Here is a 230,686-nt window from a genome sequence, read left to right as displayed (position 1 = left end):
ATTTTCATAAATGGGGCTATCTGTGGAAAGAATGGTTTACTACAGTTGACCACAAACGCATCGGTATCATGTATATCATTGTCGCTATTGTGATGCTGGTTCGTGGTTTTGCCGATGCAGTGATGATGCGTAGTCAGCAGGTTTTAGCCTCATCAGGCACCAGTGACGGCTTTTTGCCACCACATCACTACGATCAGATTTTCACCGCTCACGGTGTAATCATGATTTTCTTTGTTGCCATGCCTTTTGTAATCGGCCTGATGAACTTTGTCATCCCGCTGCAACTGGGTGCGCGCGATGTGGCCTACCCATTCCTGAATAATCTGGGTTTCTGGTTTACTGCTGTAAGTGTGGTACTGGTTAACTTATCACTGGGAATCGGTGAATTTGCACAAACCGGCTGGTTGTCCTATCCGCCGCTGTCTGGTCTGGAATTCAGTCCGGGGGTAGGTGTTGATTACTGGATATGGAGTTTGCAGATATCAGGTATCGGGACAACAGTTAGTGCTGTTAACTTTATTGCTACTATCCTGAAAATGCGTGCCCCGGGCATGACTATGATGAAAATGCCTATTTTCTGCTGGGCATCTTTCTGTAGCAATATTCTGATTCTGACTTCCTTCCCTATCCTGACAGCCTCTGTTGCCATGCTGACATTAGACCGTTACCTCGGCACCCACTTCTTTACTAATGAACTGGGCGGTAACATGATGATGTACATCAACCTGATCTGGGCATGGGGTCATCCGGAAGTATATATTCTGATACTGCCAATCTTTGGTGTGTATTCAGAAGTTACAGCTACATTCTCACGCAAGACCATGTTTGGCTATACTTCAATGGTATGGGCAACTGTGTGTATCACCATATTGTCTTTTATCGTATGGCTGCACCACTTCTTTACCATGGGTTCAGGTGCCAATGTCAACGCATTCTTCGGTATCGCAACCATGATTATTTCTATCCCGACCGGGGTAAAAATCTTCAACTGGCTGTTTACCATGTATGAAGGTCGTATTTCCTTCCATGTGCCGATGCTGTGGACTGTAGGCTTTATCATTACATTCTCTGTAGGTGGTATGACCGGTGTACTGCTTGCTGTGCCGGGTGCGGACTTTGTACTGCATGGCAGTCTGTTCTTAGTCGCTCACTTCCATAACACCATTATCGGTGGTGTAGTGTTTGGATTGTTTGCAGCACTTAACTACTGGTTCCCGAAAGCATTCGGCTTTAAGCTGGATGAAAAATGGGGCAAACGGGCTTTCTGGTGCTGGTTTATCGGCTTCTTTGTAGCATTCATGCCTTTATACGCACTGGGCTTCATGGGTATGACCCGCCGTCTGAGTCAGCACATTGATCCGGCTTACCATAATTTGCTGTGCGTTGCTGCCAGTGGTGCTGCCATTATCGCTCTGGGCGTAGTATGCATGGTGATTCAAGTTGTAGTTTCCTGCCTGCATCGTAAGGAAAACCTTGATGTTACGGGTGATCCGTGGGATGGTCGTACTCTGGAATGGTCTACTTCTTCCCCTGTACCTTTCTATAATTTCGCTGTGCAGCCACAGGTTGAAAGCCGTGATGCATTCTGGGATGAGAAAGAAAAAGGTATTGCTTACAAAAAACCAGCCAAATATGAAGAAATTCATATGCCGAAAAATACTGCTGCCGGTCTGGTGATTGCAGTGTTCTCAATGATTTGCGGCTTTGCCCTGATCTGGCATATCTGGTGGATGGCTATCGTTGGCTTTGCCGGCATGATTATCAGCATTATTGTCAAGAGCTTTGACACGGATGTGGATTACTACGTTCCGGTTGCTGAAATCGAAGCTATTGAAAGCAAACGTTTTAATGAATTAACTAAAGCAGGACTGAAATAATGTCAACTGAAACCTTGATTCACGGTAGTGCGCATGAGCACGCTCACCACGACAACGGTTCACTGAAGGTATTCGGGTTCTGGATTTACCTGATGAGTGACTTGATTTTGTTCTCCTGTCTGTTTGCCACCTATATCGTGCTCCTGCCGGGCACAGCAGGTGGTCCAAGCGGCAAAGACATTTTCGAGCTGCCTTTTGTGCTGGTAGAAACTTTTGCTCTTTTATTGAGTTCCATTACTTACGGCTTTGCCGTGCTGGCAATGAATCGCAATAATCAGAGTCAGGTTTTATTATGGCTGGTGATTACTTTTGTATTCGGTGCATGCTTCATCGGGATGGAACTGTATGAATTTCATCACCTGATTACAAGTGGTATGGGTCCTGACCGCAGTGGTTATCTTTCTGGCTTTTTTGCTCTGGTCGGCACCCACGGTCTGCACGTTACTGCCGGTTTAATCTGGATGGCTGTAATGATGATTCAGGTAGCTTCACGCGGTCTTACTAGTGTTAACCGCATGCGCATCAACTGCCTGAGCCTGTTCTGGCACTTTCTGGACATCGTGTGGATTTGCGTGTTCTCAATTGTATATCTGATGGGGGTAGCGTTATGAGTCAGTCAAACCATCAAGACCATATCCCACAACATGGCAGTGCTAAAAACTACATTATCGGGTTTATCCTGTCTGTAGTTTTAACTCTGATTCCATTTATGATGGTAATGAATCAGTCCGCTGACAAACAAACTCTGTTTGCTGTGATTGTCATTACTGCCGTTTTGCAGCTTATTGTTCAGCTGGTATGCTTTTTGCATCTGGGCAGTAACCCTGAAGAACGCTGGAATCTGATTTCATTTATCTTCACTGCTATTGTGATTGTATTGCTGGTAGGTCTTTCCATCTGGATTATGTGGAGCCTCAACGCAAACATGGTGTTAGGTTAAAGGCAGTTCATGATTAAGCCATACCTGCAAGTAACAAAACCAGGTATTATCGTCGGCAACCTGATTTCGGTTGTCGGCGGGTTTTTGCTGGCGTCAAAAGGCAGCATAAACGGCTACCTGCTAATCCTTACCCTGCTGGGCGTGTCTTTGGTAGTAGCCTCCGGCTGTGCGTTTAATAATCTGATTGACCGTGATATTGATCCGAAAATGGAGCGTACTAAGAATCGTGTGCTTGTGCGGGGCTTAGCATCTGCCCGTGTAACATTTGCACTGGCCACGATACTGGGTATTGCCGGATTTGTTGTGCTTTATTTTGGCGCAAATCCCTTAGCCATGTGGTTATCTGTAATGGGCTTTGTGGTTTATGTAGGGATTTACAGTCTCTATATGAAACGGCATTCTGTTTACGGAACTTTAATTGGCAGTCTGTCAGGTGCCGCACCACCAGTAATCGGTTATTGCGCTGTAAGCAATAATTTTGATGCAGGTGCACTTATTCTGCTGGCGATTTTCAGTCTCTGGCAGATGCCGCATTCCTATGCAATCGCGATTTACCGCTTTAAGGATTATCAGGCGGCTAATATTCCGGTTTTACCGGTAGTAAAAGGCATTGCTGTAGCAAAACACCATATCACGTTTTATATTATTGCCTTTATGTTTGCAACATTGATGCTGTCAATAGGCGGCTACGCCGGCTACAAATATCTGGTCGTTGCTGCTGCTGTCAGCATGTGGTGGCTGTGTATGGCATTATCCGGCTATAAAGCACAGAATAATGATCGTATATGGGCACGCAAACTGTTTGTGTTTTCGATTATTGCTATCACTACCTTAAGCATAATGATGTCGGTAGATTTTATGACTCCGGCCTCACAAACTGTATTAAGCTTTGCTGGCTGATACCGTGACATAAATATATAACAATACGCAAACCAACCCAACCTGCCTTTGTTTCTTTTACAATAGGCAGGTTTTTCTTTTAAGCAGTATTAAACATGAATTCCAAGAACAACACCGATACACACATGAATCTTGCCGAAAGGCGTGCAACTTGGGGGTTAGGGGCAGTCTTTTCGCTGCGCATGCTGGGCATGTTTATGGTTCTTCCTGTTCTGACTACTTACGGTATGAAATTAGAGGGAGCAAGTGAAAGCCTGATCGGACTGGCAATCGGAATTTATGGTCTGATGCAGGCTATATTGCAAATTCCTTTTGGTTTGTGGTCTGACCGTTTCGGGCGTAAACCTTTAATTGTAGGCGGCTTGCTGATTTTCACTCTGGGCAGCATTATTGCTGCCTTAACATCCTCTATCTGGGGAGTCATACTGGGACGTGCATTACAAGGCAGTGGTGCTATCGCAGCAGCTGTAATGGCATTATTATCTGACCTGACGCGCGAACAAAACCGCACCAAAGCCATGGCTTTTATTGGTATTAGCTTTGGTATCACTTTTGCAATTGCCATGGTCTGCGGACCTATCATTACACACGCAATAGGTTTACACGGATTATTCTGGGTTATTGCGGTATTGGCACTGGCTGCTATCGGCCTGACATTGTTTTTTGTACCCGACAGTACTGTTCATATACTTAACCGTGAATCAGGCATTGTACGCGGCAGTTTTGGTACTGTACTGCGCAACCCTGCCCTGTTTAAGCTGAACATCGGTATTTTCTGCATGCATTTTCTGCTTATGTCGACTTTTGTTGCACTGCCTATACAACTGGAACAGGCAGGCTTTCCGGCAGCCAGACATTGGCAGATTTATTTATACACGATGCTGATTGCTTTCATAACTGTTCTGCCACCAATTATATACGCTGAAAGCAAACGGCAAATGAAGCAAGTGTTTATCTTGTGTGTTGCCGGACTATTAATTGCTGAAAGTGTATTATGGCTGGCTAATATTTCTTTCTGGCCGCTTGTCACAGGTGTTTTATTATTCTTTATTGCTTTTAATCTGATGGAAGCACTCTTGCCTTCATGGGTCAGTAAAGAAGCACCGGCAGGTTATAAAGGCACTGCAATGGGCATCTATGCAACTGGGCAGTTTCTGGGCGTAGCCTGCGGAGGAACAATCGGAGGCTGGCTAGCTGCACATACCGGTGCACATAGTGTTTTTATCTTTGGCACAGGATTAACTTTTATCTGGCTTCTGCTGAGTCTGACAATGCACGAACCACCCTATTTGGCCAGTCTGCGCATTATCCTGAAACAGGGTCGTGTTTTACCTGACAATGCCCGACAACAATTACTTGAACAGGCTGGTGTACATCAGGTACTAATTATTCCTGAAGAACACAGTATATATATCAAAATAGACAGCAAAATTACTAACCGTGAACAACTGGAAGTATTCATCGATACTATAAGTAATTAAACCAAAACAGGCGCAAACCAATATTAGATAATTATCGATTTACGCCTGTTTCAAAAAATATCATTTTCAGGATACTGGATTATTTTAAAAACTAATAAAAAATTATATTTTTCTATTGGAATCAATGTCAGTTTTCAGACCTGTCTGAATGCTTGCATAATTTCATTGGCCAGTACGAGCTGACTGTCAACAACTTTGGTTGCTCCTGCCTGAATAAACAACTGTTTGTCCTGTTCATATCTGCTGAATGTGACTATGTGCAGTTGCGGATTAAGCGCGATAGCAGCCTTTATAATTGATATCACTTCAGTTTTATTCTGAATAGTAATAATCAGATTTTTAGCCTGAGCGACAAATACAGCATCCAGCATCCCATCTGATAATGCATGCCCATAGGCAACGGGTATCTGACGTGCACGCAACTCGGTAACAACTTCTAAACGATTTTCCTGTACATAGACTGTTTCATTACGTGCGTGCAAATGTCTGATTATTTCTTGTCCGACCGGGCCTGCACCCACCAATACCGTATGATCGCTCACCGCAGGAGCAATAGCCATATCTTCATCTACAAAATAGATTGAAACCGGTTTAATTGGTGCAGCTACTTTTGCATGAGGTTTATCCGATAATCGATTACTCTCGGACACAATGGTTGTAGCAGAAGATTTTTGCTGTGACTGTTTTTCCAGATAGCGGTTCAGCCAGACAAATAAAAACGGGTTACAGATTATGGATATTAGTGCACTACCCAGAATCAGATCACTGGCTAATTGCGGCAAAATATTGTATACCGCGCCCAGACTGGCAATCATGAAGGAAAACTCACCGATCTGAGCCAGCGCAACAGCAATTGTTAGTGCAGTTTGAGGCGGATAGCCGAATACACGCACAATCAAAAATGCTCCCGCACTTTTACCTATTACTACCACCAATAAAGTGGCTAAGAGTAATAGTGGGTTACGGACAATAATACTAGGATCAAACAGCATACCCACTGAAACAAAAAACAGTACGGTAAAAAAATCACGTAAGCCGCCGGATGCTTCTTCAGCAGTGTGATTCATACTGGTTTCGCTGATGATGGCTCCGGCAAAAAAAGCACCCAGAGCAAACGACACACCGAAGAAATAATTGGCCAGTATGGCACAGCCTAAAGCAATAGCAATCACAGCCAGACGAAACAACTCAGGACTTCCGGTGCTCACTACACGCTGTAAAGACCATGGAATTATTCTGCGACCAAGAAAAAGCATAACCAGTATAAATGCAATGATTTGTACTCCGGTTTTACCCAGCAAATAAAGCAAATTTGCACTGGAAACAGCTCCCTCTCCTGATAAAACCGGCGCCAGAGCCGGAATCATCACCAGCACAAACACCATGGCAATATCTTCAACAATCAGCCAGCCGGTAGCAATTCGCCCCTGTGTAGAATCCCCCAAATGCCAGCGCTGTAAAGCCGCTATTAAGACAACAGTTGAAGCACAAGATAGAGCCAATCCAAAGACAATACCCGCACCTGTTGTCCAGCCGGCCAGATAGGCAAGCAGCCAGCCAAGTAAGGTAGCCAGAACAATCTGGATAAGTGCACCCGGTATCGCTACCCGCTTAACTGCAAGTAAATCGCGAATGGAAAAATGCAGCCCCACCCCAAACATCAGCAAAATCACGCCCAGTTCGGCCAACTGCTGTGATAAATGCATATCTGCAGTAAATCCTTTGGTATACGGTCCGACAATTATGCCGGCCAGCAGATAGCCGACCAGCGGGGGCATACGCAGCTTATGTGCGATATAACCGAGCACAAAGGCGAAAAATAAACCACCTACGATGGTTTCAACCAATGGAAATGAGTGATGCATTGCTTTCTCAGGGTAATAGTAAATAATAGTAAGTAATCTATACTAGCGGAAAAATATCAGCAAATAAAAGCTTTTATACGCTTTTAGGTTATAATTATCATATTTTATCGATAATTTTCATATCTTATGTATAAGTATCCCCATTTATTAATTACGTTACTAATACAGGCAGTGAGAAAAGCCGGGTTTATTACTCGGTTCGGTTTACAGTGCTGAACGTATTTACAGGCAATTTTTATGACATAGTTAAAAATATTTAAATTCATGTCAGTTTGTACTTAATAATGTACGTTGATTTCATTATAATAATGGTTTAGGAAAGTATTTATTAATGACAATATACAGAACACCTTCAGTATTAGCTTATCCGGGTAAAAGTGCTTTATTTATTACGTTAGGGATACAGAATAATCAGGCAGCGATTACCAAGGTACTCGAATTTATTACTGGTTTTTCAGCGTTAGTACGCAGTATGCATGGCCGGTTTCATGATGAAAATTTTAATGCATTAATGGGGATTGGTTCGGAAGCCTGGGACAGGCTGCGGCCGGGCAAACCAAAGCCTAAGGAACTGACTCCTTTTACTGCTATTAAAGGCGAAAAACATACTGCTGTAGCGACAGCTGGCGATCTTTTCTTTCATATCCGTGCCGATCGTCAGGATATTTGTTATGAAATGGCCGCAATGATTGATGAATTACTGGCTGATGCGACTTATTCCATTGATGAAGTAAGTGGTTTCCGCTATCTGGATGGTCGCGCTATCATCGGTTTTGTCGACGGTACCGAAAATCCGGAAGATGTATCCAAAGCAGAATATGCTCTGGTGGGTGATGAAGATCCGTTATTCCGCAACGGCAGTTATGCTTTTACTCAGAAATATCTGCATAATATGCAGGCATGGCGGCAATTATCAGTAGAAGAACAGGAAAAAGTCATTGGCCGGCGCCGTTTTAATGACATTGAGCTTTCTGATGAAGAAAAGCCGAAAACTGCACATAGTAACGTGAGTAAGGCTTATGATGCACAAGGCAATGAACTGAAAATTATTCGTGCCAATGTAGCATTTGCTCATCCGTCAAAAAATGAGTACGGTACGTTTTTTATCGGTTATGCACGTTCATTTGCAGTAACACGCCAAATGCTGCAGCATATGTTTACCGGAAATGATGAAGGTCACGTAGACCGTCTGCTGGATTTCAGCACACCGGTAAGCGGCAGTCTCTATTTTATTCCAGCACCTGATTTACTGGATGAATTTGATTCGTAAGTTATTATTGCAAGTTTTGATTCAAGGGGAACCTGCTACAAACTGCGACAGATTCGATTCATCAGCAACTTATTACAATACTTAAATAAAGGAAAACTGTTTGCATGGGTAGTGTACTTTTTTTACAGGCAATAACGGTTATTTTTTCACTGTCTATTGTCACCACATTATTAAATAAACGCTTATTTGATATGCCGCAGGCCATTGGTGTACCGATTGTTTCAGCCATTCTGGTGTTTGCACTGCAATGGGGCATGAATTTATTCGGACGCAATCATTTTATCCATGTAGATATCATGGCGTTAAAGGCAGCCGTAAGTCATATTAATTTTTATGATTTTCTGGTAAACGGCGTAATCTGCTTTATTCTGACCTCCTCTGCTCTTAAATTTAAGATTTCTGATTTAAAGCGTTACTGGAGACAAATTCTGATTCTGGCCACTCTGGGATTATTGCTGTGCTCAGTGCTGTTTGGCGGTCTGCTATATGGGTTTCAGTTTCTGGTCGGCGATCATGTTCCTTTACTGGTCCTGCTGTTACTGGGCTCTGCTCTGGGTGCAACAGACCCTATCGGCATTAAAGGCGTACTGAGCTCAGTACGTACCCCGCGCCATTTAATGGTTAAACTGGAAGGTGAATCTTTATTCAATGATGCCATGTGTATCGTTGTATTTATGACCATTCTTACTCTAATTAATGGTCAGCACGTATCTCCTTTAGGTGTTATTGAAAATTTCTTCTATGAAATTGTTGTTGCCGTTATTATCGGGTTTATTTTCGGCATTGGCGCATTGCGCCTGTTGCATGGCAAACATGAAAATGAATCACTGATTCTGACAACAGCTTTGCTGGCTTCCGGTTCTTATCTGGTGGCTTATTTCGCTCATGCGTCCGGCCCGATTGCCTGTGTTGTCGGCGGTTTGATCGTTGGAAATAAATGGCAGGAAGTTTTACAGAAAAAAGAAATAGATGATGTTAATAACTTCTGGCACGCTGTAGAAGGCATCATCAATTCATTTCTGTTTACCTTAATCGGTCTGGAACTCTTTATCGTTGATATGAGTAAAACTCTGGTTATCGGCGGTATTATAGCTTTCGTATTACTGCATCTGAGCCGTTTTGCCGGAAACATACTGGCATTTATGTTGTTTCCGAAAGTATATAAGAAAAGCTACCATGGCAGCCTTACCATTTTGTCTTGGGGGGGTGTACGCGGTGGTATCTCTCTCGCCCTGATACTGGCTGTAGCCAATATGCCGGCATTGGCTAAATACAGCGATATTCTGGTTGGTTATACATTTATCTGTGTATTGCTTTCCGGTGTGGTATGTGGCCTTGGCTTACCTGAAATACTCAACGCATTCTATTACAACCCGAATGAACCTAAAACCGGGTTCAGAGGCTGGTATCAGCGCCAGTGCCACCGTTTCAACCGCAGCGGAGTGATGTACACTATTGAGGATCGTTCTGATGGATCAGAATACATTTCTGTTTATAATCCTGTTGCAGTAGCCACTGCGGCCGCTAATCCAAGTGAAGAAATTGCGCTGACTCCTGAAGAATTAAAACAGAAAGTAGATAAACTGGAAAATCCGGATAATTTCTAATTTGAAAAACTAAGGCCGGCATAACCATGCCGGCCTTTAATATTTAAAAACGCTTACATCTACTTTTATTTACCTAATTGTGTTTCCACAAACCGTTTAACCGCAGCCGCATCATTATCCATCACGGTAACATGCTGTGGTAAATCTTCCAGTCCGTCTAGATTATCAGGGCGCGGTATGGTTACATCACTTCCAACTGCCTCATGAATGGTCTGTGCAAATTTAGCTGCCAGAGCAGTTTCCAGACACACAATGATTTCGCCGGCTTCGCGCAACTGTCGCGCTACCTTTACGCCATCTGCTGTATGCGGATCAATCAATTCATTGTCTTCCCGATACACCTGAGCAATGGTTTGCAAACGATCAGCATGAGTACTTTTACCAGCAGCAAAACCATACTGATGCTGAATTTTATTCAGCATATGGCTTAAATCAAATCCCTCACCAGCTGCAACCTGCTGCCAGAGTTTTTGCACATGGGAACCATCATGGTCAAGCAAATCATAAACAAAGCGTTCAAAGTTGGAAGCCTTGGAAATATCCATAGACGGGCTTGAAGTAACAAATGTATGTGCCGCATCACGGGGACGATAATGCCCAGTATTGAAAAATTCATTCAACACATCGTTTTCATTTGTAGCAACAATCAGGCGATGAATAGGCAGCCCCATGCTTCGGGCAATATGCCCTGCGAGCACATTACCAAAATTACCACTGGGTACGCAGAATGAAACCTTCTGTTCATTTGTGCTGGTAGCCGCAAAATAGCCCTTAAAGTAATACACCACCTGCGCAACAATACGACCCCAGTTGATAGAATTAACTGTACTTAAATGATAGTGTGCCTTAAAAGCATGATCATTCTGCAGCGCTTTTACAATATCCTGGCAATCATCGAACATGCCTTTAACAGCAATATTAAAAATGTTATTGTCTTTCAGGCTATACATCTGAGCACGCTGAAAATCACTCATTTTTCCATATGGCGACAACATAAATACATTTACCCGTTTTTTGCCGCGCAGAGCATACTCAGCAGCAGAACCGGTATCGCCACTGGTGGCGCCGATAATATTCAGAAAGCGGTTTTCACGTTCCAGCACATACTCAAACAAATTACCCAATAATTGCATGGCCATATCTTTAAATGCCAGCGTCGGACCATTTGAAAGTCCTTCAATCAGAATTCCATCATGCAAAGTTCTGACCGGAGTAATCTCATTACTTCCGAATATTTCTTTTGTATATGTCTTACTGACTATTTTCTGTAAATCTGCTTTGGGAATATCAGTAGCAAACAGACTGATAATCTGCATAGCCAGTTCAGCATAACTTAATGACCGCCACTCATGAAGAGTAAATGTATCAATATGCGGATAGCTTTGTGGTAATAATAAACCACCGTCATCTGCCAGTCCGGCCATTAATGCCTGACTGAAATTTTTTGGCGCGGTCTGCCCTCTGGTGCTAATGTATTTCATTGTTTCTCCTGTATGATTTAATCATATTTGAGCTATAGTTAATAACGCTGTAATCTTATCTTGCATACTCTGGCCTGAGATACAGTAAATTCACGCACTCTTCGCTGACGAACCTGCGGATCGACCATTTTTGCAATTTCTTTAATACTGAGTTTTCGACTTGCATGTACTGCAATACAGTTACAATCCTTTTGACTGATTCTTTTGATGATAAATAATTCTGTCAATTGTTTATTTATCGGTTGACTAAACTGACGCTGACATTCCTGATTGATCATATATCCGCCAATACCAGATATCAGCCCGTATTCTGATTTTCTGTCATAATTTATATAAGCCCCTATCACCACAACTATAAAAACCAGAAAAAACAATATTTTACTCATGTAATTTCTTCAGTTGGATTAAATTTAAGTCTAGAATACAACTTTTCTTATTTATACAATATATAACCATACTGATTATACCTATAATCCAATGGTTACCAGCCCTGCAAAGTTTACATAATCAGGTACAATATATTACACGAATTATCGTGTACTGAATGACACGTTATGGATTTATTTAATCAGAAACCTTTACCGCCACTGGCAGAACAGTTACGCCCGAAAAATCTGGACGACGTAATCGGGCAGCAACACCTGATTGGTGCAGGTAAACCTCTGCGTGTTGCCGTAGAAACCGGACACCTGCATTCCATGCTGTTATGGGGTCCTCCCGGCGTGGGTAAAACCACTCTGGCACGGATTCTGGCACAAAGCTTTAATGCTCTGTTTATTCCTTTATCAGCGGTTTTTTCCGGAGTAAAAGAAATCCGTACTGCGGTTGAAAAAGCTCAGCTGGCTTTACAACAAGGACAACGCACCATACTTTTTGTCGATGAAGTACATCGCTTTAATAAATCACAGCAGGATGCATTTTTACCTTATGTCGAAAACGGCTTATTTACTTTTATAGGCGCTACAACAGAAAATCCTTCTTTTGAGGTTAATCCGGCACTGCTAAGCCGATCACAGGTGTATACCCTGCACTCACTCAGCATTGAAGAACTGAAACAATTACAAAATAAAGTTTTCAGCCTGCCTGAGTTTCAATCATTCAGTATCAGTTCGGATGCACAGACATTAATCCTTAACAGCGCTGATGGTGATGGCCGGCGTTTTCTGAATTTACTCGAACAACTGATTCATACCGCACAAGCACAGCAGCAAACTGAAATCAGCGCAGAGTTAACTGCCGGCAGTCTTGGCACGCAATTACGCCGTTTTGATAAAGGCGGCGACAGCTTCTACGAACAGATTTCTGCACTGCATAAATCAGTACGCGGATCTCATCCGAATGCCGCTCTATACTGGTTTACCCGGATGCTGGATGGTGGTGCTGATCCCCGCTATCTGGCAAGACGTATAATCCGTATGGCATGGGAAGATATTGGTCTGGCTGATCCGAGAGCGATGCAAATAGCCAATGATGCAGCGCAGACTTTTGAACGACTTGGCAGCCCTGAAGGGGAACTAGCTCTGGCGCAGGCAGTACTGTATCTGGCGTGTGCAGCAAAAAGCAATGCCGGTTATCTTGCTTATAACGAAGCCTGTGCTTTTGTCAAAAAACACCCGTCCAATGAAGTACCGGTTCATTTACGCAATGCACCGACTAAGTTAATGAAAGAGCTGGGCTACGGGCGTGAATACCGCTATGCCCATGATGAACCTAATGCCTATGCAGCCGGAGAAACCTATATGCCTGAAGGGATGGATGAACCGGCATTCTATCAGCCGGTAGCTCGTGGGCTGGAAATTAAAATCGCCGAAAAACTGGCGTTCTTACATAATCTTGATGAAGAGGCCGGAGAGAATGAAATCAAATGAACTCTCATTATGTACGATTAGTACCCAGCCATTCGGTTTGGTAGACGGTGAAAGTGCCACATTGTGGACACTGACAAACAGTCAGGGGATGCAGGTATCTGTTATGGATTTCGGCGCCACAATTACCTCACTCATCATGCCGGACAGAGATTGTAATCCTGTGCAATGTGTTCTGGGTTTCAATAATGCTGAGGATTATGCCAGCACCAGTTATCGTACCAACAATCCTCATCTGGGCGCTGTAATCGGACGGCATGCCGGACGCATCAGCTTTGCACATGCACCGCTCAACCATGAACTGCTCCACCTGACTGCTAATCAGGGAGAACATCATATGCATGGCGGATATACTGGTTTTGATCAGAAGTGGTGGAAAGTATGTGCTACCCATAATGATGAACATTGCGCTTCGGTTACCATGCAGCTTTTTAGTGCCGATGGTGAAGAAGGCTATCCGGGTAACCTGAATGTACAGGTATGCTATACCCTGACAGTAAATAACGAACTGAATATTGATTTCAGCGCTGAATCAGATCGTGATACTTTAATTAATCTGACTCAGCATAGTTATTTTAATCTGGCTCTGAGAGAAAGCACGATCAGCGAACATCAGTTATGGCTGTTACCACAAGAAGTCATTGTGACTGATAAAGATATGATACCAACTGGTGATATTCATAAGGCACCGGCAACGCTTGATTTTCATTCAGCACGTCCCATAGGCAGCAGTATCATTGATACGGCCTATGTATTACCACCAAATTCAGCAAACAACATTGTTGCGCGCTTAAGTGCTCCAGATACCGGTTTGTCCATGGCGGTAAAAACAGATGCACCTGTAATTGTGGTCTATAATGCTCAAAATCTGTCTGAGCAGCAGATACCGGCACGTAAATCACTTCTGCCGTTTGCAGCAATCTGTTTTGAACCGCAAGGCTATACAGATGCTCCGAATCACCATGCATTTCCGAATAATATTCTGCATGCCGGTACAAAGTTTAAACAGCATATAGCTTATATATTCAGCCGTGATCCCATTCAGCCAGTTATAAACTAACTACAACGGATTAATTGCCTGTAGTTTTATCCGGCTATGTCTGAACCTAAATAATACCGGATTGCTAAACAGAGTAAATATACTGCTACCGGCAGCCTTACTGGTTATTTGAACATGATAAAATAAGCATGTCTTTTACCCAATCAATAAGCCAATCATGAAATGGAATGATATTCATGCCATAGCATTCGATCTGGATGGTACCCTGGTCGATTCAATCGCCGATTTATGTGCTGCTGCCAATCATATGCGCGCGGAACTAGGACTGCCATCATTGCCAGAATCTGAACTGACTACCTATGTAGGTGACGGTTTATCCAGCCTTGTACACCGGGCTCTCAGTGGTAATCGGGACGGTCTGGTGGATGAAACAATCTGGACACAGGGATTTACTGCTTTTATTTCCTATTACCGTACTCATTTGAGTGTTCACACCCGCCCCTATCCTGAAGTAGAAACCGCACTGGCATTATTCCGTGCCCGTGGTTTGCCTTTAGCAGTAATCACAAATAAAAATGAAATTCTGGCAGTGGAATTATTATGTGAGCTTGGATTGGCTGATTCATTCAGTTTGGTTGTGGGTGGTGATACACTGGCTGAAAAAAAACCCTCTCCTATGCCTTTATTGCACACAGCAGAAGTATTAGGCGTACCCGTCGGAAATTTACTGATGGTTGGTGACTCTGCTAATGATATTCTGGCAGCTAAAGCAGCCGGAGCTTTAAGCTGTGGCGTCACATGGGGTTATGCAGATATGGCACAGCTGGCAAAAAACACCCAGACTAAACCAGACATTATTGTTGATCATCTGCCTCTGATTGATGATGGCATACGTCATCATGCTAACAGCGAAATCCGCGCATGAAGCAAAAAATCAGTTTACGTGCCCGTGCCATTGCCCTACTGGCACGGCGGGAAATCAGCAGAGCTGAGCTGGCACGTAAACTGCATCCTTATGCAGATGAAAACGACAATCTTGAAGCATTACTGGATGAACTGGCACAAAAGCACTGGCAATCAGATGAGCGATATACGGAAACTTATATCAATAGTAAAAGCCGGCTGCATGGCAATCTGCGTTTAGAGCAAAGCCTGAAGCAAAAAGGTGTTGATGCAGCTCTGATTGCAGATTATTTACCAGACAGAGAACAACAGACAAATAATGCTATAGCTGTTTTGCAAAAAAAATATCGTCAGCCTCCCGCTGACTTAAAAGAAAAACATAAATGTATGCATTTTCTTGCTTACCGCGGTTTTAGTATGGATATTATTCACTCAGCTATCCGCCAGGCGTGGGCTGATACTTCGCTGCCTGACGAAGATGAATACTGATTATAATGCCAGGTACTGACTGCACATCCTAAAAATACAAAATTTCGTCTATATACATACAAAATCAATACCTGTACATTTAATTCAGCAAAGCATTATTCAATAAAAAAGCCCGGACTCATAACCGGGCTTTTTTGGTATGTCAAATTAATTAATGTAAACTGACATCTTCACGTTTCACATGGTCGTTACTTGTACCTGTAGGCTTTCCCGACCAGTAGCTGGCGAGAAACGAACCGGAAATATTATGCCATAATGAAAATATTGCGCCCGGTAAAGCAGCCATCGAACCAAAAAATTCAGATCCCAATACTGCTGCCAGACCAGAATTCTGCATCCCTACTTCCAGAGCCAGTGTGCGACAGATGGATTTATCAAAACCAAACAACCGTCCACCCCAGTAACCGCCAATCAGCCCTAAAGCATTATGCAAAATCACACCAACAACAACAATTACCGTCTTTATTCCGATTTTATCGCTGCTTAATGACACCACAGTTGATAGCACAATAATAATCATACACATCGTTATCAGTGGCAGTGAAGGTATAATTTTTTTTACCAGTTTCGGCGCAAAATAATTAATACTTACCCCTATAGCAATAGGTAAGGCAACAATCAGCAAAATTTCCCTGAGCATATTTACGACAGGTACTTCGATTGATGCAGCTATATAAAGTTTTGCCAATAGTGGTGTAGCAAAAATACCCACTACAGTAGACAAGGCACTGATTGTGACAGACAGTGCAACATCACCTTTGGATAAAAACACCATCACATTCGAAGCAGTACCACTGGCCACACATCCTACCAGCACCATTCCTGCCTGCAATTCTGGTGACATGTTCAGCAATCTGGCAATCAGCCATGCCGCCAGTGGCATAATCAGATAATGCAGACCAATACCTGCCGCAATAGGCGCCGGCCGCTTCAATACCCGGGTAAAATCCTCAATTCTCAGCGTCATGCCCATGGATAGCATTACCAGCATCAGCATTTCAGAGATATAAGATTTCAGAGGAGTAAAAACGGCAGGATTATAATAGGCAAAGATAGAACATAAGGCTGCCCACAATGGGAACAGCCTTGTGATAATAGCAATCATGAGAATCGTCTCATGCAATGACAAAAATCAGCTTAAGCAGCCATAGCCTTGATTTTGGCAGCCAGACGGCTTTTATGACGTGCAGCTTTATTTTTATGGAAAACACCTTTATCAGCAATGCGATCAATCACTTTAACGCTCTCGCTATAGGTAACCTGAGCAGCTGCTTTATCACCAGCTTCAACGGCTTTCAATACTTTTTTAACCGCAGTGCGAAAAGCGGTACGCAAGCTAGCGTTATGGGCACGTTGTTTCAGTGCCTGACGGGCGCGCTTACGAGATTGTGCACTATTGGCCATCAATATCTCCTAACATACATATACAAATCATGAAACGCAGAATTTTAATGACTTCACAGCATAAATGCAAGTACCGGTGTTGTTTTTTCAGCAGGCAACATCTAAAAACAAGAAGCCAGGATTACCTGTCCTGCTGTGTTTTTTCATCCTTGATTATGCTATTTTCCGGCAATTTGCGGAAATAATCACTTCTCCAGTACGCCTGAGTTCCTTCCCGAATCAATACCAGACATATTGCAGCCAGTGGTAACGCCAGCAGCATACCGACAAAACCAAGTAACTGCCCGAATGCCATCAATGAGAAAATAACCCAGAACGGAGACAGACCAATTCTGTCGCCTACAATTTTCGGAGTGACGAAGAAACTTTCCAGAAACTGACCAATGGCAAACACACCCCAGACAAGTAATAGTCCTGTCCAGCCATCAAACTGCAACAATGCTGCCAGCGTGGCCAGCAGCAAACCGGTAAAAGCACCCAGATAAGGTACAAACACCAGCAAACCGGCAACCATACCTATGGCAAATCCGGATTCCAGCCCTACCAATGCCAGCCCCAGACCATAAACCATGCCCATAATTACCATTACCAGCAGTTCGCCGCGAAGGAATTCGCCCAGTACCGTATCCATATTGGTAGCGATACGATTATAAGTAGGTAAGGCACGGCGCGGAATCAGATGCCGGATACCGGAGGTCCAGCGATTCCAGTCCAGCAGAAAATAATATAAAAGAAAAGGCAGTAACAGCAGATTGGTCACCCACTCTACCATACCACTGCTATGCTGCCATACTACAGGTAAAACTTTGGAAGCGGCATCTTTAATACTGGCATTATGAGTTTGAATCCATTGTGCTACATACTTGGACATATAATCCGCATCCCAGCGGATACGGATATGAAATGTCTGATTAAGCCATGGAACAAGCCGGTGATGCACCCAGTCAAGAAATGCGGGCAGTTTCTCATAAATACTGTCCAGCAAATTAATCAGCATCGGTATCACAATCAGCAGCAAAATCACAATAACACTCAGTCCCAGAAACATCACCAGCATTGCTGCCAGCGAGCGGGAAATTTTTAGACTATGCAGTTTTACTACCAGCGGATTTAAAATATAGGCCAGTACTCCGGCTGCGGCAAAAGGCATTAAAATCGGTTTTAGCCCTATAAACAGACTGATGGTTGCCAGCAGTACCAACCCTCCTATAATCCAGGGGGCAATACCAGAAGAGGTTTTGCTGTTCATATTCATTCAATTACACTCATACTGATTAATAAAAATATAAGCTCACAGCAATACACGGATAGTGATTTATCAGCATATTTATTTTGATAATAGCTGAATAAGCGCAGTACTGGAATGTCTAAATGTAACTTACGTATCAGATACTGATATTTTTTTGCAAATATTATTCAATTTAACCAGCTGATTTAATCAATTGTTTCCGAATTTACCCTTTTTCCAATAAAAAAGCTGTCCGGAAAAATCGGACAGCCTGTGACATAAGAATTTTAGTTCTTACTTTTTACGCTGTGGTGGCAGATCAGTACACGTACCCATAGCGACTTCAGCCGCCATACCTATTGATTCACCCAGCGTCGGATGAGGATGGATGGTGCGACCGATATCATCTGCATCACAACCCATTTCAATAGCCAGACAGATTTCACCAATCATATCGCCGGCACTCGGACCAACAATTGCACCGCCGATTATCAGTCCACTGTCAGCGTCAAAAATCAGCTTAGTAGCCCCCTCACTGCAACCATTGGCTACAGCACGGCCGGAAGCAGCCCAGGGGAATACGGATTTAGTGATTTTCACCCCGTCTTTTTTCGCCTGATCTTCTGTCATGCCTACCCATGCAACTTCCGGATTGGTATAAGCCACCCCTGGGATAACACGTGCATCAAAATACGCCTGATGACCGGCACAATTTTCAGCAGCCACATGGGCTTCATGTACAGCTTTATGCGCCAGCATCGGCTGACCCACAATATCACCTATGGCAAAAATATGCGGTACATTAGTACGCATCTGCTTATCAACATTAATAAACCCGCGATCTGTAACGGCCACTCCGGCGTTTTCTGCGCCTATCAGCTTGCCATTAGGTGCACGACCGGCTGCAACCAGAACCAGATCATAGCGTTGCGGCTGTGTCGGAGCTTTAGCGCCTTCAAATGTCACGTAAATACCATCTTCTTTAGCTTCAACAGCTGTGGTTTTGGTATTCAGCATGATATTATCAAAACGATGTTCGTTTTTCTTCTGCCAGATTCTGACCATATCGCGGTCAGCACCCTGCATCAGACCATCCATCATTTCTACTACATCCAGACGTGCGCCCAGTGTGCTGTACACTGTACCCATTTCCAGACCAATAATACCGCCGCCGATTATCAGCATTTTTTCCGGCACAAATTTCAGTGCCAGAGCGCCTGTTGAATCAACAATGCGCGGATCTTCAGGAATAAACGGTAAATTAACTACGCGGCTACCGGCAGCAATAATGGTATTTTTAAAAGCCAGTGTTTTGGTTTCACCGGTTTCAACACGTCCTTCACCTGAAGTCAGTTTGACTTCAATATGATGCGGATCGATATAACGACCATTACCGCGAATAATATCAACTTTACGGGTTTTAGCCATGCCGGCCAGACCGCCGGTCATTCTCGCTACTACTTTTTCCTTGTAGCTGCGCAACTGGTCGATATCAATTTTTGGTGCCGGATACTCAATGCCATTGGCTTTCAGCTCTTTAACTTCATCGATTACAGCTGCATTATGCAGTAAAGCTTTGGATGGAATGCAACCAACATTCAGACAAACACCGCCCAAAGTTGCATAACGTTCCACGATAGCAACTTTCAGGCCTTCATCAGCTGCGGCAAAAGCCGCAGAATATCCACCCGGGCCGCCGCCAAGTACAACAACATCGTACTCAGCATCACTGCTGCCGGAGTAACTGGCTGCCTGAGGTGCTGCTACCGGTGCACTTTCAGCCGCAGGAGCACTTGCTGCAGGTTTAGCTGTAGCTTCTACTACTGCAATCACACCACCTTCAGAAATTTTATCACCAACTTTAACTTTAACCTCTTTCACCACACCGGCTGTTTCTGCCGGTACATCCATCGTGGCTTTATCTGTTTCCAGCGTAATCAGTGTGTCATCTACCGCAACGGTATCGCCCGGTTTGATTTCTACCGCAATAATATCGACATCTTTATAATTGCCGATATCCGGTACTTTCAATTCAATTAAGCTCATGGTCTTACCTTTTGCCTGACTGTTGCATTAGATACAACAGTAATTGCCTGTATTTCATGTATACAGGCTGCCAGAAACCAATCTGTTTTCAGGCAGCCTGTTATTTAAAAACTTACAGAGATACACGGCGGAAATCAGCCAGCAGCTGGCTGATAAATACCAGAAAACGCATACCGGCTGCACCATCAATCACACGGTGGTCAAAAGACAGGGACAGCGGGCATTGTAAGCGCGGCTCAAATTCCTTACCATTCCAGGTCGGCTTGATCTGTGATTTACAAACGCCCAGAATAGCTACTTCTGGTGCATTAACAATAGGCGTAAAGCCTGTACCGCCAATTCCGCCTAAAGAAGAAATAGTGAAAGAAGCGCCTTGCATTTCCTGAGGTTTCAGCTTGCCTTCACGGGCACGCTTACTCATATCAGCCAGTTCCTGCGTGATTTCTTTCAGACCTTTCTGGTCAGCGTTTTTAATAACCGGCACAACCAGACCATTCGGCGTATCAGCGGCAAAACCGATATGAATGTATTTCTTCAGAATCAGGTTATCACCATCAAGCGAAGAATTAAATTCAGGGAATTCCTGTAATGCTTTCACGCAGGCGAGAATAATGAAGGCCAGCGGAGATACTTTAATACCTGCACGCTCCCATTCTTTATTCAGCTGTTTACGGAAAGCTTCCAGATCCGTCATGTCTGCATCTTCATGCAAAGTAACATGAGGAATCATTACCCAGTTACGAGCCAGATTCTGACCGGAGATTTTCTTGATTCGTGACAGTTCTTTAACTTCAATTTCACCAAATTTGCTGAAATCTACTTTAGGCCATGGCAATAAATCCAGCCCGCCTCCGAGAGAAGCACCGCTACCACCCTGCTCAACCTTCTGCATAACCGATTTAACAAATTCACGCAGATCAACAGGGGTAATGCGTCCTTTACGCCCACTACCACTTACACGTCCTAAATCAACGCCAAGTTCACGAGCCAGTTTGCGTACAGACGGGCTGGCATGGGCTTTTTCAAAACCTTTCTCATCAATATCAGAGCTGCCAAAAGCCTGAGGCACATGGCTTTTGATTTCGGCACGTAATTCGTTATTTTCAGCAGATGGTGTGGCAGCAACCTGTTTTTTGATTTCAGAAGCTTCTTTTTGTTCCGGCGTTAACGGTGCGGCAGTAGCACTTGCCGGAGCAACAGCCACTTCAATCAGAGCACTTCCTTCTGATACTTTATCGCCAACTTTTACATGTACAGCCGTTACTTTACCGGCAACAGTAGACGGTACATCCATCGTCGCTTTATCAGTTTCCAGGGTAACCAGTGTCTGATCAACAGCCACATCATCACCAACCTTAATATCTACTTCAATTACATCAACATTCGAGAAATTACCGATATCCGGCACTTTCACAGCAACAGACTGAGCAGCTGTACCGGCTGCTTCGGTAGTTGTTGCCTTAACCGGAGCTTCAGTAGTGGTACCAGCAGATGAAGATGCACTTGCGGCAGCAGAAGTTTCTACTTTCACAATCACATTACCTTCAGATACTTTATCACCTACTTTTACCAAGACTTCTTTCACCACACCAGCCTTATCAGCAGGAACGTCCATAGTGGCTTTATCTGTTTCAAGCGTAATCAGGGTATCGTCTACCGCAATGCTATCGCCAACTTTGACCGCCACGTCAATAACATCGACACCGGTATAATTACCAATATCAGGCACTTTTATTTCTACAATCTGACTCATCATTATGTCCTTTGATGACAGCAGGCTTAAGCCTGCGTCCGACAATCATTAGCTTGCACAGCCAGTAAAACCTGCCTGAAATCCGAATGAACTTCAGGCATTGGGTTTATTAACGTGCCCAGCTCGGTTCTACATCAGCCTTGATACCATATTTATTGATGGCATCCTGTACCACCTGTTTACTGATCTTGCCTTCATCAGCCAGACCATTCAGAGCAGCTACAGCCACGTGGTAACGGTTGATTTCAAAGAACTCACGTAAATTGTCACGGGAATCACTGCGACCAAAGCCATCTGTACCCAGAACTGTGAACACATCCTGTGGTACATAAGCACGAATACGGTCAGCAAAGTGACGTACATAATCGGTTGAAGCCACAATCGGACCTTCATGACCAGACAGTAATTGAGTCACATAAGGTACTTTCTGGGTATCGGTCGGATGCAGACGGTTGTAGCGTTCGATATCAATACCATCGCGGTACAGTTCGTTAAATGAAGTCACACTCCAGATATTGGCATCAACATCGAAATCTTGTTTCAGCAGTTCTGCTGCAGCAATCACTTCCTGCAAAATAACACCGGAACCCATTAACTGCACTTTCAGTTTACCGCTGCCACCTTCCTGCAACAGATACATACCTTTCAGAATCTGCTGTTCGATTCCTTCACGCTGCGGCATAGCCGGATGTTTATAGTTCTGGTTCATCAAAGTGATGTAATAGAACACATCTTCACGGTCTACATACATGCGCTGCATACCATGCTGAATAATGACAGCAACTTCATAAGAGAAGGATGGATCATAGGAAATGCAGTTCGGAATCAGCTCAGCCTGAATATGGCTATGACCATCCTGATGCTGCAAGCCTTCACCGTTCAGAGTTGTACGGCCGGAAGTACCACCCAGCATAAAGCCGCGGGCACGCTGATCACCGGCAGCCCAGGCCAGATCGCCGATACGCTGGAAACCAAACATTGAATAATAAATATAGAATGGGATTAGCGGGCAATCATTATTGGAATAGCTTGTTGCAGCAGCAATCCATGAGCTCATTGCACCCGGCTCATTAATACCTTCCTGGAAAATCTGACCATTTTTAGATTCTTTATAGAACATCAGCTGGTCGTGATCCTGCGGGGTGTAAATCTGACCTTTCGGATTCCAGATAGCATACTGACGGAACAAACCTTCCATACCGAATGTACGGCTTTCATCCGGCACAATCGGCACAATCCGCTTGCCGATATTTTTATCTTTAAGCAGTGTACTCAGAATACGTACAAAGGCCATTGTTGTAGAGAACTCACGGTCACCGCTATCCTGCAACTGAGCTTCAAATTCACTTAATGGCGGAATTGGTAGCTGCTCAGAATCAGGATGACGGTAAGGCAGGAAGCCACCCAGCTGAGCACGGCGCTCTTTCATGTATTTCATTTCTTCGCTGTCTTCAGGCAGTCGGAAGAATGGCAGAGTATGCTCCATCTCTTCATCAGTTACCGGAATCTGGAAACGATCACGGAACTGTTTCAAAGATTTCATATCCATTTTCTTAGCCTGGTGAGCAGTATTCTGTGCCTCACCAGAAGCACCCATACCATAACCTTTAATGGTTTTAGCCAGAATTACAGTCGGACGTCCATCCGGATTATTAACTGCTTCATAGTAAGCGGCATACACCTTATGCGGATCGTGACCACCACGGTTCAGTGACCAGATTTCATCGTCTGACATATTAGCCACCATGGCTTTCAGTTCAGGCGTATTGAAGAAGTGTTCGCGCACATATGCGCCATTCTGTGATTTATACATCTGATAATCACCGTCAACACATTCTTCCATGCGTTTTTTCAGCAGATTATCTTTATCCTGAGCCAGCAGTGCATCCCACTTACTGCCCCAGATTACTTTCAGTACATTCCAGCCGGCACCGCGGAAGTTGCCTTCCAGTTCCTGAATAATTTTACCGTTACCGCGTACCGGTCCGTCCAGACGCTGCAAGTTACAGTTAACAACAAAAATTAGGTTATCTAATCCATCACGGGCAGCCAGTGCAATTGCGCCCTGACTTTCCGGCTCATCCATTTCGCCGTCACCACAGAATACCCATACTTTACGGCCCTGAGTTTTCGCCAGACCACGGGATTCCAGATATTTCAGCAAACGAGCCTGATAAATACCCTGGATTGGTCCCAGACCCATAGATACTGTCGGGAACTGCCAGAAGTCAGGCATCAGCCATGGATGAGGATAAGAAGACAGACCATTACCATGTACTTCCTGACGGAAATTACTCATTTGTTCTTCAGTTAAGCGGCCTTCAACAAATGCACGTGCATAGAAACCAGGTGCACTATGACCCTGGAAAAATACCAGATCGCCTTCCTGATTATCTGTTTTACCATGCCAGAAGTGATTGAAACCAACATCATATAAAGTAGCACAAGACTGGAAGCTGGCAATATGCCCGCCCAGCTCAAGATTCTTTTTGCTGGCATTTAATACCAATGCTGCTGCATTCCAGCGCACCAGTGATCGGATTCGGTGCTCTAATTCATGATTACCCGGTGATTTTTTTTCTTTACCAACAGGAATAGTATTCAGATAGGCTGTTGTGGCACTGAACGGCATATAAATGCCTCGGCGGCGGATATAGCGCACCAGGCTTTCCATTAAATAATGCGCACGTTCAGGTCCCTCTTCTTTCAGCACCGAGCTGAGTGAATCCAGCCATTCCTGGGTTTCAATCGGATCGATATCTTGATCATGGAAGTCAGCAGACATAGCAATATCCTCTTTCATTTGGGATTGAGTCATGAACAAAACACTTTATGTTGTTGCTATTTCATTTATCATTTTCTTTATTAACCAGATGCTTTACCAAATTAATTAAAAGAAATACAAATAAATTCAAATAACTTACAATAAATCTGCATAATCTTAGTTGAATAAAAGCATATATTATTGTGATGCAACATACTGTATTTTCGTTTAAATCGTACCAGCGTAATACCTAAACAGCAATGTATTTTTACACCAATTTTCTGATTTAAAACAAGTAAACAAATTATCACAGAAATTTTATCAGAATGTGGTAAATGATTTTTACTATGCCAAAAACAGGTAATTAGATAAAACAAAAGTAAATATAATAAGTTATATTAATACTAAATACGTAATTATCATTAACAAAAACTATTTCTTATTAATAAATTCAGAATTGAAATTATTTTTGAATTTATGCACATTAGTTGGCATTTATTAACAAATAAATTTTATTTTATACAAACGCTATTAATGAGTAATCATATTTGTTTATTCGCTGCTTTAAACAACCAAACCTAAATCAAGTTATCAGTATCAGTTTTATTCAGACAAATGAGATTTTCTTTATTTTTTATCTTAGTTTTAATTATTTAGAATTTTATTTATAGTTTAATGTTAAATAATTATCATAAACTGATCCCATAAAATTATTTCACATTCTGTTATTTTCAATCTCAATTTATAATTTATTTAGTCTAATCAATATTATATTAGCTGGATTATTACAATTTTTCTTTATCGCATTATTAAATCAAGTTTTAATTTCTTTCAGACTTCAAAAATTAATCATTTCATTTTTATTTAACTATAATTAAAACACAAATATACATTTTATTAATTGTTTTTACTACCTAAAATAAGCACTTTAAATCTTAATCATTTGACCTTATTTTGATTTAAATAGTATTTTGAAAACGAATAGAAATTTCAGCAAAGGATAAAATATGGCTGAACGCAATTATTATGAAATTTTGGGTGTTGATCGAAAGGCCAGCGAAGACGATATCAAAAAAGCTTATCGTAAACTGGTTCGCAAATATCACCCAGATGTAAGTAAAGATCCTGATGCCGTAGCTAAAACTAGTGAAATTAATATTGCTTATGAAACCTTACATGATAAGGAAAAACGGGCTGAATATGATGAAATGCTGGACAATCCGTTCCGGCATAGCAGCCGGCAGGCTGGAGGCAGCCAGGGTGATTACAGTTATCAGCAGTATGATTTTGACCCGAGTCACTTTGGCCAGAACGGAGCCTTTGGCAATGGCGATTTTCGTTTTGACGACTTGTTCTCTGCTTTCGGCAGCAGTGCAAGACAAGGCTTTCAACAACGCCGAAGCGGCCCGGTAGGCGGAGAAGACCAGCATGCTGAGCTAGTTATTGATATTGCCGCAGCCTATCAGGGAGCACAGCGTAATTTATCCCTGGATATGCCTACACTGAATGCTCAGGGGCAAATGGCTTATGAGCGTAAAACACTTAATGTAAAAATTCCGGCAGGGATTACTGAAGGTCAGCAAATCAGGCTTAGCGGTCAGGGATTACCTGGTTTTAACGGTGGTTCATCTGGAGATTTATATTTAAAAATCAGTTTCCGTAATCAGGATAATTTATATGTCCAGAACCGTAAAGATGTTTACCAGCGTATCAACGTCGCTCCCTGGACTGCTGCATTAGGCGGTAAAACAGATATTACTACTCCGGCCGGCAAACTGAGTGTCAATATTCCTGCCAACAGCCACAACGGGCAGAAAATGCGCCTGAAAGGTAAAGGTATACCGGCAAAAGCAGCCGGTGATTTGTATCTGCTGATAAATATTGTGCTGCCACAAGCCAGTAACGAAGCAGACCGTGCCGCATGGCAGGCACTTGCCACGCATTACGCCGGTTTTAAACCACAGAATCATGTTTGATAACAGGAGCGAAGAATGAATAAAAATCAACAAGATATTGAATTAAGCTTTGATGATCTGGTTCGTGCCTGTGACAATCAGAGTAACTGGATATTAAGCCTGATTGCTGAAAGCGTTATTCCTGTTGAACAAGAACCGCAATTGGCGCGCTATAGTGGCTACCATATGGCTATTGCCCGCCGCGCATGGCGTATTCATCGTGATTTTGATGCCAGTGCGAGTGCCACTGCACTGATTCTGCAATTACTGGATGAAGTAGAAGATTTACGCCGACGCGGTTAATCCGGAGTGAGTAATTAACCAATACTCTTTGCAGTTACTGGTCATTATCCGGCAATTGTGCAGAACCCATTCGCCGTAAAATTACATTGGCTTTACGGCGAATTTCTTTATCTCGCGGATGATCAATGTAATAAAGTGGTCTGGGTACACGCGCAGCGAGTTTGGCTGCCTGTTGCGGAGACAACTGCATGGCGGTTCGTCCATAAATCGTTTCACTGGCCGCTTCGGCACCGTATACCCCATATCCCCACTCAATAACATTCAGATATAGAGCAAAAATCCGGTCTTTATTGGTTGTAGCTTCAAGCAGCGAAGTAATCACTGCTTCTTCTGCTTTACGCCAGTAACTGCGACTTTCAGATAAAAACAGATTTTTAGCCAGCTGCTGGCTGATGGTTGACCCGCCAGCCTTAATATTACCCTGACGTTCATTTTTTTTAATTGCCGTACGGATACCATTCCAGTCAAAACCATCATGTTCGGCAAAACGCGCATCTTCTGAGGCAATCAGCGCTTTTTTCAGATTTGGCGAAATACGGTTGTAAGCTACCCACTGATAATTCAACTGCGTATCCGGACGGGTTTCAGCCAGCTCATGCATACGTAACAACATAAACATGGTACGGTGCGGCGCCACTGTCCGATAGATTAACAGACTGCCATAAATATAAACATTAAACAGCAAAAACAGCGTAACGAGCACAATTAACAAATTACGCACGATTTTCATGACTGTTCCATTTCTTTACGTATCTGCTCGGTTACCGGCCGGATATCAGGATTAAAACCATGCCACAGTGCATATGAGGCTGCTGCCTGCGCTACCAGCATACCAAGACCATCAGCCAGATTCCGGCACCCTGCTTCATGAGCCTGAAGCAAAAAAGGGGTTAACTTTGCCGAATACATCATATCGTAAACCAGTTGCGCTCTGGCCAGTGCTGGCGCAGATACAGGTAATTTCTGCCCGTGTAAACTACCTGAGGTAGCATTGATAATGACATCATATTCCGGTTTTATCTGCGTTACCGCACACCAGCTTACATTATGCTCCTGAGCAAGCAGGTGCGCTTTTTCAACTGAACGGTTAGCAATAGTCAGCGAAGCCGGCAGTTGCTGTAAAAGTGGCTGAATGACACCACACGCTGCACCACCCGCTCCCAGCAGTAATATATGTTTATTACTCAGAGAAAAAGACAATAATTCTTCAATTGCCCGCACCAGACCGATACCGTCAGTATTGTCCCCCAGCAACTGCCCGTTGCGCCAGAATAAAGTATTAACAGCTTTTGCTGCTTTAGCCCGTTCAGTCAGCACATTAGCCAGAATATAAGCCTCATGCTTAAAAGGCACAGTAACATTGGCCCCAGTTCCGCCAGCTTTAAAAAATTCTCTGGCTTGTGCAGCAAAATCATCAACAGCAATCAGACGCCGCTCATAAATTAACTTTTGACCGTGCTGAGCAGCAAAAGCCTGATGAATTTGCGGAGAACGACTATGCGCTACAGGATTACCCAATACTGCAAATATACTCATTGACTCCCCTCTGCTATGTAAATAACTGTTGCCATTATCCAGACTACACCGGTTAAAGGCAAAACCCTATCATAAAACCATTAATTTTTCTTTCATGATAAGCAGACGCTGGTTTTCATACGCATGCATATCTGGTCGCTAAATAAATTTCTGACTGAATAAAATTAGTTTTTTAGCCTGAAAACCAGACCAATTAGCAACAATTGTAAAAATTATTTTTATTTAACTTCAATTTACCGTATGATTTACTCGCGCTTACTCTTTAATTTTCGGATTATCGATTAACCGTAATAAAACCTGATTACATCCAGGTAAACACAAAACTACTTATCAATCAGCTGGCATTCAATCAATCAGCACGTTCAAAAAATAATCTGATATCAGGCCAGCATCTGAAGCAAAAATTTTTAATTTTTATGCAATGCATATTGCAATGCCAATTGATATAGTTTTTATCAGGATGAATCATGCATACTCGCCGGCCTGTCATTCCTCACACATTCAATAAATTACCCTTACACGTTAAACTGGGATATGCCATCGGACAAATGGCTGATTCACTCGCCTATAATCTTTTTTATGTTTTTTATCTTTTTTTTCTGACAAACGTTGCCAGCATTCCTGCTACTCAGGCAGGTACCATTGTTCTGATTGCTGTTATCTGGGATGCTGTGGCTGATCCGCTGGTAGGTCAGTTTTCAGATAATATCTGTTCACACTGGGGGAGGCGCAGACCATTAATGCTGGCAGCTATTCTGCCATATACCCTGCTATTGTTACTGCTCTATACTGATATTTCATCTCTTAGCACCAATCAGAAAACGGTTTATTTCACCATAATTGCCATTCTCTTCTGGTCTGCTTACAAAATCTACGTCATACCTTTCTACACTTTAGGTGCAGAAATGACCAATAACTTTGATGAACGTACTTCGCTTCGGGTATGGGCGGGTTATGCACTTAATGCAGCCGTTCTTGTATCTTCTTGCGCTCCGCCGCTGATTGTTAAATGGATGGTAGATTATGGATTCAGTGTCAGCAGCGGCTGGCACGGAGTGAGTGTGATATTTGCTGTTCTGACTTTACTGAGCGGACTCACCTGCTGGTTTCTGACACGTGGTTATGAACTGCCTGTCCGGCATAAAACAAGCCGAATACATAGCAGATACCGGCTTCTGGCTTTTATTCGCGAAGTTATCAGTAACATGATTGAAATCTGGCGTCTTTCATCAAGTAAATTTCTCGGCGCATCAGTTTTTTTCTGGTCGGCTGCTTACGCGCTCAGTACCGGAGCCTTATATTATTTATTTTTAAACAACATGGCATACAGCGAAAAAAATGCTGCGATCTGTTTTTTGATTTACAGCTTACTGGCTCTTGCCTGGCTTCCCGCTGTAAATTATACCGCGCAGAAATTTGATAAAAGAAATGCCTATTATATGTCTATGCTCATCAGCTCAATAGGCACAGGCGTATTCTTTTTTTGCGGATTTCCTAACAGAACTATGCTGATAATTTTTTTAATTCTGCTGCAACTTGGCAATAGTTATTTTTGGACTATATATTATTCCATGATGTACGACATTAGTGAGCTGGATGATTTTATTAACAACAAACGAAGAGAAGGAGCAATTACAGCCCTGATGTCATTCTTACAAAAATTCGGTAGTGCACTGGCCATTTGGTTTATTGGTTTTTATCTGGGGAAACATGGATATATATCATCTACAGGTCAGGAAACCATTATTCAGCCACCACTGGCACAACAGGCTATTCTGGAATTAAACACATGGATTCATGCATTAGCCGGCATTATTGCTGCACTGTGTGCCATTGGTTATCCATTGACCCGCAGTCGTTACCAGGCATTACTTACCGCTCTTAAAGCAAAAAAAGAGCAGCAGCCGTACACCACCAGTAATTTCAAACAACTATTGTAAAAATACTGCAAAAGCTGATATTTACAATATAATCAAGATAAACAATATGATACATGTAAAAAAGGAGAAATATTATGACTAAAAAACGTGCACGGGAATTAGGAATTCCTCTAACCGGCACCACTGGCAAAAACAATGCGATAACCGATGTATGCGGCATTGAAGTTGGCTACAGTACCGTTATCTATGGTACACCGGATGATTATACAGGTCCGGGTTCAGCCTTTGCCCGTACTGGTGTAACCGCTATTTTGCCCAGAGGTAAACAACGCAGTGCTGTATTTGTCGGCAGGCATGATTTAAACGGTAATGGAGAATTAACCGGCACTCACTGGCTGGATGATTCAGGTTTAATGCATGGTCCGGTACTCATTACCAATACTAACAGCGTAGGTATTGTACGCGATACCACCAGCAAATGGATGATAGATAATCACTTTTATTTTCCATATGTTAACAATGGTCAGCCTGTAGACGGCGTAGGATATTTTTATCCGGTAGTGGGCGAAACATGGGACGGATTATTAAACGACATTAATGGTTTTCATATCAGACCTGAACATGCACTTGAGGCTTTAAATAATGCACACGCAGGTGCCATTGCTGAAGGTAACGTCGGTGGTGGCACCGGCATGATCTGCCATGATTTCAAAGGTGGTACCGGCACTGCATCACGTATAGTCAGCACAGAAGCCGGTGAATTTACTCTGGGTGTACTGGTACAGGCCAACCATGGGATGCGTGATACTTTTCAAATTTGCGGTATTCCGCTGAAAGATGAATTTGGCCCTGAAACCATGCCTGTAATTAATACTTTTGCCCCCAAACCGGGAACAGGATCTATCATTGTGATTCTGGCTACCGACGCCCCGTTACTTCCCTGGCAACTGAGTAAACTCACCAAACGTGTCCCTATTGGCATCGGCTTACTCGGCGCTTATGGTGATAACGGTTCCGGCGACATTTTTCTGGCTTTCTCTACCGCTAATGAAAATGCTTACAGTCTGGGCATCAGCAAAATTGATATGCTGAGCGATGAAATTATTGATCCGCTTTATATTGCCACAGTAGAAGCAGTTGAAGAAGCAGTATTAAATGCTTTATGTGCAGCTGAAACCATGGAAGGTCGTGATCACAATCTGGTTCAGGCGCTACCGCAGGATCAACTGTTAGCAATTTTGAAAAAATACGGAAAAATCAAATAAATAACTAATATTTATTAATTTCAGCCCGTTAATTATGAGTTAATAGATAACTTACGGGCTGAAACAAATCAATACGATTCGATTCAAATATCAGCATTCTGAATCAATAACATAAGAAAATTTGAAATAACGCCTTTTATTTACCGTTAATATTCTGCCTGGTACATCAACCTGGCTCTTCCTTATTTCCTGACAATATTTGATTTATTAAATTTTTCTGTAGTGAATATCTAAATCTGATAGTTCACAAATTCTGATATAAACCAGAATAAATATACATAACAACATGTTTTTAAATAAATTAATTTAATCCGTTATAAAAAACCGGTTTTTTTTACATCAATGCGTTTTTTTTACAAATTGAATGTGGCAGAATCACCTTAACTTGCCGGAGAGTTTGTTACTCTCCAGACCTTAATGGGAGCCTTAAATATGTCAATAAAAAAAGTAGTTAGCCTGATTGAAGAAAATGATGCCAAATTCATTGATTTGCGCTTTACCGATACAAAAGGCAAACAGCAGCACGTATCCGTGCCAGCCAGAATTGTGCTGGAAGACCCTGAAGAATGGTTTGAAAACGGTCAGGCTTTTGATGGTTCTTCCATCGCCGGCTGGAAAGGAATTCAGGCTTCCGATATGACTCTGAGACCAGATGCATCGACAGCATTTATTGACCCTTTCTATGATGACACCACAGTAGTTTTAACCTGTGATGTTATCGATCCGGCTAATGGTCAGGGTTACGACCGTGATCCGCGCTCCATCGCAAAACGTGCCGAAGCTTATCTGAAATCAACCGGTATCGGTGATACTGCATTTTTTGGTCCGGAACCGGAATTTTTCGTGTTTGACGGCGTAGAATGGCAAACCGATATGAGCGGTACCCGTTACAAAATTCATTCTGAAGAAGCCGCATGGTCTAGCGGTAAATCATATGACGGTCAGAATACCGGACACCGCCCGGGCGTTAAAGGCGGCTATTTCCCTGTAGCACCTGTTGATTCCGGTCAGGATTTACGCTCAGCCTGCACCCAGACACTGGAAGCGATCGGTATTCCGGTAGAAGTACATCACCACGAAGTTGCCACAGCCGGTCAGATGGAAATCGGTACCCGCTTCAATACACTGGTACGCCGTGCTGACTGGACACAAGATATGAAATATGTCATCCAGAATGTAGCGCACAACTTTGGTAAAACTGCTACTTTCATGCCAAAACCTATTCTGGGTGACAATGGTTCCGGTATGCATGTACATCAGTCTATCTGGAAAGACGGACAAAATCTGTTTTCTGGTGACGGCTATGCCGGCTTGTCTGATCTGGCTTTGTACTACATCGGTGGTATCATTAAACATGCTAAAGCACTGAATGCGCTGACTAATCCGTCAACCAACTCTTACAAACGTCTGGTACCGCATTTTGAAGCCCCGACTAAACTGGCCTACTCTGCCAAAAACCGTTCAGCTTCTATTCGCATTCCGTATGTTGCCAGTGCAAAAGCCCGCCGTATCGAAGCTCGCTTCCCGGATCCAACCGCTAATCCTTATCTGGCTTTCACCGCTTTGTTAATGGCCGGACTGGACGGCATCCAGAATAAAATTCATCCGGGTGATCCTTCAGATAAAAATCTGTACGATTTACCACCGGAAGAAGATGCCCTGGTACCAACCGTATGTGCTTCTTTAGAAGAAGCTTTGGAAGCACTGAAAGCAGACCATGAATTTTTAACCCGTGGCGGCGTATTCAGTCAGGACTGGATCGACAGCTATATTGAATTCAAGAGCGATGATGTAAAACGCATCCGTATGGCACCACATCCGCTTGAATTTGAAATGTATTACAGTCTGTAAGATATTAGTCTCAAGCTGATTCTCAGACCGCTTATCCATGAATAAATCCGCCATACTGGCAAAATTTATTCCACAGATACAGCGGTCTGAATTGTATCCGGATTTCAGCTGATTCTAGCTCTATGCACTGCTGCAATCTGTCAGCATAATAGCAATGTAAAGTATTCAGCTCTGCCGAAATACTTAAGTACATTCAATCGCAAATTTCCCCTTTTTATTTTTACCCAAAAATAAAATTCACTGTTACTTGTGTATCATTTTCGCCGGCAGAATTTGGTAAAACAGCCTTTCATGGCAGTTGTGGTAGGGATACGGTAACATTATGCCTATCTGAACTAAAAAATATTTATTATGACCACGCAAGACATGCTCGCTACTGTAGACCTAGGCTCTAACAGCTTTCGTCTCCAGATTTGCCACAATCAGAACGGCCATTTACAGGTCATTGATTCCATCAAAGAAATGGTAAGGCTGGCAGCAGGACTGGACGAACAAAAAAATCTTGATCAGGATTCTCAGCAACGCGCATTGGATTGTCTGGCCAGATTTGGAGAAAGGCTGCGTGGTTTCAATCCTGATCAGGTAAGAGTTGTTGCAACCAATACTTTTCGCGTTGCCAAAAATATCAGCCAGTTTATACCGCTTGCCGAAGCCAGACTGGGTTTTCCGATTGATATTATTGCCGGACGCGAAGAAGCCAGACTAATATATACCGGTGTGGTTCATACCTTACCACCTAAGGGTGAAAACATGCTGGTAATAGATATTGGTGGCGGCTCTACTGAATTTGTTATCGGACAGGATTTACAGCCTGCCATTACTGAAAGCCTGAATCTTGGCTGTGTTTCCTACAGTATGCGGTTCTTCCCGCGCGGTAAAATACACCATAAAAATTTTCAGGCCGCAGTCAACAATGCACGGGCAGAAATTCAGCGTATTTCCGTCGCACTTAAAAATATTGGCTGGCATTACGCTATTGGTACCTCCGGCTCTGCCCGCTCAATTCGCGATGTGATTGCAGCCGGTGACACAACCATCGATGCAATTACCGCAACACAAATGCACAAAATTGCCAATCATATTATTGCAGCCGGAAGTACCAAAAAAGCCAAACTGGAAGGCTTAAAATCAGACCGGACAGAGGTTTTTGCCGGCGGACTGGCTGTAATGATCGCCGCCTTTGCCGAACTGAATATCAGCGAAATGACAGTAACCGATGCCGCACTGCGGGATGGTGTGTTTTACGACATGATCGGACGACAACTTGGTGATGATATGCGCAACCAGACTATAGCTGATTTTCAGCAGCGCTATCATGTTGATACCATCCAGGCAGAACGCGTAGCCGAGCTAGCTCAAATGATATTCAATCATCTGTCCGCCTCTGTTTCTCCTGATCATCCGGAACAATGGCAGCAATATGTACATTGGGCTGGGCTGGTACATGAAATTGGTCTGGATATTTCTCATACTGGTTTTCATAAGCATGCAGCCTATATTCTCGATCAGGCTGATATGCCCGGTTTTTCACGTAAAGAACAGCATATTCTGGCTACAATGGTATTAGGACAGCGTGGCGACCTACGCAAAATAGCCGAATTCAGTCAGCAGGAAATGCTCTGGCTGGGTATATTGTCATTACGGCTGGCTGCACTGTTCTGCCGGGCACGGCAAGACATTCAGATACCGGTGAATCATTGTGACATTCACTATGACCAACAGTTAAGGAAACTGACCATCAGCCTGGGTAAAGAATGGTTAAAACACAATCCGCTTACTGATAGTGTCTTATTGCAGGAATCTGTTTTATGGCAGAAAATTGGATTACAGTTAGAAATCAAAGCCATGTAAACCATAAATCAGTCAAGGATGTCCCATGAGTACAACGCCGAATGTTTCCAGTAACAAACTGGCTCAGACTCATAATCTGCCTAGTCTGGTACATCGCAGCAATGTCAGCAACATGCCAGCACAATCCATGACTATTATCCGGATTAAAGAAAAGCAACTAATCAATCATAGCTTCACCGGCGACGATATATGCAGTAAAAACATACCGGCACCTGATACAGACTGTCTTACATGGATTCACCTGATTGGTATTACTGATAACGAACAGCTGCATCAGCTATTACAGCCTTTTAATATCCATGAACTGGCCATGGAAGACATGCTTAGTCGCAAGCAGCGTCCGAAAATTGAAGACTACGGACATTATCTGTTTTTAGCCGCACGAGTTTTTGTTTATAAAAAACAAAAACTGCAATATAACCAGATTTATATTATCATTGGTCAGAATTATATTATTACTTTCCAGTTTGAACCGCTCGGATTACTGCATATTATCCGTAAATATATTCAGCATAATTACAGCGATATCTACCGCAAAGGAATTGATTTTCTGGCGTATTCATTGCTGGATCGTATCATTGATGATTATTTCGTTACTGTAGATGAATTTGACAATCGGGTTGAAGGTGTTGACAAACGCCTGTTTAGCAACAGTAATAAAAACTTACTGATTCTGATCCACCAGTTAAAACGTGATGCCAGTAATCTGCGCCGTACCCTTTCCCCTATTCGTGATATTGTCGGCCGAATTGTACATGGAGAATTTTCCATGTTCAGTCAGAACACTCATGTTTATTTACTTGACGTGTATGACCATACCCAGCAATTAATGGAAACGCTTGACAGTGCACGAGATACTGTAATGGGCATGATGGATGTGCATTTATCCTATCAGTCAAACCATCTGAATGAACAAATGCGCATGCTTACCGTTATCACTATCATCGTCATGCCACTGAATGTCCTTACCGGTATCTATGGGATGAATTTTGATAACATGCCTGAATTACACTGGCATTATAGTTATTTTGTGGTACTCGGTCTTATGGCGACTATAATTATTAGCTTATTAATTTATTTCTACAGACGGCGCTGGTTATAACTATCAATAGCTTCTATAATAACAATCAGTCTTCATAGAAAGACAATAATTAATACAGAAATACACATCAGAGGCTATTCCATGAAACCTACACCTTTACCACCGCAAGGTGCGCAGCATCAGCTTTCCATGTCTGTACTTATGACTCCAGCATTAGCAAATTTTCACGGAAATGTACATGGCGGAGATTTACTCAAGCTACTGGATCAGGTAGCCTATGCCTGTGCCAGTCGTTATTCTGGCGAATATGTAGTAACATTATCAGTTGATCAGGTAATATTCAAAGAACCAATTCACGTGGGCGAACTCGTTACTTTTTATGCGTCAGTTAACCATGTCGGCCGAACTTCTATGGAAGTTGGTATTCGCGTGGAAGCACAGGATATCCAGCATCGCAGTGCACGTCACACTAATAGCTGTTATTTCAGCATGGTTGCTGTAGACAAAAACGGCAAACCTACAGTTGTACCGCCGCTATGTATTGCCAGCGAAGAAGAGGCTCGCCGTTTTCAGGAAGGAGCCATTCGCAAAGAAGCCCGGTTAAAGGCTGCAAAAACCAGACATACACAATCTGCCTGATCTGTTTAAAGGGATTATAAATGTTTACAGGAATTGTCTGCGGTTTAGGTACCGTTACCTCTATTCAAGAGTATGAACAATTGCGCACAATACAGGTACGTCTCCCTGAGGGAGCCTGTGACAACCTGACTATCGGTGCTTCTATTGCCAATAATGGCTGCTGCCTGACCATTACAGCCATTAAAGGTGATGAAGTATGTTTTGATGTCATGGCGGAAAGTCTGGCCAAAACCAATTTAGGACAACTACAAGTAGGTGATGCGGTAAACATTGAGCGGGCTGCACGCTATGGGGATGAAATTGGCGGTCATATTATGAGTGGTCATATTTTTACTACGACCACCATTAGTAAAATTGAAGACACCCCTGATAATCGTACTGTCTGGTTTAATCTCCCTGAAAGTGCAGCCCCTTATATCCTTACTAAAGGTTTTATCGGGCTGAACGGTTGCAGCCTGACCATCGGCGAGGTAACCACTACTGAATTTAACGTTCATCTGATTCCCGAAACCATGAACCGGACTTTATTTGGAAGCTGTCAGGTAAATGATCGCATCAATCTCGAAGTGGATGCTCAGACACAGGCAATTGTTGATACCGCGCAGAAATATATGCAACAGTATATAAATAAAGTAAAAAATTAATTATAAATTTGCTTATATACAAAATATGTTATATAAATATACAGAAACTGATTACTATTTATCCTAATAAGTAATAATCAGTTTCAAAATATTCGGCTATAAATAATTATTTGTTATTAATTTTATCTTTAAACTGATTTTAATCGAAAATATTAAAGTACCTAAGTGACAGATATATAGATAATATTGTCGCAGGTAAAATTAATAATCCTATTCCTATCAGGCCACCAATACTCAAACACAATGCAGCGTTAGGAAAACCGCAGCAACAGCCAATAATCACCAATATTTTCAGAAAACGATTAGTAGAAATATCAAATATCCATCCGAACATCATAATTAATAATATTACTGTGGCTAAAAAAGCCATTACTCCCAATGTGAAATAAAAAATTTCATCACTGCTCATATTTTCCGGCATAGGCATAATATGCAATAAACGTAAAAACGGAAATGCTTTATCATCACCTACAATACCTAGAAAGAAACATGGTGATCCTATAATCAGGCACATGACAGAAATACTAAAACGCCGCAGAAATGTAGCCTCAGTATATTCTTTATCCATAATAATTATCCTGTGTAATAATATTGATTAAAAATGCAATAAATTTATTAAATTTATTAACTTATTTAACAAACTCAATACGAGCAGATGTGGCCATTAGTTTTAATTAATGAAATATTTCATGGCCAGTTATCATACTGATATTTTATATTTTTTTAATAGATATTTTTTAAATATAAAAACTAAATCATACTATAACTTTATTGATGACATATTTTAGCTGATTACCTTTAACCTAATTCTCTTTGGCTTTGTTGTGGGCTGGTAATTTGCACCACCTTTCAAATACCAATAAGCTAGGTAATAAGTAAATATGTATAAAGGGAGGCTGAAAATACCTAGCAGAAATACCAAACTGAATAATAAATGAGGAATAGCACAACATGACGCGAAGATCACAACTGTCTTAATCCAAATATTTGATTTACAGTTAAGAGCCCATCCTAAAATCATTAAAACAAGTATAGTAAGTATAAAGTAGACTGATAACAAAAGCAGAATTAAATCATTATTTTTGTTTTCTTTATGAATTAATCCGATATACAACAATATTGGATATCCATAGCAAATTATAATTGCCAAAGAAGAGCATAAACGCGAAAAAAATACTGTTGGTGTAAAAGAGATCATTACTATTCCTATATTTTCATAAATAAACTTTTCTTTACATTTGTAAAGAAATTATAACTTTAATAGTTTAGATTTTCAATATTATTTTTTATTCTAAAAACTACAATTTAATTTTTTATTATTTCAGACAAATCCAGATTAATTTGTTTAGATACATACATATATTCAGACATCAATTGATATATAATATTATGTCTTCTAAGTTTAATTCATAAGGTATTTAAGGCAATACAATCCTATTCACACAAATTTATATCTGGAATAAAATTTTTAATAAAAAATTGAATTTAATAGCTAACAAATTTATCGAATACTTTATTTTTGTAATTATAAGATTTATTTATTCTGACTATATAAATAAGAAATGACTGGGACAATCACCATTGAGCTTGCAGATATGGCTTACGGCACGATGTGTACGGGAAGCAAATTTAAAAAATCTATACTATTAAAGTTCAGAAATAATATTGGTATCGGATTAAATCAAATGAGCCAATTACTGGCTTCTATAGATATCTATCAGGTAAAATCTGGCTCGAATTTTATTCCCGAAACTGTTTTCCATAAAGTGCAGCTGATTAAAAAAAATTCTTATCTACAAGGTATTTAATTAAAAGAATAGAAAATATAATTAAATATTATTTTATCTCGATGATAAAAGCTGTTCCGCCAAGTTTGTATTTATCCACCCTTCTACATTCAATCTGTTTTCAAAACGGCTTACTGCTATGTTTCGCTATATACTTACGCAATCAGAAGCAGAAACCTTTATAAACATTTTTTGTATACCACGTAACATTATTTACCATACTATTCTGTCGTTACTTTTAAAGAAAAATTTCTACTATAATCTGAACATGCAGAATTATTTTATGAATCTGCTTTATAGCAGATTGTACAATTTTATTACTGACAGAATAATTTTTGTTGGTTAGTTGGGACAAGTTTTGTGAGAAAAATTCACTAACTGACTGAACCTTACCTTTTTCAAAAATTCAACTTGCCAGTACCTGAATAAATAAAGCAAGCGACTGACTCATCTTTTATTCATCAATAATGCCTGCGAGTAAAATTTTATTATCTCACCATCTATTCAGTAACTTGAGTAAAAAATCATTATTATTTATATAATTTCCTGCCTGATTAATGATATTGCAGCTTAATCTGTTTATTTTAATTTTTTTATTCCGGTAATTTCGTAGCCGGCATTCGAATAACGCTAAGATAAAAGCGCACCAGTCCCGGTAATCCAGAGTAAAATAACCCTTATTTTATTAAGGGAGCGTTGTTTACTATCATGAGTATTGCCACCATTCCTGAAATTATTGCCGACATAAAAGCCGGTAAAATGGTTATTATTACTGATGCAGAAAACCGTGAAAACGAAGGTGATTTAATCATGGCTGCACAGTTTGTCACACCTGAAGCCATCAATTTCATGATTAAATATGCCCGGGGTCTGGTTTGCCTGCCTCTGGAAGAAGAAATAGTAGATCGCCTCCGCTTACCACTGATGACACAGAATAACGGCGCTCAGTATGGTACTAATTTTACGGTTTCCATAGAAGCAGCACATGGTATTACTACCGGTATTTCCGCAGCAGACCGTGCCCATACTGTACAGGCAGCAGTTTCCCCTACAGCCAAAGCAGAAGATATTGTCCAGCCGGGTCATATTTTTCCATTACGTGCACAAAAAGGCGGTGTTCTGGTTCGTACCGGACACACTGAGGCAAGCGTTGATTTAGCCAAACTGGCCGGCTTGATTCCGGCAGCCGTTATCTGTGAAATCATTAATGACGACGGCACCATGGCCCGTATGCCGGAGCTGATGGTTTTTGCTGAAAAACATGATATTAAAATTGGCACTATTGCTGATTTGATTGAATATCGCAGCCGTCACGAAAGTCTGATAGAAGAACTGGGAGTAAATACTATCCATACAACATGGGGAGATTTTACTCAGCATGTATATGTTGATCAATTATCCGGTGAAACCCATCTGGCACTGGTTAAAGGCGATCCGGAAACTGCCGGTGAAGTACTGGTAAGAGTACATGAACCATTTAGCGCCATGGATTTTCTGCAACCGGATCAGTTGCATACATGGCCACTACCTGAAGCTATGGCACGTATACAGCAAGCTGATGCCGGTATAATTATACTGATGCACCGTACTGAAACCGGAGCCACTTTATTAGACCGCACCTTGCCCAAAGGCACTCATCAGACCAGACAGTGGGATAGTAAAACTTATGGTATCGGTGCTCAGATACTGGCTGGTTTAAAAGTCAAACGCATGCGGGTAATGGGTAAGCCTTCTGCCTTTACCGGCCTGAATGGATTTGGTCTGGAAGTTACCGGGTTTGAAGAACCATCCCGATAATAATTCTTTACTAAACAAGTATATATTTTAGTAACACAATTAAATACAATACCCCACCTCAGGCTGTCTGAATTATCTGTTGCCATTGAACACCGGCATCGGGTATTTTCCGACAGCCTATTGTAATGGCTGTTATTTAAGGATGGTATCTAATGCAACTGACCCCGCAAAAATGGGCTGCTTCCGGTTTAACTTTCGGCTGCGTTGTTTTCGGACTCGGCAGCCTGATTGTTAAATTTGTATCTATTGGTTCTTATGCCATTGCATTATGGCGTGTATTCATTGGTGGTATTGTTTTTCTGTTTTTAAGTCGCTATTTTGGTCAGAAACTGCCTGAAAGCAATAAAGCAAAACGGTTTTGTATGCTATCAGGTGTATTTTTAGGTTTTGATCTGGCATTCTGGCATGAAAGCATTCATGCAGTAGGCCCGGGAATTTCTACTCTGCTCAACAGTATGCAGATTTTTTTTCTGGCGGCAATTGCCTGGTTTTTCTTCGGTGAACGACAGAGCAAATTACAACTATTCAGCATGATATTGTCTGTAATCGGCATTTTACTGATCGCCCACCCTGAACTCAGACACAATTCACATGGTGGTTATGGTATTTTTATCGGTCTGATTTCCGGTGCAGCAATGGCTGCCTCTATGGCATGTATTCGTCAGGCTCATCTGGCAGAGCCGGTTGCATTATTTCCGCTGATGCTGCTGGTCAGTGTCGGAGCAGTCGGTGCATTAATTGTGCCAAGTATCCTGATTGATTCAAGCCATTTCTGGCCTACTAACACAAAAGATATTCTTCTGATCATGATTTACGGTGTGGTCATGCAGTGTTTTGCCTGGGGGTTAATTGCTTATGCTGTACCTTTGCTGTCACTGACTTTAACCGGTTTATTATTACTAAGTGAACCTGTTGCTGCGATTCTGATCGATTTTTTCTTGCTGAATAAACCGATAAATACTGTGCAATGGACTGGTACTGCACTGACCTTACTGGCCATTTATCTGGGCTCACTTAAGCCCAGACACAAACAGAAAAAAACGGTTTAAACATTCCACCCTATTGGCAAATTCGGTAAAATCAGAATGCTAAGCATAAATACTTGTGTGTCTGTGATGTAAGTATTTTATTCCGGACAATGCAATGGTGCTTGAGGCGTAACAGATGAAAAAAGGAAACTGAATGAATACCATCACCCCGGAACATAACGGCTCTGGCCTGCGTATAGGCATTGTACAGGCACGCTTTACTAATCCTATCGGAGCAGAGCTGGTCAAAGCCTGTTGCAACCGCTTGGTTAAACTGGGGGTTAAAGAGAGCGATATAACTTTGGCTACTGTGCCAGGTGCTTTAGAAGTACCTCTAGTATTGAAAAGCATGGCTGGTAGCGGCAAATTTGATGCTTTGGTGGCCATCGGAGTGGTTATCCGCGGTGAGACTTATCATTTTGAGCTGGTGTCCAACGAAGCTGCTGCAGGTGTATCCCGAGTTAGTCTGGATCACAATATAGCCATTGCCAATGCAATACTGACTACCGAAAACGATGCTCAGGCACTGGCACGTATGCACAATAAAGGCAGTGAAGCGGCTATAGTGGCAGTAGAAATGGCCAATCTGCTTAAAATTCAATATTGATTATTTATTAAACAAGGACATTGTATACATGTCAATGATTACACCACGTCGTCGTGCCCGTCAGTTTGCTGTTCAGGCTTTATATCAGGCACAACTGAATAACGAAGAATCAGCTGCTATTATTGCGCAGAATATTCGTGATAATGAATATTTCGCCAAAGCTGATGAAGAATTGTTTACCCAGATATTTTTTGGTGCCTATAATAATCAGCGTGATTACATGAAACGGATCCGTCCTCTGCTGGACCGCCACGAAGATGAGCTTAATCCGGTTGAACGGGCTGTACTGCTGATGGCCTGCCATGAACTTTCTGCCATGCCGGAAACACCCCATCCGGTAATTATCAATGAAGCTATCGAAATTACTAAAACCTTTGGTGGTACCGATGGCTACAAATTCATTAATGGTATTCTGGATAAACTCTCAGCTGAGTTGAGAACACCTGCATAATATAAAAACGGATTAGCTACATCATAAAACAGATATTTTATTTATAAATATCTGTTTTTATTTATAAAAAAACCATATTTACCAAATAAATCTAATGAAATATAAATAAATTCTGATATTGTTACCAAATAATATTATGTAAATATATAATATTATTTTTTATAAAAATTAACTTAAAACATTGCTGATTTATAAGCATATTGAAATTTGATTTCACACTAGGAGATTTATAAAATTTATGTCCCGTACTCAACAATCATCAGCATTAAATGATAAACATAATTTTTTAATGACAGAAAAAGGCGGCCTGGTTGAACTGGCTCCGCCATGGAAAAGAGTTACAGCATATCTGATTAATTATGTAATATATTATTTTATATTTTACATTGCTTTACATGTTTACAATTTTCAAACTGATTATGAATCGAATTATTCACAAAATATTATAAATCCTTTTGAATTATGGATTTTTGCAGATTATACAACTGATAAGCCAATAAGATCTATTTTTTCATTCTTATTTATGGATGATGAGTTTGAGGGAGGTGTACATCAACCATTACGAATATTCTTATATATCATATTACCTTTACTCATTTATGTTGTGTTTCAATTTATACAAATGAGTTTAACAGGCCAATCTGTTGGTAAGCGATTAATGAAAATCAAAGTTATTAAAAAGAATGGTGAGAAAGCTGGCTTTTTCAATGCAGTATTAATCCGTGAAATTTTTTATATATTCATTACTCTTATCCTTTTGTTTAAATTAGTAGGAATATATGTATATTTCAGTGAAATGGAACCTGCTAAAAATATTGGTATATACCTGAATTTTATTGATAAGTTTTTAGATTATTTATATAGGATTTTAAGTATATTCACTGAATTTTCAACTCTATTTCTTTTTATTTGTATAATTATGTTATTTATAAGAAAATCAAATTATCGTACACTGCAAGACTTTTTGGCTAATACAATCGTTGTAAAAATTAAATAACTAATAAGCCTCAGGAAAAATTAAAATTTCTTGAGGCTGACTAAATTTAAAATTACTCAAATAATATTAATATATTTTTTATAAAGCTATTTTGAAATATTTTGTACTACTTTGGTTTTTGCAAGTTTATCCTGTAAAGTGATAGATAAAAATTTATCTGAAAATAGTCGATATAGACACGTTAAATTGAATATATTTATCAAAAGAATGATAAATAATAATGGAAGTGTCATTAATAATGACCATAGCTTAAGCAACGTCAGTAAGAAAAAATCCACAAAACCTCATTATACGGAACTGGTAAATAAAAATAGTCATTACAAGAAAAATTATATATAAATAATAAATGATCTCTCTTTTTATCACATTAATCCAAAAATCAGACAACCTAATATTAAGGTGTATTACCCTGAACCCATTATCTTTTTACCTATAAACTGCCACTGTGTCCGCATCCGGTAACTCTCCCAGGCTGGAAAAATTATTAAAAATATAATACAAACAAAAGTAATATAGAAAAAAATATTAGAATAAGGACGAATATATAAAATAATATACATGACAATTGCAGGAGCAAGAAATAATTGTATATTGATCATACCTGCTATCACGTGTTGTAATGAAGTTGCAACAAGATAATCTTGTGTAGAAATATCATCTTTTTCATTCAAACCTTGTATTTTTGTAAAATCCTGTATCTTACTCAAGCTAACCTCAAATTAATTCATTTTATTTGATATTGATATAAATTGAATATTTTAAAATAATAAATAAAATATTTATATATTATTAAAAAATTTGCTAAAAATTCACTAATTGAATATTTTTTCATAACAAATAGAAAAATAAATATTGAAAACAAATGATTGACGATTGACAGGGAACAAAATAAAATAATTTACTACATTTAACCTATTTATAATTTAATATTATTTAAATTTGTTTTTATAAAAGTACTTACGACTAATGTTTGAGCAACAATACATTTCTTTAATACTTTTTTAACAAATTTTAAGGAAATACACTATGCCCAATACTCAGAAGAATTTTTCAAAGAATAATTATGATTATGATGATTTTCATGATTCGGAAATAGAAGTTGAACTTGCCAGTCCATGGGAAAGGAGCGCTGCGTATATAATTAACGCTGTTTTATATTCTCTATGTATATTTTTGGCTGCACTGCTATATGTATTTCATGAGGGTTCCCAGTCAGTATCTATGCAAATAAATTACCTAGATTACCTAGTGTTGATCATATGTATTTTAATACCTTCAATACCATTTATCACAGCACAATGGATTATGATGAGTAAAACTGGTCAGTCATTTGGTAAGCGCATTATGAAAATTAAAGTTATTAACCTTGACGGACGCAATCCGGGATTTGTCGGTACTGTATTAATTCGTGAAATTTTGTTTCAAACAATTATCATTATTTTTTCATACTTATTGATTGAAATTTTTAACCTTAATCCTGAATCTACTGAGAAAATATTTAACTATTTAATTACATTTATTTGTTTTTTTATGCTGTTCAGAACAGAGGCCAATCGTCGTACTCTCCAAGATTATTTGGCCAAAACAATTGTCATAAAAAAATAATTTTATATACTTAAGAATATTACATACTGATATATCTTTTCAGCAATATTAATTTCTGTGTAGTATGAAATTAACTTGTTAAAATTATATAATCAACTCAGTTCTAAGTTTACAAACATCAACTGCCTGCGTACCATGCTGGCAGTTGTTTTACATTTACAGATAAAAACCAATACAAGGGAATGCATAATGCCACAATACCGTTCACAAACTTCTACACATGGGCGTAATATGGCCGGTGCACGTGCGCTCTGGCGTGCAACAGGTGTTGCTGATAATGATTTTGGCAAACCCATTATTGCCATAGCCAATTCTTTTACCCAGTTTGTTCCCGGACATGTGCATTTGCACGATATAGGTCAGCTGGTAGCACGTGAAATCGAACGTTCTGGCGGTATTGCCAAGGAATTTAACACCATTGCGGTTGATGATGGCATCGCTATGGGACATGAAGGAATGCTTTATAGCCTGCCTTCACGCGACCTGATTGCGGATAGTGTGGAATATATGGTCAACGCACATTGTGCTGATGCACTGGTGTGTATATCCAACTGTGACAAAATTACTCCGGGAATGCTGATGGCATCTATGCGCCTGAACATTCCGACTATTTTTGTCTCCGGTGGACCGATGGAGGCGGGTAAAATTATCGCTGCCACCAATGGTGAGCAACAAATCCGCAAGCTGGATCTGATTGATGCAATGATTGAGGCTGGTAACGATAAAATCAGCGATGAAACGGTTGCACAAGTGGAGCGTAGTGCCTGCCCTACCTGCGGTTCATGCTCTGGTATGTTTACAGCTAATTCAATGAACTGTCTGACTGAAGCTCTGGGTTTATCCTTACCCGGTAATGGTTCTTTACTCGCTACTCATGCATTACGTAAAGAACTTTTTCTTGAAGCAGGCCGGCGTATTGTTGAATTAGCCAAACGCTATTATGAACAGGATGACTGTAGTGTGCTTCCGCGCAGTATTGCAACTAAGGCAGCTTTTAATAATGCTATGAGTCTGGATATTGCTATGGGTGGTTCTACCAATACGGTATTACACTTGCTGGCAGCCGCCACCGAGGCCGGTGTTAATTTTAAAATGGCTGATATTGATCAGTTAAGCCGCCATGTACCCTGCCTGTGTAAAGTGGCTCCGGCTACACAAAAATATCACATGGAAGATGTGCATCGTGCCGGAGGTGTTATGGCCATTTTATCCCAGCTTAATCATGCTGGTTTACTTGATACCAGTGTACATACTGTACATATGCCTACTCTGGCAGATGCGATTAAGCACTGGGATGTAAGCAATCAGAACAATACTGAGGCAATACAACGGTATCGGGCTGCACCGGGCGGAATCCGTTCAACTGAGGCTTTCTCACAAAACGCGATGTGGCCTTCTCTGGATTTGGATCGTGAAAATGGCTGTATCCGTGATAAACAGCATGCTTATTCTCAGGACGGCGGTCTGGCTGTGTTATTCGGTAATCTCGCAGAACGCGGCTGTGTAGTTAAAACGGCTGGGGTAGATGATAGTATCCTTAAATTTACCGGCCGCGCCCGGGTGTTTGAAAGTCAGGATGAGGCTGTTGAAGCCATTCTAAGTAATCAAATAGTAGCTGGTGATGTGGTTATTATCCGTTATGAAGGTCCTAAAGGCGGTCCCGGAATGCAGGAAATGCTTTATCCGACCAGTTATCTGAAATCTAAAGGTTTGGGTAAAGCATGTGCTCTGCTTACAGACGGTCGTTTTTCCGGGGGCACCTCGGGGCTTTCGATTGGCCACGCCTCTCCTGAAGCTGCCGAAGGCGGCAATATCGGGCTGGTACAGGAAGGAGATATTATCGAAATTGATATTCCTGAACGCCGGATACATCTGGCTGTATCTGATGCAGAGTTGGTACAACGCCGCACAGAAATGGAAAGTCGTGGTGCTCGTGCATGGAAACCTGTTAAACGTCAGCGTCATGTCTCTGTTGCTTTACGTGCCTATGCAGCCATGACTACAAGTGCTGATACCGGTGCTGTACGTGATGTAACACAGGTAGAGCGACAAGATTAATTCATTCTGTCAAAGTACCCGTTTCGCTGTCTGGATAGCGAAACGGGTTTATTTTTTAATCAAAATACACAGTGTATTAATTTGATATTCTGATCAATTCTTTAAATATGATTAAAGTGGTCAGATTAGCGCTATATGTGCAAACATGCTATCGTAACCATGTTGTAATATGCTTTTACTGTTTGTCACTATGTCTGCTGCTGATTTTCCCTTTCCAGTAAGTGCCAATACGCTTGCCAAACTGACCAAACTCAATATTACTAATATTTGGGATTTGGCTTTACACTTACCGTTACGCTATGAAGATGAGACACATATTACGCCGATTGCTGATGCACAGAACGGAGTGCCGGTACAGATTGAAGCTACTGTTATTCATCAGCAAATACAACTTCGTCCGCGCAAACAGCTGGTAGTACAAGTTCAGGACGTATCCGGACATGTCTTGTACCTGAGATTTTTACATTTTTATCCTAATCAGCAAAAACAACTGGCAGAAGGTAATGTGATTCGGGCTCTGGGTGAAATCAGACATGGTTTTTTTGGCGATGAGATGGTGCACCCAAAAATTCGCACTGATATTGATAAAGGACTGGCAGAAAGCCTTACTCCGGTTTATCCCTCCGTTAACGGACTAAACCAGCCTGCTCTTCGCCGGCTGATTCAGGCTGCACTCAAGCACTTGCCGGCAGATGATACACTGCCGGCTGAATTATTACAGCAGTTACAATTACCTCCCCTGCTGGAAAGCTTGATTTTTCTGCACTCTCCACCACCAGAGTACACTGCGCATGATTTACATGAAGGTACTTTACCGGCATGGCAAAGACTGAAATTTGATGAATTGCTGGCTCAGCAGTTATCCATGAGGCTGGCACGCCAGCAACGCTTAAACGGGCATACAAAAGCTTTAACTGGTAACGGCCATATTAGTGAGCATTTACTGGCTAACCTGAGTTTTACCTTAACAGAAGCTCAGCAACGTGCTCTTGCTGAAATCACTGATGATTTAGCCCAGACACACCCAATGCACCGTTTACTACAGGGAGATGTGGGCAGCGGTAAAACCATTGTTTGTGCTCTGGCAGCGGCAATAGCAATAGAAGCCGGTTTTCAGGTAGCGGTCATGGCACCCACAGAAATTCTGGCTGAACAACATTATCTGAAATTTACACAATGGTTTTCACCTTTAGGAATCCGGATTGCCAGACTTTCAGGCAGTATGCGCAAAAAAGCCCGTGATGAAGCAAGGAAAGAACTGGCAGATGGTACTGCCCAGCTGGCAATAGGTACGCATGCTCTATTTCAGGATGATGTTACTTTTCATAATCTAGGCCTGATTATTGTTGATGAACAACACAGATTTGGTGTTGTCCAGCGTCTGGCATTAAAAAATAAAGGTGAAGATGTACATCAGCTGATGATGTCCGCCACACCAATACCACGCACACTGGCAATGAGTTTTTTTGCCGATCTGGATGTTTCTGTCATTGATGAACTGCCTCCCGGACGAACACCTGTTATAACCCGTCTGGTAAACACGGCCCGCCGTCAGGAAGTTGAAAAACTGGTAAAGCATACCTGTGCACAAGGCCGGCAGGTATACTGGGTCTGCCCGTTAATTGAAGAATCTGAAGTACTGCAATTGCAAACTGCCGTGGATACAGTTGCTCAATTACAGACGGCGTTACCGGAACTGAATATAGGCTTAATACATGGACGGCTCAAGCCGGCAGAAAAAGCAGCTGTTATGACAGCATTTGTTGAAGGCAGTATTCAGGTACTGGTAGCTACAACAGTGATTGAAGTTGGTGTAGATGTACCCAATGCCAGTCTGATGGTAATAGAACATGCTGAACGTATGGGACTGGCACAATTGCATCAGCTTCGCGGTCGGGTGGGACGTGGAGCAGCAGCCAGCCGCTGTGTATTGTTATTCAGTGAACCTCTTAGTGATGTTGCCAAAGCACGTTTGAAAGTAATTTATGAAAATACCGACGGCTTTGAAATTGCCCGACAAGATTTGAATATTCGCGGACCGGGAGAGTTTCTAGGAGCACGCCAGAGTGGTGTGCCGATGCTGCGTTTTGCTAATCTGGAAGAAGATCTGCCCATACTGGAAAAAGCACGTGATTTAGCGCCTGTTCTGATTAGCCAGCAACCTGAAGTAGTCAATAAACATTTGCAACGGTGGCTATCTCAACGGTCTGCTTATTTGGGCGTATAAAATATTTATCTGTATTAACAGCTCCAGTGAAACCTGAAAAATTTAATAACTAAATTCAGCAGTTATATTTTCAGGACTAAACAATTAAACCAGTAATATTTCAAACTAAAATAAAAAACCTGTTTGAAAAATCAAACAGGTTTTAAAATCTGGCACGCCCACGGGGAATCGAACCCCGGTTACCGCCGTGAAAGGGCGATGTCCTAACCGCTAGACGATGGGCGCATTAGCTTGATGGTGCACCCGGAGCGATTCGAACGCCCGACCCTCTGGTTCGTAGCCAGATACTCTATCCAACTGAGCTACGGGTGCACTGCTTTCGAACTCGTTTAAGAGTCACCGAAAATCAAGAAGCGCGATAATACGCAATAAATGGTCTTTTGGCAAGCCAAAAATAGATAAAAATGAAAACAAATAGATAAATATCTTGATTTTTATATATTTATTTTGCAACTATATAAGCAAAAAAATCTACAGCATTCCGATTCCGGATACTTCACGCGCCAGCTTTGCCGCAGTATTGTCAGTCATACCACCTACAAAATCCAGAACTTTCATATATCCCAGATATAAACCATCCTTTTTATCCAGTTTTTGTTCTTTTAATAATGACAATGCCAGCTCTTGCCTTTTACTAAGCTGATCGGTTTTAATAAAGGCATGCACCGCAGGTACAAGCAAACCCAGTATCGAACCCAGACAAGGAAAAGTAGCAATTTCAGTAATGAGCTTACTTTGATGGCGGAATATACGTGTGCGAGCCAGCTCTTTTGCAGCGTTCAGAGCTTCACTAACATCCGGACTAGCCAGAGCAAGCAAATCCTTACCGCGAAATGAACCGTTCAATAAATCCCGATGATGCTTAATAAAAGTATGTGCAATATCGTCTACTGCTCTTCCGATGGCAATTCCGCGCAAGCGGGCACAACGCTCCTGACTGCTATAAGACTGCCAGAAATATTCTTTATTTGTCAGCCTGGATAGAATTTGCTCTACGTCTGCCACCTGTAATAATCCCATTTCGACAGCATCTTCCAAATCCAGCAAGGCATAACAAATATCATCAGCAGCTTCCATTAAATATGAAAGCGGATGGCGCATCCACTGATTTTCACCGGTTTGCGGTAACCCCAGCTGTTCTGCAATACAACGCATAAAGGGCAACTCAGTCTGATAAATATTGAATTTATTCCGCCTATGCGGTGCAGAACTGGTCCACGGATACTTAATTAAAGCACCGATAACAGCAGCAGTTAGACGCATTCCGCCATCATTCTGATACATTTCCAGACTGGCTACCAGACGCAAGCTATGTGCATTTCCTTCATAAGTTTCGATATCATTGCGTTCTGTATTGCTTAATTCCTGTAAATAATGAGCATGCTGCGGATCACGGAACCATTCACGCAATGCATCTTCACCTGTATGACCAAATGGCGGATTACCGAAATCATGAGCCAGACAGGCAACCTGTACAATCGCCCCGATATCAGCAGCATGGCTGCCAGATGGCAGGAAATGTCCGGCATTCAGCATTACACCGACTCGATTTCCAAGACTGCGCCCGACACTGGCAACTTCAACACTATGAGTCAGACGATTATGCGTATGGTCATGTAAGGCAAACGGATGAACCTGCGTTTTACGGGCGAGACGGCGAAAACCACTGGAAAAAACCACACGATCATAATCAATATGAAAATCAGTACGCAGTGCATCCGCCCCCTCTTCACTTGAAGCGGTCACTGTAGGCACAATACACCCATTTTCCGGCTTAAAGCGCTGGGTACTGAGCAACTTAGTCCAGTCCATGCAATATGATGATTTTTTCATATTCAGATAAATTGAAAGCTTTATATGCCGGCTGAGATTATCAGTCGCCATTCTTTAGCTCAGTTTCAACTCATTTATTCCTTCGTTATTATGTTGAAATAATCATAACATGCAAAAAGTCACATTGTGATTAATTTTAAAAATGATTTTTCCACTCCCTTAAATAAGTAAACACTGCCAATGGTTGGGCAAGCTGCTGCTCTGAGAGGCCTTTTTGGCGTAATGTGGCAATCACTTCCGGTTGACTGGTACGCAAAAAAGGATTGATTGTGCGTTCATGTGCCAGACTTACCGGTAAGGTAGGTAATTTATCTGCCTGTACTAATGCTTTTCTGATTGCAGAATTATTCGGTTCAACGGCTTGTGCAAATTTCAAATTTGCTGCGGTATATTCATGTGCCGGATAAAACAAGGTATCAGGCGGCAGACTGTTTAAACGCTGCAAACTGCTGAACAATTGTGCCATAGTCCCATTCACTCGTCCGCAGCCTGCACTGAACAGCGTATCACCACAAAATACTCTGTAACGACCGACAGAATCGCATACTAAATAAGCCAAATGATCTGTAGTATGCCCGGGAATATGCCAAACTGTTACATGCTGACCGAATACCTGAAATTTACTGCCTTCAGTTACGGGTATATTCACAATATGCCAATCAATGCAACCGGTAATCTGGCATTGCGAATAATGTTTTTTTAATTCCGCCACCCCATCAATATGGTCATAATGAGAATGAGTAAGCCAGATAGCATCCAGGGTCAGGTTGTGTTCAGTCAGATAATTTATGACAACAGGTGCTTCGCCCGGGTCAATTACTATAGCCTGATTTTCTTGCTGCAACAGCCAGATATAGTTATCAGAAAGAGCGGGTAACGGGATTATTTTCATGACAAATATAAATTTATTAACAATATAACAACCAGTACTGCAAAGCAATCAGCGTTTTTCCATCATGAATCTGATTATTTGCCAGTGCCGAACGCACTTGCTCACGATTGAGCAACACTGGTTCAATAATTTCATCTTCATCCGCCGCCAGAGCACTATTTGGTTGCACATTTTCAGCCAGATAAAGATACATTTTTTCATCACCGAAACCGGGAACAGTATAAAAAGTATGTATCAGTTTTACTTCAGCAGCAGTATAAGGGGTTTCTTCAGCCAGCTCGCGCAAAGCAGCATGCGCAGGATCTTCATTTTTTCCGTCCAGCTTACCTGCCGGGATTTCCAGTAAAGCCTCACCTACCGGATAGCGCCACTGTCGTACCAATACCACTTTTTGCTCAGCCGTAACCGCAAGTACAGCCGCGGCACCCGGATGCTGTACAACTACCCGCTGTGCCTGGTTGCCATTGGGTAAACGAACAGTGTCCTCTGAAACATTTAAAAAGGAACCGCGATAAACTTCTTTACTGGAAATTTTGGTTTCAGTCAGATCCATATTGATACTTTCTATATGTCTAAAAACACTAGCGTAGTCATTTCAGCAGCAGAAGGCAATATGGCATGTCCGGCTTTAGTTTAAAATTATTAATTGTATATTCGTTGTATGATTGGATTGATTATGTATTTATCTTTATTTGCCATTGCTGCCGGCGCAGCTCTGGGTGCCATCATGCGCTGGCTTCTGGGAATCTCGCTGAATACGCTTCATTCCGGTTTGCCCTATGGCACACTGCTGGCAAACTGGATCGGTGCTTATCTGATTGGTCTGTTCAGTGCATTGTGTATACATTTTACCCAGATCGCTCCGGAATGGCGTCTGTTTGTTATTACTGGTTTTCTCGGCGGGCTGACTACGTTTTCCACCTTCTCACTCGAAGCCGTGCAAATGCTTTTGTCACAACGTTATACTCTGGCAGTAACACATATACTGCTGCATACAGGCGGTTCTTTACTGCTGACTATTCTGGGTTTGGTAACTGTGCACTGGTGGCTTAAAACCGGCTAAGATATGATTTTGTATTGATGGCGAGCTTTGTAAAAAGCCGAGTTACTATTAACCATCGACAGGCTGAGCTGGTGTATCCAGAATTAACTGATAAAGTGCCGCATCCAGCCAGTGACCAAATTTAAAACCAATCTGAGGCAATGTGCCAACATGTTTGAAGCCAAGCTGTTCATGCAGAGCAATACTGCTGTCATTGGCTGCATCAATCACACCCATTAACACATGTAAATCAGCCTGACGTGCACGTACAATCAGTTCCTGCATCAGTTTGCGTGCCAGCCCCTGCCGGCGACAGTCATTACGCACATATACACTGTGTTCCACCGTATATTTATTGGCAGGATAATCACGGAATGCACCCCATGAAGCAAAAGCCATCAGTTCACCCTGACCGTTAACTGCACCGATAACCGGAAAATTGCGCTCACGTTTAGCTGCAAACCAGCCATGCATAAATGATAGTGAACGGGGCTCATAATCATACAGTGCAGTTGAGGTGGCGATAGTATCGTTAAACAGCGCCAGAATGGCTGCCGCATGTTCCTTTTCATTACATTCAATCAGCTCAACTGGGTTACTTTTGCCGGTATTCATTTTTTTCCCATATAAAAAACTGCCTGTAAACACAGGCAGCTTACAAATATTAAACTACACCTTTTTTAGCCAGATAACCTTCATAATCACCCAGATAATATTCATAACCACCTTCACCATCCAGCTCAATAATCTGTGTAGCCAGACTGGAAACAAACTGGCGGTCATGAGAAACAAACACAAGAGTACCCGGGAATTTTTCCAGCGCCATATTCAGCGCCTCAATACTTTCCATATCCATGTGATTTGTAGGTTCATCCATTACCAGCACATTAGGTTCCTGCAAAATCAGTTTACCATATAGCATACGGCCTTTTTCACCACCGGAAAGTACCTGTACCTGCTTGCCGACTTCATTACTGCCAAAAAGCAGACGGCCTAAAGTACCGCGAATCACCTGCTCATCATCGCCTTCCTTGCCCCACTGACGCATCCATTCAGTCAAAGTCATAGATACATCGAAATCATTTTCATGATCTTGCGGGTAATAGCCAACCTGTGCTTTCTCTGCCCATTTTATAGTACCGCTATCTGCTTTAATGCCATCAGTGTATGCTTCATTATATGCACCAGCCAGTAATTTCAGCAGTGTAGATTTACCGGCACCGTTAGGACCGATAATTGCCAGACGTTCACCGGCATCAAGCATCAGATTCAGCTTTTTAAACAATTGCCGGTCAAAACGTTTTGATAAATCCTCAACTTCAAGCGCCTGCCGATGCAGCTTTTTCTTATCATCAAAATTAAAGCGGATAAACGGGCTTTGACGGCTGGAAGGTTTCACTTCCACCATATCTGCCTTAATTTTATCAGCCAGTTTCGCCCGGCTGGTTGCCTGTCTTGCCTTGGATTTATTGGCAGAAAAACGTGCCACAAACTCCTGTAATTCCTGAAGTTTTTCCTTAGCTTTAGCATTATCTTTTAAAGTACGTTCACGTGCCTGTGTAGAGGCAAGCATATAATCATCGTAATTGCCCGGATACAGAGTAATGCCACCATAGTCCACATCGGCCATATAAGTACATACTTCATTCAGAAAATGGCGGTCGTGCGAAATAATAATCATGGTGGATTCATAGCTGTTCAACACACCTTCCAGCCAGCGAATAGTATTAATATCCAGATTATTGGTCGGTTCATCCAGCAACAGCACATCCGGTTTGGAAAACAGTGCCTGTGCCAGTAATACACGCAGTTTAAAACCCGGTGCAACTTCACTCATGCTGGCATTATGCAGATGTTCATCGATACCGACACCGGCAAGTAATTCTCCCGCCCGTGCCTCAGCTGTGTAGCCGTCATACTCGGCAAATTTTGTTTCCAGATCGGCCGCGTGCATATAATCATCTTCAGTAGCATCCGGATTAGCATAAATGGCGTCGCGTTCTGTCATGGCTGCCCACATTTCTGTGTGCCCCATCAGTACCACGTCCAGTACGCGCATATCCTCATACGCAAACTGATCCTGTCTCAGCTTACCCAGACGCAGACCCTGATCAATGGCCACCTCACCACTAGTAGGTTCGAGATCACCACCGAGAATCTTCATAAAAGTTGATTTACCCGAACCATTGGCACCAATCAACCCATAACGATGGCCCCCACCGAACTTAACCGATACATTCTCAAACAAAGGCTTCGCGCCAAACTGCATCGTAATTTTATTGGTACTGATCACCGTAATACTTCCTTTAAATTCCTGACAAAATATTCTGATTTTAACACAGACGAGTGCCAAAATTCGGCAAATTCTGTGCTGTCGTTTACAATATCGTTATTTAAAATGCAATAGTACCTTTGATTTATCGCAAATTTATCATGCCATGTTCAGATTAAATCCGAAACTGATTGCCTTATTACTATTTTGTGGTGCCATCGCTGGCGTGGCAGGCGTGTCACTTATCGGATTATTGCATTTAATTCAGCAGTTAGTGTACGGAATAGTCCGTACAGACGGCATCACATTTCGTAATATTGTCGAACAAACCACAGCCATACATCGTTTACTTGCATTAAGTGCATGTGGCGTAATAGCGGGCACCGGCTGGTACCTGCTGCACCGTTTTGCTCCTAAACTGGTTGATATCAAAGAGGCAATAGGCAACAATGCCACACCTATACCGTTAGTTTCTACTTTCTTTCATGGTATGTTACAGATATTCACAGTAGGCATGGGTTCACCTCTCGGACGTGAGACAGCGCCACGTGAAATCAGTTCAGCCATTGCAGATTTTATCGGCCGGCGATTTAACATCAGTACAGAAGAGAGAAAAGTCCTGCTTGCCTGTAGTGCAGCCGCCGGTCTGTCCGCGGTTTTTGATGTACCTCTGGCCGGTGCTCTGTTTGCACTGGAAACTTTATTATTCAGTTTCCAGCGCAATACTGTTATTGCGGCTTTAATCTGCTGTACAACCGCTGCATGGGTAGGCCGGATCGGACTGGGCAGCCAGCCAGCCTATCAGCTACCGGCAATTACCCTGAACAGTCCACTGTTAATCTGGTCGTTGTTGCTGGGACCACTGATTGTTGCATTCTCATGGCTGTTACAATACCAGCTCGCCTGTTGCAAACCGGCTGTGCGTACCAGCCCTAAGCTGATCTTTATCAGTATCGGTGCCTTTATACTCATCGGGGTTTTGTCCATGCAACTGCCGGAGATACTTGGTAACGGAAAAGCCGGTAATGAACTCTTATTTAATGACCAGATAAGCTGGCATTATGCTCTGGCACTATTAATCGGTAAATGGCTGGCGCTTCTACTGGCCACCCGTGCCGGATCATACGGGGGATTTATTACTCCTTCGATGATGCTTGGCGGTCTGATTGCATTACTGGCAGCCACTGCATGGAACAGCATGCTGCCACCTGTTCCCATAGTCGCCGCAGTTGTGACCGGAGCTACCGTTTTTCTGGCAGTACAGCAAAAAATGCCTCTTACCGCCATATTATTTGTATTGGAAATAACCAATATTACGCCCGACATGATAATGCCAATTTGCCTGTGTCTGCTTACAGCACTATCCTGCCAGCAAGGATTGAACAAAAAACAAAGTTAAACAGTATATATAATAATTTTACTAATCAAACCAGACAGTTTTCTGCTTCTGTCAGCCAGTCACGCGCCTGTAAATATCCGGCCAGACCGGCTTCAGCAGAACCAGGTACCGGTTCATACTGATATTCAAAGCGGGCTAAAGGCGGCATAGACATCAGAATAGATTCTGTTCGCCCACCGGCATGTAAACCAAACTGAGTGCCTCTGTCGCACAATAAATTAAATTCAATATAACGTCCGCGCCTGTATAACTGAAACTGACGTTCACGCTCGCCAAAATCCATATTTTTGCGCCGCGCCACAATAGGCAGATAAGCTTGTAAATAAGCAGCACTTATTGCTCGTATAAAAGCAAAACAACGAGCAAAATCCCAGCGGTTTAAATCATCAAAAAATAATCCGCCTACACCTCGCTGTTCCTGCCGGTGAGGCAGATAGAAATAACGGTCACACCACTTTTTGAATTCTGAATATACCGCTTCACCAAAAGGCAGACATGCATCATAAGCAACCTTATGCCAATGCACCACATCTTCAATAAATGGATAAAAGGGGGTCAAATCAAAACCGCCGCCAAACCACCAGACCGGGTTACTGCGTTCCGGATATGCAATGAATAAGCGTACATTCGCATGACTGGTAGGTACATATGGATTACACGGATGTACCACCAGTGATACCCCCATTGCTTCATAAGGAGCTCCTGCCAGATACTGGCGTTTACGCACAGCTGAAGCCGGCATAGCGGTACCTTTAACATGAGAAAAATTAACGCCAGCCTGTTCAAACACAGCTCCTTGTTTGAGCACCATACTGCGCCCGTTTCCCAATTTGCCAGACCATTCATCTGTTACAAACCCCGCAGTACCATCTTCTTTTGCCAGGGCATCAGCCAAATGTAATTGTAAGTTTTGAAAAAAATCCAGATTTTGATTAAAGACATCGCAACTCATGAAAAAACCGTAAACTAAGTTTAATTAATATATGTATAATATTAATTAATATTTGTAATACACAATCTACAATAACAGATTATTTTAATCAGTATTATTGTTACCTGACAGTATTTATCGCTTATTTAACAATACGAAACTATCAGTATAAATATTAAAACATGATATTTTTTGTATATTGTACATTTAATCAACACACTAAATCCGAAAAGGAAATCTGAATGCAACTTTATATTTATGACCATTGTCCCTACTGTGTACGAGCCAGAATGATATTCGGTAAAAAAATAGTACCGGTAGAAAATATCTATCTGCTGAATGATGACGAAGACACTCCGAATAAATTAATCGGAAAAAAAATGGTACCGATTCTGGTAAAAAATGATGGTACTGCCATGGGTGAAAGTCTAGATATCGTTCACTACATTGATCAGCTTTCTGGTACTGCTCTTATAAACAATACTGTACGTCCTGAAATTGAAGGCTGGATAAAAATTGTTGATACTTACCGTAATTTCCTGACTTTACCGCGCTGCACCAGTATTAACCTGCCTGAGTTTGCTACTCAGAATGCCATCAACTATTTCATCAACAAAAAAACAGCTATTTTTGGTGATTTTCAGCACCATTTACAAAACAGTCAGACCTATATTAACCGGTTCAATGCCGATCTGATTGCACTATCGCCGTTAATTGTGAATGATCATGGTAGTAATGGTACTTTCGGAATGGAAGATATTCTTTTATTTCCCTTACTGCGCAATATGACTATGGTCAAAGGAATCGAATGGACTGCGCCAGTGCTGGATTATATGCACAGCATTAGCCGGATTACCCGCATTCCATTGTTTGATGACCGCGCAATCTGATTATTAAGCAGTTTTTTTGGCAGCCGGCAAAACAGAAAGGCTGCCATTTTTATAAAAATTTATTCGAAAATATCGCTTTTAAATGATTTTCAACAATAATCTTGTTTTGTTGATTACACAATATTACAATACAAACAATATTGATAAAGAATTAATATAAAATTTTATTTATTTATAACATATGGTTATATAAATAAATAGCAAGAAAATATTTACTTTATTATTTTTGAAATAAATAATCAATTTTAAGAGGAAATACAGCATGTCTAAAACGAAAACTGTATCAGAAATATTGGTTGATGTTCTTACCGAAGCCGGTGTCAGCAACTGTTACGGCATTATCGGTGATACGCTGAACTTTGTTGGCAAAGCGATAGAAAAAAGTAGCATTAATTGGGTGCATACACGTCACGAAGAAGCAGCTGCCTTTGCTGCCGGCGCTGAAGCTCTGATTACAAACAAACTTACTGCATGTGCCGGTTCCTGCGGTCCCGGCAGCTTGCATCTGATTAACGGCTTATACGAATCCAACCGCAATAATGCACCAGTAATTGTTATTGCCAGTCAGCTGGCCGCCACTTCTATGGGCACCGGATTCCCGCAGGAAGTGGATTTCCTCAAGGTCTATCAGGATACAAGCGTTTTCTGCCAGATGGTAAACCAGCCGGAAGAAGCTCAGCGTATATTCACTCAGGCCACACAAGCTGCCATTAATAAACGCGGTGTAGCCGTTGTTATTCTGCCCAGCGACATCAGCAAAATGGAAGTAGCTGAGAAACCAGTAAAAATATGGCACCCACAGCCAGTCACCCGTCCGAATGATAACGAAATCGAAGAACTGGTTAAAGCGATTAATAAGGGAAATAAAATCACCATTTACGCTGGTTTTGGCGCTAAAGATGCACATGATGAAGTAATTGCACTGGCAGAAAAACTAAAGGCACCAGTTGTACACACTTCCCGTGCTAAAGACAGCATTGCCTGGGATAACCCTTATCAGGTGGGTATGACCGGGATGTTTGGTACTAAGGCTGGTTATGATGCTATCAAAAACTGCGATACCTTATTATTACTCGGTTGCAGCTTTGCATGGTCTGAATATTATCCGGAAAAGGCCAATATCATCCAGATTGATCATGAAGCTACTCAGTTAGGCTTGCGTCATCCGATTAATCTAGGGCTGGTTGGTGATGTTAAAACCACTCTGCAAACAATTTTGCCGAAAATACAGACTCGTAACGACAGCAGTTTTCTGGAGCACCATACCGCTTTATTTGCCAAAATTATGGATAAATTTGAAACGTATGCCACTCCGGATGACAAACACCCAATTCACCCCCAGCAACTAATCGAATTGATAGATAAGTATGCCAGTGATGATGCATTGATTACCGCAGATGTAGGAACACCAATGCTATGGGGAGCCCGCTATTTAACCATGAACGGCAAACGGCGCTTCCTGACCAGCCTTAAACACGGCACCATGTCAAACGGTATGCCACAGGCTTATGGTTTCCAGAAAGCCTTTCCGGGCAGACAGGTCATTTCTTTATCCGGAGATGGGGGTTTAGCCATGCTGATGGGTGATCTGCTTACTGCCAAACAGGAAAATCTGCCGATTAAAATTGTTGTTTTCAACAACAGTTCCCTGAACTTCGTGGAGCAGGAACAAAAAGGCGAAGGTTTGGTAGAAGTCTATGTTGACCTGAAAAACGGTGACTTCAAAACCATTGCAGAAGGCTGTGGTTTCAGTGCTCAAAGCGTAAGCAAATCTTCTGAGCTGGAGGCCGCTGTAAAAACATTTCTTGCACACGAAGGTCCTGCATTACTGGATGTCGTAATCAGTGATAAAGAACTGATAATGCCACCAGCAATCAGCTATGAAAATGTGAAAAACATGGTCTGGTATGGTTCTAAAGCCATCCTCGAAGGTAAAGGCAAAGAAGTTATTGATATGATCAAAAATAACATCTAAACCTTTTAACAGGCCCGCTGATTGATGCAGCGGGCACTTTTTTACACATTAATCAAAAAATAATTATTTAAATTAATAATTTAATTGTATTCTTGAATCTCTTATTATTTGAAATAAAAAATAAGTCAAAATTTATGCACACTATTCATAGCCGTATTAAACAAGCTAGAACTAATAAAGGTTTAACCCAAGCTGAATTAGCAGAGAAGTTAAATATATCAATTACAGCTATCCAACTATGGGAAAATAAAGATGAGACTAAAGCCACAGCTCCAAAAAGAAAACGGTTAGAGGAAGTAGCAAAAATTTTAGGAGTAACGGTTACATGGCTATATACAGGGGAAAATTTAATACAAACAGAAGAAAATCCAAAACCAACTGAAAACCCCGGTCCAAGTGACGGATATAAAAAAATTATGATATACAATATTGATTTATCAAAAAATCATGAAAATACCAAATGGGTTTTATCAGAATTTGAAGAACCCCTGCTCATAAATAATAATTGGTTCAAATCTAAAAATTTAATTCCTGATGATTTGCGTGCTATGCGTGTAAAAGGTAACAGCATGGCTCCTAACTTGGAAAATAATGACATTGTTATGATAAACACTAATGATGTTGAACCTGTTGATGGTGAAATATATGCTATTACTTACAATAAACATTTTTTTATAAGACAAATCCGTCAAACTGTTGATGGTATAAATCTCATAAGCTCAAATAGTGATTATGAAACTATTAAGATTTCTTATAATCATCTAGATAACTTTATAATTTTAGGAAAAAAAATTTGGCGTTGTGGCTAGTTAATATTCTTTATTTCTTTTTATCTTCTGACATTTTGAAAATAGACATCAAAATTTTTTATACATTTAACATAAAATATTTTTCTAATTCATAAAGATAGCTAATTAATATGAAATAAAATTTTAGTGATGCAAGATACAAATATCCGGCAGCATCAACAATCTAAAAGCAACTTCAAAATTAAAAAATATTATATTTTTAACAACAATCTATTCTATTTTTATATTTTTTAAAATCAAATAGTTAATTATTAACATTAATTACTCCTTTTCATTCCAAAGAATTTAAAGTATTGTTATTTCTTAACTTTTATTCGAACCGAGTAAAAGTTATCTGTCAGTAGTGATTTCGGAAAGTCAGGCATTCCAGACCACACGGAAACACGACTGATCTAAAAATTAATATGGTCATTAAATGTAATAATAAACTACCCAGCTCTTGATAACATTGATTGCTGGGTAGTTTTCGTTTCTGTGCTTAATAATTTATCCAGACAACTTCGATATGATGTATCAGGATAATCGGCATAATTACAGACTGCGTACAGCTTTCTTCATTTTACGCAACCATTTGCGCTGGCTGCGCATGTCTGGCATTCCTGCTGCTCCATACTGCCAGTCTATATACTGTGTCAATAAAGCAGCCAAATCTTCATTAAGCAAATTATGCTCTGCCAGTATATTTTGTAACTCAAGCGGACCGATTGCAGATAATTCTGACTCTTCACCTTCTACAATAGTCTGCTTAAGCAGATTAATACCATCGGTTAATGGCTGAGTCTGCACATTACCCTGACGGCGTAACCAGAAAATCAGTGGAAGTGACGTAATGACAATTGCGATTATAATGACTATTATCAGTACATATACAGGTATATTTTTTAAATTCAGCCAGCTAAGTATTGACTTCTGACTACCCCTATCATAATTAACCACCCATTGCTGCCAGTAAAACTGACCATTATCCAGATATTTCTGTAATAACGGAAAAGCTGAAGATAATCCGGCACGCTGTTCTGCCGGTAAAGCACTTTCCACCCCTTTGTCTATACGCACTGATGAAACTGCCGTGGTCGGATCTACCCGTTTCCATAAACCCTTTTCAGCAATCCAGATTTCAGTCCATGCATGGGCATCCTTACTGCGAATTTGCCAGAACTTATTGTCAGGGTGATATTCTCCTCCCTGATAACCAATTACGATTCGTGCCGGTACACCGATTGAACGAGCCAGCCACACCATAGCGTCTGCATAATCTTCACAAAAACCTTCATGTCCCTCGAATAAAAAATAATCTATTTTATTCTGTGTTTCATTGTTCCGTTTTGGGGTTAGAGTGTATTGAAAATGACTGCTTTTGAAATAAGTTAGTATATGATTGATAAACTCTTCGCTGCCGCCAGATTTATCGGCCAGCTGTTTTGCCAGTCTGCGGGTTTCAGGATTCAGTCCATCCGGCAACTGGGTATAATAATTCAGTAAACCCTGATCCATTTGCTGACGCAGGTATGGTGTCATCTGAGAATATAAATGTACCCTGCGCAGACCTTCGCGACTATTATTGACCCTGACAACGTTACCTACTCGTCGGCTGAAACCAAACTGTTCATTAGGCAAAGGCTGATCCAGAGCCGGTAATCGCCCGTGATCATCCTGAATAATCAGCTCATATCCTACCATTTTACTGTCGGTACGCTGTTCCAGCAAAGCTCTGCTTGGCAGCTGTAAAGTATCTTCATCCGTATACTGTTCTTTTACTGCATGCCATTTTCCATCCGTGTTATTACCCATTACCATTACACGCCAGTACATATCAGCATTGCGTGGAATAGCATTATTATCAAAGATAACATTGAAAGCCAGTTCATTACTCAAAATCAGATTGCTGACACTCCCTGATTCAAGGGTATCCGACAATCCTGTAACAGATGATTGCTGCGGCTGCGGCACACCCCATAATGGCGTATTTCTGCGCGGCATCGCTATAAATAAAATAACGGCCAGTGGAAAAGACAGAATTAAAATTACTGCACCCTGCCGTATTGCCGTCATAGGTTTGATGCCCGCAAGTAATCCCAGAGATGAAATCAGGCAGAACAACGCTACAATCAGCCAGGGGGCCATTAATATACTTTGATTAAACAGCAGACCGCCGCCCATCAGTACTAGCTGAGCTAACAATAATATTTGCCAGTCGCGTAAGGTTTCACCTTCAAATGCCTTGAGTATTATCATTAACATGAGCAAAGAAACACTGGCATCCCGGCCAATAATCGTTCCCACACGAAAATATACCCATACAGAAGTAGCCACCAGCAATATTATTAATGCCCATAACGGCAATTTTTTAATACTGGTAAACAGCAAAGCAACGCGTGCAATCCACAACAGAGCGAATGCAGCGCACACACTCAGAGGTAATTCAAATAATAAGGGTAACGATACCCATGCCAGCATCAGTAACAGAATAAGCTGAGTGCGTACAGATGGGGATTTACGTAAAAAAACCGGATCAGCAAGCCACATTACCATCTACCCAAAGCATTCAGACATTTTGTCCGTTGACCTATCGTTGCCTCATAGCGCTGTCTTGGTAACTCCAGTATATATTTTTCCCCGATAGCATCTGCTGCCAGTACCCGATAGCACATCATACTCGCCATCTTTTCCAGGCTGGTTCCCTGAGGATAATCCCGATAGGAAATCAGTAGCGGCTCAGCCCGCTTACCTCCCTGTTCAAAATATTTATCCAATAAATCACCTGTTTTGGCATAATGTTTCCATGCTATCTGCCGCATTGAAGCTGAACTCTGATGAGGCAGCAGATAAGCCGGATCCTGACCGCTCAGACTGATTTGGGTGCTGGGTTCGTCATCACTGCTACGCTGTGCTGAAATAGTATGTTCTAAAGGTTCTGGAAAAATCACAAGTTCTTCAGTAAATTCCCATTGAGTTTTAATCATCAGCAACCCAAATGGCGCCATACTGGCTCCGGCAAGTATTAACGGTGGCAGAATACCGCGGCGCTGCGGAGGTAATTTCCAGAGAAATTCAGTATTTTCTGGTGTAATTGTCCACAATTCCCAGTCACTGGCTGTACCGGTTATTTCCTGTGCTGTTTGCAGCCATAACCAGCGTGTACGTTTGCAGCTGTCACAGGCTCGCAAAGTCAGAACACATTCTTTACCGGCAAAATATTCCTGTTGGGGTTTAATCGCCAATACTATCCCGGTAAGCTGGCGGACACCGGCAAGTGCACCAAATAATAAAATGCCCACTAACCAGAACACCAGTGCATGGGCTACGTTTACCTGATAATTAACTGCCATAACCCATAACAGAAAACTGGCAATAGCCACACCCCAGCCCATACGTGTCAGGTTGACACGTATATTACGTGCACGCAAAGCTGTGTGCCCGTCAATAAGTGTAGGTGCAGGTGTCTCAGACCACAGCCACATGGTCCAGCATTCCTGTAAGTAAAGTACTGCTTCGGGACTGACTTTGTAAAGGTTGCAGGCGGTGTGCCGCTACTGCTACCCAGACAGCTTTCACATCTTCCGGAATAACATGTGCCCTTCCCTGTACCCATGCATATGCTTTTGCAGCCTGAACTACCGCCAATCCGGCACGCGGACTCAGCCCGACTGCGAATGTGCCCGGAGTACGCGTAGCTGCAACTAGCCGATAAACATAATCCGCTGCAGCTGCAGATAAATTTATTTTGGATACTTCTGCCTGCCATTGCTGTAATATTTCCGCATTGCATACTGCTTTAATGCGTGGCACAAACTGGCGACGGCCGCCAGAGATGTAGAGCTGTTTTTCTTCTTTTTCTGCCGGATAGCCAATACTCAGACACATCATAAACCGATCCAGCTGCGATTCAGGTAAAGGGTAAGTACCAAGCTGTTCTGTCGGATTCTGGGTAGCAACTACAAGAAATGGTTTCGGCAGCGCATAGGTTTTACCATCCACAGATACCTGCCCCTCTTCCATAGCTTCGAGCAAAGCCGATTGCAGTTTGGGAGAAGCACGGTTAATTTCATCAGCCAGTAAAAAAGAATTGAAAACCGGTCCCGGATGAAAAATAAACTCATTGGAATTTGGCTGGAATATGCTGACACCCAGCAAATCAGCCGGTAACATATCGTTAGTAAATTGTACGCGCTGATAATTTAATCCTAGTACCGCTGCCAGTGCATGCGCCAGTGTGGTTTTACCAACTCCTGGTACATCTTCAAGCAGAATATGCCCGCGTGCCAGTACACAGGTAACAATTTGTATCAGCAATTGTTGTTTGCCCAGAATAAGGGCATTGAGTTGTTTGAAAATCGGTTCGAGTTTTGGATTCATGTTTGGATACAGTAATAATAAAAAATCCGGCAGTGATATCGGGTTTGTTATCGCAAAATGTAACTACTGGAAATAATTCTGTATTATTTATACAAAATTTATTTTATACATATATTTTTGCAGCAATACATACGTATATAATTTGTTAAAATTAAATTTTATAACGAATATTAACACTATTCATGAGTATGTGTACATTATTCAATGCGAATATATTCTACTGTTAATATTTCAATATTTTCCACTCCATCAGGGCCATGCAAACGCACTTCATCACCTTCATGTGCTTTTAATAAAGTACGCGCAAGCGGTGAAACCCAGGAAATTTTATTTCTACTGGTATCAATTTCATCTGTACCAACAATATGTACAGTCTGCTCCTGACCATTGCCGCGTAAAATAGTTACAGTAGCACTAAAAAAAATCTGATCACTGGGTTCACGTGCTTCCGGATCAATAACCTGTGCAGCTTCCAGTCTTTTAGTCAGAAAGCGGATACGTCGGTCAATTTCACGCAACCTGCGTTTCCCATACAAATAATCACCATTTTCACTTCGGTCACCATTACCCGCTGCCCAGTTCACCACATTAACAATTTCAGGGCGTTCTTTATGAACAAGCTGATAAAGCTCATCCTGTAAAGCCTGATGGCCCGAAGGGGTAATATAATTAGGTGCAGTCTGGGGTGCTGACACATTACTCATAAACTGTCTCCATAATTGACACAAAAAGGCTGTCTGAAAACACAGACAGCCTGCATGATTCTTCCAGAATTCAGCGATTATTTACGCTGGGCATCTACAGCAGCCAAAGCCACCATATTTACTATACGGCGTACAGAAGCCATAGGAGTAACAATATGTACAGATTCATTCATACCCATCAGAATCGGGCCAATTGTTACGCCATGAGATGAAGTACGTAACAGATTGTAACTGATATTCGCTGCTTCAACATTCGGCATTACCAGCAAGTTTGCTGCACCTTTTAGTTTGCAGTCCGGCATCAGTTTCTGACGCAGTTTTTCATCCAGTGCAAGATCACCCTGCATTTCACCATCCACGTTTAGTTCCGGAGCTGCCTCTTTAATTAAAGCAAGCGCTTCCTGCATTTTGGTGCTGCTTGGCTGATCAAGTGAACCGAAGTTTGAATTGGACAACAAAGCCACTTTTGGTTCTATACCAAAACGTTTCATTTCATCAACACACATCAGTGTATTAGCAGCAACCTGCTCTGCAGTCGGTTCTGGATTAACATAGGTATCAGCAATAAACATATTACCTGAAGTCATAATCAGTGCGTTCATAGCACAGGCATTCTGTTCAGGATTGTTATAGCCGATTACTTCTTCCAGAATATTGAAATGATCATGGAAGCGACCTACCGTGCCACACAGTAATGCATCAGCACTACCCATCCGCACCAGCATTGCACCAATCAGAGTAGAACTGCTAATCATCCGGCGCCGAGCCATTTCCTCGGTGACACCGTGACGTTTACGCAGCTCGTAATAAGCCTGCCAGTATTCACGGTAGCGAGGATCATCCTGATTATTTACAATCTCAAAATCCTTGCCTGGCTGTATAGTCAGACCCAGTTTTTTCGAACGTGCTTCAATTACTGCCGGCCGGCCAATCAGAATCGGAAAGGCAAGCTTGTGGTTAACAATGTGCTGCGTTGCATGCAGAACACGCTCATCCTCACCTTCACACAATACCACACGTTTCAGTTCTTTTTTCGCCTGAGAGAATACCGGTTTCATAAACAGGCTGGATTTATAGACAAATTGACTCAGTTTCTCTACATAGGCTTCCATGTCATCAATCGGACGGGTTGCCACACCGGAATCCATAGCTGCTTTGGCTACAGCAGGCGCCACTACAGCAATCAAACGAGGGTCAAATGGCTTCGGAATCAGATATTCACGTCCAAAAGAAAGCTCGGTATTGCCATAAGCAGCAGAAACTTCATCACTTAGCTCAGCTTTGGCCAGTTCAGCAATAGCATGCACACAGGCCAGCTTCATCTGCTCATTAATGGTAGTTGCACCTACATCCAGTGCACCACGGAAAATAAACGGGAAGCATAGAACATTATTTACCTGATTCGGAAAATCAGAACGTCCGGTACCAATTACCGCATCCGGTCGTGCAGCTTTAGCTTCAGGCGGCCAGATTTCCGGAGTCGGATTAGCCATAGCCAGAATAATCGGATCTTTGGCCATAGTTTTGAGCATATCCACGCTCAACACATTCGGACCAGATAATCCAAGGAAAATATCTTTGTCATGAACAGCATCAGCAAGCTTACGCTGACCATTATCCGGTATGGCGAATAATTTTTTCGATTCCACCATGTTTTCTTCACGATTCTGGTAAATCACACCTTTTGAATCGCACACAGTGATATTTTCACGCTTCATACCCAGCGCAACCAGCAGCTCCAGACAGGCAATCGCTGCTGCACCGGCTCCGGAACATACTAGTTTAACCTGACTGATATCTTTACCAACAACTTCAAGACCATTTTTAATCGCTGCTGCAGTAATAATTGCTGTACCATGCTGATCATCATGGAATACCGGAATGTTGCAACGCTCACGCAGTTTTTTCTCAATATAAAAACATTCCGGTGCTTTAATATCTTCAAGGTTAATACCGCCAAATGTCGGCTCCAATGAAGCAATAATATCTACCAGTTTGTCTGGATCAGTTTCATTAATTTCGATATCGAATACATCAATACCACCGAATTTTTTGAACAGTACTCCCTTACCTTCCATCACCGGTTTTCCAGCCAGAGCACCGATATTACCCAAACCCAGTACCGCTGTACCATTGGAAATAACTGCAACCAGATTACCGCGTGCAGTATATCTGTATGCATTCAGGGGATCACGGTGAATTTCCATACACGGTGCAGCCACACCCGGTGAATAGGCCAGTGACAAATCATATTGGGTAGCCAATGGTTTGGTAGGCGTAATTTGAATTTTACCGGGACGGGGTTCTTCGTGAAAATGTAATGCTGCTTCTTTGATTAATTCATCCATATCTTTTCTCAGTCTTAGGTTTTCAACACCAGTAAGCTGTTCTTGAAAGAGCACGCTAAAAAGTCACTTTTACCCGAGCAATTTACTAAATATGGCCAAGATAAAAGTTATTCACATTATAGCGTTAATTAACAAAATCATACACCGCTTTATTATCAGTATAATCAATTGCCATTCATTGCAAACATCCGGTTCTTGCGATTCTGCTGGATTTAAAACAACTATTCTTTAAACCGGAAAAAACGTTTTCTTATTTTTATAAAACAACAGTCAGTATTTATTAAAATTATTTTTACCGGTTAATTTATATTCAGTCTGAATCATTATATTTCATACAATACAACCTACTGATTAATTTATATAAATTTAGGAAATACAGTTCAGTTAAACTAATTTAAAAGAGAAATTATAGTTTTATAATCTGACCATATTATTCAGAATATGATTTATTTAAATAAAAACTATGCTATTAATCAGACAATGATTTCAGCAAATTTTAACTGGTATATCAATAAGCCGGCGCATCTGATATCAGGAACGCCGGCTTCAGACTAGTATGAATTTCAACCTAGAGTTTTTTACAGCCAGCTTCGGATTATCCAGTATCTGATAATCGCCACCTTCCATTTCAATTGGTCAGCCATGCTGCATTTAAATCACGTAAAGTGGGCTGATAGCGATCACTTAGCCTGAAATCTGTACACTGTCTGCCAAAGTTATGATACATCATTACATAAAATTCAGTATCGGCCAGCCATGGCGATGGGCATACTGTACCAGTTTCTCATCAGGATTAACGGCAACCGGATCAGTTACCAAATTGAGCAAAGGCAAATCATTATGCGAATCACTGTAAAAATACACTTTACTAAAATCTTCCAGCTGCTGTCCGCGCTGTGCTAGCCACTGCTGCAAGCGGGTAACTTTGCCTTCTTTAAAACTGGGCGTACCTGTATAGTGTCCGGTATAGTTACCGTCTGCATCTGTTTCTAACTGCACGCCGATAATATTCTGAATACCAAACGCTTTTGCAATGGGTGCGATAATAAATTCATTAGTAGCAGACAAAAGCAGCATTTCATCACCGGCATCGCGGTGTCCTTGAACCAGCATTTTAGCCATAGTAGAAATATGCGGCACGATAAAATCACGCATATACTCATTATGCATTTCATCCAGCTCCGCGCGGCTAAAGCGCGCCAGTGGTGCAAGCTGGAATTTCAGAAACTCATCAATATCCAGACAGCCATTCAGGTAATCCTGGTAGAATTTGTCATTTTTCATGTCAACAAACGATTTATCTACCAGTCCCTTTTGCATCAGATACTTCGGCCATTCATTATCTGAATCACAGTTAATCAGTGTGTGGTCAAGGTCAAAAATAGCCAGATTCATGCATTTTCCTGTTGTTTAAGTAACTGGCGCAATAATGTAAGAGTGATGCGTCGACCCTGCGCCAGTGAATAATCATTCAGGGTATTGAGCATCAGCAGCAAGCTATCCAGATCTCTGCGCCAGTGAGCCAGCAAATAGCGGATTACTTCTTCATCAACCGGTATTTGCCGTGCATGAGCCATGCCTACCAGAGCGTTGAATTTTTCATCATCACTTAATGGTTTGATTTCGTAGACAAGACAATAGGCCATGCGTGTACGTAAATCTTCACGGATCATTAGCTGCTGAGGAGGAATTGCTGAACTTAAAAGCAGATTACCGTGCCGGCTGTTGCGAAAATGGTTGAAGAGAGAAAATAGTTGCTGCTGTTCAGTGGCACTGAGTAATTCAATCTGGTCTACGGCAACACAATCCAGATCGAACAGCCAGTGTCCCAGGCCTTCTCTGGCTGCATCAACATATTCAGCTTTCAGCCCGCGTGACTGTGCTTGAGCCACCCATGCTTTGAGCAAGTGGCTTTTACCACTGCCTGCTTCCCCCCAGACAAAGATAAACGGGTCAGCCTGATGCTGTAACACATAAATCAGTTCCGCATTGGTATGGCCAAGAAATTTATCAAATCCGGGATAGCTACGATCGTCAAAGTCAAATATCAGTTGGTTCACTACAGTAGACCAGTTTGAAAGCTAGTGCGACCTTTGATTGTAGCTGTCTGCTTAGTTCATATCAAGCAGCATAACGATGGAATTTAACTGATGAATAAGGATTTTATATTTAGTGGGAGTGAAAACCGACAGATAAAATATTTACTCCGACGGTTCGGCGGCAAATACCTGTTTCCATAGTTTCTTCACTATCTGATAATATTCAAGTAAGGAAGCATCTATGGGCGTAGTGACTGCGTCACGAAGGCGGGTGTTATGCTGTAGCTGCCGATAATAACGATACGCAGTACGGCTGCCTTCCGCCAGTTTAGTGTTAATCAGCCCCAGCTCAGCAGCAATACTGAGTAAAGCAATATTGCCATAATTTTGTAATAATTGCGGATACTGATGTGCAAAAGAAAGAATCAGATACTGCACAATGAATTCCACGTCAACGACACCGCCGCGGGCATATTTCACGTTACTGTCAACTGGCGGATGTGTAGGGAACATTTTTTCGCGCATGGCAATAATTTCTTTCCGAAGCTGTTCTGCATCACGCTGACGACACAGTATCTCATTCCGTACAGCATCAAAGCGTCTGCCAACTATACTGTCTCCGGCAATAAAGCGGGCGCGTGTTAAAGCCTGATGTTCCCATGTCCATGCACTTTCACGTTCATAGCGCTCATAAGCCTGTATATGTGTGACGGTAAAACCGGAATCTCCATTCGGACGCAGACGTAAATCAATATCATAGAGCATACCGGCGCCAGTCGGAACAGTGAGCCAGCTGGTCAAGCGGCGTGCCAGACGAGTATAAGTATCGACAGCATCTGGATGATTATCATCAAATACATAAACCAAATCCAGATCAGAAGTATAGCCCAGCTCTTTGCCGCCTAATTTGCCATAACCAATCACGGCAAAATGTGCAGTATCAGTATGCCTGCGTGGTAAGTCAGTCCATACTCTTGTAAGTGCAGCTTGAATAATCAAATCTGCTAAAGCAGAAAGCTGGTCGGATAAGGACTCAACTGTCCACAAGCCCGCCAGATCCTGCACAGCCAGACGGAAAGTCCATGCATGCTGAAACCGGCGTAAAACATCCATCTGGGCTTCAACATCACCGTGACACTCATCAAGCTGATGCTCAAGTTCAATCGAGTGAGCTGCCCAATCAGTATCTATACGCATTAATTCATTGCTGAGCAGCTCATCCAGCAATACCGGATGCTGCTGCAGATAAGTAGCCACCCAGCTGCTCTGACTCATTAAACCAGCCAGTTTTTCCAGAGCCTCAGGATGCTCATGCATAAATGCCAGATAGGAGCTGCGCCGGCCGATAGCCTCAAGAAAATCCAGTAAACGGGCTAAAGTAACATCCGCTTGCGAACATTTTGCGGCAATACTAAGCACTGACGGTATGATTTCGTCAAAGCGCTGTTGCGCAGTGGACGATAACTGCCGGTACTGACTGCCATGATGCAATTGTTGCAGCCGCTGCAATACATTTTTTGCATCAAACCCGTGCGCAGTCAGCAAAGCGATTTTTTCTTTGTTGTCACTTTCATCCTGCCATACACGCAGCATATCCGGATCGATTACTTTGGCTTTGTCTTCCGGTTCAGTAAATATTGCTTCAAAAATCTGGTGCACAGCCTGTCTGTGCTGATTCAGGGCAGCCAGATAATCTTTATAGTTGCTGTATCCCATACTTTGTGCCAGCATTTGCTGTTGCTTTTCACCAGTTGGTAACATCTGGATTTGCTTGTCATCCCAGTATTGCAGCCGGTGTTCGGTATCCCGCAAAAAATAATAGGCTTTCAGTAATGTATCGACACTATCCTGCGACAGCATACCGTGCTGAAGCAAAGCTTGCAGCGTTTCCTGTGTACCTTTTAATTGCAGGCTGCGTACCTGTCCGCCCCGTATTAACTGGAATATCTGGGCAACAAATTCCACCTCGCGGATACCACCGGCACCAAGCTTGATATTATCGGCCATACCTTTACGGGTAACTTCACGCTGTATCTGCCGGTGCAGGTTGCGCATGCCGTCATAAGCATTAAAATCCAGATATTTGCGATACACAAAAGGTCGTACCAGTGCTGCGATATTATTCGGATAGTCAGTAACCAGACGCGCCTTTGTCCATGCATAACGCTCCCACTCCCGTCCCTGCTGAATCAGATAATGCTCTAATGCGGTTTCATTGATTACCAGTGCTCCGGAATCACCATCTGGACGCAAACGCATATCAACCCGAAAAACCTGACCATCTCCGGTAATATCATTTAAAAGAGCAATGATTTTCTGTCCGACTTTTGTAAAAAATTCCTGATTGCTCTTCTGTCGTTTACCATCAGTATCTCCGGCTTCCGGAAATACAAAAATTAAATCAATATCAGACGATACATTCAACTCATAGCCACCCATTTTCCCCATACCTACAATACTAAGGCGTTGCTTATCCCCGCTATACTGACCGACTGGCTGTCCGTACAAACCAGCATAATAGGCATGTGCATACTGCTCAGCAATATTTATAGCGAAATCCGCCAGATGGGTAATGGTTACAGTGACTTCCTTTAAATCGCTTACCCGCGCCAAATCACGAGCCATAATATGTGCCATTACATAACGGCGCAGCAGGCGTAACTGGCGTGCCAGTTCAGCTTCATTTTCACTGCTCTGTAATTGCGCCCAGTCAGCGAAATTCCGGAAATCATCAATGGTCAGTTGCCGTTCCAGCCAGGGATAAAGTTTGTCTGTATTAAGTAACTGATTATCCAGTAAACGGCTTAGAAACAATGTATACGGACGTGCTGCTGCAAGAATTTGTTCGGGAGTCATAATGGCATTAATAAGAAAATGAATGCATGGTTTATCATACCGTCTGAAACTAATACTGTGAATCAGTAAATCAGAGACAATAACATGCAATATTTCAGTAAGAAGCTGAATATTGCCGGAAATAAAAAAGGAAGTTTGCGCTTTCAGCGAAACTTCCTTTTTTCAGATTTAATTATCCAATGATGTAACTAATTAGTGATGATGGTGATCATGCGCTCCATGTACATGACCATGTTCCAGCTCCTCAGCCGTAGCAGGGCGAATGTCTTTTACTGTTGCTTTAAAACGAATGCACTGTCCAGCTAACGGATGATTACCATCGACTACAGCTTTACCATCTGCTACATCGGTAATACGATAAACCATTACATCACCAGTTTCCGGGTCATCTGCTTCAAACATCATGCCCACTTCTACTTCAACCGGAAAAACATCCAATGGTTCAATACGAATCAGATCTTCATCCTGTTCGCCAAATGCATCATCTGGTGCCAGTTTTACATCTACTACATCGCCAACCGTCTTATCATGTAACTGTTCTTCAACCAACGGGAAAATACCGTCATAGCCACCATGCAAATAGCTAATCGGTTCTTCAGTTTTATCGATCAGCTGGTTATCAGCATTGAACATTTCATAGTCCAGTGTCACAACAGAATTTTTGGCGATTTTCATAATATTTTTCCATAATCAAGCTGCACAGGCAGCAAACAATTTGTATTTTAACATGTAATGGTGCAAACCACATGACGTTACAGACTGCTATTGCAGACTATCCAGCCGTGCCATCATTCCGGCAAGAATGCTTTTACCTTCCGACTGACTAACAATGGGTTCACTGCCCTTACGTCCCAGCAAACGAATATCTTCGTCCGGCATTTCATCAATAAAACGGCTGGGTTCATGAAATTCCCAGGAACCGGCACGTTTGCGTTTATGACAATGTGTAAGAGTAAGAGTTTGCCGTGCACGGGTAATACCCACATACATCAGCCGGCGTTCCTCATCAATATTGCCTTCTTCGATACTGTCAGCATGCGGAAATACTCCTTCTTCACAGCCTACCAGAAACACATGCGGATACTCCAGACCTTTAGACGCATGCAGAGTGGACATACTCACCATATCTGCATCTTCATCTTCTTTACCATCAAGCAATGTCATCAGCGCTATAGTCTGGGCTATTTCCAGAATATTCCGGCTATCTTCTTCACCTTTTTTGCCTATCCAGCTGAGCAAATCCTGCACATTGCGCCATTTAATTTCTCCGGCTCGTCCTTCTTCCGTATTGAGCAAATGTGTTTCATAAGTTATATCGGCAAGCAAATTGTGCAACAATTGTCCGGCATCTTCCACAGATGCACGTGCCCGATAATCAGCCAGCAAAGCCATAAACTGCTGTAACGGTTCACGGCTTTTTGCTGACAGCTCTGCCAGCGCATCCATACTGCGTGCAGCTTCAAATAAACTGCATTGTGCTACTTTGGCATAATTATTCAGCTTAGCCAGTGTGGTTTCACCTACTCCTCGCCGTGGTGTCGTTACTGCGCGCAGAAATGCCGGATCATCGTCCGGATTAGCAAGTAAACGAACATAAGCCAGTACATCTTTGATTTCGGCCTTATCAAAAAAACTTTGTCCGCCTGAAAGTCTGTATGGAATTCTCCGGCTACGCAATGCCTCTTCAAAAACTCTCGCCTGATGATTACCCCGATATAAAATCGCAAAATCCCGGTAATGTACGGCATCACCACCAATCAATTTTTGATGAGCAATTCTGCTGACGACTACATCAGCTTCGTGAGCCTCATTTTTACAGGCAATAACATCAATCATGTCACCCAACCCGTATTCACTCCATAATGTTTTAGCAAAAAGTTTGGGATTATGGGCAATCACCTGATTGGCTACACGCAGAATACGTGCAGTAGAACGATAATTTTGCTCCAGTTTAATAATCTTTAAATCCGGATAATCTTGTTGCAGCAGACGCAGATTTTCCATATTGGCACCACGCCAGGCATAAATACTCTGATCATCATCACCTACGGCAGTAAACTTACCTTCTGCACCGGTAAGCAGACGCATCAGCGCATACTGACAGGTATTGGTATCCTGACACTCATCTACCAGCAGATAACGCAAACGAAGCTGCCACTTATAGCGAATATCTGCCTGTGACTGGAGCAGCTCAACCGGTATCCGGATTAGATCATCAAAATCTACTGCCTGATAGCTGGTCAGAGTATCCTGATAAGAGGCATATAACTGTCCCATCTGACGTGTCCATGTTTCATCAGCCTGCCGAATAACAGCTTCCGGAGAAAGCAGGCTATTTTTCCACAGTGAAATCTGATGCTGGGCTTTAAACACCATTTCCCTACCGGTGCTGCCCAGTAATTCACTGATGATTTTGCCCGCATCGGCACTGTCGAGAATAGAAAATTGTTTTTTATATCCCGCAGCTGCTGCTTCCTCACGCAAAAAGCGCATACCCAGCGAATGAAAAGTACATATAGTTAAACCGCGGGTTTGCGGTTTACTTAATAAATGACCAACACGCTCCTGCATTTCCCGTGCCGCTTTATTAGTAAAAGTAATTGCAGCTATCTGCTGGGCAGGATAGTGTGCTTGTGTAATCAGGTAAGCAATTTTTTCAGTAATAACACGCGTTTTACCACTGCCGGCACCAGCCAGCACCAGTAATGGTCCATCAAGATAGTGAATAGCTTCGTGTTGTTGCGGATTCAGATTTAACATGGTTTTATTGATGTTTCCGGCAAAAACACAACCGTACTGTTTATCAGACCGGCTTCTGGTCAGCCGGATATCTTACAATTGCCAGTCTATCGGGCTTATTCCGTGCTCCTGCAGATATGCATTAGCCCGTGAAAAATGCCTGCATCCGAAAAAACCACGGTATGCAGATAAAGGAGACGGATGAGGTGCAGTTAATACCAGATGTTTTTTCCGGTCAATCATAGCACCTTTTTTTTGTGCATGGCTGCCCCAAAGCATAAATACAATATGTTCACGTTCAGCATTCAAGACAGCAATCACATGGTCGGTAAAAGTTTCCCAGCCCAGCTCTGCATGTGAATGTGCCTGACCGGCGCGCACGGTTAAAACGGTATTAAGCAACAATACACCTTGCTCTGCCCAGTGCTGCAAATAGCCATGCTGCGGAATACGAAAGCCGGGTATATCTTCAGCCAGTTCTTTATATATATTGACTAGTGAAGGAGGAATGGCTACACCTTGCCGTACAGAAAAAGACAAACCATGCGCCTGCTGCGGACCATGATAAGGATCCTGACCAAGAATAACCACTTTAACCTGGGCAAATTCAGTTGCCTTAAACGCATTGAACACATCTTGTGCCGGTGGATAAATCACCTTACCGGCCAGCCTTTCAGCACGTACTGTTTCCAGAATATGCTGAAAATATGGTTGCTGTTTTTCTGCACCAATTGCCTGATGCCATGTCTGCATTAGAACTTCCCCTGTCTGATAAAAAGGCAATTTATGCCTTGCAGTCGGCCTTATACCGGCCAAGCTGCCAATTTTAGCATAGCGGCAAAACTACTAATCATGCCTTATACGCCAGAAATGCGCTAACGGACCATATCCATGTCCCAGATGCCAGTGTTGCCCTGCCTCAATCGCACCGTGTACATAACTTTTGGCAGCCGCAACTGTATTGGCCAGATTTTCATGCTGTGGTCGCAAAGCGGCTATCGCAGCTGAAAGAGTACAGCCGGTACCATGAGTATGTGAAGTATGAATCCGGAGACTTTTAAAACATACCGGTTCATTATCCCGTTCCATCAGCCAGTCTGCAGCATCTTCAGAATTATTACGGTGCCCGCCTTTTACCAGTACTGCATGACAGCCTTCATCCAGTAAAATCTGTCCCTGTTCCAGCATTTCTTGATCCGTAGTGGCTATCGGCTTATGTGTCATGATAGACAGTTCAAAAAGATTAGGTGTCAGTATATCAGCCAGCGGCATCAGCAATTGCTTCATTGTCTGCACCGTATTTTCTATCGACAAAGCTGAACCGGAAGTAGCCACCATGACCGGATCCAGTACAGTAAAAGGCAAATGATATTGTTGCAGTGATTGAGCAACCGTACGGATGCTGTCAATATCGGCCAGCATACCGATTTTGACCGCATCAATACGAATATCAGACATCACTGCCGCACACTGCGCTTCTATCATATCCGGCGTTACTACCATAACCTGCTGTACACCAAAAGTATTCTGTGCAGTAATGGCTGTAATCACACTGGTACCGTATGCGCCCAGCGCAGCAAAAGTTTTTAAGTCCGCCTGAATACCTGCTCCGCCACTGGAATCAGATCCGGCAATAGTTAAAGCACGGGGGTAAGGCTTGGCGAGCGCCATAAGCATCTCCCTGAAAATTTTTATTTGTCAACGAATTAACTTATATATACTTCCAGAAAAAAAAACAAGCCCGTATAAATATCCGCAAAATATGCCTATTGACTATTTGTAAAGAAAAACCCACAAAAAAATATAATATTTTCAATTAAAAACAGAAATTTAATTCAAACTTTCAATCAGCAAAAATATGTTCTGCTGCCGGAAAAGTTTTCGCTTTTACTTCGCGAACATAGGCACTGACAGCTGCCTGAATACTATCCTGATCCCGCATAAAATTTTTGACAAATTTAGCTGTTTTACCCGGATAAATACCCAGCATATCATGCATTACCAGAACCTGTCCGTCACAGTCGACACCTGCACCAATACCGATTGTCGGACAGCTAAGTGCTGCTGTCACCTCTGCTGCCAGCCGGCCGGGTACACACTCCATTAATACCATATCAGCACCAGCCTGTGCATGAGCCTGAGCATCGGCCATTAATTGTGCCGCGGCTTCACCACGACCTTGTACTTTATAGCCTCCGAGTGTATGAACGGATTGCGGCGTAAGACCGATATGTGCACATACCGGAATACCTCGCTGCTGTAAAAACTGTGTGGTTTCTGCTATCCATGCCCCTCCTTCCAGTTTCACCATATGTGCACCGGCAACCATCAGGCGTACGGCAGCAGCAAAAGCCTGTTCTTTGCTTTGCTGATAGGCACCGAAAGGCAGATCAGCCAGAATCATTGCCTGTTGATTACCCCGTGCTACAGCAGCCGTGTGATAACAGATATCATCAACACTAACCGGTATAGTAGATGTTTGCCCTTGTACCGCCATACCAAGCGAATCACCAATCAGCAATATATCAACACCGGCATCGCTCATCAGACGGGCAAAACTGGCATCATAACAAGTCAGCATGGCAATTTTTTCACCGGCTGCCTTCATTTTCCTTAAAGTATGAATAGTATGCATATACAGATAAATCCGCTATTTATGTTTTATCAGAAAATACTGCCGGTAATAACAGCTTAATTTATTTTTAACCTGCATTCCGGCTAAAGAAACCCAAATTTGTTACAACAAATATCCGGCTAGTTGTAATGACCGGCAAAATACCACAGACTACAGCCAAACCAGAACAGATTAACAAATATTTTGCCATCCTTTATTCCCATCTGACCGGAATATCTTTAAAACTATTTATCTAATATGGATATATCCAGATGTTGGTACTAAAACAGTAATTTCATTCTCGATAATGCCGGAAAAATACGTATCTGAATTCTGCAATTCCATATACAAAAAACTGTACTTTTTTCTAGAAAAAGTACAGTTTGTAAGTCCTAAATCCATCGCAAATAGAAAATCAATACCAAATTAACAGAATATTGTCATTGATATTTTTTTACTCAAATTAAACGGCATAAAATGCCGATATAGCTAATTTACGACAAATCAGATTGACTGAAATATCCACGCAGACAACGGAAATAATTATTTCACCAAACAATTTTAAATAACTATTCGCTCAAATTGAGATAATTACGGCTGCCCTGCATATTGGCAATGGTGTTCAGCAACAGTTCAAAATGATCGTCATTACCAAGAAAATCCAGCTCATTAGTATTAGCAATCAATAGAGGAGCATGCTGATATAAATGGAAAAACCGGCGATACTCAGCGTGAATCTGCTGTAAATAACCAGCTGGAAACAGATTAACCATTCCGTCATCCCGCTGACGCAAACGCTTATCAAGCAACTCGTCATCAGCTTCCAGATAAATAACCAGATCCGGAACCGGAAATTTCGGCATTACTTTTTGCTTAATCTGCCAGTACAGAGTCTGTTCCTCTTCACGCAAAATTACCGGCACATATATCTGATCTTTCTCAAGCAGAAAATCAGCAATAACCCGCGAGCGTCGCTCATCCTCAGCATAAATCACATTTATTGCCTCGCAACGACGCATTAAAAAATGCATCTCTGTCGCCAGTCCGTGATTAGTCGCATTCAGATAAAATTTTTCCAGAAACGGATTGCTTTCCGGAATTTCCGACAGCAGCAGAGCATCAAAATATTGTGCCAGACGGCGGCTTAAAGCTGATTTCCCACTGCCAATAGATCCTTCTACGACAATGTAGCGATAATCCATACTCCCTGCTCCCCTGTTTTTATTCCTGTTCGTCAGTAATTTCAGTAATTATAGTTACTGCATCCGGCTGTTTCTTCAATAATGCCGCGGCCACCACCGAAGCACTGTCATGAGTACCAATTACATAATAAGGCGCAATTGCAGCCAGCGGTGCCATTACAAAAGCACGTTCACACGCACGCGGGTGCGGCAGTGTCAGATCCGCATCATTAATATCCTGATGATCATAATCAATTATATCCAAATCAATCACTCGCGGTCCGTTTGGAACCTCACGTACCCGTCCCAGTCGGTTTTCCAGATCCAATAAAGAATTTAATAGTTCATGAGCACTTAAAGTGGTATGAACCAGAACAACAGCATTGACAAAATCCGGCTGGTCAGTCATTCCTACCGGCTTAGTAATATAAAGTGGTGAAATTGCCTTGACCCGAACCCCTTTAATCTGATTCAAATCTGTCAGAGCTGTTTCAACCTGTTTACGTGGATTATCAAGATTAGCCCCTAAAGCAATTACCGCTGTAACTAAATTCATGCTTCCTCCTGCTTAGGTTTGTTAGTGCGTCTGTTACGGTATCTTTTTTGTCTTGTTGAATTTTTTTCTGATTGCGAAGCAGTACGAATTAATTGCTCACGCTCTACATCTGAACCATGCTGAAAAGCCTGCCACCACTGAACTGTCTCCTGTGATAATTCGCCCAGACTGGCACGCAGACACATAAAATCAAAAGCAGCACGAAAACGCGGCTGTCCGAGTAAGCGGTAAGGACGCGCCCCGCGCATAATTTCAAACTGCGGTTGCAAACTCCAGATTTCACGCATGGTTACACTATATCGCTGCGGCACACCCCAGTTTTTATCTACATGCTGACGTTCTGAAGTAATCGCCGCATTCATCGCTGCACTGGAGCGCATACCGTTATTCAGTTCCCGCTGCCATACTGTTCTTATATGCGGCCATAATACAGCTGCCAGTACAAAGCCCATAGATACAGATTTATCTGCCCGCAGGCGTTCGTCAGTATTGTGCAGAGCCAGTGCGACAATATTATCATTACTTTCGCCGCCCGGCATTAATGCATCAAGTAGCGGATGAATATCTTTCAGACCAAGATTATTCATCTGGCGCAGACATGCCTGTGCATAACCACTGAACAATATTTTCAGCACTTCATCAAACAGCCGAGCCGGCGGTTCCCGCTTTAACAACTGCGCACATTCAGCTATCGGTTTAGATGTATGTTTATCTACGGTAAAGCCAAGTTTGCCAGATAATCTGGCTGCCCGTAGCATGCGCACCGGATCCTCCTGATAGCGCTCAGCCGGATTACCTATCATTACCAGACGCCGGTTAAGTATGTCTTCAACGCCATGATGAAAATCCAGAACTACCTGCTGTTTCGGATCATAGTATAGAGCGTTGGCAGTAAAGTCCCGGCGCATTGCATCCTGTTCAAGCGTACCGAAACTGACATCCTTCATAATCCGGCCTAGCTCATTATGGCTGTTGACTGCCCCGCCCCGAAAAGTTGTTACCTCGATAGTTTCCGGACCAACCATAACATGCACAATCGGAAAACGCCTGCCGATAATGCGGCTGCGCCGGAAAAGTTTATGTATCTGTTCGGGTGTAGCATCTGTTGCCACATCGAAATCTTTAGGTGTCACACCAAGCAATAAATCACGCACAGCACCACCTACCACATAAGCCTGATAACCCTCCTTCTGCAAGCGGGTGATAACCTTTTCCGCTGCAAAACTCAGATCATCTGCCTGAATATGGTGTTGTGCCAATGAGATTTCCCGCCTTTTGCCACGCCGGGCAGACTTTCTCGGCAAAACCTTGTGTAACCACTTTGTTAGCATAAATAATACAAAAGCTTGTGAAAAAATACTCGCGTGCCGCAGCAACCACGACCGATAAAGTACTATAGTATAACCTATCTATCCGTATCTCATCATTCCTCACCGCACGGACAAGTGCAATCTGCCGGCATTTTCTTCACTACCACTGCCTACTTTGTATATAATACACCCGTTTCTGAACTCATCATGTAAGAAGAAACCGATATGTATAATTATCAGTCTGACACTACCCAGTTTCTGAATGAATTTCTAACTAAGCACCCGGAAGAAGCACAAGCACAAATCGAACATCGCGGCATGCTATGGGATGTACAGCTCAATCCGGAAGATGAAGCAAACTTTGCTGCCGCCAAATTGCCGAAAAAAGGTTATACCTATCTAACTGAATAATCTCTGTTTAACCCGTTATGAGCCAGAACGGTTGTCTGAATACCCCGGAGCTGAGGCAATATCTTGCCGGAATAAACCCTGCAGAAGCGCCACTATTGGCACAGCTGCGTGCTGAAACGGCACGGCATCGCAAGGGTAATATGAGTATCGCACCGGAACAGGCTCAATTAATGGTATGGCTTGCACGGATGATTCAGGCTCGCAACTATCTGGAAATTGGTGTTTTTACCGGTTACAGTAGTACAGCTATGGCAATGGCACTGCCGGAAGACGGACACATCACTGCCTGTGATATTAACGTAACCTATACCGATATTGCCCGCCGCTACTGGCAAGAGGCTAATGTCAGCCATAAAATCCAGCTGTATCTGCAGCCGGCAATAATAACCCTCGATAAACTGATTACCAGTAATCAAAACAATTATTACGATATTGCTCTGATAGACGCAGATAAGATACCCACCCCCCAATATTTTGAGCGCTGCCTGCAATTGGTTCGTCCCGGCGGTATTATCGCCATTGATAATGTCTTATTGCATGGCCGTGTTGCACAGACAGCCAACGCTAATGAATCAGAAAGTGTTCATATCATGCGTCAGTTCAATGCCGGCCTGATAAACGATACGCGGATAATTCCGTTAACTATACCACTTGGTGATGGTTTAACACTTATTCAGAAAAGATAATAACAAACAACCAGAGGAGAAAAATACATGAATTCACGTTTAAATCAATACTATTTCAGCCTAATCCTGATAGTTACATTTTGTATCAGTGCTTGCAGTAACCTACCATCCTCCTCTGTTATGACTAGTACTTCTGCTGCGGAAGAAGTACACACAAATAGTAACCAATCTACTGAACAGCTTGGCCAGATTCAGGCGCAGCTGAATGCTTTACAGATACAGATCAATGGTCTGCAAAACCAGATGAATGATATTCGTCAGCAACAAGATACATTATCGCGCTACCTGAATGTACGCACTCCGGTCAGTCACACTACTCCGGCTAAAGCTTCCGCCACTAATGATAATACCAGCGAAGCACGCCGGCTATATAATGCCGGTCTTTATAGCCAAAGCATTCGTCTGCTGAAAAACGCTGATAGTGGTGGCAATGGCAGTGCCCAGGCACAAGAGCGCATGTGGCTGCTGCTGCAAAACCATTCCCGTTTGAATAATTGTGAATCGGTAATTAATATCGGCAAGCGCTTTAACAGCCTTTATCCGCAAAACAGTCAAAGTGCCAACGCCCTTTATCTGGTGGCACAATGTCAGACTCATTTACAGCAGCAGGATATTGCCCGCCTTACTTATCAGCACATTATCAGTAGTTATCCCAACAGTAATGCCGCTGTTAAAGCCAGGCATCAATTAAAAAACCTGTTACCAATCAAAAAAGGAACTCGATGAACACTCCGCAAATCGGCATTATTATGGGTAGCAATAGTGACTATCCGGTTATGCAGCAGGCAGAGCAGTTTCTGCAACAATTCAGTATTCCTTATGAAATACAGGTTGTATCCGCACACCGTACTCCGGATTTAATGTTTGAATACGCTGAAACCGCCCGTTCCCGAGGCTTGAAAGCGATTATAGCCGGCGCCGGAGGGGCTGCTCATCTGCCGGGCATGGTTGCTGCCAAAACCACCGTTCCTGTTCTGGGCGTACCTGTACCAAGTAAATATTTGCGCGGTGAAGATTCACTACTGTCTATTGTCCAAATGCCTAAAGGCGTACCAGTAGCCACTTTTGCTATTGGTGAAGCTGGTGCAGCCAATGCTGCTTTATTTGCCATTTCCATGCTGGCCAATGACAATCCGCAGCTGGCACAAAAACTGGCAGAATTTCGTGAAAGCCAGAAACAAAGTGTTCTGGATATGAATTTACCCAGCATTTCAGCCTGATTACTACTTAATTCAGACATATTTGCTGCATAAATATACTGAATAATATCTTTATGCTATTGATATTAATTGCATTCAAATAAGAAAGAAAATTGACTATTATCCTCAGTAGCATGAGCATATTTACATGATTAGAATTAGATCCAGAAAGCAATATCAGTTTTTTAGTTATCAACTTAATTTAAAGAATTTCTGCTAAGTAACTGAAAGTAGAATATAGATTTAAAATTAAAAATAAAATTCCAGCTTTCTTATCATTGCCAACAACAAGTACTAAAAATATTCATTCCAAATTAAATATTCCATTTGAATTACAATCAAATTGGGCTGATTTACGATTCAGTTTAACAATAAATTAAGCTCAAAAAATTAGTAAATTCATTTATTTATTATAACCATACAGGATTTGGATATTAAACAAACAAAACCTATAAATATGTTTATATCATTTATTATACTTGATACCCATAATAAATAAATTATTACATTTTATTTACTGAATAAAAAAAGATACTGCTCCTATATTAGCAGTATCCATTTTTTATAACAAAATATTATTTTTCTGTTCTCAAATCCTTACGCAAAATTTTTCCTACAGCAGATTTGGGCAATTCTGAGCAAAACTCTATATCTTTAGGCACCTTATAACCGGTCAGATTCTGGCGACAATAGGCAATAATTTGTTCACGAGTCAGATTCGGATCCCGTTTTACTACAAATAACTTGATTGCTTCGCCTGATTTTTCATTAGGTACACCGATACAAGCCACTTCCAGCACCTCAGGCATAGCGGCTACAACCTCTTCTACTTCATTCGGATATACATTAAAACCCGATACCAGAATCATATCTTTTTTGCGATCTACCAGTTTTACATAACCTTTAGCATCAATTTCAGCCATATCACCGGTAGCCACAAAACCACGGCTATCAAGAACTTTAGCTGTTTCTTCCGGTCGGTTCCAGTAGCCTTTCATTACTTGCGGCCCCTGAACCCATAATTCTCCTACTTCACCAACCCCGAGAACCTTACCGTTATCATCACGAATTTCAATATCTGTATTCGAAACCGGCAAACCGGCAGTACCCGTATATTCAGGATTATTCAGCGGATTAGCGCACACGCCGGGGCTGGCCTCAGTTAGACCATAAGCATCAATAATGGGCACACCCGTAATGGCTTTCCATTCCTGCGCCACCATTTTCTGAGTTGCCATTCCTCCACCTAGCACCAGTTTCCAGGTTGAAAAATCAATCGTTTTAAATTCTTCATTATGAATCAGTGCATTAAACAGAGTATTAACGCCACTCATTACCGTTACCCGATTGTTTTTCAGAACTTTAACCAAAGCTTTGATATCACGCGGGTTGGTAATCAGAATATTTTTGGAACCGGCATTAGCAAAAATCATAATATTCACAGTAAGTGAAAAAATATGATATAGCGGCAATGGTGTTACTACTACTTCCTTTCCGGGCACCAGATTTGCCTTAATCCATTCTGATGCCTGCTGCATATTGGCTACAATATTACCATGCGTCAGCATTGCGCCCTTGGACATACCGGTTGTCCCGCCGGTATATTGCAACAAAGCCAAATCTTCCAGCTCAAGCGGTACCGGAGTAAAACGTTGTTTTTTCCCTAATTCCAGAGCCTGCAGAAAAGTAACTGCCCCCTCAATCTGAAAAGGCTTCACCATTTTTTTGACTTTGCGCAGCATGAAGTTCACTACAGTACCCTTCAGCCAGCCAAGCATATCGCCCATACTGGCCACTATCACCTGCTTGATTGCAGTCTGCTCCAGAACCTGAGCCACTGTATGCGCAAAATTTTCCAGTACAATAATCGCAGTTGCACCGGAATCAATCAACTGATGTGCTAATTCCCTCGGCGTATACAGAGGATTGACGTTAACAACTACGCCGCCAGCCTGTAACACCCCGAATACCGCAATCGGATACTGCAATACATTAGGCATCATAATTGCTACCCGCTCACCTTTTTGCAGATTCAGTACATTCTGCAAATATGACGTGAACTGATTTACAAAAGTAGCAGTTTGAGTATACGTGAGTGTAGTACCCATATTGGAAAAGCTTGGCTGCGGGCCGAATTTCTTCACACTGGTGTCAAGAACGTCAATAATTGACGAATATGCACGCACATCTACTTCTGCCCGCACCCCTTCCTGATAACTTTGTAACCAGATTTTTTCCATTATCTTTTTCCTCTGCAACAATGCGTCTAATTTAAAGTGAAGTAAGGAAATATCAGTCAAAACAGACTGCAAAGAAAACATCAAATCAGAACATCAGCATTGTCTGCAAGATGACTGACTGTAGCCAGCCAGTCTGTTGATATAAGTGATTAAATTAATTATTTTGAATACTATGACTGTCGGTATCTCTGATAATACCACCACCCAGACACACAGCGCCAGCATACAGTACAGCAGACTGACCGGGTGTCACTGCCCATTGTGGTTCATCAAACACCAGTTCCGCGCAATCATCAGCCAGATAACGCAATTGAGCCGCCGCATCAGGCATGCGATAACGTGTTTTCACGCCATAGCGCCCTTCTGCCGGACGTTCTGGTGTCGTAAAACTTAAATCATGCATAATCAGGCTGCTACTGAACAACAGTGGATGATCATGTCCCTGTACAACCAGAAGCTCATTATCCGACAAATTTTTTCCGGCAACAAACCATGGCTCACCGTCGCCACCAATACCCAAACCTTTGCGCTGCCCCAGTGTGTAATACATCAGTCCTTCATGCTCACCTACAATTTTACCTTCCGGCGTCACCATTGCACCCGGATTAGTAGGCAGATAACGCTGTAAAAATTGTCTGAACGGACGTTCACCAATAAAGCAGATTCCGGTACTGTCTTTTTTTCCGGCTGTGGGTAACTGAGCCTGCTCCGCCAGCCGGCGTACTTCAGATTTTTCCAGATCACCCAGCGGAAACAATGCACGCTGTAATTGGTATGGTTGCAGTCGATACAGAAAATAGCTTTGGTCTTTATTCTGATCCAGCCCCTTGAGCAGATAATGTACGCCATCGCGTACATCCTTACGTGCATAATGTCCTGTTGCAATCAGATCTGCACCACCGTTCAGCGCATGTTCCAGAAAACATTTGAATTTAATTTCTGCATTACACAATACATCAGGATTGGGTGTGCGACCAGCCTGATACTCCTGAAGAAAATATGCAAAGACATTATCTTTATACTGACCTGCAAAATTAACAATATCAATATCCATATCAATCAGATCAGCCACTGCTACTGCATCCAGTGAATCCTGCTTGATAGAACAATATTCGTCATCGTTATCGTCTTCCCAGTTTTGCATGAAGACACCGCGCACATCATAACCGCCCTGCTTGAGCAGCCAGGCTGTAACCGATGAATCCACTCCACCGGACATGCCAACAACAATACGTTGTGATAAATTTGCTTTTGTATTCATTTACATTCATCCAAAACCGGCGCAGATTGTGCCACAGGCAGAACACAGCAGCAACCTGCCGGCATAATTAATTGTGTATCAAACTTACAAAAAAATGCCATAAATACACAATTTACATCCATAATCAGCTTTTTATTTACACAAAAAAAATTTTTACTCAATACTATTAGCCTAAATAACACAGACTGCCGGTACTGTAATATCTGTCTGTAGACAAATAATCACAAGACCGGCAGCCTGTGTAAATGCAAATCAAACTCAGTTCTGACGCAGACGGCGCAATACCTCATCGCGCCCTAATAAAGCCAGCACCTGATCAATCGACGGGGTTTTTCCTGTACCACATACAGCCAGACGTAAAGGCATACCCAATTTACCCATTTTAATATTTTCTGTTTCACAAAATGGTGCAAAAAGAGCGTGAATACTTTCCGCATCCCAGTGTGATAACTGTTCAAGCAGGGCTGCAAAGCGCTGCATACGTGCCGGAGCATCTGCATCCCAGTGTTTAGCTACTTCCTTTTCTCCGGGAGTGGCTTTAGCATAAAAATATCTGCATTCTTCAGCCAGCTGATTTAAATCCTGAGTACGTTCCTTAACCAGTGCTATCACTTCAGCCAAAGCCGGCTGCTCAGTCACTTCAATGCCCTGCTGTGTCAGACGCGGACGCACCAGCTCAGCCAGACGAGAATTATCACTGGCTTTAATATGCTGCGCATTCAGCCACAACAGCTTTTCATGATCAAAACGGCTGGCTGAAGGGCTGACATCTTTTAAATCAAACCATTCAACAAACTGTTCCATCGTGAAGAATTCATCATCACCATGTCCCCAGCCGAGTCGTGCCAGATAATTCAGCAAAGCTTCCGGTAAAATACCTTGCCGGTCATAATCAACCACACTAACAGCGTCACGGCGCTTACTCATTTTTGCGCCTTTTTCATTCAAAATCATCGGCAAATGAGCATATTGAGGTAAAGCTGCACCCATAGCCAAAAGAATATTAATCTGTTTAGGTGTATTGTTGACATGGTCATCACCACGGATAACCTGCGTAATACCCATATCATAATCATCTACAACTACACAGAAATTATAGGTAGGCGTACCATCGGCACGCGCAATAATCAGATCATCCAGATCCTGATTGGCAATGGCAATATGACCTTTAACCAAATCATCCCATGCCGTTTCACCAGTTAGCGGCATTTTAAAACGTACAACCGGCTGAACACCTTCGGGTACAGGTGGCAGTGTTTTGCCTTCATCCGGCCGCCAGCGGCGGTCATACCAGAAGTGTTCACCACGTGCCTCAGCTTCCTGCCGCATTGCTTCCAGTTCTTCACGGCTGGTATAGTCATAATAGGCATGACCGGAAGCCACTAACTCACGTAAAACTTCTGCATAACGGTCAAAGCGCTTTGTCTGGTAAAACGGACCTTCATCATAGTCCAGACCAACCCAGTGCATACCATCCATAATCGCCTGCACTGATTCAGCCGTAGAACGTTCCAGATCCGTGTCTTCAATTCGTAATATAAACTTACCATGATGTTTACGTGCAAATGCCCAAGAGAACAAAGCAGTGCGCACACCACCAATATGCAAAAAACCGGTAGGACTGGGAGCAAAACGAGTACGAATCATGATTACCATTCTTCAGACACAGAAAAAACCTTATTGTACGCGTAAGCCAGAGTAAACAAAACCCGTTCGTGATATGCTTGCACTAATACCAGTAACCGTATGAAAGGCAGCATATATGAACTCCCCGAAACATCTGGCTGTTTACTACACTGGCGGAACCATTGGTATGCAGCAAACACCGGCCGGACTGGCTCCGGCTGCCAATTTTGCCAGCCTGGCTGCGCCGATTTTTCAGGAATACAGTCATCAGCTCAAATGCGACTGGTTTATTTGTGAACCACTGATTGATTCTTCAGCGATTACCCTGTCAAACTGGGAGACATGGCTTAACTGGATAGACAGCAAAGCTGAAAATTATGATGGTCTGCTCATTCTGCACGGTACCGATACCATGGCCTACAGTGCCAATATAATTGCGCTGGCACGGCCGAAACTGAATATCCCCATTATCCTTACCGGAGCCATGCTACCCCTGGAAGCTGATAACAGTGATGCACCACAAAACCTGCGTACTGCACTAGCTGCATTCAGCCTGCCGGGTTTTACCCAAACTGCCATTGCCTTTAACAGACAGCTCTGGCCGGCTGTCGGCAGCAGCAAAATCAGTACAGAACAGGCAGACGCATTTGCCAATCCGCAGTTTGGTTCACTGGCACAATGGTCAGAATCCGAAGGATGGTTTAATACTAATCTGCCTGTTGCCGGCAATTCAGACCTATCTGCACAATATGACATCAGTACATCGGCCAGAATTCACTGCTTTACTCTGACTCCGGGCGCTAATCTGGCAATGATTACCACCAGTCTTACTCACAATCCGCCTGACGGAGTAATTTTACAAAGCTATGGCAATGGCAATACACCTAATGATAGGAATTTTCTGGCTGCAATCAGACAGATTAGTGAGCAATCTATACCTGTTCTGAATATCAGTCAGGTTTTACAGGGATGTGCCTCTGCTGTTTACGCACAAGGACATGAATTGCGTGCAGCCGGCGTTATCAACGGCGGTAAATGTAATCTGGAAACTGCTGTGGCTATCCTGACACTGGCTGTAAGCAATAACTGGAATAAAGAACAAATTGAAAATCTGCTGCATACACAGAAGCTGATTTAAATATTTACTTTTGCAGGATTATCCGGCTTACCCTGTAACCGATTAATCCTGCAAAATTTTTGTTAATAAACAGCTTCTGATAACTTAGTCCGGTATCGTCGATACTATAAAAAGCTATTAACAACTTTTTGTATCCTCAATTACTAGAAACTTTCGTTGAAAAACTGTTCAAATTTTCCAAAAAATTTCATTTAAAATTAATCATTTAAACCAGTTTATAATAATCAAATATCTTTATACAAACGCTGGTCTCTGCCAATTATTTTTAAATAAAAGTTTATCGGGTTTTATAGTCATGTGCCTATTTTTTATCAAACACGATTTCATATATACTGCATTTATATTTATTATTAATAAATTCAAATTAAATAAATATCCACAATTTGAAATTTAATTAACAAATTAACAACAACTTATGTACTTAATAAAAAAATATGATATTTTATTAAGAGTTTTAAATACCTATAACCATGATTTATGATATAACTCTTTCTTTTCAGAATAGAAAAGTCAGTTATGGAAGAAAACCTTGCGATAAAACAAAAGGCTTATATTATTCTGGGTTCTTTTCTGGTTGCCGCATTTATTATTGGTATTGCCGGTGCATTGCAAGCACCGACACTCAGCCGTTATCTTGCCGAAGATGTGAAGGTTAATCCATATCAGGTAGGTTTGTTTTACTCAATCAATGCCGTTGCCGGCATTGTCATCAGCTTTCTGCTGGCACAATACTCTGATAATAAAGGTGTTCGACGGAATATTATTCTATTTTGTTGTCTGATGGGCATAGGAAATTGCATTACATTTGCATTTTCGCGCCAATACTTTATCCTCGTTACCGTAGGCATATTTTTTTCAGCTTTTACCTCTGCTGCTATGCCGCAAATTTTTGCATCTGCACGTGAATATACAGATAAAACTGGCCGCAACGTTGTCGTTTTCAATGGCATTTTACGGGCACAATTGTCACTGGCCTGGGTAATCGGTCCGCCATTATCATTTGCATTAGCCGTGAATTACGGATTTACCATTATGTATCTGAGTGCGGCAGCTATGTTTTTTGTAGCCATGCTGATCGTTTTTCTGTGCTTTCCTGTCATAAAACGTCCAACATCTGTTACTAAAAAACAAGAGCCAAAAGAAAAGATTTTCAATAATCCTAATGTCATTTTGCTGTTTATCGCTTCAATCAGTATGGGTACAGCAAATATGATGTATTTGATTGATATGCCTTTATATATTGATGATATTTTGCCCGGTTCACCTTCACTGCCCGGACATTTGATGGGCATAGCTGCTGCCATTGAAATTCCCGCTATGCTGATTGCCAGCATGCTGGTACCGCGCTTTGGTAATAAAAATCTGATTTGTTTTGCAGTCATTTGCGGCATCATATTTTATATCGGTATGGTTTCGACCCAAAACGAATGGATGCTGATTGGTTTACAATTCTTTAATGGTTTATTTATCGGCATAATAGCCAGTATCGGCCTGATTTATTTCCAGGATTTATTACCTAAACGTACGGGTGTTGCTTCTACATTGTTTAATAACTGTATTTCTTGCAGTATTATTCTGGCCGGTATGTTGCAGGGCGTAATTTCGGCCAACTTCGGCCATCAGAGTATCTATACCATTTCTTTAGCCATGGTAATTTTATCTTTCATCTTGTGCCTGATTATTCAGCCACCGCCTTCAGCAATTAAATCGCCCTCAAAGTCAAAGGTTAATCACTGATCAGCACCGTAATCAGCGTTCTAATAAGGTTCTAAAACTGACTATAGGCTTATCTTAAAACAACTATTATCAATATCAATAAAGCACTGTAGTAATAAATAAATTCATACCGCCAAAAATCCGCATTAACAAACAAATATTTTCCTAAACTATCCGACACAATCATATTATCGTTTAACAGTTGTAAACGTTTAAATAGTCATATTTCAGGGAAAATAAAACGCAGTTGTATGATTCTAAATTATTCAAAACCCAGTGCTAAGTTGATGGTGAATGATTAAATGCTGATGATAAAAAATCATACCCATATCCAATCCTACAATCGGTGAAAAACTGGCTGATAATCCTAAAATGGTTACCACAGAAGCTGTATGTGCGGTAACTACCACCCGGATTACTTTAAAAACGAAGTTGGAACAAAACTTATTGCGTAATAAGCATTTTCAGTAAAAAAGTTTCTATAGAACTTGGGAAAAGCTTTATCTATTGTTTTCAATGATACAGATATTGATGCAGCAGTAACCAGCGCCATAATTTTCAAATTCCACAATGACGGACAAACCTAAGTCTGTGCCAATCATATTTATGTGCGAAGCGCTGTCAACGACCAGTTTGTGCCTAAATTCTAAGAAACTATCAACAATTTGACATTAGTCACGGTATGGATGCAGGTGTTAACGTAAGCCCTTTGATTGATAGTCAGGCAGTAGCAAAATTATTGAACATACTCAAGATGCCATCATTGAAGGCGCTAAATAGTTACAGGTTTGGTTGCAATGTGGGTGTTTGGGAAAAATCATATATTAACAAAAGTTATTATCAAAAGAATAATAGGAGCTTCTCTGAATTACTCAAACAATTTAGAAAGAAAAATAAATTCTCCGTCATTCAGTGATAAAAAGCCTATTTGAATTTAACAAATTGTTTTTTTAATTAACATTAATATACAAAATATTGCGAATAGAACAAGGAAAGTTTACAATCCGCATGATGCAAAACCAATTGATAAACCCGTACTTTATTTTTGCTTGGTTCTACTTTGATATTAAGCATATACATTTGTAAATAACCGGATAATCTCAAAAAGCGGAAGATTAATGAACAGATTTATTCTAACAATAGTAGCATTCTTTGCTCTGTGTTTTGCGGGTTATCAATGGCATAAAAGCAAACAAGAAAAAAAAATATTTGTTCAGGATATCAACTCCAGTACTGATTTTGATTTTGATCAGGATATCAAATCCAGAACTGATCAATATGGTTTTCTGGATATATCAGTTAATCTTCCCGGAAGTAAGGGAATTGTCATTATGGCTCCAATCAATTGTCCGTCACGACAGGCAAAGATTGCTGATTATCTGGCCACAGAATTAAATAAACAGAATATTCCTGCTACCCGAATTAGTGGTTACACTTTCAATCATAATCTAGCCAATATGTCAGAAAGAGAAATAAATCAGATGATTGACAGAGTTGAGTATGTCAAAACAATGGCTTTTCCGCTGGTATTTGTAAATGGTAAAGTAAAATCTAATCCATCAATTGAAGACATCAAAAATGAGTGGAAATTACAATAGTTGTTTCGTTAACCAAACCTACTTCGACATGTTCAATAAAAATTAAAATTAATCAAGTGTGCCAATGTCTGCATCTTGTATTTTCAGGATCAGCTTCCCAGTTGAACTATTTAATTTCTAATTTGTTTAACAATTGCCTTTATACAGTACTATTCTGCCTGGTTTGTTACAGGACGTAATTTCTGCCAACTTCGACCATCACATTATTTATGTGATTGCACTTGCAATGGTGTCTGTTTCATTTATTTTCTGTCTGATTATTACTAAACCAGTCCATACCAAAATTTTTTCTTAGCAATAGTATTGATTAGTTTTAACTGAATAACACTACACAACACCAATTTCTATCAGGCTAAATCCAACCGGTTTAGCCTTTTTAATTAACACTGACATCTATACATCATTGAAATCAATAATCAAATAAGGCAGCACTTTATTTGCCTGCTTGTAGACGCTCAGCAATTAAGAATATACGCATAAATTAAGCAATTAATTCTTAAAATAATATTTATAATTAATATTAATTGCCAATAATACTAATTATAAAAACATTTAATTTCATTCTTATTGAATTTTTTTCAATATTCTACGTTAGCAGAATATTTATCCAGATTGACAGTATAAATTTAATCCCGTAATTTAACCGAATAAACCAATCAATTATAAGACTGATATATTCAGTCAGTTAATTATATTGTTAGAACACATATCATACCGTTGATACTAGTAAAAACCTGCTTAGGCCGGTCTGCACTTTTTTGGAGAAAATATTATGAGTCAAACAAGCAATGTTCGTCAGCGTCAACTGGCCGCAGCCCCTCGTGGCGTCGGTTTCATGTGCGATTTTTATATTGATCACGCTAAAAATGCTGAGTTCTGGACTCCTGAAGGTAAACGTTATATTGACTTTGCCGGAGGTATCGGCGTTCTGAATACTGGTCATCTGCATCCCAAAGTACAAAAAGCAGTAGCTGATCAACTGCAGAAATTTTCGCATACCTGTTTTAATACTGTTCCATATGAGCTGTATGCTAAGGTTGCCGAAAAAATTAATGCCAGAGCACCTATAGCCGGCGACAAACGCACAATGTTTGTTACCTCTGGTGCTGAAGCTGTTGAAAATGCCATTAAAATTGCCCGTGCCTATACCAAAAAACGTGGTGTGATTGCATTTAACGGTGCCTTTCATGGTCGTACCAATCTCACTATGGCTTTAACCGGCAAAATCGCACCCTATAAAGTAGATTTCGGGCCGTTCCCTGCTGATATCGTACATGCACCTTATCCGAATGCACTGCATGGCGTTAGCATTGAAGATGCATTGCATGGTCTTCATAATATTTTCAAATGCCATCTAGCGCCCAGCGATGTTGCTGCTATCATTATCGAAGTAGTTCAGGGTGAAGGCGGCTTTAATGTTACACCAAATGAATTTCTGCGTGCCTTACGCCAGCTAGCTGATGAACACGGAATTGTGCTGATTTTTGATGAAATTCAGTCCGGCTTCGCCCGTAGCGGAAAAATGTTTGCTACCGAATTGACCGGCGTACAGCCTGATTTAATGACTATTGCCAAATCTCTGGCTGGCGGTTTTCCGCTTTCCGGTGTAGTCGGCAAAGAAGCCATAATGAATGCTCCTGTAGTAGGCGGCCTGGGCGGCACTTACGCCGGTAGTCCACTGGGACTGGCTGCTGCTGATGCAGTTATTGATGTTATCGAAGAAGAAAAACTGTGCGAGCGCGCCAATATTCTGGGTAACAGATTGAAAGAACGCTTTAACAATTTAAAAGAAGTTATTCCGTCTATTGCAGAAGTACGCGGACCGGGCTCTATGGTCGCTATTGAATTAGTTAAACCCGGCACCTCAGAACCAGATGCTGAACGAACCAAAAAAGTACAGCAACTGGCGCTGGAAAACGGTCTGATGATTCTGACCTGCGGACAGTATTACAACGTAATTCGTTGTCTCTATCCGCTTACTATTGAAGATCATGTATTTGATGAAGCATTGAATATACTTGAAACTGCCCTGCGTCAGGCTCAATAATATTCATTGTCTGCAGGCTGCTCCGGTAGAATATTTGCCGTCAGCCTGTCATGTCTGTTTCAGTTTTTTTAGGAAAAAACTATGCAATTGCATGATTCTGCATTATTAAAAACCCAGTGTTATATAAATGGACAATGGCTGAACGCCGATAATGGCGCAGTTATTTCAGTTATCAATCCGGCTACCGGAAACAATCTGGCAGACGTGCCCCGCATGGGTACAGCAGAAGCTGAACGTGCTGTGGCAGCAGCACATGCAGCATTGAAACCATGGCAAGCCAAATCAGCTAAAGAACGCAGTAATCTTCTGCGCCGCTGGTTTGAGCTAATGATGCAGCATCAGGAAGATCTGGGCATTATCCTGACTTCAGAACAGGGTAAGCCGCTGGCTGAGGCTAAAGGTGAAATTGCCTATGGTGCATCTTATCTGGAATGGTATTCAGAAGAAGCCAAGCGTATTTATGGTGACACCATACCCGCGCCGTCAAACGACAAACGGATTATGGTACTTAAGCAGCCAATTGGCGTATGTGCAGCCATTACGCCGTGGAACTTTCCGAATGCGATGATTACCCGCAAGATTGCTCCGGCTCTGGCTGCCGGCTGTACTTTTGTTATTCGTCCGGCCTCGCAAACACCATTATCTGCACTGGCCATTGCTGAGCTGGCACAGCGTGCCGGCATCCCGCCCGGAGTAGTCAATGTCATTACCGGCAGCTCCAGTGAAATCGGTAAAGTATTAACTGAAGACGATCGGGTAAAAAAATTCAGTTTTACCGGTTCTACAGAAGTAGGTCGTAAACTGATTGCTCAGTGCGCCGGTACTGTAAAAAAAGTATCTATGGAACTGGGTGGTAATGCACCATTTATCGTCTTCAATGATGCTGATATCGACGCAGCCGTAGAAGGTGCGATGATTTCCAAATTCCGCAATGCCGGCCAGACCTGCGTATGTGCCAACCGGTTGTATGTACAGAGTGCTGTATATGATGAATTCGTGGATAAACTGGCTCAGGCCATTGCCAAACTGAAAATAGGCAACGGACTGGATCAGGGCGTAACTGTCGGACCATTAATCGATGCAGGTGCGGTTAACAAAGTTCAGGAACATATTACTGATGCTATTGGCAAAGGGGCGGAAATCGTTACCGGCGGAACCGCAGATAATCACGGTGAATTATTCTTCCAGCCTACATTACTGAAAAATGTTACTCAGGACATGAAAGTTGCTCGTGAGGAAACTTTCGGTCCGCTGGCGCCGGTATTTCGTTTTGAAAGCGAAGAAGAAGTTGTCAGCTGGGCTAATGACACCGAATTCGGGCTAGCCAGTTATTTCTACAGTCGTGATATCGGCAGAATAGTACGCGTCAGCGAAAATCTGGATTATGGCATGGTAGCCATCAATACAGGACTGCTGTCAAATGAAGCAGCACCTTTTGGCGGCGTCAAGCAATCCGGTCTTGGTCGGGAAGGTTCTAAATACGGTATAGAAGATTACGTTGAAATTAAATATGTACTTCTTGCCGGCATTGACCAGTAATTCCTGAATCCGCGGCAGCCATAATCTGCTTCGCTGCCGCTTTCTTCATAATTATAAAAATCCTGAATGCACTGCATAAATCAGGATGTGACATTGTTGACTGAATTCAGCTAGCAAAAGGTGTTTCAGTCTGATATTACTCTTTCCAAAGGAGAATTAATTTGAGCACATCATCCACACTGAAAAACGGACTTAAATCACGCCATCTGACTATGATTTCTATTGCTGGCGTGATCGGAGGGGCTTTATTTATTGGCTCCGGCTCTGTAATTTACCATACGGGACCCGCAGCCATTCTTGCCTATGGTGCCGGCGGTCTTTTGGTCATGCTGATTATGCGCATGTTAGGAGAAATGGCTGTAGCTCATCCGGATAGCGGTTCTTTTTCCACATATGCCGATACTGCTATCGGCCGCTGGGCAGGTTTCAGCATTGGCTGGTTATACTGGTTTTTCTGGGCATTGCTCATGGGCTGGGAAGCCTATGTAGCCGGTAAAATTCTTAATAACTGGTTTCCTGTATTTCCCATCTGGAGCTATATGCTGGCAGTAACCGTAGCTCTGGTTGTTATCAATCTGATGGATGTTAAAAATTACGGGGAATTTGAATTCTGGTTTGCTTTAATCAAAGTAGTCGCCATTGTATTGTTTCTGATTGTAGGCAGTCTGGCTATTATCTATTTATGGCCGTGGGGTCAAGCAGATGCAAAAGGCTGGACACACTTAACTGATCAGGGATTCATGCCTAAAGGATCATCATCTGTGGTAACTGCATTGCTGGGTGTTATGTTTGCCTATATTGGTGCTGAAATCGTTACTGTTGCTGCTGCAGAATCCAGCCATCCGGCTACAGAAATTCGTAAAGCCACAAAATCTGTTGTCTGGCGCATCATCCTGTTTTATGTAGGTTCGATTTTTATTACCGTTTGTCTGATCCCGTATAACGACCCGCGGCTGAATGACGCCACATGGGGAACATACAGTGTAGTATTAACCTCACTGGGAATTCCTCAGGCACGTCATATCGTCAACTTTGTTGTCCTTACTTCAGTTTTAAGCTGTTTTAATTCAGCTCTGTATACCTGTTCGCGCATGTTATATTCATTGGCAAAACGCGGCGATGCTCATCGGATCATGTCCTATACCTCGAAAAATGGCAGTCCGCAAATTGGCGTGCTTATTTCCTGTGTCTTTACCCTGTTTGCAGTGTATCTCACCGCTACCGCCAAAATGGATGTTTACGATGTACTGATGACTGCTACCGGTACGATTGCCCTGTATGTTTATCTCGCTATCAGCTGCTCACAATTATTTCTGCGTAAAAAACTGGAAAAACAAGGGCAGACACTGACATTTAAAATGTGGTGCTTTCCATGGCTGACTTATCTGGTTATCGGGCTGATTATTGCTTCGATTATTATTATGATTATCGAAGGAACCTATAAATATGCAGTAATATATACCAGCATACTGGCGGCCATCATCCTGATAATGGGTATAGTGGCACAAATATTCAAAATCGGCAGCCAGCAGAATAAAACAGACTAATATTTAATATTGGTTTTATACAGATTAGAGCAGTAATAATATTTATCTATCTTGACACAGATTGATTAAGATAAATATTCGGATAAATTAATTTAAATTTTATTCGCCATAACTGGCAACAATTCAGTACACTATTCATTTTGAAATTCAACCGGCACAAAATGATTACACTAGAACAATGTCAGCAATGGGATGCCGCCGATATTCTGGCTCCCCTAAAAAATCAGTTTGAATTACCACAAGGGGTTATATATCTGGATGGTAACTCTTTGGGTGCGAAACCCAGAAAAGCTGCAGAAAATGCTCAGGCAGTGATTAATCAGCAATGGGGTACCGATCTGATTAATAGCTGGAATAAAGCCGGCTGGTGGGATTTACCGGTACGACTAGGCAATAAAGTCGGTCAGCTGATTGGTGCTCAGGAAAATGAAACCGTTGTTACCGATACAACCAGCCTGAATCTGTTTAAAGTATTGGCCGCAGCCATCCATATTCAGCAGAATAATGACAATAACCGTAAAATCATTATCGCTGAGCGTGATTCTTTCCCTACTGATATTTATATGATTGAAGGTTTTATGGCTCTGATTAATCAGGGTTATCAGCTTCATCTAATAGATACACCGGCAGATCTGCCCGCCTGTATTAATGAAAACACTGCCGTTGTAGTGTTATCTCATGTTAACTATCGTACCGGTTACCTGCACGACATGGCAGCAATCAATGCACTGGTACATTCGCATGGTGCTTTAACTATCTGGGATTTGTGTCATTCAATCGGTGCTGTACCTATTGATCTGAATGCCAGTAACAGTGATTTTGCTATTGGTTGTACTTACAAATATTTGAACGGCGGTCCCGGAGCACCTGCTATGCTGTGGGTAAATGAGCGTTATCAGACTGCATTCAGCCAGCCATTATCCGGCTGGTGGGGTCATGCGCGGCCGTTTGATATGGCTGACAGCTATACACCTGCAGATAATATTCGTCGCTATTTATGCGGTACACAGCCGATTGTATCTATGAGTCTGATAGAAAGCGGCGTAGATATCTTTTTACAAACAGATATGCAGTCACTGCGGCACAAATCTCTGCAGCTAACTGATTTACTGATTGCCCTTACTGAGCAGGAATGTGCCGGACATAATTTAACGCTGATTACACCGCGTGAATATGCTCACCGTGGCAGCCATGTCAGCCTGCGTCACCCTCATGGTTATGCCATAGTTCAGGCTCTGATTGCCCGCGGTGTAATCGGAGATTATCGCGAACCGGAAGTGATTCGCCTGGGAGTTACACCTTTGTATCTGAGCTATACCGATATCTGGCATGCTGTTCAGCATCTGAAACAGGTATTAATTAATGAGGAGTGGGCACAGCCACAGTTTCACACGCGCGGACAGGTAACCTGATTTGCATTTCTTTAATCCACACAGGTACAGGCCGGGCATGAATATTCTGCTCGGCTTATGCTTCTCATCTTAAGGAAAAACGATGGGTAATTTCGAGCGTATTCAGTCTCGGGAAACAGGATTACACAAAAAGCTATCCGCCGGTCAGATGAGCATGATTGCCATTGGCGGAGCAATAGGAACCGGCTTATTTCTGGGCAGCAAATTTGCCATTGGCTTTGCCGGCCCTGCTGTTATCATCAGTTATGCACTGGGCGGCATGATTGCACTGGCTTTAATGGGATGTCTGGCAGAAATGACTGTGCAGCACCCTACTTCGGGTTCTTTTGGTGCGTATGCTGAATTTTATCTGCATCCTCTGGCTGGTTTTCTGGTGCGTTACAGTTACTGGGCCTGTATTGTTCTGGCTGTGGGTACAGAAGTCACTGCCATTGCTGAATACATGAAATTCTGGTTTCCACAGGTTGATTCATGGATATGGATTGCAGTGTTTTCATGCTGCCTGATCGGCGTTAATGCCTATAGTGTCAAAGCTTTCGGTTCAGTTGAATACTGGTTTTCCACCATTAAAATTTTTGCCATTATCGTATTTATTGTACTGGCTGTCAGCGTATTACTAACGCAAAGCAGTATCAGCAGAATTGAACAAAACATGTTTAGCGGCGGCTTTGCTCCGCATGGATTTTCCGGTATCTGGACCGGTGTGATTATTTCCATATTCAGCTATCTCGGTATTGAAATGATCGCTATAGCCGCAGGTGAAGCCACCAATCCTGAACAGGCAGTTAAAACCGCGTTTAAAGGAACTTTTGCAAGGCTATTGATATTTTATCTGCTTGCACTCAGTCTGATTGTCATGCTGGTACCGTGGCAGGAATTAATTAAAGAAGGAAGCACCAGCCCGTTTGTCAGCGTAATGAAAAATGTAGGTATACCATTTGCCGACAGTATTCTGAACTTTATTGTCATTGTTGCTGCACTTTCAGCCATGAACAGTATGCTCTATATTGCCACTCGTATGATGTTCAGTCTGTCTCGTGCTAACGAAGCACCACAAATATTCGGTAAAGTAAAAAGTAATGGCGTACCACTGAATGCACTGGCTTTATCTTCTGCCGGTATTGCTGTCGCCGCACTGGTTTATATTTTAAATCCGGAAACGGCTTTTCCGGTTATGATAGCTTTGTCTATGTTTGGTGCATTATTCAGCTGGGGGGCTGTATTTCTGACACATCTGTGTTTTCGCATCCGGATGCAGCGGCAACAGCAAAAACTGAAATTTCGTGTACCCGGTTTTCCATTTGTCACTATAGCCGGTTTATTGGCCATAATCAGCATCATGATTACCACATGGTTTACCCCGATATTCCATGCTACTTTATTATTTGGCGTGCCTTTTCTGGTATTTTTAATTCTGGCATATTTTATTCAGATATACCATAAAAAGTACAAATAAATACTAAGTGTATATACCCTCACAGCATCAATGCCCGCTGGCATTGATGCTGTTGTTAAATTGATAGAATGCCATTTGTAATATCAGACTGGAAAAATCTGAGCCACATAAAAATTTATATATTAAAAAATATATTTTCAGATTGATAATAAAATGACTATTTACTGAGATTCAGTAAATAGTCATTTTAGAAATTAGATATTGTTTAGATTATTAAATTATTTAATATAATCCTTCAAAAATATTGAAAGTTTTTGATTTTTTACTTTATGTAAGTAATAAGAAAATTAACCCGGAATCCAAAAAAACATTCTGGCTGAAAAATCGCCCACACTGATACCAGTAGAAGGTTTAAACGGAATAAACATCACTATAATAAAATAAAGCACCATTAAACAGAATGTCATTGAAATAGCTTTACGCCACATAGCTAAATATAAAAAATACCATGGACTAAAAATGCCAATATATTTCTATTTAACTTAAACTTTTATTCACACGGTAAATTATTATAATTTTTCTGAAACTGCTCAGTGGGTTTAAATTTAGGTAATCCATTCTCTTCATAGAATTTAAATCCAAACAGCCAAGCTTCACTAAGTGCCATATCGGAAGAATCACATGGTTTTTAAATACTATTATTATCCATAAATAATTTATAAGTATGTTAAAACCAAAAAACTTCATTTTTTACAAAAAGTTGTTAATTATAATATAAATAATTATTTTTAAGAATGTTTGAACATTTTGTTTAAAATTTTTATTAATGAATTGAAAGAGCTGCTTTTATGAAAGCAGCTCTTTTGGTCTGATAAAAACAATATTACTGATTTAGTGTCAGCAATAAATGATTCATGCGTTTTACAAATGCCGCCGGATTTTCCAGTTTACCGCCTTCAGCCAGCAAAGCCTGATCATATACCAGCTCAGCCAGTTCATTGCGCTGTACTTCGTCCTGTTCAGAAGCAATTTTTTTAATCAAAGGATGATCCGGATTAATTTCCAATGTTGGTTTGGTCTGCGGAATTTGACCGGCTGCACCGGAAGCTTCCAGCATTCTTGCCAGATGCTGGCTCATATCATGCTCACCAACAACCAGACATGCCGGACTTTCTGTCAAACGGGCAGTGGCACGAACAGCATCAACTTTATCACCCAGAGCAGTTTTAATTTGCTCTACCAGTTCCTTATTGTCTTCTTCTGTTTTAGCCTGGGCTGCTTTTTCTTCCTCATCAGCCAGATTACCTAAGTCCAGTGAACCCTTGGCTACACTTACCAAACCCTTGCCGTCAAATTCAGATAAGCTGTTTACCACCCATTCATCCACACGGTCAGTCAGCAGCAATACCTCAACACCTTTTTTCAGGAAAATTTCCAGATGCGGGCTATTTTTAGCAGCAGCATAACTATCAGCAGTAATATAGTAAATTTTTTCCTGCCCTTCTTTCATCCGACCAATATAATCAGCCAGAGTAACATTTTGCTCACTACTATCATTATGCGTAGAGGCAAACCGGCATAAACCAGCTATTTTGTCTTTATTTGTGAAATCTTCAGCAATACCTTCTTTCAGTGTATTACCGAATACCTGCCAGAATTCAGCATATTTTTCCGGCTGATTTTTCTTCAGATCTTCTAAAAGAGACAATACTTTTTTAACACTGCCAGAGCGAATTGCATCGAGATCACGGCTTTCCTGCAAAATTTCACGGGATACATTCAAAGGCAAATCGCTGCTGTCGATCACTCCGCGAATAAAACGCAGATAAGAAGGCATCAGCTTTTTCGCATCATCCATAATGAATACACGTTTTACATATAACTGTACACCATGCTTAGGTTCACGCTCATATAAATCAAATGGTGCATGTTTCGGAATGTACAGCAATCCGGTGTATTCATGCCGTCCTTCCACACGGAAATGTGTCCACGCTAAAGCATCATCATAATCGTGTGATACATGACGATAGAAAGTCTGGTACTGCTCATCGGTAATTTCATTTTTCGGCCGCTGCCATAAAGCCTGAGCCTGATTAACCACTTCCAGCTCATCTGAAACTTTTACATTACCTTCTTCATCATATTCAGGCGCTTTCTTCATATAAATCGGCACAGAAATATGATCACTATAAGTCGTTACAATCCGGCGCAAAGTCCAGTCAGACAACAAATCTTTTTCATCATCTTTAAGATGCAGAATTACATCTGTACCACGGGCAGACTTACTAATCGGTTCAACAGTAAATTCGCCGTCACCAGCACTCACCCAGCGTACAGCTTGATTTTCTGCGGCACCTGCCCTGCGGCTTTCAACAGTTACCTTATCAGCCACGATAAATGCAGAATAAAAACCTACACCAAACTGCCCAATAAGATTGGCATCTTTTTTATCATCGCCAGTCAGTTTTTCCAGAAATGCTTTGGTACCGGATTTAGCAATGGTGCCCAGATGTTCAATAATATCGGCTTCAGTCATACCGATACCATTATCAGATACAGTAATGGTTTTAGCTTCTGCATCAGCAGTAACCTTAATCCTGAATTCTGCATCATCTCCCAGCAAAGAAGCATCATTCAGAGACTCAAAGCGCAATTTATCGCACGCGTCGGCAGCATTGGAAATCAGTTCCCGCAAAAAGATTTCTTTATTGCTGTATAAAGAATGAATCATCAACTGTAACAACTGTTTTACTTCAGTCTGAAAACTGTGTGTCTGTTTCATAATTTTCTCAAAAGCCCAAATATATGATTGTTGTTAATTCAAAATATGGGCAGCACAATTCAGTTTCAAGCCAGACAGTCATATGTTTGCTTGTTGTACAGCTTTTACCGCAAGCACAAAATATCAGACAAATATCAGTATATACATTTCAGACAAAGCTAATTTGTTACAATAGAATATTTACTAAGTCTACTAAATAAAACCGATCAAACATCATGAACACCCATCATTGTTTGCCTGATACCCGCGCATTTCCTACCGATCAGGTTAAAAACGAACTGCTGCTGCATGCAGCCAGTCTTGTAACACCTACATCAAAAGCACAAACTACCCTTGCCCGTGAGAGCCTGCAAACTGAAATCAGCCGTATGCTGGCACAAAATCACTATACCAATCTTTCTGTAGCACTGGCTATGGCGGCCAATAGTGATATTTACAATGCACTGTGGAACAGTATGGAAACTGTATTACAAGCACGTAATCAGACAGAAGTACAATGGTTGGCTTTGCCCGTGATAATAGTAGGTGGTGCTAAAGAAAATATCTCTCTGCCAGACAGCATACCCGCAGAAGCCATTACTGAAATCTTCAAAAACCGTCCATGGTCTGATGAATGGAATAAAATTCACTGGGCATCTCATCTTGTGAGTGATACTACCCTGACCCATATCAAAGCCAGTCAATGGTACGCTGCTAAACAAAATCAACAGATGGCCGCAGATTTTCTCGATCAGTTACCTAAAACACCACTAATAGTTGAAAGCGGACAATCAGTACAGGTTTTTTATGCCCTTGGTTTTTCCGGACCAGACATTCAGTCTGCCCTTAACTGCAATCTGGCAGATACTGCCCTGCCGCTCATGCAAGTCTGGCAAACTCATCTGGCTACAGCCGGTGCTACGCTGTTTATCAACCCGCTTGCGCCACAATCACCATTAAACGCCTTACGCTCTGGCAGTGCCATGCGTCTGCGAATGGCCTGTGATGTCTTTACGACTAATGCTATCCGGGCGATTCGCCTGCAAAGTCCACGGGTTGGCGTAGTTATTGCTGCTCAGGAAGGCGGGAATATATTATTTGGTTTCAACGCAACCGACAGTGTATTTGAACTTCAGCCACAAATTTTTCGCTGGCCGCTAACACAAGCAGACAACATTGACAGCATAATACAAAATTTCATTGATCTGCTGGCTGAGTGCAATGTTGAAAATATTCGCCTGTTACATGAACCAATCAGTGCACAGGCCCAATTGCCTAGTTATGCCCAATCTATCAATATGGTCGGGCATAACCCACTTTTTCCACGGAGTCACTGATGGCTGCAACTAAAGTATTATTTGTCTGTCTGGGTAATATCTGCCGTTCTCCCATGGCAGAATACATTCTGCGCGACCTGGTAACAAAAAAAGGTCTGAGTGAACAGATTGAAATTGCCAGCGCCGGTACTTCCGGCTGGCACAATGGTGAAGACATGCACTCAGGCACCAAAGAAATTTTGCATGCAAAACAAATCCGTACTAATGATTTTCAAAGTAGTGAAGTAAGGCCGGAAGATATTGCCATTTACGATCATATTATTGCTATGGATGATAAAAACCTGCAAGACTTATCCCGTATTTTTGGGTGTAGCCGTCCGGATAAAGTCTACAAAATTACCGATTTATTACCAGACAGCGAATATGACTACGTACCAGACCCCTATTTCAGCGGTAATTTTACAGAAACCTGCACCATTATCCATGCCGGCTGCGAGGCATGGCTCAAATACTGGCAAACCTCAGCAGGCAAACAGTAATCCAGATTACCCGCCGTTTATACTATCCGGATAGAATCTACTCAATAAAAGAGCAATATGGTAAAATTAATACCATATTTCAATTATTTGATGGTATTAAAACTTGCCAAAGCGCTCAGCTTTGGCATTGTTTTGGTACGTAAAATCAACACAGCAATAAGGAATTTAAAATGGCAGGACATAGTAAGTGGGCCAATATCCAGCATCGTAAAGGTCGTCAGGATGCCAAACGCGGCAAAATCTTCACCCGCCTGATTAAAGAAATTACCATTGCTGCCCGTCTGGGCGGTGGCGATCCCAATGCCAATCCACGCCTGCGTCTGGCAATGGATAAAGCCACTGATGCCAACATGCCCAAAGATAATATTCAGCGGGCAATAGATAAAGGTACAGGTAATCTTGAAGGTGTCGAATATGTAGAACTGCGTTACGAAGGTTATGGCATTGGCGGAGCAGCAGTAATGGTAGACTGTTTGACCGACAATAAAACCCGTACCGTAGCCGATGTACGCCATGCCTTCACCAAACATGGCGGCAATCTTGGTACAGACGGCTCAGTAGCTTTTCAGTTCGTTCATCAGGGCTATTTACTCTTCAGTCCGGAAGTGGATGAAGATACTCTGATGGAGGCTGCTCTCGAAGCAGGTGCTGAAGACGTTATCGTACAGGAAGATGGTTCTAAAGAAGTCATCACCGAACCCTATCAGTACAGCAGTGTTAAAGAAGCACTGGAAGCAGCGGGTTTACACGCGGCCGATGGCGAAGTAACCATGCGTGCAGTTAATGAAACCGTTCTGCAAGGAGCAGAAGCTGAAAAAATGCAGCGTTTATTAGACGCACTTGAAGATCTTGATGATGTTCAGAACGTTTATACTACAGCCGTACTGGAAACTGAATAAACATAAAACGGACTGTTACTCAGTCCGTTTTTATCATTAACAGCATATTATTACCATTGATTCATGCAAGCTATAACCGAACTTTTTCAAACAGCTTCTGCCGGTGAATGCGCTGAAATTTTAGATTTCTGGCTCAACGAATGCAGCCTTGATGAAGCACCAGATGTACATACAGTAAAATTATGGCAACAATTGTTTCAACAGCGCGGCAGTAAATTTAACCGTCTGGCTACCCTGTGTCAGCAATGGCTAATTGAAACAGACTCATTATGAAATCATCATGGATGAATAAATGGCTTTTCCTTGCCGCCATCTGGTTTCTGGCCAGCCTGTATTTTTTATTCTTCAAAGCAAGCGGTAATCCGGTACCTATTCCGCAATTTGATAAAATCTGTCACTTTGGCTTATTTTTCGGCCAATTCTGGCTCATGTCCAAATCCTGCTTCAGTGCCGGCATCACAATTCCGCTACGCCTGTTAATTATAACTGCCATTATCTGGGCTGCTTCCAGCGAAATTATTCAGGCGCTGTTCACTAAACGTGAAGGCGATATAATGGATGCAATGGCCGATCTCATCGGTGCCGCACTGGCACTTTGGCTGGCTCGTCAAATACAAACTGCTCGCCGCAACAGCAGCAAGGAGAAATATTAAAATGGATATTACCGTTTACCAGCAACGCCGTCAGACTGTACTGAATAAAATCGGCGAAGATGGCATTGCCATTATATTTGCCGCTCCGGAACAACGCCGCAGTAATGACACTGAATACCCCTTCAGACAGGATAGCTACTTTCATTACCTGACCGGTTTTCCTGAGCCCGGAGCAGCATTGATACTGAATGGACGTGAACACACTTCCACTCTTCTGTGCCGCAATAAAGACCCTGAACACGAAATCTGGAACGGTTTCCGTTATGGTTATACAGCTGCACGAGAGCAATTTGCTTTCGACTCAGCCGATGATATCAACCAGTGGCCGGTTTTGCTTAAACAAGCACTGACTGGTCACCGACGACTCTTCGCATTGTGGGGACTATATCCTGAAAATGACCCTAAGCTCATTGAATTATGGTATGAAGTTGCCCGTATAGCCAATTATCGCAGTGCTAATGGCAGTACGATTGCACCTGACAGCCTGGTAAATCTGGCCAGCATCCTTGATCCGATGCGTCTTATCAAAGATAAACATGAACAGTCGATCATGCGCATTGCCGCAGAAATCAGCGCACAAGCTCATATTCGTGCCATGCAGACTACTCGTGCCGGTCAGTATGAATATCAGGTAGAGGCAGAAATTCTGCATGAATTCATGCAACGCGGAGCACGCTATCCATCGTACAACAGCATAGTTGCCGGGGGCAAAAATGCCTGTTGTCTGCATTATGTCAGCAATAACTGTCAGTTGCAGCAAAATGATTTACTCATGATTGATGCAGGTGCCGAATACCAGATGTATGCTGGTGATATTAGCCGCACCTTTCCCGTCAGCGGGCGTTTCAGCAGTGCACAAAAAGATATCTACGATATAGTACTGGCTGTTAACCAGGCGAGCATTGCCTCTACTGTAAAACAAGCAAACTGGCAGAATATCAGTGCTACAGCCATCAGCATGCTAACCCAGGGGCTGATTGATCTGGACATCCTCCATGGCAGTCTCGAACAGAATATTGAAACTCAGACTTATCGGCGTTTTTATATGCATGGACTCGGACACTGGCTCGGACTGGATGTTCATGATGTTGGTGGCCGTTTTGACAGCAATGAACAGCCTATTTTGCTTCAGGCGGGAATGGTAACGACCATAGAGCCTGGTTTATATATCAGCGCAGCAGATGATATACCTCAGGCATTTCATAATATTGGTATTCGCATTGAAGACAACGTTCTGATTACAGAAACCGGTAATGAAGTACTCACTGCTTCTGTACCTAAAACTACCGCAGAAATCGAAACATTGATGCAGCACTAAATCAGAATCTGATCAGTATTAGCCATTAAAATAGCCGGATAACATTTATCCGGCTATTTTTTATAAATGTACTTTTAATGATTAAGCTGACGTGCGGCCAGTTCCTCCTGCGCAGTAGCCACAATATCAGTACCAAACAAAGAATTCACATCTGCCTCATCAAATACATAGCGTGCATGACAAAAATCACAGTTCACCTCAATACTACCCTGCTCCGCTACAGCCTCACCTACTTCCTGCCCGCCAAGCAATAGCAGCATATCACCAACCTTAGCGCGCGAGCAGGTACAGGAAAATTCAACATTCTGTGGTGTAAACACCCTTAGCTCATGCTCATGAAACAGCCTGAATAACAATGTCTGCACATCCAGCCGCAACAACTCATCCGCCGTAAGCGTCTCAGATAAAGCTGATAACTCTGTCCAGCTATCTTCATCTATATCCTGTTCGGGTAACTTTTGCAGTAATAGACCGCTGGCATGCTCATCATCCGCAGCAAGCATAATATACGTAGCCAGCTGTTCGGAACGTGCCATATAATTCATCAGCATCTGAGCAATACTGCTACCACTAAGCTCGACCATACCTTGCCAGGATTCACCCTGAGAGGGCTGCAAAGTCAGTACAAACATTCCTCCTTCACCAAGCAAATCTACCAATGTCATATTGTCATCAATGACAGCAGATTCATCCCAGCGTGCTGTTGCCCGGCAGGTTGCTGCCGATGTAGCTTCCGCCACCAGCATTTTCAAAACGCCCTTACCCTGCACCTGCACAATCAGATTACCGTCAAATTTCAGATTACTAGCCAATAATACCGCAGCCACAGTCAGCTCACCCAGAGCCTGATGAATTGCCTTAGGATAGATTTTATTTTCTGCTACATGCTGCCATACCTGCTGCAAATTCACATGCAGACCACGTACAGGACAGTCATCAAACATAAACCTCGTTAACTGATCTGCTTGCACCATCTTATTTTCTGTCATCATTCCAATCCCGGCAAAATAATCAAACAATATGACCTCATCCACTCAAAAATCAAGTAAAAGAAATCTCCGTTTGCATTAATATATATTTGACCTGACAAATCAGTTTATACCAAAAATATAAAATTAAACTTAGATATATAAATTAAATTTTAATTATCATTTCATAATTTCAATCCAAAATTAATTATAACAACGTAATAAATTATTTATAAATATATATACTTAACTTAAAAAATAAAATTATAACTAAATATAAATAATTATTTAAATTTAATAATTTTTATTAAAATATTTATTTATATATTATTAGCATTCCAGTAAGATTAACCAATTAATAACATTAAATATTTTTATAATTTATCTGATACTATTTCAGTTTGTCATAATATAACTTTAACTTAGTTAAGCCGAGCTATCGCCTGTAAAATGGATAGTAATCATATCCTTTTGGTGACAATGGTATGAATTTCTGTCATGTTGGAGATCATAACGACATTCTTAACGATAGTAGTTGTTATAATTCTCTCTGTAAAATTCCGAATGTAACACCTACATTTTGTAGCAATATTCATATTAGATAAAATAGTAAAATACCTTTCTCCAATTAATTTAAAACTAGTATTAATCCTGGTAATTTATAAATAAAATACATATTTCTTACTTTTTAATTAAATTAATTAAGTTTAAGATTAATAAATTAGTAATCAGAATTAAAATATATTTAATATAAATATTAATGCAAATAAAATAAAACCATAATTGATTACTCTCAATAATTTTTTAAACCAAAAATTCACCTAATTCATAATATATTATATAAAATTAAATTTTACAAATATAAATACTTTTTAAAATTATGTTCTGTTTTAAAAATATTTTATAAAATTTATGCAGAAAATTAACTATTTCATCTCTACATTCTATATTTTAAAATAAATTAATTTCATTTCTTAAGTAAAATATCATTAAATTAATCAGATATTTAACTTGAATAATTATATACTCTATGCTAATTTAACTATACATATCCTTGCAGCTACAAAAAGGAAACAAAATATGTATTTAAACACTAAAATTTATTATATTTACTCCTTACCAAATATATTTACTAAAAATAATTGATAATAATTTATTTTTTAGCATTAAGTATTTAGATTAATAAATTTTCAAATTTATTTTTAGTTACTAGTTATAGGAGAATATAATTTTTATTAATTTATTTAAACAATAAACTTGTAATTAAATATAGAATATTGATTCTATATTAATGAATTTTTATTATATTTTTAAATCAAATATTACTCAAAATATAAATAATTTTTATTTAGAGGTTGTCTACAATCTAATTTAAAACTGAAGGGTGAAAATTATGTTAGAAGCACAAAATGTAAGTCTAAGTGAAATTCAAGCATGGCGTAATCAGATTGAAAATGGAGATTTATCCGATGTTGGCGCGGTGTATCAGCAACTGGCCAAACGTGGCTATCATTATGCTAAATGGGCATATGGAGTAGCTTCTTCAGATAGCATTACCGGTAATGGCGCGCTGGAATTTATGCAGGCTGTAGCGAATGAACATAATCATATTCTAACGACCGATGAAACCAATAAGATACGCCGCGGCATGGCCTTGGGCTATCTAGATATTCTAGCGAAAAAAGCTGGATCAGGTAGTGTAAGCCAGGATATTAGCTATAAGGAAATGCGAGAATTTCATATTGAGGTATTTAAAAATAATAATGTTGATATTAACTACTGGACGCTGTATGAACCTATGCGCATTATTGAACAGTATGCGTCGGGGAAACTCATTGGTGGGCGTGAAATCAAAGGCGAACAGGTTGTCGAAGAAGTGTGGGAAGCTATGTGGGCTACCAAAGGCACCAATGTCGATAGCTGGTTGATGAGCTTGGGATTATCTGGAATCATGAGCGATGCTCAAAATGGGTATATTTATATTAATAAACTAACTGGTACACCTGAATCCCTTGCTTCGATAACGCTAAAGGCAGCGGGTAGGGATCCGGTTACAGGATTACTGATTTGGAGTTGCTATAAAAAAGTGCCAATTTCCAGCGCTGATCAGGCACTGGCGAAAAAGTGGGTGGATAATACTAGCAAATATGCCCCGGTAAAGGATTATTGGGTTGAATTTGGTAGAGAAGGTCTCCAAAATTTATGGTACAAGGACTATGCTTCTCCATCTGACCAATATAAAGGCAGTTATTTTGAAAATCAGAAAAATACCGACGCTGCAAAACAGCAATTTAAATTTAACTGGGAAGTAGCTGGTGGCAAGGGTGTAACAAAATGGATTATAGCAGCAGTATTAAATACCAATAGCATTAATTCATCCGATCCGCGGATTAATAGCATTAATGACGATAATTTTGCTGATAAAGGATTGGGATTTATCTTTGATCCGGTGAATGGTCATCGCCAGGAAATTGCCGGCCAGCCGGGCAAATTTGAATTTAAATACCAGCTGGCGTTTATCGATGAGCTGCCGGAAAAATTATTATCTCAGTTGCAGACATGGGAAAAACAAGGCAATCAACAAATAGTATCGCTGTATCTGAATGCACTGATGCAGCTTAATCCTGTAGTAATCATAAATCCAGACGAAATACCTAAAGTTAGAACAATTAATGATGTTGGAGAAAACTGGATAAAGTTACGTACATGGATGATTCAGGAAATGCGCTTTGCTCAAGCAAAAGAATATGACAATGAGTTAACAATGCAGCCGGCTCACCTTCAACAAATTGCTGAGTCTGGTCCCCTAGCCCGTCCATTACATCTGGGATATCAACAACTAAAATCATTAGTCGAGTCCATTCGTGTACAGTATGGCTTTGGTAAAGAAGATGCAATTCTATTTTGCGATAACCAAACTGGTCAAAATTGGTGTACAGATCCTAACACCATTGAGAATGCACATCATGTAGTCATGTTGGCAGAAAATAATACTCAATCATACACTGGTGGAGAACTGGCTGATGTAATTGTTGGCGGTAAAGGTGATGATGTAATTTCTGGTAACAATGGAAATGATTTTCTGTTAGGCGGCGACGGCAATGATACGCTAAGTGGGGGTAAAGGTAATGATACTTTATCCGGTGGCAATGGTATGGATAATTATTATTATAATTCAGGAGACGGCAAGGATGAAATCTATGACGATGATGGTAACGGCATAGTCTATCTGAATAATAAAAAATTTTCTGAATACAAATGGCGAGTTATAGCAAAAAATCTATGGCAGTCTGAAGATGATAAATGGCGACTAAAATTAGAAAACAGTGGTGACTTAAATATTCAGTCATTAACTGATAAAAATGATTCACTTACTATTAGACAATGGGACATCATGCATGGAAACAAGCTGGGGATTTATTTTAGCGGCGGTGGAGATCCCTCCTCTACCGGCAAAAATAAAATTCTAGGAGATTGGCGTACTAAAATCATCCGAAAAGAAGATTATTTTGATATGGATGAAAATAAAACGGGGCTATATTATCCAAATTGGAAAAATCGCAATACTGACGGCAGTATTGTAAACGGTAAAAAAGAAAATGGTTTTGAGGATGTAATTTACGGTACTGATCTGGATGATGAAATCTATGGTATGGGTGGTGGCGATGCCATTGATGGCGGTTTCGGTAATGATCTGATTCTGGGTGGTGATGGTAATGACCTTCTGACCGGAGGAGGCGGATCAGATACGATTAAAGGTGGTAATGGAGATGATTATATATATGCAAATGGAAAATTATATTTATCTGATCGATACTACCCCGGTGAACGCTGGCAAATGCCAGCATCAGGTAAAAAGCTTATTTATGCAGGTCCTAATTGGGGAATATATAATAACCATAACGATAGAATGATCATTGATGGGATCACCTATGCCATTAATGACGCAGCAGATACAGGCGGAGATTTTCTCTATGGCGGGGATGGTAATGATGACATTATAGGCAGTAATCTGAATGATTATATTGAGGGAGATTCAGAGGTTTCCGAGCAGGGGGATGATACAGTTTATGGAATGGGTGGAAATGATCATATTATTGGCGGTAATGGTAATGATTATTTATATGGCGATGGTATTATTGGTTATGGATCGTTGAATACACTAGATGGTGCTGATCATGGTGATGACTATATTGATGGTGGAGACGGCAATGATGAAATAGTCGGAGGTGGCGGCAATGATGTGATCATCGGTGGGAATGGTGATGACAAACTTTTTGGTGATAATGATAGCTATACAAAAGAAAGAATGCTGGAAGCCCGATATCATGGTAGCGATACCATTGATGGCGGTGCAGGAAATGATGAAATATTTGGCGGCGGCGGAGACGATTATCTGCATGGCGGTAATGGTAACGATAAAATATGGGGGGATGATTCAGATGCCGCCGGTCGCCATCCCGAACTAAATGGTAACGACCACATCTGGGGTGATGACGGCGATGACTATCTGGATGGAGGTTATGGTAATGATAATATACATGGCGGAGAAGATAATGATTTGATTTTTGGTGGTGCCGATAATGATGAACTTTATGGTGATAATGGCGATGATACAATTTATGGAGATTTTCTAAATGAAAACGTCGCTGTACATGGTAATGATTACATTGATGGCGGCGAAGGAAATGATTATTTAGTTGGGGGCGGTGGCGATGATTGGATTGTTGGTGGAGAAGGAAACGATACATTATTCGGAGATGACTGTCAGACAGGTTTTGAGCTAAACACTGTAATGGCAGGCGATGATTATCTTTCAGGCGGTGCAGGCAATGATAATTTAATTGGCGGATACGGTAATGATACTCTGGATGGCGGTACTGGCGATGATCTAATTTTCGGTGGTGGCGGATGCGATATTATTTATGGTGGTGAGGGTAATGATCAGATTGCAGGTGATTTCAGTCTGGCTGCCGATACCCATATTGATGCTACAAATAATGAATATAACGATGTAATTTATGCCGGTTCAGGTGATGATCTGGTTCTCGGCCAGCTTGGTGATGATCTGATTTATGGTGGCAAAGGTAATGATCGATTATATGGAGATATGGGAGAAAAAGCATCAGAACATCATCCGCAAAATAATGGTAATGATACGATTTTCGGAGAAAATGGTAACGATTATATAGATGGCGGATATGGCAATGATTACCTTGATGGCGGTGCTGATAATGATACTATTTTTGGAGGCGGCGGAAACGATTTAATTTATGGAGGCGATGGCGACGATAAATTAATTGGTGATGCATCTAATGAATTTGATATAGATAATGATGGCGATGGAGATGATGTTATTTACGGTGGTAATGGTAATGACACAATCTATGGCGGAGGCGGTAATGATTTATTACAAGGTGATGATGGAGATGATGTTATCTATGGCGGTAGTGGCGATGACAAATTATTTGGTGGCGATGGAGATGACTGGCTTTACGGAGGTAAAGGAAATAATTATCTGAACGGTGGACTGGGTAATGATAGTTTTATTTTCAAAAACGGAGATGGTATAACCACTATAGAGGATTATAATGGTAAGTCTACTATCATAGTAGATAATTTAGATCAACTGAGTTTTACACAATATGAAAAAGGGATAATAATCTATACCGGCATACTTGGAGATGCTATTTATCTGATAGGCTGTTTTGCTGACGGTCGAAAGAATAGTCTTCCTTTGGATCAGATTATATTCACCGACAATAAAAAATCTCAGACCTTGTTTGATCTGTTTTCATCAAATCTTAACACCATTGCGCAAAAATATAATCAAATTATTGATGGAGACTCTACTGACAACAGTATATGGGGTACAGAAAATAATGATCTCATCTACGGCTATACAGGTAATGATATTTTACATGGCGGTGCAGGTAATGATTACATTGAAGGTGGAGATGGTAACGATATTTTATATGGTGAAGATGGCGATGATATTTTAAATGGCGGACTGGGAGAGGATACACTCATCGGAGGTTCAGGCAATGATATTCTGACTGGCGGAGATTATGAAAAAGACATATATATTTTTCAGAAAGGGCATGGACATGACACTGTTAACGATCGAGGGGAACAAACGGATCCCAATAATGTAATTTTTCAAAATGCCAGTTATTCACAGACTCAGTTCAGTCGTACCGGTGTCGATCTGATAATTAAAGCTTACGGAACCGAAGATTCTGTTACATTTACCAATTATTTTGCCGGCAAACTTTATCAGAATTTTATTTTTAATTTTACAGATAAAACATTGAATTCCGAAGATATAAATAAAATCGATTATGATAGAAATAATAATCATCAGAAATCGATAATTAAAGGCTGGAAAGGAAAAGACATCCTCTACGGTACAGACGGTGATGATGAGCTAGACGGTGGTGATGGTGATGATGAACTGTATGGTGGTGATGGTAATGATGAATTAACCGGAGGAAGTGGTTACGATATTGTAAATGGAGGAAAAGGTGATGATATTATTTGGGATGATTTAGGAACTGATCGCTATATTTTCCAGAAAGGCCATGGTCATGATGTGATTTATGGTTGGGGAGATTATGATTCAAATTATGATTATGAAGAAATAGACGAAAGATATCTGGATTTTGAAAATTCTATAGATGAAATAGAATTTCAGGGAGCTATTTTTAATCAAGCCAGATTTATACGCGGCGGAACAGATGGAGATGATTTAATTATCTATGCTTATGGCACAGATGATTCTCTCTTAATCGCTGATTTCTTTTCTAATCCTACAGGCAGAAGTTTTCGATTCATCTTTGATGATAAACAAATTACTCTAGATGATATTGCCAATATGATATTTGTAAAAAATGTGCAGGAATGGGGAACTGGCTGGCGTGGACGAGATCAGCTTGAAGGAGATGAAAATGACAATAGTATAGAAGATGATTTTGGAGGAGACGATATCTTAAATGGATATGGTGGTAATGATTATTTAGGGGGTGGGCCAGGAAATGATATTATCAATGGCGGAGATGGTGATGATTATTTATATGGAAATTCCCGATACATTAATTCAGGTGAATGTTTTGACGACGGTGATGATATACTTGATGGCGGAAACGGAAACGATCGTCTTTATGGACAAATTGGCACTGATACCCTGATTGGTGGTTCTGGAAACGATTATTTAGCAGGAGGACACTGGGAAAAAGATCGTTATATTTTTCAGATAAACCACGGTGAGGATATTATATTTGATAAAGGATATGATGATATTGATTTTCATTACTTTAGCAATGAGCTAATTTTTAAAGGTGCTAATAGTCAAAATGCACGTTTTAGCAGATCTGAAAATAATTTAATAATTTATGCTTATAATACCAATGACTCTGTTACCTTGAAGAATTTTTTTGAAAGCCGCTTTCATCGCGCTTTTACTTATGAATTTGATGATAAAACGCTTTACTTAGAAGATATTGTAAAATATCTGGCAGAATCTTCGGAAGAAAATGTAACTGAACTAACGAGCAATCTGAATAATCAGCATGTTTATCTATATAGTCCTGATAAAGATATATTTGATGAATCTTATGAGGATTATGAGGATTATAGTAAAGTTATAGGAACAAATGAGAATGACAATATAGAGGGGATATCTGATTATGCAAATATATTAATTGGCAATGACGGTGATGATTATTTAGCTGCTATGGGTGATTATAATGTGCTGATTGGTGGTACAGGTAATGATATTATTAGCACTGATTATGGAAAAAATACTTATATTTTTCAGAACGGCCATGGTCAGGATATCATTAACCAAACAGATGGTAATAATGGAACACACTACTCTGAATGGACTGATGAACTATTTTTTCAAGGCGCTAAAGCTGAAAATGTCAGGTTTATCCGTAAAGGAGAGGATTTAAATATTCAGGCATATGATAGCGATGACTCCGTTACATTAACTTCATTCTTTGCTGAAAATGGACATCGGGATTACAGATATATATTTGAAGACCAGATTTTATATTTTAATGATATACCTAAAGACATTTTTCCAGAAAAAAAATATGAAGAATATGATAATATTACATCAAATAATTATGTTACTTCGATTAAAGCACCGGGTATTTCAAACCCCATAAAAGCTAATAGCGTAGATATTAAACCTTCTTCAAAACCGGTCAGTAGTGTAGTAATACAAAATATAGATCATCTTATTGAACTAATGTCACAACTTACACCTAAAGGAGGTTATGATCCTTTAAACGCAGGCGATTCAGGTAAAGAGAATATACTGCCAATGCATTGGATTACTCATCATTATTTTTAATTTTTACAAAATATTGATATTTAATAAATCTATTTATCAACCTGTAACTGTAGTTACAGGTTTTTCATTGGCTTCATACTTATATAGATAAATTTTGTCATTTTACTCTATAAAAATTTGTTAATTTTTCATAGTAAGATATTAATAGTATGTGGTTTATCTTATATTAAAGTTGATCAGTAAAATCACTTACATTTTCATATTATGAACTGGAATAGTTGTTAAAAATAAATTTAATAAAGATAACTATTATCTGGTTGGTTATAATATTAAAAATAAGGGTAAAAATTCAGATTTAGGCAATATCATCTTTACAGAAGATGGTAAGCAGGGACAAACCTTATTAAATCTGATTAAAAAGAAAAAAAACTACTTTCCCTATTTCTCAATTTTTAGAAAATACCGATATTAATAACCGTCAGTTTAATTTATCAGAAGATAATTTAACAAATAATCCTGATGATTATATAAATAGATTTTCGGATTTTCCATTGAGGCATACAGCGCAGTATGAAGAATACACCCACATAGTAAATACTCAGACCAATATCAATGCATGCAATAAAGGCATGAATATTTCTGACGCTACGTTACTTAGTCAGGCAATAGCCACAATGGCATCAGAAGATGCTAAATGTTGTAACTCTTCGCTATCAATACCTGATCCTGCTGTAGGTTTATCCAATAATTATGCATCGGCTTCATTGCTGTAAACTCAGGGCTATACTCAGATAAACTGAATCAGGCCTGTAACACTAGGTTACAGGCTTTTTTATGGGTGTGTATGTTTATAAATTATGGATTAATATAATCACGATGTATAATCTTTATTTGGTGAAATATGAAAAATTATATTGTTGATTTATCTATGGAGAAATAATACATGTGCCAGTTGTTAGGCATGGATTGCAATACCCCTACTGATATTGTCTTTTCTTTTGAAGGTTTTCGTTTGCGGGGAGGTCTGACTGACAGCCATGCAGATGGTTTCGGCATTGCTTTTTTCGAGGGGCACGGAGTGCGTCTGCTTCAGGATGATAAGCCTTGTGCCAGCTCACCTGTAGCGGATTTGGTGCAGCAATATAAAATCAAATCGGAAAATGTAATAGCCCATATTCGCAAAGCTACTCAGGGACAAGTGCACTTAGTAAATACACATCCGTTTGTACGCGAGTTATGGGGAGAATACTGGGTGTTTGCACATAATGGCAATTTGCGCCGTTTTAATCCTTCTGAAGGTGAATATTTTAACCCGGTAGGCTCTACGGATTCAGAGCAGGCCTTCTGCTATCTTCTTGAGCAGTTACGCCAGCGTTTTCGTCACAAGCCTTCTCGGGAAATTTTATTTAATGCTATAGCAGAAATTACTACTGAGCTGCGTCAGTATGGTTTATTTAATTATATGCTTTCGAATGGTGACTGGTTAATTGCCCATGCCAGTACCCTGCTTTTTTATATTATCCGGCAGGCGCCTTTTGGTAAAGCTGTCCTGGCAGATGAAGACGTAGCTATTGATTTTTCCGCGGTTACTACACCACATGATCGTGTAGCCGTAATTGCCACATTACCGCTTACCTGTAATGAGCAGTGGCAACAACTGGCGGTTAATGAACTGGTGATGTTCAGCCAGGGAGAAATTGTTTTGCGCGATTGTATCCAGCCGGCTCAATATATGAGTGTAGAGGATGGTCTGACCATCGCACGCAAAGCCGGCGTTAGCATGTAACAGATTAAATTGAACTAAGAAACTAAAATTTTAGAAAATCTGTTATTAACTGAACTATCTTATGTTATTTATCCAGAATGGATTTAAACCAGATTAAAGTATAGTAACAATTGCAGATATTTGATGCAAATCCAAATATTCATTAAATATCTATATCTGCTTTCAGGCATTTTCTATAGTAATTAGTGAATTTATAAAAGAAAATCCCGGATAATTCCGGGATTTTTTTGTTACTCAGATATGAGAATATTAACTATATATTGATTACATAAATCCATAAATCAGAATTGCTATTACGGCTATCGGAATAACATAGCGGCATAGCACTTTCCAACAAGCAAATACAGCCGGACCTAAATTCAGTTCCTGACGAATTCTCTCCTGATTCATCATCCAGCCGGCAAATACAATCGTACCAAGACCGGTTAACGGTAGCATAAGCTTACTGGTCAGATAATCGAGAGAATCAAAAATATTTTTACCGAAAATTGTAATATCCTGCCACTCATTAAAAGACAGCAGGCAGGCAATGCCCAATGCCCAGATAAACAAACTACTTACTAAAGTCGCTGATTTACGTCCCAAATGAGTTTTTTCTTCCAGTAATTCAACTGTCGGCTCCAGCAATGAAATTGAAGAAGTCAGGGCGGCGAAGGTCAGGAAAATAAAAAATACAATACCAATAATAGTACCACCGACCATATTGCCGAAAGCGATAGGTAAGGTAACAAAAATCAGACCCGGACCTTCTCCCGGTTGCAGACCATTGGCAAATACCAGCGGGAAAATGGCCATACCGGATAACATGGCAACAATAACATCCAGAATAACTACAGTACGTGCTGTAGAAATCAGATTCACATCTTTACCCAGATAGGAACCGTAAGCCATCATAATACCCATGCCCAGAGACAAGCTGAAAAATGCATGCCCCAATGCCGCCAGTACTGCCTTACCGGTAATAGCAGACCAGTTAGGAGTAAATAGGAAAGCAAAAGCCTTACCAAATGAAGGTCCGCTGACAACAGCCGCATAAACCACCAGACCAATCAGTAAAAGACCCAGCCCTGGCATCATCACTTTACAAGAACGTTCCAAACCGGCACCAACACCCATGGCTACAATCAAAGCGGTAGCAAACATGAAGACGGTATGCCATGTAAGTAAATGGCTTACACTACCAAGAAATTGCTGGAAGACCTGACCGGTACCCTCGCCATTTAAACCTTTAAAAGTACCAGTACCGGCAAGAAAAATGTAATCAGCAGCCCACCCGCCAATAACGCTGTAAAAAGAAAGAATCAGGAATGAACCAAGTACGCCGATAATACCTACCCAGCGCCATGATTTAGATTGCCCTTCATCAGCAGCTACATCTTCCATGGTGTGAATCGGATTTTTCTGCCCGCGACGGCCAATCAGCCACTCAGCCACCAGAATAGGCAAACCAATCACAAACATGCAAATCAGGTAGGTAAGCACAAATGCTGAACCGCCCATCTGACCGGCCATATAGGGAAATTTCCAGATATTACCCAAACCAACTGCTGAACCTGCTGCGGCGAGCATAAACCCCATCCGCGAGCTCCACTGAGAATGCGACTTTTTCTTTGTTCCGCCACTCATCGCTACTGCCCCTTACTTCTTAATTCAAACTTTAATCAATAATCATGCCATGAATCACATTTTTGGACAAGAAATGATTGTGAATGTACCGTTTTTGAGACTATTAAGCCCATTATTCAGACATTATGTCCAAATAATGGGCTTAAATATGGATTAAATTCAGGCTAGTTCCAAAAAGTGCTAACTTAAAAAAACATATTTACAACAATCGATGCTGTAGTGCCGGTAGCTTAGTACGTACTGATTGTAGAAATTCGGCATCCAGCTCTGCACAAATAACACCCTCTCCTTCTGGCAAAGAGGCAAGGATTTCTCCCCAAGGATTAATAATCATACTATGGCCATATGTACGGCGGCCATTTTGATGCTGCCCACCCTGTGCAGACGCCAACACATAACACTGATTTTCAATTGCTCTGGCAGTTAATAATGTGTTCCAGTGTGCTTTACCCGTGGTATAAGTAAATGCTGCCGGTAACACCAGTACTTCAAACGGAAGCTGGGCACGGAAAAATTCAGGAAAACGTAAATCGTAACAAATACCCTGTGCCACAGCGATATTATCAACTCTCAGCTCGGGTACATCCATGCCCCGCAGTATTGTATCGGCTTCTGCGTAAGACTCATTGGCACCAGTGTAACCAAACAAGTGCATTTTATGGTAAAAACCCAGCAATTCTCCTGAGCGTCCGTACACCAGCATGGTATTAAATATTTTGGTTTTATCCGTACTTTGTAAAGGTATAGTACCACCAAACAATATGATCCCCAGTTCAGCAGCCAGAGTTTTCAAAGCTGTTTGCAATCGGCCATCTCCAAAAACCTCAGCCACAGCTACTTTATCTGTTTCGTCTTTACCCATTATCGGCCAGTATTCAGGTAATACTACCCATTCCGCACCTGCATCGGCAGCTTGCCGAACCAGACGCTGCATGGTTTGAATATTCTCAGCAATATCAGTACCAGAAACCATTTGTACGATGCCAACTTTGATACCATTCATGTATTACTCCTTCAATACTTTTGCCATAACTTTGTCAGTTGGGTTATTTATAGTCTTAACTATTTCAATAGGCAAATAATTTGTCTTGGTATATTACAAACTAAAAGTTGTTCAAAACAAAATCAATAGTAAATAAAAACAATTCATACATTAATTAATTCATTTTGACTTTAGCATAAATTATTCACTACAATAAGTATTTACTTTAACAAAATTAAACTTTAACGCCACCTAAATAACATATTAACAGGATAATAAATGCGAACCAAATACCAGACACTATTATTTAAACAAGATAACCTGATTGGCTGCCTGTGAGTAATTTTCACTCTGCTAGATAAAATAATTAAATAGAAATTAAGAATAATCTTGAAATTATTCTAATTTACTCAGGAATAATCATAATGTATCTACAAAGCTTCACTATTAAAAATTTTCGTAAATTCGGGGATCAAGACAATGAACTACAATTTGTCAGCTCTAATAAAATAAATTATCAGAATCGGGATAATATAACACAACCACTGGTTTCTCCGTCCAGTACATTAATTATCGGCAAAAATAATACTGGTAAAACAACTATTACTAATGCATTAAGTATGCTATCTGAAAATAAGTTGTCTATAAAATCCAGTGATTTTAATTTATCTTATCTTAAAAAATTGATTAGAAGCTATATAGAGGCTTTTCAGAATGATAAAAACGACTCTCAAAAACATCTAGAAACACCAAAACTGGAATTCCAATTAAAAATCAAATTAGATGATCTTAATGAAGATTTAATCACAAATCTATCTGAGTTTACTCCAATTAATGATTTCTCCCGCAATAAAGAAATTATTATCAATGCTACATATACACTGAAAGAAGAAGCTAATTTTCTTCAGCAGGTTAAAGATCTGATTCAAAACAATCGGATTACGTCTGAGAATAGTGACTCAGAACAGTCTGAACACAATATAAAGTTAAATAATAAACTGCTGGAAGAAATCTGTAAATTACTGGACAATAGAAATGAAACAGAATACAAATTAAGCTTCACAAATAATCTCAATAGAGAAGTCAAAAATTTTTCTTTGCGCGATCTTCTGGAAATTAAATGTATCAAAGCTAATCGCCATCTTGATGAAAATGTTCTGTCTAATGTTTTCCAGCGTATTGTTAATTCTTTATTTACCAAAAATATTAAAAATAACAGTAAAGAATTATTTATCGACGAAATAACAGTAATTAATACTACTATCACAGATACTGTTAAAGATAAAAATGATTCTGTAAGTGAAATAATAGGAGAAATTGAACAGTTAAATCATATTGACATGAAACTGAGCGGAAATGTCAGTAAAGAAGATATTTTAAAAAAGCTGATTAAATACAGCTTTAGTGATGGCGATGACTATATTCCGGAAGATCAGTTTGGTTTGGGCTATATTAATTTAGTTAATATTATCGGCGAAATTATCTATTATATTAGCTCATATGAAGAAAACAGTCACAGAAGCCGAATTAATATACTGGTTATAGAAGAACCAGAGGTTTTTATGCATCCGCAGATGCAAGAATTTTTTATTAAACGCATTGATTCAGCGGTAAACAAGGCCATCAGGGAAATAAAACCTGATGCAGATGCAGCAGATTACATGTCTCTTAAGTGTCAGATTATAATAACTACTCACTCTTCACATATAGTAAACAGTAAAATACACAGTTCCAGTTCATTTGATAATATTAATTATTTAACTTTAGAGAATAAATGTAGCAAGGTAATACCATTATATGACGCATTATTTATTCAAGGCTTTTCTAAAAAAAGTTCTCAGGAAACTGGTCAACAAATAAATCATAAATTAGATCAAAAAGATTTATTATTTCTTAAAAAACACATTAAATATAAAGTATCTGAATTATTTTTTTCAGATGCAATCATTGTGGTTGAAGGAACAACTGAAGAAATTTTACTTAATTATTATCTGGAAAAAGAAAAAAAATTAAGAAATTATTATATTTCAATATTTAGAATTGATGGTGCTTATGCTCATATTTATTTCCCACTATTACAACAAATAAATATACCTTGTGTAATCATTACTGATATAGATATTAAACGCAATAACACTGAGCCATGTGAATCTACAAGTTCTGAACAAATTAGAAGTTTAAAAAATCGAAAAACTACCAACAATACATTGAAAATATTATGTGGAATTGAAAAACTGGATGATAATTTACAATATAAAGAAATCAACAATACTTATATTGTTTTTCAAAAAGACCCTATCAACGAGCAATATGCTACCAGTCTGGAAGAAGCAATTATTTTAACCAATTATGATAACCAGTTGGTTATCGAATCACTTAAATCAACTATATCCACCGAAATGTTCAATATTATAATGGATAATAATAGGATTAATCCTAATAGTTCTTTTGAAATACAGAAAAAACTCAATACGAACGGGGGTAAAACAAAATTTGCCAGCACACTCCTTTATAATATGATTACCGTTACTGCTAATACAGATCCAGACTCATCGAATACCATACCTAAATTACCTCAGTATATTACTGATGGTTTTGAATGGTTAAAAACACAATTGGAAAATGATAAAGGGAAATAAATATGAGTCTGGAAGAAAATCTGAATCAAGAAATTCAGCAACAGCAGAAAATATTTACAGCCATTGATAAGTTTGAAAGTTTTATTGTTTATGCTGGTGCCGGTGCTGGTAAAACCTACACACTGATTGAAGCAATCAAATATATTTTGAGTCATCATTTAGATACCTTGCACAGACACAATCAAAAAATTATCTGTATTACCTATACTAATGTGGCCGTTAATGAAATCCGCCAACGCTTAGGAGAAAGCCAATATATTCAGGTGTCAACTATTCACGAAATGCTTTGGCAACAAATCAGATTGTATAAACAAGATGAATTGATCGAGTTACATAAAAATAAACTTGAGAAAGAGCTTAGAAAAAATGAATTGAAAATAATAGAACAAGTTAATCATCCTAATCTTTCTTGTCTGAATACTGAGGAAAATAAAGAGTTATTTAAACAGTTTGTGAAAAAAAACAAAAAGCTATTTTTTAATCTGGAAAAAGTGCTAAACACAACCCAACTCAGAAAAGAAAAGATATTGGAAATAAATCAAACAAATCCAATATTAAATCAGGAAATTTTAGAAAAATCCTTAAAAAATTTTGCTATTTTCAAAAAATATTTTAATCTTGTCGATAGAAATATTACTTTTCAACAAGCAATAGAAAAAATAAATAATTCTCAAAACAATAATAATATTTTATCTGTAGAATATGACAGTAACTCTAACAGTGACCGTTTGGCTTCAATGAAATTTAGCCACGATACTCTGCTTGAATATAGCTTACAGCTAGTAGAAAAATATGATATGTTTAAAAAATTACTGACAGATAAATATCCTTATATGTTTATTGACGAATATCAGGATACAAATGAATCTGTTGTAAGAATACTGGCAAATTTACACCAGTATACCTATCAGCGAAAGCAGAAATGGCTTGCTGGATATTTTGGTGATAGTAAACAAAGTATTTATGATACTGGTATTGGTGATAATATCGAGAATATATATAAGGAAATATCGGGAAATAAGGAAATACCGGAAATTAAATTAAAAAAAATTATTAAAAATTTTAACAGACGCTCAGAAAATCAGATTATTGATTTAATTAATAAAATTAGAAATGATACTGTAAAACAAAAGCCAATTGATCCGGCTAAGAAAAATGGCATAGTTGAATTTTATTTTCTGAAGAACCAAGAATCAATCAGAAATGAAGAAAATGATGCTTTTGTAATTAATCAATTTATTAACAAATATATTACCACTTTAAACTGTAACAGACCTGTTGATTGTCTGCTGTTACTTAATCGTTCAGTTGCTTTTATGAGCGGTCTGCAACAAATTTATAGCGCTATTGAAAAAGCAGAATTTATCTACTGGGATAATATGAATGTTATGATATTTTCACACTTACTCAATAAATTGCATCCAGCTATACTACGTCTGTATCAGCTGGTAACAGCCTATAATACATTGAATAATCAAAATACTACTCTTTATGATTTGTTCGGAAATACTCAGCATAAGGTTACTTTTGCTGAAGCAAGTAAATTAGTTGAAATTTTTACAAACGGACACCCTCAAACTTTAGATGATTTAATAAAATATTTTTCAGCCAATTTAAAGATTTTCAGAGACCAAAAAGAAAATAAAGCAATCACATTTTGGTTGAAAAACTGCTTTGGAATTAATATCTCTGACGTATTTCAAAGCCACGATAAAGATTCAGATGACTCTGCTTTTGCCGATTATATATACAATAATTTATATGAAGACATGTACGGCAATTCAGATTTGATAAACTTAGAAAGTGAAAACGCAAATAAAATTATTCAAGATAATCGAGATAAAATCCAAAATATATTAAATATAGAATTAATTTACTGGCAGCGCTGGATAGCTTTTATTAATAAAGAACATGATGAAGATGATCCGGTAATTTATCATACTTATCATGGTACAAAAGGAGAGGAATATGAAAATGTAGTTATCATTATGGAAAACAGTTTTGGGAAAAGCAAAAAAAATAAATTTAAAGATTATTTTTCTAGTCTATCTTCTGATACAGTACAGGAAAATAAAGAGGAGATGGAAAAAAAGGAGCTGGAAAATACACGCAATTTAATTTATACAGCATGTTCCAGAGCACGTAAAAATCTATGGATACTTTATCTGGATGACATTACTGATATCAAAAAAGAGATTGAATCTTTATTTGGCACAATTAAAGCGTTTGTCCCAGAATTACATTAGTCTGCTTTTACTATTAATTATTCAGTAAAATTAATAAACAATTCATATTCAATAAAAGATTCCGGATATATGCTTAATTCAAAAAAACAGATATCTGGAATTTTTGTATCAATCAAACTGAATATTTAGGTCAGTTTAGTTTGGCAATGTGTACAGATACCTGTTAGTACAATATGCTCATCATTAAGCATAAATCCATTATCTGCAGCACGCTGCCGTAATGCTGCCCATTCTGAGCTGAGACTTTGTTCATCTACAGCTCCGCACTGGTTGCATACCAGAACAAAATCACTGTGATGAACGGTATTGTCCTGACAGTGACTATCACACTCATGTTGTACATGACGACAAAGTATATAGCCGTTAACAGCAGGTATTTTATGTAATACACCCTGCTCAGCCCAGAAATCCAGTGCCCGGTAAGCAGTAGGCGGAGCAACCGTACTGTTACTGTGCTGTTGCATAGATGCCAGTACCTGGTAGGCTTTAATAACACCACTCATATTTAATACAATATCCAGCACCTGAGTACGCAGTTGGGTAACAGTAACTCCTTGCTGAGCACACTGTGCCATGATACGTGCTTTTTCTTCGGCTTTGGATTGCCATACTGTAGGGTTAGACATACCTGTAAATCTTAAGCCAAGTCACGGGTTACACTCAGACCGGCGAAGGTTTGAGATACCGGCATAATTTCAATATGGTTAACATTCATATGTGCCGGAGTCTGATACAGCCATAATACGGTGTTGGCAATATCTGCCGGTTGCAGATAGCTGATATTTTCATATACGGCAGCAGCCTGTTTATCATCGCCGCGAAAGCGTACATTGGAAAATTCAGTATCACCGCATAAACCGGGGGCAATATTGGTTACTCGTATGCGTGTACCGGCCAGATCAGTACGCAAATTCAGGCTGAACTGGCGTACAAAAGCTTTGGTAGCACCGTAAACATTGCCACCTTTATATGGCCATGAGCCGGCAGTAGAACCCAGATTAATGATATAGCCGCTATTTTTGGCTACCATACGTGGCAATATTTGCCGGGTGACATAAGTTAAACCCAGAACATTGGTATGAATCATGGTTTCCCAGTCAGCAAAGTTTGCTTCCTGAGCCGGCTCCATGCCCAGTGCCAGCCCGGCATTGTTCACGAGTAAATCAATATCCGCCCAAGTACCCTGTAAGGAGGCTAATGCATTATCTACACTGCTTTTATCGGCTACATTCATTTGTAATGGTAAAAACTGTGCACCCAGTTCTGCCTGTAAATGTTGCAGCTTATCCAGCCGCCGTGCGGCACCGATAACCTGGTAACCGGCATGAACCAGCACACGACACATTTCTGCGCCAAATCCTGCAGAAGCACCTGTAATTAATATTGCCATGTCAGTATCTTTCTCTGTTTAAAGATAATACCTCTATTTGTCCCTTATAAGATAAGTCAATTTTTATTCCATTTCCAATATTATGGTATTACATTTCTATTTTGCTACGACCGAGTCTTGTTTATCAACCGGTGACATCCATTCATTCATCCCTCAGGAATATTTATCTTTCTGAGAACCAATATTTTACACTGATGATTAAGCTTTTTACTCAGTACTATTCTCGGAAACTATGTCTTGCCTATTATTTTACAAATAAAAGATGCAGACGAATCAACTAGTACATTTATAAAAACGCTATTAATCAAATCTGTTAAATTACTTTAGATTGCTGATATTCACAGGCTATGTCTGGCTTTCTATCATGTTCATTAACTGCTTTGACAGTTACATTAAAATATAAATGGATAGATTTATTGATAAAAAACCCCGTTATCGCTAACGGGGCTCTTTGATAACAGATATATGGTTTATAAGGATTGCTGCATCGCCCATGAACGTAAAGCGCGGGCATCGCTTACGCGGGTTGTTGAACTGGGAGAGTTCAGTAAAACAATGGTTACCGGCTGGTTCTGCACGCTGGTCAGCAGCACCATAGACCGACCTGCTTCACGAATATATCCGGTTTTTTGCAGCGCGATCGGCCATAAACCTTCGCGTACCAGTGCATTGGAGTTGTGATATTGCTCTACTCTGCCATTACTGGTGTATACCGAACCGGAATTGTCTGTTGAGTATTGTCTGATAAGCGGATACTGACTGGCACCACGCACCAGCAAAGCCAAATCCCGTGCAGTGGACTGATTGCGCGGATCAAGCCCGGTTGGTTCGTAAAAACGTGAATTAGTCATTCCCAGCTCAGCCGCCTTATTATTCATGGCTTCTACAAATGCCGGCATACCGCCCGGATAAGTACGTGCCAGAGCATGGATTGCCCGGTTTTCACTACTCATTAAACCAATATGCAACAGCTCACGCCGGGTCATTACTGTACCAACAGACAGACGGCTGGTTGAGTTTTTCAGCCGGTCAATTTCGGCATCTGTGATGGTAATCTGATCATTCATGTTCTGATTGGCATCCAGTACTACCATTGCTGAAACCAGCTTAGAAATGGATGCAATTGAACGTACCTGATTGATATTTTTCTGGTAAAGAATTTCACCGGTCTGATTATTCATAATCAGAGCCGATTGTGAGCTTAATAAAGGGCCGGCAATCTGTGCACGGGTTTCCAGATTGGCATCGGGATGGTTGCTGATAAATGTGCTGAGTGTGTCAGACTGACCACCTGTCTGCTTTTGTTCGATAAACTGGCCGAGAACATCAAGGTCTCCGGCTACAGCAGGTACTGCAAAAAACAGACTACTGCTTAACAGGCTTACCCACTGCCAGCGATGCAGACGTGATAAACATGACATGATAACTTCCTTTTTGACCCTGAATCAGGGTAATTTATTTCTCAAGAGAATACTACTTAAACTGAACGCAATAGAGAGACAGACATAATTATTGTCTGTGTTTGAAAGAAGTTTTTAACGTCCAATTATTCAATAAATATATTGTTTCTCAATCTAATTATAAGACAAATTTGCTTACGGCCGGTATTTTCTTATTATATTTGGCTAAAAAAGGTGTTTATAAACGATATTTTAATCAGATTTTCATTATCAAACTGATTTCTTCAGTGATTAAAACCACACTAGCATTCAGTTTGATATCAGCCTGATAAAACTATATACTCGTTTTTTGGCTGAATCCGATACGATATCATCTATGTATTTGGTCCGGCATTCAATATAAGCTCTATTTTCTTGATGAAATCCTGTTTATGAGTAAAGAAATTCGTTATTGTTCGTTTTGCGGTAAACCTGAAAACGAAGTTAAAAATTTAATTGAAGGTGAAAACGCATTAATCTGTAATGAGTGCGTGGATACATGCAATGAAATGCTACATAATCCGGGTGCTTCTTCTACAGAGAATGGCATGCCGGCAACTGACGGAGACGGTCAGGAAAAACTACCTACTCCGGCAGAAATTGTTGCTAATCTTGATCAGTATGTAATCGGACAGGAAACAGCAAAAAAATCACTGGCTGTAGCGGTATATAATCATTACAAACGCTTGCGTCTGGGTAAGGAAGAAGGTCAGGTAGAGCTGTCTAAATCCAATATTCTGCTGATCGGACCTACTGGTTCGGGTAAAACTCTGCTCGCTCAGACTCTGGCGCGCAAACTGGATGTTCCGTTTGTAATGGCTGATGCTACCACACTTACCGAAGCCGGATATGTTGGTGAGGATGTGGAACAGATTATCACTAAATTATTGGGTAAATGCGATTTTGATGTACAAAAAGCACAAAAAGGCATTGTATACATTGATGAAATCGATAAAATCTCCCGCAAAAGTGATAATCCCTCTATCACCCGCGATGTTTCCGGTGAGGGTGTTCAGCAGGCTTTACTTAAACTGATAGAAGGAACTGTTGCATCTGTGCCGCCACAGGGTGGACGCAAACATCCTAATCAGGAATTTATTAATGTAGACACTACTAATATTCTGTTTATCTGTGGTGGTGCATTTGCCGGACTGGAAAAAGTTATCCGTCAGCGTACTGAAAAAGGTGGTATCGGCTTTGGTGCTGCGGTACACAGCAAAGACGAAAATACCAATGTAAGCGAGCTGTTTCAGACGGTAGAACCGGAAGACCTGATTAAATTCGGTTTGATTCCCGAGCTGATCGGTCGTCTGCCAGTTATTGCAACGCTCACTGAGCTAGATGAAGATGCACTGATTAATATCCTTACCGAACCTAAAAATGCATTAATTAAGCAGTTTCAGGCTCTGTTTGCGATGGAAGGTGTGGAGCTACAGGTACAACCCTCTGCATTACGGGCAATTGCCAAGCTGGCCATGGCGCGCAAAACCGGTGCCCGCGGCTTACGCTCAATTGTAGAAAAAGCGTTGCTCAATACTATGTATGCTTTGCCGGATTTAAACGATGTAAAAAAAGTGGTTGTTAATCAGGATGTAATTGATAAAGGTGCTGAACCTGAATGGTTACTGGCTGATGGCAGTGCTTATAAAGGCTAAAACCATAAGCTGAATTTTACATGCATAAAAAACCGTCTGAATTTTAGAATTTCAGACGGTTTTTTTTATGTACAGAATAAATGAGTTAACCGGTTAATAATGTGTCGCAGTGATACCCGACCCGGATTATCAAACTGACTCTTCAGTATGAAATTTTATTATCAGAACATTACAGATAACGACCAAACCACAATACTTTACCGATGATTTGTACATCATCACTTTCACTATCCAGCCGGATTTCAAAACTAGGATAGGCTTCATTAGCAGAAATAACATTCACTACATTACCCGGCATCAGCTGTAAACGCTTAACCAGCAGATTATCGTTAATACGCAATACATACAAACCATCACGGCGTATATGATTCATTTGCTGTACCAGAATGGTGTCCCCGTCATTGAGCACACCTTCCATTGAATCGCCTTTGACCGAAATCACTGACAAGCCACTAACTTCAGGGCTAATCATTGAATTTATCCAGTCCTTGCGGAACGCCATGGTAAACATCGGTTTTTCATTAGCAACTAAACTACCATGTCCGGCAGCTGCTTCAATTGCATAACGCGGCACATAAACAAAATCTTCAGTATTCACCGGATTACCCAGCGTATCATGTGCTGCCTGAGTTTGCTGTTCAGGAAAGGGCTCCCCTTCTCCGGTCAGCAGCCAGTCAATACTGCAACCTTTTAATTCTTTGATACGTTTCAGGGTTTCTGCTTTAGGTAACCCACCTTCATGCCAGATACGGCTGAAACCGGCCATAGTCATATCAATGTCTGTGGCAATTTTAGACTGGCGCTCACCCGGCCACAGTGAAGCCAGACGGTCTTTAAATGTTTGCATGCACAAATTCCGGCAATTTCTTAGAAATATCGTCAATAAATTTGTTTTTATTATACTTCATTTTTAGAAAAATGAAAAGTAACTAAATATTTAAGAAATAAATTCCTTGAATATTTATTTTTTTCTAATTAATATAATAAAAATTAAACAATTTATTAGATTTTTCTAAATAAGGAATGGATTATGAAATTATTAAAAATATATGGGTTAATGGTTTTATTATTGTTGCTGGGCAATTTTCATTCAGTACCAGCTCGTGCTACAGCTCCTGAGGCATTGATTTCGCAAACGCTGGACTGCCAGCATCTGGCGAATTTAACTTATACTGAAATGAATCCAACTCAGATTAAAGTAGCCAAAAACTGTGACCAGCGTGAAGCTGCACAAAGCTGGCAGAATGCATACGGGAAAATGAATCATACTGAAATGGCAAAAGCTACGGTTTATGAGGCTTCCTGAAATATTGTATCGTTCCGCTTCTGTTGTACTATCAACCATGTAATTTCATTATTTTTTATATTTACCCTGATACTGCACTGTTTTAAAACGCACATAAAATAAAAGCCTTAGTACCTGAAATAACAGATAGCTACGGCCTTTAGAAAATCTGAACAAAGGTTATTGTTTTACCTTGAATTCAGTACAAAAATAATTAATTATTTGCTTTGTGTTGTAACTGAGTCAGTAATTGCTGATGAATACCACCAAAGCCGCCATTACTCATGATCAGAATATGATCCCCCTGCTCTGCCTGTGCAGTGATAGCTTCAACCAGTGACTGCATGTCCTGAAAAACTGCTACTTTATCCTGTAACGGACTTAGTGCAGCCGCAACATCCCAATCAACCCCGCCGGCATAACAGAATACTTTATCAGCTTCCGCCAGACTGGCAGGTAAAGCAGCTTTCATGGTACCCAGCTTCATAGTATTAGAGCGTGGTTCAAGCACAGCCAGAATACGTGCATTAGCGACTTTCTGACGCAAACCGGCAATAGTTGTGGCAATGGCTGTCGGATGATGAGCAAAATCATCATAAACCGTAATATCGTTAACAACACCTTTGACTTCCATGCGCCGTTTAACATTCTCAAAACGAGATAATGCTGCACAAGATTGCCGGATCGACACACCTGCATGACGTGCCGCAGCAATCACTGCCAGTGCATTCATACGGTTATGCTGCCCCAGTAGTTTCCACTCTATATGTCCCACCTTTTGTTGCTGATAGAGTACATCGAAGCCACCAGTTGCAGAAATTTCACCAATCTGCCAATCCTTATTCAGACCAAAACCTTCTACTTCTGACCAGCAGCCTTGCTGTAAAACTTCATCCAGTGCAGCCGATTGTTCATTAACGACAATCAGCCCCTCACTGGGAATTGTACGAATCAAATGATGAAACTGAGTCTGAATTGCTGCAAGATTGGGGAAAATATCCGCATGATCATATTCCAGATTGTTCAGAATTGCCGTACGCGGACGATAGTGGACAAACTTACTGCGTTTATCAAAAAAAGCTGTGTCATACTCATCTGCCTCAATAACAAAAAACGGACTGCACTCTGGTTCAGATGTAGATTGCTCAGCCGGTGGTACCTGAGGCAAGCGCGCTGATACAGCAAAATTTTGCGGCACCCCGCCAATCAGAAATCCGGGAGCCAGACCAGCATCTTCAAGCACCCATGCCAGCATACTGGCTGTCGTTGTCTTACCATGAGTGCCGGCTACTGCCAGTACCCAGTGCTGTTGAAGGATATTTTCTGCCAGCCATTGCGGGCCGGAAGTATAAGGTAAGTTACGATTAAGGATGGCCTCAATGACAGGCATGCCGCGACGGGCAACATTACCAATTACATAGGCATCAGCAGGATAACTGTCCAGTTGTGCTGCTTCGAATCCTTCCACCACATCAATGCCCAAATCAGCCAGCTGTGTACTCATGGGCGGATACATTTTGGCATCACAACCAGTTACTTGATAGCCTGCCTGTTTGGCTATAGCGGCAATTCCTCCCATAAATGTTCCGCCGATACCAATGATGTGGATATGCTGCATTTCTCTGTCTCTATGCGATGAAAACCAGCATTATAGACTTTCCTCATATTTACTACATGGATGTTTTGTATTTTCTGTACACTATCACCACTGAAATTAAATTCAAAATACAAACAGGCACTGAAAAACAGAAAACAGACTATTATGATTAATTTAAAAGGGTTTGTATTGAATCATTATAAATATTTGATTATGAAATATATTATTATCTGCTAATACTGAGAAATAATTATTTGGTGTTTTTATGAATATTTAATAATGTAACGCTGAAGGATATTTTTCAAATTTCTTTTTTGCCATTTCGCGACAAGAATAAAGTTCGGTACTTTTATAAGATATTCCTTTTGTTTAAATTTAAATGTCAGTTTGCCTCTGATAAAGCCTGATTTGAAGCTTAGTTCAGAAACTTCTGTCATAGGAATAACAGTAATTGCATCTGTTAAATTTGTATTCAAGGTTAAACCAATCAGAATTATTTTTTCTGCATTAAAATAAATAAGCAGATGTTTAATAAATAATCCAGAAAATTGAGTTATTACAATCTTTAGCCATAATTTTGCATCTATTGATCCATACAATATTGATGAACTGTCGAATTTTGGTAATTTATGCTCTTCAAAATATGCTTCGATATTTTCTAACTTTAAACCATTACTCATATAAGATATCCGTATTTTTTAAAAAATTCAAAATTTCTTTAATCCTGTCAATATAATAAATATATTTTAGTTTATCCACAATCATAATACCTGATATTGTTTTCCCCAGTTTTTATCCACGTATCTGTCAGTGTATGCGATAAGATGAATAAATACACATTATTCCTGTGATTATTGGGATGGTGTTGCACATAAACTGTGGATAAGTAATTTATAGTCTTGTTATATATAAATTAAATTTAACTGCCTATTTTTTAAGCAGCAAATTATAACTGAATCAATTTTCCTTAATTCCGATGCATAAACTGCTCTGACAATATCTTTTTGCAGACAGCAGCATAGCTCTCATATCTATAACAGACATAGCTGCTAGGACATATCAAATTCAGTATTGTCTTGTTGAGCTTGTTGATTATTTTGAAATGCTGATAAGTTTCCACCGTTATGATGTTAATCGGAATGGTTTTCTGAAAAGCTGATTATCTTTATCATAAAAACAAGTAAACGCTGAATTTTATATTCATTTCCGGATTTGAATTTGATTTATATAACGGAATATTGAACATTGATTACTGCTTTGATAATGGCTTTGATTTATTCCTTATTATATTATTTGAAATTATTATAACAACACTCCCTTATTAAAGAGGGATGCTATGATTAAATTACTTTTTTGCCTTATCAATTCATTTATTTTACTTTTTCCACTTATCTCCAACGCTTCAGAACATATTGGTTTTAAGCGAATTCACTATGATATACATGATGGAAGACCATTAGATATTGCTGTTTGGTATGCCACTAATAATAAGCAAAATTCAATAACTATAGCTGATAATGCTATTTTTGATGGTTCTGAAGTTATTGCTGATGCGGTACCGGAAGTAAAGAATACTAAATCGCCATTAATTTTACTTTCACATGGTTACGGTGGGAGCTGGCGAAATTTAAGCTGGCTTGCACATGCATTAGCTACAAAGGGATATATTGTTGCAGCTCCTAATCATCCGGGGACAACTGGATTTGATCAGAATACTGAGCAGTCAGCCAAGCTATGGTTACGGCCGCAAGATTTAAGTAAAACTATTGATGCGCTGGCTGAAAATCAAACATTCTCAAATATCATTAATTTAAATCAGATTTCCGCTATAGGCCATTCGCTTGGTGGTTGGTCAGTAATTGCACTTTCCGGAGCCAGATTTGATACAGAATCCTTTAAGAAAGATTGTAATAAATATTCATATTTAAAAGCTTGTCATTTGATATCTGAACTTGGTTTGGCAAATTCAGAGCTTAATAGGAATATGTCAGACCCCAGGATAAAAGCATTCGTATCATTGGATGCTGGTTTGACAAGAGGGTTTACCATTGAAAGCTTACAAAAAATCAAAATACCATCTCTTATTATTGGTGCAGGAGTTGATATAGGTGATACAAATACACAACTTGAATCGGGTTATGTACAAGAATTTCTACCAAAATCGTCCTCAACTTATATTATTATTCCAGATGCAATGCATTTTAGTTTTATCCAAATTTGTAAATCTGATGCAGTTGATATATTGAATCAAGAAAAAGAAGGAGACGGAATTATTTGTAAGGATGGCGGCAGTCGGGATAGAAGTGAGATTCATCGTGAAATTACTCATCTCATTGTTGATTTTTTATCTAAGACATTTTCAAATTATAAAAACTGATTTCAAAAAGCTGCTTTAAATGATGCAGTTGCTTATTATTCTTAATAATGGGTTATACCCCTAATAAATGATGTAATACTCTATTTTGCTACAAAAAAAAGACTGCCTTACATGTAAGGCAGTCTTGAATACTCAATATTAACGATTAATTTTCAGCCGGTTTTGGTTCTTGTGGCGCCTTTTCAAGCAAAGCTTTGATTGACAGGCGTACACGACCGCGATCATCAATTTCCAACGCTTTTACTTTAACCTGCTGACCAATTTGCAGGTAATCGCTTACATTTTTCACACGATCATGTGAAATCTGGCTGATGTGTACCAAGCCGTCTTTACCCGGCATAACTGATACGATAGCACCAACATTGTTATCCAGAATCTTGATTACTGTGCCTTCGTATACTTTACCCACTTCTACTTCAGCAGTAATTTCCTCAATACGGCGTTTGGCCGCTTCTCCTGCTTCACTGGTGCTGGCAGCAATGGTAATCGTACCATCTTCGGCAATATTAATTTCAGTACCGGTTTCTGCGGTTAATGCACGGATAGTTTCACCACCTTTACCAATAACATCACGAATCTTGTCCTGATGAATTTTCATGGTAAATAAACGTGGTGCATGTGCAGATAATTCTTGCGGACCTTTTACTGCTTCCTGCATTTGTCCGAGAATATTCAAACGAGCTTCTTTCGCCTGAGCCAGTGCAATCTGCATGATTTCCTTGGTAATTCCCTGAATTTTGATATCCATTTGCAGAGCAGTCACACCTGTAGTGGTGCCGGCAACTTTAAAGTCCATATCACCAAGGTGGTCTTCATCGCCCAGAATATCAGTCAGTACAGCAAATTTATTGCCATCCAGAATTAAACCCATGGCTATACCGGCAACATGACTTTTCAGAGGAACACCAGCATTCAGCAGACTCAGACATCCGGCACATACGCTGGCCATGGAAGAAGAACCATTGGATTCAGTAATTTCAGATACTACACGCATGGTGTAGCTGAAATCTTCAACATCAGGCAATACAGCCAGCAGTGCGCGTTTTGCCAGACGGCCGTGCCCGATTTCACGGCGTTTTGGTGCACCCATACGGCCTACTTCACCGGTTGAGTATGGCGGGAAATTGTAATGCAGCATAAAGCGGTCGGTATATTCACCACTCAGAGCATCGATAATCTGTTCATCACGCTGAGTGCCCAGTGTTGCTGTAGCCAGTGACTGAGTTTCACCACGGGTAAACAAGGCAGAACCATGTGTACGCGGTAATACGCCGGTCCGGATATTAATAGGTCGAACAGTGCGGGTATCACGGCCGTCAATACGCGGCTGACCTTCCAGAATCTGACCACGAACTACTTCTTTTTCCAGATCTTTGAAAATACCGCGAATCTGGTTAGCCAGTAATGTATCAGTTTCTTCGGTAATCAAAGCCGCTTCAACAGCAGACCATGCTTCATCTAGTTTTGCTGTACGGGCTTGTTTTTGCTTGATTTTGAATGCTTCATCAATTGTTGCACCAGCCAGCTCACGCACTTTGGCAATCAGGCTTTCATCAGCAACAGGAGCCTGCCAGTCCCACATTTCCGGATTAACTTCATCAGCAAATTCATTGATGGCACGGATGGCTGCCTGCATTTGTTCATGACCGAATACTACTGCACCCAGCATGGTTTCTTCAGACAGTACATCTGCTTCAGATTCCACCATCAATACGGCTTTTTCTGTACCAGCAACAACTAAATCCAGTTGTGACTGAGCCAGCTGAGTTTTAGTCGGATTAAGAACATATTCACCATTGACATAGCCGACACGGGCTGCACCAATCGGACCGGCAAAAGGAACACCTGTTAGTAGTAGTGCAGCTGAAGCACCTAGCATAGCCGGAATATCTGAATCAATTTCCGGATCAACTGATACTACCATGGCAACTATCTGAATATCGTTGTAGAAACCTTCCGGAAATAAAGGACGAATCGGACGGTCAATCAGGCGGCTGGTAAGGATTTCTTTTTCACTCTGTTTGCCTTCCCGCTTAAAAAATCCGCCCGGAATTTTACCGGCTGCATAGGTGCGTTCCAGATAGTCTACGGTCAGCGGAAAGAAATCCTGACCAGGTTTGACTTCTTTAGCAGCTGTAACGGCTACCAGTACCACAGTATCGCCCATGGAAATTTTTACTGCACCGGCTGCCTGACGGGCAATTTCACCAGTTTCCAAAGTAACTGTCTGATTGCCGTATTGAAAGGTTTTAATGTGTTTATTAAACATATTGTTTTTCCATTCTAATTTTTTGCAGATACCGCACCTGCTAAAAAACCTAACAATGTACACGTAACTGGCATATACATAGGTAGGGTTTCTGGCCGGGCGTGATTTGCAAAATGATTATTAATGAGGTTTTAATCAAGCCTGTAACAGGCTATAAATACATTTTGTATTATGGTCAAATTCTAACATATATTTTTTACCTTATCGCAAACTCAATAACTGTCCCGACGCTGGTTAAGCTCAGGATATGCATTTTTGGTCTTTTTCAATCTGCCATAAAAATATTTCTATTGACCGTATATTTTTTCTTTACCAAAAATCATTAATATTAAAACTATTTGCTTATATGTTAGAATTGATTTTACTAATGTAAATTACCATATTGGTTCAACCGGATCTGGCTGTACCTGTATTATTGAGGACAAAGTAATGTCTGAATTTTTATATAAAAAACCAACTGACAGTGATGTACTGTTATCTGTAGTGATGCATCCGGAAGATACCAACGCAAACAATACTATTTTCGGCGGACGTATTCTGGCTTTAATGGATCAGGCCGCGTATGCATGCGCCTGTAAACACTCACGTTCTGTAACGGTAACAGCAGCTATTAATACTGTTAATTTCCGTACGCCAATTTATGTAGGTGATTTGGTCTCAATTAAAGCACGGGTCAATTATGTAGGTAAATCGTCCATGATGATTGGTATTCGTGTAGAAGCGGAAAATCTGGTTACCGGAGAAATTCGTCATAGTAATTCCAGTTATTTCACCATGGTCGCCATTGATTCTGCCACCGGTAAGCCACAGTCTGTACCCGGTCTGATTCTGGAAACATCCAATGAAGTACGCCGTTTTGTACGCTCATATACTCGCAAGATAGAACAGCAGGAAGCTTTGAAAGAATTTCAGGCAAAAGCTTTTCATTTAAATAAGGATCATCTGGATTGGTGTCAGACACAGAATGCGCGTTTAAATCCCGATTTATATAACGCAATAGGATAATACAGATTTGTTTGCATTTCTCTTCTGCCGGTGTGTAGTATTGATTTTTCAGCCTTGATTCAAGGCTATTTGCTCTACTTATCACCATCTCCCTGTTTGGCGTTATTGCACAATCGCCAGTATGGATTTGAAATTAATGACTTTAGAGAATTTTTTAGCTATTGGCGACAAATACAAAGAAATTAGTAGCCTTAAAAAATTCGTAATTGCTCCGGCAGTTGAACAAATCAATACCAATACTGATTTTAATATTGATATTTCATTTTAGAAAATGTAAGCGCGAAATACGCTGGATTCAGCTAAGATTTAACCAAAAACAGGAAGCTAAAGTATTTAGCGTGCAAGGTATTAGTTATAATGCTTATGCCGCTGCCTGCTCTTTCTGGCAGAAGATAAAACGTGGCTTGAAACAGGGGCGCTAGGACAATTACAAGCTGTCTGTATCATAAGCGAGCTATTAAATTTTATGGTACATGCTGAAGCGCGATTAAGTCATAGACTGTAAGCTAAACAAAAAAAGCCCCGTTTGGGGCTTTTTTTTAATTTTACAAAGATTTTGCAGCTTATTTCTGTTCATATCGCGCTATCTCATTATCAAACTCTTGTTTTTCTTGTTTGATCCTTTCAACAACAACGGAATAAGCAGTACCATGTAAATATGGTGGTGCTAATTCAGGACACAGATGATAGACAAGCATATTTATGTTAATCATATTACCTAAAGCTGTTCCACATGCATGAACAGTTAGATCAGGGTAAAAATGATATTTATGTCGTAAATCTAGAGCAAATTGATCAAGAGCCTTACCTAATTCATTAGCTCTCTGGTTAATCTCAACTAGTTGCTCATGAGAAAACTCTGATTTGTCCATATCCATTACCAATCATGATTCGCCGCCCCGCCAGGTAAGTCAAAAATACCTCCACTATCAGGGCCAAGACAATACGTATAGGCTGCATAACACTGATGAAACCCTATATTAGGAATAAGGCCTTCAGTACAACGATTATGTTGCTGGCTGCACCGTTTAAGCTGACTTACTGATAAACGCAGCAATCCTTCATTATCTTGTTTTTGATTCTGTTTCTTACTACTCAACATACTAGTTACACTAGAATGCTTTTGGTCAGCAGCGGTAGCAGTTACTGCTGATATACTTAAAACTGCCAGTATTGATAAAGAAATTAAACGCTTTAACTAAATTATAAGTCAATACGTTAAAATTTATTTTGTTTCAATTTTGTCACATACTTGGTTCGTCATCATCTTTATCATTACTCAGCACAATCGCAACCCTTTCAGTTCCCTTCTGGTCAAGTATGCTGCCGCACGCTCAACCTGTTCTCTACCGTTGTTTTAAGCTTGTTATAGACATCCCGAAGGCTGTCCATGTCTTGGCCAATTGCCTTTGTTGTTCGCTCAAAGTAGAAAGGTACGATAAGGTATAAAAAAGCCGTCTTTAAAAAGACGGCTTTTTTTTCAGATGGAGAATGCTTATTTACGCAGACCCAAACGTGCAATCAATTCGCGATAGGTATCCGGTTTAGTGCGGCGGATGTAGGCCAGCAAACGACGACGGGAGCTAACCATTTTCAACAGACCACGACGGCTGTGATGGTCTTTCGGGTTAGCTTTAAAGTGACCAGTCAGATCATTAATACGGAAAGTCAATAACGCGATTTGTACTTCAGAAGAACCAGTGTCCCCTTCGGCACGTTGATAATCTTTAATAATTTGTGCTTTTTGTTCAACAGATAACATGTAATTTACTCTTAAAAAAAGCCTTACGGCAGACAAGTTGGCCAAGCTAATATATGTCATTAACAAATACCAACTCCGGATACATATTTAACTGATATAAGCCGTATTCATCAGACGCAGCACTTTCAAACGCCTGCTGGCAGCCTGATATTGCACCAGCCCGATAAAGCGGCCATCAACAGCATAAATACGCAAGGGACACATTGTGCCATAATTTTGCTCAGAATGCACGGCTACACCATGCTGTAACTGCAAAATATCTTTATCATTCAGAGTGACAGCCGGAAAATGTTGTACGAGTACATCACAAGGCAAAAGCCAGTTATCCCGTGCAGCTTCATCCAGATTACTGATTGCAGCAAGTGAATGAGTCTGTTCAATGGTAAAGCCGGCAGTAGCAGTGCGGCGTAATGCAGTCAGATGCGCTACAGTTCCCATATGTTTGGCCATATCTTCAGCCAGAGTACGTATATACGTTCCCTTACTGCAACGCACACTGATAACCAGCCGCGGGAAAGTAAAGTCAATAATATCTATCTGATAAATCGTTACCTGGCGGCTTTTCCGTTCGATGGTGATACCTGCACGGGCATATTCATATAATGGCTTGCCCTGATATTTAATAGCTGAATACATAGGCGGTGTCTGAGTAATTTCACCACTAAAAGCAGAAATGGCTGCCTGTACCTGCGCCAGTGTAATCACAGTATCGGAAGTGGCAACGATTTCACCTTCAGCATCACCTGTGCTGGTAGCCGCACCCAGCTGTAAAGTCGCTATATAAGCTTTATCTGCATCCAGAAGATACTGAGCAAATTTAGTTGCTTCTCCAAAGCATACGGGTAACAAACCTGTTGCCAGCGGATCCAGTACACCGGTATGCCCTGCTTTGGCCGCACCATATAAAAAGCGCGCCCGCTGCAAAGCACTGTTACTGCTCATTCCGCTGTCTTTATCGAGTAACAGCACGCCATTAAGAACGCGTTTGCGCCGGCTAGTCTGGGTATTCATGATGTTGTTTATCTAATTTCAGTTTCAGGGTCATTAAGCGAGCGCATCATAACATGCTTTATCCGGCCTATTCAGGATTAGTCGCTTTTTCGATCAGAAACAGGCTTGAGAACCGGTACTGGCTTTTAAAAATTACCGGCTCTGCCGATAACAGAACTTCGGACATCTATATTTTCAAACTTAAAAACTGACTATAAAAGCATCTTATCAGGATGCACACAGATGACATAATTACCAGATTTCACTATCAGTGAAATCTGCGAACCCAGATAGGTGTATGAATCAGATGTCTATGCCGATAGTCATACTATTCCTGATTTCCAGCGATGTTTACCCATGTGATAGTTAATTTTGCATACTGTCTTATTGTCTTAATTTAGGTGTGCAGCCTCTATGCAGATTTTATGTTTTCTTACCTGAGCAGATCTGATTAGTAGGATAATAGCAAAAAGGAATCATTGAAATTTATTAAAATTTCTTATAAGTATATGGTATTTTGCTGCAATTAAGTCTTACGCAGATGCTTTATTTAGAGTTACAATTATTTTATATACCAGTGCTGGTACTGCACTGATATATCTGTCAGAATAACTGGTAGAAAATAAATATTTTAATCCTGTTTTAAATGACATTTAATCGGTAATATGAGGTACATTTACACCTCTGTATACTTTTCTGTCATTTTTATTCAGGATTATATTTATACCGGTATCGATTTTATCCGGTAAATGATTTTCTGGTTGTACCGGTCTGTTTATCTGAGAACAGAAACTAACAGACTAAACACTTCTTCTTTACTGATGAAAAGGGTTCATTATGAAAGCAGCCGTAGTAACAAAAGACAAAAAAGTTGCCATCCAGGATAAAGCTGTACGCCCGCTGAAAGCCAATGAAGCATTGCTGAAAATGGAATGCTGTGGCGTTTGCCATACCGACTTGCATGTAAAAAATGCGGATTTTGGCGACGTAACTGGTGTAACACTGGGACATGAAGGTATTGGGGTTGTAACTGCTGTAGGTGAAGATGTTACTTCTTTAAAAGTGGGTGACCGTGCCAGTGTTGCCTGGTTCTTTGAAGGCTGCGGACATTGTGAATATTGCAACAGTGGTCGCGAAACCTTCTGCCGTGAAGTTAAAAATGCCGGCTATACTGTAGACGGTGGTATGGCTGAAGAATGTATCGTTGTAGCAGATTATGCAGTTAAAGTACCAGACGGACTGAGTTCTGAAGCAGCCAGCAGTATTACCTGTGCCGGTGTGACAACCTACAAGGCAATCAAAGTATCACACATCCAGCCGGGTCAGTGGATTGCGATTTATGGACTTGGTGGCTTAGGTAATCTGGCGTTGCAGTATGCCAAAAACGTGTTTAATGCTAAAGTAATTGCTATTGATGTTAATGAAAAACAACTTGAGCTGGCACGCGAAATGGGTGCAGATATGACTCTGAACCCTGCTAAAGAAAAAGTAGAAGAAATCATTCAGGAAAAAGTAGGTGGTGCTTACGCTGCTGTGGTTACAGCTGTAGCTAAATCTGCTTTCAATTCAGCCGTAGCCTCTGTACGTGCCGGCGGACGTATTGTTGCTGTAGCCTTGCCAGTTGACACTATGGATCTGAATATTCCGCGTCTGGTTCTGGATGGTATTGAAGTGGTAGGTTCACTGGTAGGTACACGTGAAGATTTGCGTGAAGCATTCCAGTTTGGTGCAGAAGGTAAAGTAGTACCAAAAGTAACTATGCGCCCTCTGGAAGATATCAATGATATTTTCGATGAAATGACTGCCGGTAAGTTTACTGGTCGTATGGTAATCGACTTTAAAAATGCCTGATATCTGTTAGGCAGTTTAAAAAAGCCATAGTTTGACTATGGCTTTTTTGTTGTCCGGAAAATAATTAGCAGGCTTCGCCCACCTGAACACCATTGAGAGTATCCTGAGCAGAGGCCAGACTGGCAACCAGTTGCTGAGCTGCCTGAAATTCAGGTGTCTGCATAGTAGCAACGTATTCTGTTGCACTCCCCTTACCGGCAATCATCTGCCAGCGCTGTGCCAGCCGGCTGATATCCGGCCAGACAAAATCGGTCAGCAGATTATCTACCCAGTCTGGTTTATTACATACCAGAGCAATATCACAGCCGGCACCAAAAGCCTGCGCTGTACGTGCATGGATATCACCGGCACAGCTGGCTCCTTCCATAGTTAAATCATCAGAGAAAATCACCCCATCAAACTGCATTTTATCGCGCAAAACACCCCCCAGCCAGATAGTGGAGAATCCTGCCGGTTCTGTCGGATCAACTTTAGGATATACCACATGTGCGGGCATGAGTGCCGGCATACCATTATGAATTAAATCTTTAAATGGCTGAATATCATCAGCCCACAATTCTTCCCAGCTGCGGTTATCTTCCGGTAAGGTAAGATGGCTATCACCACTGACGGCTCCATGTCCGGGAAAATGTTTGCCACAGCAAGCCATACCACCACGAGCCAGACCACGTTGCAAAGCTATTGCCAGAGAGCTGACTACAGCCGGCTGCTGATGAAAACTGCGATTACCAATAACAGCACATTCACCCCAGTCCAAATCCAGAACAGGCGTAAATGATAAATCTATGCCACAGGCACGTAATTCAGTAGCCAGCACCCAGCCTACTGTTTCGGCCATTTTGTCGGCCATTGCTGCACCATGCTGCTCCCAGCACTGTCCCAGAGTACGCATGGCCGGCAATCGGGTAAATTCGGGAATAAAGCGCTGTACCCGGCCGCCTTCATGATCAACAGCGACAATAAGTTCCGGTGTTCTTAATGTTTTAATTTCAGCAACCAGCTCGGTTAACTGTGCACGGGACTGATAATTGCGCCGGAACAGAATCACTCCACCAATGGCCGGATGACATAAACGTTCACGTTCGATATCACTTAACGTGAACTCTGCCACATCAGCCATAACCGGACCACGTGCTAATGCTTTGGGATGTACTGACAACATAAATTATTCCAAAATTTTTCTGAATGAATCGCGTGGTCTGACCAGAAAGTGATCCATCATTAACAATGGAACAATTAATAAAACCTGCATAATGGTGTAAACGACCTGTGCGATTAACTGATAATCCGACTAGAACATATCCTAAAGACTGTATCTTTATGAAAAAATTACGGCAACATCATAGCAATAAACAGGGTATTGTTTGCACGCCTGATTAACAGAGGTACATTTTTTCCACTGGCTGCTACTGCATTATCAAAATCTTTTTCATCATGTACCAGTTTCTGACCAACGGCGATAATAATATCGCCACGACGTAAATCTACTTGCGTAGCCAGCCCGCTGATGTCTTCAATAATCAGCCCCTGATCTGTTGCCCGCAATACCAGACCGAGACGGTGTTCGGCAAAACTGGTTCCGTCAGTTGGCATAATGGTACTACTGGCAGAACTGGCCGGATTTGCTACAGCCGGAGACACATTATCCAGCGTTACCCTGATTTCTTCTTTTTGACCTTTACGCCAGATACCCAGAACAATTTGCTTACCTGGTGGCAGTAAACCAACTTTCACCGGCAAATCGCTTGAATTCTTTAGCTCATCGCCATTCACACTTTGCACGATATCGCCGGATAATAAGCCTGCTTTAGCTGCCGGTCCGCCGGCAACAACTTGAGTAATCAGCGCACCATTGGCTTTATCCAGACCAAAAGATTTGGCCAGATTATAGTTGACTTCCTGAATAACTACTCCAAGCCGGCCTCGCTGTACCTTACCTGATGTTTTCAATTGTTCGGCTACATTCATGGCCACATCAATCGGAATGGCAAAAGAAATACCCATAAAGCCACCACTGCGACTGTATATCTGTGAGTTAATTCCTACTACCTGCCCCTTAAGATTAAATAATGGTCCACCTGAATTTCCGGGATTAATAGCCACATCAGTCTGGATAAACGGCGTATAGTTTTCTTCCGGCAGGCTGCGTCCTTTAGCTGAAACAATGCCGGCAGTCACACTATTATCAAAACCAAACGGCGCACCAATGGCCGCTACCCATTCTCCGACTTTTAATTCTTCAGGATTACCCAGTTCTACAACCGGTAATTCATCGGCATTGATTTTTAATAATGCAACATCAGACTGAGCATCAGCACCAATCAGTTTTGCCTGAAATTCACGTTTATCATTCAGTAAAACCTTAATATTATTCATACCGTTGACTACATGAGTGTTGGTAAGAATATAACCATCCTTACTGATAATAAAGCCTGAACCAAAATTATATTCATCATCATTTGCCTGCGGGGTTTGCGGTACATTTGGCAAAAGGCGTTTGAAGTATTCGTAAAACGGATCATTGTCAGGCAAAGCATCCGGACCGGCTTCATTATCGATATTACGGTTATTGCGTGTAGCCTGAATATTGACTACTGCCGGACCTTGCTGGTCGACCAGCCGGGTAAAATCGGGCAACAACATAGCTACCTGATTGCTGTTCCCATCAGTACCGGCAGGTATTTCCTTCACAAAACCCTGACCGTCCTTATTTTTGCCAAACCATTGTTCCAGCCTGTCACAACCTGCTACTAACAACACTGACAAAATTGCCGTCAACATATATTTGCGATTTATCCGCATCCACTTCCCTAACTTTTTTGTTTTCTTACACAAGCAAAGATTAATAATATTGTAACGAAAAGAGGCGTTAAGTTACACAATCAGACGGTTAAAGTCGACTTTGCCGGGTACTCGCACAAATCATTTATCAGACATTGCTCACACAGCGGTTTACGCGCTTTACATATGTAACGTCCGTGTAAAATAAGCCAGTGATGTGCATTAAGTCTGAACTGTTTCGGCACCACCTGCATTAATTTATCCTCAACTTCACGTACCGTTTTACCCGGTGCCAGACCAGTACGATTACATACCCGGAAAATATGCGTATCTACTGCAATCGTTGGATGACCAAAAGCTGTATTCAGTACGACATTAGCCGTTTTTCTCCCTACTCCCGGCAATGCCTCCAGCTCTTCTCTGGTTTGCGGTACATCTCCGTTATACTGCTGCACCAGAATCCGGCAAGTTTCCATCACATGTTTGGCTTTGGTTTTATATAAACCGATGGTCCGAATACACTCCATAACTTTATCTATTCCTAACTCCAGCATGGCTTGTGCTGTGGGTGCCATTTGGAATAAATGTACAGTGCATTTATTGACAGAAACATCCGTTGCCTGTGCCGAGAGCATAACTGCTATCAATAATTCAAATGGTGAATGATATATCAGCTCCGTAGTCGGATTCTGACAGACAGCCTGCAAACGAGTGAATATTTTCTTGCGCTTTTGTGCATTCATGAAATTAAACCATTATCGGTTTTTTTGTTGCTGACGAAACTGCCACGGTGCTATTGCACTGGCATTGTGCCATAAACCGAGACGATTTTGGCGCGCCTGTATCTGAGCACTTTGGTAACGGCCAAAACCTAATCGATCCTGCTGCTTTTTAGCAATTGAGTCGTAATGCCATGCATATCCCTGCTGAACCATCCATAAGTTAATATCTGCATTATTCAATATAATCTGACCAACTTCACGCTGATACTGATCTATAGCAACCACATTTACATCAACATACTTACCCTCAATACGTGCTTTTAAGGCATCGCGACTGGCTATACCATAAGCTTGTTTGATTTCCGGCGCATCAATATTAGCCAGACGAACTTTATGCGTATGCCCGTCCTTGTCTCTGATATGCACAGTATCTCCGTCATGCACACTGTCAACATTACCGGAATAGCGTCCTTTACTGGCTACTGCCCACTTTTTTCCTCTTACAGGCGGCTTACCATTAAGCAAATCCTGGACAGAGCGCACAATACTGTCCGCTTTCTGTGTCCATTCCGCCAAAGGTGCAATTATACTTTCCGGCAACCACACTTTAGCGATTGTCAGAATAACAGCCACCCAGACCAGAATTTTACGCCAGTTAGTCAGAATTTTTTGTCTTTTATGCATTTATCAGAAAACCACATTGTTAAATATGCCCGGCCTGAACAGAATAAATCACAGACAGTAAAATAAACCCTTAAAACAACAGCAGCCAGCTACCCTTTTTTCAGGTAACTGGCTGCGCAGATATTAATTAATTGTATTATTAAATACTTCTGCTGCAGCGAATTCAGACTCTGGCAGTTAATACCTTGACACCATCGCTGCAACCCAGCACCAGCAAATCAGCCGGATGGTGAGTAAACAAACCATTTTCTACTACACCGGGTATCTTATTAATGGCATCTTCCATTTTAATCGGCTCATCAAAGTTCAGATTAGCTACATCCAGAATCTGATTACCATGATCAGAAGTAAAACCCAGACGCAGTTCAGGCTCTCCACCAAGTTTCAGTAGCCGGCGCGCCACCAGTGAACGGGCATTGGGCGTCACTTCCACTGGTAACGATACATGACCAAGACGACTGGTATATTTACTTTCATCAGCAATACAAATGAATTTCTCAGCAGCACTGGCAACAATTTTTTCATTTAACAATGCGCCGCCACCACCTTTAATCATCTGCAATAAATGATTGATTTCATCAGCTCCATCAATGTACAGCGGCAAACCATTCACTTCATTGAGTGTTACTTCCGGGATACCAAATTTTTTTAAAGTTTCACTGGTCAGGGCAGATGTGGATACTGCACCTTTAATCTGCTTTTTACTTTGTGCCAGTGCCTCAATAAAAAAATATACGGTAGAACCGGTACCAATACCCAGATACTCGTTTTCATTGACATATTCAACAGCTTTTTGCGCTGCCTGACGTTTCAACTCATCCTGTGTGGCCATTCTACTGCTCCTTGATCAGCTTAACTTTAAATACATTTCAAACAATAATTATTCCTGCACGAAATTATAACTGATGCCGCAACAGGATTAAACTGCCGTCAGCAATACGACTGCCTGAGCCTCAATAGCTTCTTTCCGCCCCAGATAGCCTAATTTTTCATTGGTTTTACCCTTAACATTTACTGCATCCACAGCTATATTCAAATCAGCTGCAATATTTATGCGCATCTGATCTATATAAGGACGCAATTTCGGCTCCTGAGCAATAACCGTACTATCAACATTGACCACACACCAGCCGGCAGCCCGAACGGCAGCACAGGCACCGCGTAACAGTACACGGCTATCGGCATCTTTATTTGCAGCAGCTGTATCCGGATAAAGCTTGCCAATATCACCTAAAGCAGCTGCACCCAGCAGTGCATCGGTAATCGCATGCAATAGTGCATCTGCATCAGAATGACCAAGCAAACCTTTATCAAAAGGAATTTTTACGCCGCCAAGTAACAATGGCCGCCCGCTAACGAGCTGATGCACATCATAACCCTGACCAATTCTTAAAGAACTCATTTAATGGTGTCCTGCTGTAAAAAATAGCTAGCCAGTAACGCATCCTGTGCACTGGTGAGTTTCAGATTGCGTATGTCCCCTGCTACCAGTAATGGAGTCAGACCAAGCGCCTCTACGGCAGAAGATTCATCTGTAATCACATCTAAATCTGCTTGTGCCAGTGCTCTGGCCAGAATACCGGTACGAAACATTTGTGGAGTCTGAGCCTGCCATAAACCTGCCCTGTTCACTGTCCGGCTTACCTGCTGTTGTTCATCTGCCTGTTTAAGCGTATCTGCTACGGGAAGCGCTAGTAACCCGCCTACTGCATGATCTTGCACAGCAGCTAATAAACGTTTTACAGAATCCGTACTCACACAGCAGCGAGCGGCATCATGTACCAGTATCCAGTCGTTATCCTGTACATTAAAATATTTTTGCGCCTGCACAATCCCATTGTGCACAGTTTGCGCCCGCGTCGCTCCGCCACAACGCAGGATATGCACATCCGGCGGTAATAAATCTGCCGGATAGACAGCATCGATATATTCATCCTGTTCTGATACAACAATCAAAAACAGATCAATTGCACTGATTTGTGCCAGTCGCGACACTGTATGCTGTAATACAGTCTGACCGGCCAAAGTAACATATTGTTTCGGACATCCTGCACCAAAGCGAGCTCCGACACCCGCGGCAGGAATCAGCACTACATGCCGGGTCATACAGATTTATCTCCGTTATTTTCCTGCCATTTCCTCCACATACAGGGTTCACCAACTATTTTATCCAACGCCTGCAAATAAGCTTCATGTTCAGCCAGTTCTTCTGCACTGGGTTCCACTACTGTTAATCCAGTATGTTTTATCTGATATTTGCTTTCTGCAATCTGATTTTCACTGGCAGCAACAGTAGCCATCAGTTCATCTACCAGACTGAACTGGCTTCGGGTCATAGCCAGATAAACTTCACCAAGTAATTCACAGTCAATCAGCGCACCGTGCAGTACACGCTTACTGCGGTCTACTTCCAGCCGCGTACATAAAGCATCCAGTGAATTTTTCTGTCCCGGATATTTATCACGAGCCATTTTGAGCGTATCAACTGTTCCACTGGTAATCGTTTTAATTTTGGGCATACCCAGACGCTCAAATTCCATATCCAGAAAGCCTTCATCAAACACAGCATTATGAATAATCAGTTCGGCACCATGCAGGTAGTCGGCAATCTGCTGAGCCACACCGGCAAACACCGGTGCATTCATTTCGTGTAGCTTTTCCAGTGTAATTCCGTGTACTGCCACAGCTTCGTCTGGAATATCGCGCTCAGGATTAATATACAGATGCAGATTATTTCCGGTAAGGCGCCGGTCTACCATTTCTACACCGGCAAATTCAATCAGGCGATCACCATTGTTTGCATACAGTCCGGTGGTTTCAGTATCAAGAATAATTTGACGCATATTGATTCAATGCTTTATGCGGTTGAACACCGCTGACTTAAAACTCCGATAATACTAAAAAATCAACTCCGGTGCATAACAGCGGTTCGTGCCGGTAAAACAAATTACTCAGCAGGCAAACCCAGCAGATGACTATTACAAACTAATAGTCATCAAACGGTTTTATCCGGATAAAACATTAATTTTTGGTATTTTTTGTCATAGTCTCTATTAACGGGTGTATATACCACTATTTATTTTTCTTTTAAAAACAAAATTATAAATAAAATTCTCATTTATTTTTGCAAATAATAATAACTATCATTTGCAATTAGAAAACAATTTGTTTATGATGCATCTATGTTCACGAAACGACACAAATATTCACAAATATTTTGCAGCCATTTCTGAACATACTCACAGATTTAAAATAGATTGTTTTTGTTCAACAATTTATTTAGCACTTTTCTATTGGTAGTGGTTTGTGTTCCTTTTTGCGCCCCCTTTTTGAGGGGCGATTTTTTTTGTTAGTCATTAGTGTAATGAAAACAGAAAAATAATTCAATTATCAACTAACCTATAAAAAGCCGGCCTGTATATTTTCAAACAGGCAGGCTTGAATATTATTGCGGCTGATAGCGTCCGGCCATAGCCTGATAAATCAGATTTTCATTTTGCAGGACACTATAACGGTTGTTTAACACGTTTTGTGCCGAAGAATACTGAGTATTCAATGCATCCAGCCAGTCACTAAGCGGATTAGTACCATATTGATAGCGGGCATGGTAGTAGCGACTGTTTTTTAAATCGTACTGGTATTTTTGTTCATTATTGGCCAGTGTATTGCGGCTAAGCGTGTATTGCCGGTAATAGCGTTCAACTTCATTAAGGGCGGTAGTCAGAGATTGTTCAAAAGTCAGTTTAGCACTTTCAAAATCTGCCTTAGCCTGTTTGTTCTGCCAATACAGAGTCTGCCAGTCGAGAAAAGGCAAATTTACATTAACACTTGCCGTACCGACAGGAAAATGTAAAGCCGAAGAAGCAGCCTCAGAACGCGAATTAACCGCACCATTCAGACTAATACTCGGATACCAGCTACGTTTAGTTGCCTGCTGACTGGAAAAAGCAGATTGCAAACGATATTCTGCCGCACGTAAATCAGGGCGATTAGCCAGTACAGACAATGGCACATTCAGATTCACTTCACTCAAATGAATCTGATTTAAAGGAGTTGGTTGAATATCCGTTACTTCACCCGGACGCTGATTGAGTAAATTATGCAGATTCTGCAATACTTCCAGCCGGTTCTGCTGCAATGAGGTCAGATTATTCTCTGCGCTCAGTAACGATTGTTTGGCATTAGTAGCATTAATGCTGCTGACTTTACCTACCTGATACTGTGCCTGAGAGATTCTGGCAATCTGCCGGTATTGTTCAATACTGTCTTTAGTTAAACTGATTGCACCATCAATGTAGGCAAGATGAAAATAATTATCGACGACACTATTAATCAGTGAGAGTCTGCTGGCGGACAGATCCTCTTCACTGGCCTGATATTTCCAGCGTGCCGCATTGGTATTGGCACGAATTTTCTGCCATACGTCCAGTTCATAACTTAATCCGAGCTGACCGGTAAAATTACGGCTGGACACCCCGCCATGTTTCAAATCTTTGGAGCTGCTGGCGCCAAGAGAACCACTGGCATTCGGTACCAGGTCTACTGCTGTCAGACGGGCACTATAACGTGCTTTTTCAGCTGTCAGTGCTGCCTGACGCAAATCAACATTATTAGCCAGCGCAGTATTTACCAGCTGATTCAGAGTTTCATCATGGTAAATTTCCCACCAGTTTGCATTAACCTGATACTGCGCAGCAATTTCTGCATTGCTTAGCATTCCGGCTTTATGCATGCTTTGCTGCGGATAGGAACTATGCGTAGCACAGGCGGTTAACAGCAGACTCAGACTCAGCATCCATACTGCGCTGCGTTTTTTCACAAAATTATCTCTCATCATCGTAACTTTTTATTCTGACGCTTACTGCATTTATCAATGCAGTACAGCCATTTCCGCCAGATTGAAATTTCAGCATCAACACAATTAATCGCGTGACAGCGCGTCAATAGGATTAAGCTGCGAAGCACGTTTTGCCGGCATAAAACCAAACAGCACACCAATTACACTTGAACAAAGTACAGCCATCACAATAGAGATGGTTGAAAATGACATGGCAAAATCTGTTGCCAGCAAGTTAAACAGCATACTGATGGCAAACGAAAACAGTACACCAACCAACCCGCCAATCAGACAAATCAGCACCGCTTCAATCAGAAACTGTTCAAGAATATTGTGCTGACGTGCACCGATAGCCATGCGTATACCAATCTCCTTCACCCGCTCAGTTACCGATACCAGCATGATATTCATCACCCCGATACCGCCTACCACTAGAGATATCAGCGCAATACTTGATATCAGCAGAGTCATGGTGCCAGTAGTACTTTCAATTGTCTGCTTAATAGTGTCACTGTTACGGGTAAAAAAGTCCTCTGTACCATGACGTACTTTCAGTAATTCAATAATGCCTTTTTCTGCCGTTTGTGAATTGACATTATCTTTTACCTTCACTGTAACTGAAGTAATGTATTTAGAGCCGGAAATCCGGTTCATCAGCGTGGTATAAGGAGTAAACAGTTGTAAACTGTCACTGTCCGAAAAGCCGTTATTATTAGGTTCTGTTACTCCGATAATACGCAATGGCCGTTTATTAAACAGAATAACCTTTCCCAGCGGATTAGTACCATCTGCAAACAATTTGTTTTTGGTATTGTCATCAATTACGACTACCTGACTGTTCTGAGTTACATCATCCTCATTAAACAGCCGGCCAAAAGCAAGCTTGATACCGCGTACATCAAAATACTGGTCACCTACACCGTATAACTGAGCTGAAAGAGACTGATTATCATAAGTCAGCGTACCACTGGTATTAACACCCGGAGTGACACTGTCAACATAGTCCTGTTGCTTCAGAACCTCTGCATCACCAACAGTCAGCGTTTTAATACGGGAAGAACGGCGATCCCCATATCCGTAACCCGGATATACGGAAACCGTGTTTGTGCCCATAGCATTAATGTTTTCAAGAATTTTTTCCTGCGACCCTCTTCCCAGTGCTACTACCGACACCACTGAAGCAATACCGATAATAATGCCGAGCATCGTAAGAAACGAGCGCATCTTATGCGCCATAATCGCCTGAATAGACATCAGAAAAGATTCAAAAAACTGATCACGGTAAAAATGCCATGAATTATGCTCTTCAATACTCTCAATATTGCTGGGCGGAATATCTGTATTCTTACTGTGGTCGGCGATAATCCGTCCGTCACTAATTTCAATTACCCGGTTAGCATTAGCAGCAATCGTCGGATCATGTGTAACCATCACAATGGTATGACCGGCATCATGCAGTTTATGCAGGATTTCCATCACGTTTTTTCCGCTACCGGTATCCAGCGCACCTGTTGGCTCGTCTGCCAGAATAATTTCACCGCCGTTCATCAGCGCACGGGCTATACTTACCCGCTGTTGCTGACCACCGGACAGTTCACTGGGACGGTTTTCTTCCTTACCGGCAAGCCCGAGCTGAGCCAGCAACTCATCCGCCCGTTTCATTCGCTCACCATATTCCATACCGGCATATACGGCCGGCAGGGCTACATTTTCACGTGCTGTTAATGTGCCGAGCAGGTTATAACGCTGAAAAATAAAACCAAAGCTGCGACGGCGCAAAGCGGCCTGTTCATCTGCGGTCATAGCAGCAGTTTCTACGCCATCAATTTTGTACGAACCGCTGGACGGCACATCCAGACAGCCAATGATGTTCATCAGAGTAGACTTACCCGAACCAGACTGACCGATAATAGCTACAAAATCGCCTTTTTCTATGCTCAGATTAATATCTTTGAGCACCTGAACCCGGTTTTCACCAGTGCCGAACCAGCGATTGATTGCCTTAATTTCCAATAAACTCATGGCTTACATTCTCGGACCGCGCATTTTCGGCTCTTTGCTGACACCATTTTTGGCGTCTGCCTTGCTCAGCGCAGATAAAACTACCCGGTCACCCTCTTTCAGGCCTGATTTCACTTCTGTGCGCATACCGTCTGTAATACCAGTCTCAATCTGTTTTTCCTGAACCTGCTGATTATCGCCCAGCACCTTCACCACTTTTTTACCACGGTTATGCCTGATTGCCTGATTCGATACAGTCAGTACATTTCTGACAGATTTCACAAAAATATTATTCTGAGTAGTCATCCCGATATGCAGTGTGCCATCATCATTCGGAACCAGAGCCCGGGCATAGTAATAAATAGCTGTATCAGTTGTATCCGTACTGGTGTCATAACTTCCCTGAGACATCTTGGTTAACCCCGGATCTACTGCTTCAAGAGTAGCTTTACGCACTTTGTTATTGTCCGCCAGCGTAGTAAAAGTTAAATGCATTCCTGCCTTAACCTTACTCATGTCGCCCTCGGCAATCTGCATTTTATTCAGCATTTTGCTTAAGTCAGCCAGCTGTACAATCGTTGGCGTATTCTGACTGGAGTTCACAGTTTGTCCCTCTTCTACCGGAATGGATACAACTGTACCGTCCATCGGAGCAGTAATGCGGGTATAGCCTAAATCTGCTTCTGAAGTGTTAATGGCAATCTGTGTTTGCCGGATTTGTGACTTCAGCTCAGCCACGTTAGCCCGTGCTGCGGCCAGATTATCCTGAGCATTATCAAAATCTGCTTTAGAGGTAGCATCCTGCCCCATCAGCGCGCGTTCACGGTCAAATGCACGCTGCTTCATTTTCAATGCAATTTGAGCAGATACCAACTGAGCACGATACGTATCCAGCTTAGCTTTATTAGTGTTGAGGGTATTTAACTGGGTAGTAGAATCAATATCAGCAATCAAATCACCTTTTTTAACCTGCTGGCCCAGTTTGACATACAGTTTTTTGATCTGGCCAGAAGCCTGAGCACCGACATCAACCAATTGTGCCGCCGCAATTTCTCCTGTGGCATTAACTGTCTGCATGATATCGCTGCGGCGAACATCATCTGTCACAAAATTCATCTGGTCTTTAGGTTTAAAAAACAGGCTCCATACAACAGCAGCCAGCACCACCACGACTAACAACCATACAAACCTTTTAACCCATTTTTTTTTCATTTGCTTAATAATCCGTATATCACTCAAATTTTGCTCTAATTAATAAATTTAATAAATAGCGGCAAAAGATTAAGATTGTAAAGGATGAAAACCATTCTCATCAATATATCATGTTAGTTATTAATATCTGATATCCATTATTAATTTATGAATATTAAATAATAATCCAAGCTCTTTATAAAATCATATATATTAAATCTTTGCTTGCTTAAAAAAATATAATGATAAAATTTTAAATGATTTCAACAAAATACACATTTTACTGATACTCAAATATGAATAAGAGTCTGAAAATATATTTAACTGTTCATTAACTACAGAGTCGCTGCTCCATATCGAAATTCTGCTAATAAAAATATAGTAGTTATTAAGAAAAACCGCCACTACAAATACAGCAGAAAAATTAAAGGATTCCACTTTTTTAAGTATTTTTTAATAAAATTAATAAAATCAACATAAAAAATTATCTAAATAGAAATTAAAAAACTCCTCTTTTTATATGAACCGTTAAAACAAAATGACGAAACCTAATCTGAATATTCATATATGGCAAAATTAAGCAGGCAAACTACTTACTATTTATACTATTAAAACAAAAATGATTATTTTATAATATTTCATATTATTCTTTTGAATTCTTTACCTTTATTCGGCTTAATATTTTCTTTCCCACATAAAAAAACATTTATGTTTTGACAATGCACACACAACTGATTAAGCTGCGCAGCTTTGTACTGACAACATTGAAAAAAATAATAACTGTTTACAATTAAATCAATCATGTTCAGCAGATAATATCTGCATACTGGTTATTTTTCCGGCACATGAAAAAGCAGTTTGGAATAAGCAACAATGACTAATTCAACTACCCGCCGTGCAGTCTATGCCGGCAGCTTTGATCCCCCTACCAATGGTCACTTATGGATGATTCGTGAAGCACAACCATTATTTGATGAACTAATCGTCGCTATTGGTGTTAATCCGGAAAAAAACGCCACATATTCAGTTGAAGAGCGCAAAGAAATGCTTCAGGCTATCACGGCAAATTTTCCCAATGTTAAAATCTCCAGTTTTCAAAATCAGTATCTGGTTAATTATGCACGCAGTATTGGTGCAGATTTCATTATCCGCGGTATCCGTACCGCTTCTGATTATGAGTATGAGCGTTCCATGCGCCATATCAATCATGACTTACAGCCGGAAATTTCCACTATCTTCCTGATACCGCCGCGTGAATATGCCGAAGTATCATCAACCATGATAAAAGGCATGGTCGGACCGCAAAACTGGCAGGCCATGATTCGCCGTTATGTCCCTGATGCAGTTTATGAAAAAATTATGCAAGACCATATGTACACTGAGAATTGAACAGACAGAATGATCCGGGCAGTCGCAACCTGAGTGCCCGGTTCAGAGACTGATTTTGCATTAATCTTGATTCTTGACTAATAGGGTAGCTGATTATCAGCTACCCTATTATCCATCTGGTTTTAAAACAGAGGATTCAAAAAATTTTTCATATTCAACTTTACAGATACGAATTGAATATTCTTCGTACCATTGTTTGATATCCATCTTTTTCCCCTCTATGTGCAGCGTATGGTTTTTCCATTTATCAATAGCCTCTAGTGTTCGCCAGTATGAAACTGTAATACCGATTCCTTCTGCGTCTCTAACACTGTCCGCTCCTAAAAATCCTTCTATTTTTTCGGCTTCAATTAATAAATTTTGTGCCATCTCTAAGTAGCCAAAATCTCCCGGGCTGCGTTTAGAGGTAAAAATAACGGCGTAATAGGGTAATTCAAACACTTTACTGATCATTTAAAACCTTTTTACTCTTGATTGCCGTATTCTGTAATGGAAAGTGATAAAAGGGTTTTTCCGGTTATTATATGAATTTATCCCTAGCTTTTTTTAAAATAACTCTTTGTAAAAATATAAATCATTATCATTCTGCAAACAATAAAGCAAGCTATTTTTCAGGCTGCTGTTTGTCATTGGTTACTATTTTGTCTGCATTTTTCAATACTCTGCTTACTTATACGTTAAACAGTTATTTGGAAAATTCCTCTCTGATAACTTTAAGCCATGCTTTTACAGCCGGTGTCAGTTTTTTGTGACGAGGCCACGCCATAGACAAACTCCAGTTAATTGCCGGATCGGTTAACGGAACAGCTGCAAATATTTTATCGTCAAATTCATCCGTATAATAACTGGGCAGTAAAGCAATGCCCATTTCTTTTGCTACCATATCACGCAAAAGTTCCCACTGGCTGGTACAGCAAACCACATTTGGCTCAAATCCCTGATCATGACAACCATTAATAACACGTTCAAATAAAACAAAACCGCGACTAAACAAAATAAAAGACTCATCACGCAAACTGCGCAAAGACATAGATGCAGGTATTTTTGCTAACCGTTTACGCGGAAACAGTACCATCATCGGGTAATCGCATAAAGGAATATAATCAAATTCATCACTTACCGGTAACAGTAACTGACCTACATCCAGACGGTTATCCAGCAAGGCTGCTTCAATATCACGAGTACCGGCTTCAATAAAAGCCAGCTCAATATCCGGACATTGCTGATGAAAATTAAAAAAAGCCGGTGTTAGCAAACGGCTCCCTAGTAACGACATACCGATACGCAATGTACCCAATTTTAGTTCACGATAATCTTCTACCTCCTGTTTCAGCAACGACACCTGATTAAGTATCTGTAGAGAATGTTCATATACACGCTTACCAATTTCTGTTGGTAGTACCTGACGCTTGCGTCCGTTTTCTCCTTTCTGCAGTAAGGCTACATTTAAATCATTTTCCAGTGCGTGAATTATTTTGCTGATACTCGGTTGGGATAATGCCAGTTTTTCCGCAGTAACTGAAAAGCTGTGATTCTGAACCAGAGTGACCCAGCATTGAAGTGCTTTTATATCAATCATAAATATTCAAAAAAAGAATAATAAAAAAATTATAATTCATATTATGCCTAATAAAGCTAATTATAATCAGTGGTTTCCAATAATTGGCTATAAGGAACAGCCAAAATGAATATGTTACACCTTCGCATGGCAAACTGCTTACGTATATGCGCACAAATTTTATTAATCATTTTATTTTGGCTGATAGGGCTGGGTATCGAAAAAGCTACTCATATCCCTTTATCTGCCGGTGTAATCGGATTATTTCTGGTATTGCTGTTATTACAGCTTAACATATTGAAATTATCATGGATTGCCAGTGGTGCGCAGGTTTTGCTGGGTGAATTAATGTTGTATTTTATGCCTGTTCTTGTTGCAGTGGTTCAATACAAGGCATTGTTTGCTGCTGAAGGATGGCAACTGATTATTAGCATCGTAACAGGTACATTTCTAGTAATGAGCAGTACTGCTCTGACCTTAAAATACTGCTATCGTCTGCGCCGTGTATGGATTAAACATCGCCATGTCTGAACTGGCATATATTTAATTTCTAACTGGATATCTGTTATGAATATAATTGCTGCCGGCTGTTTTATCTGGACAATTGCATTGTATGCACTGGCAAAAAAATGCTATCGCGCCAAACCGGTTATATTTTTGTCACCCGCCATTACTTTTAGTGTATTAACCATAGCCCTCATGCAATGGCTGGACATCAGTTATACACAATATAATCAATATACGCGTTATATTTCCGGCTTACTTGGCCCTGCCACTGTTGCTTTTGCCATTCCAATTTATCAATATCGTGATGTAATGAAACGTCAGTTACCGATTCTGATGACAGCTATTATTGTGGGAATGTTTGTCGGAGTGGGCAGTGCTTATCTGATGGCTCGTCTGTTTCATTTTAACCACGAAGTAACCTACAGCCTGATGGCACGTTCCGTATCTACTCCGTTTGCCATTGAGCTTGCTGACAAAATTCATGGTTCAGCGGCGCTGGTATCCGTATTCACCATCATAACCGGACTGGTAGGCATGCTGTTTGGTGATATCACACTGGCTTTCAGTCGCAGCCGGCTGCATCTGGCCAATGGTGCTGCTTTTGGTAATGCCGCACATGGATTTGGTACTTCGCGGGCAATTCAGCGTAATGCCGACGAAGGTGTGGTTGCCAGCCTGACTATGATTCTGGCAGGTTTATTTATGGTGCTGGCCGGACCTTTAATAGTGAAAATCATAGTCTGGTTATAATAAAGATAAGCTTCTTTACATAAACTTTACCGCTGCCGTACAATCATTAGCGGCTTCTGTTACTATTTCTTAATTGCGTTAAAGCTGTTCGGGCATGATTCGGACAGCCGCTTTCTTCTGCTCTGCATTTTTACAGACAAATTACTCTTATCTATTACATCTGTGGAGGATAGCTGAATATGGCTTATCAATCTATCAATCCGTTTACTGGCGAGCTGGCCAGAACTTTTTCCAATCATACTAATACTGAGGTAGAAAACGCACTGACTCAGGCTCATGCTCTGTACAAGTCTGAATGGTCACAACCGGAAAACATCAGCGAAAGACAGGCATTACTACAACGCCTGGCTGAAATTATGACACGGCATCAGGAAAAAATTGCCCGTATTATCACATTGGATATGGGTAAGCGTATTGCAGAGAGCCGTAACGAAATTGTTAATTGCATTGAAATTGTCCAGTTCTATGCAAAACAGGCTGCAGAATTGCTAAAACCGGCAGCCTATCCGAGCAAACTGGGCAAAGGCTGGGTGGAACATCATCCTATCGGTATCATTCTGGCAGTTGAACCATGGAATTTTCCTATTTACCAGCTTATCCGGGTTATTGCACCGGCTATTGCTGTGGGCAATCCGGTTGTAGCCAAACATGCCAGTAATGTTCCGCAATGTGCGCAACTAGTGGAAGATCTGCTGCATGAAGCCCAGGCACCTGCCGGTACTTATACCAATCTGTTTGTAACTCCGGAGCAGATAGAAACCATTATCAGTGACAAACGCGTACAGGGTGTGGCTCTGACAGGCTCAGAAGGTGCTGGCAGTATTGTAGCCGGACAGGCTGGCAATAAACTGAAAAAATCTACTATGGAACTGGGCGGTAATGATGTATTCGTTGTCACAGATGATGCAGATGTAGTAGCCGCCGCACATACCGCAGTAGCAGGACGCTTGTTTAACGCCGGTCAGGTATGTATTGCAGCAAAACGTTTTATCGTGCATGAAAAAGTGGCTGAACAATTCACCCGGATTGTTCAGGAAGATTTTGCCCGGGTAGTGATGGGCGATCCGCTGGATGAAAATACGACACTGGCACCACTTTCATCTCGTAAAAGCAAGGATACATTACAAGAGCAGCTTGATGCTGCCATTGCCCATGGTGCTAAAGTATTATGTGGTAACAAACCTGCTGAAGGCAATTTCTTTACTCCTACACTGATTACAGATATCAGCCGGGATAATCCGGCCTACTTTGAAGAGTTTTTCGGTCCCGTGGCACAATTGTATATTGTAAAAAATGACGAAGAGGCAATTACACTGGCTAATGACTCTAATTTTGGTCTGGGCGGAACTGTTTTCAGTAAAGATATTGAACGCGCTAAAAAACTGGCTTCGCGAATTGAAACCGGTATGGTGTTTATTAACCGCTTCGGTGATTCCGTGGCTGAATTGCCGTTTGGCGGAATTAAACGTTCAGGCTTCGGACGTGAACTAAGTGATCTGGGCATTAAAGAATTTGTTAATCACAAACTTGTGGTACTTGCACAGGACTAATCATCCTATTTATGCAAAAAGCAGTCTGTTTATACAGACTGCTTTTTTTAGATAATAATCAGTTACTGGCCATAAAACACCAACTATATCTTTACTGCTTATGGTTGTAGCAATTTGAATTCCACTTTATCAGGTAAGTTTTTAGGCACAATCAATAGTATAAACGGATGCATCTGATAACTTTGTCTTGCTCCAGAACGAATGCGTACATCTAATATCAGCTTATCCTGAGCATAATTTAACGTTAAAGGCGTGATTTCCAGCTGCTTTTGCACGATTCCAGCATCATATACAATTACATCATGAGCTGCAAAATCAATAGGAGTTGGTTTTCCAATTTTCCCCATAGTTGCAGCCATACCGAAATAACGGGCAAACTCAACAGATGAACTAATGTGTCTCGGGACTAATCCGGTTACCGTATTTTTAATGAAGTAATTATCGGCCAGCTGATAAGCAACTGGCGTCGCTGATTGGTTGAAAACCTGAGCAGAACTATTAGCTGTGACAGCTGCTGAATGGCTACAAGCACACAGACTGCCTGCCAGTAAGAAACTCATTATCATTGAATAAACATTACCGCGCATAGCAACCTCCTGTCAGGTTTCGTAAATTTTACTGCTGCTTAAAGGCCAGCCATGCCAGAGTCAGCCAGCCGGCAATCATTAAAACACCGCCAACCGGTGTAATTGCACCGAGCCAGCGTGGCAAACCCAAAGCCATCAGATACAGTGAACCACAAAAAATAATCAATCCCAGCTGTAGCAAAGAAAACGGCATTTTTACCATAAATGCCGGAACTGCTTTTGCCAGTACGCCTAATACCAGTAATCCCAATGCATGCCAGAAAAAATACTGTGTTGCTGTATGCCACCACTCCAGTTGCTGCGCACTGGCCATATGTTTTAATCCGTGTGCACCAAATGCACCCAGCATTACCGCCAAAGCCAGATTAACTGCTGCTATACCTAACCACATATCAATTCCCCATTATTCAATTAATTAAACCGTAGATGTACCTGTTTTATTACAAACAGACTATTCAGCAAAGCGCAGTATAAAGGTCGGTTTACTGAATCTCAAATTACTTACACAAATACAATCATCGCAAATTTTCATTTTCTGCCCTTCATGCAAGTAAAAACCAAAATAAAAGCTGATGGAAAGATTATATTGCTGAAAATAGATCTATAAAAACCAATCGAAAGAGTAAATTTTTCTCCAAGATACATTGATCTTTTCACTCTTTCTTCTAATTTTCATAATACTATTACCGATAAAAAAACTGACCGGTTACTATGAACAGGTCAGTTTTTTTATCTTTTGATTGTAATAACTGTTTTCTATTTATTTACAGCTGATACCGCTAATTTGTGGCGTTTTTGCCGTACCTACTTTAAATATACATTTAGTGTCACTACTGCCGGTAACAATGAGATTACCGGAAGCAACATTCATATTCAGAGGTTCTTTTACGCCCATTTTTACTGCTGTATTGGCCAGTTTCTGTATTTCTTCCGGCGCATATGCAGTGTTATTACTAGCTACTTTGATTTCCTTAGCACTAACACCTGCTGCTACAACCAGCCCAATAGCAAAAATCAGACTATTACGCATAGATTTATTCATTCGGATTCCTTTCCGAAGATTATATTCATTAATTATACTAATACAAAAAACCAGCACTTTCCAGCAAAATACATCAAATTTACTGTAAATCAAACAATAATGAACAAATCATTTCAATAAATACAATTATTACCTTTGTATTACCTTTAGTATAAAAGAAAAAGCTGTATACCAAGCAAACTGGTATACAGCAAACCAAAGGAACTTTTTTAAAATTAATTAATTCAGTAACAGAATGTATTAGACTGGCATACACTATTTCATTGTTGTGATTGCTTATCTAACTTATCTCTGTCTTGCTGATATTCACCCCATAATGCATTTACTACTCCAAGCAGTATGGCAAAACCAATACCTAAACACCAGGCAAAATACCACATAAAATACTCCTTATTTTACTGGCTTGTCTGCCGACTAAAATACCAGCGGCAGACTAAGCCGAATTTAATACAGGCTATGGTCATTTTTGCGAATCATGTCGGTAGTTACCTTACCGCGCATCACCCGATAACACCAGCTGGTATAACACAACATTAGCGGCACGAAAATTAATGCCACCACCAGCATAATTTTAAGAGTAAATTCACTCGAACTGGCATCCCATACCGTCAGGCTGGAGCGCAAATCTGTGCTTGAAGGCATGATAAAGGGGAACATGGATACACCAGCGGTACTGATTACGCCGCCAAGACCCAATGCTGAAAACCAGAATGCTACAAAATTCTTCCCGCCTTTTGCCAGAAGCCATGCCACTATAAAACCAACATAAGCCAGTACCGGTATCACTAACAGCAGCGGATATTGCTGATAGTTATTCATCCATGCACCAGTGGCACTGACCACCTGTTTATTCAGCGGATCAGGTGAAGCTCCGGGCAAATAACTTCCCTCAACCATGCTGTAACCATTAATTCCCATATTGACCCAGATACCGGCCAGTGAGAATGCGATTACCACAACAATCAGAGCAATTGTGCTGGCACGCAGTGCACGTTGTCTTACCTGTTCATCTGTGCGCAATGCCAGATAAATCGCACCATGAAAGGTAATCATTGCAGCCGATACCACACCACACAACAAACTGAAAGGATTGAGCAAAGCCCAGAATGAACCAGTATAGAAAGAACGCAAATCATCATCAAAATGAAATGGCACCCCCAGCAGCAGATTACCGAAAGCCACACCGAAAATCAGCGGTGGAACGAAACTGCCGACAAACAGTAACCAGTCCCAGGTAGTACGCCAGCGGGCATTATTGATTTTACTGCGATAGTCAAATCCTACCGGACGGAAAAACATTGCCCACAGCACAGCCATCATTGCCCAGTAAAAGCCGGAAAATGCTGTCGCATAAGCATATGGCCATGCTGCAAAAATAGCACCACCACCAGTAAGAAACCATACCTGATTACCATCCCAGTGCGGGGCTATTGAATTAATAATGACACGGCGCTCGTTATCGTTTCTGCCAACAAACGGAAGCAGAGAACCTGCCCCCATATCCTGCCCGTCCATGATGGCAAAGCCAATCAGCAGAACACCCAGCAACAACCACCAGATGAATTTTAATACCGAATAATCCAAGAATTCCATGGTCTACTCCTAATGTTCTGCTTCATTAGCATAACGCCCTGTACCCAGTGAACCCGGGCCCTGACGGGAAAACCGTACCATCAGATACACTTCCACAATTAATAAGATTGTGTACAGTGTTACAAAACCGAAAATTGATCCCCAGAGACTAGCAGCCGTCAGCGAAGAAGCCGAAAGATTAGTCGGTAGTACACCATATACTGTCCATGGCTGGCGTCCATACTCCGCAACAAACCATCCTGCCTCACAGGCCAGCCAGGGCAATGGTAAACTCCAGAACACCCATTTAAGCAACCAGCGTTTATCTGCAAAACTATTTCTAACCGAAGTATAAAATGCTACAACCATCAGCAACAGCAGCAGACAGCCACACAATACCATAATGCGGAAACTCCAGAACATCGGAGCGACACGCGGAATTGTTTCCCGAGCTGCATGTGCGATATCAGATTCAGTAGCCTGACGTACATCCGGCACATAGGATTTAAGCAGTAAGCCAAAGCCCAGATCATCGCCATATTTTTTCATGGCAGCCTGTGCTTGTGCATCTGTACGGTCTTTACGCAATGTTTCCAGCGCAATCACAGCTTCCCGACCATTGCGAATACGCTCCGTATTCTCAGCAATGATTTCCTTGATTCCCGGAATCTGTTTATCCAGTGACCGGGTACCGATTAAACCCATTACCCATGGAATTTCGATAGCGAAATCATTTTCCATTTTCTGCTCATTTGGCAGAGCAATCAGATTAAACGAAGCCGGAGCCGGTTCTGTTTCCCACATGGCTTCCAGTGTCGCCATTTTAGTTTGCTGTGATTTTCCCACGGTATAACCGGATTCATCACCCAGGATAATAACTGACAGAATTGAAGCTACACCAAAAGCTACGGCAATACGAAAGCTTTTTTTGGCAAATTCGACATCCTGACGTTTCAGCAAATACCAGGCAGAAATAGACATCACGAAAACCGCAGCGGTTACATAACCGGCAGAGACTGTATGTACAAATTTATTCTGCGCTACTTCATTCAGGAAAATGTCAGTAAAACTGGTCATTTCCATACGCATTGATTCAAAATTGAAATGCGCCCCTACCGGATCCTGCATCCAGCCATTGGCTACCAGAATCCACAATGCAGACAGATTGGAACCAAGTGCCATAAGAATGGTAACTAATAGATGACCAGGCCGGCTCAGTCTTTCCCAGCCAAAAAAGAACAGGCCTACAAAAGTGGATTCCAGAAAAAATGCCATCAGCGCTTCAATAGCCAATGGCGCACCAAAAATATCCCCCACATAATGCGAATAATATGACCAGTTGGTACCAAACTGGAATTCCATTGTTATACCGGTAGTTACACCCAGAGCAAAATTGATGCCGAACAATTTGCCCCAGAATCGCGTCATATCTTTATATATCTGCTTACCGGTTAACACATAAGTGGATTCCATTATTACCAGAATCCATACTATCCCCAATGTTAGCGGTACAAACAAAAAATGATAAAGCGCGACCAGCGCAAACTGCAGCCTTGACAGTTCCACTAAATCCATGGCTTTGTTCCTGTAATTTATATTAATAAAAATTATATTTATCTTTAAACCGGCATTGATAAATATTTCAATTTAATAGAATTTAATATACTATACAAATCGAAAATATTAAACTAATGCATAAATTTAACAAATAAATATAGTTATTTAAGTTTACATTAAATATGTAAAATTAAAAATAAACTAAACTTCTATTGTTAAAAATATTATATATTTTACTTTTACATTATAAATGCTAAAAATATATATTTAGAAATTATAATACAATGTCTTTGTTAAAATTTGTTATTAGTTATTTTTTTGATCTAGATCAAATAAAGGCAGCCACAAAATGGCTGCCAGAAAAGTAAATCAGCTAAAAATTTATTCAGAATTTATTCAATTTATTTGCAAAATCTGAGCCTCAGGCCACGGATTAGTCTGATGGCTTGCTACAATCAGAATACCTTGCCGCTGATGCTGTTGCAGCACAGAAGCCAGCTCTGCCTGTGCCTGCTCATCAATACCGGCAAACGGTTCATCCAGTATCAGTATTTTATAAGGACGCAGCAGTAAACGTGCCAAAGCAATACGACGTGCCTGCCCTCCTGACACAGCTGCTCCATATTCTCCCAGACGTGTCTCCAGAAGCTGGGGCTGATTTTCAGCCCATACAGCCAGCCCGACGCTGGAAAGTACTGACCACAACTCATCCTCAGTAGCATCAGCTTTACCCAAACGCAGATTCTCAGCCAGAGTTAAATCAAATATATCCAGTTGCTGAGCCAGATAACCCACCTCTCCCTGCCACTGCCATGCTGAAAACGGTTGCTGATTACAACACAATTGCCCTGCTGCTGGTTCCAGTTCCCCCGCTAATACTGCCAGCAAAGTTGATTTCCCGGCACCAGATGCTCCTTGCAGCAACAAAATATTACCGTTAACCAAATCAAAACTGACATTTTCCGCTCCGTTCAGCGCATCCGGCCAGCGTGCCTGTAATGCACGCGCCTGTAAATGCAGTTGTGCCGGTAAAGGCTTTTTATCTGATTCTTCAACAGTCAGTGCGGGCGTAATTGCATTAAGACGTATGCATGCAGCCTGACACAGACCATAGGTCATCATATTCATACCCAGTACCAGCACCAGTTCTGTAAAACCAAATACAGCCAGCACCAGCGCCAGCAACATGGCTACTGAAAGGTTTGCATCGCCACCGAAACGCTCACTTCCCAGCCATAACAAAACAGCCACTGCTGCAGCCATCAATACCTGCTGTAACAATACTACTCTTCCTGCCAGTTGCTGCTGATGCAACTGGCCAGAGACATAATATTGATCTTCGGCATGAAAAACCGTTGCAAAGCGTGACCATTGCTGCCATTGCAACAAAGCTGTTATTGCTTCAAGTGGTTGCAATAAAGCTGTACGCCGCTTTTCAGCCAATCCTGCCTGCTGTTTGCCCCAGTTTTGTCCGTACAGTGCAGCCAATGCCGGAATCACGACAGTTGCCAGAAATAATGGAATAGACAGATACAATGTCAGTTTGCTGCCGGCCACAATTAAAGTTAGCCCCAGAATGCCCAGCAACATGAATAATGCCCATAACCATGGCAATACAACATTAAGCGGCCAGTTATTCAGCAATTCAATATCACTCAGTAAAGAATGCATCTGCCGCAGAGCGTTCTGTTGCTGCTGTTTACCTGTAGCCAGACGAGAAAACAGTCCGCTGCGTAAATCAGCCAGAAGACCCAGTACTGCATCATGTGAACCAAGACGCTCACCATAGCGCCCCGCGGTACGCACAATCGCCAGCAAACGGATCACCCCTGCCGGAGTAAAATAGTTAAAGGTGTAAGCTGTTGCCAGACTTATTATTCCGGCCAGCCCGGCAGCAGTAATAAACCAGCCGGACAGAGCCAGCAGTCCGATACTGGCTATAGCCGTTACCTGCCCTAATAACCATGCCAGTAACCAGGCACGCTTGCGACTCAGCAATAAATTAGACAGTTTCAGCTGCTGTTGTGACCATAACAAATGATAACGCTTCATCGTAATTGCTCCTGCCGGTCAGTCAGCATGATTTCCCTATCAACCCATCCGGCAAAACTAATATCATGACTAACGAGTATCACCGTTTTACCGATACTCAGCTGCGCCAGCAACTGCATAATTTCCGATGCTGTTTGCGCATCCAGATGAGCGGTTGGTTCATCCAGCAGCCATAACGGTGCTTTTCGTAACAGCATTTGTGCCAGCGCCAGTCGTTGTAGCTGTCCGCCGGACATTCCACGACCACGCTCACCCAGTTGTGTATCCATTTGATGAGGTAAACGCTGAATTAATACCCATAGTCCTACTTGTTGCAGTACCTGCTGCAATTCTTCATCCGTAGCATCCGGGCTGGCCAGCCGCAAATTTTCGGCAACTGATAGTGACAATATCGGTGGCGTCTGTGCCAGATAAGCCACCGACTGCCGTAATAGCGGTAAATTTAATTCAGCATAATTATGCTGATTAATCCATAAAGTACCAGAGTAAGGAGCAAACCCCAGTAAGGCCTGCAGCAGACTGGATTTTCCACTGCCACTCGCTCCTCTGAGCAGAACACGTTCTCCGGCTTCTATGCAAAAACTGAATTGCGGCAGACGGATACGTTCATCACGTCCGTATACCACCAGATAATCTGCGCGCAAACTGGGAGGTGTTTGCAATACAAAATCAACTTCTTCAGAAACAGCAGGTATATTTTCGACCACTTTATATAGTGGCATTAATGTCTCGGCTGCTGCCTCTGCCTTAGCTTTATCATGATAATCAGCACCAAGCTGACGCAATGGTGCATAAAATTCCGGCGCCAGCAATAAAATAAACAATGCTCCCTGATAAGGTACCGGTATTTGTCCGTTTGCCCAGGGCAATACGCCCAGCAGTCCGAGACCCAGATAGACAGCCACCAGTGCAATCGCCAGTGAAGCAAACAGTTCCAGAACGGCTGTAGACAGAAATGCCAGCCGTAATACCGCCATTGTTCGCACCCGATAAGACTCAGCAGCGGCATCAATAGTCTTCTGTGCCTGCAACTGAGCACCTAAACGACGTAACGTGGGCAGACCCCGCAGCAAATCCAGAAAACGTCCGCTTAAAGCCGCCAGTGCTGAAAACTGCGCACGATTTTTACGTGCTGCCGCCTGTCCGAGCAAAATCATAAAAATCGGAACCAGTGGCGCAGTCAGCAATAATAGTGCAGCAGCAAATGGACTATAAAAACAGGTAGCCGCAGCAATCAGTACCGGCATCAGTACTGCAAGTTGCTGTTGCAGAACATAACGGCTTAAATATCCATCCAGAGCATCTACCTGTTCCAAAACCATTGTAGACAGAGCTCCATCACTGCCATACTGGCTACGCTCAGGTCCCAGTAATGCCAGTGCTTTCATTAACTGACTGCGCAACTGTAATCTGATTGCCACACTTGCCCGTAATAGCAACCGGTCTTTAAAATAGTTCAGTAACGGCCGCAACAGCCAGCAGATTAATAGATAAGGTAAAAACTGAAATAAAGTCTCAGTTACATCCTCTCCATTAAGCCACAAAGCAAAAAGGTTAGCCAGTAGAGCACTCTGTACAATAATTAATACGGCTGCGGTAACCATCAGCACCCATGCCAGCCGGTATGAGCGGTGTTGTCGTTTTTGCCATAAGCGCAGATAAAATCGCGGAGCAGATGCATGTAAGTTACTTCGAACCAACCCTTTTCTCCCTCGTTGTCTAAAACTTTCTATCAGCATTAATTTGTTGCAATTGCCTGTGGTGAAATACGCTTAAGCTGCCAGTGCTGCACCGCCCAGCTCAGCAAATCAGACAGACTATCCACCTCTGGTGCCTGCGGCTGCCCGAGATAAGTGAGAACCTGCCGCAGTAAAGTTTCACGCCGGCGCAAATCTAATGCAGGTGCCTGCGTCTGTTTTGACCATTTTTGTCCCAGCGTATTAGTCAGCAACGGTAAATGAGCATAAGCCGGCTGTGAAAAACCCAGTAACTGCTGTAAATAAATCTGACGGGGGGTAGATAATAACAAATCCTGACCGCGTACTACATGATTGATTCCCTGATCCGCATCATCAACTACGACCGCCAGTTGATAAGCCCAGAAACCATCTGCCCGCAACAAAACAAAATCGCCCACATCTCTGGATAAACACTGTTGCTTATAACCTTGTATTGCATCCGTAAAACCGGTTATATCTGTACCAGTTCGCAAACGCCATGCCGGCATTTTCTCTGAACAGACAGACATATCTGCATTCAAAGATGCACAATGTCCGCCATAAATAAAACCATCCGTACCCATGCCCTGTGCTTCAGCCTGTATCGTTTTTCGGCTGCAAAAGCACGGATACACCAGTTCTTGCGCTTTCAATCGCGCCAGAGCTGCAGCATAAAGGTGATGACGCTTGCTCTGATAAACAACTTCACCATCCCAGTGCAGTTCAAAAGCTTCCAGTGCAGATAAAATAGCTGCTGCCGCACCCGGCATTTCACGTGGCGGATCCAGATCTTCCATCCGCACAAGCCAGCGTCCCTGCCGGCTGCGCGCATCCAGATAAGAAGCTACCGCAGTAAGCAGCGAACCAATATGCAACAAACCGGTAGGGCTGGGGGCAAAACGCCCTACATACAACTCATCCACAAACAACTTCCATTCTTAATTCAATTTCACAGCCGGCACAGCTAATATAACTTAACATCACACCCGAAAAAGTACAAACCAGCCGTGATAATTAATCACTAAATCTAGAATATAAACAATTATTTATCAAAAAATTACCCAAAAATAGCATTTATTACCCTTACCTATAACTTTACTCTGGCACAATATTTAACCTAAAAAATAAAGGCATAAAACGGTATAATTCAATTTATCCGAATACATTAACACATCATGATTAGCAATGATTCACGTCTGCTTGTAATCGATACCAGCACCAGTTATCTGTCACTGGGACTGCATCACAACGGACATACTGACAGCATCTGCGAAGCAGCCGGTGCAAAACAGTCTGAACTGATATTACCGCGTATACAGCAGTTACTGGCAGAATCCGGACTGATACTGTCTCAGCTGGATGCCATCATTTACGCACAAGGCCCCGGTGCTTTCACCGGATTACGCATTGGTCTGGGTGTAGCTACTGGTTTAGCATTGCCATTCAGTCTGCCACTGATTGGCATTCCCTGTCTGGATGCTGTAGCTGCTCTTGCACCGGATCAGCCTTGCGTACTGGCCGCAACAGACGCACGTATGAACGAACTATTCTATGCATGGTATGACACCCATAATCATAAACGTCTGAGTGATTATCTGGTGGGTACTGCCGAAAGCATCTGTCTGCCGGCCGGTCAGCATCAGGCTACAGGTATCGGTAATGCTTACGGGCTGAATATCAATTTACCCGTATCAGGGCAGAATCTTATGCCCGGAGCTCAGGAGTATGTGCAACTGGCCTTATCCGGTCGTTACAAAGCAACTGATGCTGCTCATGCCAGCCTGCATTATGTCCGCAATAAAATTGCTCTGACAGCTGCCGAACAGGCTGCCAGACGAACTGCGAGTCAGATAGCATGAATATCCGTGCCGCCACTCTCGCTGATGTCGCCGCTCTGCATGAGCTTGAAAAACAGTGTAATCCGGCGCCATGGTCAGCAACACAACTGGCCAATACCGTTTATGCACCACAGCCTGTATGGGTAATCGACCTGCCTGTGCATGGAATTGTCAGCATGCTGGTCTGGCAAAAACTGCCGGGGGAAGCCGAAATTCATCTGCTTGACACCCATCCTGATTTCAGACGGCAGGGTTATGCACAACAATTACTGGAACATTTATTCCAGCATGCAAAGCAACAGCATCTGAACCGGATATTGCTTGAAGTGCGTGCCGGCAATTCCGGTGCACTGCAACTGTATACAAACAATGGTTTTGTATCCTGTGGCATACGTAAAAATTATTACCAGAATGGTGATGATGCTGTATTAATGGAAAAACCATGCTAGACAGCCGCTATCTTTATCTGCACGAAGCGCTGGGTCTCGGCCCCATGTGGTTATCACAAACTGCTTATCTGATACCTTCCGAAATTACAGAAACAAATACGCCAGTAAAAAACGATACCCGGCCTGTTGCGCGCTCTGTTCCGGACAATTCTGTCCGTTCACAACCAGTGAGAACTTCTCACCAGACGTCGCCGGCTGATATTACTGCAACTCAGCCAGCCAACCGGCATCGTGACGCACTTCGGCAAATTATCAATCAGCCGGCAACTGAATCTGTAACACAGATTACCAAAGAAGATAACACTAGCAAAATCAGCCCCATTACCACAAGTGATAAATTAAATATCAGCTTCGAATCCATTCCGGCAACACTGGCTGCATGCACTCGCTGCAATTTGCATCAGGAGCGCTGCACTCCACTTCCGGGATATGGTGCAAGCAATGCACGGCTTCTGGTTATCAGCTCTAATCCTGCACCGCCCGACGACAGCAGCAGGCAGCTTTTCAGCGGAGAAGTCGGCAAATTGCTCAGCAATATGCTGGCAGCCATCAATATTACTGCTGAAGAAGTTTTTTTTACCAGTCAGGTGAAGTGTGCGCCTAATGTCAGCCTGCGCATTACTGATGAGCATCTGCAAGCCTGTTTGCCTTATCTGAATGCTCAGATCGAACATATCCGACCTCAGGCTATTCTGCTGCTCGGGCAGATATTCAGCCAGCTCGACCAGACAATACTGGCACACAATCTGCACAATATTCCTTACGTAATATCGCCCCACCCTGCACGATTATTGCGTCAAAGCCATTTAAAAGCCAATGCATGGACAGCACTTAAACAATTGCGCAATTTCTTACAATAATCTGTTAAAAAATGTATCTTTATAAGGTATAAGTCCGCACAAGCCAAAACATCTATGTTAAAATATGATAATAAAATTTTAATTAAATAAAATCAATATATTATGCATATTTCTCTTGGCCCTGTCGTGATGATTCTTTTGGTGGCTGTTTTGGCCTCTATCATCTGCCGACGTTTACACATTCCCGCCATGCTAGGCTACCTGGTAGTTGGCTTCATAGCCGGTCCTGGCTGGCTGCATTTAATTAATCAGAGTCATGCCACCGAATTTATCGGAGAAATCGGCATTACTTTTCTTATGTTCAGCATCGGGCTTGAGTTTTCCATCGGCAAACTTAAGGCCATGCGCAGGCTGGTGCTTGGTTTAGGCGGATTACAGGTCGCACTTACCCTGTTGATACTTTTTATCCTGTTTGCAGCCATGCGTATTCAGCTGACATGGGCGTTTACCCTTGCCGCAGCCATGACTATGTCTTCGACGGCTATTGTCAGCCGCATTATGGTAGAAAAAAACGAACTGGGACAGCATTACGGCCACATGATTATGGGCGTACTGCTGATGCAGGATATTGCCGTCGTTCCATTGATGATTTTATTACCTGCTCTGGCTCACAGCAGTGACGGTCTGATCCTGCAAATGGGCAAAGCCCTGCTTACCATGGCACTTGCCTTAGGTCTGCTGCTGGTGGTCGGCAGTAAAATCATGCCTATGTGGTTCCGTCTGATTGCCCGCACCAAATCCAGCGAACTCTTCATGATTAACGTTTTGCTGGTCACTCTCGGAGTTGCTTATCTTACTCAGCTGGCCGGTCTGTCACTGGCACTGGGCGCCTTTGTTGCCGGTATGCTGATATCAGAAACCGAATACCGCTATCAGGTAGAAGATGACATTCGCCCCTTCCGGGACATTCTGCTCGGCTTCTTCTTCATTACCATCGGCATGAAACTGAATATACAAGTTTTACAATCAAGCTGGTTAATGATACTGATACTGGGAGCACTGCTGGTTATTCTGAAAGCAGCGGTACTATTTGGCATTAGCCGCTACATGAAAGAAAATACCGGCGACAGCATTAAAACAGCTTTGTATCTCGCTCAGGGTGGTGAATTCGGCTTTGTTATGCTGGCCATTAGCGGCGCATTAAAACTCATTTCTCTTGAGCTGCAACAAGCAGCCATTGCCGCCATCCTGCTTTCCATGATACTGGCACCCTTTATTATGCGAAGTGCAGATAAAATCAATAAACTGCTGGTTAAACGCAGCTGGGACGAACAGGCAGTTGATTTACAGAGCATACTGGTAGATACCATGAGCAAATCTGACCATATTCTCATTATCGGTTTCGGCCGCTGCGGTCAGAGCATTGCCCGTATCCTGCAACAGGAGGATACACCCTACTATGCCATTGATCTGGATGCTGAACGGGTTGCCACAGCCAAAGCTGCCGGAGAACCGGTCACATTCGGTGATGCCAAACGGCAGGAAGTATTACAGGCAGCCGGATTAAAACGTGCCAATACCGTACTGATTACCATCAACAACATGACAGAGGCCAAGCATATTCTCAATAATATTATGCTGATTGCCCCTACCATGCCGGTAATCGTGCGCGTTACCAACGACGACAACATTCCTGTGCTAACCAATATGGGTGCAGACGATATCGTTTCTGATGAGAAAGAATCCAGCCTTACACTCGCTAGTCAGGCATTATTAAGCTCAGGCAAACCGTTTGATGAAGTCTATCAAATCATGCAGCGTATTCGTCAAAATCGTTATCAGGCACTTGAAGGTTTATTTGCCGGCAGCGATGACACCGTCTCTGATGAGAATATCCATTATTTCCGTCAGGCTTTCACTCTGCCGCCAGATGCTTTTCTGGTAGGTAAAAGTGTAGACGACCTTCCGCTGGACAAATTGAAAGTAAAACTGCTCTCAGTACGCCGCAATGCTCATCAATTACGCAAATTTGACTCTGAATTCCGTTTTAAAAATGCAGATACTCTGGTTGTACTCGGCCCCAGAGACAAAGTAATTCTTTTTGAAAACTGGTCACTACAGGGAACGAACTAATTTTTTCATCACTAGTACTTGCCAGCGAACGGCATATCTGGTTTAATAGCGTCTTTCCCAAGCAGGGGTGATTAGCTCAGTTGGTAGAGCGTCTGCCTTACAAGCAGAATGTCGGCGGTTCGACTCCGTCATCACCCACCAGTTTTCTGTTTTATGCGTTGCATAAAACTTGCGCGGTGGTAGCTCAGTTGGTTAGAGTACCGGCCTGTCACGCCGGGGGTCGCGGGTTCGAGCCCCGTCCGCCGCGCCAAATTGAATAAAAAAGCACAGCATAAGCTGTGCTTTTTTATTATTCATTATATACAAACATTTTTCAGACAACCTATTACGTCAAACCCGAATATTCAAATACATAATCCTTATAGAACAGATACCCTTTAATCAGACCATTTATACATCATTCCCAGAATTTTTCTGGTAGATAATTTCGATTACAGCAAAAATTATTTCAGTCAGATTTTTTCTGCTTAGCTATTTATCTGATTCATTATATAAAAAAGATTCAAAAGCAACACTCAACTTATATTCAGCATGTCCAGCTGAATAAACCACCAATAAACCAGACATTTTAATATTGTTAAATTATGTATAATACATTATTATAAATAAGGAAAATAAAAATTCCGTATACCATAAAGACAGGTATTGCTTTACTCATATAACATCGACAAAATCAATAAATTTAACTCCCTGAACAAGAAAGGTTTAGAGTGGGAAAAATCAATTATCTCATTGAAGTTAAAAATGTTAGCAAAAAGATTAAAAACAGGAAGATTCTGGATAACATTTCTTTCAAGATTGCACCCGGTCGGATTATGGGCTTTTTAGGCCCCAATGGTGCCGGCAAAACCACTATGCTGAAAATACTCACAGGTCTGATGTTTCCCACTTCCGGAGATATTAAAATCTGTGGGCACAATATACAAAAAGACTTTGAAAAAGCAGCTTTTAATCTTGGTACCATCATTGAAAATCCGGAATTTTATAATTACATGTCCGGTTTTAATAATCTGCAAATCTTTGCTGATATGAGCCGTAAGTCAATCAGTAAAGATGATTTAATGCAAACATTAACCAGAACCGGGCTTAAAGGTGCAGAACACCAAAAAGTCAAAGGCTATTCTCTGGGTATGCGCCAAAGATTAGGCGTCGCAAACGCAACTATTCATCAGCCTAAAGTATTAATTCTGGATGAACCCATGAATGGTCTTGATCCGAAAGGAATGAAAGATTTTCGTACATTGATGAAAAATTTTGTTCAGCATGGAAATAGCATTATTATTTCCAGCCACCTGCTTTCCGAGCTTCAGGAAATTGTTAATGATATTTTTATCGTTAATCAGGGCAGACAGGTCTATGCGGGAACAATGAGTGATTTTCTGGGTAAATCCAATAACATTATTCATATCGAAGTAGACGGAGATTTAGCACCGGCAGAAAAAATTCTGCTGAACAACGGGTATCAGGTTACCCGTCAGCTCAATAATCTTGAAATTGCAACCGATTCAACTGACCACGATCCGCGTGCAGAAATTGCCAGACTTCTTGTTCAACATGATATTCCCTTAATTGGTTTGAAGCTGACTCATTACTCTCTGGAAGATTCTTTTCTGCAAAGCATAAAAAACGATAATCAACAAAAGGTCAACAAATGAAATTACTAATTAATGAATGGCGTAAATACCTTAAAAAAACCAGAAATGCCATTATCATACCCATAATATTATTATTGATACTAATTATTTATTTCAGCACTATGCATTCTGTGATCACTCATACATCACATTCAATTTCTAAAGATGATAGTGATCGCGTCTTTTTATATAGTATCACTATTTGTTACAAATTTATTAATTTTATCTCTATTATTTATGCATCTAATATTCTAAGTTCTGAAATATCCAAAGGAACAGTTAAATTTATTCTGACCCGTCCTTATCAGCGCTACAAAATATTACTGGCTAAAATTGCAGCGATTACTATATTAATGTCTGTTTTTCTGATTGTATCTGTAATTATTTGTTTATTAATACAAATACTGACAATTCACCAAATACCGGAAATTAGCATCGTATTAAAGTACACTGGAATATACAGCATATTCATATTAACCATTACAATATTTTTTACTGCTTTTGCTCTGATGCTTTCTTCCGTATTTAACAGCAGTGCACTCATAACCGGTAGCTGTATTGTGTATTATTTCTTTGCTAGTGGTCTGTGGAGACTAATCAACTTTTTCTACCTTCATTTACCTGAAGACGGATGGATATACAAATTAAGCCCATTAAATGTAAACAGCTATTTGATTGAGTTAATTTCTAAAACAGTTGATCAGCCTGTCCAGAGTGAATTTTTTATTACCTTGGCAGCCAATATTGTCTATGCATTAATTTTTTTCCTGATAGCCACATTGATATTCAGACGGCGTGATATTTCATTATCCAACTAACTGTTAACACTAAAATTTTAAAGGTCAGGCTTCAAAATATTATTTAATAATTCAGCAATTTAACTGATATTTTCAGTCTGACCTTTATGCTATTTTGCAATTTATCAACCTCAATCAGATTAGTATGATTGAGGTCTTTGCTTTTTGCATTGGTTTATCTTGTTTTTCTACAATACGAATTTCGTATAACAAATTATATATTTCTCAATTCTTATTTTGTTAGTTAACCTGTCTTGAACTCAATCACTCGCTAATCGGGATTTTGTTCATGGAAGCAAAGTCTAAAGAAAATCTTGTACAGACAAAACCGAATTTAATGTTATCAGCATTATTAATCATGCTGTTAGTCGGGTCGGTTTATATCAGCCAACTTATTTTTCAAGAGATCTCTCAAAGCTATCATATTGATATTTTAGCAGCGAGAAATATATTCAGCTTATCTTGCTTTTTTTATGCCATTTCTTTTTTTATTTATGGCCCGCTTTCGGACAAAGTTTCGACAAAGTTGTTAGTTTTGGTCGGTAGTATTGGAACTGTTTGTTGTTTATTTTTATCGGTGATTGTTGATTCTTTTACGTTGTATTTGGTCACCATGTCATTAATCGGTTTTTTTGCCGCTGCTGTTCCTGCGGCATTATTCGCTTATACAGCTAAAAACACGCCTAACCATAAGTTACCCCAAGCAATGGGAATGATGATTTCAGCTTCTATTGTGGGCATGATTTTTAGCCGAAGTATAGTCGCAATGCTGACCGATCTTTGGTCTTGGCAAGTTGCATTTATTATTTATGCGGGTTTGATAACTGCAACATGTTTTTTTGTCCCTTACGGTATAAAACGCTCAATAATCCAACCTTCAGCTAATAGTGTACGGGGTACTTATCTAGCAGCAATTAAATTATTACTTGATAAAACGGTAGTTATTTTTTTATTAGTCGGCTTTTTACTATTTTTTGTTTATTTAGGATTGTCTTCATTACTTACTTTTTATTTGAAAAGTTCACCTTTTTATTTGTCTGCAACAACTTTAGGCTGGCTTAATTTTGCCGGTCTGAGTGCGGTTATTGGCACCATAATTACTGGTAAATTATCACAGATTATCAAAGAACGGTCTCTCTTAATCATCTGTTTGCTAGCTGTATGTATATCGGTTGTGACTATTGGTTATAGCTCAGCAATATATGTTTTCGGATTCGGGATTTTTGCTTTGTTTTTATTTGTATTTGGCATTCAGCCATTAGTTATAGCCATGCTTAATAAAATTGTGCCAATTAATTCGCGCGGTGCGATTTCGTCTTTATATTTACTTTCGTGTTTAGCAGGAGGCAGTATTGGCACTTATCTATTAGGTATAGTTTATCAAAACATGACCTGGAGTGGAGTAATTGCCATTTGTGTTCTGTTATCAACGTTAAATCTAATCTTAGCGTTAGTTGGTATTCAACTTATTAACAATAATCATAAATAATAAAAATACAGGAATTTACTGATAAGGAAACTCGTTATGAAAAAAGATTATTATCATTCTTGATATTTATATTTTGCTGATTTATTGATGATTAAGTGTGGAAAATTTAAAATGATCAGTTCCGGGCTCAATACTCCGACAGCAATTGCCTTTGATAGCGCAGAGCTTTTGCAGACAATATTTGAGATTCTGTTATTAAATAAAATAGCTAAACGAATTCATAAGCGAAACTGACACAACTTATTTTCAACAATATCTGTTTTCTGCTGATCCAGCCAATGCATAATTGATAATCAGCTTAGCCGATATCTATAAACCATATATTTAGTTTTCCATACGATTGTTACACCAGATTATTTGGTATTATTTCTCTCATTATTAGTTTCTATAGATTTAATTAATATTTTCTCGTTAACTTTCATACTAACATTAACTATATCTTTTCTGTTATGATTCCCTACGATATCAATAATTACCTGCAGATAATTTAATTTTAGATTTGATTTTTTTTAAATCATTTCCATTAAACATTCGCATGATGTGCTTTTCCAGTCTGATTGACGAAAATATTGTCGCTTATACAGTTTAATTGCGAACGGATGCACAACAATGAATCAGGGGAAATATGTATAATCAATTACCTGCTCAGACAGAACATAATCTCGATAACTCAGCCATTTACAGCCGACATCTGCCAACAGTCCGACAATTGCAATATTTTCTGGCAGTATGTGAAGAAGGCAATTTTCGCAAAGCTGCCAGCAGACTGGGTATTAGTCAGCCTCCATTATCAATGCAAATCAAAGAGCTGGAAGAAAAGCTGCAAACTACTTTATTAGTACGTAATACCCGCTATGTCATGCTTACTGAACAGGGAAGACAATTCAGAGACAAAGCCAGAAACTGGCTGGAAGGCTTATCTCTGGCCATAACCAATGTTAATAATTATTCGACAGACAGAATAACTGTTGGCATAACTAAAATTCTGGGTTTTAATTTTATTCCGCTATTCAGCGAATTTATTAATAAATTCCAGCCAAACATCGATCTTTTGCAGCAAGACTACTCTTCAAAAGAGCTATTAGCTGAATTTAATAAAAGCAATATTGATCTGGTTATTATTTCAGATTATAAAAAAAATAATGATCAGGCAAATAGTTTATTAGTCTATCAGGAAAAACTGGTACTGGCCTTACCTGAAAACCACCCTGCCTGTTCACGGGATGAAATAGATTTAAATACAGTAATAGACTTACCTCTGTACTGGTGTAAACGGTACCAGAATCCGGGATTGTATGATCAACTGCAAAAAGTCATCAGCAACTTAACTGCTTCTCTGGTTTTACAACCGAAATTACCTAATTTCTTAACCATGCTGATGGAAATTGCCATGGGCAGAGGCATGTTATTACTTCCGGCTTCTATGGCACAGGCACATATCCCGGGAGTGGTATATAAAAAATTAACTACTGAATATGAACAGCAACTATCAATCGATATACATCTGCTCTGGCATCAGCAGGCTGAAAATACTGTGATACAAACCATTATTGAGTATTTTAAGCACCATAATTCAGTTAATACACCATTGTGACATGTATATTTCCGGAAGGTTCAGAAACTCAAATCATTGATATATTTTTTATATCAATGATTTTATATTTCTCTTAGCAAGGTTAATTAATTACTATCACTATCAGTAATTAACAATTATCTGACCGCAGTCGAATAAAAGTATTATTTGATTAAGCGTTTCAGATATAACTAATCTGAGGATAGAAAATAATGAGCCATTCTTTACCACAACGAAAACTTGGACAAAACATTACCGTATCTGCAATGGGCTATGGAGCAATGGGTCTGAGCGAATTTTATGGTGATATAGATACAGCACATGCCAGCACAATGATGCACAAGGTTATTGATAGCGGTGTTACGCTGATTGACACAGCAGATATGTATGGTCGGGGTGAAAACGAAAAACTGATCGGTGCAGTATTGAAAACTCTGCCTGCTTCAGTACGGGCACAACTTACTATCGCAACCAAATGCGGTATTGATAGAAACAATACTTCCGGCTATAACCGCAGCATTAATAACCACCCTGAATATATTAAACAATGCTGCGATGACTCTCTGGCCAGACTCGGCATTGAACAGATCGATTTATTTTATATTCATCGTTTAGATCCTAATGCTGCAATTGAAGATACGATGCAGACTCTGGCAGAACTGGTACAGGCAGGGAAAATAGCCCATGTCGGTTTATGTGAAGTTTCTGCCCCTGTCTTGCAGCGTGCCCATGCAGTTCATCCGGTTGATGTGGTGCAAACAGAATATTCGCTGTGGACACGTCATATAGAAGATGATTCAGTGCTGCCATTACTAAAAGAATTGAATATCGGTCTTGTACCCTACTCACCTCTCGGGCGTGGTTTTCTGACCGGTAAAATTCAGAATAAAAACGAATTGGCTGAAAATGATTTCCGCCGTACCAACCCCCGTTTTCAGGATGATAATCTGGAACATAACAAACGTTTGCTTCAGGCATTAGAACCCATGACTGTTAAATATAATTGCACTATGGGTCAAATCGCACTGGCCTGGCTGCTTGCTCAATGGGAACATATTGTACCGATACCGGGAACCAAAAGTGAAAAATACCTGAATGAAAATAATCAGGCTTGCCAGTTAAAACTGGATACAGCAGATATTCAGACATTGAATGAGCTGAAAAATCATATCAATATTCAGGGAGAACGCTATACACCGGAAGGTATGAAAGGCATTTTCTGATCAGACCGGTAGAATAAGCTTTGCTGTTCATACAGATAACTCCCGCAGCTTGTTAAGCTGCGGGAGTTATCTATTATTCATGGCTGACAATAACTAATGATTTAATCGCCTGACGCTGATCCATAGCCTGATAGGCAGCCTGAATATCGGTTAAATCAAACCGATGGGTAAATACTTTCCCCGGCTGAATTTCTTCATTTAACACAGCTTGCAGTAATAAATTTTTATCATAAGTGGTGACACTGGCAATACCGCCGCGTAATCCGATATTCCGCCAGAAAACATCGCTGGTTTTAATTTCTGTATCATGCTGTATACCAACACAACCAACAATTGCTCCGGGGCGGGCTACAGCAACTGCTGTTTGCAGTGATTGCTGAGTTCCCACACATTCCAATACTGCATCAGCACCAGCCTGCCGGGTAAGCGACAACACTTTTTCTGTCGCTTCATCGCCACGCTCAGGCACAATATCAGTTGCTCCGAACTCCTCTGCCAGTTTTGCCCGGTCAGGATGGCGGCTCATTGCAATAATTCGTTCAGCGCCGCGCAGTTTCGCCGCGATGACTCCGCACAGCCCTACCGCTCCATCACCCATCACCACTACCGTATCTCCTGACTTTACTTCAGCACTGGCAGCAGCATGATAACCAGTAGCCATAACATCGGCCAAAGTAAGTAACGAATTTAAAACAGCATCTGAATAATCCTGCGGCTGACCGGGAATTTTCACCAAAGCCCAGTCTGCATTAGTAAAGCGCAGATATTCACCCTGATACCCGCCGTTGCGCTCATCTTCTTTATTCTGACAATTACCGTCAAAACCTGCCTTACAGGCAGCACAATGACCACAACCATGCGTAAACGGTACAATAACAAAATCACCATTACGGACATGAGTTACTGCGCTGCCGGTAGCTTCAACCACACCAATAGCTTCATGGCCGACAATTCGTTCCGGCTCACAGGTACTGATTCCACGATACCACCATAAATCAGAACCGCAAACACAGGCACGAACAATGCGGATAATGGCATCAGTAGGTTTCTGAATAACCGGCTTTTCCATTTCCCGTATAGCTACTTTTCCGGGTTCAACGAATACTGCTACTTTCATAGTTATTTTCCCAGATTACTGTGATTTACCTGTTTCTGACAGCCAAATCACTTTATATAACATAGTGAATCAGTACTATTCAGATTAAGCCGGAAGGAACCAAAGAATTTTTCCGGCTTTTTCTGTATTGTTTAGCAATAACTCTTTGCCATCATTATTTTTTTCATTAAAAAATATTAAGACAAGATTATTTTACGCTATTTATTGAGTTTTTCATCAAGCAATGCACAATAGCAGCCGGTTTGGTTATAACCCATATTATTTATTCGTTATTTCATAACGATAGTTATTTTTTATACATTTAATGGTGTTCAGTTATTTGATACTGTGATCCCGTTTACTCTTTCAGGCTCTTCTGACAGTAAAGGGGATCAGTCAGTTTGACAGGCATTGTATCTATGTCTAAATTCAAGTAGTTACATAAACCGGCAAAATAAAATGACAGAATGCCTTTGGTTTAATTATCATTTACCAATGGTACAAATAAAGTCTGTTGCACACAGGTTTCCTGAAAACCTTCAGCAGTTTTGTCGATTACCCATAAAAACTGCACCCCGCCTTCATCCAAAGGTAAAACCATACGTCCGCCAATTGAAAGTTGCTGTAATAAAGGCAAAGGTACCTCTTTCGGCGCAGCTGTCAGTATAATGCCATCAAAAGGTGCTTCCTGCGGCAAACCCAGATAACCATCTCCACAGACCAGCCGTGCATGAGCCAGTAAACGTACTGCACGTAAATTCTGTTTGGCACGCTCATGTAACGGACGCAAACGCTCTATTGAGTAAATTTCACGTAAACCCAGTGCCTGTAAAATAGCTGTCTGATAACCGCAACCAGTACCGATTTCCAGTATCCGCAGATTATTTTGTATTGGCCGTCTGGCAAACAATAACTGCGTCATGACTGCGACCGTATATGGCTGGGAAATAGTTTGCCCTAAACCCAGCGGCAGAGACATATCATCATAAGCATGAGAGCGCAAAGCCTCTTCAACGAATACATGCCGGGGCACAGCAGACATAGCAGACAATACTTCAGCACGGGTAATACCCATCTGTTTCAGCCGTTCTACCATTCGTGCACGCCGGAATTCATATCCGGTCCAGCTTACGCCCTGTCCCACTTCTGTCACCATTGTATGTCGTGTAAAAATGTACTGACTGCACCCATTTGCTGATAATTAGTTAAGTCCAGCGATAATGGCGTAATGGTAATAAAACCTGCTTCGTTATCACTAAAATCGGTTTCCTGCCAGCGAGTATCAGCGGCACCTACGCCACCAATCCAATACAGAGTTTCGCCGCGAGGACTGCTATACGGCACGATACACTGATCATGGTGTCGGCGCCCCAGTTTAGCCACACGATAGCCCTGCACTGATTCTGCTTTTACAGCCGGAATATTAACATTCCATAAAACCGGTTCAGCCGGCGGCTGTACACATACTTTTTCCAGAATAGTCATGACGGCTTTTTCAGCCGTTGCCCAATACTCACCGCTGCGATCATTAATTGAAAATGCCAGTGCGGGTATACCCATCAGAAAAGCTTCAGTAGCCGCAGCCACTGTACCGGAATACAGCACATCATCACCCATATTGGCACCATGATTAATACCGGACAAAACCAAATCAGGTTTAAAGTCAGTCATGGTATGCATAGCTACATGGATACAGTCGGTTGGTGTGCCATTAACATAATAAAATCCGTTTGCAGCTTTTTTAATCGACAGAGGCCGGCTCAGAGTAAATGAATTGCTTACGCCGCTCTGATCACTTTCCGGAGCAACAACTCTTATTTCAGCAAATTTAGATGCTACCTGTGCCAGTAAAGCGATCCCATCTGATAAATAACCGTCATCATTACAAATTAAAATTTTCATAACCATCCAATTTAAAACTTTAAAACCTTTATTCTGCTAACGCTGCTGCCCTTTACACTTTTTATCCGGCCATGAGCAGCCGGTCAGATTAAAGATTAAACGTAAAAATTTCAGAACAAACTTTTATTTTAAATGAATAAAAAAACCATTACTTCCGATAATGACTGATAATTTCATTGATTTACTATCTGCTATATGAAAATATGCTGATATTCACTCTCAAATTTTGTCTGACCTTCAACAATCAGAACTGGTGCTGTAGCCTCTGATTATAAGTGTTTACCCATATTCTGACAGCTAATATCTATAACGATTCTGCCATTATCAGCCTACTACACCCTTACAAAGAGTGTTATGTTCCGATAATTCTCCAAGATAAACTAATCATCCTAAATAAAAAACGAACCGGAACGATTCGTTTTTTATTGAAACCTGCGTGCGCGTATATCAAACAGCTACTGCCCTGCTTTTACCTGCTGGAACAGACGCACAGCCAGACGCACAGCATCCTGTGATTTCGGTGATACGATAAAACTTTTATCCAGTACTTCCTGAGTGGGAAATATGCTGGGGTCGCTACCAATTTCACTTCTCATCAGTGCCCGTGCCGGTTTGCTGGCTGGTGCAAAAGTCACATAATTACCGTTTTTCGCTGCAACTTTAGGTTCGAGTGTGTAATTGATGTATTTCAGAGCATTGGCTACATTCTGGGCATCTTTAGGAATCATAAACGAATCAACCCAGATTCCAACCCCTTCTTTCGGTGCCAGCACCTGTAAATGCACGCCACTTTTGGCATCCTCAGCACGTTTTTTAGCGATGTTTAAATCACCACCGTAACCGGTAGCCACACATAGATCACCGCGAGCCATATCATCAATATAGCCTGATGAGCTAAAACGTTTCACATCATTACGTACAGATTTAATCAGATTGGTTGCAGCACGGATATCATCCGGTTCACTGCTGTTCGGATCTTTACCTAAATAATGCAAAGCCAGCGGATACAGCTCTGTAGGGCTGTCAAACAGAGAAATACCGCAATTTTTCAGCTTATGCGTATATTCCGGATTAAATACCAGATCCCAGAGATTATCCGGTAATTTGCCATCAAGTGCTTTCTCTACCATAGCGGTATTGATACCGATAGTATTAATACCCCAGAAATAAGGCACTGCATATTTATTACCCGGATCTACCTTATCCATCATTTTCAACAGATTCGGGTCGATATTATTGTAATAGGACAGCTGGCTTTTATCTACCGGCCGGTAAGCACCGGCTTTAATTTCCCGACCGACATTGGCAATAGATGGTACAACCAGATCATAGCCGGAACGACCAATCAGAATTTTGGCCTCCAATGTTTCGTTACTATCATAATAATCGTAACGAACCTTGATATTATTTTCTTTTTCAAAATTTTTTACTGTATCAGGGTCAACATAGTCAGACCAGTTATAGATATTAAGCTGGTCAGTCGGATTCATGACTCCGTTATTGGAAGTATTGGAAGCAGCATCTTTATTTGCTGTACCGGCATCCGAGCAGGCAACTATCAGCAAGCTTACGATGGCTGACAATACCAGTAATTTTTTCATACACGATTTCCAATTTGTATGCCCCGTTATAACGGGAGGAAGCAAGTATCTATGACGTGCACCAGCACAGCCACCACTAAACCGACATTAAACTGTGAAATACCGTACCATGCAAGAGCATTTGGCAAATTATTACAGAGTTTGTAACCACTCAGAACACAAATAGTAATACATACTCAGAAAATCATCCGAAAAAACCAGAATAAGCCTCCGGCCAGCAGAATGGAAACCGGCAGAGTAAGTACCCATGCCATCACCAGATTACGAATTGTGGATTTTTGCAGACCACTTTTATTGGCAGCCATCGTACCGGCTATACCGGAAGTCAGTACATGTGTAGTGCTTACTGGCAGACCAAAGCGATCGGCAGCAAAAATCAGCGCCGCCGTTACTAGTTCCGCAGAAGCACCCTGTGCATAGGACAAATGGGTTTTGCCAATTTTTTCACCCACTGTTACCACAATCCGTTTCCAGCCAACCAGTGTACCCAGTCCGAGTGCCAGTGCAACCAGTACCTTTACCCAAACCGGAATATACTTAGTGGCATGATCAATTGACGTGTGATATGTCTTTAAACTGTCCATCTGTACCTGATTAAGACTGTATTGATGAACCAGGGCATTTTTTTGCAACAAGGTCATTGATTCAGACACCAGATACATATCGTTGCGGATATTACCTACCTGTTCAGGCGGTAAATTACGCAGACTGTCGCTTTTACTCACATCATGCGCCACAATTTCTACCAACTGTGCCAGTGCGTCCAGTTGTTCCGGCGTACCCTGTTTATTTTCCACTAAAGCCGTTACCTGTGCCCGCACATCTGTACCTTGTTGCAACACGAAGCCCGCTGGCAGCAAATCATGGATGGTTTTCTGTGCAGCCACTGAATGAGCTGAAAATTTTGCCCATTCTTCCTTGGGTACAGTATGGTTAAGAGCATACGCCATGGGCACGGTACCAATCAGAATCAGCATAATCAGACCCATACCCTTTTGTCCGTCATTTGAGCCATGGGCAAAACTTACTGTAGTACAGGTAAAAATCAGCAGCAGACGAATTGGCCAGGGTGGTGGTATATCATTTTCCGGTGCTTTATATAAAGCAGGGATACGCAATAATTTTTTAGACAGAATTAACAGTAAAGCAGCCAGAATAAAACCGAGTAACGGCGAAAATAATAACGATTCACCAACATTAATTACCTGATTCCAGCTTACGCCGCTGGTTCCCTGATGTGCCGACATCAGCTGATTAGCCACCCCTACACCGATGATTGAGCCAATCAGGGTATGCGAGCTGGAAGCCGGTAAGCCAAGCCACCAAGTGCTCAGATTCCAGATAATGGCTGCTGAGAGCAAAGCAAAAATCATCGCGTAGCCAACATCACTGCCCATATGCAGAATCAGCTCTACTGGCAGTAAAGAAATCACTCCATAAGCCACGGCGCCGGTAGACAGCATCACCCCGAGAAAATTGAACGTTCCAGACCAGATTACCGCAGTATTGGGTTTAAGCGAACGCGTATAGATAACACTGGCCACTGCATTAGCGGTGTCATGAAAACCATTCACAAACTCAAACGCCAGCGCAATCAGAAGGGCTACTGTTAATAAGGCATATACCAGCAATGAAGAAGTGGGAATTCCCTGCAAATCATGATAAATACAAACGCCGGCATAGACCAGACCGCCCATTAGTATCAGCAGGAATAAAATTTTACTTACTTTACTGGTTTTACTAGATACAGACATAATTGCCCCAGACGACGAAGCCGCAGACGAAGCAGACACAGCTTTCTCCCTAATTTTAGGAATTACCCTGACTTATTGTAAAAGACCAACATGACAGTTTTGTGACAAACACAATTTTATTGCCAGTGCTGGAATTCTCCTTATTACCTAAATTTGGCTGATAAAAGACAATCGGTATACAAACAGCTGCATTTCTGCGCCAGCACAATATTCATATTATTCTTGCCGCACAGTAATCAATTACTGTACATCTATTATTCTGCTGTATCAGTATACAGACAGTAATTAAACTCTGCTATCACTAGCATACATCAAATTAACAATATAGTTATAAATCACCTGATCAAACCAGCCCATAATTAAAAATAATCTGCTTTCTCAGATACTAAAATCTAATAAAATAAATAATTAACATATTATTATCACAAATTTATCTTCTGATTGAGCATAAAAAAAACTTATTCAGCCGCATCGGCTTTAATTACAAAGATTAAAATATAAAATACAAACATTGACGTTAACATTTTTATTTTTTAAAGTAACAGCCTGCAAGGCATTATGTGTTAGTTAGCATTAAAAAAATTAATAGTACTCAGCATGTTCAAAAACGCACATACCAATCAACTTATCACACACAGACTCATACATTGAGGAGAAATATATGCACCAATGGGTACAAAGTTACTCGGCATTAGGCAACAGCATTTATCTCACATTGCTGGCAGCCCTTTTACCTATCATATTTTTTTTTGCAGCACTCACCGTTTTACGCATGAAAGGCCACGTTGCCGGAGCCATTACGCTGATTCTGTCAATTATCGTGGCTGTTGCCGCATATAAAATGCCGGTCGCTCTCGCCCTGTCCTCTGCCTTGTATGGTTTCTTTTATGGTCTGTGGCCAATTGCCTGGATTATTATTACCGCAGTTTTTCTCTATAATCTTACGGTTAAAAGCGGACAGTTTGACATCATTCGCTCATCTATTCTGTCCATTACTAAAGATCAGCGTTTGCAATTGCTGCTGATTGGTTTTTGCTTTGGTTCTTTTCTGGAAGGTGCAGCCGGATTTGGTGCACCTGTTGCCATCAGTGCAGCACTACTCGTAGGTCTTGGTTTCAAACCATTATATGCAGCCGGACTGTGTCTGATTGCCGATACCGCACCAGTAGCATTCGGCGCACTGGGCATTCCGATTCTGGTTGGCGGACAAGTATCAGGTATTGATCCGTTTCATATCGGCCAGCTTGCCGGCCGGCAGTTACCTATGATGTCTGTCGTTATTCCGTTTTATCTGATATTCATCATGGACGGGATGCGCGGTATTCGTCAGACATGGCCTGCTTTACTGGTTTCCGGTGTTTCTTTTGCCGCTACCCAGTTCATCACAGCCAATTTTGTCGGGCCTGAATTGCCGGATGTTACATCTGCCCTGGTTAGTATGGTGTGTCTGGCACTGTTTCTTCGGGTCTGGCAGCCGAAACAGATATTTACGTTCAGCGGCATGCAGCAGCCTGAAAAACAACGCAGTACTTCAGAATACTGCGCCAAACAAATTGCCCTGGCCTGGTCGCCTTTCATTATTCTGACCATTTGTGTTGCGGTCTGGACAATCAAACCGCTGCAAGAATGGTTTAACTCATTCAGCCTGATTAAAATTCAATGGCCGTGGCTTGATAATCTGGTGATTAAAACCGCACCTATCGTAACGGAAAACACCCCTATCGCAGCCGAATTTAAACTTAATCTGTTAGGAGCAGTAGGCACATCCATATTACTGGCTGCCATTATTTCCATATTGCTATTAAAAATAAAACCACGTCTGGCTGTCGACACATTCAAACATACTCTGTACGACTTACGCTATCCGGTACTGTCTATCGGATTGGTACTGGCTTTTGCATACGTGGTTAATTATTCCGGTCTTTCCTCCACACTGGCTCTGGCGCTGGCTGATACCGGCAAAGCATTTCCGTTTTTCTCACCATTCCTTGGCTGGGTAGGCGTTTTCCTCACCGGTTCAGATACTTCTGCCAATGCTCTGTTTGGCGCCCTGCAGGCTAATACTGCTATGCAGGTAGGTATGGATCCGGTACTGGCTGTAGCAGTTAACTCAGTTGGTGGTGTAACCGGTAAAATGATTTCACCGCAGTCTATTGCCATTGCCTGCGCTGCTGTAGGTCTGGCTGGTAAAGAATCAGATCTGTTCCGCTTTACTGTACGTCATAGCCTGCTTTTCTGTGTAATCGCCGGCTTATTTACCGTCGTACAAACTTATCTGTTACCGTGGACACTCATCCTGTTCTGATTTATTTCTAAACCAAAAGCCCGCTCTCCTGAGCGGGCTTTTGGTTTCCGGTAACAGCAATAACCAGGATACTAACCACCGGTTTTGGCCATAATGCGCACAATTTTATCCGGTTTTTCATTGAATTCATGTTTTTCCGGTTTCAAATCCACTGCCTGCTGAATTGCCTGCTCCAGCAGAACATCAGAACAATTTGCCATTAATAAAGGTTTTAATGCCATACTCTGCTCCTGCCCCAGACACAAATACAATGTCCCATCAACAGACATACGTACCCGGTTACAGGTGGCACAGAAATGCTGGGAACGTGGTGTAATCAGTCCTAAAGTAAAACGGCCATCCGCACTTTCCCAGTATTTAGCCGGCCCGCCGCCATAGACACGTTTACTTTCATGCAACTGATATTTCGGGCGCAGATTTTCAATCAGTTCCAGTAAATTAAAATAATCCAGTCCGCGGGCGCTTACACCCATCGGCATTACTTCAATCAGGCGCAGAATAAAGCCATTGGTAATACAGAACGCCACCATATCCTCTATATCACCGGTATTAACCCCCGGCAGCGGCACCATATTAATTTTAATCTGCTCAAAGCCTGCATCGCGTGCCGTCTGAAGACTATTTATTACCTTATCAAAGCTATCCTTACCGGAAATCTCCTGTACACATTCACGCCGCAGTGAATCCAGACTCACATTCAGCCGGTTTAGTCCCGCTTTGCGTAAATCATATGCAAACCTGTCCAGTTGCGTGCCATTGGTGGTTAACGACAAATCTGAAACCCCGGGCAATGCCGCCAGCCGTGCTACCAGATCGGGCAGATTTTTGCGCAGTAACGGTTCGCCGCCGGTTAAACGGAAACGTGACACGCCCATACGGGCAAATGCGCCGGCAACACGCTCAATCTCAGCAAACGACAGCCAGTTGACCGGTTTTTCAAACTCTGTAAATCCCTGCGGAATACAATAAGTACAGCGCAAATCACATTTATCCGTTACCGAAATTCGTAAATAATCAATACGTCTGTTGAAGCGGTCAATCAGCATGAGATAGGTAAAAGCCTGTTATCAGAAAAAATTTCAGAATAAGGCAAATGATTGGAATAATTAAGAAAAGAACGGCATTTTATCCTAAATTATTACTTAAATCCAATAGCATTAGCAGCAGCTATCTGCCATAAAAAGAAAAAACACGGCATAATAAACGATTATTGGTTTAACTATGTCTTTATCATGATTACGGTTATTTATCTGGCACGCTTTGCCGAAGAACTGGGCATGGCACAGGAAGAGCTTGCATGCAGTTTTGATGACAGCAATACCCTGCTCGCCTATCTGCGGCAGCGCGGAATACCGTTCTCCGAGGTACTGGCCGAGGGAAAAGTATATAAAATTGCTGTAAATAATATTATTCAGCATGGCAACACAGCCATTAGAGACGGAGACAGCATCGCACTGCTACCACCAGTAACCGGAGGTTAAAATGCAGACACGCATACAAATACAGACAGAAGACTTCAACCTCAGTCATGAGCTGGCACTGGCTGAAAAAAATGCGCCGGATTGCGGAGCTGTAGTCAGTTTTATTGGTAAAGTGCGCGGCAACGATAACCCGCAGCAACCACTGAGTCATCTGTATCTCACTCATATGCCGGAAGTAACCGAGCAGGAAATCAGCAAAATCATCACCCGTGCCGGCGAACGCTGGTCTTTACCCTACGCCTGCGTCATTCATCGTGTGGGTGAATTACCAGTAGGCGCACAAATAGTACTGGTACTTACTGCCAGCGGCCATCGCGAACATGCTTATCAGGCCAATCATTTTATTATGGACTACCTCAAAACCGAAGCACCATTCTGGAAAAAAGAATGTTTTGCCAATGGTCAGCAGCACTGGGTAGAAATGAAACATACAGACCAGCTACGCACACAGTCATGGGAATAAATGCAAATCTCGGGCTGATTATTCTGGCCGGCGGACTCGGTACCCGTGTAGGTGGTGCCAATAAAGCCCTACTCACACTAAATGGTCAGCCATTGCTGGAACATATTCTGCATCAGCTTGGTCACTGCAGCGAGCACATTATTATCAGTGCCAACCGGGATATTGCCCGAATAGAAAAATACGGCTATCCCGTATATTCTGATCTACCGGCCTATAGCGGGATGGGACCACTTGCCGGTATCATCAGTGCTGCACAACATTTACCGGAAGCTATTGAATATCTGCAAATAGTACCGTGTGACCTGCCATTACTCAACACCGATATCATTGCCGGTTTGTATCAGAAACTATCCGGCCAGCCTGAACTTGATATTGTTTGCGCCGCAGATTCTTTCACTCTGCACCCTGTCGTTTGTCAGATGCGGCGGCGTCACTTAAAACATATCCGGCAACAGCTTAACAGCACTGGCAAACACAGTATCCGCTCCGTCATTCTGCCATACCGGCATGCTATCGTTACCTTTGCCGACAATATTCCGTTTACCAACTATAACAGCAGCGCAATGTTTACCAGCATGCGCAGCGGAGAAACAACCTTATGATGGATTTTTACCAAGGGCAGGAAGCCCTGTTGCAACAGGCAAGCCGCATAGTCGATACTGAAACCGTACCGCTTAATCAGGCTGCCGGGCGTATTCTCGCCCAAAGCATTATAGCTACTACAGACTCTCCCGCATTCGACAACAGCGCTATGGACGGCTATGCGATATGCGGACTCGATTGCTCTGAATGGCAACTAACCGATACAGCCGCAGCAGGAGATACACGACAGCTAACCCTGCAACACGGTCAGGCTATGCGTATCTACACTGGTGCCGGAATTCCGGTAAATACTGATGCAGTAATTATGCAGGAGAACACCTGCGTTGAAGGACTCACCCTCAGCTGCACCAGCACACCCGTTGCCAATGAAAACATTCGCCGTCAGGGCGAAGAGCTGAAACAAGGGGCAACTTTACTGGAAAAAGGTGCATTACTTAATGCTCAGGCAATCGGACTGGCCGCCTCACAGGGATTCAGTGAACTACAGGTTTACCAAAAACTGCGTGTAAGCGTATTTACCACCGGTGATGAACTGGTAAGCGGCAATAGCCAGTTACAGCAACATCAGATATATGATAGTAATCGCCCCATGTTGCTGGCCTGTCTTCAAACTTACACATTTATTGAAATCATTGACGGCGGTATTCTGCCGGATAATCTCGATATCATCACCGAAACCCTTTCCAAAGCCGCCACCAGCAGCCACAGCATTATTATTTCCGGTGGTGCTTCTGTAGGTGATCGTGATCTGGTTAAACCGGCACTGCAACAATTAGGCAGTATAGAACACTGGAAACTGGCGATAAAACCGGGTAAACCCTTTGGCTGGGGCTGTATCGGTGAATGCCGCGTCATGCTTCTGCCCGGCAATCCGGTAGCCAGCTTTGTTACCTTCAAACTGCTTGGACTACCGGCACTGCAAACAGCCGCCGGGCGTCATATTCTGCAAGCACTACCCGAATGCTATCAGGCCAAAGCTGCTTTCAGCATAAACCCGAACCGGCAAAAACGACGCGAATTCCTGCGCGGAACCTTGCGCTTTACCAATAATGGTCCGGAGGTTATTCCATTAAATAAACAGGGTTCACATATGCTTTCCGGTTGCGTGAATGCACAGGTATTAATCGATATTCCCGCACAAACTGATATTCAGCAGGGACAGTGGCTGACAGTTTATCCGATATAAAAAATAAATTATTCAGCAAAAATAAGGCCGGAAAGAGCAAGAGAGCTTTTTCCGGCTTTCATATAATCAGGATTTTTCTGATTTTATTATCTGATTAGCCAAATAATCTGATAACCTGAGCAGAATTTCAATTTGCTAATGGCCGACTATATTTGGTTTAAATTACTGCTCAATTTGTTTTATAAATATATTGCGCATCGTGATCAGGTGCTGCTGATAATCAGATTAATCGTATGCAGTAAATCTGCCTTAATTGTATCCAACTCAATGCCTGAGCGTTTTTTCCCCGCAACCACCCATATACCTTCGAGCAAGCTAACAATGATTAATGCACGCCGCTGTATTTCATCATTATTGAGTAAAGTATTCTGTGATTGGACGAAACAAGCTATTTTTTTTAAATATTCCTGATAAAACAAATCAATAGCATGATGAGCTTCTGTGGTTCGTTCAGATAGTGCCCAGATTTCCCACATTAACTGACAATTGTAAACATCATCAAGTTCTGAGCAAATGATATCTATCAGTACACTCATCGTTTCAGCATCACTTTTTAGCGCAAGATTTATTTTCCGCTCAACCAGTAGCAGCATATTTTCAACCAGCGCGCTAAAGAGTTTTTCCAGCGTAGGGAAATAATATTGCAGATTACTTAGCCGTATTCCCATTTCATCTGCCACTATCCGCATACTGAAATTCACCCCGCCCCGTGTCGCCAGCAACCGCGCGGCAGTAGTCAGTATTTGTTCTTTTTTTGGAGATAATTTAGCCATCAATATTCTCTGTCAAAGAAAGTTTTTATAAGCTAATTAACAATTTTTCCGAAATTAATTTAGATTTCAATGTAATAAGTTTACTAAAATTCGATAGAAACAGTTATGTTATTAGAATAAATAAAACGATAAATTCAAAATTCACTCATGGATTGACTATTAAAGGATTCAATGTAACCATACCGACATCCATCATTACATTGTTACTAGAATCCAATTCTAGTTGAATAAATTAACTTTAAACATCCTTGCTACACATAGAAATCAAAAGCGGAACCGCAATTAAACAAAGAAATAATAAAAATAGCATTTGATATTCAGAAACATCTAATACCAAACTTCCCAGGTAAGTACCAATCCCCCCTCCGCCAAAAATGGCGACACCAATTATACCTGATGATAGACCTTTATCATTTAACGCAAGCTCAAGCGCTCTACTCGCAAGAATTGATTGAACTAAAATATATCCCATTCCAAGAAACATTGTTGCGAAATAAGTCAGAAGTATGTTATGGCACATGAGCATAAGTAACAAGATTACCGAACAAAAAAACCCTGATATTAATACTTTCCTATTTGCAATATTTTTCAAAAAAAATCTATTAAGAAACCCCGTCATAAAGCAAATAATACCAAATAACATAAGACCAATACCGACATATCTATAATCAACACTAAGAGAAGTTGAAAAATAAGCACCAATATAAGAATATGTCCCAAGCACAATAAAACCATTACAGAATGCAAGAAAGTAAATTTTACGTAATGTATTCTGTGCTAGTAATGAACAAATAGCTTTGATAAATGCCGATTTTTTTGTATTTATATAGCCACTTGAAGGTAAGCAAAAGATGGAAAAAAATGACAATAAGGATAATATTGAAAATAATATAAATATATTTCTCCAATTGCTTATTTCAATTAACCACCCACCAACTGCTGAACTTAATCCCTGGCCTAAAAATATTAAACCAAGAAAAATTCCAACAAATTTAGTTAAAATTTCTTTTTCGTATAACTCTCCTAAAATCCCTAATGAAACTGCAATAATCCCTGCTGCAAATAACCCTGTGATAAATCGACATACAGTAAGTAGAGCAATATTGGGCGCTATCGAACACAATAGAGTGGAGATTGATAAGCAAAGCATGAGTAGTAATAGTATTTTTTTTCTACCATACCGATCGCTATAATAACCATAGACAGGTTGAAGTACCCCATATGGAATTAAATAGGCAGTTAAAACTATACTTACTTGAGAAATTGAAATACCGAAATCTTCAGATATGTCAGGTAAAAGAAGTGAAGCAACCCAATTATCTGCGGCGGAGATAAAACCAGCAAATCCGACTAAAACAAGAACAAAATAATTTTTCATGAATTTATAATCGAATCCCGTTTATTTGATAATTTCATATTTAAAATAATTAGTAAACTAAATATTAATATGTCTGGCCGTCAGAGGCCAGTGGTTCGACCATGCGCAAGCGCCGCCAGCGGGTGCGCGAGGCGTTGCCGGAGCTGGTCGCGCTGGGCTGGACGGTAACCGAGTTCGCGGCGGGCAAGTACGACATCACCCGGCCCAAGGCGGCAGGCTGACCCCCCCCACTCTATTGTAAACAAGACATTTTTATCTTTTATATTCAATGGCTTATTTTCCTGCTAATTGGTAATACCATGAAAAATACCATGCTCAGAAAAGGCTTAACAATATTTTGAAAAATTGCCTACTGAGCGCTGCCGCACAGCTCCATAGGCCGCTTTCCTGGCTTTGCTTCCAGATGTATGCTATTCTGCTCCTGCAGCTAATGGATCACCGCAAACAGGTTACTCGCCTGGGGATTCCCTTTCGACCCGAGCATCCGTATGAGACTCATGCTCGATTATTATTATTATAGAAGCCCCCATGAATAAATCGCTCATCATTTTCGGCATCGTCAACATAACCTCGGACAGTTTCTCCGATGGAGGCCGGTATCTGGCGCCAGACGCAGCCATTGCGCAGGCGCGTAAGCTGATGGCCGAGGGGGCAGATGTGATCGACCTCGGTCCGGCATCCAGCAATCCCGACGCCGCGCCTGTTTCGTCCGACACAGAAATCGCGCGTATCGCGCCGGTGCTGGACGCGCTCAAGGCAGATGGCATTCCCGTCTCGCTCGACAGTTATCAACCCGCGACGCAAGCCTATGCCTTGTCGCGTGGTGTGGCCTATCTCAATGATATTCGCGGTTTTCCAGACGCTGCGTTCTATCCGCAATTGGCGAAATCATCTGCCAAACTCGTCGTTATGCATTCGGTGCAAGACGGGCAGGCAGATCGGCGCGAGGCACCCGCTGGCGACATCATGGATCACATTGCGGCGTTCTTTGACGCGCGCATCGCGGCGCTGACGGGTGCCGGTATCAAACGCAACCGCCTTGTCCTTGATCCCGGCATGGGGTTTTTTCTGGGGGCTGCTCCCGAAACCTCGCTCTCGGTGCTGGCGCGGTTCGATGAATTGCGGCTGCGCTTCGATTTGCCGGTGCTTCTGTCTGTTTCGCGCAAATCCTTTCTGCGCGCGCTCACAGGCCGTGGTCCGGGGGATGTCGGGGCCGCGACACTCGCTGCAGAGCTTGCCGCCGCCGCAGGTGGAGCTGACTTCATCCGCACACACGAGCCGCGCCCCTTGCGCGACGGGCTGGCGGTATTGGCGGCGCTGAAAGAAACCGCAAGAATTCGTTAACTGCACATTCGGGATATTTCTCTATATTCGCGCTTCATCAGAAAACTGAAGGAACCTCCATTGAATCGAACTAATATTTTTTTTGGTGAATCGCATTCTGACTGGTTGCCTGTCAGAGGCGGAGAATCTGGTGATTTTGTTTTTCGACGTGGTGACGGGCATGCCTTCGCGAAAATCGCACCTGCTTCCCGCCGCGGTGAGCTCGCTGGAGAGCGTGACCGCCTCATTTGGCTCAAAGGTCGAGGTGTGGCTTGCCCCGAGGTCATCAACTGGCAGGAGGAACAGGAGGGTGCATGCTTGGTGATAACGGCAATTCCGGGAGTACCGGCGGCTGATCTGTCTGGAGCGGATTTGCTCAAAGCGTGGCCGTCAATGGGGCAGCAACTTGGCGCTGTTCACAGCCTATCGGTTGATCAATGTCCGTTTGAGCGCAGGCTGTCGCGAATGTTCGGACGCGCCGTTGATGTGGTGTCCCGCAATGCCGTCAATCCCGACTTCTTACCGGACGAGGACAAGAGTACGCCGCAGCTCGATCTTTTGGCTCGTGTCGAACGAGAGCTACCGGTGCGGCTCGACCAAGAGCGCACCGATATGGTTGTTTGCCATGGTGATCCCTGCATGCCGAACTTCATGGTGGACCCTAAAACTCTTCAATGCACGGGTCTGATCGACCTTGGGCGGCTCGGAACAGCAGATCGCTATGCCGATTTGGCACTCATGATTGCTAACGCCGAAGAGAACTGGGCAGCGCCAGATGAAGCAGAGCGCGCCTTCGCTGTCCTATTCAATGTATTGGGGATCGAAGCCCCCGACCGCGAACGCCTTGCCTTCTATCTGCGATTGGACCCTCTGACTTGGGGTTGATGTTCATGCCGCCTGTTTTTCCTGCTCATTGGCACGTTTCGCAACCTGTTCTCATTGCGGACACCTTTTCCAGCCTCGTTTGGAAAGTTTCATTGCCAGACGGGACTCCTGCAATCGTCAAGGGATTGAAACCTATAGAAGACATTGCTGATGAACTGCGCGGGGCCGACTATCTGGTATGGCGCAATGGGAGGGGAGCAGTCCGGTTGCTCGGTCGTGAGAACAATCTGATGTTGCTCGAATATGCCGGGGAGCGAATGCTCTCTCACATCGTTGCCGAGCACGGCGACTACCAGGCGACCGAAATTGCAGCGGAACTAATGGCGAAGCTGTATGCCGCATCTGAGGAACCCCTGCCTTCTGCCCTTCTCCCGATCCGGGATCGCTTTGCAGCTTTGTTTCAGCGGGCGCGCGATGATCAAAACGCAGGTTGTCAAACTGACTACGTCCACGCGGCGATTATAGCCGATCAAATGATGAGCAATGCCTCGGAACTGCGTGGGCTACATGGCGATCTGCATCATGAAAACATCATGTTCTCCAGTCGCGGCTGGCTGGTGATAGATCCCGTCGGTCTGGTCGGTGAAGTGGGCTTTGGCGCCGCCAATATGTTCTACGATCCGGCTGACAGAGACGACCTTTGTCTCGATCCTAGACGCATTGCACAGATGGCGGACGCATTCTCTCGTGCGCTGGACGTCGATCCGCGTCGCCTGCTCGACCAGGCGTACGCTTATGGGTGCCTTTCCGCAGCTTGGAACGCGGATGGAGAAGAGGAGCAACGCGATCTAGCTATCGCGGCCGCGATCAAGCAGGTGCGACAGACGTCATACTAGATATCAAGCGACTTCTCCTATCCCCTGGGAACACATCAATCTCACCGGAGAATATCGCTGGCCAAAGCCTTAGCGTAGGATTCCGCCCCTTCCCGCAAACGACCCCAAACAGGAAACGCAGCTGAAACGGGAAGCTCAACACCCACTGACGCATGGGTTGTTCAGGCAGTACTTCATCAACCAGCAAGGCGGCACTTTCGGCCATCCGCCGCGCCCCACAGCTCGGGCAGAAACCGCGACGCTTACAGCTGAAAGCGACCAGGTGCTCGGCGTGGCAAGACTCGCAGCGAACCCGTAGAAAGCCATGCTCCAGCCGCCCGCATTGGAGAAATTCTTCAAATTCCCGTTGCACATAGCCCGGCAATTCCTTTCCCTGCTCTGCCATAAGCGCAGCGAATGCCGGGTAATACTCGTCAACGATCTGATAGAGAAGGGTTTGCTCGGGTCGGTGGCTCTGGTAACGACCAGTATCCCGATCCCGGCTGGCCGTCCTGGCCGCCACATGAGGCATGTTCCGCGTCCTTGCAATACTGTGTTTACATTACGTATATTAACAACAAATCTTTCAACGATCCCCTTGTCAGTCATTTATAATCAACTTTATAGAATCAACATATTTAAAGCTCTAATCAAACTTTCTGAAAATGTGTGTACACTATTAGCATTACAAAGGTCATGTTGATATAAAATATCAATATAAACATTTGAATTGAACGGCTCAATATTAACTCTAACACCATGTACATTACCAGGATTACTACTTGAACCAAGCCATAAGTTGGTATTTTCGAGATTTAAAAAAATCATTCGTGGAGGAACCTAAACTAATATGATTATTCATAATCATATTAGGATAAATAATTTCAAAATCATCCGGTAAATTCATTTCTAAAAGATGTGGTAATGATTTGACAAAAAGTGAGTTAAGTTTATCTTTTTTAATATCTGAAATACATTATGATTTTTATAAATAGGTCAATTGACCAAAAATAAATTATTTAGTATATTATTTTAGGTCAATCAACCTAAAATAGAAAGTCTGCATGAACAATCAGCTGTCAGTATTATTAATCGGTGGCTATGGTGTAGTAGGCAAACAAGTAGCGGCACTGTTAAATCTATATTATCCGGATGTACATATTATTATTGGCGGGCGCAATATACATACTTCAACTGCATTTGCCAGTACCTTATCCAGAGCATCTGCAATACAATTCGATATTAATGCACCACAGCTTCCAGACAATATCCGACCCCAATTAATCGTAACCCTGGCCAATGATCCCGATAACCGCGTACTGCATTTTGCCATCAAAAATCAGATTGCCTATCTTGATATTACTCGCTGGACGGATAAATTAAAAACAGCGATTACCTATACCCATACATTCGACCAGTTGCATGCTCCCATAGTATTTTCTTCCACATGGATGGCTGGCGTAGCTGCCAGCCTGATAATCCGGCACACACTTAAATTCAAGCAGATAAACAGCATAGATATTAATATTCTCTATTCTATGCAAGATAACGCAGGAATCAATTCTGTAGATTATATGGACAGAATGCTGATTCCTTTTGAAGTCGTCGCCAAGAGACACACTCAAAGCTGTATGCCATTTTCAGACAGCAGACTGGTCAGCTTTACAGAAAAAAAACGTTTTCGGGTTTATCGCTTTGATACACCTGATCAGTTAACCTTGCCAATGTTAACCCAAGCCAGATCAGTATCCACACGAATTGGTTTTAACAGCAATATAACCAACCGCCTTTTCTATGTATTAATTCATAGTGGCTTCTGGCGTTTAATCTCAACGCAACGTTTTAAAACATTTCGCCAGAAACTGCTATACAATCCGGGTAAAGGTGATGAGCACCGTATTTTAATCAATATCACAGGTACAGATTCGACCAACCGGCCAACTCAATCCGTCTTATCCATTACAGATCCTAAAGGTCAGTCCCATCTCACCGCTATTGGTGCATTTAATCAGATACATTCGATATTCACTCAGCAATTATCTAATCGGGTTTACTTCGGCGAAACACTGCCGGATATGAATATTGCAACTAATATACTTAAAAAAGAAGGCGTGAAAATCGATTTCGACTAATATCTATCTGAAGTTTATCGAAGTCTTCAGACAATAAATTCTGAAATATTTTTATTAAACAAAAGATTATGATTCATTAATCAGTACATGAAAAGATTAATAAATCATTTCAACTAAGATTTTTTTAACAGCTGATTCAGCGGATATTACGAGCTTATCATAAGCTGATATACACTGGATTACCTTATCTTCTGACCAATTTTCTGCGCCAAAAAAGTATCACACAGTTTTTTCAATTTACTGATAACAACATGATAGGTTTATTATTATTTTTCCTTTTCTTTAAAGAGTGCCAGCCAATAGACAGGCCAATGCGTTTTATTAAAAAGATTATTAACTAAATAAGCAATTGCTACCAATATTACTGACCCGGACAGCACTGGAAATAATAGAAAAGTAAAATCATAATCTATTTTATCTGCTGTTAATAAAATGACTAATGGATTAGCACCGGCTGGTGGATGCACTGCCCGAAAATATTGCATAGCGATAATTGCTATGCCTACAGCCAAAGCAATAATAATAACATCATGACCGAATAGCTTTAAAAACAGTAACCCGCAAAAAGCTGAAATTAAATGTCCCAGAATAACATTTCTTGGCTGCGCAAGTGGTGACTGAGATACAGCAAACAAGATCACACAACTTGCTCCAAATGGCGCCATTATTAAAGTATAGCCGGTTACCCGACTAAACCAGATCAGAAAAAATATAGCTACGAAACCACCGGTCAGACTTTGCAATAATTCACTATTTGTAGGCTTTGGTGGCAGTTTCTCCTTGCCGAAAAAAAATGGTTTCATTATTCTTTATATCCTATAAGATTAGCTTGAGTGTTAGCAATTAGTGCCAGCACAAAAGTGAACAAATCTGTTCACTTTTATAATAGTACAGATCTGTCCACTTATCAAACACTTTGGATAATAAATGAAAAAAACATACAGATTAATTGCTGATACAGCAGAACAACTCTTTTATCAAAAAGGTTTTGGCAACGTAGGAGTTGATGAAATAAGAGACCAGTCAGGTTGCTCTAAAACAACGCTATATAAACATTTTGGCAACAAAGACAATTTAATCTTTGAAGTTTTAAAACTAAGAGACTTGCGATTTAAACAAGAACTTACCGAAGCAATAGCTGATCTTGACCAGCAACAGTCTATTATTCAGATACTTAAATGGCATTTAGACTGGTATAATCAAGACAATTTTAATGGCTGCTTATTTGTCAGAGCAAGAGAAGAAATCCATAACGACAATGCAATAAAAGAGCTGGTTATGGAGCATAAAGAATTTATTCGAAATTTAATCCGCGATAAACTCCGGCAAAACCCACAAAATGAGGCAATAACCAATCAATTAATGGTTATATTAGAAGGTCTGAGTAATATCAGTCTTATTTATAAAGATAATAAATTACTTTACGATGAAATAATAAAAAATAGTTTTAATTGGGTATCAGAAATACTTCTTTAATTATTTATCAAGCCTGTTTTTTAAAAAAATTTTATTCCAATAGCTGATTAGAGTAAGAATAATTCCCCCTATAATAATAAAAAAACCTTCAAAAAAGCCATAAGGGCTGGGAATCTCATGAAGAACTTTTGCATATGTCGCGGGTAAATTTATATTTGGATTAGCCGGGTCAAAAATGATTTCTTCTGAAAAAAATTCAGCTGAGTTCAGGCCTCCTGCAGGAAAATAGCGCAGTCCGGTTTTGGTAAAACCAAAACCTTCACTAAAAACACGCAAATCATCATTAATATAGGTTTTATCTGCTATCCGGAAATAATAGCGAAAATGATAAATTGGTGTACTGATGGATTTAGCGGATATATTTTCCGGATGGTTATATATCATTCTCCCCTGTGTAGTACATTGGTTTGGTGCACAATTCAATGATAAAAGATATTTAGCTTTATTTTGCAAAGGAAGATAATAGTGCTGGTGATTGCTTTTACTTTCAGCTAAACAGATTATCCCCAATACGATAATTAAAGGACCAATTACTCTGGAAAAAAACTTCTCCGCTTTTTTCATCTTTATTATCCATCTGTAAGATCAGATTTTCTTATTTAAGCTGTTTGACTCCCTATCATTTATTCAAGCCAAACAGCTTTAGCTTAATTTAATGTCTGGGTATTTTTCCCATCAGTAAAAACGGATTAGCTCCGCCACGCTGCCATCCCTCTTCATTCAACAGTATATCCAGAGCTAAAGAGGCCAAATCATCAGCAATCGGATCAGCATATTGTTGCTTGGCCAGGCGATAACGTTTGCGGTAAGCATGGCAGCTGGGACAGCATTCCGCCTCTGCACCAGCCAATACACCTTCTTTCACCTGTTCAATCCGGTGTACGCCCAGATCACGGCTATTATCACAAAAACTACAGCGTGCCCGTACACTGTGCCAGCGACTATTGCATACACCACAACACAAATAGCGCAACCCTTCAAGTTCACCCTGTCCGACTATTACTGAACCCACAGCATCAGTACCACAGCAGGGGCAAAAACCCGGTTCAGACAGAGGTTTTACCGTTGTAGCAGCCAGATTTAACGCTGCATGAGTATAAACAATCTGCACCACTGCATTTACCCAGACCTGATAATCCTGCTGAGCTATTCCGAGCTGCTGATTAAATGCATGCTGGCATAACTGGTTGCGGCTTTCACTGTCGAGCTGCAATAACTCTTTCCATACCTGCTGAGCAGTTGGTGACAAATCTGCTTGCAATAAAGCATGTAAATCGGTAAACAGACGCTCTATCAGGCCTCTATTGGCACTCAGTAATGCCAGAGTAAGCGGAACTTCATCTTTATCAGTCTCAGGAATTACCCAGGCTTCCTGTGCATATTGCTCCAGTAAATTTTGCTGAGCATTATTGATAACAGCCAGTAGCTGTAAGTATGATTGCCAGTCACTATTATCTTCTACAGCCAATTCATTCAGCCGTAATGCGCGCCGGCTGAAAATATCAACAGGAGGCTGCTGCCAGAACGGGATATGAAAAAATTCCTGTGCTTGTATGGTTTCTGGTGTTGCTTGTGTTTTCATGTATCAACGCGGTTATATAACGATATTACTTGTTCAGGTAATAGTACCGTTATCATTATCAACAAATTAAATAACCAAGTTTAACCAAAAATAGGTATTCTGTCTGGATTTACTGTCTATGATTTTCTATATGCCATCAATAGAGAAAGATAATGTCTCTTATCAATTTGTTTTTCAAAATGTGATAAATCGGATAACAAAAAAGGTTCAGAAATTTCTGAACCTTTTTATTACTGAAAACTAATTATTTAATACCAAGTGATTTCTCATATTCCCGCGCTTTTTCATCATCAAAATCATGTTCCCAGCGCGAAATAACCAATGAAGCCAGAGCATTACCGATTACATTAACTACAGTACGTCCCATATCCAGAATACGGTCGATACCCAGAATAAAGCCCAGACCTTCTAACGGAATGGATGTTGTAGCCAGCGTGGCAGACAGTACCAGAAACGATACACCCGGTACACCGGCAATACCTTTAGAAGCTACCATCAGCGTAATCACAATCATTACCTGATCACTAACCGACAGAGAAATACCGTATAACTGCGCCAGAAAGATAACTGCAATACTCTGATACAGCGTAGAACCATCCAGATTAAATGAATATCCGGTAGGAATCACAAAGCTGGTAATAGATTTCGGCGCGCCATATGCTTCCATTTTCTCAATCATTTTTGGCAGCGCAGTTTCTGAGCTGGAGGTTGAGAAAGCCACTATCAGCTCATCTTTCAGAATTTTGATAATAGTGAAAATGTTAAAGCGGCAGAAATAGGCCACGCCACCCAGAATCACCAGAGTAAATACTATCATCGCCAGATAAACTATTAAAATCAGTTTCATCAGCGGAATCAGCGAACCGAAACCGAATTTACTGATGGTAACAGTCATCAGACCAAATACCCCGATAGGTGCGTAACGCATAATCATATTGGTGATTTTGAACATTACGTCTGAAATCACTTTCAGAAAATCTGAAAAGAACAGGCGCTGATTATCAGGTAGCTTAGTTAAGCCCAGACCAAAAAACACACAGAAAAAGATTACCGGCAGAATTTCACCGCTGCTAAGCGAATCAAATATATTATGCGGAATCATGTCCAGAATCATTATAACCAGACCATGAGGCTTCTCGGCCAGTGCTTCACTTTTTTGTACGTACTGACTGACATTGCTGTGGTGCAGATTGGAAATATCAATGCCGCTACCCGGGTGAAACAGATTACCGAAAAGTAAACCCACACCAATGGCGATAGTAGTGATAATTTCAAAATACAGAATGGTTTTACCGCCCAGTCGACCCAGACTTTTGGAGTTACCCAGTCCGGCAATACCCAATGTCAGCGTACTGAGAATGATGGGCAGCACAATCATTTTAATCAGGCGGATAAAAATATCCCCCATCGGTTGTAATACATTGATTACCCACGACTGATAGGTTTTGTAGTAGGGATGAGAAGGATCTGAAAAAGTATGCAGATATAATCCCAGTGCTACCCCCATAATCAGTGCGATTAAAATTTGCCAGGCCAAATTACGGCTATATCGTTTGATAATCGATAACATAGTCGTCCTTACTGTAAGTGGTAATATAGTTCTTATTCAATCTAAAAAGCAAAACAAAAACAATAGAGTATATTCTATTATTTTTTGTTTTAAACATGCGTTAAGGATGAAAAAATTGAGGATGGGTATAAATTACTTGGCGATTATGACGCGCAAAACCCACCAGCGTGATATTAGCCTTGTGAGCCAAATCAATGGCATAGGTGGTGGGCGCAGATACGGCCACGATACACCCGATACCGGTTATTGCTGATTTCATTACCATTTCAAAACTAGCGCGACTGGACAATACCACAAAACCATGCTTCCAATCCACTTTTGCATGTAATCCCCAGCCAATAAGCTTGTCTAAAGCATTGTGCCGGCCGATATCTTCACGGACGGTTACAATCTTACCTGCCTTGTCAGCCCACGCCACGCCGTGAACTGAACCAGTTTGCGCCCGCAGTTGCTGATGATGGTTAAAATCGGTCAAAGCACGCCCGATTATGCTAAATTCTACATGCCAATCGCGTAAAACCGGTTCTATTTCTGGCTGAACAGCTGCCAGACTGTCAATACCGCACAGTCCGCAACCAGTGCGTCCGCTCATCTGGCGACGGCGACTTTTCAAACGTGCAAATGCTGCGCTGGCCAGCTCAATCTCAGCCACAATTCCATGCAGATGTTCAGTAATTTCAATCGCATAAATTTGCTCTGCATTTTCAATGATGCCTTCACTCAGGCTGAAACCCAATGCCAGTTCGGCAATATTAGCGGGCGTAGCCATTAATACGACATGGGAGATACCGTTATAAACAAGTGCTACTGGGATTTCGGCACTGATATTATCACTGGTACTACTGCATTCTCCAGCCTGTGCCACCCAGACAGTGCGATTTTGGGCGGGGGTGTAATTCATGAGGTTTCTGTATTTATGAACCGGTAACAGCCGGAAAAGACTTGTACCGACATATTAACCGAATCACGCAAGAAGATAAAATTTTACTGGCTGTATGACAATACGCCATACAGACAGCACTACAGATGATGATTATTTAAATTATTCAGTTGTCTGTGAAGTGGAATTTTGCTGCGCTTTGGCTTCTTTTTTTGCCATCATTTCGCGGTACCAGCGTGGATGGTGCTTTTTCGCCCATTCCTGACTAACCACTCCTTCCACCATCGCCGGAATTGTGCCTTTAATCCACAATGCGGCATATACATGAATAATAATACCGACAATCAGCAGGATAGCAGAGGCAGAATGCACTAGCAAAGCGATACGTACCACCCAAATTGGAAAATATCCGGAAAAAAACTGCCGCCAGGCAATCAGCCCGCTGATAAGCAGCAGTGCCATACTGATGGACATCAGCCAGAACATACATTTTTGTCCAGCATTATATTTGCCAGTATCACCAATTTCTCTTCCCAGCAGAATATGCTTAATTCCCAGTAACCATTTAATATCATCCCGCTCAAAAAAATTATATTTTACATAGCGGAAAAACTGGATAAAAAAGCCCAGAAACATCACCACTCCGATGAACGGATGCAGGATGCGTGCCAATTGCGGAGAACCGAAAACTTCAGTGAGCCAGAAAAAAGACGGATAGAAAAAACCCAGACCGGAAACAGCCAGCAGCACAAAGCAGCCGGCTACTACCCAGTGATTAAACCGCTCGGATTTTTTATATCGCTGAATTAATAATCTTTTCATTATGCGTCCCCTTTATCTTTGAGGATTTCGCCTTCACGATTCAGAACCTGTTCTTTATCATCGTCAGGGCGATTCGGACCAATGGTAATGTAGTGCAGCCAGCCGGCAAAAGCAGCGGTAGCAATACCGAATGCTGCTATCGGTTTGAGCATACTCTTCCATAATTTAACGGTGGTACTGATACGCGGATTGTCCGGCAGACCATGGTACAGGCTGGGTTTATCCGCATGATGCAGTACATACATAACATGGGTACCGCCCACACCCTGTGGATCGTAGAGCCCTGCCTGCTCAAAACCGCGCTGTTTTAAGTCTTTTATACGCTCCCCGGCCAAAGACTTCATGTCTTCTTTGCTGCCGAAATGAATAGCGCCGGTAGGACAAGTTTTCACACAGGCCGGTTCCTGCCCGACGGCCACACGGTCTGAACACAGGGTACATTTGTAAGCGCGGTTATCTTTTTTCGAAATACGCGGAATATTAAACGGGCAGCCGGAAATACAGTAACCGCAACCAATACAGTTTTCCTGATGGAAATCGACGATACCATTTTCATACTGAATGATTGCACCCGGTGACGGGCAGGCTTTCAGACAGCCCGGGTCAGAACAGTGCATACAACCGTCCTTACGAATCAGCCACTCCAGCTTGCCGTATTGCTCGGTTTCAGAAAACCGCATTACCGTCCAGCTATCCGCACTCAGGTCAATCGGGTTATCGTATACACCATGATTGGTGCCAACTTCATCACGAATGTCATTCCATTCCGAACACGCAGCCTGACAGGCTTTGCAGCCTATACAGGTCGAAACATCAATCAGTTTGGCAATTTCAATGGGTTTTCTTGCCTGTGGTAGCGGCGTGAGCTGATTAGTAGCCGAACGACGTTTTATATCCAAAGATTGTAAAGCCATGACTTATTCCCCTCACGCTTTTTCGATATTGCATAAAAAGGTTTTGTATTCTGGTGTCTGTGTATTGCAGTCACCAACAAATGGTGTGAGTGTGTTAATGAGAAACTGTTTTTTCTCACCAACATTCACCCAGCCACCATGCAGGGGAATACCTATCTGATGGACGGTCTGCCCATTAATTTCCAACGGACGCAGGCGTTTGGTTACCACGGCTTTGGCCTCTACCCAGCCGCGCTTAGTACTGATTTTAACTGTATCGCCTTTAGCAATATTTTTTTGTGCTGCCAGCTCTTCGCTGATTTCAACAAACTGTTCAGGCTGAGCAATCATCAGCAATTTCACGGATTTCGTCCAGAACTGAAAATGCTCTGTCAGACGATATGTAGTGCCGACACAAGGAAATTCATCTTTATTGCCGATACGACCTTTAACGCTGTCAAACAAGCGCACTGCGGGTGTATTCAGCACTTTAGGATAAAGCAGGTTTTTGCCAACCGGTGATTCAGTAGGCTCATAGAATGTCGGAAACGGACCATCTACCAGTTTTTTGGTACAGAACAGACGACCAACACCCTCTTCATTCATAATAAACGGATTCATATTGGTGTCAGGTGCCTGATCTGCCTTGTAGTCAGCCACATCCGCACCAATCCATTTGCTGCCGTCCCAGTGAATTAATATTCTGTCAGGATCCCAGGCTTTGCCGGACGGATCGCAGGAAGCGCGGTTATACAGAATACGGCGGTTTGCCGGCCAGGCCCACGCCCAGCCCGGGGTATTACCCAGTCCGACATTGCTGTTATCACGCCGTGCCATCTGGTTACCGTTTTTAGTCCAGGAACCGGCAAAAATCCAGCAGGCGCAGGCCGTTGTTCCGTCATCGCGTAACTGAGCAAAGCTATCCAGCTGCCCACCTTTAGGCACGATAATATTACCCTTCTCGTCCTTAATATCCGTGAGTGCCCAGCCATTGGATTCCTGTGCCATTTCTTCCGGCGTCGGTGAATGCGGCACTTTATACGGCCAGCTCAGGTTCAGAATCGGTTCAGGTACTTTACCACCCTCTTTCTCATACAGAGCTTTAATACGTAAATGCAAATCAGCCAGAATCTCGAGATCGGCTCTGGCTTCTTCCGGTGCTTCGGCTCCGGCATAATGCCATTGCAACCAGCGTGAAGAATTGACAATCGAACCATTTTCTTCTGCAAAACAAGGGACAGGCAGACGGAACACTGTCGTCATGATAGAGCGGGAATCTACGTCATGCGCATCACCATGATTTTCCCAGAAGGTAGCCGTTTCGGTATTAAGCGGATCCATTACTACCATCCACTTGAGGCGGGAAAATGCTTCGATGATACGGTTGGAATCCGGAAAGGAACCCATGGCATTGAAACCTTGTACCAGTAATCCGTGCATCTGGCCCTGATACATCATTTCGGTCATTTGCAGCACATCATACATTTTGTCCCACTTCGGCAGCCAGTCATAGCCCCAGTCATTTTCTTTGGTAGCCTTATCACCAAAGAACCATTTGAGCAGGCTTACCATAAATTTGGGCGTATTGCTCCAGTAATTAAGCTGTCCCGGACGCATGGCTGCTGGTGTCTGAACTTTCAGATAATCAGCAAAAGTCGGATTTTTCTTTTCGTTAGGCAGGCTCAGATAGCCCGGAAGACTGGTAGACAGCAAACCAAGATCAGACAAGCCCTGAATATTGGAATGGCCGCGTAAAGCATTCACACCCCCACCGGGCATACCGATATTACCCAGAATCAGCTGAATCATGGCCATGGTACGGATATTCTGCGAACCATAAGTATGCTGAGTCCAGCCCAGTGCATACAGAATTGTACCGGCTTTGTTTTTTGCCGAGGTTGCCCCCAGAGCTTCACACACCAGCAGAAAATCTTTAATCGGGGTACCGGTAATTTTGTGCATCATTTCCGGTGTGTACTGGGCATAATGCTTTTTCATTATCTGCCAGACGCAACGCGGATTTTCCAAAGTCGGGTCTACTTTGGCATAGCCGTTTTCATCCAGCTCGTATGTCCAGCTGGCATTATTATAAACAGCCCCGCCTTTAGCACCTTTCGGAGCCGCTTCCGGTGCCGCGCTGCCGTCTTCAGTCGTATAATCGGCATGTCCGGAAAACAGACCTTCATGAAAACCATAGCCATCAGCTAGAATAAAAGCAGCATTGGTATAGTTTTTGACATAATCCCATTGCACTTTATCATTTTTAATCAGCCAGTTGATTACCGCTCCGAGGAAAGCTATGTCGGTACCGGAACGAATCGGCAAATAATGATCGGCTACAGAGGCAGTACGGTTAAAACGCGGGTCGCAAACAATCAGTTTGGTGCCTTTTTGTTTTTTGGCTTCGATAACCCATTTAAAACCTACCGGATGTGCTTCAGCGGCATTACCACCCATAACCAGAATAAAATCGGCGTTCTGGATATCAGTCCAGGTATTGGTCATGGCTCCACGACCAAACGTAGCAGCCAGTGCAGATACTGTCGGACCATGACAAACTCGTGCCTGTGAATCAGCACCAACCAGCCCGAGCGAACGCATGAATTTCTGAGTCAGAATACCGGTTTCATTAGAGCTGGCAGAAGCGCACAGCATACCCACACTTTCCAGCCGGTTAACCGTAACACCATCAGCATTTTTTTCAATAATATTGGCATCACGTTCTTCTTTAATCAGGCGGGCAATACGCTCCAGTGCCTCATCCCAGCTGATGTCTTTCCACTCTGTGCTTCCGGCTTCACGAACCTGCGGATGCAGTACACGGTTCGGGCTGTTAACAAAGTCAATCAGTGAGGCGCCTTTGGGACATAAGCTGCCGCGGCTGACCGGATGATCGGGATCACCTTCTATGTGAAAAATTTTCTTTTTGGCGTTTTTGGCACCGTCACCCAGACTATACAACAACGTACCACAACCAACTGAGCAATATGTGCAGTTATTACGTGTTTCTGTAGCCCTCAACAGTTTGTACTGGCGGACTTCAGCAAAGGCTGTGGCAGGAGCCATGCCCATCACTGCCAGTCCTGTCGCGCCGGCACCCGCTGCGGTAACCTTGAAAAACTGGCGTCTTGTCAGGTTCATGTGTGTATGTTCCTAATAAAATTTTTATTATTTATTTGCAGGAAATCCATCCCCGCACTGCTTACTAATTATGCTAGAAAGTTAATTTATACTAACATTTAATCCTATTATAATACCTTATTTAAACTATTATAAAATTTTATCAGTATTTTCTACTTTAAATAAATAATTACAATTTCATTTAAATTCCAAATTTAATTAGTATAAAGGTTAAAATACAAGTTATTACATTAGCAATAAATAGAAATAATTTATTCAATAAATTATTTCTATTAATCATGAATATTTTGCATACAAATTGATTTATAAATTATTTATTTGCTATGACATATATGTTGTATCGCACATCTCTATGACTGTCTATCGCTATATACTTATATATATTTCGAAACAATTTTCCTTTATAATCGGTATTGCCTGACCTGGCGCCGGATAATAATTTATTTCAAATAGGGATAAGAATATGCGCTTTGACTACATTCGTCTGACTACTATCATTACTGCAATCAGCCTGAGTGTAATGAGCACTGCTTCACTTGCCGCCAATATCACAGTTTCAGCGGCTGCCAGTCTGACCAATGCATTTAATGACATTGCCAAAGCATATCAGCAGCAATATCCTCAGGATAAAGTACTGCTTAATTTCGGAGCTTCAGGCTCTCTGCTTCAGCAGATGCAAAACGGTGCGCCAGTAGATGTATTTGCTTCTGCTGATCAGCAAACTATGGATCAGGCTCAGACCAAGAATCTTGTGCGGGCACAGGACAGAATTAATTTTGTAAATAACAGTCTGGTACTGATTATTCCGAAAAAAAGCAGTCTGAATGTACGCGGACTGAAAGATCTGCAGCAACCAGGTATTAAACATATTGCACTGGGCAACCCCGCTTTTACACCGGCCGGACGTTATGCTCAGGCAGCAATGGAGCAGGCAAAAGTATGGAGTACGGTAAAGCCTAAAATTGTGAATGTGAATAATGTCCGTCAGGCTCTGGATTATGTAGCTAATCAGTCAGCGGAAGCCGGTTTCGTATTTGGCACAGATGCGGCCATTATGCCGGATAAAGTTAGTGTAGCTGCAACCATCCCGACCAGTAAGCCAATCAGCTATCCGATTGCTAAGACGGTAGCCAGTAAAGAACCAGTGGCTGCCAGCCGCTTTATTAATTTTATCCAGTCGCCAAAAGGTCAGAAGATTCTTAAGCGTTACGGTTTTCAAAGCGCACGCTGAGTATTTTTCCACCGGCAGTTATCCTTCCGCGAATCTGTCTGAATTTTTTATTTCAAGGAGTAGATAATGGCTGCGGCCCGGATTGCTCTTGCCCTGTCGCTTAAAATCGCCCTGTGGGCAACTGCTATTAATCTGGTTTTTGGGGTCGGTATAGGTTATGTACTTGCCCGTAAAACTGTTTGGGGAAAGGAACTGATTGATACCATTCTCACTTTGCCAATGGTAATGCCGCCAACGGTACTGGGATATTACTTACTGGTACTGATTGGAAAAAATGGCTTTATTGGTCAATGGCTGGAACATTATCTGGGTATTAATCTGATTTTCACCTGGCAGGGTGCTGTTGTAGCAGCAACAATCGTATCGTTTCCCCTGATATTTAAACCGGCACGTGCTGCATTTGAAAGCCTGGATTCCCAGCTGGAGCAGGCAGCGCGTGTTCTGGGTATCAGTAATGCCGGAGTATTTCTGCGCATCACTCTGCCTCTTGCCTGGAGAGGTATTCTGGCCGGCGTATTACTGGCATTTGCACGCAGTATGGGGGAATTCGGTGCTACGCTGATGGTGGCAGGCAGCATTCCGGGGCAGACACAAACCCTGTCGATTGCCGTATATGAAGCAGTACAGGCCGGAGATGACTATCTGGCCAATACTCTGGTCTTGATTATATCTGTGGTCTGTATTCTGATATTACTAATTACCGGCAAACTTTTATCCGGCAAAGTACCTATGACCAATCTTAAATAATCCGATACCTGAATTAAACAATATTATTTTCCGGTATTGCTTTGTCTGTTTTTAATCCGGCCAATGGTTTTTATGTTAGATTTTAATTTTCAGAAAACCCTTCAGCGTAATGACGGAAGTCATTTTACTCTGGATATCCGCCTGTGCTGTCAGTCACAGCGTACAGTTATTATGGGAGCCTCAGGCAGTGGTAAAAGTCTGATGCTAAAGGCTGTTGCCGGTCTGCTGACTCCTGAACAGGGTCATATTAATGTGAATGGTGTTACTCTGTTTCAGGCACAGCAGCATATTAATCTTAACCCGCAACAACGTAAACTGGCCTTTGTATTTCAGGATTATGCCCTCTTTCCCCATTTAAATGTCCGGCAGAATATTGCCTGCGGTATTTGTCATGGCTTATTCAATCCGAAAAAACGCAACCGGTATACAGAAGTGGAACACTGGCTGACTGCTATGCAGCTCAATTCAGTAGCAGAACAATATCCGGCTCATCTGTCCGGCGGACAGCGCCAGCGTGTGGCTCTGGCTCGTGCATTGATTGCTCAGCCGCGGGCTATTCTGCTGGATGAACCATTTTCTGCACTGGATACTCAGCTACGGGCTCAAATGCGTTCTGAGTTATCTGCCTGGCAGCAGAAATTAAACTTACCCATGCTACTGATAACTCACGATCCGGAAGATGCAGCTGCTTTTGACGCTCAAATCTGGCATATGGATAATGGGTGCCTGTACTCAGCTCCCCGTAACAATCGCAATGAATCAATTTAATCTTAACAGTGAACTAATTCCCACTATTAACGGCCAGCGAATTGGCAACAGCAAACGGATTACTTTACTGGAAAATATCCGGCGTTTCGGTTCCATTACCCAGGCAGCTAAAGCGGTACCTATGAGTTATAAAGCAGCATGGGATGCCATAGATGCAATGAATAATCTGGCGCCTGAACCTTTAGTCTTACGGCAAACCGGTGGTCAGGGTGGCGGAAACAGCGTATTAACAGCTTTTGGTGAAGCTTTTTTAAATTATTATCACACTATGCAGCAACGTCATCAGCAACTTATCAGGCAACTGGAAGCTGACGCTGACAATAGTCATCATGGTTTATGGCAAAAAATGAATCTGGATTTGAGTGCTGATAACCAGCTCGCCGGAAGAATCAGCCAAATCATTGAAGGGGCTGTAAATAATGAGGTTCATCTGCAACTGAGCAACGGACAGGAACTGGTGGCCATACTTACAAGACACAGTTGTGAACAGATGGAACTGGCTGTAGGCGTTGATGCACTGGCACTCATTCAGGCATCAGCCATTATGCTTGCGCGTCCCGATCCGAATTTACAAATATCCGCTCGTAACCAGCTAACTGGTCAAATACGCCACATAGATACTGGTGCTGTAAACAGTGTGATTACTGTGGATTTAGGCGCAGCTGTCAGCCTGACCGCCAGTATTACCTGTCATAGTGCACAAACTATGCAATTAAAAAATGAAGATAAAATCATGCTGTTAATCAAGGCGCCGAACATTATTATCGGACGTTTGCGCTGAATGGGCACCCATCAGACAAACTGAAGCCAGAATAACCCTGTCATGCAATATCAGATTATTCCGGCTTATGCTTACGTGCGATAGTCAAACTACCTGCGGCCATGCACATTCCCTCTTTGTCAATCTGTCCTTTTAAGCCGCATATATATTATAGACTTTATATATTTGTATTTTAATATTATTAAATAAATTTAATTCAAAAAAACTATTTATAGCGTTTTAACCCGAAATATTAATAATTAATTCCACATCTTTTATAATTATGAGCTAATTTACTGAAAATACTGCACACTGATAACTTAATTGAATATTAAGCCGTTACAGTACCTTGAAAATTTACTTATATAAATACTTAGTTTTTCAAAACTAGCGCAGAATAACTTCATCAGCCAGTTCATTAGTACCGGCATGCGTACGCGGAAAATACTGTACAAGTAATTCCGTCAGCTCATCCAGTCCGGCAGTTAAACCATCCATATATCGTTGATGTTGAAACGCCTGAGTAATGCGATTACATATCTGCTGCCAATGCACCATACTCACACAGGTATTAATACCCCGGTCTGCAATAATTTCTACTGCGCGATCAGCAAAAAGTACATAAACCAAAATACCACTTTTTTCAGCAGTATCCCATATACCCAGATTTCCGAACCAATACTGTGCACGCTGGCGTGCCGTAGTGTGATGACACAAATTCGCGGTATCAAGGCTGGATTCAATCACAAACCGAAGCTGTCCAGTATGACGTTGCTCAGATAATGTAATTTGTTCAGTTAGCTGTTGCAATGCAAGAGCAGGAAAATATTTACTTACCCGCTGGCGCGGATTTATCCAGTGGCGCCAGATACGTGGTAATAATTGCATATTGAGTTTATTTAAGCTCGTATATTCTGCTTTTTCCTGTATATCTGATTTCATAGTTAGCACCGCAGATTTATTAAAAAGTATATATTGAGTTACTTAATTAATTCCAGAATAATCAGCATTCTACTTACACTACCATAAATTTTCTTAATAAGAAAATGCTGCTGTTACCAGGCTGATAACAAAAACAATATATATCATATAAAAACAGAAAACCGGAAAGTCAGATGTAACGGATATTATTGCTGGCGACATTAGTTAGCATATATTTTGATGATAACGATACTAATTGATCTAGCAGGGAAAATTAGCCTGTAAAGTAAAAATCCAGATATTGCCAGAGAGCAAAAATGATTTCTAACATAAAAACCAACCTATTATCAGAGCTGGCTCTGACAAATTCTCTGATTGGAAAATCACAAAATTCTAAGGGTTATATATTTTGAAATAAATATAGATTCTATAATCCCTTATCTATTATCTAAACAAATCCGCGTAACTGTTTCACATAAGCATAGGCTGCCTGTATACGCTGAGCATGTTCAGTTGCCTGCTGCATCTTAGTTTCCGACAGATTTTGCTTAATGAGTTTATCCGGATGATATTTATTCATCAGGCGGCGATATGCCTGTTTAATTTCCTGCGGGCTCGCTTTTGCTGATATACCCAGTACAAGATAAGGATCAGAACCAAACGGTTCTTCAGGCTGTTGTTGCTGTTGCTGGTATTGCTGCTGATATTGCTTCTGCTGTTGCTGATATTGTTGACGGCGTTGCTCTGAACGCGCACGCTGACGCTGCTGTTTCCATTGCTCGTTGGTCTGCCAGTAATGCCGGTATTCATTTTCCTGATGAATAGTCTGGCTGGCAAAAATAAGCATTTGTGCATAAGGAATATGAAATTCATCCGCTATGATATTCAGAATGCGCCGTTCATTATTATGCAGCCGTCCGTCAATCAGCGCTAATTCAAGCATATTTTTACAAAACAGCATTAAACCGCGCTTGTCATCACTATAAGCCCGGTATAGTTGTTTAAGTCTGATTCTGAGCGGATAATTTTTTGTCTGCCCCATATTAAAAGCATAACGCGACAAAACTTCAGTTTCTGCATCCAGCTGCATTTTTTTAATCATGTCATAGACACGCGACCGGTCTTCATCAGAAACATGTCCTTTGGCTGCACATATCTGACCGGCCACTTCAAACATAACAACTATATAAAGATTATTGTCGGCAGCGATAGAAGCTTCAGTACCATCATCTACAATCTGCAAAGCTTGAAGATAAAACATAATCAGGATGATTAGTACAATATCAATCAGCACCCCGAACACGCTATAACGCATGACTAAAAAGCACAACAGCAAAAAACAGATACCATAACCGACTTTAGACATGTATGCCCACCAGAAACGAAATGCTAAATAATCATAATTATATAAATAAATAACTATACATTATTTTACGTAAAATTTACAAATTGTCAGTATTTAACGGGGAATTCAATTATGACTGCCAGTATTACCAGCTACCGGAGGCTCCGCCACCACCATAGCCGCCGCCTCCTCCGCTAAACCCTCCGCCTCCTGAACCACCGCCAAAACCGCCCCTACCACCGCCAGAGCCGCCAATAAAAATATTACCGGCAAAAATGAGTGCTATTATGAATGCCAGAATTGCACCAATAATCGCTGCAAACAGGCTCCAGCCCGAATACCAGCCAAAACTTAATACCAGAAATCCAACTATTGCACTGCCCAGCGTATTACCAAATATATTTTTCAAAAATGAACCGGCTATAAATATCAGTAACAGAATTCCAAAAATTGTTGAGCCTGAATCATCAGATTCCTGATGTGCAGATTGTTGTGCCGGTAATTTTTCACCGTTAATCAGCTTCTCCAGCTGATTTACAGCCTCACGTACACCTCCGTCTGCATTATTTGCCCGTAACTGCGGACGAAGCACATCATCCAGAATTCTTTTAGCATAAACATCAGGAATAGCCCCTTCCAGTCCGCGACCGGGTGCCAGAAACGTTTTATGTTCATCGCGCACCAGCAACAACAGTACACCGTCATCAATTCCTTTACGCCCCGGTTTCCAGCTATCCATAACACGCGTAGCATAGTCAAAAGGTGTTTCCGGTGAGATAGCCGGAACTGTCAATACTATAATCTGGCTGCCATGCTGCCGGCTGAACGCCAGTAACTGCTGGTTTAATTCTGTACGGGTAGCAGGCTGTAACATATTGGCTGTATCCATTACCGGATCAGTCAGCGCTGGTACAGGAACCAAACCATTGGCAGCGAGCAAATGCATTGCAAAAAAACAGCCCAGAAAAAGACCGAGTAGCCTGTGGACAGATAAGCGTATTGTGTTCATCTTTGCAACCTTAGTGCCATAAAAGCAAATTTGCTTGTATTTTAGTTCATACTAACCTTTTGATTGTCAGGATAAAAGACCACTATTATCTGACTCCATACTTTCAGACAAACAGATTCTGTTATTACAACAGAATACAAGTATTCAGTCCGATACAGCAAATTTCCACAGTTAGTATTGCAAGTTTTTATCGAACTGCTGGTATGTTTAACAATTACTCCTGTCTGTTCGGAAAATAGCCGCAACCATATAAATTTTTAATTTCCATTTTGTCAGATTCTGCAAAAAAACAATTAGCACAATAGTAGCAGCTGCTTACTATACTGATATGCAAACAGCCAGTTCTGACAAACTGGCTGTTTAATTAATCACATAAAATAACAACAGAAAACGAATTAAAATTCTACCTGCGGTGCCTGTTTTACCGCCGCTTCATTTTCCGGTACAAAATTCGGGCGAACATGCATTCCGAAAATTTTGGCTGTGATATTGTTCGGGAAAGAACGCAAAGTAGTGTTGTAAACCTGTACTGTCTGAATATAGCGGTTGCGTGCCAGAGCAATACGGTTTTCTGTGCCTTCAAGCTGCGCTTGTAAATCTCGGAAACTTTGATCAGCTTTCAGATCAGGATAATTTTCTGTTACTACCAGCAAGCGGCTCAGAGCACTGCTCAGATTTCCCTGTGCCTGTGAAAACTGTTCCATTTTTGCCGGATTATCAGCATCACTGCTGGTCATATTCAGACTGCCTACACGTGAACGGGCATTAGTAACGTCGGTTAAAACTTGTTGTTCATGTTTGGCATAGCCTTTAACTGTATTCACAAGATTGGGTACCAGATCAGCACGACGCTGATACTGATTCAGCACTTCCGACCAGGCAGCATTTGCAGCTTCATCCTGTGACTGCATTGTATTATAGCCACACCCGCTGAGGCTTAAAACCAGAATAAATGCGCCTATCCAACCCATTAACCGTTTATACATTATAAACTCCTGTATGTATTATTGTGCCAGTTTAACATGCTCTTGTTACTTTTTACGTCATAACTAGCGCAATCTTATATACCTTAAGCTATAATTAATGCAAAATAATAAAAATCATTTTAACCAACTGTAAAGGATGTTATATGTTTCCTGAATATCGCGACTTGATTACCAAATTAAAGGCGGAAAATACCCATTTTGCTAATATATTCGAAGAACACAACCGACTGGACGATAAAATTACAGGTCTGACTAATAACCCGGTAACCAGTGGTCTGGATAATCTGGACGAACTGAAACGGGAAAAATTGCGCCTGAAAGATGAAATTTACGCCATGCTGCGTGAAGCTGACGGTAAAGCCTGATAGTGGTTGAGTTAAGTCAGTAAAAAACCCTGCCAAGCGCAGGGTTTTTTACTGACTTAACTTATATTGTTACCTGATAGCATTAAATCGTTCTTGTATCGCAGCAGGAAAAGAAATTGCTTTATTGCTTTGCTGATCGAAAGCCATAAACGTCACCACAGCCTGCACAACTGTCTGTCCTGTATTTTTAAGAGTAATCGTTTGATTAACTTCTACTTTGCGCGGTTGTATTTTGCTCAAAGCAGTAGATATCAGCAAATCATCTCCGAAACCGGCACTGCGCCGGTAACTGATATTGATATTTATCACAGCCATTCCACAACCGGCTTCAGTAAACATTGGCGTTAAGCCGGCTTCATCAAAATAATGCCAGCGTGCCTCTTCCAGAAATTCCAGATAGCGTGCATTATTAACATGGCGGTATACATCTATGTGAAAGCCGCGCACCCGAATTTCGGTTTGATGTGCTTGTACTGATAGCCGGTCTGTAATTTGAGTTGAATCTTGCATATTTAATTATTTACCACACTCCAGCTAATGGTCTGATTAGCACGCAACGGAATCAGTCGTTCATGATTACCATACGGATAGTATGGTGGCACTGTGCGATTTACTTTTTCCAGTGTAATGGTTTCCTTATTGATTTCCAGACTATAAAACCGCGGACCGTTTTCTGCTGCAAAAGCCTGTAATTTATCCAGTGCTCCCGCCTGCTCAAAAGCTTCCGCATATAACTCAATAGCAGCAAAGGCACTGAATATACCCGCACATCCGCAAGCACATTCTTTACTGTGCTGAGCATGCGGCGCACTATCGGTACCGAGAAAAAATTTATGTGACTGTGTACCGCTTACAGCCTGTAACAGTGCCTGACGATGGGTTTCGCGCTTTAGTACCGGCAAACAGTAGTGATGAGGCTGGATTCCCCCTACCAGTAAAGCATTGCGATTGTAGAGCAAGTGCTGGGGTGTTACCGTAGCAGCCACATTTTCACCAGCCTGAATCACCAGCTCAGCAGCTTGTGCAGTGGTGATATGCTCAAATACTAATTTCAGTTCAGGCAGCCGTTGTAATAGCGGCTGTAAAAGTTCATCAATAAATACTGCTTCACGGTCAAAAATATCAATTTCACTTTTGGTTACTTCACCATGCACCAGTAATGGCATGCCTGTTTCAGCCATGGTTTCCAATACCGGCAATAAAGTCCACAAATCACTGACACCAGCCGCAGAGTTAGTTGTGGCACCGGCAGGATAAAGCTTACACGCAATAATACCTGCCTCTTTGGCTTCGCGTATCAGTGCCGGAGTAGTCTGGTCAGTCAGATATAAAGTCATCAATGGCTGAAAATGACTGCCCGCAGGTACTGCAGCAAGTATACGTTCACGATAAGCCAGTGCTGCTGCAACTGAGGTTACCGGTGGTTTCAGATTTGGCATAATCAGGGCTCGCCCCATTTGCCGTGCACTGAAAGGTAATACTGCCTTTAATGCTGCACCATCACGCACATGAAGATGCCAGTCATCCGGACGGGTTATAGTGAGAGTCTGCATCTGTATCCGTTCTATCAGCGTGTGTTACACAGCTAAAAATAATAGGTTAATGTACTATCCTGTCGCAGCTTCTACAACCTGAACCTGAATAAAGTTAACAAAATATTGTAATTAATTGTAATAAATTACCGTCTGAAAAACTTAGCGGTGTTTTACCCACATCATTATTACATCATCATTTCTGATTTGCTGATGCAATAATTCATGCCCTGTCTGCCGGCAAAAAGCTGCAAAATCATCAGGAGCAGTTTTATCTGTTGCCAGTACTAGCAATACTTCTCCGCTATCCATTACTGCCAGCGCTTTTTTTGCACGTAAAATCGGCATCGGGCAATTTAAATCGATAACATCTAGTGTTCTATCACTGTGTGGTTCACTCATCAGCAACTCATCATAGAATATTGAAAGTTATTATTATACATCGCGCATGAAACAGACTGAACGTATACACCTTGCTCAGGCTAAAGCAGCCCGTTCCAGTCTATATCAGTTATATTATAAAAATGCACGCTGACAGGAAAATTATCAGAATATGTTTTGTTATTAAAACTGTTGTAATCAAGAACAGCATGCATAAAACATAAGCAGATAAACGTTATTTTATAATTATTTACTTAAATAAATATCATTTCCGGCTTTTGCAGTAATGACATATATACATTGAAAAATCAGAAAGCTTGCAGATAAATTCGTAATAGCAGAATTAACTTTGCGCCAGCTCCAGCATTTCCCTGGCATGATTACGTGTGGTATCGGTAATGGTTTCGCCGCCAAGCATTCGTGCAATCTCATTCACCCGATCAGTCGCAGCCAGTACATTTATTTCACTTACAGTCTGCCCTTTGCTGTTATGTTTTCGCACCTGCCAGTGCTGCTGACCACAAGCTGCGACCTGCGGTAGATGAGTAACAGCCAGCACCTGACGATTTTGCCCCAGACTACGCAGTGCGTGACCAACAACATCAGCTACAGCTCCGCCAATACCGGTATCCACCTCATCGAAAATCAATGTAGGTACCGCATTATACTGACTGGTAACCATTTGCAGAGCCAGACTGATACGTGCCAACTCACCACCGGAAGCGACTTTGCTCATTGCTCTTAAAGGCGTGCCCTGATTAGCAGCTACCTGATACTGTACCTGCTCCAGACCATGCACAGATGGTGAGGCACTTAACAATTCAATATGAAAGCGTGCGCCTTGCATTGATAAATTTTGCATGTGAGCTGTGGTTTGTTTCGCCAGCTTTTTCGCAGCCTGATGGCGTTTCACTGATAATTGCTGTGCTGCATGCATATATTCATTTTCGCGTTCTGCTACCCGCGCCTGTAACGCTTCAATATCCGCAGCCGCCTCCAGTTCATTAAGAGCTGATTCAACTTTTGCAAGCTCTTCAGGCAATTGTGGTGGCTCGATCCGATATTTACGCGCAACACTCATTAACTCCTGCATGCGCTGTCCCTGCTGTGCTAATAAATTTTCATCAGTCTCTACACTGGCAGTGGCTTCACGCAAATACGCACTGACTTCACCCAATTCTGCTTCTACTGATTCCAGTAATGCCACACTGTCTGCAAAAGCAGGAGCTGCTTTAATCAGTGCAGCCAGTTGCTGCCGGCAATGATACAAACGGCTTTGTAAACCCTCATCACCATTGAGAACTTCTTCTACATTTTCCGCTGTTTGCAGTATTTCCGCCGCATGTACTAATGAATCATGACTCTGACTGAGATTTTCCCACTCATGCTCTTGAAGATTCAGGGCATTTAGCTCATCAAAGCGCCATTGCAAGCGCTCACGCTCAATATTCAGACTATCAGCCTGTGTTTGCGCTTTTTCCAGCTCTTTTTTGGCTTCATGCCAACGCTGATAGGCTTCACGTACTTGAGCAACTTCTGTATCAGCACCCGCAAATGCATCCAGTAATATACGTTGCGCGGATTCACTGTTTAAAGAGTGGTGAGCATTCTGACCATGTATATCAATTAATAATTCACCTATCTGCCGCAACTGACTCAAAGTAACCGCCTGATTATTAATGAAACTACGACTTTTTCCCTTTACATCAATTATACGTCGGATACTTAATTGCGTTTCGTTTTCATCCAGTAATCCCTGTTCCTGTAGTAAGGTACGGGCATGTGTTACATCACTGACATCAAACAGTGCTGATAACTGGGCTTCTTTGGCACCATGTCTTATCTGACCATAATCAGCTTTATCACCTAACAACAGACCTAATGCATCTAGCGTGATTGATTTACCCGCCCCGGTTTCACCTGTCAGAACGGTAAAGCCGCTTTGAAAACTCAGATTCAGCTCATCAACAATGACAAAGTCACGCAAAGACAGCGCCAGAAGCATAAACAACCTTTCTTAGAGAAAGTATTAATGATTTATGCTGGATTTTAGTATTTTTTAGGAAAATAAGAAACCATTTTTTAGAAAAATCTAAAATAATCGATAATAAATTTCGGTTTTATTAATTTTTATTGTATTTTTTCCACCAATAGCAAAAATAAACATTATTTTTTTCAGAGATTATGTCAGGCTACAAAAATTACTTAAAATCTGATTAACGGCTTAAAGCTTGTTTATACAGCACACAGCTATACCAGCTGGTCACCCCAATGCAGTTTCTGACGCAGAGTTTTGTAATATTGATAATTAACCGGATGTAAAATCCTCAGAGAATTACGATAGCGGCAAATACGGATTTTATCCATAGTATGTAAATCAAAAAACGCCTGTCCGTCAAAATGAGCCCGGGCATCGCTGCCTTTAGTAATCAGCACTTCTATTTCACTGGTATCACTGACAGCAATCGGCCGGTTGGACATGGATTGCGGGCATATAGGCACTAAACTGAATGCTCGCAGAGTTGGCTGTAAAATAGGACCACCGGCAGCCAGAGCATATGCCGTCGAACCAGTAGGTGTAGACACAATCAAACCGTCTGAACGCTGGGTATAAACAAACTCTTTATTAATGAATACCTCAAATTCAATCATCTGCCCCAGTGCACCACGGCTGAGTACAACGTCGTTTAGTGCCAGTGAATGATAAACTTCTTCGCCTGCACGTACTACTGTCGCTTCCAGCAAAATACGTTCTTCGGGCAGATATTTGCCAGTCAGCATGCCGGTTAATTCTGTTACCATCTGAGCACGCGGTACTTGTGTCAGAAAACCAAGATGTCCCTGATGAATACCAATCAGTGGTACCCGGTAAGGTGCCAGTTTACGGGCAACAGACAATAAAGTACCGTCACCACCCAGTACCATAACAAGATCACAGCGCCGCCCCATTTCACATTTATTAATAATATTACAGCGTTGCAGCAATACCGGACTAATCTGGTTATCCGCTTGCGCCTCACTATCCAGATACACCGAAATTTCTTCTTCACATAAAAAAGTAATGAGTTCGTCCAGTACTTCACTCATCATTGGTGTTTGCGGCCGTGTCACAATTCCGATATGGTTAAACTGGCTATTCATGTAAACATTTATTCCTGACTAAGTTACTCTCTCTAAATAACTACCATAACTTTATTTGGCTATTATAAAGGTTAGTGTAACAATAAACTTATATTATGTGCATTTTCATGCCGAATGCAAATATTATGCAAATGCACTGATAGCAAATTTGAAAAGGTATAAATATAAGATATTACTTTCATAGTTGCTGATATCCGCAGCACTTATTCTTTTAGCTGGCTGAAATATCTGCTACTGAGGTATCTGATTATTCCGAATCATAAAATTAAATCTTAACTTAAAACAAAATATTAATTACTAGCAGAATACTTCTTGCACAACAGTTATATTAATTTGCCGGTACAGATCAATTTTAAAGTCGTTTAGCTGACATCTGATTAGAAATACACCTGTATTATGCAAGTAAATTATCATTGCTTCCGCACAATAGCTGTTTCCTTCTCACTCAATTCAGCTAATCAACGATTGAAATTACTCGCTAATTCTTGGTTACTTTATTGCTTCAAATATCTCTGAATAAAAGAAAATTTTAAAATATCTAATGTTCAAAAAATAATCTTCAAATTTGCTTTGATTTTCTTTAACTGCTTTAACAGATTACATAACATTATGCTGCTTATCCCGATTTATACTCTTACCTAACTATCTATCGCTCAATTGAGCTTAAATCGCTACAATAACTGTTTAAAATACGGTAGCCACTATGTCTGCATCTCTGCCAAAAGTTTTTGCTCTGCTTGGTCCTACAGCGTCAGGCAAGACCAGTCTGGCTCTAAGTCTGGCTGAGCAGTTTCCGATTGAAATTATCAGTCTGGATTCCGCCCTGATTTATCGTGATATGAATATCGGTACGGCTAAACCCAGTGCAGAAGAGTTAGAAGCAGTGCCCCATCATCTGATTGATATTATTTCACCGCTTGAAAGCTACAGTGCTGCCCAGTTTGTCAGTGATTGTGTGGATTTAGTCGGGGAAATTCATACACGCGGTCACCTGCCTTTGCTCGTGGGCGGTACCATGATGTATTACCATGCCCTGACACAGGGACTGAACAGCCTGCCCGAAGCCAATCCGCAAATCCGTGCCGAACTGGATAAACTTAAACAACAGCACGGTACAGACTTTCTGTATGCACAATTACAGCGGGTGGATCCCATTACTGCTGCCCGCTTGCCTGCCGGTGATAGCCAGCGTATTGAACGTGCACTGGAAATCTATCACATCACTGGTGTTCCCATGAGCAGCCATCTGGCTAAACAGGAAAGCCGGCAGAGTCCTTTGAATGTGTGTACACTGGCACTTTTACCGGCTGACCGTGCTCGTTTGCATACACAGATTGCCACCCGCTTTCATTCGATGCTGGCACAGGGTTTTGTGGAAGAAGTGGAAGCACTTCGGCTGCAATACCCGGAATTGCATCCTGATTTGCCTTCAATTCGCTGTGTAGGCTATCGGCAGGCTTTTGATTATCTTAATGGCACAACTAACTACAGTACATTTGTTGAACGCGGAATTACTGCCACCCGGCAACTGGCAAAACGTCAGCTTACATGGTTGCGTAAACTGAATCCCGAACATGTATGCGATCCGTTTAATCCTGCAGGGCTGCAAGAACATGCGCAGCAATTAATACAGCAGTTTTTTGCTTAAACTGATTTAATTTAGAAAATTCTCCGGCAACGAAACCTTAGGCAATACTATTAAAATATTGTGTAAACATTGTCTAATCTGATAGTCTGTTTATTTTGCAACTTAATGTATTAATTCAAATTCTTAATTATTAATTTGTAATTATTTATCTGTATCTGCTGTTCTGCACTTTTTCAGTACAAAGACAGAACAGCAAAACAAAATTATTTACAGTAAAATGCAGTCCGTTGTTAGAGTCATTATGTCATAGCATTCGTACTGAATTGAATATACGGCAAAGACAAACACTTATCTTCTACGCCTCACTCTGACCAGGCAAGGGTCAGGCATTTTTGATTTAATAAGGAGAAAACACGATGTCCGTACAGGATCGCATTCGTTATACCTCACTTCATTCCCGCCTTATGTCTGCTGAGCAAGCTGCTACCCTGATAGATAATAATGCCAATGTCGGCATGAGCGGATTTACCGGCGCCAGCTATCCTAAAGTTTTGCCGAAAGCTATTGCTGATTTTGCCCGTGCTGAACATGCTGCCGGTCGGCCATATAAAATTAATGTATGGACTGGTGCTTCTACTGCGCCGGAATGTGATGGCGCACTGGCTGAGGCACATGCAATAAATCAGCGTTTACCATTTAATACTGATCGCCATATGCGTCAGGAAATCAACAATGGCGATGTCAATTTTATTGACATGCATTTATCGCATGTTGCTCAGCAGGCATGGTTTGGTTTTCTGGGTCACATGCATGTAGCCATTATCGAAGTACTGGGCATTACTGAAG

General features: G+C 41.5%; 192 protein-coding genes, 4 tRNA genes and 3 pseudogenes (2 of these 199 only partly in view). 96 read left to right on the top strand and 103 right to left on the bottom strand.

The features are described from left to right. From cyoB to H3V11_RS06065, 5 genes are all read left to right on the top strand, one after another. Nucleotides 1–1,877, top strand: partial view of a cytochrome o ubiquinol oxidase subunit I gene (gene cyoB, locus H3V11_RS06085; protein ID WP_025330407.1) — the 3' portion only. It extends 109 nt beyond the left edge of the window; only the last 1,877 of its 1,986 coding nucleotides appear in the window; its start codon lies off the left edge, out of view; its stop codon occupies nt 1,875–1,877. After that, entirely contained in the window at nt 1,877–2,488 is a 612-nt protein-coding gene (locus H3V11_RS06080) for a cytochrome o ubiquinol oxidase subunit III (protein ID WP_025330406.1), read from the top strand. The genes cyoB and H3V11_RS06080 overlap by 1 nt, the downstream gene beginning before the upstream one ends. Further along, nucleotides 2,485–2,817 carry a cytochrome o ubiquinol oxidase subunit IV gene (gene cyoD, locus H3V11_RS06075; RefSeq protein ID WP_025330405.1) on the top strand — a complete coding sequence of 111 codons (333 nt, stop codon included), beginning with the start codon at nt 2,485–2,487 and terminating at the stop codon, nt 2,815–2,817. Before H3V11_RS06080 ends, cyoD begins: the two co-directional genes overlap by 4 nt. 9 nt (nt 2,818–2,826) lie before the next feature. Beyond that, a complete protein-coding gene (gene cyoE, locus H3V11_RS06070; RefSeq protein ID WP_084564951.1) occupies nt 2,827–3,717 on the top strand; it encodes a heme o synthase in 891 nt (296 codons plus the stop codon). A gap of 95 nt (nt 3,718–3,812) precedes the next feature. Beyond that, nucleotides 3,813–5,198, top strand: coding sequence for an MFS transporter (locus H3V11_RS06065; RefSeq protein WP_232335777.1), 1,386 nt, complete (start codon nt 3,813–3,815; stop codon nt 5,196–5,198). A gap of 134 nt (nt 5,199–5,332) precedes the next feature. Here H3V11_RS06065 and H3V11_RS06060 read toward each other — a convergent pair whose 3' ends face one another. Further along, nucleotides 5,333–7,063 carry a cation:proton antiporter gene (locus H3V11_RS06060; RefSeq protein WP_198223866.1) on the bottom strand — a complete coding sequence of 577 codons (1,731 nt, stop codon included), beginning with the start codon at nt 7,061–7,063 and terminating at the stop codon, nt 5,333–5,335. Between the two features lie 331 nt (nt 7,064–7,394). Here H3V11_RS06060 and H3V11_RS06055 point away from each other — a divergent pair, with 331 nt between their 5' ends. Together H3V11_RS06055 and H3V11_RS06050 are read left to right on the top strand one after the other, a co-directional pair. After that, nucleotides 7,395–8,333 (top strand): Dyp-type peroxidase, encoded by a 939-nt coding sequence (locus H3V11_RS06055; protein WP_078475312.1) that lies wholly within the window; start codon nt 7,395–7,397, stop codon nt 8,331–8,333. Between the two features lie 104 nt (nt 8,334–8,437). Next, nucleotides 8,438–9,940, top strand: coding sequence for a sodium:proton antiporter (locus H3V11_RS06050; protein ID WP_078475313.1), 1,503 nt, complete (start codon nt 8,438–8,440; stop codon nt 9,938–9,940). Nucleotides 9,941–10,005: 65 nt separating this feature from the next. On the opposite strand, the gene thrC is transcribed toward H3V11_RS06050, so the two are convergent. Together thrC and H3V11_RS06040 are read right to left on the bottom strand one after the other, a co-directional pair. After that, nucleotides 10,006–11,421, bottom strand: a complete 1,416-nt coding sequence (gene thrC, locus H3V11_RS06045; protein ID WP_198223864.1) for a threonine synthase — start codon at nt 11,419–11,421, stop codon at nt 10,006–10,008. Nucleotides 11,422–11,459: 38 nt separating this feature from the next. Further along, nucleotides 11,460–11,807, bottom strand: a complete 348-nt coding sequence (locus H3V11_RS06040) for a hypothetical protein (protein WP_084549983.1) — start codon at nt 11,805–11,807, stop codon at nt 11,460–11,462. A gap of 168 nt (nt 11,808–11,975) precedes the next feature. Here H3V11_RS06040 and H3V11_RS06035 point away from each other — a divergent pair, with 168 nt between their 5' ends. The 4 genes from H3V11_RS06035 (at nt 11,976) to recX (ending at nt 15,678) form a co-directional block, all read left to right on the top strand. Continuing rightward, complete coding sequence (locus H3V11_RS06035) at nt 11,976–13,289, top strand: replication-associated recombination protein A (protein ID WP_198190157.1); 1,314 nt, start codon at nt 11,976–11,978, stop codon at nt 13,287–13,289. Continuing rightward, nucleotides 13,276–14,346 carry an aldose epimerase family protein gene (locus H3V11_RS06030; protein WP_198223862.1) on the top strand — a complete coding sequence of 357 codons (1,071 nt, stop codon included), beginning with the start codon at nt 13,276–13,278 and terminating at the stop codon, nt 14,344–14,346. The genes H3V11_RS06035 and H3V11_RS06030 overlap by 14 nt, the downstream gene beginning before the upstream one ends. A gap of 157 nt (nt 14,347–14,503) precedes the next feature. Further along, complete coding sequence (locus H3V11_RS06025; RefSeq protein WP_110414090.1) at nt 14,504–15,211, top strand: phosphoglycolate phosphatase; 708 nt, start codon at nt 14,504–14,506, stop codon at nt 15,209–15,211. Then, on the top strand, nt 15,208–15,678 hold the full coding sequence (recX, locus tag H3V11_RS06020; protein WP_037391581.1) for a recombination regulator RecX: 471 nt from the start codon (nt 15,208–15,210) through the stop codon (nt 15,676–15,678). The genes H3V11_RS06025 and recX overlap by 4 nt, the downstream gene beginning before the upstream one ends. A gap of 151 nt (nt 15,679–15,829) precedes the next feature. Here the strand turns inward: recX and H3V11_RS06015 are convergent, their stop codons facing one another. The 6 genes from H3V11_RS06015 to aceE all read right to left on the bottom strand — a co-directional run bounded on the left by H3V11_RS06015 (nt 15,830) and on the right by aceE (nt 24,927). Next, on the bottom strand, nt 15,830–16,783 hold the full coding sequence (locus tag H3V11_RS06015) for a bile acid:sodium symporter family protein (protein ID WP_084549991.1): 954 nt from the start codon (nt 16,781–16,783) through the stop codon (nt 15,830–15,832). 32 nt (nt 16,784–16,815) lie between these two features. Further along, a complete protein-coding gene (gene rpsT, locus H3V11_RS06010; protein ID WP_025330392.1) occupies nt 16,816–17,082 on the bottom strand; it encodes a 30S ribosomal protein S20 in 267 nt (88 codons plus the stop codon). Nucleotides 17,083–17,203: 121 nt separating this feature from the next. Further along, on the bottom strand, nt 17,204–18,331 hold the full coding sequence (locus H3V11_RS06005; RefSeq protein WP_084586657.1) for an AI-2E family transporter: 1,128 nt from the start codon (nt 18,329–18,331) through the stop codon (nt 17,204–17,206). Nucleotides 18,332–18,604: 273 nt separating this feature from the next. Next, nucleotides 18,605–20,356 (bottom strand): dihydrolipoyl dehydrogenase, encoded by a 1,752-nt coding sequence (gene lpdA, locus H3V11_RS06000; RefSeq protein WP_041880347.1) that lies wholly within the window; start codon nt 20,354–20,356, stop codon nt 18,605–18,607. A gap of 112 nt (nt 20,357–20,468) precedes the next feature. Then, nucleotides 20,469–22,109, bottom strand: coding sequence for a dihydrolipoyllysine-residue acetyltransferase (gene aceF, locus H3V11_RS05995; protein WP_198190161.1), 1,641 nt, complete (start codon nt 22,107–22,109; stop codon nt 20,469–20,471). Nucleotides 22,110–22,218: 109 nt separating this feature from the next. After that, nucleotides 22,219–24,927 (bottom strand): pyruvate dehydrogenase (acetyl-transferring), homodimeric type, encoded by a 2,709-nt coding sequence (gene aceE, locus H3V11_RS05990; protein ID WP_370385963.1) that lies wholly within the window; start codon nt 24,925–24,927, stop codon nt 22,219–22,221. 953 nt (nt 24,928–25,880) lie between these two features. Between aceE and H3V11_RS05985 the strand changes: the two genes are divergently transcribed. Beyond that, nucleotides 25,881–26,849 (top strand): DnaJ C-terminal domain-containing protein, encoded by a 969-nt coding sequence (locus tag H3V11_RS05985; RefSeq protein ID WP_198223860.1) that lies wholly within the window; start codon nt 25,881–25,883, stop codon nt 26,847–26,849. 15 nt (nt 26,850–26,864) lie between these two features. Continuing rightward, entirely contained in the window at nt 26,865–27,131 is a 267-nt protein-coding gene (locus tag H3V11_RS05980; protein WP_078475325.1) for a chaperone modulator CbpM, read from the top strand. Nucleotides 27,132–27,165: 34 nt separating this feature from the next. On the opposite strand, the gene mtgA is transcribed toward H3V11_RS05980, so the two are convergent. Both mtgA and aroE read right to left on the bottom strand, forming a co-directional pair. Further along, a complete protein-coding gene (mtgA, locus tag H3V11_RS05975; protein ID WP_084547417.1) occupies nt 27,166–27,861 on the bottom strand; it encodes a monofunctional biosynthetic peptidoglycan transglycosylase in 696 nt (231 codons plus the stop codon). Beyond that, the gene (gene aroE / locus H3V11_RS05970) at nt 27,858–28,667 is read right to left on the bottom strand and encodes a shikimate dehydrogenase (RefSeq protein WP_084585084.1); all 810 of its coding nucleotides are present in this window, start codon (nt 28,665–28,667) and stop codon (nt 27,858–27,860) included. The genes mtgA and aroE overlap by 4 nt, the downstream gene beginning before the upstream one ends. 467 nt (nt 28,668–29,134) lie before the next feature. On the opposite strand from aroE, the gene H3V11_RS05965 reads away from it, so the two are divergent. The 7 genes from H3V11_RS05965 (at nt 29,135) to H3V11_RS05935 (ending at nt 37,839) form a co-directional block, all read left to right on the top strand. After that, nucleotides 29,135–30,607, top strand: coding sequence for an MFS transporter (locus H3V11_RS05965; RefSeq protein WP_198211248.1), 1,473 nt, complete (start codon nt 29,135–29,137; stop codon nt 30,605–30,607). 74 nt (nt 30,608–30,681) lie between these two features. Continuing rightward, on the top strand, nt 30,682–31,812 hold the full coding sequence (locus tag H3V11_RS05960) for a P1 family peptidase (RefSeq protein WP_084585086.1): 1,131 nt from the start codon (nt 30,682–30,684) through the stop codon (nt 31,810–31,812). A gap of 432 nt (nt 31,813–32,244) precedes the next feature. Beyond that, on the top strand, nt 32,245–33,663 hold the full coding sequence (gene glnA, locus H3V11_RS05955; RefSeq protein WP_025330382.1) for a type I glutamate--ammonia ligase: 1,419 nt from the start codon (nt 32,245–32,247) through the stop codon (nt 33,661–33,663). Nucleotides 33,664–34,014: 351 nt separating this feature from the next. Next, nucleotides 34,015–35,514 (top strand): exopolyphosphatase, encoded by a 1,500-nt coding sequence (gene ppx, locus H3V11_RS05950; RefSeq protein WP_084585087.1) that lies wholly within the window; start codon nt 34,015–34,017, stop codon nt 35,512–35,514. Nucleotides 35,515–35,539: 25 nt separating this feature from the next. After that, nucleotides 35,540–36,616, top strand: a complete 1,077-nt coding sequence (gene corA / locus H3V11_RS05945; protein WP_084585088.1) for a magnesium/cobalt transporter CorA — start codon at nt 35,540–35,542, stop codon at nt 36,614–36,616. A gap of 81 nt (nt 36,617–36,697) precedes the next feature. After that, the gene (locus H3V11_RS05940; RefSeq protein WP_025330379.1) at nt 36,698–37,195 is read left to right on the top strand and encodes an acyl-CoA thioesterase; all 498 of its coding nucleotides are present in this window, start codon (nt 36,698–36,700) and stop codon (nt 37,193–37,195) included. A gap of 20 nt (nt 37,196–37,215) precedes the next feature. Continuing rightward, nucleotides 37,216–37,839 carry a riboflavin synthase subunit alpha gene (locus tag H3V11_RS05935; RefSeq protein ID WP_084585089.1) on the top strand — a complete coding sequence of 208 codons (624 nt, stop codon included), beginning with the start codon at nt 37,216–37,218 and terminating at the stop codon, nt 37,837–37,839. Between the two features lie 139 nt (nt 37,840–37,978). Here the strand turns inward: H3V11_RS05935 and H3V11_RS05930 are convergent, their stop codons facing one another. After that, nucleotides 37,979–38,407: a hypothetical protein gene (locus H3V11_RS05930; RefSeq protein WP_084585090.1), complete on the bottom strand. Its 429-nt coding sequence runs from the start codon at nt 38,405–38,407 to the stop codon at nt 37,979–37,981. Nucleotides 38,408–39,401: 994 nt separating this feature from the next. Here H3V11_RS05930 and H3V11_RS05925 point away from each other — a divergent pair. The 6 genes and pseudogenes from H3V11_RS05925 to H3V11_RS05900 all read left to right on the top strand — a co-directional run bounded on the left by H3V11_RS05925 (nt 39,402) and on the right by H3V11_RS05900 (nt 44,506). Beyond that, on the top strand, nt 39,402–39,647 hold the full coding sequence (locus H3V11_RS05925; RefSeq protein ID WP_084585091.1) for a hypothetical protein: 246 nt from the start codon (nt 39,402–39,404) through the stop codon (nt 39,645–39,647). A 693-nt stretch (nt 39,648–40,340) separates the two neighbouring features. Next, nucleotides 40,341–41,423: pseudogene (gene ribBA, locus H3V11_RS05920) on the top strand (bifunctional 3,4-dihydroxy-2-butanone-4-phosphate synthase/GTP cyclohydrolase II); the annotation flags it as partial. A gap of 152 nt (nt 41,424–41,575) precedes the next feature. Beyond that, on the top strand, nt 41,576–42,472 hold the full coding sequence (locus H3V11_RS05915) for a DMT family transporter (RefSeq protein ID WP_025330375.1): 897 nt from the start codon (nt 41,576–41,578) through the stop codon (nt 42,470–42,472). A 133-nt stretch (nt 42,473–42,605) separates the two neighbouring features. Then, nucleotides 42,606–43,058, top strand: coding sequence for a 6,7-dimethyl-8-ribityllumazine synthase (ribH, locus tag H3V11_RS05910; RefSeq protein ID WP_084585092.1), 453 nt, complete (start codon nt 42,606–42,608; stop codon nt 43,056–43,058). 34 nt (nt 43,059–43,092) lie between these two features. Further along, a complete protein-coding gene (gene nusB, locus H3V11_RS05905) occupies nt 43,093–43,509 on the top strand; it encodes a transcription antitermination factor NusB (RefSeq protein ID WP_025330374.1) in 417 nt (138 codons plus the stop codon). Nucleotides 43,510–43,747: 238 nt separating this feature from the next. After that, the gene (locus tag H3V11_RS05900; RefSeq protein ID WP_198223851.1) at nt 43,748–44,506 is read left to right on the top strand and encodes an RDD family protein; all 759 of its coding nucleotides are present in this window, start codon (nt 43,748–43,750) and stop codon (nt 44,504–44,506) included. Between the two features lie 404 nt (nt 44,507–44,910). Here the strand turns inward: H3V11_RS05900 and H3V11_RS05895 are convergent, their stop codons facing one another. Then, the gene (locus H3V11_RS05895) at nt 44,911–45,213 is read right to left on the bottom strand and encodes a hypothetical protein (RefSeq protein WP_084549870.1); all 303 of its coding nucleotides are present in this window, start codon (nt 45,211–45,213) and stop codon (nt 44,911–44,913) included. 319 nt (nt 45,214–45,532) lie between these two features. Between H3V11_RS05895 and H3V11_RS05890 the strand changes: the two genes are divergently transcribed. From H3V11_RS05890 to recG, 3 genes are all read left to right on the top strand, one after another. Beyond that, the gene (locus H3V11_RS05890; RefSeq protein ID WP_084585055.1) at nt 45,533–46,111 is read left to right on the top strand and encodes an RDD family protein; all 579 of its coding nucleotides are present in this window, start codon (nt 45,533–45,535) and stop codon (nt 46,109–46,111) included. Between the two features lie 189 nt (nt 46,112–46,300). After that, on the top strand, nt 46,301–48,169 hold the full coding sequence (gene ilvD, locus H3V11_RS05885) for a dihydroxy-acid dehydratase (RefSeq protein ID WP_198223849.1): 1,869 nt from the start codon (nt 46,301–46,303) through the stop codon (nt 48,167–48,169). A gap of 190 nt (nt 48,170–48,359) precedes the next feature. Next, nucleotides 48,360–50,396, top strand: a complete 2,037-nt coding sequence (gene recG / locus H3V11_RS05880; protein WP_198224286.1) for an ATP-dependent DNA helicase RecG — start codon at nt 48,360–48,362, stop codon at nt 50,394–50,396. A 150-nt stretch (nt 50,397–50,546) separates the two neighbouring features. Here the strand turns inward: recG and H3V11_RS05875 are convergent. From H3V11_RS05875 to H3V11_RS05855, 5 genes are all read right to left on the bottom strand, one after another. After that, nucleotides 50,547–50,621: transfer RNA gene (locus H3V11_RS05875), tRNA-Glu, on the bottom strand. Nucleotides 50,622–50,631: 10 nt separating this feature from the next. Further along, a tRNA-Arg gene (locus tag H3V11_RS05870) sits at nt 50,632–50,708 on the bottom strand. A gap of 159 nt (nt 50,709–50,867) precedes the next feature. Further along, complete coding sequence (locus tag H3V11_RS05865; protein WP_078474456.1) at nt 50,868–52,208, bottom strand: deoxyguanosinetriphosphate triphosphohydrolase; 1,341 nt, start codon at nt 52,206–52,208, stop codon at nt 50,868–50,870. Nucleotides 52,209–52,365: 157 nt separating this feature from the next. Next, entirely contained in the window at nt 52,366–53,121 is a 756-nt protein-coding gene (gene gloB / locus H3V11_RS05860; RefSeq protein WP_198223847.1) for a hydroxyacylglutathione hydrolase, read from the bottom strand. Nucleotides 53,122–53,137: 16 nt separating this feature from the next. Continuing rightward, complete coding sequence (locus tag H3V11_RS05855; protein WP_025330368.1) at nt 53,138–53,674, bottom strand: NUDIX hydrolase; 537 nt, start codon at nt 53,672–53,674, stop codon at nt 53,138–53,140. A 123-nt stretch (nt 53,675–53,797) separates the two neighbouring features. Between H3V11_RS05855 and crcB the strand changes: the two genes are divergently transcribed. After that, nucleotides 53,798–54,184, top strand: a complete 387-nt coding sequence (gene crcB, locus H3V11_RS05850; RefSeq protein WP_078474455.1) for a fluoride efflux transporter CrcB — start codon at nt 53,798–53,800, stop codon at nt 54,182–54,184. Between the two features lie 48 nt (nt 54,185–54,232). On the opposite strand, the gene H3V11_RS05845 is transcribed toward crcB, so the two are convergent. Both H3V11_RS05845 and H3V11_RS05840 read right to left on the bottom strand, forming a co-directional pair. Continuing rightward, complete coding sequence (locus H3V11_RS05845) at nt 54,233–54,778, bottom strand: GNAT family N-acetyltransferase (protein ID WP_078474451.1); 546 nt, start codon at nt 54,776–54,778, stop codon at nt 54,233–54,235. 49 nt (nt 54,779–54,827) lie between these two features. Beyond that, nucleotides 54,828–56,456, bottom strand: a complete 1,629-nt coding sequence (locus tag H3V11_RS05840; protein ID WP_198223845.1) for an ABC-F family ATPase — start codon at nt 56,454–56,456, stop codon at nt 54,828–54,830. Nucleotides 56,457–56,601: 145 nt separating this feature from the next. Here H3V11_RS05840 and H3V11_RS05835 point away from each other — a divergent pair, with 145 nt between their 5' ends. After that, nucleotides 56,602–57,834 carry a chloride channel protein gene (locus tag H3V11_RS05835; RefSeq protein WP_198223843.1) on the top strand — a complete coding sequence of 411 codons (1,233 nt, stop codon included), beginning with the start codon at nt 56,602–56,604 and terminating at the stop codon, nt 57,832–57,834. A gap of 25 nt (nt 57,835–57,859) precedes the next feature. Here the strand turns inward: H3V11_RS05835 and hemF are convergent, their stop codons facing one another. Further along, complete coding sequence (gene hemF / locus H3V11_RS05830) at nt 57,860–58,786, bottom strand: oxygen-dependent coproporphyrinogen oxidase (protein ID WP_198223841.1); 927 nt, start codon at nt 58,784–58,786, stop codon at nt 57,860–57,862. A gap of 221 nt (nt 58,787–59,007) precedes the next feature. On the opposite strand from hemF, the gene grxB reads away from it, so the two are divergent. The 3 genes from grxB (at nt 59,008) to H3V11_RS05815 (ending at nt 62,439) form a co-directional block, all read left to right on the top strand. Next, nucleotides 59,008–59,655 (top strand): glutaredoxin 2, encoded by a 648-nt coding sequence (gene grxB, locus H3V11_RS05825; protein WP_198223839.1) that lies wholly within the window; start codon nt 59,008–59,010, stop codon nt 59,653–59,655. Between the two features lie 262 nt (nt 59,656–59,917). Beyond that, nucleotides 59,918–61,630, top strand: a complete 1,713-nt coding sequence (locus H3V11_RS05820) for a thiamine pyrophosphate-dependent enzyme (protein ID WP_198223837.1) — start codon at nt 59,918–59,920, stop codon at nt 61,628–61,630. Nucleotides 61,631–61,764: 134 nt separating this feature from the next. Continuing rightward, entirely contained in the window at nt 61,765–62,439 is a 675-nt protein-coding gene (locus H3V11_RS05815; protein WP_198223835.1) for an XRE family transcriptional regulator, read from the top strand. A gap of 531 nt (nt 62,440–62,970) precedes the next feature. On the opposite strand, the gene H3V11_RS05810 is transcribed toward H3V11_RS05815, so the two are convergent. From H3V11_RS05810 to pcnB, 16 genes are all read right to left on the bottom strand, one after another. Next, complete coding sequence (locus H3V11_RS05810; protein ID WP_198223833.1) at nt 62,971–64,971, bottom strand: DUF3488 and transglutaminase-like domain-containing protein; 2,001 nt, start codon at nt 64,969–64,971, stop codon at nt 62,971–62,973. Continuing rightward, a complete protein-coding gene (locus H3V11_RS05805) occupies nt 64,965–65,900 on the bottom strand; it encodes a DUF58 domain-containing protein (RefSeq protein ID WP_198223831.1) in 936 nt (311 codons plus the stop codon). The genes H3V11_RS05810 and H3V11_RS05805 overlap by 7 nt, the downstream gene beginning before the upstream one ends. Next, nucleotides 65,884–66,795, bottom strand: a complete 912-nt coding sequence (locus H3V11_RS05800; RefSeq protein WP_096765648.1) for a MoxR family ATPase — start codon at nt 66,793–66,795, stop codon at nt 65,884–65,886. Before H3V11_RS05800 ends, H3V11_RS05805 begins: the two co-directional genes overlap by 17 nt. 197 nt (nt 66,796–66,992) lie before the next feature. Next, on the bottom strand, nt 66,993–67,499 hold the full coding sequence (gene greB / locus H3V11_RS05795; protein ID WP_084547692.1) for a transcription elongation factor GreB: 507 nt from the start codon (nt 67,497–67,499) through the stop codon (nt 66,993–66,995). A gap of 77 nt (nt 67,500–67,576) precedes the next feature. Continuing rightward, nucleotides 67,577–69,847 carry an NADP-dependent malic enzyme gene (locus H3V11_RS05790; RefSeq protein WP_198223829.1) on the bottom strand — a complete coding sequence of 757 codons (2,271 nt, stop codon included), beginning with the start codon at nt 69,845–69,847 and terminating at the stop codon, nt 67,577–67,579. 729 nt (nt 69,848–70,576) lie between these two features. Further along, nucleotides 70,577–71,242 carry an HAD family phosphatase gene (locus H3V11_RS05785; RefSeq protein ID WP_084550501.1) on the bottom strand — a complete coding sequence of 222 codons (666 nt, stop codon included), beginning with the start codon at nt 71,240–71,242 and terminating at the stop codon, nt 70,577–70,579. After that, entirely contained in the window at nt 71,239–71,907 is a 669-nt protein-coding gene (hda, locus tag H3V11_RS05780; protein WP_084550498.1) for a DnaA regulatory inactivator Hda, read from the bottom strand. The genes H3V11_RS05785 and hda overlap by 4 nt, the downstream gene beginning before the upstream one ends. A 141-nt stretch (nt 71,908–72,048) precedes the next feature. After that, nucleotides 72,049–74,742: a bifunctional [glutamate--ammonia ligase]-adenylyl-L-tyrosine phosphorylase/[glutamate--ammonia-ligase] adenylyltransferase gene (gene glnE / locus H3V11_RS05775; RefSeq protein WP_198223827.1), complete on the bottom strand. Its 2,694-nt coding sequence runs from the start codon at nt 74,740–74,742 to the stop codon at nt 72,049–72,051. 192 nt (nt 74,743–74,934) lie between these two features. Beyond that, nucleotides 74,935–75,417 carry a peptidylprolyl isomerase gene (locus tag H3V11_RS05770; protein WP_025330351.1) on the bottom strand — a complete coding sequence of 161 codons (483 nt, stop codon included), beginning with the start codon at nt 75,415–75,417 and terminating at the stop codon, nt 74,935–74,937. Nucleotides 75,418–75,504: 87 nt separating this feature from the next. Beyond that, nucleotides 75,505–77,502: a DNA helicase Rep gene (gene rep, locus H3V11_RS05765; protein ID WP_198223825.1), complete on the bottom strand. Its 1,998-nt coding sequence runs from the start codon at nt 77,500–77,502 to the stop codon at nt 75,505–75,507. Nucleotides 77,503–77,574: 72 nt separating this feature from the next. After that, a complete protein-coding gene (gene ung / locus H3V11_RS05760; protein WP_025330350.1) occupies nt 77,575–78,234 on the bottom strand; it encodes a uracil-DNA glycosylase in 660 nt (219 codons plus the stop codon). Nucleotides 78,235–78,327: 93 nt separating this feature from the next. Continuing rightward, nucleotides 78,328–79,152, bottom strand: coding sequence for a bifunctional hydroxymethylpyrimidine kinase/phosphomethylpyrimidine kinase (gene thiD / locus H3V11_RS05755; RefSeq protein ID WP_037392786.1), 825 nt, complete (start codon nt 79,150–79,152; stop codon nt 78,328–78,330). 172 nt (nt 79,153–79,324) lie between these two features. Continuing rightward, the gene (panB, locus tag H3V11_RS05750; protein ID WP_084547688.1) at nt 79,325–80,116 is read right to left on the bottom strand and encodes a 3-methyl-2-oxobutanoate hydroxymethyltransferase; all 792 of its coding nucleotides are present in this window, start codon (nt 80,114–80,116) and stop codon (nt 79,325–79,327) included. Nucleotides 80,117–80,664: 548 nt separating this feature from the next. Further along, nucleotides 80,665–81,297, bottom strand: coding sequence for a deoxynucleoside kinase (locus H3V11_RS05745; protein ID WP_025330346.1), 633 nt, complete (start codon nt 81,295–81,297; stop codon nt 80,665–80,667). A gap of 19 nt (nt 81,298–81,316) precedes the next feature. Then, nucleotides 81,317–81,832 (bottom strand): 2-amino-4-hydroxy-6-hydroxymethyldihydropteridine diphosphokinase, encoded by a 516-nt coding sequence (folK, locus tag H3V11_RS05740; RefSeq protein ID WP_084550483.1) that lies wholly within the window; start codon nt 81,830–81,832, stop codon nt 81,317–81,319. Then, nucleotides 81,829–83,163, bottom strand: coding sequence for a polynucleotide adenylyltransferase PcnB (gene pcnB, locus H3V11_RS05735; RefSeq protein WP_198223823.1), 1,335 nt, complete (start codon nt 83,161–83,163; stop codon nt 81,829–81,831). The genes folK and pcnB overlap by 4 nt, the downstream gene beginning before the upstream one ends. Before the next feature lie 204 nt (nt 83,164–83,367). Here pcnB and H3V11_RS05730 point away from each other — a divergent pair, with 204 nt between their 5' ends. The 4 genes from H3V11_RS05730 to purE are packed head-to-tail and all read left to right on the top strand — an operon-like array spanning nt 83,368 to nt 85,459. Beyond that, entirely contained in the window at nt 83,368–83,553 is a 186-nt protein-coding gene (locus tag H3V11_RS05730; protein ID WP_025330343.1) for a DUF3460 family protein, read from the top strand. Between the two features lie 17 nt (nt 83,554–83,570). Further along, on the top strand, nt 83,571–84,239 hold the full coding sequence (locus H3V11_RS05725) for an O-methyltransferase (protein WP_198223821.1): 669 nt from the start codon (nt 83,571–83,573) through the stop codon (nt 84,237–84,239). 27 nt (nt 84,240–84,266) lie between these two features. Beyond that, nucleotides 84,267–84,965 (top strand): tetratricopeptide repeat protein, encoded by a 699-nt coding sequence (locus tag H3V11_RS05720; RefSeq protein ID WP_198223818.1) that lies wholly within the window; start codon nt 84,267–84,269, stop codon nt 84,963–84,965. Next, a complete protein-coding gene (gene purE, locus H3V11_RS05715) occupies nt 84,962–85,459 on the top strand; it encodes a 5-(carboxyamino)imidazole ribonucleotide mutase (RefSeq protein ID WP_078474432.1) in 498 nt (165 codons plus the stop codon). The genes H3V11_RS05720 and purE overlap by 4 nt, the downstream gene beginning before the upstream one ends. A 554-nt stretch (nt 85,460–86,013) precedes the next feature. Here purE and H3V11_RS05710 read toward each other — a convergent pair. From H3V11_RS05710 to gltX, 3 genes are all read right to left on the bottom strand, one after another. Further along, entirely contained in the window at nt 86,014–87,678 is a 1,665-nt protein-coding gene (locus H3V11_RS05710; protein WP_198223816.1) for an AMP-binding protein, read from the bottom strand. Between the two features lie 154 nt (nt 87,679–87,832). Next, nucleotides 87,833–88,939 (bottom strand): tRNA 2-thiouridine(34) synthase MnmA, encoded by a 1,107-nt coding sequence (gene mnmA / locus H3V11_RS05705; RefSeq protein ID WP_078474316.1) that lies wholly within the window; start codon nt 88,937–88,939, stop codon nt 87,833–87,835. A gap of 258 nt (nt 88,940–89,197) precedes the next feature. Beyond that, on the bottom strand, nt 89,198–90,589 hold the full coding sequence (gene gltX / locus H3V11_RS05700) for a glutamate--tRNA ligase (RefSeq protein ID WP_198224284.1): 1,392 nt from the start codon (nt 90,587–90,589) through the stop codon (nt 89,198–89,200). 112 nt (nt 90,590–90,701) lie between these two features. Between gltX and H3V11_RS05695 the strand changes: the two genes are divergently transcribed. The 8 genes from H3V11_RS05695 to H3V11_RS05660 all read left to right on the top strand — a co-directional run bounded on the left by H3V11_RS05695 (nt 90,702) and on the right by H3V11_RS05660 (nt 103,018). Next, nucleotides 90,702–91,703: an asparaginase gene (locus H3V11_RS05695; RefSeq protein WP_174829953.1), complete on the top strand. Its 1,002-nt coding sequence runs from the start codon at nt 90,702–90,704 to the stop codon at nt 91,701–91,703. Between the two features lie 516 nt (nt 91,704–92,219). After that, nucleotides 92,220–93,440: a sugar efflux transporter gene (locus H3V11_RS05690; RefSeq protein WP_198223814.1), complete on the top strand. Its 1,221-nt coding sequence runs from the start codon at nt 92,220–92,222 to the stop codon at nt 93,438–93,440. 1,097 nt (nt 93,441–94,537) lie between these two features. Continuing rightward, nucleotides 94,538–95,017, top strand: a complete 480-nt coding sequence (locus H3V11_RS05685; protein ID WP_198223812.1) for a hypothetical protein — start codon at nt 94,538–94,540, stop codon at nt 95,015–95,017. A gap of 772 nt (nt 95,018–95,789) precedes the next feature. Continuing rightward, nucleotides 95,790–97,064, top strand: coding sequence for a 4-aminobutyrate--2-oxoglutarate transaminase (gene gabT, locus H3V11_RS05680; protein ID WP_198223810.1), 1,275 nt, complete (start codon nt 95,790–95,792; stop codon nt 97,062–97,064). Between the two features lie 81 nt (nt 97,065–97,145). Beyond that, on the top strand, nt 97,146–98,603 hold the full coding sequence (locus H3V11_RS05675) for an NAD-dependent succinate-semialdehyde dehydrogenase (RefSeq protein WP_084554051.1): 1,458 nt from the start codon (nt 97,146–97,148) through the stop codon (nt 98,601–98,603). Between the two features lie 161 nt (nt 98,604–98,764). Continuing rightward, nucleotides 98,765–100,150, top strand: coding sequence for an amino acid permease (locus tag H3V11_RS05670; RefSeq protein ID WP_232335775.1), 1,386 nt, complete (start codon nt 98,765–98,767; stop codon nt 100,148–100,150). Nucleotides 100,151–100,311: 161 nt separating this feature from the next. Next, nucleotides 100,312–101,562: a kynureninase gene (gene kynU / locus H3V11_RS05665; RefSeq protein WP_198223808.1), complete on the top strand. Its 1,251-nt coding sequence runs from the start codon at nt 100,312–100,314 to the stop codon at nt 101,560–101,562. Nucleotides 101,563–101,644: 82 nt separating this feature from the next. Next, nucleotides 101,645–103,018: an amino acid permease gene (locus H3V11_RS05660; RefSeq protein ID WP_198223806.1), complete on the top strand. Its 1,374-nt coding sequence runs from the start codon at nt 101,645–101,647 to the stop codon at nt 103,016–103,018. A gap of 823 nt (nt 103,019–103,841) precedes the next feature. Here H3V11_RS05660 and htpG read toward each other — a convergent pair. Beyond that, nucleotides 103,842–105,740 (bottom strand): molecular chaperone HtpG, encoded by a 1,899-nt coding sequence (gene htpG / locus H3V11_RS05655; RefSeq protein WP_198223805.1) that lies wholly within the window; start codon nt 105,738–105,740, stop codon nt 103,842–103,844. A gap of 215 nt (nt 105,741–105,955) precedes the next feature. Between htpG and H3V11_RS05650 the strand changes: the two genes are divergently transcribed. The 6 genes from H3V11_RS05650 (at nt 105,956) to H3V11_RS05625 (ending at nt 110,405) form a co-directional block, all read left to right on the top strand. Continuing rightward, the gene (locus H3V11_RS05650; protein WP_198223803.1) at nt 105,956–107,056 is read left to right on the top strand and encodes a conjugal transfer protein; all 1,101 of its coding nucleotides are present in this window, start codon (nt 105,956–105,958) and stop codon (nt 107,054–107,056) included. Further along, the gene (locus H3V11_RS05645; RefSeq protein ID WP_078474307.1) at nt 107,056–107,535 is read left to right on the top strand and encodes a low molecular weight protein-tyrosine-phosphatase; all 480 of its coding nucleotides are present in this window, start codon (nt 107,056–107,058) and stop codon (nt 107,533–107,535) included. The genes H3V11_RS05650 and H3V11_RS05645 overlap by 1 nt, the downstream gene beginning before the upstream one ends. Before the next feature lie 170 nt (nt 107,536–107,705). Next, nucleotides 107,706–108,434 (top strand): YebC/PmpR family DNA-binding transcriptional regulator, encoded by a 729-nt coding sequence (locus H3V11_RS05640; RefSeq protein WP_025330323.1) that lies wholly within the window; start codon nt 107,706–107,708, stop codon nt 108,432–108,434. Between the two features lie 63 nt (nt 108,435–108,497). After that, nucleotides 108,498–108,707: a hypothetical protein gene (locus H3V11_RS05635; protein ID WP_025330322.1), complete on the top strand. Its 210-nt coding sequence runs from the start codon at nt 108,498–108,500 to the stop codon at nt 108,705–108,707. 11 nt (nt 108,708–108,718) lie between these two features. Next, nucleotides 108,719–109,087 (top strand): VanZ family protein, encoded by a 369-nt coding sequence (locus H3V11_RS05630; RefSeq protein WP_198223801.1) that lies wholly within the window; start codon nt 108,719–108,721, stop codon nt 109,085–109,087. Between the two features lies 1 nt (nt 109,088). Next, nucleotides 109,089–110,405, top strand: coding sequence for an aminopeptidase P N-terminal domain-containing protein (locus H3V11_RS05625; protein WP_198223799.1), 1,317 nt, complete (start codon nt 109,089–109,091; stop codon nt 110,403–110,405). Between the two features lie 74 nt (nt 110,406–110,479). Here H3V11_RS05625 and hslO read toward each other — a convergent pair whose 3' ends face one another. Beyond that, complete coding sequence (hslO, locus tag H3V11_RS05620; protein ID WP_198224279.1) at nt 110,480–111,394, bottom strand: Hsp33 family molecular chaperone HslO; 915 nt, start codon at nt 111,392–111,394, stop codon at nt 110,480–110,482. Nucleotides 111,395–112,766: 1,372 nt separating this feature from the next. Between hslO and H3V11_RS11845 the strand changes: the two genes are divergently transcribed. The 3 genes from H3V11_RS11845 (at nt 112,767) to H3V11_RS05605 (ending at nt 121,458) form a co-directional block, all read left to right on the top strand. After that, nucleotides 112,767–119,732 (top strand): hypothetical protein, encoded by a 6,966-nt coding sequence (locus H3V11_RS11845; protein WP_198223797.1) that lies wholly within the window; start codon nt 112,767–112,769, stop codon nt 119,730–119,732. Between the two features lie 491 nt (nt 119,733–120,223). Then, nucleotides 120,224–120,445: a hypothetical protein gene (locus H3V11_RS05610; RefSeq protein ID WP_198223795.1), complete on the top strand. Its 222-nt coding sequence runs from the start codon at nt 120,224–120,226 to the stop codon at nt 120,443–120,445. A gap of 170 nt (nt 120,446–120,615) precedes the next feature. After that, the gene (locus tag H3V11_RS05605; RefSeq protein ID WP_198223793.1) at nt 120,616–121,458 is read left to right on the top strand and encodes a class II glutamine amidotransferase; all 843 of its coding nucleotides are present in this window, start codon (nt 120,616–120,618) and stop codon (nt 121,456–121,458) included. Between the two features lie 264 nt (nt 121,459–121,722). Here the strand turns inward: H3V11_RS05605 and H3V11_RS05600 are convergent, their stop codons facing one another. Next, the gene (locus tag H3V11_RS05600; RefSeq protein ID WP_198223791.1) at nt 121,723–123,084 is read right to left on the bottom strand and encodes a sodium-dependent transporter; all 1,362 of its coding nucleotides are present in this window, start codon (nt 123,082–123,084) and stop codon (nt 121,723–121,725) included. A gap of 199 nt (nt 123,085–123,283) precedes the next feature. Next, complete coding sequence (locus tag H3V11_RS05595; protein ID WP_198223790.1) at nt 123,284–124,087, bottom strand: carbon-nitrogen hydrolase family protein; 804 nt, start codon at nt 124,085–124,087, stop codon at nt 123,284–123,286. Nucleotides 124,088–124,491: 404 nt separating this feature from the next. Between H3V11_RS05595 and H3V11_RS05590 the strand changes: the two genes are divergently transcribed. After that, nucleotides 124,492–126,705 (top strand): AAA family ATPase, encoded by a 2,214-nt coding sequence (locus H3V11_RS05590; RefSeq protein ID WP_198223788.1) that lies wholly within the window; start codon nt 124,492–124,494, stop codon nt 126,703–126,705. Between the two features lie 2 nt (nt 126,706–126,707). Further along, nucleotides 126,708–128,951 (top strand): UvrD-helicase domain-containing protein, encoded by a 2,244-nt coding sequence (locus H3V11_RS05585; RefSeq protein ID WP_198223787.1) that lies wholly within the window; start codon nt 126,708–126,710, stop codon nt 128,949–128,951. 125 nt (nt 128,952–129,076) lie between these two features. On the opposite strand, the gene H3V11_RS05580 is transcribed toward H3V11_RS05585, so the two are convergent. The 3 genes from H3V11_RS05580 to H3V11_RS05570 all read right to left on the bottom strand — a co-directional run bounded on the left by H3V11_RS05580 (nt 129,077) and on the right by H3V11_RS05570 (nt 131,762). Next, complete coding sequence (locus H3V11_RS05580) at nt 129,077–129,526, bottom strand: Fur family transcriptional regulator (RefSeq protein ID WP_370386278.1); 450 nt, start codon at nt 129,524–129,526, stop codon at nt 129,077–129,079. A 62-nt stretch (nt 129,527–129,588) separates the two neighbouring features. After that, nucleotides 129,589–130,341, bottom strand: coding sequence for an SDR family oxidoreductase (locus H3V11_RS05575; protein ID WP_198223786.1), 753 nt, complete (start codon nt 130,339–130,341; stop codon nt 129,589–129,591). A gap of 470 nt (nt 130,342–130,811) precedes the next feature. Then, nucleotides 130,812–131,762: a D-alanyl-D-alanine carboxypeptidase family protein gene (locus H3V11_RS05570; RefSeq protein ID WP_198223785.1), complete on the bottom strand. Its 951-nt coding sequence runs from the start codon at nt 131,760–131,762 to the stop codon at nt 130,812–130,814. 410 nt (nt 131,763–132,172) lie between these two features. Between H3V11_RS05570 and clpX the strand changes: the two genes are divergently transcribed. Next, nucleotides 132,173–133,435 carry an ATP-dependent Clp protease ATP-binding subunit ClpX gene (gene clpX, locus H3V11_RS05565; RefSeq protein WP_084547285.1) on the top strand — a complete coding sequence of 421 codons (1,263 nt, stop codon included), beginning with the start codon at nt 132,173–132,175 and terminating at the stop codon, nt 133,433–133,435. A gap of 169 nt (nt 133,436–133,604) precedes the next feature. Here the strand turns inward: clpX and H3V11_RS05560 are convergent, their stop codons facing one another. Further along, nucleotides 133,605–134,282, bottom strand: a complete 678-nt coding sequence (locus H3V11_RS05560) for a helix-turn-helix transcriptional regulator (protein ID WP_025330304.1) — start codon at nt 134,280–134,282, stop codon at nt 133,605–133,607. Nucleotides 134,283–134,465: 183 nt separating this feature from the next. Here H3V11_RS05560 and H3V11_RS05555 point away from each other — a divergent pair, with 183 nt between their 5' ends. After that, entirely contained in the window at nt 134,466–134,741 is a 276-nt protein-coding gene (locus tag H3V11_RS05555; protein WP_084554012.1) for a hypothetical protein, read from the top strand. Between the two features lie 193 nt (nt 134,742–134,934). On the opposite strand, the gene mpl is transcribed toward H3V11_RS05555, so the two are convergent. Both mpl and H3V11_RS05545 read right to left on the bottom strand, forming a co-directional pair. Further along, entirely contained in the window at nt 134,935–136,338 is a 1,404-nt protein-coding gene (gene mpl, locus H3V11_RS05550; protein WP_198223784.1) for a UDP-N-acetylmuramate:L-alanyl-gamma-D-glutamyl-meso-diaminopimelate ligase, read from the bottom strand. Between the two features lie 242 nt (nt 136,339–136,580). Next, nucleotides 136,581–136,997, bottom strand: coding sequence for a hypothetical protein (locus H3V11_RS05545; RefSeq protein ID WP_084554006.1), 417 nt, complete (start codon nt 136,995–136,997; stop codon nt 136,581–136,583). 656 nt (nt 136,998–137,653) lie between these two features. Between H3V11_RS05545 and H3V11_RS05540 the strand changes: the two genes are divergently transcribed. Beyond that, nucleotides 137,654–138,694, top strand: a complete 1,041-nt coding sequence (locus H3V11_RS05540) for an alpha/beta fold hydrolase (protein WP_198223783.1) — start codon at nt 137,654–137,656, stop codon at nt 138,692–138,694. A 145-nt stretch (nt 138,695–138,839) separates the two neighbouring features. Here the strand turns inward: H3V11_RS05540 and pnp are convergent, their stop codons facing one another. Further along, nucleotides 138,840–140,963: a polyribonucleotide nucleotidyltransferase gene (pnp, locus tag H3V11_RS05535; RefSeq protein WP_110414035.1), complete on the bottom strand. Its 2,124-nt coding sequence runs from the start codon at nt 140,961–140,963 to the stop codon at nt 138,840–138,842. A gap of 429 nt (nt 140,964–141,392) precedes the next feature. Between pnp and H3V11_RS05530 the strand changes: the two genes are divergently transcribed. After that, complete coding sequence (locus tag H3V11_RS05530; protein ID WP_198223782.1) at nt 141,393–141,968, top strand: acyl-CoA thioesterase; 576 nt, start codon at nt 141,393–141,395, stop codon at nt 141,966–141,968. Nucleotides 141,969–142,104: 136 nt separating this feature from the next. Beyond that, nucleotides 142,105–142,236: a RepB family plasmid replication initiator protein gene (locus H3V11_RS05525; RefSeq protein WP_198223781.1), complete on the top strand. Its 132-nt coding sequence runs from the start codon at nt 142,105–142,107 to the stop codon at nt 142,234–142,236. Between the two features lie 295 nt (nt 142,237–142,531). On the opposite strand, the gene H3V11_RS05520 is transcribed toward H3V11_RS05525, so the two are convergent. From H3V11_RS05520 to truB, 4 genes are all read right to left on the bottom strand, one after another. Continuing rightward, nucleotides 142,532–142,846: a hypothetical protein gene (locus H3V11_RS05520; RefSeq protein ID WP_198223780.1), complete on the bottom strand. Its 315-nt coding sequence runs from the start codon at nt 142,844–142,846 to the stop codon at nt 142,532–142,534. Then, the gene (locus tag H3V11_RS05515; RefSeq protein WP_100126403.1) at nt 142,846–143,070 is read right to left on the bottom strand and encodes a hypothetical protein; all 225 of its coding nucleotides are present in this window, start codon (nt 143,068–143,070) and stop codon (nt 142,846–142,848) included. Before H3V11_RS05515 ends, H3V11_RS05520 begins: the two co-directional genes overlap by 1 nt. Nucleotides 143,071–143,463: 393 nt before the next feature. Next, nucleotides 143,464–143,730 (bottom strand): 30S ribosomal protein S15, encoded by a 267-nt coding sequence (rpsO, locus tag H3V11_RS05510; protein ID WP_025330297.1) that lies wholly within the window; start codon nt 143,728–143,730, stop codon nt 143,464–143,466. Nucleotides 143,731–143,817: 87 nt separating this feature from the next. Next, the gene (gene truB / locus H3V11_RS05505; protein ID WP_041879133.1) at nt 143,818–144,741 is read right to left on the bottom strand and encodes a tRNA pseudouridine(55) synthase TruB; all 924 of its coding nucleotides are present in this window, start codon (nt 144,739–144,741) and stop codon (nt 143,818–143,820) included. Between the two features lie 816 nt (nt 144,742–145,557). Between truB and adhP the strand changes: the two genes are divergently transcribed. After that, nucleotides 145,558–146,571 (top strand): alcohol dehydrogenase AdhP, encoded by a 1,014-nt coding sequence (adhP, locus tag H3V11_RS05500; RefSeq protein WP_025330295.1) that lies wholly within the window; start codon nt 145,558–145,560, stop codon nt 146,569–146,571. 64 nt (nt 146,572–146,635) lie between these two features. On the opposite strand, the gene nagZ is transcribed toward adhP, so the two are convergent. The 11 genes from nagZ to H3V11_RS05445 all read right to left on the bottom strand — a co-directional run bounded on the left by nagZ (nt 146,636) and on the right by H3V11_RS05445 (nt 158,808). Continuing rightward, entirely contained in the window at nt 146,636–147,733 is a 1,098-nt protein-coding gene (gene nagZ / locus H3V11_RS05495; RefSeq protein ID WP_232335774.1) for a beta-N-acetylhexosaminidase, read from the bottom strand. Between the two features lie 167 nt (nt 147,734–147,900). Next, the gene (locus H3V11_RS05490) at nt 147,901–149,373 is read right to left on the bottom strand and encodes a DegQ family serine endoprotease (protein WP_198223779.1); all 1,473 of its coding nucleotides are present in this window, start codon (nt 149,371–149,373) and stop codon (nt 147,901–147,903) included. Nucleotides 149,374–149,453: 80 nt separating this feature from the next. Beyond that, entirely contained in the window at nt 149,454–150,095 is a 642-nt protein-coding gene (gene nth, locus H3V11_RS05485) for an endonuclease III (RefSeq protein ID WP_037393493.1), read from the bottom strand. A gap of 12 nt (nt 150,096–150,107) precedes the next feature. After that, complete coding sequence (locus H3V11_RS05480; RefSeq protein ID WP_100116119.1) at nt 150,108–150,758, bottom strand: thermonuclease family protein; 651 nt, start codon at nt 150,756–150,758, stop codon at nt 150,108–150,110. Between the two features lie 163 nt (nt 150,759–150,921). Further along, nucleotides 150,922–151,590, bottom strand: a complete 669-nt coding sequence (gene rpiA, locus H3V11_RS05475; protein WP_037393496.1) for a ribose-5-phosphate isomerase RpiA — start codon at nt 151,588–151,590, stop codon at nt 150,922–150,924. Nucleotides 151,591–151,677: 87 nt separating this feature from the next. Further along, nucleotides 151,678–152,160: a 2-C-methyl-D-erythritol 2,4-cyclodiphosphate synthase gene (ispF, locus tag H3V11_RS05470; RefSeq protein ID WP_100126398.1), complete on the bottom strand. Its 483-nt coding sequence runs from the start codon at nt 152,158–152,160 to the stop codon at nt 151,678–151,680. Beyond that, nucleotides 152,157–152,864 carry a 2-C-methyl-D-erythritol 4-phosphate cytidylyltransferase gene (gene ispD, locus H3V11_RS05465; protein ID WP_198223778.1) on the bottom strand — a complete coding sequence of 236 codons (708 nt, stop codon included), beginning with the start codon at nt 152,862–152,864 and terminating at the stop codon, nt 152,157–152,159. Before ispD ends, ispF begins: the two co-directional genes overlap by 4 nt. After that, nucleotides 152,861–153,601, bottom strand: a complete 741-nt coding sequence (gene dnaQ, locus H3V11_RS05460) for a DNA polymerase III subunit epsilon (protein WP_198223777.1) — start codon at nt 153,599–153,601, stop codon at nt 152,861–152,863. The genes ispD and dnaQ overlap by 4 nt, the downstream gene beginning before the upstream one ends. Nucleotides 153,602–154,203: 602 nt before the next feature. Further along, nucleotides 154,204–155,577 (bottom strand): TolC family protein, encoded by a 1,374-nt coding sequence (locus H3V11_RS05455; RefSeq protein ID WP_370570173.1) that lies wholly within the window; start codon nt 155,575–155,577, stop codon nt 154,204–154,206. 102 nt (nt 155,578–155,679) lie between these two features. Beyond that, entirely contained in the window at nt 155,680–157,617 is a 1,938-nt protein-coding gene (locus H3V11_RS05450) for a MacB family efflux pump subunit (RefSeq protein WP_084551800.1), read from the bottom strand. Between the two features lie 3 nt (nt 157,618–157,620). Further along, a complete protein-coding gene (locus tag H3V11_RS05445; RefSeq protein WP_084551801.1) occupies nt 157,621–158,808 on the bottom strand; it encodes an efflux RND transporter periplasmic adaptor subunit in 1,188 nt (395 codons plus the stop codon). A gap of 852 nt (nt 158,809–159,660) precedes the next feature. Between H3V11_RS05445 and coaD the strand changes: the two genes are divergently transcribed. Continuing rightward, entirely contained in the window at nt 159,661–160,176 is a 516-nt protein-coding gene (gene coaD, locus H3V11_RS05440; protein ID WP_025330283.1) for a pantetheine-phosphate adenylyltransferase, read from the top strand. 108 nt (nt 160,177–160,284) lie between these two features. Here the strand turns inward: coaD and H3V11_RS05435 are convergent, their stop codons facing one another. Then, on the bottom strand, nt 160,285–160,629 hold the full coding sequence (locus H3V11_RS05435) for an antibiotic biosynthesis monooxygenase (protein ID WP_100125244.1): 345 nt from the start codon (nt 160,627–160,629) through the stop codon (nt 160,285–160,287). 232 nt (nt 160,630–160,861) lie between these two features. Next, nucleotides 160,862–161,755 carry a LysR substrate-binding domain-containing protein gene (locus tag H3V11_RS05430; RefSeq protein ID WP_171991472.1) on the bottom strand — a complete coding sequence of 298 codons (894 nt, stop codon included), beginning with the start codon at nt 161,753–161,755 and terminating at the stop codon, nt 160,862–160,864. Nucleotides 161,756–161,860: 105 nt separating this feature from the next. Here H3V11_RS05430 and H3V11_RS05425 point away from each other — a divergent pair, with 105 nt between their 5' ends. From H3V11_RS05425 to H3V11_RS05415, 3 genes are all read left to right on the top strand, one after another. Beyond that, complete coding sequence (locus tag H3V11_RS05425; protein WP_078474338.1) at nt 161,861–162,265, top strand: CidA/LrgA family protein; 405 nt, start codon at nt 161,861–161,863, stop codon at nt 162,263–162,265. Nucleotides 162,266–162,301: 36 nt separating this feature from the next. Next, entirely contained in the window at nt 162,302–162,991 is a 690-nt protein-coding gene (locus H3V11_RS05420) for an LrgB family protein (RefSeq protein ID WP_084551803.1), read from the top strand. A gap of 179 nt (nt 162,992–163,170) precedes the next feature. Further along, nucleotides 163,171–164,541, top strand: a complete 1,371-nt coding sequence (locus H3V11_RS05415) for an NAD-dependent succinate-semialdehyde dehydrogenase (protein WP_198223776.1) — start codon at nt 163,171–163,173, stop codon at nt 164,539–164,541. Nucleotides 164,542–164,639: 98 nt separating this feature from the next. On the opposite strand, the gene H3V11_RS05410 is transcribed toward H3V11_RS05415, so the two are convergent. The 9 genes from H3V11_RS05410 to gluQRS all read right to left on the bottom strand — a co-directional run bounded on the left by H3V11_RS05410 (nt 164,640) and on the right by gluQRS (nt 173,983). Then, entirely contained in the window at nt 164,640–165,128 is a 489-nt protein-coding gene (locus H3V11_RS05410; protein WP_198223775.1) for a hypothetical protein, read from the bottom strand. Nucleotides 165,129–165,156: 28 nt separating this feature from the next. Beyond that, nucleotides 165,157–165,519, bottom strand: a complete 363-nt coding sequence (locus H3V11_RS05405; protein WP_084562412.1) for a DUF423 domain-containing protein — start codon at nt 165,517–165,519, stop codon at nt 165,157–165,159. Between the two features lie 369 nt (nt 165,520–165,888). Further along, a complete protein-coding gene (locus H3V11_RS05400; RefSeq protein ID WP_198206696.1) occupies nt 165,889–166,170 on the bottom strand; it encodes a hypothetical protein in 282 nt (93 codons plus the stop codon). A gap of 260 nt (nt 166,171–166,430) precedes the next feature. Further along, nucleotides 166,431–166,550, bottom strand: a complete 120-nt coding sequence (gene cydX, locus H3V11_RS05395) for a cytochrome bd-I oxidase subunit CydX (protein ID WP_198223774.1) — start codon at nt 166,548–166,550, stop codon at nt 166,431–166,433. A gap of 64 nt (nt 166,551–166,614) precedes the next feature. Further along, complete coding sequence (gene cydB, locus H3V11_RS05390) at nt 166,615–167,763, bottom strand: cytochrome d ubiquinol oxidase subunit II (protein ID WP_041879090.1); 1,149 nt, start codon at nt 167,761–167,763, stop codon at nt 166,615–166,617. A 9-nt stretch (nt 167,764–167,772) separates the two neighbouring features. Next, nucleotides 167,773–169,317, bottom strand: coding sequence for a cytochrome ubiquinol oxidase subunit I (locus H3V11_RS05385; protein ID WP_037393520.1), 1,545 nt, complete (start codon nt 169,315–169,317; stop codon nt 167,773–167,775). A gap of 378 nt (nt 169,318–169,695) precedes the next feature. After that, entirely contained in the window at nt 169,696–171,351 is a 1,656-nt protein-coding gene (locus tag H3V11_RS05380; RefSeq protein ID WP_100125238.1) for an amino acid ABC transporter ATP-binding/permease protein, read from the bottom strand. Then, nucleotides 171,348–173,051 carry a thiol reductant ABC exporter subunit CydD gene (gene cydD / locus H3V11_RS05375; protein ID WP_171991503.1) on the bottom strand — a complete coding sequence of 568 codons (1,704 nt, stop codon included), beginning with the start codon at nt 173,049–173,051 and terminating at the stop codon, nt 171,348–171,350. The genes H3V11_RS05380 and cydD overlap by 4 nt, the downstream gene beginning before the upstream one ends. 38 nt (nt 173,052–173,089) lie before the next feature. Beyond that, nucleotides 173,090–173,983, bottom strand: coding sequence for a tRNA glutamyl-Q(34) synthetase GluQRS (gene gluQRS, locus H3V11_RS05370; RefSeq protein ID WP_078475126.1), 894 nt, complete (start codon nt 173,981–173,983; stop codon nt 173,090–173,092). 261 nt (nt 173,984–174,244) lie between these two features. Here gluQRS and tsaB point away from each other — a divergent pair, with 261 nt between their 5' ends. From tsaB to H3V11_RS05315, 11 genes are all read left to right on the top strand, one after another. Continuing rightward, complete coding sequence (gene tsaB, locus H3V11_RS05365) at nt 174,245–174,928, top strand: tRNA (adenosine(37)-N6)-threonylcarbamoyltransferase complex dimerization subunit type 1 TsaB (RefSeq protein WP_025330268.1); 684 nt, start codon at nt 174,245–174,247, stop codon at nt 174,926–174,928. Then, nucleotides 174,925–175,356, top strand: a complete 432-nt coding sequence (rimI, locus tag H3V11_RS05360) for a ribosomal protein S18-alanine N-acetyltransferase (protein WP_025330267.1) — start codon at nt 174,925–174,927, stop codon at nt 175,354–175,356. The genes tsaB and rimI overlap by 4 nt, the downstream gene beginning before the upstream one ends. Further along, the gene (locus tag H3V11_RS05355) at nt 175,350–176,216 is read left to right on the top strand and encodes a uracil-DNA glycosylase family protein (RefSeq protein ID WP_025330266.1); all 867 of its coding nucleotides are present in this window, start codon (nt 175,350–175,352) and stop codon (nt 176,214–176,216) included. Before rimI ends, H3V11_RS05355 begins: the two co-directional genes overlap by 7 nt. A 99-nt stretch (nt 176,217–176,315) precedes the next feature. Next, entirely contained in the window at nt 176,316–178,289 is a 1,974-nt protein-coding gene (locus H3V11_RS05350; protein WP_172332926.1) for a monovalent cation:proton antiporter family protein, read from the top strand. 65 nt (nt 178,290–178,354) lie between these two features. Further along, nucleotides 178,355–178,430: transfer RNA gene (locus tag H3V11_RS05345), tRNA-Val, on the top strand. A 32-nt stretch (nt 178,431–178,462) separates the two neighbouring features. Then, nucleotides 178,463–178,539: transfer RNA gene (locus tag H3V11_RS05340), tRNA-Asp, on the top strand. Between the two features lie 460 nt (nt 178,540–178,999). Further along, nucleotides 179,000–179,944, top strand: coding sequence for an ABC transporter ATP-binding protein (locus tag H3V11_RS05335; RefSeq protein WP_100126452.1), 945 nt, complete (start codon nt 179,000–179,002; stop codon nt 179,942–179,944). After that, the gene (locus H3V11_RS12055; RefSeq protein WP_100125233.1) at nt 179,941–180,741 is read left to right on the top strand and encodes an ABC transporter permease subunit; all 801 of its coding nucleotides are present in this window, start codon (nt 179,941–179,943) and stop codon (nt 180,739–180,741) included. The genes H3V11_RS05335 and H3V11_RS12055 overlap by 4 nt, the downstream gene beginning before the upstream one ends. A gap of 268 nt (nt 180,742–181,009) precedes the next feature. Further along, entirely contained in the window at nt 181,010–182,209 is a 1,200-nt protein-coding gene (locus H3V11_RS05325) for an MFS transporter (protein WP_198223772.1), read from the top strand. A 625-nt stretch (nt 182,210–182,834) separates the two neighbouring features. Beyond that, on the top strand, nt 182,835–183,803 hold the full coding sequence (locus H3V11_RS05320) for a LysR family transcriptional regulator (RefSeq protein ID WP_084551810.1): 969 nt from the start codon (nt 182,835–182,837) through the stop codon (nt 183,801–183,803). A 191-nt stretch (nt 183,804–183,994) separates the two neighbouring features. After that, the gene (locus H3V11_RS05315; protein ID WP_084586255.1) at nt 183,995–185,005 is read left to right on the top strand and encodes an aldo/keto reductase; all 1,011 of its coding nucleotides are present in this window, start codon (nt 183,995–183,997) and stop codon (nt 185,003–185,005) included. A 73-nt stretch (nt 185,006–185,078) separates the two neighbouring features. On the opposite strand, the gene H3V11_RS05310 is transcribed toward H3V11_RS05315, so the two are convergent. From H3V11_RS05310 to H3V11_RS05290, 5 genes are all read right to left on the bottom strand, one after another. Further along, complete coding sequence (locus H3V11_RS05310; protein ID WP_198223771.1) at nt 185,079–186,122, bottom strand: zinc-dependent alcohol dehydrogenase family protein; 1,044 nt, start codon at nt 186,120–186,122, stop codon at nt 185,079–185,081. 457 nt (nt 186,123–186,579) lie between these two features. Further along, nucleotides 186,580–187,257 (bottom strand): protein-L-isoaspartate(D-aspartate) O-methyltransferase, encoded by a 678-nt coding sequence (locus tag H3V11_RS05305; RefSeq protein ID WP_037393534.1) that lies wholly within the window; start codon nt 187,255–187,257, stop codon nt 186,580–186,582. Then, nucleotides 187,251–188,003, bottom strand: coding sequence for a 5'/3'-nucleotidase SurE (surE, locus tag H3V11_RS05300; RefSeq protein WP_198223770.1), 753 nt, complete (start codon nt 188,001–188,003; stop codon nt 187,251–187,253). The genes H3V11_RS05305 and surE overlap by 7 nt, the downstream gene beginning before the upstream one ends. A 455-nt stretch (nt 188,004–188,458) precedes the next feature. After that, nucleotides 188,459–189,604 (bottom strand): polyamine ABC transporter substrate-binding protein, encoded by a 1,146-nt coding sequence (locus H3V11_RS05295; RefSeq protein ID WP_084551814.1) that lies wholly within the window; start codon nt 189,602–189,604, stop codon nt 188,459–188,461. Between the two features lie 176 nt (nt 189,605–189,780). Continuing rightward, complete coding sequence (locus H3V11_RS05290) at nt 189,781–191,397, bottom strand: inorganic phosphate transporter (protein ID WP_370570172.1); 1,617 nt, start codon at nt 191,395–191,397, stop codon at nt 189,781–189,783. Nucleotides 191,398–192,019: 622 nt separating this feature from the next. Between H3V11_RS05290 and H3V11_RS05285 the strand changes: the two genes are divergently transcribed. Further along, entirely contained in the window at nt 192,020–193,663 is a 1,644-nt protein-coding gene (locus H3V11_RS05285) for a lactate permease LctP family transporter (protein ID WP_078475079.1), read from the top strand. A gap of 71 nt (nt 193,664–193,734) precedes the next feature. Here the strand turns inward: H3V11_RS05285 and moaA are convergent, their stop codons facing one another. Further along, complete coding sequence (moaA, locus tag H3V11_RS05280; RefSeq protein WP_198206707.1) at nt 193,735–194,709, bottom strand: GTP 3',8-cyclase MoaA; 975 nt, start codon at nt 194,707–194,709, stop codon at nt 193,735–193,737. 186 nt (nt 194,710–194,895) lie between these two features. Between moaA and H3V11_RS05275 the strand changes: the two genes are divergently transcribed. Genes H3V11_RS05275 through glp form a run of 4 tightly spaced genes read left to right on the top strand, consistent with a single transcriptional unit; the run spans nt 194,896 to nt 197,396 of the window. After that, complete coding sequence (locus H3V11_RS05275; RefSeq protein ID WP_025330251.1) at nt 194,896–195,144, top strand: MoaD/ThiS family protein; 249 nt, start codon at nt 194,896–194,898, stop codon at nt 195,142–195,144. A gap of 1 nt (nt 195,145) precedes the next feature. Continuing rightward, nucleotides 195,146–195,607: a molybdenum cofactor biosynthesis protein MoaE gene (locus tag H3V11_RS05270; RefSeq protein WP_100125227.1), complete on the top strand. Its 462-nt coding sequence runs from the start codon at nt 195,146–195,148 to the stop codon at nt 195,605–195,607. Next, nucleotides 195,598–196,209: a molybdenum cofactor guanylyltransferase gene (gene mobA / locus H3V11_RS05265; protein ID WP_180296325.1), complete on the top strand. Its 612-nt coding sequence runs from the start codon at nt 195,598–195,600 to the stop codon at nt 196,207–196,209. Before H3V11_RS05270 ends, mobA begins: the two co-directional genes overlap by 10 nt. Continuing rightward, entirely contained in the window at nt 196,206–197,396 is a 1,191-nt protein-coding gene (glp, locus tag H3V11_RS05260) for a gephyrin-like molybdotransferase Glp (protein ID WP_198206708.1), read from the top strand. The genes mobA and glp overlap by 4 nt, the downstream gene beginning before the upstream one ends. A gap of 203 nt (nt 197,397–197,599) precedes the next feature. Here the strand turns inward: glp and H3V11_RS05255 are convergent, their stop codons facing one another. After that, a complete protein-coding gene (locus H3V11_RS05255) occupies nt 197,600–198,169 on the bottom strand; it encodes a TetR/AcrR family transcriptional regulator (protein ID WP_078475083.1) in 570 nt (189 codons plus the stop codon). A 238-nt stretch (nt 198,170–198,407) separates the two neighbouring features. After that, entirely contained in the window at nt 198,408–199,547 is a 1,140-nt protein-coding gene (locus H3V11_RS05250) for an MFS transporter (protein WP_198185759.1), read from the bottom strand. 68 nt (nt 199,548–199,615) lie between these two features. Between H3V11_RS05250 and repC the strand changes: the two are divergent. The 4 genes and pseudogenes from repC to H3V11_RS05230 form a co-directional block, all read left to right on the top strand. Continuing rightward, nucleotides 199,616–199,768, top strand: a pseudogene (gene repC, locus H3V11_RS05245) (replication protein C, IncQ-type); the annotation flags it as partial. Nucleotides 199,769–200,075: 307 nt separating this feature from the next. Next, nucleotides 200,076–200,891: a sulfonamide-resistant dihydropteroate synthase Sul2 gene (sul2, locus tag H3V11_RS05240; RefSeq protein ID WP_001043260.1), complete on the top strand. Its 816-nt coding sequence runs from the start codon at nt 200,076–200,078 to the stop codon at nt 200,889–200,891. A gap of 60 nt (nt 200,892–200,951) precedes the next feature. Next, a complete protein-coding gene (aph(3'')-Ib, locus tag H3V11_RS05235) occupies nt 200,952–201,755 on the top strand; it encodes an aminoglycoside O-phosphotransferase APH(3'')-Ib (RefSeq protein WP_001082319.1) in 804 nt (267 codons plus the stop codon). After that, the gene (locus H3V11_RS05230; RefSeq protein ID WP_000480968.1) at nt 201,755–202,591 is read left to right on the top strand and encodes an aminoglycoside O-phosphotransferase APH(6)-Id; all 837 of its coding nucleotides are present in this window, start codon (nt 201,755–201,757) and stop codon (nt 202,589–202,591) included. The genes aph(3'')-Ib and H3V11_RS05230 overlap by 1 nt, the downstream gene beginning before the upstream one ends. Nucleotides 202,592–202,697: 106 nt before the next feature. On the opposite strand, the pseudogene H3V11_RS05225 reads toward H3V11_RS05230, so the two are convergent. Next, nucleotides 202,698–203,102: pseudogene (locus H3V11_RS05225) on the bottom strand (IS91 family transposase); the annotation flags it as partial. A gap of 532 nt (nt 203,103–203,634) precedes the next feature. Here H3V11_RS05225 and H3V11_RS05220 point away from each other — a divergent pair. After that, nucleotides 203,635–204,702, top strand: coding sequence for a hypothetical protein (locus H3V11_RS05220; RefSeq protein WP_198185756.1), 1,068 nt, complete (start codon nt 203,635–203,637; stop codon nt 204,700–204,702). 266 nt (nt 204,703–204,968) lie between these two features. Here H3V11_RS05220 and H3V11_RS05215 read toward each other — a convergent pair whose 3' ends face one another. Further along, on the bottom strand, nt 204,969–205,505 hold the full coding sequence (locus H3V11_RS05215) for an HPP family protein (protein WP_198206709.1): 537 nt from the start codon (nt 205,503–205,505) through the stop codon (nt 204,969–204,971). A 124-nt stretch (nt 205,506–205,629) separates the two neighbouring features. On the opposite strand from H3V11_RS05215, the gene H3V11_RS05210 reads away from it, so the two are divergent. Beyond that, nucleotides 205,630–206,178 (top strand): TetR/AcrR family transcriptional regulator, encoded by a 549-nt coding sequence (locus tag H3V11_RS05210; RefSeq protein ID WP_078475087.1) that lies wholly within the window; start codon nt 205,630–205,632, stop codon nt 206,176–206,178. Here the strand turns inward: H3V11_RS05210 and H3V11_RS05205 are convergent, their stop codons facing one another. The 7 genes from H3V11_RS05205 to fdnG form a co-directional block, all read right to left on the bottom strand. Then, a complete protein-coding gene (locus tag H3V11_RS05205; RefSeq protein ID WP_198206710.1) occupies nt 206,179–206,742 on the bottom strand; it encodes a hypothetical protein in 564 nt (187 codons plus the stop codon). An 88-nt stretch (nt 206,743–206,830) separates the two neighbouring features. Next, nucleotides 206,831–207,760 carry a formate dehydrogenase accessory protein FdhE gene (locus H3V11_RS05200; protein ID WP_198206711.1) on the bottom strand — a complete coding sequence of 310 codons (930 nt, stop codon included), beginning with the start codon at nt 207,758–207,760 and terminating at the stop codon, nt 206,831–206,833. 244 nt (nt 207,761–208,004) lie between these two features. Continuing rightward, the gene (locus H3V11_RS05195; protein ID WP_037393559.1) at nt 208,005–209,330 is read right to left on the bottom strand and encodes a cation:dicarboxylate symporter family transporter; all 1,326 of its coding nucleotides are present in this window, start codon (nt 209,328–209,330) and stop codon (nt 208,005–208,007) included. Nucleotides 209,331–209,430: 100 nt separating this feature from the next. Further along, complete coding sequence (gene fdhD / locus H3V11_RS05190) at nt 209,431–210,231, bottom strand: formate dehydrogenase accessory sulfurtransferase FdhD (RefSeq protein ID WP_025330241.1); 801 nt, start codon at nt 210,229–210,231, stop codon at nt 209,431–209,433. 141 nt (nt 210,232–210,372) lie between these two features. Continuing rightward, a complete protein-coding gene (locus H3V11_RS05185) occupies nt 210,373–211,032 on the bottom strand; it encodes a formate dehydrogenase subunit gamma (RefSeq protein ID WP_025330240.1) in 660 nt (219 codons plus the stop codon). Continuing rightward, nucleotides 211,032–211,946, bottom strand: a complete 915-nt coding sequence (fdxH, locus tag H3V11_RS05180; RefSeq protein WP_025330239.1) for a formate dehydrogenase subunit beta — start codon at nt 211,944–211,946, stop codon at nt 211,032–211,034. The genes H3V11_RS05185 and fdxH overlap by 1 nt, the downstream gene beginning before the upstream one ends. 12 nt (nt 211,947–211,958) lie before the next feature. Continuing rightward, the gene (gene fdnG / locus H3V11_RS05175; RefSeq protein WP_084553924.1) at nt 211,959–215,066 is read right to left on the bottom strand and encodes a formate dehydrogenase-N subunit alpha; all 3,108 of its coding nucleotides are present in this window, start codon (nt 215,064–215,066) and stop codon (nt 211,959–211,961) included. Between the two features lie 463 nt (nt 215,067–215,529). Here fdnG and modA point away from each other — a divergent pair, with 463 nt between their 5' ends. The 4 genes from modA (at nt 215,530) to H3V11_RS05155 (ending at nt 218,593) form a co-directional block, all read left to right on the top strand. Beyond that, the gene (gene modA / locus H3V11_RS05170) at nt 215,530–216,297 is read left to right on the top strand and encodes a molybdate ABC transporter substrate-binding protein (protein ID WP_078475092.1); all 768 of its coding nucleotides are present in this window, start codon (nt 215,530–215,532) and stop codon (nt 216,295–216,297) included. Nucleotides 216,298–216,363: 66 nt separating this feature from the next. Beyond that, nucleotides 216,364–217,044 carry a molybdate ABC transporter permease subunit gene (modB, locus tag H3V11_RS05165; RefSeq protein ID WP_198223769.1) on the top strand — a complete coding sequence of 227 codons (681 nt, stop codon included), beginning with the start codon at nt 216,364–216,366 and terminating at the stop codon, nt 217,042–217,044. Between the two features lie 72 nt (nt 217,045–217,116). Continuing rightward, nucleotides 217,117–217,812, top strand: coding sequence for an ATP-binding cassette domain-containing protein (locus tag H3V11_RS05160; protein ID WP_198223768.1), 696 nt, complete (start codon nt 217,117–217,119; stop codon nt 217,810–217,812). Next, nucleotides 217,799–218,593 (top strand): TOBE domain-containing protein, encoded by a 795-nt coding sequence (locus tag H3V11_RS05155; RefSeq protein ID WP_172332941.1) that lies wholly within the window; start codon nt 217,799–217,801, stop codon nt 218,591–218,593. The genes H3V11_RS05160 and H3V11_RS05155 overlap by 14 nt, the downstream gene beginning before the upstream one ends. 366 nt (nt 218,594–218,959) lie before the next feature. On the opposite strand, the gene H3V11_RS05150 is transcribed toward H3V11_RS05155, so the two are convergent. From H3V11_RS05150 to H3V11_RS05135, 4 genes are all read right to left on the bottom strand, one after another. After that, complete coding sequence (locus tag H3V11_RS05150) at nt 218,960–219,514, bottom strand: TPM domain-containing protein (RefSeq protein ID WP_232335773.1); 555 nt, start codon at nt 219,512–219,514, stop codon at nt 218,960–218,962. 427 nt (nt 219,515–219,941) lie between these two features. After that, nucleotides 219,942–220,859 (bottom strand): DnaJ domain-containing protein, encoded by a 918-nt coding sequence (locus H3V11_RS05145; RefSeq protein WP_084551832.1) that lies wholly within the window; start codon nt 220,857–220,859, stop codon nt 219,942–219,944. A 124-nt stretch (nt 220,860–220,983) separates the two neighbouring features. Continuing rightward, nucleotides 220,984–221,847, bottom strand: coding sequence for a YgcG family protein (locus tag H3V11_RS05140; protein ID WP_232335772.1), 864 nt, complete (start codon nt 221,845–221,847; stop codon nt 220,984–220,986). Nucleotides 221,848–222,242: 395 nt separating this feature from the next. Continuing rightward, entirely contained in the window at nt 222,243–222,833 is a 591-nt protein-coding gene (locus H3V11_RS05135) for a LemA family protein (protein WP_078475098.1), read from the bottom strand. A 143-nt stretch (nt 222,834–222,976) separates the two neighbouring features. Here H3V11_RS05135 and H3V11_RS05130 point away from each other — a divergent pair, with 143 nt between their 5' ends. Continuing rightward, nucleotides 222,977–223,198, top strand: a complete 222-nt coding sequence (locus tag H3V11_RS05130; RefSeq protein WP_025330229.1) for a YdcH family protein — start codon at nt 222,977–222,979, stop codon at nt 223,196–223,198. 69 nt (nt 223,199–223,267) lie between these two features. On the opposite strand, the gene H3V11_RS05125 is transcribed toward H3V11_RS05130, so the two are convergent. From H3V11_RS05125 to H3V11_RS05105, 5 genes are all read right to left on the bottom strand, one after another. Beyond that, nucleotides 223,268–223,708: a thioesterase family protein gene (locus H3V11_RS05125; RefSeq protein WP_025330228.1), complete on the bottom strand. Its 441-nt coding sequence runs from the start codon at nt 223,706–223,708 to the stop codon at nt 223,268–223,270. Between the two features lie 2 nt (nt 223,709–223,710). Then, nucleotides 223,711–224,751 carry a dihydroorotase gene (pyrC, locus tag H3V11_RS05120; protein ID WP_198223767.1) on the bottom strand — a complete coding sequence of 347 codons (1,041 nt, stop codon included), beginning with the start codon at nt 224,749–224,751 and terminating at the stop codon, nt 223,711–223,713. 141 nt (nt 224,752–224,892) lie between these two features. Then, nucleotides 224,893–225,132 carry a sulfurtransferase TusA family protein gene (locus H3V11_RS05115; protein ID WP_025330226.1) on the bottom strand — a complete coding sequence of 80 codons (240 nt, stop codon included), beginning with the start codon at nt 225,130–225,132 and terminating at the stop codon, nt 224,893–224,895. 322 nt (nt 225,133–225,454) lie between these two features. Further along, nucleotides 225,455–227,116 carry a DNA repair protein RecN gene (gene recN / locus H3V11_RS05110; RefSeq protein WP_198223766.1) on the bottom strand — a complete coding sequence of 554 codons (1,662 nt, stop codon included), beginning with the start codon at nt 227,114–227,116 and terminating at the stop codon, nt 225,455–225,457. Nucleotides 227,117–227,361: 245 nt separating this feature from the next. After that, nucleotides 227,362–228,252: an NAD(+) kinase gene (locus tag H3V11_RS05105; protein ID WP_198185734.1), complete on the bottom strand. Its 891-nt coding sequence runs from the start codon at nt 228,250–228,252 to the stop codon at nt 227,362–227,364. Between the two features lie 703 nt (nt 228,253–228,955). Here H3V11_RS05105 and miaA point away from each other — a divergent pair. Next, complete coding sequence (gene miaA, locus H3V11_RS05100) at nt 228,956–229,900, top strand: tRNA (adenosine(37)-N6)-dimethylallyltransferase MiaA (RefSeq protein ID WP_084587181.1); 945 nt, start codon at nt 228,956–228,958, stop codon at nt 229,898–229,900. Between the two features lie 356 nt (nt 229,901–230,256). Then, nucleotides 230,257–230,686, top strand: partial view of an acetyl-CoA hydrolase/transferase family protein gene (locus H3V11_RS05095; RefSeq protein ID WP_037475978.1) — the start only. 1,088 nt of this gene lie beyond the right edge of the window; 430 of the gene's 1,518 nt are visible here — the first part of the coding sequence; the start codon lies at nt 230,257–230,259; its stop codon lies off the right edge, out of view.

This window comes from Snodgrassella sp. W8158, from assembly GCF_016100435.1.
In the GTDB taxonomy this organism is placed as follows: Bacteria; Pseudomonadota; Gammaproteobacteria; order Burkholderiales; family Neisseriaceae; genus Snodgrassella; species Snodgrassella alvi.
The sequence above is the reverse complement of the archived record's forward strand: the minus strand, read 5'-3'. Positions and strand labels throughout refer to the sequence as shown.

What these genes read in the sequence shown, in the direction of transcription:
- H3V11_RS06080 (WP_025330406.1), top strand. Translation starts at nt 1,877, where the DNA reads ATGTCAACTGAAACCTTGATTCACGGTAGTGCGCATGAGCACGCTCAC.
- cyoD (WP_025330405.1), top strand. Translation starts at nt 2,485, where the DNA reads ATGAGTCAGTCAAACCATCAAGACCATATCCCACAACATGGCAGTGCT.
- cyoE (WP_084564951.1), top strand. Translation starts at nt 2,827, where the DNA reads ATGATTAAGCCATACCTGCAAGTAACAAAACCAGGTATTATCGTCGGC.
- H3V11_RS06065 (WP_232335777.1), top strand. Translation starts at nt 3,813, where the DNA reads ATGAATTCCAAGAACAACACCGATACACACATGAATCTTGCCGAAAGG.
- H3V11_RS06060 (WP_198223866.1), bottom strand. Translation starts at nt 7,063, where the DNA reads ATGCATCACTCATTTCCATTGGTTGAAACCATCGTAGGTGGTTTATTT.
- H3V11_RS06055 (WP_078475312.1), top strand. Translation starts at nt 7,395, where the DNA reads ATGACAATATACAGAACACCTTCAGTATTAGCTTATCCGGGTAAAAGT.
- H3V11_RS06050 (WP_078475313.1), top strand. Translation starts at nt 8,438, where the DNA reads ATGGGTAGTGTACTTTTTTTACAGGCAATAACGGTTATTTTTTCACTG.
- thrC (WP_198223864.1), bottom strand. Translation starts at nt 11,421, where the DNA reads ATGAAATACATTAGCACCAGAGGGCAGACCGCGCCAAAAAATTTCAGT.
- H3V11_RS06040 (WP_084549983.1), bottom strand. Translation starts at nt 11,807, where the DNA reads ATGAGTAAAATATTGTTTTTTCTGGTTTTTATAGTTGTGGTGATAGGG.
- H3V11_RS06035 (WP_198190157.1), top strand. Translation starts at nt 11,976, where the DNA reads ATGGATTTATTTAATCAGAAACCTTTACCGCCACTGGCAGAACAGTTA.
- H3V11_RS06030 (WP_198223862.1), top strand. Translation starts at nt 13,276, where the DNA reads ATGAAATCAAATGAACTCTCATTATGTACGATTAGTACCCAGCCATTC.
- H3V11_RS06025 (WP_110414090.1), top strand. Translation starts at nt 14,504, where the DNA reads ATGAAATGGAATGATATTCATGCCATAGCATTCGATCTGGATGGTACC.
- recX (WP_037391581.1), top strand. Translation starts at nt 15,208, where the DNA reads ATGAAGCAAAAAATCAGTTTACGTGCCCGTGCCATTGCCCTACTGGCA.
- H3V11_RS06015 (WP_084549991.1), bottom strand. Translation starts at nt 16,783, where the DNA reads ATGATTGCTATTATCACAAGGCTGTTCCCATTGTGGGCAGCCTTATGT.
- rpsT (WP_025330392.1), bottom strand. Translation starts at nt 17,082, where the DNA reads ATGGCCAATAGTGCACAATCTCGTAAGCGCGCCCGTCAGGCACTGAAA.
- H3V11_RS06005 (WP_084586657.1), bottom strand. Translation starts at nt 18,331, where the DNA reads ATGAACAGCAAAACCTCTTCTGGTATTGCCCCCTGGATTATAGGAGGG.
- lpdA (WP_041880347.1), bottom strand. Translation starts at nt 20,356, where the DNA reads ATGAGCTTAATTGAATTGAAAGTACCGGATATCGGCAATTATAAAGAT.
- aceF (WP_198190161.1), bottom strand. Translation starts at nt 22,109, where the DNA reads ATGAGTCAGATTGTAGAAATAAAAGTGCCTGATATTGGTAATTATACC.
- aceE (WP_370385963.1), bottom strand. Translation starts at nt 24,927, where the DNA reads ATGACTCAATCCCAAATGAAAGAGGATATTGCTATGTCTGCTGACTTC.
- H3V11_RS05985 (WP_198223860.1), top strand. Translation starts at nt 25,881, where the DNA reads ATGGCTGAACGCAATTATTATGAAATTTTGGGTGTTGATCGAAAGGCC.
- H3V11_RS05980 (WP_078475325.1), top strand. Translation starts at nt 26,865, where the DNA reads ATGAATAAAAATCAACAAGATATTGAATTAAGCTTTGATGATCTGGTT.
- mtgA (WP_084547417.1), bottom strand. Translation starts at nt 27,861, where the DNA reads ATGAAAATCGTGCGTAATTTGTTAATTGTGCTCGTTACGCTGTTTTTG.
- aroE (WP_084585084.1), bottom strand. Translation starts at nt 28,667, where the DNA reads ATGAGTATATTTGCAGTATTGGGTAATCCTGTAGCGCATAGTCGTTCT.
- H3V11_RS05965 (WP_198211248.1), top strand. Translation starts at nt 29,135, where the DNA reads ATGCATACTCGCCGGCCTGTCATTCCTCACACATTCAATAAATTACCC.
- H3V11_RS05960 (WP_084585086.1), top strand. Translation starts at nt 30,682, where the DNA reads ATGACTAAAAAACGTGCACGGGAATTAGGAATTCCTCTAACCGGCACC.
- glnA (WP_025330382.1), top strand. Translation starts at nt 32,245, where the DNA reads ATGTCAATAAAAAAAGTAGTTAGCCTGATTGAAGAAAATGATGCCAAA.
- ppx (WP_084585087.1), top strand. Translation starts at nt 34,015, where the DNA reads ATGACCACGCAAGACATGCTCGCTACTGTAGACCTAGGCTCTAACAGC.
- corA (WP_084585088.1), top strand. Translation starts at nt 35,540, where the DNA reads ATGAGTACAACGCCGAATGTTTCCAGTAACAAACTGGCTCAGACTCAT.
- H3V11_RS05940 (WP_025330379.1), top strand. Translation starts at nt 36,698, where the DNA reads ATGAAACCTACACCTTTACCACCGCAAGGTGCGCAGCATCAGCTTTCC.
- H3V11_RS05935 (WP_084585089.1), top strand. Translation starts at nt 37,216, where the DNA reads ATGTTTACAGGAATTGTCTGCGGTTTAGGTACCGTTACCTCTATTCAA.
- H3V11_RS05930 (WP_084585090.1), bottom strand. Translation starts at nt 38,407, where the DNA reads ATGGATAAAGAATATACTGAGGCTACATTTCTGCGGCGTTTTAGTATT.
- H3V11_RS05925 (WP_084585091.1), top strand. Translation starts at nt 39,402, where the DNA reads ATGACTGGGACAATCACCATTGAGCTTGCAGATATGGCTTACGGCACG.
- H3V11_RS05915 (WP_025330375.1), top strand. Translation starts at nt 41,576, where the DNA reads ATGCAACTGACCCCGCAAAAATGGGCTGCTTCCGGTTTAACTTTCGGC.
- ribH (WP_084585092.1), top strand. Translation starts at nt 42,606, where the DNA reads ATGAATACCATCACCCCGGAACATAACGGCTCTGGCCTGCGTATAGGC.
- nusB (WP_025330374.1), top strand. Translation starts at nt 43,093, where the DNA reads ATGATTACACCACGTCGTCGTGCCCGTCAGTTTGCTGTTCAGGCTTTA.
- H3V11_RS05900 (WP_198223851.1), top strand. Translation starts at nt 43,748, where the DNA reads ATGTCCCGTACTCAACAATCATCAGCATTAAATGATAAACATAATTTT.
- H3V11_RS05890 (WP_084585055.1), top strand. Translation starts at nt 45,533, where the DNA reads ATGCCCAATACTCAGAAGAATTTTTCAAAGAATAATTATGATTATGAT.
- ilvD (WP_198223849.1), top strand. Translation starts at nt 46,301, where the DNA reads ATGCCACAATACCGTTCACAAACTTCTACACATGGGCGTAATATGGCC.
- recG (WP_198224286.1), top strand. Translation starts at nt 48,360, where the DNA reads ATGTCTGCTGCTGATTTTCCCTTTCCAGTAAGTGCCAATACGCTTGCC.
- H3V11_RS05865 (WP_078474456.1), bottom strand. Translation starts at nt 52,208, where the DNA reads ATGGACTGGACTAAGTTGCTCAGTACCCAGCGCTTTAAGCCGGAAAAT.
- gloB (WP_198223847.1), bottom strand. Translation starts at nt 53,121, where the DNA reads ATGAAAATAATCCCGTTACCCGCTCTTTCTGATAACTATATCTGGCTG.
- H3V11_RS05855 (WP_025330368.1), bottom strand. Translation starts at nt 53,674, where the DNA reads ATGGATCTGACTGAAACCAAAATTTCCAGTAAAGAAGTTTATCGCGGT.
- crcB (WP_078474455.1), top strand. Translation starts at nt 53,798, where the DNA reads ATGTATTTATCTTTATTTGCCATTGCTGCCGGCGCAGCTCTGGGTGCC.
- H3V11_RS05845 (WP_078474451.1), bottom strand. Translation starts at nt 54,778, where the DNA reads ATGAATACCGGCAAAAGTAACCCAGTTGAGCTGATTGAATGTAATGAA.
- H3V11_RS05835 (WP_198223843.1), top strand. Translation starts at nt 56,602, where the DNA reads ATGTTCAGATTAAATCCGAAACTGATTGCCTTATTACTATTTTGTGGT.
- hemF (WP_198223841.1), bottom strand. Translation starts at nt 58,786, where the DNA reads ATGAGTTGCGATGTCTTTAATCAAAATCTGGATTTTTTTCAAAACTTA.
- grxB (WP_198223839.1), top strand. Translation starts at nt 59,008, where the DNA reads ATGCAACTTTATATTTATGACCATTGTCCCTACTGTGTACGAGCCAGA.
- H3V11_RS05820 (WP_198223837.1), top strand. Translation starts at nt 59,918, where the DNA reads ATGTCTAAAACGAAAACTGTATCAGAAATATTGGTTGATGTTCTTACC.
- H3V11_RS05815 (WP_198223835.1), top strand. Translation starts at nt 61,765, where the DNA reads ATGCACACTATTCATAGCCGTATTAAACAAGCTAGAACTAATAAAGGT.
- H3V11_RS05810 (WP_198223833.1), bottom strand. Translation starts at nt 64,971, where the DNA reads ATGGTAATGTGGCTTGCTGATCCGGTTTTTTTACGTAAATCCCCATCT.
- H3V11_RS05805 (WP_198223831.1), bottom strand. Translation starts at nt 65,900, where the DNA reads ATGTGGCTGTGGTCTGAGACACCTGCACCTACACTTATTGACGGGCAC.
- H3V11_RS05800 (WP_096765648.1), bottom strand. Translation starts at nt 66,795, where the DNA reads ATGAATCCAAAACTCGAACCGATTTTCAAACAACTCAATGCCCTTATT.
- greB (WP_084547692.1), bottom strand. Translation starts at nt 67,499, where the DNA reads ATGAGTAATGTGTCAGCACCCCAGACTGCACCTAATTATATTACCCCT.
- H3V11_RS05790 (WP_198223829.1), bottom strand. Translation starts at nt 69,847, where the DNA reads ATGGATGAATTAATCAAAGAAGCAGCATTACATTTTCACGAAGAACCC.
- H3V11_RS05785 (WP_084550501.1), bottom strand. Translation starts at nt 71,242, where the DNA reads ATGAATCTGGCTATTTTTGACCTTGACCACACACTGATTAACTGTGAT.
- glnE (WP_198223827.1), bottom strand. Translation starts at nt 74,742, where the DNA reads ATGACTCCCGAACAAATTCTTGCAGCAGCACGTCCGTATACATTGTTT.
- H3V11_RS05770 (WP_025330351.1), bottom strand. Translation starts at nt 75,417, where the DNA reads ATGAAAATCGCCAAAAATTCTGTTGTGACACTGGACTATGAAATGTTC.
- rep (WP_198223825.1), bottom strand. Translation starts at nt 77,502, where the DNA reads ATGTTAAATCTGAATCCGCAACAACACGAAGCTATTCACTATCTTGAT.
- ung (WP_025330350.1), bottom strand. Translation starts at nt 78,234, where the DNA reads ATGCAGACATGGCATCAGGCAATTGGTGCAGAAAAACAGCAACCATAT.
- thiD (WP_037392786.1), bottom strand. Translation starts at nt 79,152, where the DNA reads ATGGCGCTCGCCAAGCCTTACCCCCGTGCTTTAACTATTGCCGGATCT.
- panB (WP_084547688.1), bottom strand. Translation starts at nt 80,116, where the DNA reads ATGCATACTATTCATACTTTAAGGAAAATGAAGGCAGCCGGTGAAAAA.
- H3V11_RS05745 (WP_025330346.1), bottom strand. Translation starts at nt 81,297, where the DNA reads ATGGATTATCGCTACATTGTCGTAGAAGGATCTATTGGCAGTGGGAAA.
- folK (WP_084550483.1), bottom strand. Translation starts at nt 81,832, where the DNA reads ATGAATTTAGTTACAGCGGTAATTGCTTTAGGGGCTAATCTTGATAAT.
- pcnB (WP_198223823.1), bottom strand. Translation starts at nt 83,163, where the DNA reads ATGCTAACAAAGTGGTTACACAAGGTTTTGCCGAGAAAGTCTGCCCGG.
- H3V11_RS05730 (WP_025330343.1), top strand. Translation starts at nt 83,368, where the DNA reads ATGTATAATTATCAGTCTGACACTACCCAGTTTCTGAATGAATTTCTA.
- H3V11_RS05725 (WP_198223821.1), top strand. Translation starts at nt 83,571, where the DNA reads ATGAGCCAGAACGGTTGTCTGAATACCCCGGAGCTGAGGCAATATCTT.
- H3V11_RS05720 (WP_198223818.1), top strand. Translation starts at nt 84,267, where the DNA reads ATGAATTCACGTTTAAATCAATACTATTTCAGCCTAATCCTGATAGTT.
- purE (WP_078474432.1), top strand. Translation starts at nt 84,962, where the DNA reads ATGAACACTCCGCAAATCGGCATTATTATGGGTAGCAATAGTGACTAT.
- H3V11_RS05710 (WP_198223816.1), bottom strand. Translation starts at nt 87,678, where the DNA reads ATGGAAAAAATCTGGTTACAAAGTTATCAGGAAGGGGTGCGGGCAGAA.
- mnmA (WP_078474316.1), bottom strand. Translation starts at nt 88,939, where the DNA reads ATGAATACAAAAGCAAATTTATCACAACGTATTGTTGTTGGCATGTCC.
- H3V11_RS05695 (WP_174829953.1), top strand. Translation starts at nt 90,702, where the DNA reads ATGAACTCCCCGAAACATCTGGCTGTTTACTACACTGGCGGAACCATT.
- H3V11_RS05690 (WP_198223814.1), top strand. Translation starts at nt 92,220, where the DNA reads ATGGAAGAAAACCTTGCGATAAAACAAAAGGCTTATATTATTCTGGGT.
- H3V11_RS05685 (WP_198223812.1), top strand. Translation starts at nt 94,538, where the DNA reads ATGAACAGATTTATTCTAACAATAGTAGCATTCTTTGCTCTGTGTTTT.
- gabT (WP_198223810.1), top strand. Translation starts at nt 95,790, where the DNA reads ATGAGTCAAACAAGCAATGTTCGTCAGCGTCAACTGGCCGCAGCCCCT.
- H3V11_RS05675 (WP_084554051.1), top strand. Translation starts at nt 97,146, where the DNA reads ATGCAATTGCATGATTCTGCATTATTAAAAACCCAGTGTTATATAAAT.
- kynU (WP_198223808.1), top strand. Translation starts at nt 100,312, where the DNA reads ATGATTACACTAGAACAATGTCAGCAATGGGATGCCGCCGATATTCTG.
- H3V11_RS05660 (WP_198223806.1), top strand. Translation starts at nt 101,645, where the DNA reads ATGGGTAATTTCGAGCGTATTCAGTCTCGGGAAACAGGATTACACAAA.
- htpG (WP_198223805.1), bottom strand. Translation starts at nt 105,740, where the DNA reads ATGAAACAGACACACAGTTTTCAGACTGAAGTAAAACAGTTGTTACAG.
- H3V11_RS05650 (WP_198223803.1), top strand. Translation starts at nt 105,956, where the DNA reads ATGAACACCCATCATTGTTTGCCTGATACCCGCGCATTTCCTACCGAT.
- H3V11_RS05645 (WP_078474307.1), top strand. Translation starts at nt 107,056, where the DNA reads ATGGCTGCAACTAAAGTATTATTTGTCTGTCTGGGTAATATCTGCCGT.
- H3V11_RS05640 (WP_025330323.1), top strand. Translation starts at nt 107,706, where the DNA reads ATGGCAGGACATAGTAAGTGGGCCAATATCCAGCATCGTAAAGGTCGT.
- H3V11_RS05635 (WP_025330322.1), top strand. Translation starts at nt 108,498, where the DNA reads ATGCAAGCTATAACCGAACTTTTTCAAACAGCTTCTGCCGGTGAATGC.
- H3V11_RS05630 (WP_198223801.1), top strand. Translation starts at nt 108,719, where the DNA reads ATGAATAAATGGCTTTTCCTTGCCGCCATCTGGTTTCTGGCCAGCCTG.
- H3V11_RS05625 (WP_198223799.1), top strand. Translation starts at nt 109,089, where the DNA reads ATGGATATTACCGTTTACCAGCAACGCCGTCAGACTGTACTGAATAAA.
- hslO (WP_198224279.1), bottom strand. Translation starts at nt 111,394, where the DNA reads ATGACAGAAAATAAGATGGTGCAAGCAGATCAGTTAACGAGGTTTATG.
- H3V11_RS11845 (WP_198223797.1), top strand. Translation starts at nt 112,767, where the DNA reads ATGTTAGAAGCACAAAATGTAAGTCTAAGTGAAATTCAAGCATGGCGT.
- H3V11_RS05605 (WP_198223793.1), top strand. Translation starts at nt 120,616, where the DNA reads ATGTGCCAGTTGTTAGGCATGGATTGCAATACCCCTACTGATATTGTC.
- H3V11_RS05600 (WP_198223791.1), bottom strand. Translation starts at nt 123,084, where the DNA reads ATGAGTGGCGGAACAAAGAAAAAGTCGCATTCTCAGTGGAGCTCGCGG.
- H3V11_RS05595 (WP_198223790.1), bottom strand. Translation starts at nt 124,087, where the DNA reads ATGAATGGTATCAAAGTTGGCATCGTACAAATGGTTTCTGGTACTGAT.
- H3V11_RS05590 (WP_198223788.1), top strand. Translation starts at nt 124,492, where the DNA reads ATGTATCTACAAAGCTTCACTATTAAAAATTTTCGTAAATTCGGGGAT.
- H3V11_RS05585 (WP_198223787.1), top strand. Translation starts at nt 126,708, where the DNA reads ATGAGTCTGGAAGAAAATCTGAATCAAGAAATTCAGCAACAGCAGAAA.
- H3V11_RS05580 (WP_370386278.1), bottom strand. Translation starts at nt 129,526, where the DNA reads ATGGCACAGTGTGCTCAGCAAGGAGTTACTGTTACCCAACTGCGTACT.
- H3V11_RS05575 (WP_198223786.1), bottom strand. Translation starts at nt 130,341, where the DNA reads ATGGCAATATTAATTACAGGTGCTTCTGCAGGATTTGGCGCAGAAATG.
- H3V11_RS05570 (WP_198223785.1), bottom strand. Translation starts at nt 131,762, where the DNA reads ATGTCATGTTTATCACGTCTGCATCGCTGGCAGTGGGTAAGCCTGTTA.
- clpX (WP_084547285.1), top strand. Translation starts at nt 132,173, where the DNA reads ATGAGTAAAGAAATTCGTTATTGTTCGTTTTGCGGTAAACCTGAAAAC.
- H3V11_RS05560 (WP_025330304.1), bottom strand. Translation starts at nt 134,282, where the DNA reads ATGCAAACATTTAAAGACCGTCTGGCTTCACTGTGGCCGGGTGAGCGC.
- H3V11_RS05555 (WP_084554012.1), top strand. Translation starts at nt 134,466, where the DNA reads ATGAAATTATTAAAAATATATGGGTTAATGGTTTTATTATTGTTGCTG.
- mpl (WP_198223784.1), bottom strand. Translation starts at nt 136,338, where the DNA reads ATGCAGCATATCCACATCATTGGTATCGGCGGAACATTTATGGGAGGA.
- H3V11_RS05545 (WP_084554006.1), bottom strand. Translation starts at nt 136,997, where the DNA reads ATGAGTAATGGTTTAAAGTTAGAAAATATCGAAGCATATTTTGAAGAG.
- H3V11_RS05540 (WP_198223783.1), top strand. Translation starts at nt 137,654, where the DNA reads ATGATTAAATTACTTTTTTGCCTTATCAATTCATTTATTTTACTTTTT.
- pnp (WP_110414035.1), bottom strand. Translation starts at nt 140,963, where the DNA reads ATGTTTAATAAACACATTAAAACCTTTCAATACGGCAATCAGACAGTT.
- H3V11_RS05530 (WP_198223782.1), top strand. Translation starts at nt 141,393, where the DNA reads ATGTCTGAATTTTTATATAAAAAACCAACTGACAGTGATGTACTGTTA.
- H3V11_RS05525 (WP_198223781.1), top strand. Translation starts at nt 142,105, where the DNA reads ATGACTTTAGAGAATTTTTTAGCTATTGGCGACAAATACAAAGAAATT.
- H3V11_RS05520 (WP_198223780.1), bottom strand. Translation starts at nt 142,846, where the DNA reads ATGGATATGGACAAATCAGAGTTTTCTCATGAGCAACTAGTTGAGATT.
- H3V11_RS05515 (WP_100126403.1), bottom strand. Translation starts at nt 143,070, where the DNA reads ATGTTGAGTAGTAAGAAACAGAATCAAAAACAAGATAATGAAGGATTG.
- rpsO (WP_025330297.1), bottom strand. Translation starts at nt 143,730, where the DNA reads ATGTTATCTGTTGAACAAAAAGCACAAATTATTAAAGATTATCAACGT.
- truB (WP_041879133.1), bottom strand. Translation starts at nt 144,741, where the DNA reads ATGAATACCCAGACTAGCCGGCGCAAACGCGTTCTTAATGGCGTGCTG.
- adhP (WP_025330295.1), top strand. Translation starts at nt 145,558, where the DNA reads ATGAAAGCAGCCGTAGTAACAAAAGACAAAAAAGTTGCCATCCAGGAT.
- nagZ (WP_232335774.1), bottom strand. Translation starts at nt 147,733, where the DNA reads ATGTTGTCAGTACATCCCAAAGCATTAGCACGTGGTCCGGTTATGGCT.
- H3V11_RS05490 (WP_198223779.1), bottom strand. Translation starts at nt 149,373, where the DNA reads ATGCGGATAAATCGCAAATATATGTTGACGGCAATTTTGTCAGTGTTG.
- nth (WP_037393493.1), bottom strand. Translation starts at nt 150,095, where the DNA reads ATGAATGCACAAAAGCGCAAGAAAATATTCACTCGTTTGCAGGCTGTC.
- H3V11_RS05480 (WP_100116119.1), bottom strand. Translation starts at nt 150,758, where the DNA reads ATGCATAAAAGACAAAAAATTCTGACTAACTGGCGTAAAATTCTGGTC.
- rpiA (WP_037393496.1), bottom strand. Translation starts at nt 151,590, where the DNA reads ATGGCCACACAGGATGAGTTGAAACGTCAGGCAGCGCAAAAAGCTGTT.
- ispF (WP_100126398.1), bottom strand. Translation starts at nt 152,160, where the DNA reads ATGAGTTCTTTAAGAATTGGTCAGGGTTATGATGTGCATCAGCTCGTT.
- ispD (WP_198223778.1), bottom strand. Translation starts at nt 152,864, where the DNA reads ATGACCCGGCATGTAGTGCTGATTCCTGCCGCGGGTGTCGGAGCTCGC.
- dnaQ (WP_198223777.1), bottom strand. Translation starts at nt 153,601, where the DNA reads ATGCGTCAAATTATTCTTGATACTGAAACCACCGGACTGTATGCAAAC.
- H3V11_RS05450 (WP_084551800.1), bottom strand. Translation starts at nt 157,617, where the DNA reads ATGAGTTTATTGGAAATTAAGGCAATCAATCGCTGGTTCGGCACTGGT.
- H3V11_RS05445 (WP_084551801.1), bottom strand. Translation starts at nt 158,808, where the DNA reads ATGAAAAAAAAATGGGTTAAAAGGTTTGTATGGTTGTTAGTCGTGGTG.
- coaD (WP_025330283.1), top strand. Translation starts at nt 159,661, where the DNA reads ATGACTAATTCAACTACCCGCCGTGCAGTCTATGCCGGCAGCTTTGAT.
- H3V11_RS05435 (WP_100125244.1), bottom strand. Translation starts at nt 160,629, where the DNA reads ATGATCAGTAAAGTGTTTGAATTACCCTATTACGCCGTTATTTTTACC.
- H3V11_RS05430 (WP_171991472.1), bottom strand. Translation starts at nt 161,755, where the DNA reads ATGATTGATATAAAAGCACTTCAATGCTGGGTCACTCTGGTTCAGAAT.
- H3V11_RS05425 (WP_078474338.1), top strand. Translation starts at nt 161,861, where the DNA reads ATGAATATGTTACACCTTCGCATGGCAAACTGCTTACGTATATGCGCA.
- H3V11_RS05420 (WP_084551803.1), top strand. Translation starts at nt 162,302, where the DNA reads ATGAATATAATTGCTGCCGGCTGTTTTATCTGGACAATTGCATTGTAT.
- H3V11_RS05415 (WP_198223776.1), top strand. Translation starts at nt 163,171, where the DNA reads ATGGCTTATCAATCTATCAATCCGTTTACTGGCGAGCTGGCCAGAACT.
- H3V11_RS05410 (WP_198223775.1), bottom strand. Translation starts at nt 165,128, where the DNA reads ATGCGCGGTAATGTTTATTCAATGATAATGAGTTTCTTACTGGCAGGC.
- H3V11_RS05405 (WP_084562412.1), bottom strand. Translation starts at nt 165,519, where the DNA reads ATGTGGTTAGGTATAGCAGCAGTTAATCTGGCTTTGGCGGTAATGCTG.
- H3V11_RS05400 (WP_198206696.1), bottom strand. Translation starts at nt 166,170, where the DNA reads ATGAATAAATCTATGCGTAATAGTCTGATTTTTGCTATTGGGCTGGTT.
- cydX (WP_198223774.1), bottom strand. Translation starts at nt 166,550, where the DNA reads ATGTGGTATTTTGCCTGGTGTTTAGGTATTGGTTTTGCCATACTGCTT.
- cydB (WP_041879090.1), bottom strand. Translation starts at nt 167,763, where the DNA reads ATGGAATTCTTGGATTATTCGGTATTAAAATTCATCTGGTGGTTGTTG.
- H3V11_RS05385 (WP_037393520.1), bottom strand. Translation starts at nt 169,317, where the DNA reads ATGGATTTAGTGGAACTGTCAAGGCTGCAGTTTGCGCTGGTCGCGCTT.
- H3V11_RS05380 (WP_100125238.1), bottom strand. Translation starts at nt 171,351, where the DNA reads ATGAAGCGTTATCATTTGTTATGGTCACAACAGCAGCTGAAACTGTCT.
- tsaB (WP_025330268.1), top strand. Translation starts at nt 174,245, where the DNA reads ATGATTAGCAATGATTCACGTCTGCTTGTAATCGATACCAGCACCAGT.
- rimI (WP_025330267.1), top strand. Translation starts at nt 174,925, where the DNA reads ATGAATATCCGTGCCGCCACTCTCGCTGATGTCGCCGCTCTGCATGAG.
- H3V11_RS05355 (WP_025330266.1), top strand. Translation starts at nt 175,350, where the DNA reads ATGCTAGACAGCCGCTATCTTTATCTGCACGAAGCGCTGGGTCTCGGC.
- H3V11_RS12055 (WP_100125233.1), top strand. Translation starts at nt 179,941, where the DNA reads ATGAAATTACTAATTAATGAATGGCGTAAATACCTTAAAAAAACCAGA.
- H3V11_RS05325 (WP_198223772.1), top strand. Translation starts at nt 181,010, where the DNA reads ATGGAAGCAAAGTCTAAAGAAAATCTTGTACAGACAAAACCGAATTTA.
- H3V11_RS05320 (WP_084551810.1), top strand. Translation starts at nt 182,835, where the DNA reads ATGTATAATCAATTACCTGCTCAGACAGAACATAATCTCGATAACTCA.
- H3V11_RS05315 (WP_084586255.1), top strand. Translation starts at nt 183,995, where the DNA reads ATGAGCCATTCTTTACCACAACGAAAACTTGGACAAAACATTACCGTA.
- H3V11_RS05310 (WP_198223771.1), bottom strand. Translation starts at nt 186,122, where the DNA reads ATGAAAGTAGCAGTATTCGTTGAACCCGGAAAAGTAGCTATACGGGAA.
- H3V11_RS05305 (WP_037393534.1), bottom strand. Translation starts at nt 187,257, where the DNA reads ATGGTGACAGAAGTGGGACAGGGCGTAAGCTGGACCGGATATGAATTC.
- surE (WP_198223770.1), bottom strand. Translation starts at nt 188,003, where the DNA reads ATGAAAATTTTAATTTGTAATGATGACGGTTATTTATCAGATGGGATC.
- H3V11_RS05295 (WP_084551814.1), bottom strand. Translation starts at nt 189,604, where the DNA reads ATGAAAAAATTACTGGTATTGTCAGCCATCGTAAGCTTGCTGATAGTT.
- H3V11_RS05285 (WP_078475079.1), top strand. Translation starts at nt 192,020, where the DNA reads ATGCACCAATGGGTACAAAGTTACTCGGCATTAGGCAACAGCATTTAT.
- moaA (WP_198206707.1), bottom strand. Translation starts at nt 194,709, where the DNA reads ATGCTGATTGACCGCTTCAACAGACGTATTGATTATTTACGAATTTCG.
- H3V11_RS05275 (WP_025330251.1), top strand. Translation starts at nt 194,896, where the DNA reads ATGATTACGGTTATTTATCTGGCACGCTTTGCCGAAGAACTGGGCATG.
- H3V11_RS05270 (WP_100125227.1), top strand. Translation starts at nt 195,146, where the DNA reads ATGCAGACACGCATACAAATACAGACAGAAGACTTCAACCTCAGTCAT.
- mobA (WP_180296325.1), top strand. Translation starts at nt 195,598, where the DNA reads ATGGGAATAAATGCAAATCTCGGGCTGATTATTCTGGCCGGCGGACTC.
- glp (WP_198206708.1), top strand. Translation starts at nt 196,206, where the DNA reads ATGATGGATTTTTACCAAGGGCAGGAAGCCCTGTTGCAACAGGCAAGC.
- H3V11_RS05255 (WP_078475083.1), bottom strand. Translation starts at nt 198,169, where the DNA reads ATGGCTAAATTATCTCCAAAAAAAGAACAAATACTGACTACTGCCGCG.
- H3V11_RS05250 (WP_198185759.1), bottom strand. Translation starts at nt 199,547, where the DNA reads ATGAAAAATTATTTTGTTCTTGTTTTAGTCGGATTTGCTGGTTTTATC.
- sul2 (WP_001043260.1), top strand. Translation starts at nt 200,076, where the DNA reads ATGAATAAATCGCTCATCATTTTCGGCATCGTCAACATAACCTCGGAC.
- H3V11_RS05230 (WP_000480968.1), top strand. Translation starts at nt 201,755, where the DNA reads ATGTTCATGCCGCCTGTTTTTCCTGCTCATTGGCACGTTTCGCAACCT.
- H3V11_RS05220 (WP_198185756.1), top strand. Translation starts at nt 203,635, where the DNA reads ATGAACAATCAGCTGTCAGTATTATTAATCGGTGGCTATGGTGTAGTA.
- H3V11_RS05215 (WP_198206709.1), bottom strand. Translation starts at nt 205,505, where the DNA reads ATGAAACCATTTTTTTTCGGCAAGGAGAAACTGCCACCAAAGCCTACA.
- H3V11_RS05210 (WP_078475087.1), top strand. Translation starts at nt 205,630, where the DNA reads ATGAAAAAAACATACAGATTAATTGCTGATACAGCAGAACAACTCTTT.
- H3V11_RS05205 (WP_198206710.1), bottom strand. Translation starts at nt 206,742, where the DNA reads ATGAAAAAAGCGGAGAAGTTTTTTTCCAGAGTAATTGGTCCTTTAATT.
- H3V11_RS05200 (WP_198206711.1), bottom strand. Translation starts at nt 207,760, where the DNA reads ATGAAAACACAAGCAACACCAGAAACCATACAAGCACAGGAATTTTTT.
- H3V11_RS05195 (WP_037393559.1), bottom strand. Translation starts at nt 209,330, where the DNA reads ATGTTATCGATTATCAAACGATATAGCCGTAATTTGGCCTGGCAAATT.
- fdhD (WP_025330241.1), bottom strand. Translation starts at nt 210,231, where the DNA reads ATGAATTACACCCCCGCCCAAAATCGCACTGTCTGGGTGGCACAGGCT.
- H3V11_RS05185 (WP_025330240.1), bottom strand. Translation starts at nt 211,032, where the DNA reads ATGAAAAGATTATTAATTCAGCGATATAAAAAATCCGAGCGGTTTAAT.
- fdxH (WP_025330239.1), bottom strand. Translation starts at nt 211,946, where the DNA reads ATGGCTTTACAATCTTTGGATATAAAACGTCGTTCGGCTACTAATCAG.
- fdnG (WP_084553924.1), bottom strand. Translation starts at nt 215,066, where the DNA reads ATGAACCTGACAAGACGCCAGTTTTTCAAGGTTACCGCAGCGGGTGCC.
- modA (WP_078475092.1), top strand. Translation starts at nt 215,530, where the DNA reads ATGCGCTTTGACTACATTCGTCTGACTACTATCATTACTGCAATCAGC.
- modB (WP_198223769.1), top strand. Translation starts at nt 216,364, where the DNA reads ATGGCTGCGGCCCGGATTGCTCTTGCCCTGTCGCTTAAAATCGCCCTG.
- H3V11_RS05160 (WP_198223768.1), top strand. Translation starts at nt 217,117, where the DNA reads ATGTTAGATTTTAATTTTCAGAAAACCCTTCAGCGTAATGACGGAAGT.
- H3V11_RS05155 (WP_172332941.1), top strand. Translation starts at nt 217,799, where the DNA reads ATGAATCAATTTAATCTTAACAGTGAACTAATTCCCACTATTAACGGC.
- H3V11_RS05150 (WP_232335773.1), bottom strand. Translation starts at nt 219,514, where the DNA reads ATGAAATCAGATATACAGGAAAAAGCAGAATATACGAGCTTAAATAAA.
- H3V11_RS05145 (WP_084551832.1), bottom strand. Translation starts at nt 220,859, where the DNA reads ATGTCTAAAGTCGGTTATGGTATCTGTTTTTTGCTGTTGTGCTTTTTA.
- H3V11_RS05140 (WP_232335772.1), bottom strand. Translation starts at nt 221,847, where the DNA reads ATGAACACAATACGCTTATCTGTCCACAGGCTACTCGGTCTTTTTCTG.
- H3V11_RS05135 (WP_078475098.1), bottom strand. Translation starts at nt 222,833, where the DNA reads ATGTATAAACGGTTAATGGGTTGGATAGGCGCATTTATTCTGGTTTTA.
- H3V11_RS05130 (WP_025330229.1), top strand. Translation starts at nt 222,977, where the DNA reads ATGTTTCCTGAATATCGCGACTTGATTACCAAATTAAAGGCGGAAAAT.
- H3V11_RS05125 (WP_025330228.1), bottom strand. Translation starts at nt 223,708, where the DNA reads ATGCAAGATTCAACTCAAATTACAGACCGGCTATCAGTACAAGCACAT.
- pyrC (WP_198223767.1), bottom strand. Translation starts at nt 224,751, where the DNA reads ATGCAGACTCTCACTATAACCCGTCCGGATGACTGGCATCTTCATGTG.
- H3V11_RS05115 (WP_025330226.1), bottom strand. Translation starts at nt 225,132, where the DNA reads ATGAGTGAACCACACAGTGATAGAACACTAGATGTTATCGATTTAAAT.
- recN (WP_198223766.1), bottom strand. Translation starts at nt 227,116, where the DNA reads ATGCTTCTGGCGCTGTCTTTGCGTGACTTTGTCATTGTTGATGAGCTG.
- H3V11_RS05105 (WP_198185734.1), bottom strand. Translation starts at nt 228,252, where the DNA reads ATGAATAGCCAGTTTAACCATATCGGAATTGTGACACGGCCGCAAACA.
- miaA (WP_084587181.1), top strand. Translation starts at nt 228,956, where the DNA reads ATGTCTGCATCTCTGCCAAAAGTTTTTGCTCTGCTTGGTCCTACAGCG.